Here is a 200223-nt window from a genome sequence, read left to right as displayed (position 1 = left end):
GGACTTGTCATTTACCTTCGTCCTACATCACTCGTTAATATTGTATGATGAAATCTCTCTTCGCTATCTCTATGTGTTTCGCAGCTTGGAACTGCAACTGCCAATCAATAAATGAACTTCTCACTATAATTGACACAATCTCCTATGAGCAAGTCGAATTGAGGGATTCATTGTACAATGAAGCAAGGTTAATAAACCCGAATCATCGTGAAGTAATTCATTGGGAGTCCCGGAAATACTATAATTCGGATTTTGGTGAATTCATGGACTATTTCAATACCACCATGAATGACCCAACAGCATGCGGGTATAGAATCTACCTACTAGCAACCCTTAGTCAGAGCCGCTTAAATTGGCGAGTTGAAGCAGACTCTCTCCACGCGCTAAAAAACCTCATCCTTAGGAAGGCTCAGAAAGACAGCTTAGGCACTTTTTATGGTGCCTTAAACCTCTTCTCGAATTACTATAACGACTGGATTCCTTACACTCTCGACTCTCCGACCTATCGTGAATTATTTCGTCTAAGAGTATCAAATCGTGATTCCAGTGCAGATTCATCCGATGAGATTGCAATGGAAGATATTATCAAAGAAAGTAGAAGGCCCTTTGCTGCAGATAGCGCCTTTAAATACCTAGAGGTCCTTAAGTCCGTTTCCCCAGAATCGCACGATTGGAACTTACCCTATCAGCAATTAAAATGCTACCTAGGCCAAGAATATTCTCAAAATCTAGACACCGCATTAAGTAAAGGTGAGTACATACCCTATTGGTACTTAGAATACTTGGACAAATGGCCTTGTGATACGAATCACAAATACCTCAGTGGAACGGAAGCCAACGTAAGTAGAATACTCAGTCTAATGAACACCAAACGGCTTTTTCCACGAACGAGCATCACAACATACAGGCTTACAATCATGCCGACCTTTTCTGCGCCCTTGACAATTGAAATTCGCATTCAGGGTTCAGACACCTTAGTTACGACAACAACTGCAAATATTCTCAGTGGCTACAGTTATGATATTCCAACAAAAGTAACGAGCACATCATGGCCTTTGGACACCACATCTTTGGCAGCTATGGCATTGATTGAAAACTATATCAATAGACCTTATCGCAAAATGGAATATGGCGGTATTCTAGATGGCACAACTTACTTCTTTGAATTTTCGTCCCCTGATGGCTACGATTGCTTCTGGACGGGAAACTGGAGTTTTGACCATATTGATAGATTTTATAAGTATTATATAGAGGAGGAGGAATAGATGTATAATGTGACAGGTCCAAACAGCGTAAAATGGAGTGAACTCAATGGAGAGGACCTAATATTAGATATTAAGGCATCGTTTAGCAGAGTAGCATTTGAAATGCATCATTATCTTTTTCTAACTTATTATACTTGCAAAAAAGCAACTCATGAAATACTCTCTCCACTCCTTCCGATTCGCTGAAAACATCATGATGGAACAGCCATTCAAAATTCAGCTGTTCGAAATCATCAATGTACTTGACTCTATTACTGACGACATTCTCATAGAGAAGCACGAGAGCTTCGGACTGGATGACGAAGAAAAACTGCCAAAAAGTCTTTCAAGGGCAATCAACCAGCTTATCAAAGAAGGCTTAGTGGGGTACGGATGGAATGCTGAAAGTGCAATTTTCCAGGATACGAACTACCAAGGCGACACTTGGAGATTAGATTTTGCTAAGGGTGACATTTCAATAGAAGTTGCATTTAACCACGCTTCTGTGATTGCATGGAACTTGATGAAGCCGGTGCTAGCCTCCGAATTAAATCACGTTGAAAAAGCAATTCAAACACAACTCGGAGTCATCATCTGTGCAACGCAAGAAATGAAAGAAAAAGGTGGGTTTGATAGTGCGATTGGAACGTACGAGAAGTTCCAAGATTACCTAAAGCCGCTTGGTTCAGTCCTGACAACACCAATACTACTAATTGGCTTAGAAGCACCAGAGATTTTCCAAATAGAGCAACACCAACTTAAACCTCGAAAGAAGATTGGCCGAGTACTTTACACCCGTTAATCAAATTCGCTTCGAAAGAACGGTCCCTACCTTTTCCACAACCCCTACCACAAGAGCATTCCCCATAAAGAATGCTCTTTTTGTATCTATCATTCCGTCGATTAGAGTGTGATTATCTGGAAACATATTCAATCTTTCCAATTCAATTGGGGTTAACCTTCTCAAAGTGTCGCCTGCAAGCACAACATGCTTGAAGCGTGATGGCGACTTTCCTCCTTCGCCGGTGATTATGGTTCTGCTTGGACGTTCGAGCGGGTCGGGAAACATCATCTTACCCTCTGCAAAGACATATTCGAAGCCATCCCGATTCACTTTCGTCTTTTTCTTCGCCCCCTTCTCATGAAGCCAGCGCTTCAAATCAGGATATTTGTTTAATAATGCAGGTGATGGGTCTTTATCCTCAGAAAGAAGTTTCGCTAGAGATTTAGACTTGGCGATGATGTATTCCTCTGGAACGTCTTTCGGTGCTTGAAGGATGTCCTTAAGCAAAGTCCTCTCCCCTTCAAAATCCGGCTCAACTTCGTAAGTTAGGTATTGACCGTTGAGATATACTCCTGACTTTTTAAAAGGGGAAGGTTTTGTTCTTCGGGCACCTTTGTTAAACTCCATGGATATCTCATCCAACTCACCGGATAATTCAATGGGCTCCTCTATTCCCTTGGAAAGAACCTCAGCAGGAAATGCCTCTTGAAATAATCCAGACTTATGAAGCCACATTTGCATCCCATCTTTCTCTAACTCTTTGTAGAGCTTCGTCCCTTTCAGATATCCAAGAATGAAAATACGTCTCCGTCTTTGAGGCATACCATAGTCGGCTGCATTGATAACTCTCCACTCTACTGCATAACCCAACTTGCCCAGTGAAGCTAACATGACTGCAAAATCACGACCTCTTTGATCAGCTGGCGACTTTACCAAGCGATCCACATTCTCTAAGAAGAGATACTTTGGTCGCTTATCTCCCTTTTCATTTAAAATCCGTTCGATTTGCCACCAGAGTACACCTTTCTTTCCTTGTAATCCTTTAGACGAACGGAGAGTAGTTGCCACAGAGTAATCCTGACAAGGAAAACCTCCAACGAGTAAATCATGATCTGGAATTTCTTCGGTAGGCACTTCAGAAATGTCATTTCCATTGTGACCTTCAGGACCAAATCGTACTTCATACACTTCGTTCGCATGCTGTCGCTTAGTAGAAGGTTCCCACTGGTTGCTAAAAACAACCTTGAATTTCGATTTTGTATTCGGCTTTCCATCCTCAATCGGCTGACCTTCTAAGCCCAGACGAAATCCTCCAACACCTGCGAATAACTCCGCTACCTTTAGCTTTCCTCTCATGGTTGCAAAATAGGAAAGGAAGTAATGTCGATCAAGGGGTAGGGTGATGTCGTTTTCAACATTTTAATAACTTACTTGGCACTTGTAAAAAAGTAAAGAAATTAAGGTTTCCCCCCTCCCCCCGTCTACCCTTCCATCACCCCAAATCCCACACCCCATGCACCCCAAACAACTCCTTATTCTACCCGCTCTTTTATTCGCGTCTATTTCTTCCTTCGGGCAAGGCTGCAGCGATGCCGGTTTTTGTACCATGGATAGCTTTAAGCCGCATGGGGATGAATCCGAAGAGGCGGCTTTCAACCAAGTGAAGGTGGGGGCTTTTGTGGGAAGTGCAGATTATGATATCGCCGTTTATGGGAGCTATTTGGAGTACAATCGGCAGTTGGGGGAATCGTGGAGTTTGGATGTGAAGCTTACGTCTCTCGCACAAAGCGGGAATGACATTTCGGTATTTGGATTGTCGGATGTGTTCGTGAATGCGAACTATAAGGCGACTGAGAGTCTGACGTTCACCGGTGGGTTTAAGTTTCCGCTGATAGATGGCGGTAGGTCACTAGACGGACTTCCCTTGCCAATGGATTACCAAGCGAGTTTAGGTACAGTGGATTTGATCTTTGGCGTAGGCTATAAGCTTGAGCGCCTGCACTTCGTGGCGGCGCTACAACAGCCCATTACTCAGAACAACAACGCATTCCTGTCGAGCAGTTACCCGTCGACACCTCCGCTATCCGCTGTGCAATCTACCAATGGATTCGTTCGTGCTGGCGATGTGCTCCTGCGCGTTTCCTATCCACTCGAACTGAACGAAAAGTTCGTCTTCACCCCTAGCCTCCTCCCTATCTATCACCTCACGGAAGATCGGTATACAGATGAGCTTGGAGTTGAGCAAATCATTGAGGGATCACAAGGACTAACACTCAACGCCAACGTGTACTTCGACTACAATCTCGATGAGCACAATGCGTTTCAACTTAACATCGGCGCTCCACTCGCTGTCCGCGATGCTCGTCCGGATGGCCTCACCCGAAGTTTTGTGGCAAATTTGGAGTATAGGATGAAGTTCTAAACGTCAGTAGGATTTTCTCTCGCGCTCGACCTAAAAAAAATTGAGTTCTTACTGACAATAATGTCAATCCGTACTGACAAATAGGTTTCGGTGAAGCTCTAGATTGCAGCTCATCAAAACCAAAAAACTATGAGAATAAAATCTCTTTCGGCGATTCTGGTTGCAGGATCGCTCTCAAGTTGCAATAATCAAGTCTCGAGTTCACCGCCTCTTCCTGTTACTTGCTGTGCATCATTAGCCAACCACGGCTACAATTGCCAAACAGGTTCACCCGGCAACCTTGTAGCGTTCGGTGATGGCGGTCTTCAGCTCGTCGTTACCAGTAATAATGCGATTCAGTTCTCTCAAATCACAGAATTCGACGCTAGCAATTTCCAATCACCAACTGTCCAAACCACGAATGGAACGGGATCAACTGGAAATCACAAAATCGTTAGTCGAAACGTATATTTTGACGTGCCCAGCACGGATAGTTACACTATTACAGGTCGATATATGGAATACGGGTATGTCGAACCTCAGGATGACTTCAATAATGCTTCATGCAACAACCCCCAATTGCAGAATGGTGATTATGGATGTTTTAGATGGTACAAGTTCCTCGAAGTTGACGAAGGCTTCGCTCCGAATTGTTCGGAATTCTCAATAAGTATCAACGAGCAAGACCCAAATAGTTTCATCGCACCATGCGAATGGTGAAAAACCAAATCAATAAAATGAAAAAGTTTATCCCTTTAATCACACTTATTGGATTCATCGCATGTTCCCCGGACATCTTGAATTCTAGCGAAACAAAAAATGACGGAATCATTAGTCAATGGATCAATCATAGCAGTCTGAATGACGAGGCGCGCCGAATTGTTGAAGACGTTGCAGATCGAGATCGTGGCTTCTCCATTATGGCTAACCCTAACTGGGGCCGACTTGATGCTGAGAATCCTTCGATTCACTTGACGGGCAGAACGCCAGCTGTTAGCGCCATTTCCATAAATGATGAGTCATACGCACCGTTCGGCACCGAGCACATGTGGTATGAGAACCAATCTTCCCTAATCAACTTCTATGGGCAAGACGTTCATCTAAAGTTCACCACCCTCAATGGCACTCTAGAATTTGATCGCTATATCCCAGAGGTACTTCAGGTTACTCAGCTATCGGAAAGTCAAAGTCTAGAAATCTCGAGAACCAATCAAGAGCTTCAATGGACGCCTGACCCTGACTTTGAGGCAGGCAAGATTGCCATCTACTACACGCTATATGATTCGCACGATGAGAGTCAGGCAGCAGGGTATAAAGTCGATGTAATTCTAACCGATGATGATGGCTCCTTCATGTTAGACGACCTCATAAAAGACTCGCGTTGCAAAAGAATTTACTTCAAGGCAGTTCGCGGAAACACTGTGTCTTTCGAACTAAATGAAGAGAAATACCTTTTCCACATTTCGACCTATGATCATCACATGTATCACATCGTGGATTAAAAAAAACGGGGAGAATCACTTCTCCCCGTTTCCACTTCTTTCGTGTTCGTTTGTACTACCACCTTCTTTTAAGTGATTGTACCTCTTCTGGAAAACTTGCTTCAACGCGCTTTATTCGAGCGTCGAGGTCCGGATTTGATTCCTCACCTATATTATATCGATACACTTTTAGGGTGTACATCATCAAGAAACGATTGTGCAGGTCCAAGTTCTTATCCATAGCTCCAGTTTCCAGCTTTTGAATAATAGACTCTGGGTTCTGAGTGTCAGCAAACGCTCTACCTGTACGGTTAGGTGACCCATAATAGTGATTGGGAGATGGATCACTCATGGATAGCAAAGTCCCAAGTAAAAGATCTTCTGTTTTAATATCCAATTCTTCTAGTTCACGTAGATAGGTCAATCGTTCAGCCTGGGCATATGAACCGTCGCTTGCACGGTCGAATCTATCATTCATAATATCGAGATGTGCTTTTAAGAACACCGACCAATCTTGAGCCGCTGCTGCAAAAAGTGCAATTGACTTGGCATGAAGTCTTGGTCTTGAATCTTGACTACAGAATCCTACAACTCTCATTTTTCTCAATTCATCGAGTTGTTTTTTTACTTCAGCATCGGATAATCCATGAGGAGAGTCGAACTCTTGATTGCCGAAACCGAAATCATCGTCATTATCTGACTCTAACAACTTGGTGGTTGTTGTGTCCACCATGCAATCGCTATAGGCTATCCATTGGTTGTAAGGCTGAGGGATTACTTGAGCTGGCTCATGCTTAAGAAACTTATACATGGCAAAACTCGGATAATACTCATTGCTAAGACTAGACCTTTCGATTATATGGCCTTCCAGACTATCAAAATTGAAAAATGCGCTTGGAAACGTAGCCACAGCATACGACCCCTCAAGTCCCATGGCGTAAAGATGATACTCATTATCCCTTTCATCTTCCCAGAAATACACCCACATTCGCTCTACACTCGAGCCTGTTATATCAGCCGCGACAAGTTCATCGTACGTACTTCCGTTATTCCTCATCTCAGAGGCCTGTTTAATGAACTCGAGATTCTCCTTTCCGCTCACTTTATAGATTTCAAGAAGCGCGGTATGGGATGAATGAAAGGTCGGATTAGCTTCGCAAGCTACGAAGTGGGCGTTCAAGGAGTCGGCAATTTGATGCAACGCATCCATAGTTTCGGGCGGATACATCAAACCGTTTTCAAAGGATTCAAACTCCTGAGCTGAAACTTGGAGGCTGACTATCGTCAATGTGAGAAGAGCGAAACGTTTCATGGGTAACTATTTTAGAGTATAACGTCACTACCCCTCAATGGGTGTGCCAGAGAGTAGAAAAAAAACGGGGAGAATCACTTCTCCCCGTCACCACCTAACTAAGCCTGAATACTAAAGATTGGCTAAGAAGTTCTGGATATCCGCCTGCGTTACAGCATTCATCTGAATCGCATATGTTGTGCCTGCAACCGGAGGATTTATATTGAGCGTCCCATAATAGAATTGCCCTTGTTTCAAGGTCAAAACAATAATGGTCTGATTCACATTCGGCAATCTATAATTGCGCATCTGGCTATTTACGAACGAGGCGTTCGCGAGCTTCCACGGATTGAAAAGGTTATTGATTCCATGGGCATATCCGAAGATGATGGTGTTGGTGTAATCCAATCCTTGAACGCCCAATAGATCAAAATGGATCGGATCCAAGATTCCAGCCTGATAGAATGCATCGCAATTCACCCACCCCAAATACTGAGACGTAATCTGATAGAATCCATTGTCACGAAGGAAGTTGAAGGTTGTGGCCGAATCCGGCAACTGCCATGTGTTGTTTGAGCCCGTTCCCAAGTTCTGACCCACAAAAATCTGCATGCCCGGATCCACCGCTTGTTCCGGAATTCGAACTTCAATCGAAGCGTTAGGAGCTACAGCCAGACTTTGTCCGTTCTGAGTGACATCAATAGTATATGCACCGCCAGAATTGAGGAGGGCATTGTTGGAGACGGTGGTCACTCCAGTGGTCATCATATCCGTTCGTGTAAAGATTTCCTGGAATTCAAGCTGAACATTTCCAGAAATGGGTTGCCCGTTAAGCCCGACAAAGGCCGAACTGGGAATGGTGATTTGCGAACCCCTGGGCGTGGTGAACACACCGCCATCGTCTGCGTCAAATCCAAAAGTTTGAACCGGCGGAGCCATGTCTTCCAATAGTTCATTTATGGAAGTATACGTCGCCGTAGGCGTTGGATCTGGGTTGTTGTCGCCACCCAGTGGATCGCTCTCGCACGCCGTGAAGCCAATAGCAAAAAGGCATGCCAATAGTGGTAATTTCAAGATTTTCATACGTCTGGTCATTGAGTTAGAGTATCTGTAATAATCGACGTACGCGGCGCCCTTCTCGCCGAGTGTCAGAACTCCATTACCGATGAGTGTTCCGCTCGATTATCCGAACCAACGCACCCTCACATTGGAACGCGCAGAATAGATTTTGCCAATTTGCCGTCACCCTTATACAAGTCTTCTCGTAGTAGCTGTGGAACTTTACAGGATGTCTATTCGCGTCGAGTTTCGGACCAATTTTTGCTAGTTTCATGCTAAACACAAACACATGAAACTACGCCTACTCACCTTGCTCACCTTACTGAGCGTCAGCTCTTTTAGTCAAGAAAAGCTCTATGAGGTACGGTATGATTCCGTATTCATTGCCACCCCAACCGATTCCATTTTCGGCATTCTCGTTTCACCTATTGCCGATGAAAGCCAAACTTTTCCCGCCATTTTATGCTTGCAAGGTGGAGGTCATGTTGGGCTCGATAACTACACTTGGGAACCCAGGTATTTCGCAGAACACGGTTATGTTTCGCTCATTTGCGACAAAGCGGGAGTTGGACGATCTGTTGGATCCTCAAACTTCCGAACACAAACCTTTGTGCAAAAAGGAGAAGAATACATCTGCCTACTCGACTACATGCGCGCTCTTCCGCAAGTCGATGAATCCAAGGTAGGCGTACACGGAATGTCAGAAGGTGGACGAATGGCCGTCTACCTAGCAGCCATAGCTCCAGAAAAAGTGAGCTTCGCCATGTCTGTTTCGGGACCGATTGAGTCCTATATGGAAAACCAGCTCTACGCCATCGACAAATTGTATTGGTATCGTGGATATGAGTCTGAAATACGGAATCGAGTCGTTCGCGTTTGGCGCATGTATTACGAACAGGCCGCTCGTGGAGAGATTCAGCAGGCAACCGTTGATTCCATTAGAGCAGTGGAAGATATTCTTACCCACCATATCTATTTGCCATCCGCATCCACTCGTCTCCCGAGTAGACCCATGCGTGCCGACATTCATTTCAGTGTTGAGGAAGAAATCAAGCGCGTCAATTGCCCAATCTTCTTTCAATATGGCGAGCTCGATTTGCTTGTAGACCCTGTAGTTTCGGTAGAATTGATTCCTGAATCTGACCTCTTTACGATTGTCACTTATGACGGAACGGACCACAATATGACGATTGAGGGCAACGTACATCCGGACTACGACCAGGACAAGCTTGATTTCTTGGAGACGGTTTACCCAAAAGAGTAACCTCGAATTAATACCTTCCTTTCTCCAAACTGAAAGGATGATTCGATTCTGTAAAATACTGGCCGTTTTGCTTCTTCTCCCGCTATTTGGCAGTGGACAAATGGTGGACACGTCCTTTCGTCAAGCGTCTTTCGTGGAGTTTTCTTCGGAGAATGACCTCTATCAAATTGCGCTAAAGGCCGACAAGGAATTTACAAATGGATTGTCGCTGCGTGTGGGCGATCAAGCGTTTAGAAACCTTGGAACGCGTTGGCTTGCCATTCCCATGAAGTCGGGAGTGCGAGAATATGCATGGAGTATTTCTCAAGATATGTACACTCCAGAAGACATCAGAAACACAGAGGTTGATACCACGGATCGACCGTATTGTGGATTGCTCTACCTGACGTTTAGTGCATACTCTACGGATTGGAACAAGGGCAGAAGATGGACAAGCGAATTGCAGGTCGGAATTCAAGGTCCAGCCGCGGGCGCCAAACAGACTCAAAACTGGCTTCACTCAAACACCAACAATTGGATTGTAGAGGGTTGGGATAATCAAATTGGCAATGGCCTCTTGCTCGACTACCGCATATCGGTACAAGATATCATCACCAAAAACATCAGCTATTTGGAGAGCAGCACCTTCGCCACTTTACAAGTGGGAACAATGCGAAACTTCGTCGCTGTAGGTTTGCAAAACAAGATTGGCTGGTTCAATAGTTCGTATGCAAACTTCGGAGGATTACAGAACCGGAATCAACCTCGAAATCAAGAAGTTAAAGCTTCGAATGGAGACAGAACTGTTTTCTTGAATCGGCCTTGGCAAGCCTATCTCGTTGCTGACATTGGCGTATCGACCATCTTCTACGATGGCACCACTCAAGGGAGTTTGATTCCCTTTGAAGAAAGTGTTTACACCTTGGACCCAGCCCAGATTACCCGATTCAATGCCATATCGAGATTGGGCATTAGCCTGAGTTATGGTCGGACTCAACTGAGCTACCTCTGGGTGGTTACGGGGTACCAAGTTCGTTACTCGAATTTGATTGGCTGGGGTGAATTTCGATTATCGGTAAGTTTGTGAAACTCGAAGTATCTTTCAATTCTAAAGTTTCGCTCCTCAACTATGCCCTATCAGAAAGACCCCAGAGCCAGAAGTCGGAAAAAAGATGGTCCGATTTTTAGCAACAACCGCGAGAAATCATGGGAGAAGGACGGTCCGGTTCAACATGAAGATGAGACTGCCCAAAAGCGGAAGCGAGAGCTCGAGCAATTGAAGGAACGGGCTCGCCGTGCCGAGGAAGAGCGAGTGCGGACTCCATCCTTTCTAGAGCGGTTCTTCTCTGGCGGTTGGAAGGATTACATTCGAATTCAATATCAAATTGAAACCCAGCTATCACCAGCTGAAGTCCATGATCGAATTTCATCCATTCTAGGTGAGAAAAGAGAAGCGAAATGGTTTAAGATGAGTGCTTCTGGAAAGGTGAATAAAACCTATGTGGGAGAAGTGGATGAGTCGACGTTTAACTTCATCAAGAAAGGTCGAAAATCCAATGAAATTGAGCCTACTACAAAGGGCAGCTATGCACAAAATGAAGGGGGAACTCTGATTAAAGTCGTTCATGAGTATGAGAGTGGCTTGCTTCTTCAGTTTGGTGCAATTATCATAGTAGCAGTGTTCTTCATCTTCGGAAAAAGTGTCTTTACCGACTCTGCATTCTTCGCCTTTGTATTGTTCCCGGTATCGCTCATTGTCATCACGGCAGTTGGGAAATTCAACCTTGAAAAAGAGCGAGACAAATTTGTGGGACTCGTTGACGGGACCATCAAGAAAGAGCAACAAAACGTATAACCTACCTCCTTCATGGCATATCAAAAAGACGCTAGAGCAAAGACGAAGGCCGAACGAGCGGCAAAAGACGACTACGGCCGAAGTCGAAAAAAGGAGGAAAGACCAAGACTAGAGAAAAGGAAGCCGATATCAGGAGAATTCAGCCTACCCAAGCGCTCAATTCTCGATCATTGGAATTCATGGTTCACTAAGCGCTATGTGATTCAATCTCCATTAAGGCCATGGGAGGTTGAAGAAGAGCTCCTGAAAGTCACCGACTTGAATCGTTCGGCTCCTTTTGGGAGCTTGGATTACACGGAGCCGAAATACTTCATTGGCCAGGTGGGAAATGACACCTTCCACATTGGTCAGCAAAGGACTGGTGACTTTAGCACACCTATTTTGAGAGGATCATATACTGCCTCCGAGAATGGAACTATCATCTACTTAGTATCTGAATACCCAAGCATAGCGCGCTATGCAACTGGTTTTGTGACAGCACTTTACCTCTTAATCATCTTGCTCATTCCAAAAAACTTCGACTGGCCAGCAAAGGCTTTGGGCATCGCATTATTGATGGGCTTGGTGATTTACTTTATACGCTTGGGGTATGCGAGTGTTAGGAAGGAGAATTTGGAGAGGTTTAGGGGGGTGGTGAAGGGGGGAGCCGCCTCCTAACGTCGGCGGAAGTGCGCCCTGCGGTTGCAAGGCAGCAAAGCTGCAAGACTCATTTCATTCGTAAGACGCTGTGCGTAAGTCCTCCTATCGTCGGAAAGGCGCCCTGCGGTTGCAAGGCAGCACAGCTGCAAGACTCATTTCATTCGTAAGGCGCTGCGCACAAGTGCCATCAGTAGGTAAGAGCTTTACAGTTCAGCTATCTTCCAGCCCGATGGCCGACTTATGCGAAGCATCTTACAGCTCTGCTGTCTTGCACGAAGTGCCTTGATCTGCCGCAGGCAAGATCCTTACAGCCCCGCTGTCTTGCACAAAGTGCCTTTCAGCTGTAAGCTGACTTGTGCGAAGCACCTTGCAGCTTCGCTGCATTTTGTCTTACCTTTCCTTCCCACACCCCCACCTCACCATGACAAAACAATTCGGAGGAAAAATATCAGCAGAAGAGCTAGCCCGGTATGAGGCTTCGCCTAACTGGAAAAATGGCGCGTTTAGAAATTTGGAGCCTACGACGATGTCGATTAGCATGTCGCAATTGCCGGGCATGATAGCCAAGCAAATAAAGGGCTCTAAGCCTTCTGCTCCAGAAAAGCCCATTTCTGTTATCCCCTTTGACAAAGCCGAATTCCTGTCGGATTCTGACGATCCGAAATTCATATGGTACGGACATTCGGTTTTGTTGATGCGGTGGCGAGGAAAAACGATGATGATTGACCCTATGCTTGGCCCGAATGCAGCTCCTATAGCTCCAGGAGGGGTTAAGCGGTTCTCCAAGAACACATTAGACCTCATCGATGATTTTCCAGACATTGATTTGGTGCTGATTACTCACGATCATTACGACCACCTCGACATGGCTAGCATTCTGAAACTAAGGGGGAAGGTCAAGGCCTTTTACGTGGCGCTTGGTGTTAAGCGTCACTTGCTGCGCTGGGGAATTGCGGAGGAGAACATCACCGAATTTGACTGGTGGGATTTTACCACTTTCAACGGAATACAAATCACATTTACGCCTACCCGACATTTTTCTGGACGAGGGTTAAAAGACCGTGCAAAGTCGCTTTGGGGCGGCTGGGCGTTTGTTGGGCCAAAATTCAAAGTGTGGTTCAGCGGTGATGGCGGTTATGGGAAGCACTTCAAAAAAATTGGTGAGAAGCTCGGTCCCTTCAACCTCTCGTTTATGGAATGCGGACAATATTCACCCGACTGGCACTTGATTCACATGTTCCCCGAAGAGTCCGTGCAAGCTGCAATGGACGTAGGCACCACAACGGCAATACCTGTTCACTGGGCAGGCTTCAAACTCAGTTATGCCCACACTTGGTTCCAACCCATGGAGGAAATCATCGAGCATTCGGACCCACTATCATTAATCGTTGGCACACCGGCAATAGGTGAACTGTTTTCTATAAAGGATATTCCGACGGAGAGGTGGTGGGAGGAGTATTGATTCGCCTGGCGGCGAATAAGTCCGCCTATTGGCGGAAAGGCGTCCTGCGGTCGCATGGCAGCAGAGCTGCAAGACTCATTTCATTCGTAAGACGCTGTGCGTAAGTCCTCCTATCGTCGGAAAGGCGCCCTGCGGTCGCAAGGCAGCAAAGCTGCAAGACTCATTTCATTCGTAAAACGCTGCGCGTAAGTCCTCCTATAGTCGGAAAGGCGCCCTGCGGTCGCAAGGCACCAAAGCTGTAAGACTCATTTCATTCGTAAAACGCTGCGCGTAAGTCCTCCTATAGTCGGAAAGGCGCCCTGCGGTCGCAAGGCAGCAAAGCTGTAAGACTCATTTCATTCGTAAAACGCTACGCGTAAGTCCTCCTATCGTCGGAAAGGCGCCCTTCGGTTGCAAGGCAGCAAAGCTGCAAGACTCATTTCATTCGTAAGGCGCTATGCGCAAGTCCTCCTGTCGTCGGAAAGGCGCCCTTCGGTTGCAAGGCAGCACAGCTGCAAGACTCATTTCATTCGTAAGGCGCTGCGCGTAAGTCCTCCTATCGTCGGAAAGGCGCCCTGCGGTCGCAAGGCAGCAGAGCTGCAAGACTCATTTCAATCGTAAAACGCTGCGCGTAAGTCCTCCTATCGTCGGAAAGGCGCCCTGCGGTCGCAAGGCACCAAAGCTGCAAGACTCATTTCATTCGTAAGACGCTGCGCGTAAGTCCTCCTATCGTCGGAAGGGCGCCCTGCGGTCGCAAGGCAGCAGAGCTGCAAGACTCATTTCATTCGTTAGACGCTGTGCGTATGTTCTACCGCAGGCAAAAGCTTTATGGCTTGGCTGTCTTTAAGCCCGATGGCCGACTTATGCGAAGCATCTTACAGCCCTGCTGTCTTGCACGAAGTGCCTTTCAGCCGAATGGCTGACTTATGCAAAGCATCTTACAGCTCCGCTGTCTTGCACGAAGTGCCTTGATCTGCCGCAGGCAAGATCCTTACAGCTCCGCTGTCTTGCACGAAGTGCCTTGATCTGCCGCAGGCAAGATCCTTACAGCTCCGCTGTCTTGCACGAAGTGCCTTGATCTGCCGCAGGCAAGATCCTTACAGCCCTGCTGTCTTGCACAAAGTGCCTTTCAGCCGAATGGCTGACTTATGCAAAGCATCTTACAGCTTCGCTGTCTTGTGCACAGCACCTTGCAGCTTGCTGCCCTTTCCTTTATCTTCCCCTCCCAAACACCCCACCACATGCACAAATACCTTCTTTCACTCATTGCCTTGCTCACGTTCGTTTCGTGTACGGAGTCAAAGACCTATTTGAATAGGATTAAGGATAGGGATGCGGGCGCTCCCGTGGCACAAGAGCTATTGCTTCACATCAATGATGGCGAATGGGATTCTGCAACGGCTATGTTTGCAGACCTTGTGTTTGATGAATTTACGGTTGAACAATTGGAGGGCAAGTTTCGACACCATCGTGTGGCACTTGGCGAGCTGGAAGACGCTCAATTGATCGACTGGCAGACGAAAGTTGTGGAAGGCGGAAGTGAACCCTCGCTTTACGATTACGAATATCTGAACACGTATGAGAATCATACTGCCGTGGTGCTCATTCAACTTTTGCGCAAAGGAGAAGGCCCGTTTGAAGTGTATGGATATCGCGTAACTTCCGATGCGTTCTCCGAAGAACAGGACTAAATCTGACCAAATTGAAATCAAGTACTACCTGGATATTCGCCCTCATTCTCGCCACCTTGGCGGTTACCTTTCCCGCTGTTAACGGAGAATTGCTGAACTATGATGACGAGCGTTACATCACCGCGAATCCATACTTGGAGTTTGCCGACGAACGCCCCGAAGAGGGAATGTTCACGGCTTACTTCGACGGCCACTATCACCCTCTCACTCTACTCAGCCTAAGGTTTGATGAATCCATTGGGTCCGATTCTATCTATGCCCATCACTTGGTCAACATACTCCTACACACCGGGAACGCACTCCTGCTTTTTTGGTTGGTTCGACTTCTTTTAAAAGATGAACTCACCGCATTTGCCGTTGCACTTTTGTGGGCGGTGCACCCTGTAGCCGTAGAGAGCTATGCATGGATGACAGAAAGAAAAAACGTTCTCTACACTCTATTCTTCCTGCTTAGCGCCATTCAATACATAAAATATCTCCGTGATTCGGATGTGAAACGATTGGGGTACACAGCCGTATTCTTTTTGCTATCCTGCTTAGCAAAGGGACAAGGCATTCTGCTTTTGCCGGTCTATTTCATACTTGATTATTTTGAAACAGGTAAGCTCTTCGTCAAGTCGAGATGGATGGAAAAAGCCGGGTTTGCAGCAGCGGCTTTAGTCTTCGTTTGGCTTGGAAGAAATGCTCAGTCAGAAGCTTGGGATCTCGGCAACAACCCCTACGAATTTGGGGAACGCTTCATCCTTGGTTGTTACGCCTTTGTCATGTACATCGTGCACACTTTTATCCCCATTGGACTTAGTCCGTATCACCCCTACCCTTCGGAAATTGGGAGTGAAATCGGCGGAATCTATTACATCGGGCTTGTGGGTGTGCTAGTCTATCTTGGCCTGCTATACTGGACGTTCAAAAGGTCTAAACTGTGGTTCTTCGGATTGGCGTGGTTTGCAGTGAACATCGTGTTAATGCTGAAAATTCTAGAAGTACCATTTGGCAATTATGTCATGGCCGACCGCTACGCGTACATCGCGATGATTGGTCTTCTGCTTCCCGCCATTCACACTGGAATAGCTTTTCTCAAAGCGAAAAATGCAAAAGCCCCATTATACGCAACGGTAGCGATAGCCTTAGTTTTTGGTTGGCTTACTCGATCTCAAATTTCCTATTGGGAATCGAGCATGGCACTTTGGGGCGGCGTATTGGAGCATTATCCGAACTACACGAATGCCGCGAACATGTATGCCTTAGGTGCTGTAGCCGCTGGCGAAAATCAAGAAGCTCTTGAGGCCTTCGACCGAATGGAGCAGATTGCTCCTGAATCTGGGGAGGGAGCGATTAACCGCGCAGTCCTTCTTGAGCAACTTAGCCAACCTGAAGAGGCTATGACCTGGGTACGGAAGGCGATGGAAAGAGAACCAGAAAGTGAAGTGGTGTTATCTAAGGCACCGCTCTTTTATTTGAGGAGAGGCAAACTTGAAGAAGCCTTCAATCAAGCGAAAAAGGGACACGAACTGTATCCGAATAATGTAGAAATCGCCATGGCCTATGCTCGGGCGCTCGGCGGAAAAGAGAACTTTTCAGAGGCCTTGGCCGTGTTGCAAGCCTATCCAAACGACGAGATGGCGGTATCTCTCGCCCGTCAAATTCAGCAGGTCGCCAATCAGAAACAATCCGCTCAAAATCCTACGTCCGACGATTTCATGCAACAGGCCATCAATGCTGCACGAGGAGGGAATTACGTTCAAGCAGAACGACTATTCAACCTGGCGATCGAATCTAATCCGAATGATGCAGCCGCATATGCCAACCGTGGTAGTTTCTTCGCGCAAAGAGGTCAGTATGCGAAAGCAGAACAAGACCTACTGAAGTCTGCCGAGCTGAATTCGGCGAATGGAAATGTCTTCGCTATGCTAGGAACACTCTACGCCGATATGAATCAAGATGAAAAGAGTTGTCAATACTACCTTCAAGCGGTAGCGAAAGGGGTAAACCTTAGCCCAGACATCCTGAACAAGTGTAAGTAATCGAACTATTTTTCGAGAATACGTGTTATATACGTCATCCCATGCGGTAATCCCCTAATTTGCCGCTATCTGAAGTATGAGAGTAACACTGAGTAAAAGAACCACCTTGATCTCTCTCTACTTTTTGGCCGCCGTACTATCGGTTTGGCTTTCGTAGAGTTAGTCTTGGATTAACAAGTCGCGAAGATTCCAGAATCGGCGGTAGTAGCTGAAGTCTGTGCTATCAGGATGCCCTTCAATTACGGTTGAGCGAGTGCTATACCCTGCAAATCCCTGTAGCGTTGAGGTCGTTTGATTTTCAATTTCGAATGGCAGGTTTCCCGCATTCATGAGAAGGTCAAGTGTATCGTTCTTTAGCGTAATCGAGTGCGTACGAAGCCTCCCTCCTACTGGCCTAAAACTATCTATCTGAAGGGTCAACTGATTCACGGTGTTGTCAGCAGTATCCCATTGTGTAAAAAGCTGTCGAATAACTCTTCTATCATAAGAGCGCTGCGCTCTTGTCCATCGGAAATATCCAGAAAACTTGTTTTCGTCGTCAAGGGTGAAGACGTACAAATCGCCGGTCAAAACTTCAGTGCCGGTGACATACTCCCATTGCTGTAAGGTGTCATTCTTGAAATACAGTGTATCCGCAAAACGTCCGCTCAACCTAATGTCATAGGTCGTTCTCTCCGACATTTGAAAATATTCGGTAGCCGCTACTGGGTCGTCATCGCATGATGTCAGCCCCATAATTAGCCCAACGAAAAGAGCGTAGTGTTTGAATTTCATCCTCAACCGTTTCACTTAAAGAACGTACAAATGTAACGAACGGTTGGATGCCATTCGGCTCACATCATCAGATGCCTCCAAAATGAAACCTCATTGGATTTGTATGCGCCATTTGAAAACGGAAATCGTCATCATTGAATTTCAAGCGATCTCCACTTACATCTGCCCATACATCATACTTATTGATTGTATACTGACTGATATAATCCACATAACTCGCACATTCCCTCAGGTTGATCATGAAATCACTTCCGAAAAGCAGACGGCTTCTCAAGTGCTTCCACTGTACATCGGTTAGGTCTAACGCCCTCATTCCTCGTGAGAACTGCTTGTAAGCTTCCTTGGTATTCAACAAATCGCTGAGGTCGGCATAGGCATTAGGGTGCGCCCATGAGATTTCACTCGGATCTGTATTGGGATTTTCGAGTAAGTCTGACCAATCCGAAGCGCTCATTCCATGCGGCTTCACTGGCTTGCAAATAATCTGCTCAAACAGGATCTTCTTCCAATCATGGTCACTATCCATATCTGCATTCTGTATGCCGCAATGCGCAAAATTGATTCTCAAATTTGGGAAGCGCTCCATGACAGGAAGCCATCGTTTTGGAGAGGTGTAAAGTTCGTGGCGTTCGCTCGACATCAACTGAAAACCTCCAGAACTGGTGTGAACGGTAAGCGGAATGCCTCTTTGTGAACAGAATGAATACAAATGGAGAACCCTGGCCTTTCTAGGATTGATGTCAGGCGTACCCTCCGGATATGGGTCAAAGCCCAAAGGAGGATAGAGCTTCACGCCCAAAAAGACTCCTCTGCCAACGTCTTCCATCTTACCTGTCCAAGCGGTTTGATTGCTCTCCAAAGTTTGTATAGAGGGAGGTGCGTCGCCAAAGTACTTGTCGAGCAATTCATTCAGTGTTGGCGTATCCGAATTATGCTGCGCATCCAACTGCTTGAACAAGAATTCCACTCGGCCGAGGTTGTACGCGCGTTCAGCTCTCGCTTTGGCGTCGGAGTGTTCGTTCGGTTTTGGAATAGCATTTTGAAGCGCCTTTCTATCGATCTCGGTCATGTCCGCGGCCGTCCAATTCAAATGAACGCCTCCTCCTTCGGCATCCTCGACTTTGCATTTTCCCTCAAGAGAAGATGGAATGTTGAATTTTTGGGTAATGTAAACCTGTTTCACAGACCTCTCCCCTCCTACACTCATCTGCAAGTCGGTAAGTAAGGCCTTTGCTCTACGCACAACTTCTTCTGAAACTCCGTCCGTTTGCAGTGCGTTCGTCAAAGCATCAAATTCGGTTTGTGACATTGAATCTTGAGTCCAAACCAACAACTTGGTGCTGGGTGTATAAAGCAACTTCATGGCCGGGCCTGTAACCCATGCATCGGGCAGTGAGTTGAGGTTCAAATGAATGGGTAGTTGAACTTTTTTTGGTTGATCATCCACAAAACCGTAGTTCTCAGGATTCATGCCGAGGAAGGGCATGACGGTGAGTTTCACATTATTACCCTGACTTTCATTGAAGCGCTTCATGCCCGTAAGCAAGTCCTCTGTTTGTCTCACCACCGGCTTTCCCACTCTCGCATATTGAAAGTTTGAAATGGCCTCCGACTGTGTATAGTCACGGTCGGTATAGTCCATAATAAGCGCACTCACTGCTACTTTATCGAATGACTGATTTCCAATTTTCAGGGCTTCAAGTTGGATGAGTTTGAGCACATCTTCATTCACTTCCTCCAGATATACATCGATAGGTCGATTCATAAGGAGAAGTAGATTGATAATGTACAAGTGCGCCTTGGTCGGTTTAGCATCTTCGTCCCTATCAAATACCCGATTTATCAGTCGAACTAGTCCCGCTACAGGACCAAGAACACCGAGCAGGGGTAGGACCAGCGGGGCGGAGAACGCCGCAATATTAATGGCGTTGTTGATGAAGGATTCTGAAATCTCTTCCGTGAGCAGCCTAGCTATCCGACTTTCATTCCGGAGTCGGTCTATGAAGTTTTCAATATTGGGATGCGTGAGGTTTTGAACGTGAAAATGGGAATCGAAAAAATACATGGTTTGGTAAATTGGTCTCAACTCAAAATTATAGAATTGATTTTCAACCAACTACGTAGTTTTACGTAGGCAGCCTCAGATTTCCCAACTATTAAGTTCTGAAACGCGTTTCACTCAAAAACCAGCTACCATGAAATTTAAAGTTCTCGCGTTGCTCACGCTTGTCATCGGCTCTTTCTCATCATACGGTCAAGACTGCGACCTACTGAAGCAGCTTGAGGAGGATGTCATGGTTCAAAAGTTCACTGTAGAAGAGCGAAACTACAGTTATGGTGTAGCGCGGCTTGACATGGAGGTCGAATATGAATGCGATGTAATAAACTCGAACGTTCACGCCCTCAATTACATCATTCCAAACTTGAGCCAGGGATACGACGAGCTACTCGAGGAAATGGACAGTGTTGACCGTCAGAATAAATTCTTCGCGAAATTCAAGCAAGACACCTTTCGCTACGATGCGTTGCGCGAGTGGAATGCGATTTTGAATGGAACGGTCCAAAGAGATACGGTCTCAACGAGAGAAGTAATGAATCTCGCCGTAAAATTCTTCAGCATTGTAGGATTGACTCCAGAAGGATACTACAGAGGGAAGGTATGCGCAGGGTGGTCAGAAATTCCCGTCACCGAAATGGAACGAAACCTCTTGCTGGAAGCCTTTGCATTCTCCGCGGTTTTTGAACACACGATGCCTAGTGAGTTTGACGTGATTGAGGAATTCAAAGACGGATTGAGAAAGCTCTATCAGTTGGAATTGGGCACAGACGATGAGGACAAACTCATGCGTGCAAGAGGCGCGTTGTATATGGCCATGCTCGATAGCGAGGTGTTGCTAGAACTCCTCCAATCTGAGTACCGAGAAAGAAAAGAGACCCTTCCATTTTACTGGAGGGAGATGGAAGCTTAATTGCCGATAAGCACACCAATTCTAAATGAATGGTAGTTGCCGTAACCTTCTAGATTGGGATCTTCAGGGAGATAGAATCCGAAGCTGTATCCAACATAAAACGGATAATAACGAACTGTGAGGAACAACTCTGCCATCCAGTCATTGTAAAATCCATCGAGTTGCGGGAAAGAACGTCCACCCCCCAAACCTAGGAAAGAAGTCACCTCAGCCTCTTTAAAATTGAGGAAGCGGGTTGCGAAATTGGCTTTCACGAATAGCTTTTCGGAAGAAACTCCAAGGTCTGCCGAAACCAACATCTTCTCATTGAATTCTCCACCCACACCTACGTACACGGCGTCGAATTGAAAATCATACCCAGAATGAAGCGACAAGAGCTGCTGAGCTTTAGCTTCTGAGGCTACCAAGGTGAAGAGAACACCGAGAATCAATGTGTATGCGAAGTTCTTCATGAGAGAATATTCGAGTATTAAGTGCCCGAAAGATAGAAAATACCGCTCTATTGATTTGTGGTCATTATCTTTAATCAAAACACCGACCATGAAATACTTTCTGCTACTACTCCTCTTCCCTTTGGGGATGTCGGCACAATACGGCCCCGGCTTCAGGGCTGACGAGTATAAAGAGATGCTGTTGATTTCGACCCAAACAGGAGGTGACAGCGCATACAAAGCAAAATTCGAAACTCCTCAAAACCACGTACTCGCCTATTCGTCGCCATCCATTGGCCTCGACAATAAGTGGGAACTCTGGGTGAATCGAGTTCAGAAAACGGCGGTCATCAGCATACGTGGAACAACCCCAAAGCCCGAGAGCTGGATGCTCAACTTTTACGCGGCGATGATTCCTGCGCAAGGCGAAATTAAATGGCTGAAGGATGGTGAGCAGCAGGAGTTTAAATACCATCTTGCGGATCACCCAGATGCCGCGGTACATGCGGGTTGGACCTTAGGTTGCGGGATGTTGCTTCAAGATATCCTACCTAAGATTTACGCCTTATGGCAAGAAGAGGAGATCGAAGATTTTTACATCATGGGGCACAGTCAAGGTGGCGCCATAGCCTATTTGATGAACGCGCAACTCAACTATATGTCGCGATCCATGATGCTACCTGCCGGATGGAGATTCAAGACCTATTGCAGCGCGGCGCCCAAACCGGGCAACCTGTATTTCGCCTACGACTACGAATCAAGAACACAAAACGGGTGGGCGTTTAATGTGGTCAACGCAGCGGATTGGGTTCCGGAAGTGCCTATATCCGTTCAAACACTTGAGGACTTCAATGAGACCAATCCATTTGTGATGATGGATGATGTGATAGCTCAGCAGGACTTGCTGGATAGAATCGGACTCTGGTGGGTGAAGCGAAAACTAGAAAACCCTACCCGTGATGCTCAAGAGAACTACGAGCGCTATTTAGGAGAAAGAATTCAAGAGGAGGTTGAGAAGAAGATCGAAGGGTTAGAAATGCCTGATTTCTATCATTCTAACAACTACGTTCGAACGGGCATTCAGATCGTACTGCGTCCCGATGAAGAGTACCACAGGCTATTCGTACCAGACTCGGGACAAGTATTCGCTCATCACCTTCATGAACCCTATTTGTACCTCACAGAGAAGCTGGGAACTCCCTTTTATGAAGGACATGAGTTTCTCGGCATTCAATGGAAATTGAAATCGTGGTTGCAAGAAGATGAAATGGTTGAAGTAAAGTACGGAAACGAAATACCATGGATACTCTTTACTAGAAATGGAAGAGTTCATGGATGGAGTGCTCTCGAAAATGGCTTTCACTTCAGCATCTCTTACATTATTGTTGATGAACGACTGACGATTTATCGAGACTGGGAAATGCCCGAAGGAGAAAGTGGAACCCGATTTACACGAATGCTTTCGAACTGCAACAGAATGGAGTTTAGAGGTAACCAGCTGTTGATGATGAATAGAAACAGAATATTGATGATATTCGAAAATCAAAATAAATCGACAGAGGAATGAAACTGAGAATTGCCATGCTGGCGCTATCGGCCGGCGTTCTATCATCTTGCGGATTGATGGTGGACAACACCTTTGCTCCGCCACCCATTGCCGCTGAAGAGGGCGACTTGTTCATAGACGCTACAGCAAGTGCGCTTCCGGAAGTACAAGGAGGTAGTGAAAACCGGATATCTTTCCTTCCCGCTTTGGGATTAGGAGTAGGCTATGCGCTGACTAATCAGGATTTTGTTTACGCAAATTACCAGCTCAACTACTTCGACAATTTTGCCTTGTCCACTACCGCTCGCTATCAAAGGAAGCTCAATTTGACGGGTTCAATAGAGCATTTTATCGGTGGACAATACCAATATGCCTATTCCTATTTCGAGGATCAACCAGATCGTGAAGCGTACTCGAATGGTGCCCACGCTTTGGGAATCAGCTATTTCGGCCGGTTAAACTCACCCGGTGCGGTTCAGCCTTACCTCGGACTTCAACTCGGAGCTGGCGTTCTAGCCTCAGATTTTGACGTTTCTTACGGAATGAGCACGCTTGCCGTTGGTGTACAATACAGATTCGCGGATGCATGGGAATGCCGTTTGGAAATAAACCAGAACCTTGGGTTCGACTTAGATGATTCCAATTCGGAATGGGGAGGTGGACTCACAGCCAGTTTCCGTTACATATTTCATTAAGCCCCCATCCTATTATTCCCTTTGAACGTCAGTTTGATAGAAATACGACACCTCATGAAATACTTCTTCACCCTACTTCTAGCTGCTACATCACTACTTGGGTCAGCGCAAATCGACCCAGAAGGTGCAAGGGAATGTGTTGAGAAACTCAGAGATGGGACGCTGATTGTTCGATTGTACTATCAAGAAGACAGAATAGAACTCTTGCGTGAGGAAAAGACACCAGAAATGGTTGATGCCTACATTGCGGAAATTGAGCGAAACAACCTAGCTATTCGTCAGGCTTTTGCCAACGAGTACACGGCCGGAAGGGTATACTTTATAAATGCGAACAACTCAGGCAAGCTCATGAGTGGTGACTGGGATGGCATCATTATGAACGCCGAGGGCGAAATCGTTGATGTGCCCTATATGCCTTACTTGGTGGCGGATATCTCAAGATCAAAGAACCTTGGGCTAGAAGGCCTCAACATTTGGGATTGGAACGGTGAAGAGTGGATTCATCCCCCATCACCCTTCCCAGCGTTCATCTCGCAATATGGCTTCTTGAGTCTTTACGTACGCTCTTATTCCGAGATGGTTTCAAAATTCAACAGCAACTTCGTCAAAGACTAACGATCTACCCGATTGATAGTGAAGTAGAAAACCAGGGCGCCAACGACGTACAGAATTGCGTCAATTGGGTCATAGTGCAGTCGTGTGTCTTCTATCCATCCAGATTCAAAAAAGACGATTAATCCAGCGGTGTAAACGGCTACCGTAATCCAATGCAGTTTGGCTTTGGGCTGGATCAAGCGGATGATAAGAATTGCGGCACCGAGCATAACCGGCACAGCCAGAAATGGGTCTAGGTAGTTGTCTAGTATCCGGGAATGCAAACCGTACCATTGGGTAAGTTGGTGAACTAAGAAGACGCCCGCAAAAAGCGAGAACAATTGGATGTCGGTTTTACGCGGAGCGTGCATTTAGGCAGAAGCCCAAAAAGCTGACCACGCAAGCGCTCCGCCAATGGCTAAAGCGGCAATCTGCACGGCACGTGCCACGTACAAGAATGGTCGAACATACCACGGGTGGCTTGGCTTGATCTTGATAACGGGAACGTCCCACCCTTTTTGCGTTTCGGCTCGCTGTAGTGAAACTTCTTCCCTTTGAATCCGCTCCGAATGAAGCTCGTAACCGCAAGAAGAACAGGTTTCCGCTTCAGTCGAATTCCACGTCTTGCAGTTCTTACAAAGTATTTGGTTTGCCATGGTTCACAAGGTTCCGACAAAGATAACGCACGAACGCTAGAAAGCGGCTCTTAATTCACACGTTTTCAAGCACCAAAGCAAATGCAGTTTGATGAAACTTTAACGGGCTAGGTAGAATACAAACGAAAACAATCCTCTCACATAATCGTTTACCTTTGCAACTTGAAACAAACGTGATGAAAAAGCCAATCAAAGGATTTAGCAAGCTTTCCAAAGAAGGAAAGATTGAGTGGTTAGTAAACGAACACTTCGAGAAGCCAGAGGCCGCAAGAGCCCTGCTCGAAGAATACTGGCACACCGATGAAAAGAAGCAGCAATTGCACGATGACTTCATCGAGAATACCGTTACCAACTACTTCCTTCCTTTTGGAGTAGCTCCCAACTTCCTAATCAACGACGAGCTTTACACTTTGCCCATGGCAATTGAAGAGAGTTCAGTGGTTGCCGCAGCCTCAAAAGCCGCTGGTTTTTGGTTGAAACGTGGAGGTTTCAAAACTGAAATCGTAAGCACAACCAAGATTGGCCATGTTCACTTCAACTATTACGGTTCTGTAGAGACATTGAAAACCATGTTCGAAGCATGGAAGCCAATGTTTTTTGAAGAAACAGAGGAACTCACTGCAAACATGCGCGCTCGTGGCGGCGGCATTTTGAGTGTTGAGTTGAAGGATAAAACAGATGTACTAGAGAATTACTTCCAGATTGAGGCGCGCTTCGAAACGTGCGATTCAATGGGAGCCAATTTCATCAACTCTTGCCTGGAGCAATTCGCACAAGTAATGCGAGCCGACGTGATGTCGAGAGACATTAGCGAAGAAGACAAAAACCTTCAAGTGGTGATGTGCATCCTCAGCAACTACACTCCAGAATGTGTAGTGCGTGCCGAGGTGAGTTGTAAAGTAGAAGAACTGAACGACGATAAAGACGTAACTCCGGAAGAGTTTGCTACCAAATTCAAGCGCGCAGTTCGCATTGCGGAAGTAGAGCCCTACCGTGCTACTACGCACAACAAGGGAATTATGAACGGTATTGACGCCGTAATCATCGCCACTGGAAATGACTTCCGTGCGATTGAGGCAGCGTCTCACACCTACGCCTCTCGCAATGGTCAGTATACAAGTCTAACACACTGTACAGTGGAAGACGGAATCTTCCGATTCTGGATTGAAATTCCGTTGGCTTTGGGTACAGTGGGTGGCCTAACAAAACTTCACCCGATGGTGAAGCTGGCACATGAGCTACTTGGACATCCTAACAGTGAGACACTGATGGGCATTGTTGCTGCATCGGGACTTGCACAGAACTTTGGTGCATTGAGGGCGCTTGTAACCACGGGCATTCAGAAAGGTCACATGAAGATGCACCTCTTCAACATTCTGAATCAGCTTGAAGCTACGACTGAAGAGCGCGATGCGATTGTTGCTCACTTTACCGACAAAGTACCACACCACAACTTGGTGGTTGCCAAATTCTGCGAATTGCGCGGAATCCCAGTGCCACGAAGTGACGTGAAGAAAGACTCTTAATGTGGAAAGAGCTTCGACAAAAGTTCGAGCTTCTGGAAAACTGATGATATCGGCCGAGTACGCTGTGCTAGATGGCGCGCGTACTTGGGCCATTCCCACCAAATACGGTCAATCCTTACAGGCCAACCCCTCCCCTGGTTCTGGCCTCAAATGGCGCAGTTACGATGTTAATGGCAAAGTTTGGTTTGAGGGACTTTGGGACAACGACGGCAGTCTTATTGATCACACTAACGCGGAGGTAGCTGAAACGCTTCATCGCATTCTTACCTACTGTGATTCCAGAGGCAAACACCCTTTTGAAGGTTGGAATGTCACTACCGAAATGGACTTTCCAAATGGATGGGGCTTGGGATCCAGCAGTAGTCTCGTGGCTGTGATTGCCAAATGGCTAGATGTAGACCCCTTCGCCATTTTCGATGAATGTCTTTCTGGTTCGGGTTATGACGTAGCTGTGGCTCACGCAAACAGAGGTACGTTGTACAAACTCACGGAAGGCGGACGAGAAATTCTACATACAGATTATGTTCCTCCTTTTGCAGAACACCTGTACTTCGCATACTCGGGCAACAAACAGAATAGTGCCTCCGAAGTTGTTAAATACAGCCAGATCGACCAATCGAAACGACTGGAGATTGTACCCGAAATCAACACATTAACCAAAACTCTACATACCACACCAGAACTAAATGCTTTCCAATCTGCGGTACGCCGACATGACGAGATAATCGGCATGATATTGGAGAGACCAACGATGAACCAAAATTGGCCTGACCTAGAGGGAGCTGCAAAGCACCTTGGCGCATGGGGAGGAGATTTCTTCTTATTGGCAACTGACTCGGAAGATGATTTAGCCTACTTGAAAAAACATGGAATTGAGACCATAATCCCCTGGAAAGAAATGCTGCTCGATTACTAAATCAGAGCAGAAATTCCCGCAAAGCGTCAACCGAAGTCCAGTTTAGTTCGTACCTTTTTTAGTTAAACAAGACCTAAGCCTTGGATTAAATGCGTAAGCTTCTAGTAATCTCTTTAATGCTCCTCTCGACCTTTGTGGTTGAAGCTGCACACCTTGTTGGTGGTGAGATTACGTACGAATGCTTAGGAAATGACCGGTACAGAATCGATCTGAGAATTTACCGAGACTGCAACTCATCCGGAGCTAATTTCGACCCCCTTGCAGCGGTTACCATCTTCGACTCAAACGGAAACATCGTTCAAAATCTTGACGTTCCGCATGGGGCGATTTTCCAACTTCCCACATCGGTGAATAATCCATGTCTGCAATCGCCACCAAATGTTTGCACAGAATACACGGATTACACCATCACCGTTACCCTTCCACCTCGAGCAGGTGGCTATACGATCACCCACCAACGCTGTTGCCGTAACAACACAATTAGCAACATCCCAAATTCGGGCGACTGGGGTAATACCTACACGGTAAGCATTCCTTCCAACGACCAGTGCAATTCCACACCTGTATTCGCTACAGAACCACCGATTGTTCTCTGCTTGAATGATCCACTTTTTATTGATTCATCGGTTAACGAACCCGATGGCGACTCCATCCACTACGAACTTTGCAGCCCGCTGCACGGCGGTGGAACGAACCAGCCGCCAACGGGTTCAGACTGTTTGACTTGCCCCGCACCCGATCCAGCCGGCGCGCCACCGTATCAACCGGTACCCTTTGTGGCCGGCCGTTCTGCCACAAACCCAATTCCTTCAAGTCCTCAGGTGACCATAAATCCTCAAACAGGAGAAATTACGGGTACGCCTACCCAACTTGGACAATTTGTTTTCGCGGTTTGTGTTCAGGAATTCCGGAATGGGCAACTCCTCTCAACGGTGAGAAGGGACTACCAGTTCAATGTGACGAACTGTTCCAGTAATGTTCGGAGCGGAATTGAACTTCAAATCGTCAACCCTGGAACGATTTGCGTGGGACGCACCATTCAATTTGAGGAAGATGCCGTTAACGCAACCGAGTACTGGTGGGATTTTGGAGATCCTGCAACGAATTCCGATACAAGCACATCGCCTAACCCGGTGTACACTTACAGTGATACCGGTGTATTCACGGTAACGCTTATTGTGAACCGCGGTTACCCATGTGCCGATACCGCAACTGCTCAATTTGAAATAAGATATCCGGTTCAGTTCACCATTTCACAGAATGGGAATACGTGTTTTGACGCACAGGGCATCGACTTCTTCGCCAATGGCAACTTTAGTCCGGATGCCGTTTTCAGCTGGGTGTTCCCGCCGCAGGCCAATATTCAAACGAGCAACTCACCAAACCCGCCGCCGATATCGTTCACGGCTCCCGGAACCTATGTAATCGAGCTGGCCGTAGAAGACTTTGGATGTACGGATACACTTCGGGTGCCAATATCCATTGGCTTAAGACCCGAATTTGAAGCAACACCTCCGCTGGGCGGTCAGTGTGCGCCATACGAGCTAGACCTCAATCACAGCGCAACGGCCACGGAACAAGTGTTCTATGAATGGGATTTTGGCGATGGAAACACGAGTTCGGCCATAGATCCACAGTACGTTTATAACAGTCCAGGCACTTACTCGGGTTCACTTCTCATGTACACCACGGCAGGTTGCATTGATTCTGCATTCTACCCGTATACGATAACTGTATTCCCTTCTCCTGATATCGACATTTGGATTACGCCGGAGAAGACGGACATCTTTGAACCATTTGTGCGCATTTTCATTGATGGGGTTGACAATGATGAAACTTTTGTGGTGTATTCAGGTGATGGAGCGTCGTATTCGAATCGAACTGAAATACTTCATCGGTATGGCGACACTGGAACCTACGAAATCAGTGTAGAAGTAGAAAACAACTTCGGGTGTGTGGTCGAGAAGATTGTACCGTTTCGTGTAGCGCCTATTCCACTAATCTACACACCTACGGCATTTACGCCGAATGGGGATGGAGTGAACGACAGATTCCGTGCGGTGAGTTCGGGGTATAGCCAGTATCGTTTTGAAATATTTGACCGTTGGGGCAACACTGTATTTAGCAGTGGAGATGCTCAAGAATCATGGGATGGAACCTTCCAGAATGGCGGGAGAGAATGTGAAGATGGCGCTTACGCCTGGATAGTCATGTTTAGAAGCACGGAAGGAGAATACATCGAAAGGCGCGGAACGGTTACGCTTATGCGCTAGGCCAAGACTTCAGAAGCAGCCACATGGCGGCAAACCCCAAAGTCACACTCACAAGTACATTGGCGATAGCCCAGGCATGATCGCCTCTTGACCAAAACGCGAAAGTCTCCAAGCTAAATGTCGAAAAGGTGCTAAAACCTCCACAGAGACCTGTGCCGAGAAGTAGAAATGCGGGTCGGGATAAGGCTCCGCTTTGTTCGCCTTTCACCAAAATGGCGAGCAGAATACAGGCGAGAATGTTTGCACCGAATGTACCTGCCAAGGGGGCCCACTTCTGTTCGACATTCCGAATGGTAAAAACCGAAATGCCGTAGCGCAACATGGAGCCAATTCCTCCTCCCAAAAACACGTACAGATAATTCATGTGAGTGAATTTGAGTAGCAAGGTACAAATTGACGGTCTACACTCTCGCCTGCCAGCCTACAACTGAATAAAGAATAGGTATAGCGGTATACCTATGGTGATATTAAAAGGGAATGTAATTGCCAATGCCATTGGAATGTACAATCCCGGACTTGCCTTTGGGTTGGCCAACTTCATTGCGGCTGGTACAGCAATGTAGGAGGCACTCGCCGCTAAGACACTTATGAGGAGTCTGTCTCCCACATTATCAGTAAACACCCCAGACAGCAATGCTGCGGCTATACCGTTCACCATTGGAACCAAAATTCCGAAGGCGATTGGGAAAGGCCCGTTTTTCCAGCATGAGGATAAATTCTTTCCGGAAACAATTCCCATGTCCAACAAGAACACGGCAAGGAATCCTTTAAAAATATCCGTGGTGAAAGGTGCAATACCTTCGGCTTGAGAATCGCTAGCCACATATCCGATGATCAAACTACCGAGAATCAGAAGAACACTTCCATTGGTCAGTGAGTGATGAACGACCTTCTTCATGCTCATGGATTGTCCGCCTTTCGCAAAAATGGACAAGAACAACATACCCATGACGATGGAAGGTGCTTCCATCATAGCCATAGTGGCAACCATGTGTCCGCCAAACTCCATTCCTTCCATCTCGAGAAATGAAACGGTCGTAATGAAGGTTACGGCACTCACGGATCCATATGCTGCGGCAAGTGCAGATGAATCATAGATGTTCAAGAACTTGCGGAGCAAGAAAAAGGTGTAGGTCGGAATAAGAATGGCAGACCCAATACCTAAGGCAATAATCGCAATGGCTTCGGGCCCAACTTCACTGTGAGACAACTCTTGTCCACCTTTGAACCCAATGCTGAACAAGAGGTACATGGAGATGAACTTTGAGGAGGTCTCCGGGATGGCCAAATCGCTTTTAAGTTGAACGGCGATTAGACCAAGAAAGAAAAAGAGTAGGGCCGGATTGGTAAGGTTGTCGAAGAGTAGATCTAAACTCATAGCTGGGTTTCGAGTTCAACTTCCACTCCCTCTGAGTTGCGAATGGTAAGGCGAACATCGCTCTTGAGCTCGCAAGTCACATTCTCGCTTTCGATGACGTTGAACATGCCTCTTAGCTCTTCAAGTTCTTTGGTAAGCTCAGCTACTCTTTGCTTCGAATGCGTGCATTCCAAACCTTCACATTCTGCTTTTCTTAGAATCTTGCGGTTCAGGAATTCAATCTTGTCACGAATCAATGAAAGGAGAACTTCTTTAGCTTCCTTTGGTTCGTAGGTGCTGTCAATCAGGGTTATCGATTTCATACCAGTTGAATTTTGTTTTACAGTGCAAAACTCCCACATCTATTTCATATATTTTTATATATATTTATGATGCTATTCATTAACCTTTCTTATGAATTACACGCTGCACCAGCTTCAGATCTTCCTAGAAGTAGTTAAGCACGAGAGTGTTACCAAGGCTGCGGAGAGCATGCACATGACTCAACCCGCGCTCTCGATTCAGTTGAAAAACTTTCAGAATCAGTTTGATTTACCCCTCACGGAAGTGATAGGCAGAAAGTTGCACATAACGGATTTTGGATTCTCCATTGCCGAACTGGCCGAAAACGTATTACGAGAAGCTGAAGGGATTAAGTATAGAACTCAAGCCTACAAAGGGCTGCAATCTGGAAAGCTGAGTATTTCATCGGCTTCTACTGGAAAGTATGTGATTCCCTTTTTTCTATCAGGCTTCATTCACGACCATCCGGGTATAGATTTGAAACTTGATGTGACAAACAAAACCAAGGTGATGCAGAGCTTGCGGAGTAATGAGATTGATTTCGCATTTGTATCAGTCATTCCAGAGGATACGGACGTAGAGGAAGAGCCGATCATTGAAAACCGACTTTATTTGATGTCGGGTTCGCCCAAACGCGATAAGTCTGCTCCTCTTATTTACCGAGAGGAGGGCTCGGCAACTCGGGCGGCAATGGATCAATACTTCGGATCGGTGAAGGAGCGTAAGAGGCTGGAGTTAACTTCGAATGAAGCCGTTAAGCAAGCGGTAATCGCAGGACTTGGTCAGTCGGTTCTCCCAATTATCGGTGTTCGCAACCAATTGGAGGTTGGCGATATTCACATTCTGAATGTAAAAGGACTACCTATTACTACTACGTGGCGATTAATCTGGCTCAAAAACAAAAAGCTCTCTCCTATTGCACAGGCCTTACTAGAGCATATTCGTGAAACACGCGACCAAGTCATTGAAGATCACTTTTCCTGGTATACCGAATTTACTGAGAAATGAATCCTGTAGAAGAATACATCGAACGCAAACCGCCGGAGGAACGTCCTTTGTGGCATCACCTCAGATTTCTGATACTTGAATCGGGAGAGGGAATCACCGAGGGAATAAAGTATGGGTTGCCGTTTTTCATGCATCACAAGAAAATCTGGATCTATCTCAACCCGATAAAAGGGGGTGTTGATGTTTCCTTCATGGATGGAGTTCAGTTCGAAGGTGTTCAGCACTTATTGCGCGTTGACGGACGTAAACGTGTGGGAAGCTACCGGGTTCATTCTGTGGAATCGATTGTCCACGAAGAGTTGGAGCTCTTGATTGAAGCTGCACACGAATTCAAAAGGAACAAATCGTAGCATGGTATTTGTGTCGTTGCTGCATACAATCAATAGCTAACGACCGATATGAAATACGCTATCACAGACCCTTGCCACGAAGATTGGGACAAAATGAAAATCGGGTTGATTTCCCGCCATTGCGATTCGTGCCAGAAGTCGGTGATGGATTTCACCCAAATGCGAAGAGAGGAAATCATTGAGTACTTGCTTTCGCATGCAGACGAACGCGTTTGCGGCCATATCTATCCGCATCAATTCGATTTTAAAGAAGAGGAGATTCTAGTAGCGGTCAAAAAGTATGTGCGGAAGAACCCCAAGACCAACCTAGCCTTTTACGTTTTGGCTATTGGGGCAATGATGGCGGCGAGCTGTTCCAACGGGGATTCATCTTCCAACCCCACCCCACCGCAGGTACAGACCATCCAATCCGACACAATATCAGATTCAACAGAAACATCGGCTCTCGATACCCTGGAGACATCCACTGCTTCCGACACGCTAGAGGTGAAGGCAGCCAAAAAGGACATCCCGCTTCCCGCCAACATACCCGACATCGGAGAACCCGTGTTGCATGTTCTCGATGGTGAAGTTGCTCTCTCGAATCCGATAGACACTCCTCCGGTGGTTGACCCGGAAGCATTCTATCCTCCTGAACCTCAGCCCGACAGCGTGATTGCTCAATTCCCAGAAGTTCAAGCGGAATACCCAGGTGGTGTTGAAGCGCTCTTCAAATTTGTTAGAGATTCGCTTGAAATACCTCCTCATATCGCGGAGCTAGAAGAAAACGTTCGGGTTTACGTTCGCTTCATCATTTCGAAGAAAGGAAAAACATCGAATGTTGAAATTATGCGGAATACCTATCCGGATAGGTCGCTTGAAGTGAATGTTGAGAAATTGATCTTGAGCATGCCTGATTGGACACCAGGGCAAATAAATGGACAGCCCGTTCACTCCTACATGATCATTCCCATTAAGATTCAGAACGACCGCGGTTGAGGGTCTTTTCAGAAATCCTCAACAGAAGCGTAGCGATTACAGTTCCTAGAACCGCACCGCCGAAAATATCCATCGGGTAATGAACGCCAAGCCAAATGCGGCTGTACGAAACCAATGCTGCCCAAATCACTAGCGCGGCAAGCAGCCATTTGTATTTATCCTTCAGTATCCTTCCTACGAAAACGGCAAGTCCGAAAGTATTGGTAGCGTGGGAAGAAACGAAACCGAATTGTCCACCACAGTGCGACTTCACCAACCTTACCTGACCTTCGAGCAACGGCTCATGGCATGGACGAAGTCGTTCGAACACTTCTTTGAACGCATGTACCGACAATTGATCGCACAGCAGAATGAGCACAACAACCCAGGCGAGCGAGATGATTCCATCGCGAGTGCCTTTGGCCTTGAACAATAAGAAAACTAGAATGGCGTACAACGGTATCCACATGAGGGTACCGGAGACGGCCAGCATGAATCCGTCTAATGATTCGAAGCCGGCGTTGTTCAGTGAAACGAAGAGTTCTCTATCGGATTCCCAAAACGGACCATCAAAGTTCGCCATACTCCGAAGGTCGGTTATTCATTCAACTTCTTCCAGAGAAGGTCTTTCAATTCTTGAATACCCTTTCCAGTAACTGAGGAAATGAAGATATGTGGCAGATCTTCCGGAAGCTCTTTTGCGATTTCAGCTTCGAGCTCCTCGTCGAGCAAATCCGATTTAGAAACGGCCAATAAGCGTTGCTTATCCAGCAGGTCCGGATTGTACTTTCTCAATTCTTCCAGAAGAATGTCGTACGACTTCCTATGGTCGTCGGCATCTGCCGGAATCATAAACAGTAAAAGCGCGTTGCGTTCAATGTGACGCAAGAAGCGATGTCCGAGGCCCTTACCTTCACTTGCACCTTCGATAATTCCTGGGATATCGGCAATGGCGAAAGACTGATAATCGCGGTAAGCCACCATACCTAAGTTTGGCACCAAGGTCGTGAATGGGTAATCTGCAATTTCTGGCTTCGCAGCACTTACAGCTGAAAGTAACGTGGACTTTCCGGCGTTGGGGAAACCAACCAGACCAACATCTGCGAGCACTTTTAGCTCTAGGATTCTCCAGCCTTCTTCGCCTTCCTCACCGGGTTGTGCATATCGGGGAGTTTGATTGGTAGAAGATTTAAAGTGCGTGTTACCACGTCCACCTCTACCCCCTTGCATGAGCACTTGCTCTTGTCCGTCTTCGGTAATCTCGAACAGGATCTCTCCGGTATCTGGATCTTTAGCTACGGTACCCAGAGGCACGTCGATGTAGCGATCATCACCATCTGAACCGTGTCGATCCATACGGCTTCCATCGCCACCGTGTTCGGCTTTGATGTGCTTGCGATACTTGAGGTGGAGCAATGTCCACATCTGCGAATTGCCGCGCACGATAACATGGCCACCTCTACCTCCATCGCCACCATCGGGACCGCCTTTGGCGTTACCGCGTGTTCTGAGTAGGTGTGTAGACCCTTTTCCTCCCTTTCCGGAAGTACAATGGATCTTTACGTAGTCGATGAAGTTAGAGCCTGCCATTAAAATTGGTCAATAACCGTTGTAAGTCGGTTGGTGATATCGTCGATTGAACCTACACCGTCGATTCCGTAGAACTTATCCTGAGCGATGTAGAAGTCCTTCACCGGAGCTGTTTCGGCGTTGTAAACGTCGATTCTGTTTTGGATAATCGCTGGATCGGCATCATCGGCGCGGCCGCTAGAAAGTGCGCGCTCTTTGAGACGGTTGCGGAGCTCTTCTTCGGGAACTTCTAGAGCTACCATGGCTGTGATGCCAGAGCCTTTTCCTTCCATAAGGGTATCAAGCGCTGCGGCTTGGGGCTTGGTACGTGGGAAACCATCGAAGATGAAACCCTTTGCTTCTGGATGCTTTTCAACCTCGGCAGAAAGCATGTTGATGGTAACCTCGTCGGGCACAAGCTGACCTTTATTGATGTACTCCTTAGCGAGCTTACCGAGTTCGGTATCGTTGCTCATGTTGTAGCGGAAGATATCTCCGGTAGACAAATGCACTAGGGAATAGCGGTCGATGAGGCGCTCGGACTGAGTTCCTTTGCCGGCTCCTGGAGGGCCGAATAGGACGAGATTAAGCATGATTGTTCTATTTTGAAACCGCCGTGAAATTCAGCAGTTAATGTCGTTCTTCAAGCCGCGAAGATAGCCAAAATTGACGATGCCTTAACCATCTCACAAAATGGATAAGCACTTACGAAACCTTATATTTGACATTCCTTTCAATTGACACCAATGAAGAATACATACTGCGTTATTATGGCCGGAGGAGTGGGAAGTCGATTTTGGCCTTCCAGCACTTCTACCAAGCCAAAGCAATTCCTCGATATACTTGGCACTGGCGAAACACTCATTCAACAGACCTTTCGTCGACTCACGAACATTTGTCCCGAAGATCATATTTACGTCATAACCAACGAGCAATACGCCGACATCACGCAAGATCAGCTCCCGAATATTCCGAATGAGAACATTATTCTGGAACCTGCGAGAAGAAACACGGCTCCGTGTATTGCCTATGCTTCCTTCAAGATTAAGAAGAAGGATCCGTTGGCGAACATGGTGATCTCACCTGCAGACCATTTGATTACGGATGAGAAAGAGTTCGGTCGCATTTTGAACGTGGCTTTGGAGGCGACTCGTGACAATAACATCCTCTGCACATTGGGCATAAAGCCGCATCGTCCGGAAACAGGTTACGGCTACATTCAGTACAAAGACCCTGAGAAGGACATCCATCCGGAGGTACAACAAGTGAAGACCTTCACCGAAAAGCCAAATTTGGAGATGGCTGAGCAGTTCATTGAGAGTGGTGACTTCCTCTGGAATTCGGGCATCTTCATTTGGAATGCCAATACCATCATGAACTCTTTTGACAAGCACTTGCCGGACATCTACCAATCGTTTGAACAAGGTTGGGATGTGCTGAATACCTCGGGAGAAAAAGAGTTCATCGATCACATCTATCCGAGCTGTGAAAACGAGAGTGTTGACTACGGCATACTCGAGAAGGCAAAGAACGTATACGTTATCCCTAGTAGCTTCGGTTGGAGCGACTTAGGCTCTTGGGGCTCGGTGCACGAGCAGAGTAAATTAGACGATCACGGCAACAGTGTGAATACAAAAAAGGTGTTATTTTACAATAGTCGAAACAACATCGTACGTATTGATCCAGGAAAGCTTGGGGTGATTAGTGGGCTTGAAGATTACATCATCATTCAAGATGATACGCGCCTACTGATTTGTCCGCGTTCGGAAGAACAAGCCATCAAGCAAATGGTCAATGACGTAAAAGTTGATTTCGGAGATCAATACACCTAATCTTATATGGTAGAGGATAAAAACCAACCTGCCGACTCATCTGGAGAGGACATTAGCGATGCAGTTGTTGAAGAGCAACTGAAGAAAGAGGAAGACGTTCGAAAGGAGAGCGAATTTTACTTCCGTCGATTCATCCGTACTTTCAGAGAGTTCATCAAGCATCGCTTGAGCATTATTGACAATGCAAATCCTCAATCGACCATTGAGGGCATTGAAAAGGATGTTGAATTCCGAGGCTTTAACCTCTGGATTTTAATTCTTTCCATTTTCATTTGTTCCATTGGTTTGAATGTAAACTCTCCGGCTGTTATTGTCGGAGCCATGCTTATTTCCCCACTCATGGGTCCCATTATGGGTGTGGGATTATCGGTTGGAATTAACGACATCGTCCTCTTAAAGCGAAGCCTTCGAAACTGGGGTGTTGCGGTGTTGATGGCGATATTGTCTTCCACTCTCTTTTTCCTCATTGCCCCGACTATCGGCACTCAATCTGAATTGTTGGCAAGAACACAACCTACGCTTTTGGATGTGATGGTTGCCATTTTTGGTGGTGCAGCGGGGATTCTTGCGGGTTCTAGAAGAGAAAAGAACAACGTGATTCCGGGGGTAGCAATTGCAACAGCCCTTATGCCGCCTTTATGTACGGCTGGATATGGCATTGCCACGGGTAATCTCTTCCACTTTGGAGGAGCGATGTACCTCTTCCTCATCAACAGTATTTTCATCAGTCTAGCCACCACATTAGTTGTGCGCTACTTGAAGTATCCTGCGCGTAAGCTTGCCGACCCATTAAAAGAGAAGAGAACTCGCCGTATTATCATCTTCGTCCTCATTGTGTTCGTTCTACCTAGCGCGTATGTATTCTACAATGTGGTCGACCGTACGTATCGTCTTCAAAAAATTGAAGCCTTCATTGCGGAGGACATTCATGTGGATAGAGCGATGATGATGGATCCTGAAATCACCTTTGAGGGAGACGCGGCCATTATTAGCTTGGCTTTTCTGGGAGAGCAGATTCCCGACAAGATGATAGCGAGTTGGGAGAAGCAAGCGGAAGCGAGAGGTTTGAATAACATAGTGCTGAATGTCGTGCAGGTTGACAATAGTGCGATTGCGGCAAATGGTGAGGAGATGCAGCGCATTGCTTCCTCCTTAATTGAATCACAGAATACGCTTCAAGGCAAGGATTCGGAAATAGCTCGACTGAAGGATAAGCTGGATAAGCTTGCGGAGTCTGGGCTGCCTAAAGATTTAATCGAGGGAATTCGAATTTACAATCCGGAGATTTCGGAGATCTACGCGGGTCAGCTTCAATTGTCGAATGCCACTCGGGACACCATTTGTACTTTGCTCATCAAGTTTGACCCTAGCTTAGAATTGGAAGAGGCGAAGGAGCTGGAGATTAAGACGAAGTTGAGGGCGTATGTGAGGAGTAGATTGGGGTCGGATACGGTGTTTGTGACGGAGTTGTAGGGATTGCCTCGTGCCTCGGCAAAAGGATCACAATACGCCTTCGGCGGATGTGAAAGGATTCCGCTGGTGCGGAAAAGAGCGTGCGGCGTGTGTATGCTTCTCCCGCCGGCTGGCGGGCAAGCTGCAAATTCGCAAAAAGCAAAATCGCAATTACTTGATTTCAACTCATCGAACCGAGTAGAAAACGCAAAATGAATAGGTGTCAAGCGACTTACCTATTCAAATGGATAACAACTCGCCTTCTGAAGATGTGAAAGGATTCCGCTGGCGCGGAAAAGAGAGCGCGGCGTGTGTATGTTTCGCGCAAAAGGCAAAATCGCAAATTCTTGATTTTAACTCATCGGACTGAGTAGAAAATCGCAAAAATGGACGGGTGTCAAGCGACTTAAAATTAAAGAAGATCAAAATCCTAATGACCTAGATTAGCTCCTCGCCAAAGTCCAACCCTCCAACCCTCCAACCCTCTAACCCTCTAACCCTCCAACCCTCTAACCCTCTAACCCTCCAAAAACCAAAAAACCCCGCCAAAGCGGGGTTTTCAATATCTAGTAAGTCTTCGGGTTGAAGAACCTGTTAGTCTTCTTTATGGCCAACCATTCTGTTGGCAAGGTCTGGGTTGATGCGCTCAACCGTTGTGAGTGTGATCCAATATCCTACGAACAATGCGAGGAAGATCAACATAGAAAAGCCCATTAGGGCGATAAGCAAGAAGATGAGGAATCCGATGAACTTCATATCTCAATGTAATTAACGGCCGCTAAATTAAAGATAAAAGCCTATTCATCCCACATCTTTTTTATGGAATTGTCGAGAAAACTGAGTTCCACCTACTTTGAGCGCAAAGGAGGTTGTATTTTTGCCGATGAATTTCAGACGATGGTCAAGAAAATCTATTCTATCACCTTCATCCTTGCCGCTTTATGCATCGGAGCGCTAGCCTTCCCGCTATATGGGGGCTGGATTGAACCGAATATGGTTTACGGGTTTGAGGGCGACACACCTCTTACAGACGCGGAGTGGATGGCACTCAACAAAGTGTATGGCGCTGGTGCATTTGCCTATGCGTGTATTTTGTTGGCCTATCATGTTGGAGCTCTACGCGTTCAGCGTAAACTCTCTACTTCAAGCTATGTTTTAAGAGGATTGCTGGTGGCCTTAATCAGCACTATTCCAGCATACATCGTAATGCTAATCGTTCAATAATTTCAATAAATCACCACAAGATGGATTATCGCATTGAGCACGACACCATGGGCGAAGTAAAGGTTCCGGCCGACGCTTATTGGGGTGCACAAACCGAACGCAGTAGAAACAACTTCAAGATTGGTCCAGAGGCTTCCATGCCTTCTGAAATCATCGAGGCATTTGCTTACTTGAAGAAAGCCGCCGCTCAGGCGAACAGCGAATTGGGCGTTTTGCCAACGGAGAAAATGGACCTCATCGCAAAGGCGTGCGACGAGATTCTTGCCGGCAAACTTGAAGGCAACTTCCCTCTTGTGATTTGGCAGACCGGCTCTGGAACGCAGAGCAACATGAACGTAAACGAGGTTGTTGCTAACCGAGGTCACGTGATTAACGGTGGTGCCCTGACTGATGAAGCAAAGGCGCTTCACCCGAACGACGACGTGAACAAGTCACAATCGTCGAACGACACCTTCCCTACCGCAATGCATATTGCCACGTACAAGTTGGTTGTTGAGAATACTATTCCGGGTATTGAGGTACTTCGCGACACGCTTCAGGCGAAAAGTGAGGAATACAGCACCATCACTAAAACAGGTCGTACGCACTTTATGGATGCGACGCCGCTTACCCTCGGACAAGAATTCTCGGGATACGTTCAGCAGTTGAACAACGGTATTCGCGCCCTCAAGAACGCTCTCGAAATGGTACGTGAGTTAGCTCTTGGTGGTACTGCTGTTGGTACTGGCTTGAATACGCCAAACGGATACGACGTTTTGGTGGCTGAAAAGATTGCGAAGCTAACAGGGTTACCATTCGTGACTGCGCCAAACAAGTTTGAGGCTCTAGCAGCACACGACGCTATGGTAGAAATGAGCGGAGCTCTAAAGCGAGTAGCGGTTAGCTTGATGAAAATTGGTAACGACATCCGTATGTTGGGATCTGGACCACGTTGTGGAATTGGCGAACTCAATTTACCAAGCAACGAGCCGGGGTCATCTATTATGCCAGGTAAAGTAAACCCTACGCAACCTGAGGCATTGACGATGGTAGCGGCGCAAGTTATTGGCAACGATACGGCAGTAAGCGTTGGTGGTTCAACAGGCCACTTCGAGTTGAATGTTTTCAAGCCAATGATGGCTTACAACGTATTGATGAGTGCAAGATTGATTGGGGATGCATGTGTATCCTTCAATGAAAACTGTGCGGTAGGAATTGAGCCGAACAAGCCGATGATTAAGCAGCATTTGGAGAACAGCTTGATGTTAGTGACGGCCTTGAACACGCACATCGGTTACGAGAATGCTGCGAAAATCGCCAAGAAAGCACACGCTGAAGGAAAGACACTCCGCGAGGCTGCGGTTGAACTTGAGCTTCTCACTAGCGAGCAATTCGACGAGTGGGTTAAGCCAGAAGATATGGTTGGGAGTTTGAAATAAGCACACCCTAAACATCAAAAAGCCCCGAGCTCATCACTCGGGGTTCCTTTTTTCTATAGAAACGAATCTATAAGACTTCGTCTGATTTCTCTGCCGGACGCGCAACAACCGCTTTATCGCCGTTCATAACGATGGGACGTTGCATGAGTTTAGGATACTCGATCATGGCGAGGATGAGTTCATCATCGTCTAGCTCTTTCCCTTTGAACTCTTCTTTCCAAATCGCTTCATTGGTGCGAATGAGTTCCATCGGTTCCATGTCGAGGGCATCTAGGATTACCTCTAACTCGTTTGGTGTAAGAGGTTCTTTCATATACTCAACCACTTGAGCTTCAACTCCTTTTTCCTCTAAATACTTTACGGCCTCACGAGATTTGGTGCATCGTGGATTGTGATATACTCGAATCATTCTTCAGCTTTCATGATGTGTACAACTCCGTTCTCTTTCACTCCTCCCCCACAACTGGAGGCAGAACTGATTATCCAAAAGTACACACCTTCTGTCAAAGGCTTACCATCCACGCTTCCATCCCACTTAAAATCTATAGAACTACTCTCAAAAAGAGGTTGTCCCCAACGGTCATATACCTTCACGCTAAACCCGGTAAGGCTAGATGGCACAAAGCCCTCTTGAAGTTGGAAGAAGTCGTTTATTCCATCGCCATCTGGTGTAAACACATTTGGTACACTACCGGCAAATGACGTGATGTCGGCCTTTGCTTCAAAGGTTTCGGACACCGTCACACTTCGGTTACAAATGGTATCCGTCACCGTTAGCGTCGCCGTAATGAAACCCTCATCAATCGTTGTGATGTAGTAGTCACCCACAAACTGCTGCCCATCGCTGAGCTGCCATTCGAAGACATGCCAGCCCGGCGTTTCTGTATAAAACCTCGCTTCGGCTTCATTTGTACAGCCACCGTAGTAAAACTCGATTTCTGGGTCGTCCGGAGGAACCGAGAAGGTCACCGTTGCGGTAGACGTATCTGCGGCGGAACCGAAACAGTTGCTTGCTATTGCGATGACGGTTACGGTATATGGCCCTAGGCCTGGGTAAGTATGAGCTGTATTTCCCGTTGTGGTATCTCGTGCACCATCGCCAAAATCCCAAAAGAATATAGCGTTGGGTGAAGAGGTAATAAAATTCACGGTTCGGTTTACGTCACATTCATCATATGACATGGCAAATGATGCATCGGCAGTAGGATTCACAACCTCAAATGTGAGGCTAGCAGAATCCATGGTACCACAATTCGTATCAATTGCAGTGACGGTAACAGTGTATGTACCTGGCGTAGTGAAGGTTCTAATTGGGGTTGAAAAGGATGTATCAATATCGCCGTTTCCAAAGTCCCAAATCACATAATCAGCGCCCGTGATGGTATCAACCACATAAAAGTCGAATGGCGAGCAAACGGTATCTGGAGCACTTATTGAAACGGATGCTTGTTGCTGCTCAAAAGCGATAACAGTCACCGCCAAGTTACAATTCCCGGATCCGTTCACCCTCGAGTAAACGTCGTTCGGGAAGGTGGGAAATCTATCTGACCCACCGCACCCTGCGCAGGTAGCTTGATACATAATCCCTCTCGAATCGAAGCGGGAAGTTCCGCCATCCACGTGTTCTCTATCTTGATTTGGATCCGTTTCAATTGCACCAAAGAAGGTTGCATAATTGAAGCGCTGGAAACTCGCATCAATCACGGCAAAATATAGGTCACTTCCGCGTGTCGAATCCTGATAGGCATCGCTGGTGGTAAACATATCCTGCGTGGTACTTGCCACGATGTTTACGGATCCACCCCAACCACTTAAATAAACGTCGCCGCACTCATCCACCGCAAAGGCTGTAGGTGATATGGCTAGGCTATTTGCGCGCTTGTTCCCGAATGCCAGAGCTCTCATGTCGGTAGTTAGATCCGCGCTGAACTCATTCACAAACACGGAGTGATTTATCTCATTAATGGCTCTTGTCGATGTTGGGTAGGTCCCACGTGTCTGACCGTACACGTAGACATCGCCGTCTCTATCTAAATCCATCATAAAGTTCATGTCCCAATCTGTGGTACCATTGTACGTAGCTGCGTTTGGAACTCTTGTGGTTTCATCGAAAGAGACAATGAATCCATCTCTATTACCCAGAAAATTGGGAACAGCGCCACTTCCGGTGCTGTCTAAATCCAAGCTTTGGGTCGAGCCGCACATATAAATCCGGTTATTGGGGCGATATATTCGTAGCGCGAAACCGCCATCACGGTTTGCTCCACCATAAGTCGTGCTCCACAAGAGCGTATCACACTCAAGCGGCAATTCTAAGATCCAGGCTTCCTGCTGTACAATGCTTGCGGGACGATAGTTATTGACCAGCGGGATATCTGGAGAGGTCGTAGAACTGGCGATCATAATCGTATTGTCGGGTGTGAGAATGACCTCTCCCCTTACCCAATCACCATAATTTTCAGCAAGCTGCATATTCATACCGTCAACGCCAGAGCCGCCGACGTATGTACTTCCGTAGAGTGCGGTTCCAGAGTCATTAAAAACAGTAACGAACAGATCCACCCCGGCTGGATGGTTGAAGCTGTTAATTGAAACGGCCGACCCGGGGTTGAAGGTGGTGTCGAACGCATTGGATGTAACTGGAAAATCGTCGGACCCCGTTGGACCAATAACAATAAGACGTCCTGTGGAATCAGCAATAATACTACTGGGTTGCTCTACCCCGGATCCACCTAAATAGGTACTGTAAATGAGCGAGCGCCCGTCGGGACTAAACTTCGAGATTGTCACATCGCTGGTGCCACCGTTATATGTGGTATCGAATGCACCGGTTGTAGTGGGATATGTTCCGCCAGCACCATATTGGATTCCCGCAGCGTAGGCGCTGCTATCCGAAGGGTCATACGTTGCAGAATAGCCCCAGTTATCGGCTTGCGAACCCGTGTAGGTTGAAAAGATGAATGTCGGATCAAGGACTACAGGGCCGTTGTATTCTTCATCAATATGAAAAGAAAGGGTATCGCCATGAAGAACATAAGACGCTTCAATAGCCTTCTTTGTATCGGGATGATAGGCATACGGTCGAATTTCAATCACTTCTCCAACGGAGGTTTGAATGTGAAGTCGACCTTCAATAATCCGAACTCCTTCCGTACCCTCGTAGTAGATTTTTACTTGCTGGAGGCTCGATGCATTCTCTGATATCAAATCGTATTTAAACTGGCCATACCTCGTGTAGAAGACGGCATCAACATCCTCGTATAAGTCGGTATGTCGAATTTCGGAAACTGGAAACACCTTGGATCTCCAGCGATTGCTACTTCCTAGAAAGAAGTTGAGATAATGCGATGCTCTGCCAGAGGATTGAATGGTTGGCAGTTTCGCATCCACAAAATTCATCTTGTAGAAGTGTCCGCTCGAGGCTTCGCGATGTGGATGATTGTGGTTGTGAAGATCTTCATAGACCACTTGCGAAATACCGATGTGTTGGTCGCCGATAAAAACGTAGGAGTTGCCGAACTTTCCCTTGTAGAGAAAATCTCCTGGCCATTGGCCTTCATTCGGGACAAAGAAATCTTGCCCAAAAGCAAAATTGGGCATGAAGCTCAGTCCGAATAGGAAAAGTGTAAAGTGAGCAATGCTCCGTAAACCGGTCAACTTCATCGTAACCAATATACGAATAGAGTTGCCACTGGGTTTACCTGAATAAGGGAACGACCTAATCTACCGCTTCTTCGTCGACATCCACCCCTTGACCTTCTGCCATGAGGAATGCTTTGAGGAAGGTATCGAGGTCACCATCGAGCACGTGATCGACCTGTGCGGTTTCCACACCGGTGCGCACGTCCTTCACCAGTTTGTATGGGTGAAGCACATAGTTGCGGATCTGGCTTCCCCACTCGATTTTCTTCTTACCTGCTTCAATTTCAGCACGCTTGGCATTTCGCTCCTCGATTTCCTTCTCGTAAAGGCGAGATTTGAGCAGTTGAATTGCCTTTTCACGGTTCTGATGCTGACTTCGCGTTTCGGTATTCTCAATTACGATACCTGATGGCTCGTGATGTAGACGCACACCTGTTTCAACCTTGTTAACATTCTGTCCACCTGCACCCGAAGAACGGAAGGTATCCCAGCTAATATCGGATGGATTCACATCGATCTCGATGCTATCGTCTACTAATGGATACACATACACCGAAACGAAGGAAGTATGTCGACGTGCATTCGAATCAAACGGCGAGATTCTCACGAGGCGATGAACGCCGTTTTCGCCTTTGAGGTATCCGAAGGCATACTCGCCATCAATTTCGAGGGTTACGGTCTTCACCCCGGCCACGTCGCCTTCTTGGAAGTTGAGTTCACGAACTTTGTGTCCGCTTCTTTCAGCCCAACGCAAGTACATACGCATGAGCATTCCGGCCCAGTCGCACGACTCGGTGCCACCGGCTCCGGCAGTTATTTGGAGGACAGCAGAAAGCTTGTCTTCCTCGCCAGAAAGCATGTTGCGGAACTCAAGATCTTCGAGTTGGTTTTTGCCCTTGTTGTAAATCTCTTCCACCTCTTCGTCGGACATACCGCCTTCTTTGGCGAATTCGATGCCGAGCTCGAGTTCTTCAACAAGGTTTTCTACGGTTTCGTAGCCTTCAACCCAAAACTTTAACTCGCGAATGAATCGCATGGTTTTCTCGGCCTCTTGGGGGTCATCCCAAAAGGAAGGGTCGCCTGTTCGCTCTTCTTCGTTGGCGATTTGAATTCGCTTCTCTTCGAGTTTGAGGTAACCGCGCAACGACTTGAGTCGCGCTTGAAGTTCTTTGAGTTGTTCGTTTCCAACCATAGCCTGCAAAAGTAATGAAAGATGGGATACTGAGATAAGAGGGGGAGGGTGAGAAATGTGGGTGTTGGGGATGAAATGGTATCTTCGGTAGACTGCTCGGTTGGACTGGGGGCGAGCGGGGGCCACCTCCTCCACCCCATGTGTTGAAGTTACGAAGATCCCAGCCATTCCCTCGAATCTCACACCCCTATTTTCAGCAATCCGTTTGCAAACGAAAGTAAACGTTTAACCTCCGACTTACCCCGAATCAAATTCCGATCTTGAAAGTGGGGTCGCGGGAAGCGGCCCCGGGCAACACCGGCTAGCCCACCCCTTCAGTCAACCAGTCCATAAGTCCATAAGTCAATAAGTCTGTAGGTCTATAGGTCCATTAGTCCACCCATCCCCCAACACAACTCCCCCCGCCATGATTCCTCCTTTCACCCTAAACACAAGCCCCCATTACCCCCATTTTCACTAGCTTCGAATTTCATCCCCAAAATCCCAACAATGATCGACCTACGTTCCGACACCGTCACCAAACCCACCAAGCCTATGCTTGAGGCCATGTTCAAAGCTGAAGTGGGCGACAACGTGCTTGAACACGACCCAACAGTTCGAAAGCTTGAACTCAAAGCCGCCGAGATGTTTGGAATGGATGATGCCCTTTTCTGTCCTTCGGGAACCATGACAAATCAGATTGCATTAAACGTGCACACGGTACCGGGGAATGAAGTAATTTGTCACAAACATGCCCACATTTACAATTATGAAGGCGGCGGTGCGGCGTTTAATTCTGGTCTGCAAATTAGAGCTGCGGGAGACGATTACGGACGAATTACAGCGGAGGAAATAAAACCACTCATCAACGGTTGGGGAGATGTGCACGCATGTCCAACCGGACTCATATCCATGGAAAACACGAGTAACAAAGGGGGCGGGACATGCATGGATTATGAGGAGTTAAAGCGAATAGGCATACTAGCAAGAGAAAACGGATTGCCGTATCACATGGACGGTGCTCGACTATTCAATGCGCTTGTGGCAAAGGGAGAAACACCAGCCCAGTACGGCCAAATTTTCGATAGCATTTCGATTTGTTTGTCGAAAGGACTGGGATGTCCGGTTGGCTCGTTGTTGCTGGGTGATAGAGACTTTATAACCGCTGCGAACCGGACTAGAAAGCGCTTCGGCGGAGGTATGAGGCAGGCCGGATACTTGGCCGCGGCTGGGATTTATGCCTTGGACAACCATGTAGAAAGGCTAGCGGAAGATCACGCAAGGGCGGCTAGATTGGGAGAAGCGCTGGGAAACCACCCTGCGGTGGACAATGTGAAGCCAGTGGAAACGAACATCGTAATCTTTGAATTAAAGGAGGGATACGACGCGAAGGAATGGATGCAGAAATTGGCGGAGCAAGACATATCGATTATTGCGATGAGTGCTACGCTATTGAGAATGGTGACGCACTATGACTTTAGTGATTCCGATTTACTTAGGACCATCGAACTTCTACAAGACTTGTAGCGCATGGCAAAGTCTCTCTCTACTCTCATCATGGCTATTACACTCCACATTTTGCCCGCAATCACTATCGCGCAGAATGCCAGGCCGATTGAAAATTACCCCGATCTATACGATCCAACACAATTGTATTCGTCAGTTTCATTAAGCTCTGGTCTTAGTAGGATAGACGAAGGGTTTTACTCAGCTGTTAGCAGCGAATATTTGTGGTTTACAGGTGAGCTGACTTGGAATTTTGCTTTCGAGGCTAACATCAATCTATCAAAACAAATCCAACTCGGAGTAAAGCTACCGGGTTCAAACAGTGAGGATAGAAGTCCTTCAAGTATTTTTGATAACACCTCCATTGGAATAGCATATCAGCCTCACAACAACTCTGGTATATACAATTCTTCGCTCTTTGCCTTCAAATTGAGCACACCAGTTACCGATGATCCGCAATTAGGTTCAAATTCAATCATATACGCATCGCCATTATCCTATGCTATGAGTCTGAACTACACCGGCTCAGTGATACTTAGCGACCATGTAAGACTCTACCCTCACATTGGTGGATTTAGAAAAATCGTTAATCAACACATGGCAGTTCATTATGCGGATTCATCTTTCTTCCCTCCTAACGAGATTAAGAATGGGATTGTCCTTGGAGTGAGTTCAAGTTATGATTTCTCAAAGTCACTGTACATAAACTTTGATTTATCGAGTCAATTTGGTCAAATGATCTACGAGGATGGTGACTATGCTGACCTTTTTAATGCACGAAATGAAAGATCTTCAGCTTGGAGTGTGGAGATGTCCTTGAATTATTTTCTGAATTCCAGATCATTGTTCTTTTTAAGCATTTCCTTTAGCCAAAGCTCACTTTCAAGTAATAGTTACATAAGTGATTTGCTTTTACGAGATTCACGAATATTCTTAGGGTATAAATACATCTTTAATCGTAAGGAGTAGTCTGATAATCCCGCTCTCGTATCCCAGAACTTTAAGGTGCTTCTTGAAGCAAATGTCATTTTTCCGACAACAGTCTATGCACAATCTCCCAAACCGCATCACTTTCGTAACCACGTCGAATTAAAAAATCGACTACTTTCTTCCCCTTTTTAAATCTGTTGGGCTCTTTAGTTTCTTCCCATTTTTTGGAAGCCAGAGTTTCTAGCTTTTCGTCGTATGCCTGTTCATCGATTTCCTCCATGGCTTTGCGAAGAATGTATGCGCTCACCTCGTGGTGCTTCAGTTCACGCTCCAATCGCTTTCGGCCCCAACCTTTAATCCCATGCTTTCCACGAACAAAGGCTCGTGCAAATCGCTCTTCGTTTAGGTAGTTTTCTTGGATGACTTCTGAGATAAGGAGGTCTACCGCTTCATCAATCAATCCCATTTTTCTCAATCGTTCTCGCACCTGTTTCTGACTGCGTTCTTGATACGCGCAGAATTTGCGGATGACGTCGCGGGCCTTATCTAAATCGTAGACTTTTGTCAATTGATTGCTTTTAGGCGAAGCTATAGATATTCAAAGAAATGCTTTTGCTTTTCAAGAGAAATGGTTATTTTCACGAATCGCTCGCATTTCCGAACTCTCTTTTGCACCATGAAGTCAATTTCTCGCTCTCTATTGTCATTCGCCTTAGTCACTAGTAGTCTCATTGCGCTAGGTCAAACCACAGGAGTAGATCAGGCCCCATGGCCTAATCTCGCCAACCCAACCGCCTTCTATAATACAGTTACCCTTACTGGGGGAATAAACTTCAGTGGAGGTGGTGGAATTGGAGACCTTGGAACTAATCAGCTGTTTAGGGAACTACGCCTCCAAACCAGCATTGTCGCATTCGAGAATTTTAGATTGAAGGTGAGTCTCCCAGCGTCTAATAGCAATCTAAGGCAAGATCAAGGCTTCTTCGATCAGGTGGAGATTGACTTAGAGTACGGGATATCGCATGGAACTGGGTTCTTTAATCGATCAGTAATCGGCATTGGGTTTTCTAGTCCGATTGTAGACGATTTCATGTTGCCAACTATTCTATCGCCTGGTCTTTCACCCTATTCTCAAGAGTTGAGAGTTAACTATACAGGCGCTTTTGAACTTGCAAAAATTGGCCTTTATCCATCAGTAGAGTATTATCGCCGGATTACTGACCCGAGTATTTACGCCTACAATACTTCAGACTCTCTTTTTGTACCTCTTCATCAGATTAAAGATGGAATTAGAATGGGCCTCACAATCAGTTTCCCGATTAGTGAAATGACATTCATTCAGATGAATACAAGCTACGAATATGGAAAATACAGGTTTGAGGGCACCGACTTGCCTTCTTGGATGTACAGAGGCGTTCCAACCAATGAATTCAACTACTCCGTTAGATTCCAACATGGCCTCACTAAGAGGTCGCACATCTACACCAACGTGGGCTTTAGGTTTCATGAGTTAGAAACCGAAGAGGTATTTATTAACCAATACTCGAGTTTCTCGATGAACGTTGGATATGTATATGCTATGTAGAAAAAGTCCCGACAACTGTAGTAGCTGCCGGGACAATCTTTCGGATTCTAATAAACGAGGTATCAGCCTTTCTTCTGACCAATCTCCTCATCTTTTTCATTGAAGAAGTGATATTCCAAAGTTTTGTAGGCATCGCGTGGGATAACCTGCAACTTCACTTTGTACTGTTTTGCCCACTTTCTGCGGATGGATGACCAAATTCCCTTCGTGATATAGGCATGAATGAATGGATGCACGTGCAGGAAGACCTGTTTCGCGCCGTCGTTTGCCACTCTTTGCAGAGCGTGTGCAATGTCATCAACAACGAGAATTGGAGCTTCAACGAGTGAATCAGGATCCTCTTCGCGCGTTGGAATATTCATTTCTGGACGAACACGCTGGCGAGTGATTTCCACCAGGCCGAAGCGTGACGGTGGAAGAATCTTATGCTTTGCGCGGTCGGATTTCATGATTTCCTTCATCTTCTCATGGAGAATCTTTCGGTTTTCTCCTTTGTGCATGTCGATGAAGTCAATCACAATAATACCGCCCATGTCGCGCAGACGAAGCTGACGTGCAATTTCTTCTGCGGCGATAAGGTTCACGGCGAGGGCGTTGTCCTCTTGTGAATCTCCTTGGTTCGAACGGTTTCCGCTATTCACGTCAATAACGTGCATAGCTTCAGTATGCTCGATGATCAGATAGGTTCCCTTGGTCATAGAAACCGACCTGCCGAAGCCAGATTTTATTTGGCGGTCTACACCAAAATGCTGGAAGATTGGAGTTTTACCGCCAAAATACTTGACGATTTCAACTCTATCTGGGGCAATAGATTCGATGTACTCACGGATTTCATCGTGCAGATCTTTGTCGTCAACGATGATACGTTCGTACGTGTCGTTAAACACATCGCGTAGAAACGCGGATGCGCGATCCATCTCGCTTAAGGCGCGAGCGGGAGCCTTTTGGCGCTTGATCTGTCGATGCATCGTACGCCACTTCTTCAATAGACTTTTCAGGTCTGCTTCGAGTTCAGCGGTAGTGCGGCCTTCTGCCACAGTACGTACGATGAGTCCGAAGCCTTTCGGTAAAATGTTGATCGCAAGCTTCTTGAGCCTGTCCTTCTCCTTACGGTCGCGGATTTTCTGACTAACAGAAACTCTGCTGGTGAACGGCACTAGAACGATGAATCTTCCCGCAAGGGAGATCTCCGAAGTAATGCGCGGTCCTTTCGTTGAGATTGGTTCTTTAGCAATCTGAACGACAATATTTTGTCCGGGTTTGAGAACTTCATCAATACTACCATTCTTGTCGATCAGTGGTTGAAACTGAAAGTTGGTAATGTTGCTGTGTTGCTTTCCCGTTTGCGTGCGCTTCATGAACGAATGCCACGACTTGACCTGAGGTCCAAGGTCGTGATAATGCAGAAACGCATCTTTTTCATAACCCACGTCTACGAACGCTGCGTTTAGGCCTTTTGCCAGTTTGCGCACGCGACCAATGTAGATATCTCCAACAGAGAAGCGAGCATCGTCGCGTTCTGTATGAAGTTCCGTGAGTTTACCGTCTTGGAGAAGTGCGATCACCGCCTCGTTTTCACGCGAGTGGATGATTAATTCATTACGCACTTCAATATGTATTAAATAGTAAGTCTGCCCTAGCTTAGGACATTATATGCAACACCTAAAGCACCTCCTTGAAGGTGCTTCAGTGTGTACGTTAAGAATGAAGTATCACTTACTTCTTCTTGTGACGGTTTTTACGCAAGCGCTTCTTACGCTTGTGAGTAGCCATCTTATGACGCTTTCTTTTCTTTCCGCTTGGCATAGCTGAAATGTTTTAAAAATTATTGTTCTCCAAGTGACTCGAGAAGCTTGTTGTACTCCTCAGACCTTGGGTGATTTTTATTCTTTTCCAAGAATCCCTGTATCGCTGTTTTCGCTTCAGCTACCTTATCGGTAGTCGTGTAAACGCCAATCAGCTTATTCAAAGCTACATCGTTGTTTGGCTCTAGTGCGAGAATCGTCTGGTATCTACCTTCGGCTTTCTCATACTGACCAGACATTACCGAGAAGTCGCCCAACACCATCAACGCTCCGATATTCTCGGGATCTTCTTCAACAACTTCAAGAAGCATTTGAATGGCCACCATCGGTGGTCTGCTTCCCGTTTCGATAATCTCTACTGCCTCAGCAACTTTTGCATCGAGATCAGATACATCCTCACCTTCATGCTCACTGTGGTCGTGATCCGCATGCTCAGCTTCCATTCGCTTCGCGTTCGCCTCCTCTTCAGTTAGTGAAGTGTCAGAAAAAACGAGAAACGCCGTAACCGCAGCGGCAACTACAATAGCGATGATAGGACCTATCTTCATTCGCTAGCTCTTACTCTTTTACAGGAACTTTATCCTTCACGCTCTCCGCAAATACTTTCGCAGGCTTAAATGCTGGAATGTAGTGAGCCGGGATTACCAAAGTTGTGTTCTTCGAAATATTGCGACCCGTTTTCTTTGCGCGCTTCTTGATGATGAAGCTTCCAAAACCGCGCAGGTATACGTTGTCTCCAGCTTCAAGACCGTTCTTAACTTCGCGCATGAAACCTTCTACTACTGCTTGAACATCAGCTTTTTCCATGCCGGTCTTGTCAGAGATGCGTCCAACGATATCCGCCTTCGTCATTGTTCCTGTGAATTAAATGATTAGAGACAGTTTGTACTGTATAAATTTGAGGGCGCAAATATAGCCCCTTTTTTTCTAAATCCTAAACCTTGTCTAGCTTTTTTAGTTAAGCTAATAGCCTAAAAAACAATAATTTCCGTGACACTTTCATCTGAATTACGCTCTTGGTATCGAATCTCCGGAAGAGACTTACCCTGGAGGAGAACTCGCTCACCCTACGCCATATGGTTGTCCGAAATCATTCTCCAACAAACTCGTGTCGCTCAAGGCCTCCCCTATTACCACCGCTTTCTAGAGACCTTTCCCACCGTACAATCTCTCGCCGACGCAAGCGAAGATGAAGTCCTGAAACTCTGGGAAGGCCTCGGCTACTACAGTCGCGCCCGTAACCTTCATAAAGGAGCTAAGTTCATCGCCAAAAACGGCTTCCCCTCTTCCTATAATACCTGGCTAGAAGTTCCTGGCGTAGGTCCATACACCGCAGCCGCCGTATCCTCTTTCGTAAATAATGAATCCGTTGCCGTAGTAGATGGCAATGTTCAGCGCGTTCTTGCCCGAATCTTTAATATTGATACCCCCGTCAATTCAACTCAGGGTATCAAAATCATTCGTGAAATCGCCGAAGAAGTCATCAAAGACGAACCGGCAGCCGAGCACAACCAAGCCATTATGGAGTTGGGGGCTCTGATTTGCTCTCCCAAAAATCCCAATTGCGAGAATTGTCCGCTCAACACAAGATGCCTCGCGCTCGAATACAAGGTAATCGACCAACGCCCAATCAAGATCAAGAAGAAGAAACCTACAGTCGAACACCTTTCCTATACCGCTCTCCATAACCAGACTGGATTGCTTATTAGAAAAAGAGGCACCGATAGCATATGGAAGGGATTGTACGAATTAATGCCGGGGAGCCCAGAGCAGAATAACTTTACGTCTGCTGATACGAGCAGCCTACCCACCTATAAAATCACTCACCTACTCTCACATAAAAAGCTTGAAATCTCAATCTTCCCCATAGAAGTCAAGGGCGATTTCGCCCCGTCAAACACCGATGCAGAATGGAAAAAATGGAGTGAAATTCAACAACTTGCGTTTCCTCGTCCAATTCGACGTTGGCTAGATGAGAATCTTCTACCTTTGCATCTTGGTAGCGATATCTGAATTGCTACCTTTGATAGAAACCCGTTAGAAGAAACATATGTCTGGTTCACTTAATAAAGTAATGCTCATCGGTAACCTCGGAAAAGATCCTGAAGCTCGTCACTTCGAAGGCGGCGGCATGTTGGTCAAGTTTCCCATTGCAACCACTGAGAGCTATAAGAATCGAGAAGGACAAAAAGTGGAATCTACCGAATGGCACAATATCGTTGTAGGCCGACGTGGTCTTGCAGAAGTTTGTGAAAAGTATCTCAACAAAGGCGATAAGGTGTACATCGAAGGCCGAATCAAGACGCGCTCTTGGCAAGATCAAGACGGTCAGACCAAGTATTCGACCGAAATTCAAGCCGACAATATGACCATGCTTACACCTCGCGGTGAAAGCAATACCGCACGCCCAGAAAGCAGCGCGCCGACATCCGCACCTCAGCAACAACAGGCATCAACACCTGTTAGCGACCAAGGTGCCGATTTCAATCCGGGATCCGATGACGATGATCTTCCATTCTGATCCCTATTTGTAACCAAACTCTACTCTATTGGACCCCGACCCGAGTTCCATACTTGCCGCTTCAATCGTAAGTTTCGAACCCTCACTCATCATCCCAATCATCATTTTGGGATTATTGCTGCTTGGCTCCGCTCTAGTTTCTGGGTCAGAAGTAGCTTTCTTTTCGCTTACACCGACCGACAAACAGGAACTGAACGAAAGTGAAGATCCTCGAGATAAGGTTATACTCAACCTTCTCAACGAACCCGAACGACTCCTCGCCACCATATTGGTGAACAACAACTTCATCAACATAGGTATCGTGCTTTTGTCGACATACCTAACCGATGCCATGTTCGATTTTACCGGGTTCGAAACACTCGGATTCGTCATCGAACTCGTTGCCATCACTTTCCTCATCCTCCTCTTTGGAGAGATTCTTCCGAAGGTGTACGCCAATACCAACAACTTGTCGTTCGCGAGGTTAATGGCCCGACCAACCCTCTCCGCTGGAAAGATCCTCAAGCCACTCACGTATATACTTACCTCCACCGGGCGCGTTTTCTCGCAACCCAAAAAGTCTGGCGGTATTTCTATGGATGAGTTGGAACAAGCGCTCGACCTTACGGACGAAGAGTCGACGAACGCCGACGAGCAAAAGATTCTCCGTGGAATCGTTCGATTCGGATCTACTACCGTCAAGCAAATCATGAAGCCGCGAACCGATATCGTGGCATTCAATATCGACGAGTCGTTCGAGACGGTCATGAACACCGTTCGTGAATCTGGATTCTCAAGAATCCCCGTCTACCGCGATAGCTCCGATGTGATTGTCGGTGTTCTCTACATTAAAGACCTCCTTCCACACATTAACGCTCCGGCCGATTTTAACTGGCAAGAGCTTCTTCGCGATCCATTCTTTGTTCCAGGCAGCAAGAAAATTGATGACCTTCTCAAGGAGTTTCAGGAACGCAAAATTCACCTCGCCGTTGTAGTAGACGAGTTTGGTGGAACCGATGGCATCGCAACCTTAGAAGATGTCATTGAAGAAATCGTCGGTGATATATCCGATGAATTCGACGTTGAAGAGCTCGTTTATTCGAAGCTTGACGATGCGAACTATGTGTTCGAAGGAAAGACACAGATTACAGACTTTTACAAGGTCCTTGAGATTTCTGACGAGCCGTTGGACAAAGCCCGCGGCGATGCAGATACACTTGCAGGGTTGTTCCTAGAGCTTTCGGGACAATTCCCAGAGAAAGGTCACGTTGAGGAATACGGCCAGTTTACGTTCACTGTGGAAGCAGTTGACCAACGCCGTATCAAACGGATTAAAGTGACCATCAACCCACATGAAGAAGATACAGATGAAGATTAACCCTTGGGTACTTGGTGTTTTGGGAGGTTTGATGTTGACTGCCTGCGGCGAAAACGAATCTCCGCGCCCTTATGGTTATCCGAGAATTGACCTACCCGCTAAGGAGTACAAAGTCGCAGAGGTTGACCCAGGGTGTCCGTATTCTTTTGAGATGAATAAGCACGCCGTTTGGGAGATGGACATGCGCGGAGAATGCTGGGGAAATGTCGTTTACCCTTCGTTGCGAGCCAAGGTTCAGCTTACCTACAAACCGGTAAAAGACAATCTACAAGACCTACTCGAAGAAGCCCATGGGTTGGCGTACAATCACACTGTAAAAGCCGACGGCATCCAAGAGCAGCTTTATGAGAATCGCGATCAGAAAGTGTACGGCCTCATGTACAGCCTTCGCGGCGATGCTGCCACTGCCACTCAATTCTTTCTTACGGATAGCACGGACAATTTTCTCCGTGGAGTTGTTTACTTTTATGCAAGTCCCAATGCGGACTCACTTCGTCCAGCCAACGCATTTATGGCCGATGAAGTAATGCGCATGATCGAAACAACAACGTGGAACAACAAGTAACGATAGCAGAATACTACGATTGGAGCACGGCTCACATCGCACGAAGCAAACTCGAAGCTGAAGGTATTCCATGTATCGTTCTGAACTCCCACACCTTTAGCGCCTACGGTGGCGCTGTAAGCCTCTCTTTACGAGTGCCGAAAGAAGCTAGAGAACATGCAATTGCCGTCCTGGCCGACCTAGATTTTGGTCAGGGTCCGCTTTATCTCTAAGCGGTTTTAGGTCTACGAACCCAGCCCCACGTCAAAGTTGCGACTATGCCCGCCGAAAGGAGCAAGTGCACCGGTTGGAGAAATTTAGGCAGATCAAAATAGAACAGAATTGCCCCAGATGCGGTAGACGCCAGAACCATCATTAGTGCGGCGTTTAAGTACCTTCTACTCTTTCCATTCTTTCTCAGCACCCACCAGAGGTAGATTATGAATCCAGTTACGGCAAGCGACGCCGAGCGGTGAATATAGATGAGTACATCGATCTGGTCAATCCAACCTTCGCGACTAGCCCCTTCGCCAAATTGCTTGGTAAGCATATCTACTTGCTCGCGCACTTGTGTCCCCAGCACCACTTGAATCAGCATAAGCAACAAAGCGGCAAACATGTACCAGCGCGACAATGGTAGCGACTGCCGTGGGTTCTGATTGAGTCGTTTCAGGAAAATCACCAGCACGATTACGATGAGGAATGCCCCTAGCATGTGGTAGGTGATTTGTCCAGGGATCAAATTCCCATCCACTACTTCCTTGCCCAACCAAGCTTCGAATCCGAGAAGAAACAGTCCGGCAGTAGCGAGTAAGGTGTAAAGTGGTTTTGACTTCAAGTACTTGAGTGAAAGCACAAAAAGCAAAAACATCGGTATGCCACTTGCCGCTCCTAAAAGTCGATTTATGTACTCAACCCAGGTATGTGTTGAGTTAAAGATGGCGTAATCGTGCTTGGTATACTTTGTCCAGTTAGCGGCGTTGTACTCAGCCCCTGAGGTGAAATCTGCATTTGCAGACCACATGGCTTCCTCATGCACAATCATTTGTCCCTCGTGATACTGCTTTTCAGGAGCCCAAAGCACTTGAGCTTCTTCGGTAGGTGGAATCATGTAACCGAAGCACTTTGGCCAATCGGGACAACCCATTCCGGAGCCGGTCATTCGAACGACAGATCCAGCCAAAATGACCAAGAAAATTAAAACGAGTTCGAGACGTACGAGTCGACGTAACCACTTCATCATGGGGTAACTGGTTTTGAGCAAAGATAAGGCGCGGAGCGCAAGAATTTGCTAATGCAAATTAAGGATTGGCTTCCTGCGTCAGCCTATCAAGTTTTCGCTTTCTGCGAAAAAAGCAGCCTGCCGACTAATGCGGATCATCTTGCGATTCGCCGGAAGGCGATAAGCCTTGTCCGCTACAAGCGGACCTTTCAACCCACCAAAGGTGGTTGACTTGTGCGGAGCTTTCGCTCCGCGCACTATCTTTACCCCGTGAAAAACAACCAGCCCCTAATCAACGCGGGAATCTTCCTCCTGCTCGCCCTTACTTGGGGCAGTTCGTTTATCTTGATGAAGAAAGGTCTCGTAGCCTTTGACGGTGTGCAAGTCGCCCTGCTTCGTATCGTCTATGCATCGATTTTTATCCTTGCGGTGGGTTGGCGTAGGTTGAACCGCTTTCAGAAAAAGGATGCCGCTCCCATTCTCATTGTTGGGTTCTTCGGAAATGGTATCCCCTATGTGTTCTTTGCTTGGGCTCTCATGCACATCGATTCTTCCATTGGAGGAATCACGAATTCGCTGACTCCATTGTTTACACTGATTGTTGGCGCCGTTGTTTTCCGCACCAGAATTAAGGTCCTACAGGTCCTTGGAATCATAATTGGCCTGGCTGGCGCATTGTATATGTTGAATCCATCAGAGAATGTTGCACTCGGAGATAAGTGGCCCTATGCCCTTTTAACCGTAGCGGCCAGCTTTATGTATTCTATTGGCATTAACACCATCAGTGCTAAGCTTCAGCATCTCGATTCCATAACAATCACGTTGCTCGCACTTGTGACCGTTGGCGTTCCGGCCGTTCTTGGCCTCATCCTTTTCACGGATTTCATCCACGTTGTAAGCACCAATCCGGATGCTTTAGCAAGCTTGGGTTATATCGCCATTCTTGGTGTCATGGGAACGGGATTCGCCATTATCCTCTTCAATTACCTCATCAAAAAGGCCTCGGCTTTATATGCGGTGAGCATCACTTACCTGGTGCCTATTGTCGCTCTTGGCTGGGGCTTTGCGGATGGCGAAGTGGTGACCGCAGCACACATCATTGGCATAACCGCCATCTTAACCGGCGTGTACTTGGTGAATGCCAATAAAATAAAAAAGGCCACCCGAGGGTGACCTTTCCATAACTCTATAAGATCTTCAGATTAGAACATCGATGCGTCGATGTTTTCTGAGTTGATCTCCATATTCGTCACTTTGAACTCAACTACCATTGGCCCGAGTGGAGCCATGATTGATTGAGGCATTGTGATACCATTTACGCTGGTGAAGTTAGAATAGTCCACATCGCGAACCACCTCTTGACCGGTTTGATCCATTGCAAGTGATGAAGAACGAATACGGTATCCAGTTTCAGCGCTGAAGTAATGTGTGGTCACATCGTCTCCGTCGTGGAATTCAACCGCATATGCTTGCTGACCATTCACTTCTACGAGGTTAGGCTGCAATACCTTTTTTACTGCGCTGTGATCTTCGAACTCAAAAATACTTGCATCTGCTTTCGACTCCTCAGCTTGCTCCGGGGTAATTGGAACTTCTTGTCCACCTGACATAACGCGAACATCGTCACCGTTAACAATTAACTCCTGTCCACCCATTGGCGACATGCTTTCCTGCTTGTACATATCAGGAGCCATCCAAGTTTCAGTAAGCGTAATTGTCATCCCCTGGATAGAAGCCTCTGCTGTAACAGTATAGTTTTCAACAGCCTTAACTGCTTCCATACCTCCAATGCTTTCGTAGAACTTTTCCATCACGTCGTCTGCCGTCATACCTTCTGGAACGGCTACAGTAGCTGCAGCAGGCATCCCGAAGCGGTCGAAGCGCTGAACCTCACCAAACTTATCCAAAGTTGGAGCAATTTCAGATGCTTTACCCACAATGGCGATTGTCAAGTTTTCAGCCAAGAAGTATTTCTGAGCAGCTGCTCTTACGTCTTCAGCGGTTACAGCATCGAGACGCTGGAGGTAATCGTTGTAGTAATCTTCATCAAGACCGTAACGCTTGATGTTCAATCCGAAGTTTGCCACCGTTTGTGCACTCTCGAGTGAACGTCCAAATGAACCAGCTAGGTAATTCTTAGCGTCTTGAAGCTCTTTTTCAGATACAAGCTCAGTGCGAATGCGGTTGATTTCGTAGAGGAACTCAACGATTGCACTGTCGGTTACTTCGTTTCTCACGGCACCAGAGGCAACGAATGTTGAAACGTGCTCGTTTGTACCGATAGAAGAATACGCACCGTAGGTAAATGACTTGTCTTCACGAATGTTCAAGTAAAGACGTCCAAGTGAACCTCCACCGAGAATCATGTTTGCAAGGCGAACAGCCTCGAGGTCTTCAGATCCAACAGGAAGAACCACTCGGTTACCGATGCGAATCTCACTTTGAACAGAAGCAGGACGGTCGAGAAGTGCCACATAAGTTGCTGCAGGAACTTCCGGAACCGACACATCATGGGTTGGAACTTCTCCCATTTCCCAATCGCCAAAGTACTTTTCTACCATTTCCTCGGCGTCATCTGGATCGATATCACCTACGATAACGATGTATGCAATGTTCGGTTTGAAATAGGTGTTGTAGTAATTCTTGCAATCTTCTAGCGTGATGTTCTCCACCTTCTCTTCGGTCAAGATTTCGCCGTAGGCGTGATCTAGACCATAGATGCGTCCGCTCCAAAGGTCAGACATCAATGCACCTGGATCGTTGGCGTTTGCCTTTAGTCCAGAAAGATTCTGTTGCTTCAATTTCTCAAAAGCCTCTTCTGAGAAACGTGGATTCATGATTACATCAGAAAGGATGCCCATGAGAGACTCGTCGTACTTCGACAAGCCGGAAACAAAGGCACCAGAAGAGTAGGTTGAAAGGCGTGCGCCCATGAAGTCAACTTCTTCATCAAGCTGTTCCTTCGTTCTATTCACGGTTCCTTCGCTAAGAAGGTCGCCAGTTAGGCTAATCATTCCAGCTTTATCTCCTTCGTAGATTGGATCGATATCCAAAGAAACTTGCATGGAGACACGCGGAAGCTTGTGGTTCTCAACTACAATGAGTTGAATGCCGTTGTCGAGTTCAAACTCTTCAAACTCGGCAATTTCTGGTTCACGAGCTGGACCTGGTTCTGGACGAACGGAGCGGTCGAGCTGAGCCATTGCGGGAATCGCCACAACAGCCGTAAAAAGGGAAAGTAAAATGCGTTTCATCTCTTTATTCTTTGTTGTGTCAATTAATTAGATGCTTGCTGAGCCATTGGCAAGTAGTGAAGAATAACTCGGTTATCATCCGAGAGATACTCTTTTGCTACACGCTGAATGTCTTCGCGAGTCACTTTTCTGTAGCGCTCAATTTCAGCATTGATAAGATTGGCATCACCAAAATATACATGGTAGTTAGCTAGAGACTCGGCGATACCGGCCATGCTTGAGTTGCTTTGAATGAAGCTACTCTCTACTTGGTTGAGCGCACGTTGGTACGTCTCTTCTTCGATGAGGCTCGTCTTGAGCTTCTCTACTTCTTCGTCCATACTCGCTACGAGTTCACCCGTGGTAGTTTCGCCGTTAGCTAGAGCTAGAGTGATGAACACACCGTAATCTTCTAGTGTGTACGGGAAGCTGAATACCTGAAGTGCGATTTGCTGTTCGTCTACCATCTTTCTAGGGAGAAGTGAAGACCCGCCTTGAGAAAGGACGTTGTTCAACATTTCAAGTGCATACGCATCTTCTGAAGTTTGAGAAGGAATGCGGTACCCTACGAAAACCCCAGGAACTTGGATGTTATCGTATACTGTGTCGATGATAGGACCGTTAAGCGGACCTTCTTCTACAGTTGGGTGAACCACTGGCTCGCCCGCTGGAATATCACCGAAGTAGAGCTCAATCATTTCGCGAGCTTCATCTGGATCGATATCACCGGCGATACTCAATGTGGCGTTGTTCGGGTTGTAGAACTTGCGGTAGAAGTCCATAAACTCTTCGAGTTGCGCGGCATTCAAATCGTCCATTGAACCGATAGGTGCCCAGTGGTATGGGTGGTTGGTGAATGCGCGGCTGAACATCTCAGAAATCCAGCTGCCATAAGGTTGGTTGTCGATACGAAGACGCTTCTCCTCTTTGACAACTCCGCGCTGTGTTTCTACACCTTCATTGTCGATGTTGGCGTGAAGCATTCGCTCAGACTCGAGCCAAAGGCCGAGTTCTAACTGGTTTGAAGGGAGGATCTCGTAATAGAAAGTTCTATCCTGAGTTGTGTTTGCGTTGAGGGCTCCACCGTTTGATTGAACGATTTTGGAGTATTCACCTCTTCCGATGTTTTCGGAACCTTCGAAAAGGAGGTGTTCGAAAAAGTGTGCGAAACCGGTACGACCAACAACTTCATCTTTCGAGCCTACGTGGTATAATACGGTAACCGCAACGATTGGGGTAGAATGATCTTCGTGCAAAATCACGTGTAGACCATTGTCGAGATCGAATTCGGTGAATTCTACCTCACTGCGCTGTGCTTGTACCGAGAAGGTAGCAGCTAACAAAGCAGCTCCAACAGTGATATGTTTCATCACGGGAGTTTTTAAATTTGTAATTGGGATTCAAGCAGCAAAGCGTCAAAAATAGCGTTTTAATGCTGCCCTTCAAAAGGGTTAAGGCGCTGAAACGATGTATATAAGTGGAATAAGTCAAATTTATCCTATCCCAGTTCGCTCTCATTCAATATTTTGAATTACATTTGCAGCCCTAATTCTGAATTGTTTAACAATCTAGTCCAGTACACATGTACGCAATTGTAGAGATAGCAGGGCACCAGTACAAAGTACAGAAAGACCAGCGTATCTACGTTAATCGTCTAGAAGGAGAAGCAGGAGCGAAAGTTTCTTTCGACCGCGTTCTTTTGACCGATGATAACGGTAAGGTAGAAGTTGGCGCCCCGGTTATAGAAGGCGTTGCAGTTAAAGCAACCATCCTTGAGCACCTCAAGGCAGACAAAGTGATCATCTTCAAGAAGAAGCGCCGTAAGGGTTACAAAGTGAAGAACGGTCACCGCCAAGCCATCACTTCAATCCAAATTGAAGGTATCGGTAAGGGAACTGCTAAGAAGGCCGCTCCAAAGAAAGCTGAAGCGAAAACTGAAGAGGCTGCAACTGAAAAGAAAGCAGCAGCGAAGAAGCCAGCAGCTAAAAAGACCACAGCTAAGAAAGCTGATAGCGCAAAGGCAGAAGCAAAGCCTGCAGCTAAGAAACCAGCAGCCAAGAAGCCAGCGGCTAAAAAGCCGGCAGCGAAGAAGGCTGATGACAAGAAATCAGAAGAATAATCGAATAAAGTCGTTCAACCATGGCACACAAAAAAGGGGTTGGTAGTTCGAAGAACGGACGCGAATCAGAAAGTAAACGCCTCGGCGTGAAAATTTTCGGTGGCCAAGATGCGATTGCCGGAAACATTATCGTTCGCCAGCGTGGCACGAAGCACCACCCAGGTAAAAACGTAGGTATCGGCAAAGATCACACGCTCTTTGCCTTGGTAGATGGCACCGTTGTTTTCAATAAAAAGAAAGACAACAAGTCATACGTTTCGATCGAGCCTGCTCAGGCCTAATCGATTCGAACCCAAAATTCAGAAGGCCGTCACCTACATGGGACGGCCTTTTTTGTTTTTCATACACTAGATATACGTCATTCAGTTTCGCAGTACTCAACGCGAATCTTACTTTTGACTCTCCAATAATTCAATAGAAACCATGCTCGAAATTCACCGCATTCGAGAAGAGAAAGACGCCATCATCGCCGCACTCGATAAGCGTCACATCGATGCTACCGCCGACATTGAAGCTATTCTTCATGCCGACGAAGCCCGACGTAAGACTCAAGTGGAACTCGACAATACCCTCGCCGAAGCAAATAAACTCGCCAAAGAAATCGGCGAATTGTTTAGAAACGGTGAACGCGATAAGGCCGAAGCTGCCAAAAACCGCTCTGGTGAACTCAAGGAAAGAAGCAAAGAGCTTCAAGATGCGCTCAACAATGCAAGCGATGAGCTTCAAAACCTACTCGTAGGCCTTCCCAATACACCCCACCAAAGCGTGGCCAAAGGAAAGTCTGCCGACGATAACGTGGAAGTCAAGAGAGTCGGGAACTTCCCTACCCTACCCGATAACGCAAAACCACATTGGGAGCTCACATCTGAGTACGGTCTAATCGACTTCGAACTCGGCGTCAAAGTGACCGGTGCAGGTTTCCCCATCTACACCAATAAAGGAGCACGCCTCCAGCGCGCGCTTATCAATTATTTCCTCGACAAGAACACCGCTGCTGGTTACACCGAATTCATCCCTCCCTTCTTTGTGAATGAGGAAAGTGGATTCGGCACAGGCCAACTTCCAGATAAGGAAGGCCAAATGTACCACATGCCGGAAGACAACCTTTACGCAATCCCTACCGCAGAGGTTCCGGTAACCAACATGTTCCGCGATGAAATCGTGAAAGCCGAAGATTTCCCAATAAAAAGTACAGCCTACACCCCCTGCTTCCGTCGCGAAGCGGGTTCTTACGGTAAAGATGTTCGCGGCTTGAACAGACTCCACCAGTTCGACAAAGTGGAGATCGTAAACATCTGCCATCCGAACGATTCTTACCAGCAATTGGAAGAGATGGTTGCCCACGTAGCAAACCTGCTCGACGAACTCGAACTTCCATACCGCATCTTGCGTTTGTGTGGTGGAGATATGGGATTCACCAGTGCGTTGACGTACGATTTTGAAGTATGGAGTGCCGCTCAAGAAAGATGGCTCGAAGTTAGTAGCGTTTCAAACTTTGAAACCTTCCAGGCTAATCGTTTGAAGTTGCGTTTCAAAGGCGACGATAAGAAGACACACCTCTGCCACACACTCAATGGTTCTGCGCTAGCGCTTCCAAGAATTGTGGCCGCTCTTCTCGAAAACCATCAGCGCGAAGGAGGAATCCATATTCCAAAGGTTCTTCACACGTATACTGGATTCGAAACAATTACAAAATGAAATACATAGCTCTTTTAGCACTTGCCCTTTCCATAGTTTCTTGCAATTCAAAGCAGGAAGTTCCCGAGGAGGTTGAGACTCTTCACCGCGAGGTGGTTGATGCCTATGCCCTCTTGAATGAACTCGACAGTGCAACCATTCACGAGAGCTACGCAAAGGTTCGCCCTTACTACGAGCGCCTGAAAACAACGGATTTCGACTCTACATTGAAGGAGGTTTACATTTATGATCTCACCTGGATGGACCGCTATCAACGAGCCATCCACAAGTGGAATATCCAATTGAAAGAGAGCGCTGCTGAACTGAAGGAGTCAATCTCACAATTGGAAGATCTCAAAGCCGTTATTCAACAAGGCGATCTCGATTCAGCTGAAATTGCAATGTACTACGAACAAGAGCGCTTAGCCGTTCAACAATTCTTAGATCATACGCGCGATAGAGCTGGCGAAATCATGTCTTACTCAAAAGGCGTAGATTCGATGAAAACACGCCTCGATTCCATCTTCAGCAATTTGAATGAATAAGTTTCTCATCGCCATAATCTGCCTGTTTTCACTGAGCACCAATGCTCAGGTGAAACGTCAGTTAGCAGAGCAGGCGATGGAAGAAGGGCGTTTCGAAGAAGCCCTCAACGATTGGGAGGATCTCTACGAGAAACAACCCAACGATTTCTACTACCAGCAAATCGTCGCTTGCTTTATTCAACTCGAAGAATATGGCGATGCCACCGACTTCATCGAAGATCATATTGATGAACAACCGGCGAGAGCAGAGCTTTACCGAATCGACCTAGGCTACATTCACCTGGTCGACAAGGACACAGCCGCTGCAGAAGATGAATTCAATCGCGTGCTAGAAGCTGTTTACCGCCAACCTGGACTCGCATACCAGTACAGCGAACGCTTCAAGAAATGGGGGATTTTCAAGTTCGCGCTGGCCACACTTGAAACCGCTGAACGCGGCAACCCCAACATGTCCTTCGATCAACAAAAGGCCCTCCTCTACGCGGAAATGGGAATGCTCGAGGAAATGTACATCGCTTATCTCGACGCACTCGCAAGGAACCCTAATTTTCTCGCCAGCTACCAGAATGTCATACGTTTCAACATGAACCGCGACGGCAACATCCCGAAATCGGATGTATTGAAACGCGAAATCATTGGTAGAATTCAAGATGGCGAAGGCATATCGTTCAACCGACTTCTAATTTGGGTACTGACCCAAGAGGGTGAATACGGTCAGGCTTTTCGTCAGCTTAAAGCGCTATACCGCCGAGAAGAAGTCCAAGCCTTTGAACTCTTCTCACTGGCACAGTCGGCCCAAGTCGCAAAGGCCTACGACGATGCCATTCAGATTTACGCTTATCTCGAAACGCTAGGCAACAACACTCCGTTCTATGCCGATGCGGTTTGGGGTGAAATGAGCTGCAAGAAATCCATGCTGATTGCCAACGGAGCATCGCGAGAAGAATTCCTCCAACTCAATACCGAAATGAAAGGCGCGGCAGAAGGATTGCGAGCCAGCTCTACCCTTCCAAATCTACTCCTAGCGAATGCCGAGCTTCAGTTTCTTCAACTTCAAGAACCAGACAGCGCATTGCGCACACTAGAGAAAGCTTTGAGTGTTTCTCCAGAAAAGTCAGCCATTCATGCAGAATCCATGCTGCTGCGCGGCGATATCGAGTTGGCGATTGGTCTGCCGTATGACGCCATCCTCACCTATTCTCAAGTTGAAGCCGATTTCGAATCTGCCCTACTAGGTCAAGATGCACGCTTCCGCAAGGCAAGAGTGGCCTTCTACACCGGCGATTTTGAATGGGCTCTCACCATGTTTGACGTCCTCAAGAAATCGACCTCAAAATTGATTTCAAACGATGCTTTGCGATTGAGTCTTTTGATTAAGGATAACGCAGCGCTGGACACTACCTATCTGATGCTTGAGCGCTACGCAAGCGCTCTCTTGTATCAAACCCAAAATCGGTACGACGAGGCATTGTCGACGTTGGATACACTCGACAAACTCATCGCCTTCACATCCGACCACCCGCTACACGATGAATCGATGTACACCCGAGCTACCATATTCAACGCCCGAGGTGAACACCTACAAGCTGCACAGCTCTTCGAAGAGATTGAAGCTAAGTTTCCGAAGGAGTTACTTGCCGATGAAGCGCTCATTAGAGCGGCTAGAATTTACCAGCATGAGCTGATGGACCTCGACAAAGCCAAGGCACTTTACGAAAAGGTTCTCCTTCAGCACAACAATAGCATTTACGCCGAGGAGGCTCGATCCGCCTTCAGAAAGCTCCGCGGCGACCTAAACTCATAAGACTCTATGCTACTCTATAATGTCACTGTAAATGTAGACGACAACGCGCTCGAAGATTGGCTTCGTTGGATGAAGGACAATCACATTCCGGATGTTCTTCAAACCGGTCTCTTTGTAGGCGCTACCTTCTCTAGGCTTCTCGTTGATGAGGAACAGGGAACAACCTACTCGATTCAATACCGACTTAAAGACATGGAGTCTTTCCACATCTATCAGGAGATGTACGCCGAAGGTTTGCAAGCTGAGCACCAAAAACGATTCAAGGATAAAACCGTTGCCTTCCGCACCATTATGGAAGTAGTAGCCGATTTTACGGCTGAAAGACTCGATTAATGAAACCCCTAACTGGACTCAAAGTAGTTGAACTAGCTACCGTTCTTGCGGGTCCGGAAGTGGGTAGATTCCTCGCCGAGCTTGGCGCTACAGTTGTCAAATACGAACCTCCGAAAGGCGATGTGACGAGAGGATGGCGACTCGCAAACGAAGATTCCACCTCTTCTATTTCGGCATATTTTGCTGCGATAAACGCCCAGAAATCATACGATGTCCTCGATCTCAAGTCTTCCGAAGGAATCGATTCTCTTCAATCGCTTTTGAGTGATGCCGACGTCCTTCTCACCAACTTCAAGCCTGAAGATGAGAAAGTGTTTGGACTGACAACCGACTCGCTCAAGTCGAAATTCCCACGCCTCATTTGGGGGAAGATCTCCGGCTTCTCTAGCGACATAAACCGTCCGGCTTTTGACGTCGTTCTTCAAGCCGAAACGGGTTGGATAAGCATGACGGGCCAGCCGAATCAGTTGCCTTCAAAACTACCTGTCGCCATGATTGACGTCATCGCTGCACACCAGCTCAAGGAGGCCATTCTTCTCGCTCTACTCGAACGGGAAAAGCACGGAACAGGTAGTCATTGGGCTGTGAGTTTAGAAGAGGCCTCGCTATCGGCATTGGCCAATCAAGCCACAAACTATTGGATGAACAATCACGTGGCCAAGGCGATGGGAACGGCTCATCCGAATATTGCTCCTTATGGCGATTTGCTTCCCACAAAGGATGGAAAGTGGGCAGTGCCCGCAATTGGAAGCCATGCGCAATTTCAAAAATTCACGGAACTACTCAACCTTTCCACCTTGGCAAGTGACTTGCGATTCCGTTCGAATGTTGACCGCGTAACCAACCGTTCAGCACTCATTGAGGAGCTATCGAAGGCGACCAAACAATGGAACAGCGAAGAGCTCAACAAAGCCTGTGGAGATCACCGCATCCCGCTGGGGATTGTGCGCTCTTTGGATGAGGTCCTCGATTCACCTCAAGCACAAGAGGTTGCGTTAGAAGAGGAAATTGAAGGAAGAAAGACCAAGCGTGTAAAGAGCTTCGTGGCCCGCCGACTTTAACCCGCGAATGCCTTATCTTCACGGTTCGCAAAAAGAATCGCTCATGAAGAAGATAATCCTATCAATTATGGCAACGGGAGCAATGCTTACCTCCTCGGCTCAATCTCAGATTATGACTCCAGACCTTCTTTGGTCACTCGGAAGAGTGTCGATGGAAGATGTATCGGAAGACGGAAACCTCGTTCTCTATGGAGTTACTCGATACAATTTAGAGGAGAACTCTAGCGAACGTGACTTGTACATCTACAACGTAGAATCGGACGAGCCACGTCTCGTCATAGACCTTCCAGGTAGCGAAGGAGCTGCCGTTTTCTTTGATGAAACTCATATCGGCTACGCAAAGGACGGCCAATATTGGATCACCGAAGTTGGAGGCACACCTGAAAAGCTCACCAACCTGCCTGAGGGTTCAGGTAACTTCAAGCCAATGAAGATGAAGGATGGAAGCTGGAAGCTTCTCTTCAGTGTTCGCGAGAAGGTTTTCGAAACTTCGGAAGACAAGTACCCAGCGCTCAAGCAGGCCGATTTCAGAATTATAGACGATTTGATGTATCGCCACTGGGATCACTGGAGCGACGAATATGTGAATCATCCCGCATTTGGCTCCCTCGACCTTTCCGGCGAGAAGATGATTGAATCCGAAGGAACGGATTACACACATTTGATGAAAGGCTCGCAGTTCGAGTGCCCGATTCCACCTTTTAGTGGAAGTGAAAGCTTCACGATGAGTACGGATGGCAAGTACATCGCTTATAGCACTAAAGAAGCTGTAGGTAAAGATTTTGCCGTTTCAACGAACAGCGTTATTCGTCTTTATAATGTTGAAACAGGTGAAACTATGAACGTCCCAGGCCAAATGGGATACGACACGCATCCACAGTTCTCACCTAACAACAAATACCTCGCATTCACCTCTATGGCTCACGACGGCTACGAGTCGGATGAGAACCGCTTGGCGATTTACGATATTGCTAAGAACTTCACTTCTATACTCGGTGAAGCCGACGATTTACAAGTAGAGTACATCAATGACTTCCAGTGGGTTGAAGATGATGAGTTGGTTGTAAACGTTCCAACCATGGCTACGCAACAGCTTGCGGAAATTGAGTTAGGCCGAATCAAAAAAGACGAGCGCATCAGCTACGAAATGGAGTTCCTCACTTCTGGTGATTACAACTACAATGGATTCCATGCAATGGATGACCTCGTATTTGCGGAGCGTCAGGATATGAACCATGCTACTGAGATCTTCATCCTTGAAGAAGACGAAGAGGTTCGACAGCTCACCCATGTAAACGACGGCATTTACAACCTCACCGACCTCAGCCGAATTGAAAAGCGCATGGTAGAAACCAGTGACGGTAAGGAAATGCTCACTTGGGTGATTTACCCGCCAGACTTCGATGAAACCAAGAAGTACCCAACGCTTCTTTATTGCCAAGGCGGACCACAAAGTCCGGTGAGTCAATTTTACAGCTACCGCTGGAACTTCCAGGTGATGGCGGCCCAAGGCTATATTGTAGTAGCTCCTAACCGTCGCGGTGTTCAAGGCTTCGGTTCAGAATGGAACGAGCAGATTTCCGGCGATTGGGGTGGACAAGCCATGCGCGACTACCTCGCTGCAATTGATGATGTTGCCAAAGAACCATACGTGGATACCGAGAATCTCGGTGCAGTAGGAGCCAGCTATGGAGGCTACAGCGTTTACATGTTGGCTGGAATTCACGAAGGTCGCTTTAGCGCATTCATCAGTCACTGTGGACTCTTCAATATGGAAAGCTGGTATGGCTCCACTGAGGAACTATTCTTCGCAAATTGGGACCTAGGCGGACCGTATTGGCAATCGCCTCAGCCGCTCAGCTACACGCAATACAATCCCGCCAAGTTTGTACAGAATTGGGACACGCCTATTCTCGTAATCCATGGTGGAAAGGACTTCCGTGTACCGGAAAACCAGGGCATGGAGGCATTCAACGCCGCCCAACTTCAGGGCGTAGAATCGCGCTTCCTCTACTTCCCTAACGAAGGCCATTGGGTGTTGAACCCGCAGAATGGTATGGTGTGGCATAGTGAGTTTTTTAGGTGGTTGGGAGAGAATCTGAAAGATTAAGGCGCAGGGCGCAAAGACTACCGGAGGTAGTATGATGCTTCGCATAAGACTAGCAGAGCTAGTAAGACTCACTGCGTGAGTAAGGCGCGTTGCGCAAGGCAGCAGCGGGGCCGGAAGGACTAGCTGCGCGCAAGGTTCACTTCGTTCACAAGAACAGCTTTGCTGTTAAGGCTCGCGATGCTCGCAAGAATCACCTCCGGTGATAAGGCGCTCCGTGCAAGACTCGTCGGGAAGGCAAGTGCGATTTACACAATGTGCTGCGAGTCGAAACGCGTTGAAAGCACTTCACACAGGAGAATAGAATAGTGAAAGGGTTGAGTTACACTTGACCCTTTCTCTTTTTAAAAAAGCTGATAAGCTTAATAAACTGAGTGTCGATTTCTTTCAAAATGGAATCTAACTCTTGAATCTCTTGAGAACTCACAGCAGAATAATACTTCCGCTCTTTCAACATTCCTCTGACTTCAGCTGCTGACCGCTTAGCGTAATCAAAGAACTTGAGTTTCTCACCAGTAAATCTTGTCGCAAACCCTTCATGGTAGTTGTTCGAGATGCTTCTACTTGCCTTTTCTAATTGATGTGCAAGATCACATCGAATGTCCTTCTTACGTAGTAGTATGCAATGCTCATGAGTCATTTCCAATTGAACATGGACCAACACTTTTAAATCCGATTTCATCTTAACAAAAAAATGATTCAGTGGCTTAATAGTCGTAGAATAAACGTTTACTTCCGTTTACTGACGTTTCACCCTTACGAACGAAGTGAGTCTTACTAGCGCAGCTAGTCCTTGCAGCCCCGCTGCCTTGCGCGAAGCGCCTTGCGAACAAAGTGAGCCTTACTAGCGCAGCTAGTCTTGTGCGCAGCACCTTGCGAACGAAGTGAGCCTTACTAGCCCCGCTAGTCCTTGCAGCTACGCTGCCTTGCGCGAAGCGCCTTGCGAACAAAGTGAGCCTTACTAGCGCAGCTAGTCTTGTGCGCAGCACCTTAATCCCCCGCCAACTGGCGGGCCGGCAATCCTTTTCGTACTTTCGCCCCCCAATGGAAACCCCACACCAAATATTAACTCTACCCAATGGTTTGCGCGTGGTTCACAGATATGTGGATAGCCCTGTTGCGCACTGTGGTTTGATTATTAATGTGGGGTCGCGTGATGAGAATGATAATGAACAGGGCATGGCTCACTTTATTGAGCATGTGTTGTTTAAAGGGACGAAGAAACGCAAGGCATATCACATTCTCAGCCGACTCGAAGATGTAGGTGGCGAGCTCAACGCATATACGGGTAAGGAGGAAACTATTCTCCACGCCTCCGTGCTCGAACGCCATTTGCCAAGAGCCATTGAACTACTCTTCGAAATTGCTTTCCAGTCTGTCATGCCTGAAAAGGAGGTGAACAAGGAGCGCGATGTAATCAACGACGAAATTTCGTCTTATCTCGATTCTCCAAGCGAACTCATTTTTGATGATTTCGAAGATCTCCTGTTCTCCGGGCATCCCATTGGACGAAATATTTTGGGCACGCCGGAAAGCCTCGCCGAAATAGACCGTTCGAGATTGATGGATTGGATGCAAAAACACTATTCACCAGAGCGAATGGTGTTCAGCATTGTTGGTAGATTCGACTTTGCGGATGTCAAGAAGTGGATCGACAAGTACGCGAGCGATTTGCCTACCGGTGACCCACGCTACCATCGTCGCCCGATCAATGAATACAAGACCACGTATCAGTTCGAGAACAAGGAAACGTATCAGACGCATGCCATCATTGGCAATCGTGGATATGGCCTGCATCATGCCGACCTAAGCGCCATGATTCTCTTGAACAACCTGCTTGGTGGTCCTGGTATGAACTCAAGACTAAACCTCAACATCCGTGAGAAGTACGGTTTTGCATACAACATCGAATCCTTTTATACGCCATATACCGATACGGGCACATTTGGGGTGTATGTGGGAACAGACAAAGGAACCATTGATCGAAGTCTCAGGCTAATCCACCGAGAGCTGCGTTTACTTCGGGAGAAAAAACTAGGTGTAGTTCAGCTTAAGAAAGCAAAGCAGCAATTGCTTGGCCAAATTGCCTTGTCACAAGAGAACAACGCCAGCTCCATGATTGGCCAAGGTAGAACCTTGCTCCACTATAACAAGATTGACACCTTCGAAGAGATTGCAGAGCGAATCGAATCGGTGACTTCGGATGCCATTCTTCGTGTGGCCAATGAGGCTTTTGATCCCGACCAACTCAGCACCCTTGTGTACAAGGCTCGCTAAAAGTCTTCTTTCCAGTTTACATCGAAACCGTAGGAGTTTAGGAAGTACCCATTCACCCCTTCGTAGAAATAGTAGTACACCCGCAAGGCGTGGGTTTCGAACTTTAGGTACATGGTGTAGCGGATTCCCAAACCTTCAATTACCGAGGTCTTGCCTTTGACGATTTCGAACGGTCCTCCATACGTCGCCTTGAAAAACTCAAACGCATCATGCCCCTTGGCCATCACCTCATTCTGAACGGTTTCCTCCACCGGCCAATATGGAGCCATGGCTGAACCCAGCTTCTCGAAGTCGCCGACATAAAACATGTGCATAGTGCTGTCCACAAATGAATCGCAATCCGACATTGAAGCCAAGGTTTGATCCTGAGCATATGTTGTGATAGAGAATCCAAAAGCGAGAATTACGGCGAAAGGAAATGAGAATTTCATGTACGAGGGGATTATGTGCCTATCCATCTAAGGTAACTACTTCACTATTCCTTCTGATGGTTGTCTTGATAAAGCTCGAAAGCAACAATTTTGAAACGCCATAGAAGAGAAGAATTGCATTCGTGAAATACAATGAAAGCGATAGCAGAATCAAAATAAAGTTTTCTTCATCCATCGCAGGAGCAAAGTCACGCTGGAAATCAACGGTTACCAGGACGAATAATTGAATCAATCTAGTACCATCTGCGTAGAGCAACAAAGCAAGTACTATAACGAGAATGACCTTTTGCACTTCGGAGATCGATACGACATCCGCACCCGATCGTCGAATAGTCTTCAAGTTTCGATTGATCACCACTAATGCATACCAATGCACAAAGACGAAGAGATTATCCTTGGCGAGCATCAACAGTACATCGGTACTTACATCTTCAGAGAGGAACATGGCCAGGGCAAAGGCCTGAGAACCGAATAAGACCGATTCAATCACCACGAGGGCAAGTGCTGTGATGAATAACGCGTTGAACCTGGATAGCGAGAGCTTCATTAGAGGTGGAGATGTGGATGCAGATATTTACCTTCGTTGAAAACCCATAGGTATGGAATTCCTCCCACAAGATATCGACAATTACGTTCACGAGCATACGAGTCCCGAAAGCGAACTCCTCGCGAAACTCAACAGAGAAACTCACGCAAAGGTCATGGTACCCCGAATGTTGAGCGGACATCTTCAAGGTCGAGTTCTCTCCCTTCTCTCCCATCTTCATCGTCCTAAAAAAGTACTTGAAATTGGTACGTATACCGGCTATTCTGCGCTTTGCATGGCAGAAGGACTGCCTAAAGACGGAGTACTTCACACGATTGACATAAATGAAGAGCTGGAAGATTTTGCGCGCAAGTGGTTCGACCAACACCCAAAGGGAAATCAGATTATTCAGCATATTGGCAATGCATTGGAAATCATTCCTACACTTGCCGACAAGTGGGATTTGGTATTTATCGATGCCGATAAATCCAATTACCTCAAGTACTACGAACTCGTGATTGAGAACATGAATCCGGGCGGACTTATCCTTTGCGACAATGTACTTTGGAGCGGTAAAATCGTGGATCCGAAGGCCACGGACGAGGATACAGAAACCCTACGCGAACTCAACCGATACATTACGGAAGATGACAGGGTTGAAAATGTACTACTTCCGGTAAGAGATGGATTGATGGCGGCAAGAGTTCTGTAATGGAGTTACCGGAGTGGGTGTGGCAAGTCCTTCGCTTTGGATTAACGGCCGTATTTGTCTTTACTCTCAATGCGATTGCAAAACGACAAGATCGACGACTATTCGACCAAAGGAATGAGAATCCGGCTGAACAGGTATATCGGGTAAGTCCTTTGACCAAGTACCTCGGAATATTCCTTCTACTGATGGGCTTTTTAGGATTGTACCTCCAAAGTTCTCCAGAGCGCATCTGGATTTACACAGTTATGTTCTTTGGTATTTCTCTGTTGGGCCTGTGGCTTTTCGGACTTTCCGTAGTTGCGAGAGTGACGATTACACAACATGAGGTGACTAGCTACGGAATACTTGATAATCGTTCAATGCAGCTTAAGGGTTTAATCAAAGAGAACAAGAAGTTCTTCAGCGAATCTATCGTCTTAGAGAACAACAGAGGAGAAAAAGTGACGATTCCCGAAAGCATTGCCAATCGGGAATACTTGATCTCCGTGATTCATGCGCGCAGTGCGGCGAACACTCGCGCTAGCACACATCCTCTCAGTGCAAATCAGCAAAAAATCGCAAAGCGCTCGCATTAAGCGTCCAAAACCTGACAAATCGCATTTTTTGCCTTCTTAAAGGTGCTGACATTTGCTCTACACAGAAACTAAAGCACCATGTCACGCGCTTCGGAAAAGTACAACCTAGCCGTTCCTAGATATACGAGCTACCCTCCCGTACCCCACTGGAATGTAGAAGGATTCAACACACAACTGGCGTTATCTCGCTTTGTAGATGAAGTAGAACGGAAGGGCGAACTGAGCCTCTATTTTCACCTCCCCTTTTGCGAAGCACTGTGCACCTACTGCGGATGTAACAAGCGCATCACTAAAAACCATAAGGTTGAACAGCCCTACATCGACAATATCGTTAGCGAGTGGAAGATGTACCTCAACCTACTTAAAGGAATCGATTTCAAGATCTCAGGTATCCACCTTGGGGGCGGAACCCCAACTTTCTTCAATCCAGAAAACCTGACGTCCATGCTGGAGCAGGTGCTGGATGGACAAACAAAGTCCGACGATTTTGCATTTAGTTTTGAAGGACACCCTGCCAACACCAAGCGTGAGCACCTCGAAGCGCTCTACAATCTAGGCTTCCGGAGAATGAGCCTGGGAATTCAAGATTTCGACCCAAAAGTTCAAAAAGCCATCCACCGTTGGCAATCGGTTGAGCAAGTAAGGCAGTGCGTTGACGATGCGCGGGCGATCGGATACAACAGCATCAATTTCGACCTCATCTACGGCTTGCCATTCCAAACGATTGAGGGATTGGACAACACCTTTACCGAAGTGACGAAGATGTTGCCCGAGCGTATCGCTTTCTATAGCTATGCCCACGTGCCTTGGGTAAGTAAGAGTCAGCGTGCATACGACGAAAACGATTTGCCCAAGCCGAATGAAAAAACGGCTCTTTATCAACTGGGCTGTGACATGCTCAATAAAGCGGGCTACGTCGATGTGGGCATGGATCACTTCGTATTGCCTGGCGATGAACTTTTCGAAGCTAGAGAAGAGCGTCACCTACACCGAAACTTCATGGGCTACACGCACGATCGTGAAACGCTTCAGCTTGGACTAGGCGTGTCCTCAATTTCCGATGCATTTGGCGCCTATTGGCAAAATGAAAAGGTGGTTGAAGATTGGGCGGCGCGCATAGAAGCAGGTGAACTGCCCATATTCAAAGGTCACCTCATGAGCCACGATCAAATTGAAGTTCGCGAGCGAATTTTGAAACTGAGCTGCTACTTCCGATTGAAGGAACGTGATTTACTCAAGGCAATGCAAATGGACTCAGATCTTCAGAAGAAACTCTTCAGTTTCGTAACTGACGGACTCATTACCATCGATTCGCGTGGCCTGAAAGTAACCGCCAAAGGCAAGGCCATTGTTCGAGTAGTCTGTGCCGCTTTCGACCCCGGAATGGCCGTTATGCGTGAAGGCGTTTTCAGCAAAGCTGTGTAGAATCGCGGAGTCTGACTATCTTCCCAAAATCAATTGATGATTTTGGATAAAGGCAGAGTATTTGGTCTTGATGTGCTCCGTGCACTGGCAATTCTATTCGTGATTCTCGCGCACGGTTCGGCACTTCTAGGAGACTCTACCGCGGGCACCTTTATTCGTACCATTTCACTCGACGGTGTTTCAATCTTCTTTGTCTTAAGCGGATTTCTGATAGGAAAGATTCTCATTCGCACGCTCGAAAGTGGAAATACAAGTGCCAAATCACTCTTCAATTTCTGGAAGCGAAGATGGTTCAGAACCCTGCCGAACTACTTCCTTGTCCTACTCATTATCCTCGTGTATTATTTCTACATGGGCCGCAAGGATTGGTCGGGAATCTGGCATTTCTTCACCTTCACACAGAACTTCACCTCTCCTCATCCTCCATTCTTTCAAGAAGCATGGAGTTTATCTGTCGAGGAATGGTTTTACCTACTGATTCCAATCTTCCTATGGCTCTCCGTAGCATTGTTTAGGCTTTCTCCAAGATGGTCGGTACTCATCATAGCAGCCCTGGTCATTGCCATATCCACATGGTCGAGATATATGTGGTACCACCTCATTACTGTCGAAGATATCAGCCTGCACACATGGGATCTGAACATTCGAAAAACGGTGCTCACACGTCTGGACAGCATAATGTTCGGCGTGATTGGCGCCTGGTTAGCGTCCTACACTGTCCAACTCTGGAAAAAGAATCGGACGCTATTCTTCGCCCTGGGTATAGTCTTGCTCGTTTCACATCGCTGGCTCTATTTCCAGTTTATGCGTGACATCAATGAGTACATGGCCGTCTATTCGTTTTCATTGATATCTGTCGGAACTCTGCTTCTCTTGCCCCTTCTATCCGAATGGAAAAATACCCGATTGCCATTTGCGGGATTTTTCACCTGGACAAGCATATTGTCATATTCCATGTATCTCTTGCATTTCACACTGGTGCTCAACATCATTATTCGCAAGAGTTCCATTGTAGAACTGAACTCGGGTCTCCAGTTTATCATCTTTATCGCCTTTACGTACGGACTTTCCGTTCTTCTGTATCATCTCTATGAAAAGAGAATGACACGGTTGCGCGACAGATTCTAAATACGACATCTGCCGTATGGCGGCGCTCTGATTCATCATTTTTCTTTGTTGAGAATCAATTTTGATGATGATGAAAGCCAATGTTTTTACCCTCAGTAAGTATTTTTTAGCCCTATTCGCTTCACTAGCTCTTCTGAGCAGTTGTACGGATGAAGATCCCGATGACGACAACAATACGAGTCAACTTCCCGCCGAGTGCGTGAGCATTTTTACGGATTTGGAAGGAACAGCTTCTCTCACTGCTGGCGCTATCACTGGTGGTCCGGGGACGAGTTTTACTTCCGGCTCGATCTACGAAGTGAACTTCACCGCCGCTGGCAAAACAACGATTCATTCCGATGCCAACGACTTTATTTTCGAGGCGGATGACATCACTAACTGTGAGGAAAATGCCAATGAGGTAAACGTGTTTTACGACAATGGCACGTACGACTTGATCGTTCAGGTAGAAGGTCAGACCATTCAGCTCATCTTGAGTGATGCCAACGGACAGGTTTCCCTCACCTACACTCCTGGGCCAGATGTTTCCCTAATCACGCCGCACGCGGGAACTCATACTGTGACCACCGTAAATAACGGGACGCATACACGAATGACGGTCATCATAGGTACCGATGGCAGCATCGATTTTGATGCAGGAGTAGCGTTTGCACCAGGAGATTATGAACTTATTTCGGATCGCTTAGACTGCTGCGATGCCGTTTACATTGACTGCACGCCTTACCCATCGGAGCCGTACCCGCGCCTCGAACTCAATGTAGTTTCGGGCACATTAATAGGTATAACCTACCGACCAAACTACCCTAACATCGGCTCTGTTGAGGTTGTGTTCTAACAGTGTGTAGCTTTTCTTGAAGAGGCGGGGTCTTTCAGATTCTCGCCTCTTCTACTTTAAGGATGTATCTTCGAGCAAACCCACTTGCTATGATTCGCCTGTTTCTCGCACTCCTTATCCTCAGCACTCCGCTTTTGGCGCAGCCAGATGACATCAATGATAGAATCCGCTTTGCGTTAGAAGCTCAGGCCGAGCTTGACAGCTCTTATGCCAATGCAGATGAGTCACCTTTGGAAAAGGACGACTTCGAACACTTTGACGGGCACCCGTATTTCCCCATTGACACTACATGGATGGTGTGGGCAGAAGTGATTCTAACACCGGACTCAGTGCCTTTCGAAATGGCCACAACCACTTCTAGAAAGCCCGTTTATCGTCAGTATGCAATTCTTCGCTTTACACATGGAGACACAACGTTAGATCTCGCCGTTTATCAAAGTCAAAGATTGATGACCAAAGAGGGGTATGAGGATTACTTATTCCTTCCTTTTGGAGATATGACGAATGGCTTTAAGAGTTACGGTGGAGGTCGTTATCTGGACCTTCGTATTCCGGAAGGAGATTCGATCTACATTGACTTCAATCGTTCTTACAATCCCTATTGCGCGTACAGTGGTCGGTATTCTTGCCCAAAAGTTCCTTTGAGGAATATTCTGCCTGTGTCGATTACAGCTGGAGTTCAAGCGCCAAAAGGGCATTGAACTTTTCACAGTACTAAGTGTCTATTTGACTAAACGAATGAACATGTCAACGCGAAGCATTAAGAAAGTCCATCCCGCAATAGCCGCACACATGCCTGGCTTGAGCACTTGGAGAGCTATGCCTACTCAACACGTTGAGTGGTTAGATCCGTTCCTTTTTTTGAATCATCATGGTCCAGATATCTTTAGACCAGGAAACCGAGGCTTGCCTTTTGGTCCGCACCCCCACCGTGGGTTTGAGACGTTGACATACATTCTTGAGGGGGAGCTCGTACACGAAGACACTACCGGATACAAGAGTAGAATTACGGAGGGTGGCGTGCAGTGGATGACTGCTGGTAGTGGTCTACTTCACTCCGAAACATCATCTGAAGAATTCTTGCGCGAAGGTGGAGCGATTGAAATCATACAACTTTGGTTGAATTTACCGAGCAAGTTGAAAATGACCCCTCCCGCCTATTCGGGAATGCAAAGCGAAGATCTGGTTCACCTCAACCCTGTCGATGGTGTAAAACTTCACCTGATCAGCGGTGAAATTTATGGTAGTCAGGGTCCGTATTCTTCCATCACTAACTTGACGATGACATGGCTTGAAATGGACTCGGAGTCTCAGGTTCACCTTCCAGCTCCAGGTAATCACCAAGTGCTATTTTATGTGGTTCGCGGTAAGGTGAATGTCAATGGTGCCGAAGTTGAAATGCGAAACATCGTAGAGTTCAATATCGAAGATGGAGATATAGACGTGTCTGCGTCTGAAGATGCCTTAATTCTCTACGGTCATGGAGAACCGTTCAACGAGCCTATTGCGGCACATGGTCCCTTTGTGATGAACACCTATGATGAAATAAATCAGGCTGTAGCCGACTATCAGGCTGGCAAAATGGGTGTTTGGAAGGAATAGAACTTGTGGCCTAGTCTTTGATTTTCAAGGAGTCATGAAAACTACCTACTTTCTTCTATTCTTCGGCTTTGCGCTGAGCGTTTCTGCCCAAAAAATGGATACCCTTGTTTATTACGGACCAAACAGCGGCACTCTCACCCAAGACGCTTCCTTGGTTTTGTGGTATAGTGGAACGCCCTCAGATTTGATTGATAAGCTTGCTGATAGAAGGCAATTCCATGAACTAGACACCACCGTCACCACCAAGGGAACAACTTATGTACTGCGCGGCGTCAATCGTCCCATGGTTTTCTTCGAAATAATGGATCTTGAAATCACGCACGACAAAAAACTGTCCACTGCATCGAGTTCCAGATTGATTATACGGTACACCCTATCTAAAGGTCGAAATGTAACCTCGGCGGTAGTCGGCGAGCATTCGCAACAGGTAGCCGAATGGATGGAGTCGAATTGGAATTTACCCTTGCTTCTTCATCCGAATGCGCTTGTAACTTCGGATAGCGAGCATGAGCAAAATGATGAAGCCGAACAAACCGAGTAGCCCCCAGGCCATATCTAACGCACTTCTCAATTCTACCAGGAATATGATAGCTACAAGGAATATGGTCGCTACTTCATTCCAAATTCGCATTTGATTGCCGCTATATCTGAAGTCGCCTTTAGCTTGTAGCTTGAAGATGTAATGCAAGCTCAAATGGTACGCATACAGCCCAACCAAGAATCCCAACTTCACCCATAGCCACGTTTGGATATACCATCCGATGGTATCAAGCATCCACAATCCGAAGATGAGTGTTAGAATCGCACTTGGCCAGGTAATTCCGAACCAAAGGCGCTTTTTCATGATGGCGTACTGACCTATGAGAATTCGACCAGCCTCATCCTTACGCTCGTTTGCTTCTGCGGCATAGACAAACAATCGGGGCATGTAAAAGAGCCCTGCAAACCAGGTAACCACAAAGATGATGTGCAGTGCGCGAACGTAAAGTGCGTCCATTACTCGCCGTATTGATCAGCGTAATACTTGGCGTAATCGCCACTCGTTACATTGTCGAGCCACTCTTGGTTATCCATGTACCAATCGATGGTTTCTTTCAAACCTTCCTCGAATGTAACGCTAGGCTCCCAACCGAGTTCCTCGTTGATCTTGGTAGCATCGATGGCATATCGACGATCGTGACCCGGACGGTCTTTTACGTAGGTGATCAGTCCTTCGCTGGTTCCCACTTCGCGACCAAGCTTTTCGTCCATCTGCTTACAGAGAACTTTTACCAGATCTATATTCTTCCACTCGTTGAATCCTCCGATGTTGTAGGTTTCGCCGGTCACGCCCTCGTGGAAAACTAGGTCGATAGCGCGTGCGTGATCAATTACATAAAGCCAATCGCGGGTGTAATTCCCATCGCCATAAACGGGCAAAGGCTTCATATTAACAATGTTATTGATGAAGAGTGGAATGAGCTTCTCAGGGAAGTGATTCGGTCCGTAGTTGTTGGAACAGTTGGTTACAACGTATGGAAGGTCATAAGTTTCACCATAAGCTCTTACGAAGTGGTCGGAACTCGCTTTGGAGGCCGAATAGGGCGAGTTAGGATCGTAGGCCGTTGTTTCCATGAAAAGCCCCGTTTCACCTAAAGTGCCGTAGACTTCGTCGGTTGAAATATGGTAGAAGCGTTTGTTGTCGAGATTCTCGCCCCAAAGCTCACGCGCAGCATTGAGAAGATTTACGGTTCCAATCACATTCGTTTTGACGAAGGCAAGAGGGTCCGTTATCGATCTGTCCACATGGCTTTCTGCCGCGAGGTGGATCACTCCTTCTGGACGATGCTTTTCAAACACATCTCTGAGTGCATTTGCATCGTTGATATCGGCCTTTACAAAATGGTAATTGGGGCGATTCTCAATGTCTTTCAGGTTCTCTAGATTACCGGCATACGTGAGCGCGTCTAAGTTGACGATATGATAATCTGGGTATCGTTTCACGAAGCGGCGAACTACGTGTGATCCGATGAACCCGGCTCCGCCTGTAATGAGAATACTTTTCATGATCCTTGAGGTTGTTCAAATTCAATCTTCTGCTCTGCACACCATTCTTTGATGGCCAAAACGACTTCGTTCTTCTTACCAAATTTACCGAAATGGTCAAGAGGAAGTTCAATCCAGTTATCCGCAACGAGAAAATCCACGGTATAGGTATGCTCGGCTACCAAGGTTACCTGTTTTGATGAAACTTTCACAGGTTCTTTTCTATTCATCTTCCACTCCAAGTTCTCTCCATCAATCTTCAGATAGTAAGATTGGGTGAGTCTAGAATACCACAGGAAGAAGATTGCCCCTAAGACAAATACTACGCTGTACCAATTAACGGGCTGTTCTAGGATGAAATAAGAGTACACGAACCATCCCGTGTAAATCACTCCGAGAACGCTAAATGTGATAAGGAATATAGGTCTCGAGGCAGCTTGTTGCGGTCTAAATTCTTTCATGAAGTCAAACTTTGCTCAAACTGCCAAGCGGAAGCGAGCATGGTCTCTAAGCTCAATTGAGGTTCCCAACCGAGCACCTTTTTTGCTTTAGTAATATCGGCATATACGGCTGGCACATCCCCTTCACGTCTTGCTACAATGCTATGCGGAATGTCAATTCCAGTTGCATTTTGGAAGGCGTGTATCATTTCCAAAACGGTAGAGCCGTTGCCAGAGCCAAGATTGATGACATCGTAATTCAAGGCATCAGTCTTCATGGCTTGCTCGATTGCATTTACGTGAGCTCTTGCGATATCAACCACGTGAATGTAATCGCGAACACACGTTCCATCTCGCGTGTCATAATCACCGCCAAACACCTTTAACTCTGAGCGTTTGCCAATAGCCGTTTCTGTAATGTAAGGCACGAGATGATGTGGTTCGCCATCCTGAAACTCGCCGATGATACCTGAATCATGTGCTCCGATAGGATTGAAATATCGAAGTGAAATACACTTCAAGTCATGAGCTAAAGCAGCATCTCGAATGATGTCTTCGCCCATCTTCTTCGTATTGCCATACGGAGATTCGGCAGGTTTGATAGACGCATTTTCGTCTACAGGAAGCTTGTCAGGGATTCCATAAACCGTACAAGATGAACTAAATACAAGCGACTTAACCTTCTTCTCGCTCATCAGCTCAAGCAAATTGATGGTCGAAAAGAGGTTGTTGCGATAGTACTTTAATGGAAGGTCAACGCTTTCATTCACGAGTAGAAAAGCGGCAAAGTGAATCACTCCAGTAATTTCAGGATGGCGGTCGAACACGTCGGCTAAGGCCAACTTATCGCACATATCCACTTCTTCAAAGATGATAGGTGAGCCGAGAATCTTCTCAATGCGCCCCTTCACTTCAAGGTCGGAGCAACTCAAATCGTCTAGCACAACCGGGGTGAAGCCCGCATTTGTGAGTTCAACCACTGTATGGCTACCGATGTAACCCAATCCGCCTGTAACTAGAACCTTGCTCATCACTTTCTGGAATAATCGGTGAAATCCTTGTGCTCCTTCTTATAAAGCTCTTCTTCAGGCAGGCTTTTGAAGTACTCATAGGTAATCTTCAAGCCCTCTGCTCTGCTTACTTTAGGCTCCCATCCAAGAATCTCGCGAGCCTTGGTAATATCCGGACGACGTTGTGTAGGGTCGTCTTTCGGAAGATCCTTGTAAATCACTTTTTGGTCTGTACCCGTCAGCTTGATGATTTCTTCTGCGAAATCGCCGATAGTAATTTCATCTGGGTTACCCACGTTGACAGGGTCTGCACAATCGCTCATCAACAATCTGTAGATACCTTCTACTAGATCGTCTACGTAGCAGAAACTTCTCGTTTGCGAACCATCGCCAAACACTGTGAGGTCTTCGCCACGTAGCGCTTGTCCGATAAATGCAGGTAGAACCCGCCCATCATTCAGGCGCATACGAGGTCCGTATGTGTTAAAAATACGGACGATACGTGTTTCCAATCCGTGGTATGTGTGATAGGCCATGGTCATCGCTTCTTGGAAGCGCTTGGCTTCGTCGTACACTCCGCGTGGACCAACCGGATTCACATTGCCCCAATAGTCTTCGGTTTGAGGGTGTACGTGAGGATCTCCGTAAATCTCGCTTGTACTGGCAACCAGAATTCTGGCATTCTTTGCTCGAGCTAAACCGAGACAATTATGTGTACCGAGAGACCCCACTTTGAGGGTCTGAATTGGAATCTTTAGGTAATCAATGGGAGACGCCGGAGAGGCGAAGTGAAGGATGTAATCTAGGTCTCCTGGCACGTGAATGAACTTAGAGACATCGTGGTGATAGAATTCGAATCGCTCCTCTTTGAAGAGGTGTTCGAGATTCTTGAGATCTCCTGTAATCAGGTTGTCCATTCCAATTACTTCGTGACCTTCGGCCAAGAAGCGATCACACAGGTGTGAACCTAGAAACCCTGCTGCGCCGGTAATTAATACGCGTCCCATACTTTCTTATTGAATTCCGATTCCGTAGTAGTCAAATCCTAGTTCGCGCAAACGAACGCGGTCATATAAGTTACGACCATCGAAGACAACCGCATTGTTTAAGCTCGATTTTACTTTGCTCCAATCTGGAACTCGGAACTCGGCCCACTCCGTAACTAATAGAAGTGCATCGGCATCTTTCAATGCGTCGTATTCGTTTTCGGCGTAGCGAATCTTGTCACCTAGGTGCAGGTGTTGCGCTTCTTCCATTGCTACTGGATCGTAGGCACAAACGGTGCCTCCCGCCTTCAAAATTTGGTCGATAATCACCAAACTTGGTGCCTCGCGCATATCGTCCGTTTGAGGCTTGAAGCTCAAACCCCACATGGCGAAATGCTTTCCACTTAGATCACCAAAGTGCTTCTTCAGCTTGGTGAACATCACTTCTTTCTGCGATTCGTTCACGTCTTCTACCGACTGAAGGATTCTCATTTCGTGGCCATTCTCACGAGCGGTTCGAATGAGCGCCTTAACGTCCTTCGGGAAACAGCTACCTCCGTAGCCAATCCCTGGATAGATAAACTTGTTTCCGATTCTCGGATCGCTTCCGATTCCACGTCGAACCGCGTTCACGTCAGCTCCCATGATTTCGCATAGGTTAGCCACATCGTTCATGAAGCTAATCTTCGTTGCAAGCATGGCATTCGCTGCATATTTGGTCATCTCTGCCGATGGAATATCCATGATGATTACAGGGTGACCGTTCAACGTGAATGGTCTGTACAAGCGCTCCATCGTTTCACGAGAGCGGTCGCTTTCAACACCCACTACGATTCGGTCAGGCTTCATGAAATCGTCAACTGCAGCACCTTCCTTGAGGAACTCTGGATTTGAGGCGACGTCAAACGTCAAATCGCTTCCGCGAGATTCAAGCGCTGATTTCAGCTGTGCGCGCACCTTTTCGGCGGTACCGACTGGCACGGTAGACTTCGTAACTACAACCATGTAGTCTTGCATGTGCTCACCGATGCCTTGCGCTACTTGAAGAACATACTTCAAATCAGCGGAGCCATCCTCTCCCGGAGGTGTTCCTACCGCAATAAATGCAGCTTCAGCACCCTGGATGCTTTCGGCGAGGTTTGTGCTAAACTTGAGACGACCTTTCGAAAAGTTTCTTTCAACGATTTCCTCCAAGCCAGGCTCGTAGATAGGAAGAATACCTTTCTTCAGGTTTTCAATTTTCTTCTCATCTACATCGATACAAGTAACGTCCATTCCCACCTCACTGAGGCAAGCTCCGGTTACAAGTCCAACATAGCCAGTTCCTACGATTGCAATTTTCATCAGTCTTGGTTTAGATATTCGAGCACGCTAGAGGTGATGTACTCGAGTTGTTCGTTCGTTAATTCAGTGTGCATTGGAAGGGAGAATACTTCATCTACCAATGTTTCAGTAATAGGAAAGTGTCCAGAAGGATATCTGTCATCAGCATAAGCGGTTTGCATATGCAATGCCACAGGATAGTATATCATGGATGGAATTCCCTTCTCTTCTAAATGTGCTTGTAAACCTGCACGATCTGCATTTAGCAATCTCAAAGTGTATTGATGGAATACGTGCGTACTCTTATCAGCGCGAACTGGGGTTTGCAAATTCGGATGATTCGCAAAGGCGTTATCGTAGTATGCTGCAGCGGCCTGTCTAGCCTTACCGTAATCGTCGAGCCTACGAAGCTTTATTCGAAGAATCGCTGCTTGAATACTGTCTAGTCTTGAGTTCACCCCGATACTATCGTGGTAATAGCGCTTGCTCTGTCCGTGATTCACAATCATGCGCATCTTGGCAGCAAGATCGTCGTCATTTGTAAAAATCGCACCTCCATCACCCATGCAACCGAGGTTCTTGGAAGGGAAGAACGAGGTACAGCCAATTTCGCCGATGGTTCCGGCCATGGCCTTTTCTCCATTGGAGAAAGAATACTCCGCTCCAATAGCTTGTGCTGTATCTTCGACTACCTTGAGGTTGTGCTTTTTGGCAATTTCCATCAAGCCCTCCATATTCGCTACTTGCCCGAACAAATGAACTGGGACAATAGCCTTTGTTTTTGCAGTGATTGCAGCTTCAACCGCTTCGAGATCGATTAAGAATGTATCTGGATCAACATCCACTAAAACGGGAGTGAGTTGAAGAAGTGCGATGACCTCTGCAGTTGCGACATAAGTGAAGGTTGCAGTAATCACTTCATCACCGGGCTTCAAACCGAGGCCCATCATGGCAACTTGAAGTGCATCTGTTCCATTAGCACATGGAATCACGTGCTTCACTCGAAGGTAATCTTCAAGTTCAGATTGGAAGGATTTAACCTCTGGACCATTAATGTAAGCGCTGGAACGTATAACGTTGAGAACGGCGTTGTCAATTTCTTCCTGCATACCCTCATATTGGGTTACCAGGTCTACCATTCGGATATCTTTCATGCGTATGTTTTTAGCAGTACATCAAAAGTAAGGAACAGAGAGCAAACGAAGCGCTAAGAATCATCGTTTCATAGGTGAAGTTCCTTATCGTTTAAAAAACTAATTTCGCAACATGCGAAGACCTCTACTTCTTATTGCCATTCTCTTTTCCACACTCACCTTCGCGCAGGTAAATGTTCGCGATTCCACGGTACAGGGGTGGCTCATCCACATCTCCGCTTCGTACAATGTGAAAGGTGGTGATTTCAGCGATCATTTTCTACCCAACTTTAGTGTTGGAGGTGATGTGCAGTATAAATGGAAATCCAATTGGTTCCTCTCAGTTGGAGGCCGATATCATTTTGGAGATAAATTGAGAGACCCACAAGCCGTGTTTGGCGACTTGCTCACCTCCACAGGGGAAATACTTGCACTAAACGGCGAGTACGCCACAGTTACCTTTCGGGAAAGAGGCTGGAACGCCTCAGTTGATGTGTCCTATCTATTCAATCAATTCGGCCACAACCCCAACAGCGGTGTGATGTTAGGTGTCGGACTAGGCTACAACGCACACTGGATTGACGTTCGAAATCAACAGGAGAACACCCCACAGATTCAAGATGACTACCTGAGAGGATACGATCGATACACCCAAGGATTCATGACCCGACAATACCTCGGGTACCATTTCGCCGGTAATCAGCGGAGCGTAAACTTCACCGTTGGATTTGAATTCATGCAAGGATTCAATTCCAACAACCGTGAGTACAACTACGATACTCGTATGTTTGACACGGGAAGCAAACTCGATTTGTATTACGGATTAAGAGTATCTTGGTTCTTGCCAATTTATAACGAGAACGCTCAGAAGTTCTACTACTACTAATCCGATGTTGGGATTCTTCCAGTTGGGATATGCAGCTTACAGAACGGTTGCAAACCTCACCGCTCCTTTCAATGAGAAGGCGCAGAAATGGGTTGCCGGAAGAAAACAGATTTACATCGATCTTGCCGACTTATCAACTTCAGATAAAGTTCTGTGGTTTCATGCTGCCAGCTTAGGTGAGTACGAAATGGGACGCCCCGTTCTGCTCAAAATGAAGGAGCGTTATCCCGAGAAAAAAATCCTAGTCACGTTCTTCTCCCCTAGCGGATATGAGAACAGAAAGCACGACTCAGCCCTCGATTTCGCCTGCTATTTACCTCACGATCAAACCAGAAGTGTTAAGAAGTTCCTCGACAGGGTAAATCCGGAAATAGCGGTTTTCATCAAATATGAGTTCTGGCCTGTCATCCTCAAAGAACTCATTTCCCGAAAGGTTCCGACTTCTGTGATTTCTGCAACCTTTCGCGAGAATCAGTTCCTCTTTTCAAATTGGGCCGTGTCCCTGAGGAAACTCTTGCATCACTTCAAGTTGATTTCGGTACAAGATGGCCGCTCTCAAGAAATTCTATTGTCAAAAGGGTTCACAAATGTTGAACTTACGGGTGATGGTCGATTCGACAATGTAATCCGCCTTTTTGATGAGGATTTTGAACATCCGGTGATTGAGAAGTTTGCCAATGAGCGTGAAACAATCGTAGGCGGCAGCATTTGGGAAGAAGATGAAGAGGTTCTCCTTCCCCAAATAAATCGACATCCCTATTTCAATTTCCTGCTTGCCCCGCACGACGTCAGCAAATCGAACGTTCAACGACTGCTGAAACGCATTCCTGCCAATGCCGTTCTTCTAAGCGAATGTGATGAGCAAACCGACCTCCAAGACGTAAAAGTTCTAATCATAGACTCCATAGGGGTACTAAGCAGAGCCTATAGATTTGGAAGAATCGCCTATGTTGGCGGCGGATTTAAGACCGGCTTACACAACATACTAGAACCGGCCGTGTATAGCCTACCTGTCATTTACGGTCCGCAGCACGGCAAATTCTGGGAAGCGGAAGGGCTCCAACGCGCTGGTGGCGGCTTCTCGATTAAATCACAAGAGGAGGTCGATGCCTTGCTAAAGAAATGGGGCGACTATCCTGCTGAAAGAGAAACGGCTGGACTTGCAGCTCGCGAATTCATCTTGCAGAACGCTGGAGCAAGCGAAAAGACGGCGGAACTACTCCACCGTCAACTCACTCAATAGTTATTCTGATATTCCCTGAAGATCTAGGAGAAATGCATATTCCATCGCGATCTCCTTAAACGCTTCGAATCTTCCGGATGCTCCGCTGTGTCCCGTATCCATGTTACAATGCATGAGAAGCGGACGTTCCTTATTGGTGCGGACATCCCGCAACTTTGCAATCCATTTTGCTGGCTCCCAGTACTGCACCTGACTATCGTGCAGTCCAGTTGTGATAAGCATAGCCGGATAATCCTGCGCCACCACCTGGTCATACGGTGAATACGACAACATGTATTCGTAATACTCGGCGTCATTCGGATTCCCCCACTCATCGTACTCTCCAGTAGTCAATGGAATGGTTTCATCAAGCATAGTGGTTACGACATCCACGAAGGGAACTGCCGCGATTACTCCGTTGTACAAATCGGGACGCATATTCACGCAAGCTCCCATGAGGAGTCCACCAGCGCTGCCACCCATGGCGTACAATGAAGATTTGGTGGCGTATCCTTCATCTACCAAGAACTGGCCGCATGTATTGAAATCTGTAAAGGTGTTTCGCTTTTTCAGAAGCTTACCGTCTTCATACCAGTTTCTACCCAAATACTGACCTCCACGAATGTGCGCGATAGCGAATACGAAGCCTCTATCCAGCAAACTTAAGCGGCTCGATGAAAACGATGGATCGATGGTATAGCCGTATGACCCATATCCGTAAAGAAGCACAGGGTTACCCGTATCCTGCTTCATATCCGCACGGTACACGAGTGAGATTGGCACACGCACTCCATCTTCAGCAACTGCCCAAACGCGCTCAGATCGGTATTGGGTTTTATCATAGCCGCCAACAATTTCTTGTTCTTTGAGCAAGGTCTTTTCGCGAGTTTCTAAATTGAACTCCAAGACCGAGCTTGGGGTGGTGAGTGATGAATATCCATAACGCAACACCTTAGAATCAAACTGTGGGTTGTTGCCAATGTACGCGGTATATGTTTCTTCTTCGAAAGGGATGAAATACTCCGCAGAAGGATTGTTCCAAGGTATTACGCGAAGCTTGTTCAAGCCTTGAGTGCGTTCGTCAGTCACCAAATAATCGTTGAAGATTTCGATGTTTTCCAGGAGCACATCTTCTCTGTGAGGAATTACCTCTTCCCAGTTCTCAACTCCGGTCGACGAAACCGGTGTGCGCATGAGCTTAAAGTTCGTGGCATTGTCGTGGTTAGTGCGAACGTACCAATGGTCCTTGTAGTGGGCAATGCCGTACTCCAATCCGCGAACTCTTGGATGAAACACAACAAATTCCTCATCTGGGCTATCCGCCGGAATAGTACGGTACTCATTGGAGAGCGTGCTGCCACAGCCGATTACGATGTACTTCTTGCTGCGAGACTTGTACACGTAGGTCGTAAAGGTTTCGTCTGCCTCGTAGTACACTTCGCTATCCAAACCAGCATCGGTGCCTAGCTTGTGCTTGTGAATTCGATCTTGACGAAGCGTTTGACGGTCCTTCGAAGCATAAAACAAGGTGCGATTGTCTTCCGCCCAAGTAGAACTGCCGCTGGTGTTTGGAATATTCTCTTCGATGATTTCACCTGTTTCCAAATCCTTGAAGTGGATGGTATAAATTCTTCTTGAAAGAGTATCAACTCCAAAGGCAATCATCTTGGAATCTGGTCGCACTGAGATTCCACTTACCTGATAATACGAATGCCCTTCGGCGAGTTCGTTCACGTTGAGCATGACTTCTTCCTCTGCTTCCATGCTACCTTTGCGACGGCAATAAAGCGGATACTGCTGCCCTTCCTCGAAGCGGGTATAGTAGAAGTAACCATCGAGTTCGTAAGGAACAGACGAATCATCTTGTTTGATGCGACCTACCATCTCTTCATAGAGTTTCTCCTGAAGCGGTTCGGTTCCTTTCATAATGGCTTCGCGATAGCTGTTTTCAGCCTCGAGGTAGTCAATCACCTCCTGATTATCACGTTGATTTAACCAGTAATATTCGTCGATGCGGATATCTCCATGCTTTTCTAAACGGGTAGATATCTTTCGTGCGTCGGGCTCTTGGACCATTTCGTTTGATTCGTTTTGGCAACTAAAAAGTGCAAAGGTGCTAAGAAGTGGGAGAATTGTGTACCTCATCAAATGGTAAATTGTATTTTGGCAGGACACAAGATAGACATCACAATGGCGATATCCCACACTTCACCTATGCTTCCTGCTGATTCACTAAAAGACAAAGTTATTTTAGTAACCGGCGGTGGCAGCGGACTTGGCAAATCAATGTCAACTTATTTCTCCCAGCTTGGCGCCAAGGTTGCCATTTCGAGTAGAAAGCAAGACCGCATAGATGAGGCCGCAAAGGAGATTTCTGATCAAACCGGAAATGAAGTGTTCGCTTTTGCCTGCGATGTACGTGACTATGCTCAAGTCGAGGCCCTGAGAGACGCCATCGTTGAAAAATGGGGAAATCCGGATGTAGTGGTGAACAATGCCGCTGGCAATTTCATCAGTCCAACCGAACGTCTTTCTGCCAATGCCTTTGATGCCATCATTGACATCGTGCTCAAGGGAAGTAAAAACGTAACACTCGCCTTTGGTAAGAAGTGGATTGCCGACAAAGACACGGACAAATCCTTCCTCAATATTGTGACTACCTACGCGTGGACAGGCTCTGCTTACGTTGTGCCAAGTGCAATGGCTAAAGCAGGTGTTTTGGCCATGACTCGCAGCCTGGCTGTAGAGTGGGCAAAGTATGGCATCCGATCTAACGCAGTAGCGCCCGGTCCGTTCCCAACTAAAGGAGCTTGGGATCGATTACTACCTGGCAATATCTCAGAGAAGTTGAATGTGGTGAATCAGATTCCGCTTCGCAGATCAGGAGAACACCAAGAATTGAACAACCTTGTAGCCTACATGATTAGCCCGTTTGGGGCCTACATGAACGGCGAAGTTGTTACCCTCGACGGTGGAGAATGGTTGCAAGACGCTGGTCAGATGAACTTCCTCGACCAAGTATCTGATCAGGAATGGGACATGCTGGAAGCGATGATTAAGAGCGCGAAGTAATTACTGCTGTTGCGCATTCATTTCAGCCTGCATTTCTCGAATCTGCTGCTGAACCCTCTGAATTGCCACTTTAGAATCTTGGTGAGTTGGATTGTACGCTAGCGCCTGACGATAGTCTTGCTCCGCGCGGATAATATCCCCCATTTGCTCGTAGGTCCAACCACGCGCAAAGTAGGCACGGTGATTCACCTGCTGCGCTTCAATCGACTTGTTGAAGTATCCGATTGCCTCTCTTCGTAGGTCCAGTTCAAGGTGGATGTACCCAAGGTGATACGGCGCCATGAAGTTCTTGGGTTGCAGATCCATCACCTTCGTGTACGCCTTAATAGCTTCGTTGTAATTGTCAATCGATTGATAGTACCATCCTTGATTGAAGTATACATTCGGATTGTTTGGATCGAGTTCAATGAGGCGCTGATAATAAGATTCGGCAATTGGCATCTTTAGATCGCCAGCCATGACCGCCGCATAATCCAGCGCTGCAAAGAAATCAGGATCTCTTTCGATCGCTTCTTGCACGTAACGAATTGCCGTTGCGGTATCTCCAGTCATATCGCGGTAATTACTCGCAAGGATAAAATATGATACCGGTTCTTCGGAGTCGATGTCGATAACCTCGCGCACCAACTTCGTGCTCGTCTCAAGATCGCCAATAGCCCGATAGAGCTCAGCTAGTTTCAAGCGGCAATCAACACTTTGAGGGTCTACTTCAATACACTTCTTCCAAGCGTCTCTGGATACTCGTGTCTTATTATTGAAGAAGTGGATATCACCCCAAAGCAGCAGTACCTTCGGATTGAGACTGTCGAGTTCCTTAGCCGCTCTGATATCTGCTTCGGCGTAGCGATAGTTCTTTCTAGAGATGTAACGTTCAGCTCTAGCCAATAGACCGTCCACGCTAAATGGATTGTCGTGCAAATATGCATTCAATGAATCGTCGAGGAATCCCGCATCTGCCGGAGCGAGCGAATCCATTGGACTAACCACCTGGCTCGAGTCGTTGGTGTCCGACTTAGGTTTGTCGTCACATGAAGCAAGTGTGAATGCAAAAAGGGCTAATAGAAGTGTATATCTCATGGTGCAAAGCTACATAACCTGTGGTAAGACCAAAGGGTTCAATGAGGTAACGGCAAAAGTCGACAAAGGGTTAGAAAAAAGAAAGGTCCCATCGAAAGACGGGACCTACATTTCTATGGTGAAATACTATTCGGCTGCAGCCTTCACTTTCTCGTGAATGCGACCTTCGATTTCTTCTGCTAGTTCTGGATTGTCTTTTAGGAGTTGCTTTACGGCATCTCTACCTTGACCCAGTTTGGTGCCGTCGTAGCTGAACCAGCTACCACTCTTCTGAACGATTTCGTGTTCAACACCGAGGTCGACAAGCTCGCCAACTTTAGAAATCCCTTCGCCATACATGATATCAAACTCGGCCTGACGGAAAGGAGGGGCTACTTTATTCTTCACCACCTTCACACGTACACGGTTTCCGATCACGCTATCTGTAGACTTGATTTGGCTTGAGCGACGAATATCCAATCTCACAGAAGAGTAGAACTTAAGCGCATTACCACCTGTGGTAGTTTCTGGGTTTCCGAACATCACGCCAATTTTCTCACGAAGCTGGTTGATGAAGATGCAGGTACAATTCGTCTTTGAAATGGTACCCGTTAGCTTTCTCAAGGCTTGCGACATCAAGCGTGCTTGAAGTCCCACTTTTGAATCGCCCATCTCACCTTCGATTTCGCTCTTCGGTGTAAGTGCAGCTACGGAGTCGATAATGAGGATGTCAATTGCACCTGAGCGAATCAAGTTATCGGCAATCTCAAGAGCCTGCTCACCATTATCTGGTTGAGAAATAATAAGCTCCTCTGTATTCACTCCTAGGCGCTCAGCGTAAGTGCGATCAAACGCGTGCTCGGCATCAACGAAAGCAGCGATACCGCCGTTTCTTTGAGCTTCGGCAATCGCATGAAGCGTAAGAGTGGTTTTACCTGATGATTCAGGACCGTAAATCTCAACTACTCTACCACGCGGGTAGCCTCCTATTCCCAATGCAAGGTCGAGACCAATGGAACCAGAAGGAATTGTATCAACTTCGATAACGGGTGCATCACCCATGCGCATTACCGCGCCTTTACCGTAAGTTTTATCCATTTTATCCATCGTCAGCTTCAGCGCTTTCAGACGGGCATCTTTATCATTACTCATTGACAACTTTGTTTTCTTGGAAGCACAAATATAGGCCTTCCAAAGGGGGCTATCCGTTTTAAAACGGGTAAGTTATCGACAGTTTAGGCGTATGCTTCAAGAATTTGTTGAGCGGCAGCTTTTGACTTCACTTTCGTGATCACCAAATCGATTTTTCCCTCTTCATCAATTACGAAAGTTTCGCGATGAATACCGTCGTACTCTCGCCCCATAAACTTCTTCAAACCCCAAACTCCGTAAGCATTGATAATCTCCTTTTCAGTGTCAGGGATGAGTGGAAACGGCAAGTCGTATTTATCCGCAAACTTGTTGTGCTTCTTCTCATCGTCCGCCGATACACCGATGATTTCAAATCCACGGTCTTTGAGTTCGCTGTATTCATCTCTAAAGCTACAAGCCTCAGCCGTGCATCCTGGAGTATCATCTTTCGGATAGAAATAGAGAACCACCTTCTTTCCCTTCAAAGAATCTAAAGTGATTTCATTCCCTTTGTGATCTTTCGCGTGGATAGCTGGAGCATCGTCTCCCTTCTTCAGATGTGTCATATTATTCGTTTTTTTGGTCTTCTTATCGGAACAATAGACGAAGCTAAAAGTTTGAACAGCATGACCAAAACAGAAAAGGTATCCTTTGTGATTGAAACGTTGGAAAACCTCTATCCCGAGACTCCGATTCCTCTCGATCACCACGACCCATATACCTTACTCATAGCGGTCCTGCTGTCCGCTCAGTGTACCGACGAACGTGTGAACAAGGTTACGCCCCACCTATTCGCCACTGCCAGCACCCCACAAGAGATGATCAAGCTCACTCGCGAAGAGATTGCCGATATCATTCGTCCGTGTGGCCTCACCCCCATGAAAAGCAAGGGGATTTATGAGCTCTCTCACATCCTGCTCGACAAGTACAATGGAGAAGTTCCTGCAGATTTTGAAGCGCTAGAAGCTCTACCAGCTGTTGGACATAAAACCGCGAGCGTGGTGATGAGTCAAGGTTTTGGAGTGCCAGCATTTCCGGTAGACACCCACATCCATCGCTTGATGTACCGTTGGGGTTTGAGCACCGGCAAGAACGTGGTTCAAACCGAAAGGGACGCCAAGCGCATCTTCCCAGAAGAAAAGTGGAATAGCCTGCACCTTCAAATAATATTCTATGGCCGAGAGTATTGCCAAGCCAGAGGCTGGGATCTACGAAAGGATGTAATCACCCAAAAAATTGGTCGGAAGACGGTTGTAAATGAATGGGTTAAAGCGAATGGCCCGCTCTAGAAGTCGGTGCTGATAGAGAAGTAGAATACGCGATCGAGGATAGCCCCATCCTCTACACCCCAAGCCCAGTCTACTCGACAGAAATATCCGAGAAGTCGGCTGCGAAGTCCAAAACCGAATCCACCCACTATAGGTTCTCTTTGTGTATCGAGAACCACGCGGTAACCCAGTCGATCTACCGTTCTGGTATTGATAGCATTCTCTTCAACATACGGGTGAAGTCCGTTCCAAGCTGTACCTATATCTCCAAAACCTATGACTTGGAAGTTCGCTAGGAAGTCATTCTGAATGGGCGCATTAATCAAGTACTTCACTACTGGAATCCGCAGTTCACTATTAATTACTGCGAAGCTATTTCCATTTCTGATGTTCTGGAAGAATCCTCGCATGTTGGTTACCACGGTCTGGAACGCGTAATTCTGATCGCGCGCATACGGTGTGTTGTTCGTGAAGGCAGGAGCAAACTCATTGTCGACCCCACCTAGATAATGCAGCAACAACTCGTTTCCAAAGGAGGTTCCAAAGGCGAATCTATTCGCCCAAATAATCTCCCTATGCACCGGGATGTAGTTCCTCCAATCGATACCAAGAGTGACCATTCCGGAGTTACTGCTACTCAGGTTCTCATAGAATTCCGTGAAGATCTTATACCGAGTACCGTGGTAGAGGTTAATGCCTTTCTTCCGCGTATTGTCGTATACAAATGCAGCTTTGAGAATTCCATAATCCGTGATGGATACTGGATCTAGCTCTCCTGGAACCACGGTAGCAGCATTGTCCATCAAAATGATTCGCCTCTGATTTCTATACCCTGCAGAGAACCGGAAACCTGCTACTTGACTCAAAGGATAATCCATCTTATAATGCCCCTCGTAGGTCAAGTAACGCGCATTTGCAAAGGCGTCTGGTAAGAAAGCAACCTGACTCCTGCGGTAGAGTGATATTTCAGAATTCCATCTGCTTTTCTGGTCAAGGAACCCAAAGAATAACTCGGAGTTCGGACTTAACGATACCCCAGGTAGTGGTTGGAAATCGGTCCTGAACCCAGCAATCATGCGATAGTCGTTCAGGATGTCTACTGCCCCTACCTTGAACATTGTATTGAAACCTGTATTGATAAGCCCTCCACCTGGTGTCCCAGTAAATGGCTGATATTGAGGGTAATCAAATACGTTATCGATTTGAACTGTAAACTCATCTCGGATGAAGGAGAGCAGGTAAATCCGGTCTTGAGGAATTGGGAAGTCTTCACCAAAAAGACTATCCAAGTTTTCTTTTGAGGTTGTTTGAACCGGCACGGAGGTTCGGGTTTTGATAAGCGCTAACGCTTCTGGTGCAAACTCGTAATTGTGAATGTCAACCTCCCCTTGCTTTCTTGCATCAACCACCTCTTCCGGATCATTGGTCGGGAAGGCACCACCTGCCACTTCTTCACCTCTAACGGCGGAGATAAACTCATCTGGAAACTCAAAGTAATCAACTGCCAGCCTGTATCTATCGTCCCGCATGTACACTCTCGAAATCTGTTGCGTCTCACGATTGATGTCATAATTCACCGTGCCAAATATTGGAGATTCAAGTTCGGCCTGTCGGATGAAGTAATCGTAATGCGTGATTGTATCTACGAATGCGATGCTAGAATCGAGCTGAACCATGTAGGTTTTGGCAGCTCCACCATCACTAGTTGAACCGTTGTAGGTGAAGTACCCATCGCCAATGGAGCGGGGTTGAATTTCATTAAGACCACTTGGGGTATTCAAGCGCCACAGCACTTGATCTTCGGGCTTGTCCATTCGGTAGATGAACAAGTCAAATCTATTGGGGTGATTGAAGACTTCCAGCCCCTGCTGTAAAGTATCGTTGTCTCGATTCGATCTAAAAACGATGAACTTATCGTTGTTGACGAAGATCGGGTCTAGGTCTGTATAGCCGTCTTTCGTAAGTGGCTTGATGCTCTTAGACAAAATGGTGTACAGAAAGATGTCCGACTGGTTTCTCTGAACGGCCGACATCAAAAACTGTCTACCGTCTTGAGAATACGTGATAGAGCGAACTTTCTGAAAGCCGTAGAACTCTCTTTTCTCGAGTTCACCCTCCTCAACATTGTAGAAGTACAACCAGGTTAAGCCTTCCTCTTCGGTAATGATAGCTAGAATCTTCCCATTTGGATGCCAAGCCATGAGTGGGTAGCTATAGTCGGCATTTTGTGCGATGAGGTGACCTCCACGAAGAACGGTCGTACGATCGTTTTCTTCAATGTCAAGAATACTCACCCTATACTTCCCTAGTCGATTTCGAACATAGGCTATGTGCGTTCCATCTGGCGAAAACAAAGGACGGTTTAGCCTGCCATCTCTGCGGCTTCTTCTGAGCTCCAAATCTTCGACAGCCTCCTCATTGAAACCCATGGGAATCAACTGGGCATAATACTGTTGCCAGTTTCGCAGCAGTTGTTCGGAGTTCACGCCCAAATTGTATTGGAGGCCTTTATCGATACTACGCTCCATCACGGTCGTATAGACGATGTTCTTGATGAGATTTTCTCCGTAGGTTTTTGCGATGTAGTTCCAAAGGCTATGGCCTGCAGCTCGTGCTTCGTACCCAGTAAGCGCATACAAGTGATCGTACTTATCGTGGGTCATTCCATCGATAATGTAATTCTCCACATCGGAGGAATATGGATAAGCTAAGTACGCCAGCATACCTTCCGTGAACCACTCAGGAAGATTCAGCAAGGTTGAATTTCGAATACTCTGGGTGAAGCCACCGTACATTAAATTATTCAGGGCTAGGCCGGCTAATCCTTCTCTAATTTGATATTCTAGATGCGCATAGTCGCCATCAAAATAGACAAAGATTCGGGTGCCTGCGAAGTGGGTTACGCCTCCCGTATTGTACGACTCATCGTCCGATGCGTTAAGATTGCTTTGCTTGAGCTCACTCAGGTTGTTGAAAACCATGATTTGAATGCGCTCATCAAGGGGCACATCTAAGGCCTGTTCGATGATAGGCATTTGTCGGGTTACGATGCGCGCTACTTGCTGAGCGAGGTACTGTCCGTCTTCATAATGGTACACATCGAATCGATCGTAGCGGTAGAAATTCCAATCGAACCTCGTGAACTCTACTCTATTCTTCCCGAAAGTTTGGTGTAGTCCATAGTAGAATTGCCCCCATGCATTAGAGCATAGCAGCACGGCTATCAGGAGTGTAAAAGCGCGTAAATGTTTGGACATACACTTAAAGGTAGTGAAACACTGTCTAGCTACCTTATCATTAACGCAGATTGGTGTGATTCAGTTTGCAGATGCGAACATAAAAAAACCGCCCATCGAAATGATGGGCGGTGTAGCAAAACAATAACTAATTCTCAATCCAATTACTCAACAGTCAATCGGAACGAACTAACTGAATCGTCTTTCTCCACAGAGAGAATGTACACCCCTGGAGTTAGCATACTCACGTCAACTGGAACAGAAGTTCCAGGTACTGCGAGTTCAGATTTTGTAGTGATAGTGCGGCCTTGCATATCGACGATGCGTAGGTCGAATTCACCCGAAACATCTCCAAACTCCATGTTCACGTATTCGTCAGCTGGGTTTGGATATAGTTTGATCTCATTTGAAAGGTCGATTTCTTCTACAGATACGGCACATCCAGCAGGATCAGAAAGCGCACATGTAATAACACGGATGTGTGGTGCATTCAAATCAAGTGAACCTTCAAATCCGGTGTACCAGCGTGGTGCTGAAATCGTGTAATACATGATAGACGAACGTGAAGGCTGGGAGAAGTGGGTTGAGTTTCTCAAGTTGATTGGATTTGCATCCGCATTTGAGAACATGGTCACAACTACGTAGTAAGCGCCTGTGTTGGTCGCATCCAATGTAATTGGTAGTCCAGAAGCATCGCGCAATTGAACTCGGATAACACGATTCGCTACGTCTTGAGCTGTAACGGTGTGCTGTACGTAAGCGAGGGGCTGACCTGGGAATCCGTTAGTAAAGGTAAAGCCAGTGGTATCCATGATGGTCACCTCTACTACTCCACCAGCAACGGTCGTGTTAGACAACCAGATATCTGCACCAAAGATTCTTTCGCCTTGTACAAGGTCAAAGCGGGAAGCAATCGCAGATCCGTCAGGACCGATATCATCCGTACCGAAACGGTTATCGAATGTATTGAAGTCGGTAGACATCAATGAATCGGTCACGAAGATTTGGAATGTGTCGCGCGGAATGTCCGCTCCTGTAACAGAATCGGAAAGGGCTGAATAAACCACTCGGTAGTTTCCGGTAGTTGTGGCAGTCCATGCTGCGGTATTCATCACATTGTAATCAGCGATGCTGTCTGGCTGAAGTGTTACAGACTGAGAGCTGAGTGTTTGAACAACATTGTCGTTATCGTCAAGGATATCAATTTGCAGACGAAGGTTTGTTTGCGGCTGCGATCCGAAGTTGTAGATGTTCGCGTCAAATGAAATAGGACGATTCTGCTTTAGTGGCATGATGCCGTGCTTAGAAGAAAGTCCGTCGTTATTATAGATGATATCGTGCGCTGGAGCGCCATCTGTATTTTCAACAAAGCGAACGGAGTGATTTGGCAGGTCCAAAATGCTGATATCATCGAGACACCAGAAGTAGTACCCGTTGCCATTGGCATTGCCAGGGCGACCGTCGAAGATGAAACGAATCATCGCGTTGGCTGAGTTACCGAGCTCTGCACTGATGTTGTATTGAAGGTTATCTACGTTTGGAGATGCACCGTTTACACCAAGAGTAGCGTCGGAATACGCTGTGATGGTATCTGGCCAAGTAACGCCACCGTCCGGCGACATTGCGATTTGCATATTGGCAAAGAACACACGTGCGTAGCTGTTCAGCTCAAGCATGATGTACTGATGCCCTGTCAAATCGATTGTGTCGGTGGTAAGCGTACCCACGTGTGGAGCGGGAGCAACGCCTTGACCTACTGTGGCAGAGCTACCGTTGTTATCCAACCAGCCAGAATCAAAAATCACGAAACCGTTGGTACGTGTAGCTGATTGAATAGGGTCGTTTGCTGCGGCGAATGCACCACGAGAGCCGGTACCTACTCCGGGAGTTGTACCTGGACCGCGGTATTCCCATTGTGCAGCAGCCATAGGTTGTAGGCCACCATCGAAACCTTGATTTGTCCAAGTTGCTGGGATTCCATTTGCGAAGTCCTCTGACCAATAAACGGCTTCGGTGCCGGATGACTGATGTGTGCGAGGGGCTTGAAATTGAACCGTCTCGAGCTCGTACTGTTTTTTCTGAGCGGGGAGTTGATTTTGGTCGGCTTGTCCGTACGAAGTTGCGCACATAGCTAGACCAAGAAGAGATAGAGTAATCTTCTTCATGATTCGTGTTTTGAGTTTTTTCACGACGATTTTCGTCGCTGTTGATTTGTGTTTACGGTTGTAATCCCGTCACTTTTTGGGCCGGACTAAAGGCGATTAGTTGAAGGTGAAGGTGTATGCCTAAAACGTTCCCAAAAGTGTTACAGCAATTTACCTAAGCCCATACTCAGGCACAAACTCAAAACATTAGCTCCGAGTAAAGACAATCTTTACGAGTTGAAAAGGTGTACATAAAAAAAGCCGCCTCGAATGATCGAGGCGGCTCAATATGCGAGTTATCGCGGAGTGAATTACTTCACGGTAAGCTTGAATGTGCTCATTGCGTCACCTTGAGCGATGTTCATCATGTAAACACCTGGAGTCAAAGTATTCAATGAAACTGGAACCTTAGTTCCTTCGATAGCTACTTCAGAAGTAGAAATCACAGTGCGACCTTGAAGATCTACTACGTTGATTTCGATATCACCGTTGAAATCGTCACCGAACTCGAGGAATACTACGTCCTCAGCTGGGTTAGGATAAACGTCGATAACGTTGCTTAGATCAACTTCTTCGATACCAACTTCCATACAAGCGGCAGCTGAAGCAGCTGGGCAAGTGATGGCGCGGATGTGAAGACCGTTGATAGACAAGCTGTTTGTAAATCCTGTGTACCAACGCGGGCTAGAGATCGTGTAATACATGATCGAAGAAAGCGCTGGTTGTGGGAAGCTCTGGTCGTTACGAAGGAAGATTGGGTTAGCTCCTGCATTAGAGAAGAAAGTAACCACGATGTAGTAAGAACCAGTGTTAGCAGTGCTGAGGTAAACTGGGAATCCGTCAGTACCAGTAAGGTCAGCGCGGATAGCACCATTGTCTACGTCAGTTTGTGTAACAGTGTGCTGGTAGTAAGCCAATGGCTGAGTAGGGAAACCGTTTGTGAAGTCGAAACCAGTAGTATCGTAAACAGTAACCTCAATTACACCACCAGGAACAGTAGTAGCAGACAACCAGATGTCAGCAGCGAATAGACGCTCGTCTTGAACGAGGTCCATACGAGTTGCAACAGCAGAACCGTCGTCACCAATGTTACCAGTACCGAAACGGTTTTCGAATACATTGAAGTCAAGTGACAACAATGAATCAGTAACGTAGATAGTAGAGGTATCAGAAGCGAATGGAGCTACAGTACCGTTACAAGAGTCAGACTTAGCAATCCAAACGATGTCGTAAGCACCTTCTGCACTTGGAGTCCAAGTAGAAGTGTTCAACACAGTGTAGTCAGCAATACCGCCTGAAGCAACGTTTACAGTACCAGAGTTCAAAGTTTGAACTACGTTACCGTTGCTCAACACTTGAAGCTCAAGCTGTACGTTGTCCTGCTGGTCCCAACCGAAGTTAAGTACGTTACAGTCGAACGCGATAGGACGAGTCTGCTTAAGTGTCATGATACCAGTCTTGCTCTCGCCAGTAGTAGTACCATAGATGATGTCACGCTCTGGTGCACCGTCAGTGTTCTCAACGAAACGGATAGAGTGACGTGGAAGGTCGCTAAGACGGATATCGTCGATCATCCAGAAGTAGTAACCGTTACCGTTGGCGTTACCAGGACGACCGTCGAAGATGAAACGCATCTTCACGTTAGACTGGTTACCGATGATGTTTGAAACGTTTACCTGTACTAGGTCAGCGTTTGCAGAAGAACCGTTAACACCCAAAGAAGCGTCTGTGTAGATAGTCGCTGTATCTCCCCAAGTAGTACCACCGTCAGTTGAGAAAGCAACTTGCATGTTCGCGAAGAACACACGGGCGTAGCTCTCCATTTCCAACATAACATACGGCTCACCTGTAAGGTCAATCGTGCTAGTTGTCAAAGTACCAACGTGTGGAGCTGGAGCAGTACCACCACCAATGTTAGCAGAGTTACCTGAGTTATCAAGGTAGTCTGAATCAAAAATAACGAAACCGTTAGCTGTCGTAGTCGAAGCAACTGGATCGTTAGTTGGTGGGTTGTTATTCACACCAGAGAAAGCACCACGAGATCCTTCTGCATTAGTTGGAGTTGTGCTTGTGCCACGATATTCCCACTGAGCAGCAGCCAAAGGGCTAAGGTTTCCATCGAAACCTTGGTTTGACCAAGTAGCAGGGATACCATTTGCGAAGTCCTCAGACCAAAGGATAGCTTCACTTCCACGGTAATCTGTACGTGGAGTGATGTTCACTTGAGTCTCCGGGTTCGCTACTTCCATCTGAGCTGGAAGCGTGTTCACTTGTTCCTGTCCGAAAGCCGCAGAAGCTACCAACAGACCCAAGAGAGTCGGAGTAAATTTCTTCATGTTAAGAAATGTTTTAGTTAATCACTAATGAGCAATACGCAATATTACCTAAATTTAACATAAATACAAATGAAGAAGCCCCTTGGTTTTTCAAGGGGCTTCATTATTTATTAACCGAAAGTCTATATGTACTGGTTGTTAGGATTCTATGTACTCCTCAATCGGGGCACAAGTGCAAATTAGATTCCTGTCTCCATACGCATCGTCTACCCGACGAACCGATGGCCAGAACTTATTCTCCATTATATAAGGTAGCGGATAAGTCGCCTTTTCTCTAGAATATGGCAAATCCCAATTGTCGGAAATCGTCATACCCAAGGTGTGTGGAGCATTCTTCAATACGTTGTTCGTGGCATCTACCTGCTCACTCACAATTTCATCAACTTCCTTACGAATGTTGATCAACGCGTCACAGAATTTATCCAATTCCTCTTTGCCTTCACTTTCCGTAGGTTCTACCATCAACGTACCCGCAACAGGGAACGAAACCGTCGGAGCGTGGTATCCATAATCGATCAGGCGCTTGGCAATATCAACTACTTCTACTCCAGCTTCACGCTTAAATGGACGACAATCCAAAATCATTTCGTGTGCACAACGACCGTTTTCGCCAGCATATAGCACTGCATAGTGACCTTCCAAGCGCTGCTTGATGTAGTTGGCGTTCAGAATGGCATACTTTGTTGATTCGGTCAATCCCTTTGGACCTAACATCTTAATGTAGGCGTAGCTGATCAACAAAATCAAACCAGAACCCCAAGGAGCAGCAGAAATTGCCGAGATACCTTGTGAGCCACCGGTACGAACTTCTGGGTTGGTAGGAAGGAACGGAGCCAAATGCTTCTTCACACAAATTGGTCCCATACCAGGGCCACCACCACCATGCGGAATCGCAAAGGTTTTGTGTAGGTTGAGGTGACAAACATCCGCACCAATCAATCCTGGGGATGTCAAGCCTACCTGTGCATTCATGTTGGCACCATCCATATATACTTGTCCACCGAACTCGTGAATGATTCCAGTTACTTCCTTCACACTGGCTTCAAACACCCCGTGTGTAGATGGATAGGTAATCATCAGACATGCTAGGTTTTCCGCATGCTTTTCAGCTTTAGCACGAAGGTCATCCACATCGATGTTTCCGCGGTCATCGCACTTCACAACAACAACCTTCATACCGGCCATTACTGCAGAGGCTGGGTTCGTTCCGTGGGCAGAAGATGGGATGATTGCAATATCTCTGTGTGCTTCACCTCTTGACGCGTGGTATGCGCGGATGACCATCAAACCTGCGTACTCACCTTGAGCACCACTGTTTGGCTGAAGTGAAGTGGCATCAAAACCGGTAATCTCGGCTAGATCACGTTCTAACTCATTAATTACAAAGTGATACCCTTCCGCTTGATCTTTAGGGACAAACGGGTGAATATTACCGAAGCTCGGCCAGCTCAATGGCAACATTTCTGTCGCAGCATTCAACTTCATTGTACACGAGCCAAGTGCAATCATGCTGTGATTCAACGAAAGGTCTTTGCGCTCCAACTTCTTGAGGTAGCGCATCATTTCCGTTTCACTATGGTATTTATTGAATACTTCGTGTGCTAGGAAATCAGATGTACGCGTAAGTCCCTCTGGCAACATGCTCGCTTGAATGAAGTCCTGATACTCTGGAGCCTCCATTTCTTTTGCCTCCGCGAGAACCGCGAGAATGTCGTTTACGTGTTCTACGCTTGTGTGCTCATTCAGACTAATACCGATGCGGTTTCCGTACATGTAACGGAAGTTGATCTTGTAGTCTTCCGAAATCTTGCGAAGATTGATTTCATCAACATCACCCAATTCAACTTCGAGGGTATCAAAGAATGTAGGGTTGAGTTGCTCATATCCCAATTTCTCCAAGCCGTCATTCAAAGTGACAGCCGCTTGGTGAATGGTGGTTGCAATTCGCTTCAATCCATCCGGACCGTGATAAACAGCATAAGCGCCGGCCATGACAGCTAGGAGAACTTGAGCGGTACAAATATTCGAAGTTGCACGGTCGCGCTTGATGTGCTGCTCGCGAGTCTGAAGAGCCATACGTAGAGCCGTGTTCCCATCGCGGTCGATGGTCTGACCAATAATACGACCAGGAATCAATCGCTTGTATTCTTCGCGGGTGGCGAAAAATGCAGCGTGAGGACCACCATAGCCGAGTGGAATACCAAAGCGTTGAGTTGTGCCAACTACAACATCGGCGCCCCATTCACCCGGAGGTGTAAGAAGTACCAAGCTCATGATGTCAGCTGCAACGGCTACAAGAACACCGTTTGAATGAGCTTCTTCTACGAGATCTTTGTAGTCATGAATGGTTCCAACTACATCTGGGTATTGAAGCATCGCACCGAAGAAATCTTCTCCGAAGCTCATTTCACGGTGGGAACCAATTACTAACTCAATCCCCATAGGCTCTGAACGAGTCTTGAGTAGGTCGATATTCTGAGGAAGACAGTCTTTCGAAACGAAGAATTTATTCGCTCCTGCCTTCACCTTGTCTCTAGATCTTGCCGAGAACATCATGCTCATGGCTTCGGCTGCTGCAGTCGCCTCATCGAGAAGGGACGCGTTTGCGAGCTCCATTCCAGAGAGTTCAGCAACCATCGTTTGGAAGTTCAAAAGCGCTTCCAATCTACCTTGGGCAATCTCAGCTTGATAAGGAGTGTACGCGGTGTACCATCCTGGGTTCTCGAGAATATTTCTCTGAATTACACCTGGAAGAATGGTATTGTGGTATCCGAGGCCGATGTACGATCTAAATACCTTGTTTTTCCTAGCTTGTTCTTGAATGTGAACCATAAACTCCTGTTCGGTCATTGCCGTGGAGAGGTTCAAGGCTTCCTTCATTCTAATTCCATCTGGAACTGACTGTTCGATGAGTTCATCTACTGAGTTAACACCGATGGTCTTCAGCATCTCATTCACCTCGTGCTCACGAGGTCCAATGTGACGATAGGAAAAAGCGTGTGTCTTCATTTACCGCGCACTTCAAAAATTAGGCTGCAAAGTTACGATTGGCTAAGCATTTAACCGAACGAACAACATCTACAATTACATAATAGTTTTCAACGCCTTATGACAACTTTTACCTTTACTTTGTTTCATGCTCCAAAAGGTTTTCAGAGCTTTTGTATACAGTAATTTGTGGGTCGGCTTCGCTGTCGCCTCTCTAGCCTGGCTTTCCTCATATCGATCGGGTGAAATTTCCATAGACTACCTTCTCTTGTGCTTCTCTAGCACGGTCGCTTTTTACGGATATGCGCGTTGGGTTGAAACTTCAGAAATCAAGACAAAACCCAGTCAGCATATTGCGGCATGGACCGTCCACAACCGCAAAGCCATTTTTGCTATTTCTATAGCCGCTTCTGCTGGGGCAGCAGTTGCATGGATGAAGCTTCCGAATACCCCCAAGGTAGTCTTTGTGGTTTGTGCTTTGCTCAGCGCACTATACACAATCCCCGCACTTTTCAATCGCCGAGGAGTCAGGTATCTCGCCGGGTTTAAAATCATCTATATAGCGGCAATTTGGACCGTTGTTACGGCGACAATCCCTTTGCTATTGGCAAACGAATTATCCGGAGACTATCAGATTCTTCATCATATAGAACGATTTGCATTCATACTTGCCATCACCATTCCTTTTGATATACGGGATGCTCGCACCGATTCTACCGACCTACTCACCTTACCTATGTGGATAGGTGTGGCTCGAGCGAGAAACATCGCGCTCACTGCCATCGCATTTGTCATTCTCCTTCAGCTCTACCCTGGTTACCACACCAATATCCCGTGGATTGAGGTCAGCGCCCTGTTGTTTACTGGATACTTGATCCATCGTTCCGATCAAGAGCTTCCCGATATGTATTTCAGTTTCTTGTTGGAAGGCACGCCGATACTTCTAGCGGTAGGAACAGCGCTCAATTCATTTGTCCTATCCTCTATTTCAAGCTAAATTAGCGGCACAAAATTCACCCCATGAGTTCGTTAACCTCTAGAGATTTTGCACTCCAAAGCGATGCAAACGACTCTTTATCAAGCCTTCGTCAGAAATTCCACATTCCTCAGCACAACGGTGCAGATGTGATGTATTTCACCGGCAATTCCCTCGGATTACAGCCGGTGGATGCCAAAAAGTATATCGACGAAGAGTTGGAAGATTGGAAGAACTTGGGTGTTGAAGGGCACGTTCACGCGAGAAGACCTTGGATGCCGTACCACGAGAACTTCACGAAGTCGCTTGCCCGATTGGTTGGATCTAAGCCAGAAGAAGTGGTTGCCATCGGCACACTCACGAACAACCTTCACTTGTTGATGGTGAGTTTTTATCGACCTACGGAATCTCGATTCAAGATCCTCTGTGAAGCCAAAGCTTTTCCTAGCGACCAATACGCGTTGGCCAGCCAGGCCCGCTTTCACGGATTCGACCCAAAAGAGGCAATCATTGAAGTAAGCCCGAGAGAAGGCGAACACACCATCCGCGAGGAGGATATCCACGAGATCATCGAACGCGAAGGCGACTCTATTGCCATGATGATGATTGGCGGCGTCAACTACTATACAGGCCAGGTTTTCGACATGAACTCCCTTACCAAATTTGCGCGTGCAAAAGGAATAACCGTTGGGTGGGATTTAGCACACGGCATCGGCAACATCGAACTAAAACTCCACGAATGGGACGTTGATTTCGCCGCGTGGTGTTCATATAAATACTTAAACTCCGGACCTGGTTCAATCGCCGGAATCTACATTCACGAGCGTCACCATGGCCAGCGCGACATCCCTCGTTTTGAAGGATGGTGGGGCCACGACAAAGGAAGTCGGTTTGCAATGCCCGATCAATTTGAACCGATTCCAACTGCCGAAGCTTGGCAGTTGAGCAACGTGCCCGTTTTGGCCATGGCTGCGCATAGAGCTTCTTTGGACTTGTTCGATCATGTCGATTTAGCCGAACTCCGAGCCCGAGGGAGAAAATTGAGCAACTATCTACGCGAAGTACTGTTAGAGGTTGCAGAGCTCACTGGCCGAGAAATCGAAATTATCACGCCTGCAAACGAAGCCCAAAGTGGTTGTCAGGTTTCGGTCCTATTCCCAGGTTTGGGCAAGGACTTGTTCGACAAGCTACTAGCCGCAGGAGTTATTGCCGATTGGCGCGAGCCGCATGTCATTCGCATGGCACCGGTTCCTATGTACAGCTCATTTGAAGACATCTATCGATTTGGGGAGACACTCCTCAACGTTTTGAAAGAAGCATAAAAACCTATCTATGAAAAAGGCTACCGTTGTTGGAGCAGGACTTGTTGGTTCACTTTGGTCTGTTTACCTCGCCAAACGCGGATACAATGTTGACATTTTCGAAGCGCGTCCAGATATGCGCGACGCTAGCTTGTCTGCCGGCCGATCGATTAACCTAGCACTTTCTGACCGTGGCTGGAAGGCCCTGGAAAAGGTAGGCTTGGGCGATCAAATCCGTGAAGTGGCCATTCCAATGTACCGTCGTGTTATGCACGCCATGGATGGGAGCCTTACCTATCAACCATACGGCAAAGAGAACCAAGCCATCTGGAGTGTTTCCCGCGGAGGTTTGAATCGCGTACTGATGGATCTTGCCGAACGAGAAGGCAACGTCAAAATCAACTTCGAACACAAGTGTAAATCGGTTGACCTCGAAAAAGGCTCTGCCACATTCACAAATAGAAATACGGGTGAACAAGTCGTTTCCGACAATGGATTATTGTTCGGTACAGATGGGGCATTCTCAGCTGTTCGAAAGGCGATGCAACGCACCGATAGATTCAATTACGAACAAGAATACATCGAACACGGCTATAAGGAGCTTTCCATTCATCCAAACGAGGATGGAACGCACAAGCTTGAAAAAAATGCACTACACATCTGGCCGCGTGGCGAATTTATGCTCATCGCCCTTCCCAACATGGACGGCAGCTTTACTTGCACCCTTTTCCATCCTTATGGGGGTGAGCAAGGGTTTGATGCACTAGATAACGACGAAAAGGTTCGAAACTTCTTTAAATCCACATTCCCAGACGCCTACGAGCTAATGCCGAATCTCATGGAAGATTGGCACGAGAACCCAACGAGTAGCTTGGTTATCATCCGTTGTTTCCCTTGGAGCAAAAACGGTAAAGTCGCTCTCCTAGGGGATGCTTCACACGCCATTGTTCCATTCTATGGCCAGGGTATGAATGCCGGTTTTGAAGACTGTACCATCTTCGAGAAATTCTTAGCAGAGACAAATGAAGATTGGGATAAGGCCATGAAGCTCTACGAAGAGGAGCGCAAGCCAAACGGTGATGCCATTGCTGATTTGGCGATGCAGAACTTTGTGGAAATGCGCGACTTAACGGGCGACCCAAAATTCCTCTTGAGAAAGAAAATTGAAGGAAAGTTCTCTACCCTTCATCCTGAGAAGTGGCTTCCACTCTACTCTATGGTAACTTTCAGCCATATTCCATACGCTGAGGCGAATGCCGAGGGCAAACGTCAGGCTGCAATAATGGAGCAAGTTATGGCGATGCCAAACATTGAGGAAAAGTGGGATAGCAACGAGGTAATGGAGTTGATGAACAAGCTTTCCTAATTACTTTCGAAGCGCTTCTTTCACCTTTTTGAACAGTTCGGAACGGAAAACAAAGTCGAGAACGGCTTCATCCTCGGAATGAAGAATTTCGTCCTTGGTTCCTTCCCAGGCCCGATATCCCTCTTTCAACAAAATCACGTGATCTCCGATTTCAAGTACGGAGTTCATATCGTGGGTGTTGATCACCGTGGTAATGTTGTACTCTTCTGTAATTTCCTGGATGAGGTTATCTATCACGATGGCGGTTTCTGGATCTAGACCAGAGTTTGGCTCATCACAGAAAAGGTACTTTGGATTCATGGCGATAGCACGCGCAATGGCTACACGTTTCTGCATACCTCCGGAAATTTCCGCAGGAAAACGATTGTGAGCGCTGTCTAATCGAACACGTGAAAGGCAGAAGTCTGCTCGATCTCGTTTCTCACTTTCGCTCATATCTCCAAAGAAATTCAACGGGAACATAACGTTCTCGAGCACGGTTTGCGAATCGAAAAGCGCTCCGCCCTGGAATACCATCCCGATTTCTTGTCGGAGTAAAGTGCGCTCATCTTTCGAGAGTTCGGCTACATTCCGGCCGTCGTAGACGATATCGCCAGAATCCACGTCATGCAGGCCGAGTACACTCTTTAAGAAAACTGTTTTTCCTGAACCGGAACGACCAATAATTAGGTTCGCTTTCCCTGGTTCAAAGTTTACGTCGATCCCTTTGAGGACCTCGTGTTCACCGAAACTCTTTCTTAGACCTTTTACTTCAATCATCAGTTCAGGAGTACATCGGTTAGTATGTAGTTGAACACGATAATGGCCAACGATGAATTCACAACCGCCGTGGTGCTTGAGCGACCAACCTCAACAGCTCCACCCTTAACGGTATACCCGAAATAGGCAGAAATGGAAGCGATGAGGAAAGCAAACACAATCATTTTAATGATGGCGTAGGATATGTAGAATGGGTCCCACCCCATCTGAAGTCCAAGGATGAAGTCCGAGCTCACCACCATTCCCGTCCATTCTCCCGCCAAGTATCCTCCTGCAAGTCCGAGCACAAGACTCAGCGTAAGCAGCATAGGATTGAAGAAAACGGAGGCGGCGATTTTAGGCAGAATGAGATAGTTTGCGCTATTGATCCCCATAACTTCCAGGGCATCAATCTGCTCTGATGTCCGCATGGTTCCAATCGTCGATGCGATATTAGACCCCACCTTACCGGCCAGAATCAGACTCACCATAGTAGGCGAAAATTCTAGAATGATAGATTCGCGAACGGCAATGGCGATGTAATAATCAGGAATGAATGGATCGTCTAGATTCAATGCTGTTTGAATAGTTACTACCGCACCCATGAAGAGGGAAATGATAGAAACGATCCAGAGTGAATCGAGTCCGAGAAGGTCTACTTCGCGCCAGAAAGCCTTCCAAGTCTCCCGCCAGCTTTCGGGTCTGCGGAAGACGCGCCACATGAGAAGGGCATAATCGCCAATGCCATTAAAGAATCTGTAGACCATGCCGCTAAAATAAGTTTAATTTTGTGGCACAAAGAGAGAATATGAAAGGGATTAAACGCATCATTCTAGTTATAGTTGCAAGTATTGGCTTCCTGAGCTTATCGAGCTGTGGTGCGGCTAAAGATTGCGACTGTCCTACATGGTCCTCTTCTACAAACGTATCGCCCAAGTGATAAACCAGTTACTTCCCTTTATACCAGAGGGTTCGGCCAGCTTTGTAGAGGAAATGCTGAAGCCGCATCATTTTTTGCTGAAGGTGGTTCGACCGCGAAAAACGAAACTTGGAGATTTTCGTCCGGGTTTGAGAGGACGCCCACATCAGCTCACTGTGAACGGCGATTTGCATCCGTATCACTTCTTGCTCACGCTAGTGCACGAGGTGGCGCACATGAAAACGTACGAGAAGTACGCGTCAAAAGTCAATCCCCATGGAGTGGAATGGCAGTCTATGTTTCAGGAATTGATGCATCCCATCCTCGACTCTCAAATTTACCCACCACATGTTGAGGCTGAAATCGCTCGATACCTGAGCAAGCCCAAGGCGAGCTGCTCGGCAGATACCAAGTTGTTGCGAGTGTTGAGAGAGGAAGATGAGATGAAATCGATGATTTTGACGCTTGAAGATCTTCCTGAAAACGCGGTCTTCCGATTGGGCAGCAGACCCCCCATGCGAAAGGGAAAGAAACGAAGAACAAGATTTCTCTGTGAAGAGCTAGGAACAGGACGTACCTTTGCCGTCCATCCTCTGGCAGAGGTAATAATATCAGAACGAGAAGAATGAAAGAGATTTTTTCGAATCCCAACTTCAAACTTGGCGTACTAGGTGGCGGACAATTGGGCAAAATGATGCTTCAAGAAACTCGTCGCTATGACATATATACAAAGGTGATCGACCCTGCGGCGGATGCTCCATCGAGGCTCGCATCCAACGAATTTGTTCAAGGTTCACTTACCGACTACAACACGGTCATGGAATTTGGACGTGGCTTGGATGTTCTCACCATTGAAATTGAGCACGTAAATGTAGATGCCCTTGAGGACCTGCAAAAGCAAGGTGTGAAGGTATTCCCGCAGCCATCGGCATTGCGTATCATTCAAAATAAGGCCGACCAGAAGGAATTTTATCAAACTAAAGGTCTACCAACTTCTAAGTTCTTCACCTTCAAAAACAAGGCAGAGATGCTAGAGGGCTTGAAAGATGGAAACTGGAAGCCACCGTTTGTTTGGAAGGCCGCTACGGGCGGTTACGACGGATTTGGGGTGAACATTGTGAAGGATGCCGCTCAGATTGAATCCTTGCCAGATCAGGCCGGATTGGTTGAAGCTTTCGTTCCTTTTGAGAAAGAACTCGCTGTGATTGTTGCGAGAAACGAGCATGGACAGACTGTGACGTATCCTGTAGTTGAAATGGAATTCCATCCAACTGCGAACCAGGTAGAATATGTGCTTTGTCCGGCAACGGTTTCTCCTGAAGCGGAAGAGAAAGCGCGCAAATTAGCGGTAGATGCGATTGAGGCCTTTGACTTAGTTGGACTTTTAGCCGTTGAAATGTTCTTGAGTAAGGATGGCGAAGTATACATCAACGAAGTTGCTCCAAGAACGCACAACAGTGGTCACCTTACGATAGAATCAAACTTTACATCGCAGTTTGAGCAGCATGTGAGAGCGGTAACGGGGATGCCATTGGGCTCAACTGAACTTCGCTTACCTGCGGTAATGGCTAACTTGGTTGGTGAAACGGGGTACAGTGGTCCGGTTCGTTACGACGGATATGAGAACTTGTTGAGCATGCCTGGAGTGTACATTCACTTGTACGGAAAGAGTTCCACGCGTCCATTTAGAAAAATGGGGCACGTAACGGTTACGAATGCCGACAGATCTGAAGCCAGAAAAGCGGCGGAGCAGGCGAAGAGTGCGATTAAAGTTATTAGTAGAAGTTAGACTACCCTAATAGACGAGAAAACATGATTGGAATTATCATGGGAAGCAAGAGTGATCTTCCCGTTATGCAGGAGGCCGCGGATGTTTTAAAGGAACTGGGCGTGCCGTATGAAATCACGATTGTTTCAGCCCACCGTACTCCGGAGCGCATGTATGAATATGGGAAGTCGGCGCATACGCGAGGCATTAAGGCCATCATTGCTGGGGCTGGTGGTGCTGCTCACCTTCCGGGAATGGTTGCTTCGCTGTCACCCTTACCAGTGATTGGTGTTCCTGTAAAATCCAGAAACTCGATTGATGGATGGGACAGTGTATTGAGCATCTTGCAGATGCCAGGTGGCGTTCCTGTTGCCACGGTAGCGCTAGACGGCGCGAAGAACGCTGGAATCTTGGCCGCTCAGATTGTAGGCAGTTCGGATGAGGCGATTATGCAGAACATCATCAACTACAAAGAAGGCTTAAAGACGAAAGTTCTGAAAAGCGCAGCAGATTTAGAGGGGAAGTAATTCCCCTTTTTTATTGCATGTCATTGAATGTCTACCGAGAACTGATAAGCAGAAGACTTCTGGCAAGAGCTTACGCGGTAGAAGATGGGATACTCGCCTTTGTAAACGATACAGGTGAGGGAAGCATCCTTGGCTAGAGTTACTTCTACATCGATGGTAGAAAAATTTGTGACATCTACGGAATCCAAAGTTCCACTGAGCTCGTTAATAGACCAGTTAAAATCACTTGCGGATTGAAAAACGAGTGTATACTTCGGTTCTTCGAAGGTATACTGTTCTTCAACGACGTTCTCTGAGCAAGAGCTGAGGGTAACGACGGCTGCGATGAGTGATAAGATGTAAGTCTTCATGGTTCCTCCATTTGGTATTAAAATGCACGATAGCATAGCTACATGTTGCTTTTCGCCACTTCGGAAGGGGGGAACTCCGTATTGAAATGCACTTCAAATGTAGGAGATGACTTACGGTTCAGTCGTTATATTTCGTCGAATGGTAGGAAATGGACTACGAATGGGGGAATTTGGAGGGTTGGAGGGTTAGAGGGTTGGACCTTCGGAATGATGTACCGACTTAAGGTTCCGACCAAAGGGAGGAATCCCGCGAGGCGAAGCTGATGCGGGAGACTTTTGGACTAATAGACTCTCGGACGTTTAGATGGGGACGGGAATGCCGCCTAGCAATAGGGATTCCGCGGAGCGAAGTGGGCGATTCACTTCGACTTTTAGCGCTGGTTCCAATTAGTACAGGACTTTAATCCGTGCGGGCTATAGAAGCCTCTCCGGCGCCTTAAGGGGCCCCAACCCCACCCCTTGTGGTGAAGTTCGGAAGAAATAAATCAAATCGCTGAATCTCACAATGGAAATTTGAAGGGTTGAAAACTAAGCGTTTGTATACGTTTACGACACGACTTAGGTCGCTGGGATGGTGTAACTTCCGACTGGGGAGGAGGAGTGGCGGACCCCAGCTGCTCGTGGTCAGCAGCCCACTTCTAACCTAGCTATTCCAACTCACACCATCCCATTTTTTACCCCACAAAAAACCCCACAATCATCGATCATGGGGCTCCATTTTATCACAGTGTTGCTCAGAGTGATTTCAGTAAGGTCATCAAGTGTTCCTTCTTCCTATTGGCTACCGGAATCCTGGAATCATCTTCCATAATCACATAGCCTCCATCCGACTGCACATAACGCTTCACATAGTTCATGTTCACCAAGTGACTCTTGTGAATGCGCTCAAAATTGTGGTCCGACAACATGTTGTCGAATTCTTTTAACGTCTTGCTCGCAAGCAGGTTCTTACCCGTGCGAAGTACAAACTGCGTATAGTTGCTCGAAGATTCACATCTCAAAATGTCACTCACCTTAATGATGTGCATGCCATCCGAACTCGGAATGACAATCTTCTTTGGAGATTCAGTCGCCGAACGAAAGTTCTCCAACAGAACCGAAATTCCAGCACTTGGCTCAACCGAGTTTATCTGCTGAACCTTACGAACCGCCTTAACGAGCTCCTCAGGATCAATAGGCTTCAACAGGTAGTCTAATGCCGAAAACTTGATCGCCTTTAGCGCGAATTCATCATGCGCCGTAGTGAAGATTACCTCACCGTTCCAGCTGATCTCCTCAGCTCTCAATTTCTCTAGCAGCTCAAATCCGGTCTCACCGGCGAGCTTTACATCCAAGAACATCACATCAGGCTTGCCACTCACAATTTCTTGCATGGCACCTTCAATATTCGAAGCTTCTGTGATTGGACGAATGTCTGGACAAAAGAGCTCAAGCTTACCCTTTAAGGCAGCTCTACTGTTCTCTTCGTCATCAATAATCAATGCTTTTAACATGGGGCAGTGTTGCAGTTCTTACAAATCTAATGAATCCGACCGACCCATTTTATCCAAATGAGCAATCGCGGTTGTGCTCCTATTTAACGACTATTCGTCGTCCCACTCGTCTACCGACTGAAGCGGCAGTTGAAGAAGGACTCGCGTACCCGCAGCATCTCCGTTTTCGTCGTAAAGGTCTTCGGTTATTACCGCACTCCGACCTCCAAAGGTGCGCTCGAAGAGCTCAACGCGTCGTCGACTGATTTCTCCCGCCAAACTCCGGTGTGTTCTACCGCTCTTTTCATTCAACTCGGCCGACTTCTTTCTGCCTACTCCATTATCCTCTACCACACACTTCAATGAGCCTTCAACCTCTGTAAAGGTGATAGTCACTTTGCCTCCGCCGGTCGGGCGCAACCCGTGCAGAATGGCGTTTTCAACATGTGGTTGTACCATCATTGAAGGCATAGAAAAGCCGTACGTATCGAGATCGTCATCAATAATAATCTCACTTTCAAAAGATCCTGAAAAGCGCAATTTTTCAAGGGCGAGGTAGTTCTCCAGCAATTGAATCTCGGTATGTACAGGAATGACATGCTCCCGAGAACTCTCTAGCATCAATCGCATCAACTTCGCAAAGTTGTTCAAGTACTTCACCGCCTCCTTGGGCTCATTTTTAAAGATGAATCCAGATATCGCATCAAGTGCGTTAAAGACAAAGTGCGGATTCATCTGCAACCGAAGTGCGCGTCGCTCCAGGTCGTTACGCTCTTCTTCAAGTTTCAATCTCGCATTGATTCGCTGGAAACGAACACGGATGTACAGCCATACCGAAGCGGCCAGCACAAGCCCAACAATTACGTAGAACCACCAGGTTTTCCAAAACGGCGACCGAATCACGAAGGTGTATGGTTCCGAGTATAAAGACTTTCCACTGATTGGATCAAAAGCCTTCACTTCAAACGTGTATTTTCCCGGAGGAACACTGGTGTAAATGGCCTCCGTCCTGCCCTCAGCTGCCGTCCATTCGCTGTTTAGCGGGCTCATTTTATATTGATATTGAAGCGACAACGGGTCAGCCACCTGAAGCGCAGCATACGAGAATCTCAAGTAATTCTGGTCCCATGGCAATTCCAGCGATTGCGGCATTCCGCTCCACGGTTGAACGGATGTGCTCCACAACGACCAGGTCTCAGGCTGCTCGAAATAGAGGTCCAAGGCAGTCAGTTGAAGCTTTCCCGGAACCACGTTTTCATTATCTCTGCGCAACGGCGCAACTATCACACCCGCATTTGTTCCGAAAATGATGGACTCATCACTTCGTACTACCGCATGCGGATTGCACTCCGTTTCGCCAATTCCTCTTGCGTTTGATACGCGTGCTCCGAAGCCCCATCCTCGGTTCCAAACGATGTTCTGAATTCCACTTTCAGTGCCGATCCACACATCACCGGCATCTACATCAAGTGACCAAACATTGTCGCTTATCAAGCCTTGTGAAGCGGTTATTGAATCTAGTCTTTCTGAATCCAAACGCCACAAACCGTGACCATTCGTGCCCATCCAAAGCGTGCCTTCCTGATCAACCTGAAAGGTAGCTGGCGAAATCCTGAGCATTAAATCTTCCTTGAAAGCATTCTTCCAACCCTCTCCTTGTTGTTGAAGAATCCTCCCCTCAATGTCTAATGCCCAAAGTCGACCTAAGTTATCTTCTTGAATTCGGGTAAATGCCGTTGTTGTTAGGTTGATGTCAAGAACCCTGAATCTACCATTCGCGAAAATGTAAATCCCTTCTGTGGTGGCAACGGCCATGCCGCCGCTAGACAAGGGTTCTAAATCAAAAATGAAAGCATTGCCAAGTCCATTTTCTTCCCCGTAGGTTCTGAAACCAGTTCTAGTTCTACGAACCAATCCGTTCTCCGTAGCGATATAGATATCCCCAGATTTCGTTTCTACCACGTCGAAAATCAATCCACGTGGCAAACCCGAACTCGAGGTAAAGGATTCTACATCCCCTCTGTATTTTCTTCGCGACAAACCAGAAAGCCCTCCCATCCACAAGTCGCCATTTGAACCAAGCGCCACAGCGTGTATTCTATCGTCGGCAAGTCCATCTGATTTATTTATTCTGAAAAGATCCGGCTCCACCAATCTACTCAAGCCGGTAAGTCCACCAATCCAAATTCGGCCGTCGGTAGACACGTGCAAGCAACGAACTTTAGGAGTTGTCAATCCTTGCTCCTCACCTATTCGGGTCTCAGCAACAGATTCGGGAAGTTGAGAGTCGTATCGTCGAAGTCCATTCAGATAACTTCCATACCACCAGCGACCACGGCTGTCGAGCACGATATCACGAACATCAGGGTGAGCGCCTCCGTCTCCAGAGCTACTCAGGTTTTTCAACCCTACTCCTTTTCTCAATATGAGATACACATCGTCGGCTGCCCCTACCTGAATGGCTGAGCCGTCTTCATTTGGATTCGGATCGAAGATTGAACGCACATTAGTCCCATTCCACCACTTCTCCCACTCCTCTCCATTCTTGCGATAGACTCCATTGGAGGCACCGATGAATAAATCGGAATTCGTGGCGCAAACAGACATCAGTTCCACATCATCCTCAAAATCCCATGAGGTAGTTGTGCTATCGGGAGCAACCTTCCAAATACTTCTTCGGTACACCACAAATAACTCCTCATCTACAAAAGTGAAGGCCACTACTCTTTCTTTGGGCAGATTCCAGACATCCTGAAACGTGAAGCCATTGTACAATACGAGTCCTTTATCGGTGCCGATAAGAAGACCGAGTTCCGTTTTGAAATGAAGTCGGGTAATGTAGTTTGAAGGAATACCTGCAGCGTTTTCGGTATTGAAAACCTGTGAATGCAGACCGTCAAATCGGGCAAGCCCTCCCCCTTCCGTGGCGATCCACATGAAACCTAGGTCGTCTTCTACAATATCATTAATGGTGGAAACGGGTATTCCTTCATCCTGACCAAAAGTCTGGAAGAAATACTGCTGGGCTTGAAGATTCAAACCGAGGAAAAGAAAGGCTATGACAAGTCTCCAACTCACGAAGAGCCAAGATAAGGGATTCTCAACCTTCCATAATCGGAAGGGCGCGAGAAATGAGAGATGCGATTAAAAGCGTGTGTAAACGGAAGTAAACGTTTAACCTCCGACTAGAGCGAATGCCTCGGCGCATCTTAGCCAAGTGAATTATCGTTGTGTCATAGGGCTGTTCCTTTTTTCCTCTCAATTGGGTCTTTCTCAATTTGTGGGCGGTGGAACCTTGAACCTCACGACATGGTCTGAGGGCATATCCAAAGTCTACATGGGAAGGCCATCCGTCCCTCACACCAGTTGGACGGCCACCGTGACCGCGATAGATTTTTCTTCATGGTACACTTCACGAAGCGAGGTGGCACATACCAGAAAGGGTGCGTATTTGCTAGCCAAGGCCGAGTGGAGTGGACAGAGCGAATGGGCTGTTGGATGGATGGGGTTGCAATGTGGCGTTAGTATAAGTGAAGAGCAGAGGCTTCACGCTTTGCTGAGTTCTTTGTACATCCCATTCTCCAAGGCCGTTCAATTTTCGGTTGGACTTGGCCACTCGTTGTACTCATCGCAATGGAGAATGACCACGAGCGTAGCCTCTCCACTCATTTCAAACCCAATAGCCAAGTCACGGGTTGATTTCGAACTTGCCTATCGCATCGCTGATGGATGGTGGATCGGGCATAGTACATTCTTATCATCATTGGCTCACGACTTTAGGCTGCACTTACAATCAGAAGGTGAAAGGCTATCGGTCAGGTTTGACGCTTCATGGCGTGGGCAATTGAAAGCAAATCTGATCTTGAAAACGAGCTCATTCGATTACACTTTCGGAATCGAAATGGGGCTCAATCCAATTGTCCAATCGCATGTAGGCATGAACAACCATGTGGAAATGGATTAGTGTGATACTATGGTCAAATGCCCTGCTTGCCCAAACTGTCAGCTTCGATTGGGAACAAGGCTTAACATCTCAAGAATTGGAGCAGCTCCAAGATGAGTTGAGTGCCTACGAAGCGAATCCACTGGCGTTGAACTCCGCCACTATCCACGAGTTGAGCGCACACCCGCTGATCTCGACTACTGAAGCCATTAGCATTAAACGATACATTGATGAAGCTGGCGCATTGCTCGATTGGGGTGAATTATGCGAGGCGCATGGAATAAATGGACAATGGATTGAAGCACGCAAGCCATACTTGGCGCTTGATGAGAATGAGGGATATTCATTGAAGACAAGGGGTCGAACTAAGGTGAAAGCTTCTGTAGGCATTCAAGTAGACGACCCTACCAAGAAAGGCTACATCGATAATGAATATCAAGGAATACCCGCGCAAGTGCAGGGGAAACTGGAAATCAAAAACCATCCGTATGCCTTTTATTGGCGATGGCAGCAAGATGCAGGAGAACCCATTCACTCTATCCGAAAAGGAATAATAGATCATCATTCCTTCAATCTCCAATGGAATGGTGGTAAGACTTGGTTTGTTTCACTCGGAGATTACAGGCTCGGTCATTCTACCGGTATACTATTCGGTGTGGGGTTTGGCAGCGCCATACCGCAAAAGGTCGGGCAAATTCACACATTCTTTAATCCGAACACGGCCATATCCTCGGCGAGTGAGTTTGGAACGTATCGAGGTGTTCTAGCGAGGTATCAACGCAACAACTGGAAACTTCAGTTGAATCTCGGAAAAGACAATGCAGATGCCCGACTCAGCGATGGATGGGTAGAAAGCTACCCCTCAACCGGTAGCCACCGCACCTCAACAGAGCTTCAAAGAAAGTCGGCAGTTACCAACTGGCATGAAGGGATTTACATAGAAAAGACATGGAAAATGCTACGGCTATTTTGGGCTGGGCACCTCCTTTATTTCGAGAAATCTCGTCTTTCTTTTCGCTTGGCAAGCTCCATGGGTGGTCAATTTATATATGGCACTCATTTTCTCGATGCAGAATTAAGCACAGACCACGATAACCGCTTAGCCTTTGGAATGTCCTACTCAAAATCATTTGGCGACGCGTCGCTTGGAATGAAAATTCGAAGATCGGCGGTTGACTATCAACCCTCTGCACAAAATGCAAACGGACTACTTTTTTCAGGTGGAGGGGAACGATCCGCCATTGTTCTTTTTGAGTACGGCTGGAAAAAGCATTCACTGTGTGGGACGGCTTATGGTGGCTATCAAAGAAAACCGGAATGGGTCACCTCGAAGACCCGCGGCTGGCAGTTGGAGTATGCTTATCACAATCGCGGAGTCGAAGCGGGTTCGAGACTGAGAAGTAGGAACAAAGATGAAAGTCAGTCACTCCACTTGCGGAACTACATCAAGACCACCGCGCTAAACGTAGAAATTGGTGTGCGAAGTGACTTTCATTGGAGTCATCCCAAAAACGGGACGAGTATGATAGCGACATCATGTGAATTCCAAATCCCAGGTGGGAAACTACGAGCCGACATGTTCTATTTCAGCAGCGGAATGGATGAACTTCCCGTATGGCTCATGATGCGAACTACAAGTATGCAAATGAGTGTATTGCGCTTCTCAAAATCAGGCGCTGGAATAAATGTATACGGCGGGGTTCAGCTTTCTTCAACTTTGAAACTTGAAATCCGAGGCATGGTCAATCGCGAATTCAACTCGAAAAGCAGGGGAAGTGGACTAGATGAAACGCCTGGAGGCTTGAAGTGGGCTTTTAACTTCGAGCTACACTATGCACTACGATAATGTTAACCCTACCTTCTTCATCTCCTCCCAGAACTTCGGGAACGACTTCACAACCACCGTTTCATCGTCGATGGTAATGTCGTGAAGTGCTGCGAGTGGAGCTAGTGCCATGGCCATACGGTGGTCTTCGTACGTCTTAAACGTAGCCCCATTGAAATTGAGCGATTCCGTTGGCGACCAATACAAGGCTCCACCTGTGTCAGTAGTTTCACCGCCTAGCATGCGTATGCATTCTACAAGTGCATTGATACGGTCAGTTTCTTTGATGCGAAGTGTATTCAATCCCGTTACCTTTCCTCCTCTTCCCTGTGCGAATGCCGCCATTATTATAGACTGCGCCAAATCAGGGTGATCGAGTAAATCAAGATGCAGATCCTCTTCAGGGATATGTGTTCGGTTCAACAACCAGTTACCATCTACCCATTCGCCTTCAACACCAAGCTCTTCGGCCCATTCAATCAGCATCGCATCACCTTGAATGGATTCGTTCGAAAGGCCTTTCACAGTGATAGATTGCCCGCTCACAGCCGTCCATGCAACAAAAGCTGCAGCTGCGCTCCAGTCACCTTCCGACGGCATTTCAACAACACCGCTAGGCTTGCCGTGTACATGAATCCTGTTGTCATCTTCCTCTACCGTAATTCCCGCTTGTTGAAGAACGGCAGTGGTCATATCAATGTAGGGCTGCGAAACGGTTTTACTGGTTCGGTTTATCAGTAGTCCATCTTGGGTTGCGGGAGCAACAAGCATAAGGGCCGAAATAAACTGGCTGCTCATGTCGGCTGGAATATACACTTCGCCACCGCGGAGATGTCGACCGTAAATCCGGAGCGGTGGAAAACCCTCTTTCCCTTCGTACCGAATCTCTGCACCAAGGCTTCGAAGAGCCTTAACCAAAGGTTGAATGGGCCGTTCATGCATTCGGTCGGTTCCATACAGGTAGGTCACCGCCCCAGGCTTGGCGCTAAAAAAAGCCGTGGCAAAACGCATGGCAGTTCCAGCAGCTCCGAGGTCAATATCGGTGCTTTCAGATTCAAGTGCTTCTCTGAGAATGCGCGTGTCTGCGGCTTCGGAAAGCTGCTTCTTTACAATATGCTTTGGGAAAATCGCCTCAAGAATGAGCCATCTATTGGCTACACTTTTTGACAATGGCACCTCCAACTCTGGGATAGCGCCTCCCTCTGGTTGGATGTACGTGAGTGATTTCATTAGTTCCGTGTCTTGCGAATGCGAAGGATTTCGAGCATTTGCTCTTCACTAAGTTCGCGGTCTCGCACCGGCTTTCCAATTTTTTCAAGCAAAACAAACCGCACCGAGCCGCCGCTGTTCTTCTTATCGAACTTCAGCCATTCTAATACCGCTTCATACTTCGACTCATCAATAGAGATCGCTGGGTACGTCTCGTCAATTAAAGCTTGAATCTCGTTTGCCGTTTCTCTACTCAAGCCACACGTCATGACCGAAGCTTCAACTTCCATCCACATGCCGTGGGCAATTGCTTCACCGTGAAGCAGTGGATTCTCTGGATTTGAGTCGAGGAAAAAACTCTCAAGCGCATGTCCGAAAGTATGCCCAAAGTTGAGGTGCTTCCTTGCACCTGCCTCCTTTGGATCGTCTTCGACAACATCGAGCTTTACTTTCATAGAATCGCGTACGACATCGGGTTGCTCCCAAAGCGTGAGTGGATTCGACTTTGAAATACGTTTCCACTCATCTTCTGAGGAGATGAGGGCATGTTTAATCATCTCGGCGAAACCGGAGAGGGTGTCGCGCTCAGGGAGGGTTTCTAGAAAATCAGGAATAAGGAAAACCCCTTTCGTGGAAGCAAAGGTTCCGACGAGGTTCTTCGCGCCTTCTACATCTATTCCCGTTTTACCACCCAGTGATGCGTCCACCATCCCGAGAAGCGATGTTGGAACGTGGGCAAACTCTATCCCGCGCTTATAGGTTGAGGCAACAAATCCACCAAGGTCGGTAATCATTCCACCTCCAACATTTACGAGTAATGCGTGCCTATCTGCCCCCAACTCCGATAGGGAGGTCCATAAATTGTACACAACCTCAATCGACTTAGATTCCTCCCCAGCGGGTACTTCTAAGATCTCATACTTACCTAAAGAGGGCAGTTCGGGAATCAATCTTACCAGACATTTCTCGTGTGTATTCTCATCAACTAAGAAGAAAACGAGGCTTTCGGATTCGGAGTACAAACCCAGAAGGGAATCCAACTCACTCAATGCCTGCTCGTTAGCATACACATTTCCAAATTTGGTTTCTCTAAAATTCATACCCATTTTTGAATCCATGAACAAGGTGAAAAATGTACCGTTGACTGTAACAAAGGTCATACATTTTTGATAGTTCATGAATTATATTTGCGCGCTTGCTCAATGTTATACCCGAGTTGTGAATGCTGATTAACTTTTCTGATACGGCCACTGCGTTTCGCAATAAGTCGAAATTCGAGTTGAGAAAGAGCTATTTACTCTTTAGCTCCCTGGCATTCCCATGGATTGTAAAATCTGGCAAGTACCTTTCTGAGTTTGCCTTCAAAACCCACCTCCCAGTTAAAGGTCTGATAAAGGCTACCGTGTTCAATCAGTTCTGCGGTGGAGAAGACATTCGCGACTGTTCCAACTCAATTGACGAGCTCATTGAAATGGGAGTGGGTAGTATTTTGGACTATTCCGTTGAGGGAAAAGAAACGGAGAAGGATTTCGATCGTACGAAGAATACGGTGATCGAGACCATCAAATACGCGAGTGAAAAGACAGGTGTTCCCCTTGCCGTATTCAAGCCAACGGGAATGGGCAGATTTGCTCTCCTTGAAAAAGTGAGCGCCGGACACGCGTTATCAGCAAATGAGCAGTTGGAATGGGACAGAGTTGTTGGGCGCTTCCATGACATCGCCCAAGCTGCGAAAGACTACAACATCCCAGTGATGGTTGACGCTGAAGAATCTTGGATTCAACAGGCGGTAGATGACGTAGTCACTGCATTGATGATGGAGTTCAACACAGAGCGTGTACTCATTCTTAACACCATTCAGTTTTACCGCCACGACCGACTTGAGTTTCTTCAAAAATCGCTCGAACATGCGGTTGAGAACAACTACTTCCTTGGTGTCAAAATCGTACGCGGCGCATACATGGAAAAGGAGCGCAATCGCGCCGAAGAGATGGGTTACCTCGACCCGATTCAGCCTGACAAAGCAGCGAGCGATAGAGACTACGACGCGGGCATCCGATTGCTTATCGACAATATTGACCGCATCAACTTTGTATGTGGAACACACAACGAGGCATCAAGTCAGCTCTTGGTAAGCTTAATGGCGGAGAGAGGAATCGACCCTGGCGACCGAAGAATTTGGTTTGCTCAACTCTATGGAATGAGCGACCACATCAGTTTCAACCTTGCAGCTAGCGGCTTCAACGTTGTTAAATACCTCCCTTTTGGCCCAGTACGCGATGTGATGCCTTATCTCATCAGAAGAGCAGAAGAAAACACCTCTGTTCGCGGTCAGACCGGCCGAGAGTTAGGTTTGATAAAAGCTGAGCTTCGACGGAGAAAACAGGAAAAGCACCAACCGGCGACTATTCCTCAGTAGGACAATCGCAATCGAAAGAAGCAGGAAGTTCGACCCTGTGGAACGTAGCCGTAGAATCCTTGCAATTCTTGACGTATAACGTGTAGGCAAGACCATCCTGTGAGTAAATCAGTTTGTAGTCGTTGCAATCGCTTTCCGTCCCACGCTCATTATACGAGAAATCTACTTTAGAAGCGTGTAGAACGTTGAAGTAGAAGTTTGTATCGACATCCGCACCGATGCATTCGTTGATGCACTTCACTTCTTCCGAAAAGAGTAATTCTTTCTTTTGAAGATCGCCTAATACACGGTCGTTTGGAAAATAGGTACAAGCGATTTCTCTATCGCCGAACATAAACAGAACGAGAATAGTACCGAGAAGGACTCCACCTAGGTACCAGCCAAAACGTTTGAGTAATTTCATGGGGCAAAGATAGCTGTGGAATGCTTAACCGAAGAGCAAATCGCTATCTGAAAATGGCAAATCAAACCACTCGCCAATTGCTTTGTTTGTCAGCACACCATTGTACAAGTACATTCCAGCTCGCACATCCTTGCGATATCTCAGTACGTCTTCAATTCCACCCTCTTCTCCAAAGGTGATGAGAATTTGAGAGAAGATGTTGCTCAGCGAGAATGATGCGGTTCTAGAAACACGTGAGGCGATATTCGGAACACCGTAGTGAATTACATCATGCTTTACGACAATGGGCTTCTCGTGTGAAGTCAGCTCGCTGGATTCAAAGCAACCGCCTTGATCAATGCTGACATCCACAATGACTGAACGTGGCTTCATTTTCGACACCATATCTTCCGTAACCACACACGGTGTACGTCCGCCTTCCGAGCGCATTGCACCAATGGCAACGTCGCAACGTCTAAGTGCCTTCTCCAAAATTTTAGGCTGAATTACGCAGGTATACACGGGTACCTGAATGCTGTCTTGAAGTCTCTTCAATCTTGAAAGAGAACGGTCGAACACCTTCACGTTCGCTCCCATTCCGGTAGCCGTTCTCGCGGCAAAAGTACCCACGGTACCAGCTCCAATAATCACAACTTCGGTAGGAGGTACGCCTGTAACACCTCCCATGATGTATCCCTTGCCATCATTTACATTGCTCAAATACTCTGCTGCGATAAGGATGCTGGCATTCCCGGCAATTTCGCTCATGCAGCGTACGATAGGTATTTGACCTTCGCTGTCACGGATATTCTCGTAAGAAATCGCGGTAACACGCTTCGACATCAGTTTTTGGAAAAACTCCTTGGTACACGTCTTCAGTTGAAGTGCTGAGATGAGTGTTTGCTTTTGCTTCATTAAGTCGAGCTCATCCATGGAAGGCGGTTCGACTTTCAGAACAACGTTGCATTCGAAGACTTCTTTGGCTGAATAGGCGATGGATGCGCCAGCTTCCGAATAATCATTGTCGGTATAATGCGCTCCCTCCCCCGCTTTGGTTTCCACCAAAACTTCATGTCCGTTAGAGACGAGGAGATGCACCCCTTCTGGTGTCAGGGCCACGCGATTTTCTTGCATGCAGGTTTCTCGGGGAACTCCGATTTGAAGTTTCCCTTTCTTTCTGCCAACGGCTAATCTTTCTTCTTGTGGGACGAGTTGAGCGCTAGAGAACGAGAAGTAGTTTGGTTCCGTCATGGTGAAATCGCGAAAATCCGTTTTAGACTGTCCAGCGCTTCGCTAAGCGAACTTGAACGAAACGCGAAAGAAGCTTCGTGAGAAGCAAATGCTTGAGTAGTTTCATAAGGTCGTAGTCATGGTAGCCTCAGTTGGATCGTCCGAATCCCGTCGGAAACACTAATGCGTACCAATGTAAATGTCTTCGGTAGCAAGGTAGGGATTTTTTCTGGCCACTCCACTAGGCATCGATTTCCGCTCCAGAAGTAGTCTTCATACCCCATATCCATCGCCTCTTCTTCGTCCTCAAGCCTGTAAAAATCAAAGTGAAAGATGGTCTCGCCGTTCAATGTTTCATACTCATTGACCAAGGAGAAGGTCGGCGACTGAACGGGTGTAACGACTCCCCAAGCTTCGCAAAGCGCGGAAATGGTAGTTGTCTTCCCTGCCCCCATGTCGCCTTGGAAAAGCACAACTCCTTTTGGAATTAGCTCTGCCAGCACGGGCGCAAGTTGCTTTAGGTCTTCTAGTGATTTTGCCTCGAATTGCATTGGGCAAAGGTAGAGTAAAAAGGGGTCTTTGGAGTGGTGGAGCTAGGCAACGAATGGTGCTGTGGGTGGGGCGGCTTGCCCGGGGCCGCTTCCCGCGACCCCACTCGCAATTTCGAAATTATGAATCGAAATAGTCGGAGGTTAAACGTTTAAAAACGGATAAAAAAATTGCGGGTCGATTGTGGATTGAGATTCCGGGATTTGCTTTTCTGCTGCGTAACTTGATCTCCGGGGAGGAGGTGGCGGCCCCTAGCGCTCACCAACCATTCCACTCATACCCAAAGATCGCCCTATAATATCCATTCGGGCCTATCTCAAACTGACTTTTACTTCCCCTTCAACCACACATACGGAATAATCATCTCCTCCAAAGACAAACCTCCATGCTGGTAGGTGTTCTTGAAGTACTTTACGTAGTGGTTGTAATTATTCGGGTATGCAAAGAACTTATCCGACTTCGCGAAAACATACTCGTCGCTGATATTCCGCTTAGGCAAACCGAATTTTTCCGGATCCTTCATCGCAAAAACATCGCGCTTGTCGTAGCTCATATTCTTCCCCGCTTTATATCGAAGGTTCGTACTCAAATCACGCTGCCCCACCAACTTAGATGGCTCCGTAACATTGATCGTGCCGTGATCCGTAGTAATCATAACACGGTCATCGGTTTCTGAAACCTGGCGAAGTAAATCGAATAGCGGTGAATTCTTAAACCATGATTCCGTAATACTGCGGTAGCCCTTATCATCGTCCGCCAACTCCTTAATCACTTCCATTTCGGTCTTGGAGTGAGATAGGATATCGACGAAGTTGTAAACCACAACATTCAAATCGAAGTTGCGTGTATTGCCGAAACTGTCCGCCAATTTTTTACCGCTTTGATGATTGGCCACCTTGGTGTAATGAACGCGCTTGTCCTTCAATCCTAACAACTCCATTTGAGCTTTCAAGAAGAAATCTTCGTTGAGATTCTTGCCCTCATCATCTACATCATCCACCCATTTATCAGGGAAGCGTTTAGAAATAGCATCTGGCATCATTCCAGCGAACAGGGCATTTCGCGCAAACTGCGTGGCTGTCGGCAAGATTGAGAAAAACGCCTCTTCAGATTCAATTCTGAAGTAGTCTTCTAGCATAGGTTGAATCACCTTCCACTGATCATAGCGAAGGTTATCAATCACCACCATCATCACCTTACTCCCACTTCTGAGAGCTGGAGCGATTTCCTGCTTTACAAGTCGGTGAGATAGGAGTGGCGCGCCTTCAGCATCTTCAATCCAATCGCCATATTCACCTTCAATAAATCGAGCAAAAAGATTATTGGCTTCTTCTTTCTGAGAGATGAGAATCTGTTGCAATCCTTCGTCTTCAAGCTTCTCCAACTGAAGCTCCCAGTAAACCAGTTTCTTGTAGAGGTCTACCCAATCTTGCCAAGTTCTAACCTCAGCAAGTTCCATCGCAATCTTTCTAAATTCTTGCTGGTAGCTAGATGTGGTCTTCTCACTTACAAGTCGGCGTGACTGCAAATTTCTCTTGAGCGAAAGCAAAATCTGATTGGGGTTCACAGGTTTGATGAGGTAGTCAGAAATCTTCTGACCGATCGCATCCTCCATGATGTGCTCCTCCTCGCTCTTAGTAATCATTACAATGGGCATGGACTCACGAATCTCCTTGAGTCGCTGCAGGGTTTCAAGCCCACTGAGGCCCGGCATATTCTCATCGAGGAAGACAATGTCGTATGAAGTCTCCTCTACTTTATCAAGGGCTTCATCACCATTATTTGAAGTATCGACGTCATATCCCTTTTGCTCAAGGAACATGATGTGCGGCTTCAACATATCAATTTCATCGTCTACCCAGAGTATGCGGGTCTTATCCATAAGATCTGATTATTTATTGCAAGGTAGCACCTCCAACGCAAGTTGTTGTTTGAATATTTGATGAAGTTAGGCGGAAAATCCGATCTTGTTTGAAATCTTTGCAGTACCAACGGATTGCGTATGGCCTTTGAGGCGAATTTCACAAACAAGTTCAAGATCTTAAATGATCCGATCTACGGATTTATCTCACTTCCTAGCGAGCTCATTTTCGATCTAATTGAACACCCCTACTTCCAACGACTGAGGAGAATCACCCAGCTGGGACTTACCTACTTGGTCTACCCTGGAGCGTATCACACTCGATTTCATCACGCCATAGGCGCCATGCACTTAATGCAGCGAGCCGTTGGTGTCTTGCGATCGAAAGGACACGAAATCACCGATGAAGAGGAAGAGGCCGTCTATATCGCCATCCTACTGCACGATATTGGTCATGGCCCTTTTTCACATGCACTCGAGCACACGCTGGTTCGTAATGTGGATCACGAACAGCTCTCAACGCTCTTCATGGAAAGGTTAAATCAAAAGTTCGAAGGTCGATTGACTACAGCGATTGAGATTTTCAACAATAAGTATCCAAAGAGGTATTTGAATGAGTTGATTTCTTCGCAGCTCGACATGGATCGCCTGGATTATCTGAGAAGAGATTCATTCTACACCGGAGTAACTGAAGGTGCTATCAATTCAGAACGATTGCTCACCATGCTAAACATCGCCAACGATAGATTGGTGGTAGATGCGAAAGGAATCTATTCTGTTGAAAAATTCATCGTCGCCAGAAGCCTGATGTACTGGCAAGTATACCTTCACAAGACCGTCCTAAGTGCTGAATTCATGCTCGTAAACGTTCTTCAGCGAGCGAAAGAGTTGGCTGCTAATGGCGTAGAAATACACGGGACTAGCGCGTTGAGAACCTTTCTTTACGAAGATCCTACGTATGAAGACTTCATGAAGAGCGATACGCTTTTGGACACTTTTGCGCATCTCGACGATTCCGATATGATGGCGGCCATAAAGGAATGGTGCAACCACGACGATCGAGTTTTGAGTGATTTGAGTAGACGAATTGTCGATAGACGATTGTTCAGAATTGAAATACAAGCCAAGCCGTTTGAAGAAGAGTATGTAGATGATATTCGCCAAAAGATTCAAGCCACATTTGGATTCTCCGTTGAGGAGGCGTCGTACTACATGATTGAAAGGGCGACGAGCAATGACATCTACAAGGCTGGCGACAATCAGATCAGGTTGAGGTATAAGGATGGGACGGTTACGGACGTTGCTGAAGCGGCTGACCAACTCAACCTCAAAGCCTTGCAGTCCGCCGTAACTCGCCACTTTATTTGCTACCCAAAAGAAGTTTGGAAGCCCGCATAATTCGAGGCATTCGGTAAGAAACGAGCCACATCTCACGGTACGCTAAACAAGCGCTATTTTTCATACTTTTGGCGGGATGGAATTTAGTGCTGAACAACTAGCGGAAGTCCTCGGCGGTAAAGTCGACGGAAACGCAGAACAAACAGTAAGTCGACTATCGAAGATCGAAGAGGGCGGAGAAGGCTCTCTTTCGTTTTTAGCAAACCCGGCTTACGAGAAGTATATTTATGAAACAACCGCAAGCGTGGTTATCGTTTCAGAAGACTTCGCTCCTACCGCTGAAATCAGTGCTACACTCGTTCGAGTTCCCGATGCATACGGTGCATTTGCCAAACTTTTGGAGATGTACAATCAGATGAAGGGCAACAAAAGCGGACGTGAAGAACCGTCGTACATTCACGATTCTGTATCCATGCCCGAAGAGTACTATTTAGGTGCCTTCGGATACATTGGGGCCAACTCAAAAATTGGCAACGGAACGAAAATTCATCCTCACTGCCACATTGCCGACAACGTTCAAATCGGTGAGAATTGTGAAATTTTCGCCGGAGTGAAAATTTATGGAGATTGCGTTATCGGAAACAACGTCACCATTCATGCCGGAACAATCATCGGCGCCGATGGATTCGGGTTCGCTCCGAATAGTGAGAACAGCTACGACAAAGTCGCTCAAATTGGAAATGTGATTATAGAAGATCATGTTGAAATTGGAGCAAACTCAACAATAGATAGAGCTACATTAGGCTCGACAATCATTCGCAAAGGAGTGAAGCTCAACAACCTCATTCAGATAGCTCATAACGTTGAAATTGGTGAAAATACTGTCATTGCCGCTCAATCTGGCGTTGCAGGCTCAACCAAAATCGGCAAGAATTGCATGATAGGCGGTCAAGTAGGTATCGTCGGTCACCTTACCATCGGCAATGGCGTGAAAATCGCCGCACAGTCGGGAATCCCTAAAAATCTTCCAGACAATGCCGTAGTTCAAGGCTCTCCTGCTTTCGAGTATGTCGACTACAACAAATCCTACGCGGTGTACCGCAAACTACCACAACTAGCCAAGGATATCCATCAGCTTAAGAAAAACTTGGAGTCATGACTCATCAACAGACCCTTAAAGCTCCCGTAACCATCAAAGGTGTAGGTCTACACACTGGTGTAGAAGTAGAATTGGTTCTTCAACCAGCACCTGTCGATCACGGATTCAAATTTCAAAGGGTTGACCTCGAGGGACAACCTATTATCGATGCACTCGCCTCTAACGTGGTTAGCACCGATAGAGGAACAACTCTCGTTAAAGGGGATGCCAAGGTGTTCACCACAGAGCACGTCCTGGCAGCACTCGTAGGTTCCAAAATCGACAACTGCCTCCTTCAACTCAATGCTCCAGAAACGCCAATTCTAGACGGCTCTTCAAAGCCGTTCATGGAAGCAATTGCAACGGTTGGAGCTGAAGAACAAGACGCACAGAAGCGCGAGTTCATCATCGATGAAGTTATTCGTTATTACGACGAAGAAGAAGACATCGAAATCCTCGCACTTCCTTCCGAAGAGTACCAAGTAACCGCAATGGTCGACTATCAAACCAAGGTTCTCGGAAGCCAGAATGCACATATCGACCACATCGACGAATTCGCTAAGGAAATTGCTCCTGCACGTACATTCTCGTTCTTGCATGAACTCGAATTCCTCCTCGATAACGGCCTAATTAAAGGTGGCGACCTCAACAATGCCATTGTTTATGTGGATAAAGAGGTGAATGACGACACCATGGCTAAGCTTCGAGAGGCCTTCAAGAAGGATCAAGTCAAAGTGAAGCCAAACGGTATTCTAGACAACCTCGACTTGCACTTTCCGAATGAAGCGGCTCGTCACAAACTTCTCGACGTAATCGGCGATCTCGCCCTTGCGGGAAGAAGTATCCGCGGTAGAATTATCGCTACAAAGCCTGGACATAAAGCAAACACCGAGTTTGCCAAAATGCTCCAGCAGATTATTAAGAAAAACGACGCAAAGCCTAAAGCGCCTAAGGTCGATTTGAATACACCTCCTGTTTTTGAGGTGACTGATATTATGAAGCGCTTGCCGCACCGACCTCCTTTCTTGTTGGTGGATAGAATCCTTGAGATTTCTGACTCCCATGTAGTAGGTATGAAGGCGGTAACCATGAACGAACCATTCTTCGTGGGTCACTTCCCCGGAGCACCGGTTATGCCGGGTGTACTTCAAGTAGAAGCCATGGCTCAAGTAGGTGGAATCTTGGCGCTAAACAGTGTTCCGGACCCAGAGAATTACCTCACTTTCTTCCTCAAGATTGATGGAGTGAAATTCAAACAAAAGGTTCTTCCTGGAGACACACTCACTTTCCGTCTTGAGCTCACACAACCAATCCGCAGAGGTATCGTACAGATGCATGGTCAGATGTTTGTAGGAGACAAGCTCGTTACTGAAGCCGACTTGATGGCTCAGATCACCAAAGAGAAGTAAGATGAATCAGCCTTTAGCATACGTACATCCTTCAGCAAAGATTGCCGACACCGTGGTAATCGAGCCGTTCACCACCATTCACAAGAATGTAGAAATTGGCGAAGGAACCTGGATCGGAAGTAACGTCACCATCATGGAAGGAGCGCGCATCGGAAAGAATTGCCGCATTTTCCCAGGAGCCGTTATTTCAGCAATTCCACAAGATTTGAAGTTTGAAGGTGAAGACACAACAGCCGAAGTTGGTGACGGAACCATCATCCGCGAATGTGTAACCATCAACCGTGGAACCAAAGCTGCCGGCAAAACTGTTGTTGGAAAACATTGTCTACTTCAAGCATACAGCCACATTGCACACGATTGTATCGTTGGAGATCACGCCATCATCGTAAATGGATGTGCCATGGCCGGTCACGTTGAAGTTGGTGAGTATGCCATCATCGGTGGACTTTCCGCCGTTCAACAGTTCACTAAAATCGGAGCTCACGCTTTCGTTGGCGGTGGATCACTTGTTCGTAAAGACGTTCCGCCTTTTGTAAAGGCAGCTAAGGAGCCAATTTCATACGCGGGCATTAACAGTATCGGACTTCGTCGTCGTGGTTTCGACAACGACAAGATCAACGAGATTCAGAACATCTACAGAATCCTCTTCCAGAAGAATTACAACGTAAGTCAGGCTACCGAAATCATCGAAGCCGACTTTGAAGCGACGAAGGAAAGAGACGAAATCTTGACTTTCATTCGCAATTCTCAGCAAGGTATCATGAAGGGATTCAGCCTCACAAAGAATGCAGGTTGAGTTAAAGGACATCGGAAAGAAATTTGAGCGGCACTTTGTATTCCGCAATGTTTCAGATTCCTTTAAAACAGGAGATAAAACTGCTATTCTGGGCGGAAATGGCTCTGGTAAAAGCACACTCCTCAAAATCATTTCAGGAAGCCTCACTTCTACCGAAGGCAAGATTGAAATCACACAGAACAACCAGAACCTGCCCGTAGAAAACTACATGAGACAGGTTGCGTTTGCAGGTCCCTACACCGAGATTATCGAAGAGTACAACCTCGAGGAAATCGTCGCTTTTCAATCGCAGTTCCGAAAGTGGAGAAATGGCTTGTCTGACGCGGATGTGATCGAACTGACTCGCCTTCAAAAGGTAGCCAAGCGTCCAATTGCAAATTTTTCATCTGGCATGCGTCAGCGCGTTCGACTCGCGTTGGCAATCTTGTCCGACACTCCCGTTTTACTCTTGGACGAACCGACCTCCAATTTGGACGCCAAGGGTATGGTATGGTTTCAGAACTTACTTGCCGACCATGTAGATGACAGAATTCTATTTGTAGGGTCGAATCATCAGGAAATCGAAACTGCCCTTTGTACGAGGGAAATCAACTTGAGAAAATGAAATTTAGCAGAGAACGGAGTTTGGATTTTGTCTTCTGGACACTCTCCACTCTATTAATCTTTGCTGCAACGGCCACCCATCAACCGTGGAGAGATGAGGCTCAGGCCGTCATGCTCGCTCAAGATGCCACCGGGTTTTGGGACCTTATTCAACGTATACGCTGGGAAGGTCACCCCATGTTGTGGTTCCTGCTTATCAAGGTCGTTGGCCCTACACTCACTCCCCTACTTCATTCTACTTTTGCTGTTGGAACCAATGCGCTGATAATATTCAAAAGTGGGTGGCCTAGATGGTTGAAATGGGCACTTCCCTTCACCTATTATTTTGCCTTTGAATATGCCGTGATCTACAGAGATTACGCAGTGGGGATATTTCTGCTCTTCGCGGCTGTGACTGTTTGGAAGACTAGACCAAATCTAGCCTTCATCCTTCTGCTGCTCGCTACACAAGCCAACTTCTTTGCGCTTATTCTAGCTAGCACATTGGGTGTTTTGATGTTGATTGAAGACCCAAGGTCCAAGAGTTGGTTTTGGAGAATTCCGGTTGCCCTTGCATTGCTTGTCTTCACCATCTATCAACTTACCCCTCCCGAATCCGGTGGGTTTGCAAGTGGTTGGGGGTTTAGCTCAGACTTGTTTCAAACTGCAACGGGAAGCGTTGGAATGGGGATTCCCATACCTATGTTTGGAGGTCAATTCGACTATGGAAGTCATTATGGATTGATTTATTCCCTCATCCTACTTGGAATACTTTCACTTACGTTTCCTTCAACCAAACACCGGTGGCTGTTTATCGGGTCAGCCGCTGTGATTATTCTCTTCTGTTCTATAAAACTTCACGCGTACATCCGGCATACTGGACATGTTTGGGTACTCTTTTTACTTCTTCACTTTATTTTAAGTCGACAGGGACAAAAGATTATACGATTTAAGCTATTGTCGCTCGTCCTCCTTGGGCAACTCGTGGCTGGTTCTTTGTATCTCAATCAAGAGTTCAACAATAACGAGTACTCAAGCGCGGCGGATGTAGCAGAGTATCTAACCGAAGCTCAAATCCCCAATGAAAAGACGGCCGTTTTCCCAGACAACCTGACTCCTGCCATAAGCTTAGAATCGGGCCACGCTTACTATCAACCTACGCGAGATACGGTTATGACCCATATCATATGGGATGCAAAAAGCCAAGAAGATGTGTGGCCAAAGCAACTCAAATCAAGGTTGATCTCCCATTTCGGATATGGTGAAGTGTACTTGATCAGCGGTATTAACATGCATCGAGACTACCCAAGGGCTCAAAATGATTGGAAGCTCATTCTCGATCCTGACTCGCTAAACTACTTCGGGCCGTCCATTTCTGGTGAGTCCTTTTATCTTTACAAAATTGAGCTCTCTGAAGAGCGTGAAACCCTAGAGTAAAACCCCTATTTTTGCTCTTCAAATAGATATTTATGGCAAGTACTTCAGATATCCGCAACGGTATGTGCATCGACTACAATAACGATCCGTACCAAATCGTAGAATTCCTTCATGTGAAGCCTGGTAAGGGTAATGCATTCGTGCGCACAAAGATGCGCAACCTTAATACAGGTCGTTTGCTCGAGCATACTTTCCCTGCGGGAACTAAGATTGACGAAATCCGCGTAGAGAACCGCAACTACCAATACCTCTACAACGATCCAGATGGATATCACTTCATGAATATGGAGACGTATGAGCAAATCACCCTTCAAAAGGACTTGATCAACGCTCCAGAGTTTTTGAAGGATGGAATGGAAACCAACATTCTTTATCACGCCGATGAAGAACGTCCACTTTCATGCGAACTCCCAGCTACGGTAGCACTCGAGATTACGTATAGCGAACCAGGCGTAAAGGGAAACACAGCTACGAACGCCACAAAGCCAGCTACACTTGAAACAGGAGCGGAAGTACGCGTGCCATTGTTCATCGAGCAAGGTGAGAAAATTGTGATTGATACTGCTACGGGCAGTTATAAAGAACGCGCCAAAGAATAATGAGATTTCCAGAACCTCGTACGCTTTCCAATTTAGCTGAATGGCTAGGATGCTCCTTTGTAGGTGATCCAAACCACGAGGTTACAGGAATCAATGAAATACACGTAGTAGAACCGGGTGATCTCGTATTTGTGGATCACCCGAAATACTACGACAAAGCCCTTCAATCGGCCGCTACTACCGTACTTATCAACAAGGAAGTGGAAGCACCAGAGGGCAAGGGACTCATCATTTCAGATGACCCATTCCGTGATTTCAACAAGATCACGAATTTCTATAAGCCTTTTGCTGCGAGTCCAAAGGCCATCTCAGATGATGTCATTATCGGCGAAGGATCCGTAGTTCAGCCAGGCTGCTTTATCGGACCCAATGTCAAGATTGGCAAAAACACGGTCATTCACGCAAACGTTTCCATCTACGGCGATTGCACTATTGGTGACGACGTAGTTATTCATGCCGGAACCGTTCTAGGCGGCAGCGCTTTTTACTACAAAAAACGACCAGAGGGCTACGACCGCCTGCTGAGTGGTGGCGACATCCGCATTGAAGATCGTGTAGAGCTGGGTGCTTGCTGTACAATCGACAAAGGCGTTTCGGGAACGACCATCATCGGAGAAGGCTCGAAACTCGACAACAACGTGCATATTGGTCACGATACGCAGGTAGGCAAGAACTGTCTATTCGCCTCGCAAGTGGGCATTGCCGGCTGTGTAATTGTAGAAGATAGCGTCACACTTTGGGGCCAAGTAGGTGTAACCAGCGGCATCACCTTGGGTGAAGGCTGTGTTGTACTTGCACAATCAGGCATTTCTAAGTCGCTCGAAGCCAAGAAGACCTACTTTGGCTACCCTGCAGAAGAGGCGAGGAAGAAATACCGTGAGATGGCTTCTATTAGGGTTTTGCCGGAGATAATTGAGAGGTTGGAGTTATAATTGGCTGCGCCAAAAGGATAGCCTTCGGCTAAAGGATTTCCTTTGCCCAACGGCAGGAAAAAGTGGGTTACCTATTTCTAGAGCTCACACTTTGACCTAAAGGCTCTTCATTCCAATTACGTGAGTTGAAAGATTGATATGACAAAGGTCAAAAGGATACTTCCTCCCCACCCCCTACTCATCACCCACTTCCTTCCAGCTTAGCAATCAGCCTGCTTTCTGCCATTTGGCAGATCCTTATCCCGCCGATAGGCGCGGATTCCTTTTAGCCGCAGGCTAACCCTTTCTTCCCAACACCTTCTCATCACCCACTTCCTTCCAGCTTAACAATCAGCCTCCTTTCTGCCATTAGGCAGATCCTTATCCCGCCAATAGGCGCAGATTCATTTTAGCCGCAGGCTAACCCTTTCTTCCCAACACCTTCTCATCACCCACTTCCTTCCAGCTTAACAATCAGCCTCCCTTCTGCCATTAGGCAGATCCTTATCCCGCCGATAGGCGCAGATTCCTTTTAGCCGCAGGCTAACCCTTTCTTCCCAACACCTTCTCATCACCCACTTCCTTCCAGCTTAACAATCAGCCTCCTTTCTGCCATTAGGCAGATCCTTATCCCGTCAATAGGCGCAGATTCATTTTAGCCGCAGGCTAACCCTTTCTTCCCAACACCTTCTCATCACCCACTTCCTTCCAGCTTAACAATCAGCCTCCCTTCTGCCATTAGGCAGATCCTTATCCCGCCGATAGGCGCAGATTCCTTTTAGCCGCAGGCTAACCCTTTCTTCCCAACACCTTCTCATCACCCACTTCCTTCCAGCTTAACAATCAGCCTCCTTTCTGCCATTAGGCAGATCCTTATCCCGCCGATAGGCGCGGATTCCTTTTAGCCGTAGGCTAACCCTTTTGGCCATAGGCCAATAAACAAAAAAAACCGCCCCCGGGTGCAGGGGCGGTTCCGTTGGAATGGCATTAGGCCTATTCAGACCTGTTGCTCATTAGTGGAATGGACAAACAGCGTCGTCAGTTTTGTTAGCTACGATGATAGCGTTCACATCGTGAGTAACTGTACAAACGTACGTTGTTGGGTCATAGTCAATCTCATCAGCCTCGCCTGCGATAGCTACGAGGAACGCTGGAAGATCGCTAATAGTAGATGGGTGTCCAGCTCCGATGTTCTCGTTTTGAAGTGCTTCCACTTCTGAGATCACGTAGCTAAGTCCCATATCCTTAAAGCGACGACCTTCTGCGATGAAGATTTCTTGACGCATTCTGTAAAGAAGTGTGAGCATCGCATCTTCACCTGCAGTAACTGCAGCGGCAATCTCAGCACCATCAGCTGATGTTCCAGAGATAGCAGGAACGGTTACGTCACCCGCCTTACGGTTTAACACAAGTCCTGTGCGACCGTTTACAACGGCAGCTGTAGTATCAGGACGAGACCCTGGATCACGCTCATGACGGTCTTCTGTAGAATCGTCGAATGTGTTGCTTGGACGAGAAGCCACCAACGTGAGAAGGTTATTCAAAGTAGTAGCTGCACCAGCTAAGTTAGTCCCAGCAATCTGAGCCTCAGCAATGATTAGGTGAGCTTCTTCAGCCTTCATCAATGGAATTGGTGAATCCTGAGAACCAGAAATCGAGTACACTTTCGGATCGAGGAAGTCCAACGTTGGCAAAGGCTGGAGGTCATCAAAACCACCACGCTCTTGAAGGGCCAACTGCATGTTGTTCTTCGTGTAGTCGAATCCGTTATTGTTACCTGAAGAGTTCACTGGATCGAATTCGATAAAGCGAACGTAATCTGGATCAGCAGCAAGAGCATCGTTTGCATCAGAAACAGCGTTCGTTGCATCACCGAGGTGATAGTATGCACGTGCTCTTCCGATCATTGCCCCTACGTGGCTTGGATCAGCCGTAAGTGCACTTCCGAATGCTGCAACCGCAGAATTCAAGTTGCCAGTGCGGCTAACCAATGGTCCCTTGTCTTCTTGCGGAAGCTCGTTGAAGAACTCTGCCGCGTAGAGGTAAGAAACCCCGAGGTAGAAGTAATACTCTGCTCTCGTAGCATCAGAAAATCCAGCTGGATCATTTGGACCAACTTCGTTGATACCGAAGAGGGCTTTTTCGCGAAGACGACCGATACCTCTGTGAGCCACATTGATATCATTGTCTTGCCACTGGATATTGAAGTCATCTACAAACTGATTGTAGAATGTATTGATGTTGTCGTAGTTATCTGAAGCGATTTCAGACAAAACACCAATTTGGTTAAAGGTGATGGCCATTTGGCGATCGAGACCTGCTTTCCATGAGATGGAAGAGTTCGCTACACCAATTACATCATCCTCCCCGATATTCGGGTTGATTGTTTCGAATGGGTCGACAGCCTCACAACTCGCAAGTGCGATTGCAATAGCGAATAACCCTGTTTTATATGCTAGTTTCATACGATACATGGTATTAGAGTCCGAATTTCAAAGTCAACACATACATTCTCGGCGCAGACTCAGTACCGAAGGCGAAACCACCTCCACCAAAGCCACCTTGCGCGTCAATACCGGCACCGGTAACATCTGGGTCAAACGAGCTAGAAACAAAGTTCAATGGGTTGATCAAGCTGATACCAATTGAAGAGCGCTCAAGACGACCGTCAAACATGCCACTAAGGTCATATGAAACGGCAATGTTGCGAATCTTCACGTAGTTGGCATCCTCTACCCAGTAACCTGCCAAGTCGAAGAAGCTACCAGCCTCAGCAAGTGCTTCATCAGGAATACGACCTTCGTCGTTGATTCCACCGAAGTAACGAAGTACATCATCCACGTTTACACCTTGTCCACCGTACTGGTAGTCACCAGCCATAGACACTGTAAGCTTGTTGTTGTACGTGTACACCAATGAGAAAGTACCGAATGTTGGAGCGAACGTAGTTCCGAGGAATGCATTCTGCTCGAAGTCAACTGTACCATCATCATTAACAGTACCCTTCGTACCACGTAGGTAACCAAGAGGCTGACCTTCTTTTACGAATGCTCCGAGGAAGGTAAATCCACCTACCGCGAATTCTGGAGTACCACCTGTGCTTACTACGAGGTTCTCGTTGTAGTTGTAGCTCACGTTAGCTGTCAAGCGGTGCATTTCTGAACGAAGTACATCAACACCCAAGTTAACTTCCCAACCTTTGTTGCTGATCTCACCTACGTTCTGTAGCTGTGAACGCTGACCAGAAGATGGGTTAGCTGGTGGAGTGAAAAGTGCTCCTTCTGTAGTAGTGTTATAGTAAGTTACACCGGCACGAACTCTGTTGTCCCAGAATCCCATATCGGCACCAACTTCCCAAGTCTTGGCAATCTCTGACTGAAGCTCGTCGTTTCCAGGATTCTGGAAGTCGAACGTTGAGCCACCCAAGTAAGGTGCTGCTGCGAAAGTCAACTCGTTTGCGAAGGCACGTGGGAATACAGAAGCCTCACCGTAGTTCGCACGAAGCTTAAATGTGCTCCAAGTCTTCTGATCGAATGTATTTCTGAAGAACTCTTCTTCTGAAAGGATGTATGAACCACCCACTTTTGGAAGTGGAATAAGACCTACAGACTCACCGAAGGCAGAGTTTCCGTCGAGACGAAGACCCAAGTCCAAGAACAACTTGTCTTTGTAACCCAAGTTCTCGTTTACGTAAACACCGTAAGAAGTAAGAACTGAGTAGAAGTCTTCAGCTTGCTGGCTAGCAGAGTTGTTGATGGAAATAGAACCATCAGTAACCTGAAGCGCTGTGATAGCTTGCTGGATGTCTTGCTCACGGAAGAACTGTCCACCTACCAACGTCACGAATGAGAAATCACCCGCCGTAGCATTGTGCTGCAAGTTCAAGTTACCTGAAACTACAGCGAAGTTACGATCAGAGTCGATGATGTAACCTTGGTCAGTAGTTCCGTCAGGGAAGAATCCTTTAGCAATTTGCATTGCGTTTGTTGCAACTTCGCGCTGAACTGAGTTACGATAATCCAAACCAAGGTCGAAAGACGCTGCAAGGTTAGAAGAGAAGTTGTAACGGAAGTTGTTTGAGAACTGGAAGCGGTTAATCTTCTCAGTGATGTCGGTCAACTCCCCTTCCAACTGAAGTTGCTCCTGTAATGCGTCAGTTTCTGCTTGTGTGTAAGCGTCGAGGTCGCCATACTGACCACCTTCGAGGTTACCGAAACGAGCAAATGCCGTGTTCGCGTTGTAATCACGGTTAAACTCGAGGTTTGAGTAAGCAACTGAACCGCTGTAGCTCAAACGAGTGGTAACCTGTGAAAAAATAGAAAGACGCATGTTTCTACGAACCTGAGTGTTCAAGTCATTGAAACTGTCGTCTTGATAAAGACTACCGCTAAACTGGTAGTTAAAGTTGCGCGTACCACCGCCGAAACCGAGGCGATACTGCTGCATGAATCCTGGCTCATAAAGAATGTCGCCAGTGCGCTGGAAACGAAGGAAGTCTCTCGTTCCTGAGATGGCACCCAACTGAACTTCGAAGTTCACGTTGTTTTCTCCACCATTACCACGCTTGGTAAAGATTTGAAGTACACCGTTCGCGGCATCTGCACCATAAAGTGTAGTTGCAGCACCACCAGGGATGTACTCAATTCGATCGATTGATTCCATCGGGATATCCGCGATAGCTGATGACTGTGCACCACCTGTTGCGATACCCAACTCTGGGTTTGAGTTCAAGTTATCTACACGAACACCATCGATGAAAATCACCGGAGTAGTGTTAATCAATGCAGAAACTGGACCTCTCGAACGAATGATAGAGGCTGTACCTGGCTGACCAGAGCTCAAACGAATCTGAGCGTTTGGCAGTTTTGATTGGATCAACTGATCCAACTGAACTGAAGGTACTCTTTCGATTTCTTTAGAGTCGATTGACTGGATGGTCGTAGAGATACGACGCTTGTTGATACCGATACCTTGACCAGTAACTACAACCTCATCGAGCTCGCTAGTGTTGGGTTCTAGCTCAACCACTAAGAAATCATTGTTCCCAACGGCAACCTCTTTTTCAGAGGAACCGAATAACTTGAATACCAAGGTAGCATTAGAGCTAACAGTGATATCAAATGCACCATCGATGTTCGTCGATACCGCATTATCGGTCCCCTTTTCGGTTACCAGGACAGACGGCAGGGGCTCTCCCGTCTCAGCTGACTTTACAATACCACTCACTGTTTGCTGGGCAAACCCAGTAAAAGAGAATAGCATCAAAAGCAGCACACTAAACAGTGTAGCATTGCTTTTCATGTAGGCAAATTTTGTGTTAAACGTGGTCCTAAGTTGCAGAGAAATAATTACAAATGCAACGACAAAAGCGGAATGACTGTTAAAAAGTCAACACAAAAGAGGCTATCCGATTGATATTTAATCCTTCGGCACGACTAGTAAAAAGAGTAGTTAGCGTTGTTTACGCCCTGTTGGATGCCTGAAAAAGAGGTCAGTAGCCACAATCACGGCCGTGAAGGCGAACACAGGTCCCGCAGCCTTATCCATATCCAGGAAATTGTTGAGAAATCCATGTGTAAAATATGTGACAAGCCCCAAAGTGGCGCAAATAGATAGGTAGGCGACTTCATTTGACACCGCCCTGCGGTATGCGCGAATACCATATACCATTAATAAGGTCACAAAGACAATGACCAAGACCAACCCCGGCCAGCCCTGTTCAGCGAGCGGGCCAATGTATTCACTGTGCGCATTCCCCCTGTTTCCAGAGTTCGTTGAGATGATGGTCTTCTCATGGGGTTTCTGAAAAGGCGCATATTCAAACATATATACGCCCGGTCCCCATCCGGTATGCGGACGTTCCTTCCACATCCTGAATGCGGACGTCCACCTATTAATACGCTCGAGGTTGGAAGCATCCGTACTCACGTTTGAAATAGATTGAACGTGCTCACCGATGTCATCCGACGAAACCTGTTCGTTCTTTTCCAATTTCTGAAAGAGCTCTTCCCTATATCCATATAACATGGTAAGTCCGACTAGCGCAGCTATAACAAGCGCATTGAAGTTCACTCTATATCTAATGAGTAACCAAACCACTCCCGCCCCAGCAATACTAATCCAAGCCGCTCGAGTGAAAGAGAGAACAATGGCTGCCGTGAGCACTACGAAGAGAAAGAATGCGGCAGCTCGAACCCAGACTTCACTCTTTCTCAAAACGAGATAAACCGAAATAGGAAAGAACATGGCAAGCGTAGCACCGTAGCTCGTGTGCTCCTTGAAGAGTGGATACATCACCCAAACCGACGATTCTTTCGAAAAGCCGTTTCCTGCATGCTGATACATTGTATATAGCCCAGCAATACAAAGCGGAATGAGAAAGAGCCAATAGAAGGTTCGGATGTTTTGCTCCTTCTTAAACATCTGAGAGAGCAAATAGAAAAAGGGAACTACAAACCAAATTCGAGCAATCACATATTTAATGGATACGTCTGGTCGCTCACTTGTAATCGTAGTGATAATCATCCAAACGATTGTGGCAAGAATTGAAACCGTAATGGGATGCCGCAGAACTTTGAGATCTACCTCACCTCTCTGCACGAAACGGAAGAACAATAACGCTGTAATTCCCGCCAGAAGTGGCTCCGTAGGAAGACTCAGTCCTACATTAAAGGATTTATCGGTAAGCGTGACCGAAAGCGGTGTAGCGAACACGATGAAGAACATGAGTTTATCGAGATGCAAAAAAGCCGCCGCAACTGCCGCCAAGGCGAATGGTATAGCCATCAAGACGTAGGTTTCCGTCAGGATAGCCACCACATTAATCAGGAGGAAGAGTACTCCACCTCCGTAAACAAGCCAGTTTGTTAGCTTTTTACTCACGATACTTTCTTGCGCACATCCATGTATGCAGAAACGGCAAGGATGATAACGAGCGTAGCGATGAACGTACCCATCATTGAAATAAGTACAATCAATGAACGGATTGGATACGTCTTCTTCTCTGCTGGATAAGCCGAGTTGATTTCAAATGAAGCCGGAAGCGATTGGTTGTAGTCTACTCGCGCTTGGTCAAGCTTCGTTTTGATCTTAATCTCTTCTTCCTTCAAAAGCTGGAGTTCCTCGCGCATGTCTACATATCTACCACCATACTTGGCAATAGTATCGAGCGATTCGCGAAGCGCTCTTGTTCTGGAGTGATCAGGACCAAGCTCCACAGTTGCCATGGCGATTTGCTCTGAGTACACTGCCGCTTGAGCTTCATAATCGTGGACTCCTTTTTCAACGCGCAACTTTCTCAAAGCGTCTTCAAGTAGGCGCTCTTCCGTTCTAATCTGCTTGTAAGAGTTCTCAACGATTTGAAGGGCCAAGTACGCGCGTTCTCTTTGGATACGGTTCTTCACCTTGTTTAGGAGACGGCTAATATCGTTGGCGATATCCGCGGCCATTTGAGGATCTTCATCAAGAACAGAAATCTCCACCGAAGAAAACTCCGTTCTACGGAACTCCACATTATCAGAGAAAGTCTCTCGCAATTCGGTTTGCTTGTATGGAGATTCTGGATCGATATCGTAGTGCTCCATCAAGTTGTACTTCGCAACGATGGAGTCTCTAATCTCATCCGTATTCAAAATTTGAAGTAGTTGCTCTGCACGTTCCTCATCACCAAACTCAAGTACATCCTCATCCGCGAACCCCGTTTGAGGCAAAACCGCCTTCGAAATGGAGTTGGTTGTGGTTGCATACACCGTAACGTAGGATTGATACTTCGGCGTAATGAATGACGGTCCTGATAAGATAGCCGCCGCAATCGCAGAGACAAGGGGCAGGATAATCAAGGGCTTGCGCCACTTGTAGAGGAAGGTAATCAGGCTAGTAGATTGATACTCCATAGTATATCAATGAATTATTTCCAGTGTTCTAATGTCAGTCCGAGAAGACTCTCAAGCTTCTTTATATCTTTTCTGTAGTATTCCTTCCAACGATTCTCGTCGATGTTTACCACAGCAGCTTCATCATTCCATTGCGCCTTCAACATAGCTTTCCAGCTTTCGGGCATTCTATCCTTAATATTCCTAACTCGCTTTGATCCTTTTAGAAAGGCATTGAGTTTCGGAAATCTTGGCATTCCACCTGCATTTGCATGGACCTCTGAATCGAGCGCAAATATCGAAACATTCAAAAAAGCACAGAGGTCGTCAAACACTTTTTGTTGATTCTCAATCAAATCATCGAAAAAGACAAAATGAAACTGCGCTTTTGGGAACACCTTTAACCAATGCTCAAGCTGCTTTCCATACATGCCAAGCGGCAGAAACATCTCTGTACTCCCCCACCCTTGATTCGGCTTTTTCATATCCGCTTCGACGACTTCATCTGAGATTTCGGTAATATTCCCTCCTTGCAAAGCCATTTTGAGGTGCGATTTCAATCTAGAAACAGGATTCCTCAAGCAAACCACAAATTTAGCATCAGGATAGTCCTTCGCGATATTCTCTGCTGCCTCTGTACTTACTAGGTAAGACGTTGAACTTTCACCTAAAACCGCCGCCCCATTCGCTGCGCGGTACAAGTCGGCATACTGTTGAGGCGACCTCACGAAGTCAAGATGCATAGGTTCGAGCACTTCCTGTGCGAAATAGGCATCCAAGTCGTGAAGCGATTGCTTTCGGTAGACCTCCGTAAAGTTGTCAGGGTTAATATCGGTGCTGTAGTAATTGGGTTCCTTAATGGGACTCATAAACACTTCGGGATGTAGACGAAGCATCTGATCAACCGTAGTTGTTCCACACTTGGCAGCACCAATTAAAAATACGCGAGTAGGTCTCATTTCATTCTCCAACGCCATGGGATAGGCAAAGATATTATCCTGAATATGCGGAAGACCTTCCAGGTTGCCACCACATTCCACAGAACCATGGAAGCAGATGTTGCAATCGCTGCACCCAAAATTCCCATTTCAGGAATCAATATGAGGTTAGCCACAAAGTTCAAAAGGGCAGTCCATAGCATGATTCGCTGACTCACCTTTTCGTATCCCGACATATTCAAAGTGTACATCACAGGTCCACATAACGCATTGACTACCTGACCTATTGCTAACACCTGAAGTGTAAGTACACCACCCTGCACATCACCATCTCCAGCGGTCTCCAAAACCCAGGTTGGAAACAGAACAAAAATGATAAAAACAGGAAGCGACAAAAGGAGATTAATCCAAGCAATTTGATGGATTATACTGCGTAGACCTTTCACGTCACTCTTCGCTGAAAACCCGCTTATCATGGGTGCTGCTATGCTGTTGATGGCAAACTGAGAGAACGTAATGAGTGTAGCCATTTTGAAAACGAAGCGGTATAAACCTACGTCGGCATCCGACATAAAATACCCAACCATCAATGTATCGGTCCAACTCATCACTAAAAAAAGCGAGCCGGAAATCAGCATAGGTATAGCGGTTCGAAAGACGCTTCCAAAGTCAACTTGATCTGATTTCGCTTTATTCAAATCAGTTGCCCTTCTCCTAAAAATCATAAAGAAACTCAGAATCAACAGGATATCGACGCCATAGCCGAAAGCTCTCACAGCATCCCATCCCGTTGCAGGGTCTCCTTTATAAATGTAGAAAAACACGACCGCCAGAATCATCAAAGACCCATTCTGCAAAAGTGAAAAATCGGTCATGCGTTTCAAACCGCGGAGTGTTTCCGCATTGAGCTGAAGAAGTGCAAACTGCGGAATAATGTAGGCCATGCCAATGAAGGCGAGGTCGAGTTCAGAACTGCCAAAGAAATTGGCAAGTGAGTCAGCTGAAAAATAGAGGATTGCGGCGAAAACCAAGCTTACACTCAGCACCACTGAAGCGGACAACAAGTATAGCCGCACCACCTTACCAAAGTTTTTTTCGACGACATATGCGGATACATACTTAACAATGGCGCTTTCTAGTCCCAATCGAGACACAACCGTAATAATCATTAAGGCTGTAAATCCCATTTCGAAGACTCCATATCCATCACTTCCGGCCCATCTGAACACGAGGATTGTGAAAAGGTAGCCGCTTAGCGCTCCAAGAATTTTGAATAGCAACACCAAACCGGAGCCCTTAAGCAACTCCATTAACTGGCCATCTTCACGCATTCGCGCCAGGCGTTGGTGTACTTTATCAATCATTAAGGGCAAAAGTAAGGATAGCGGTCAAACGAACCGGATGAGTTTTTAATACTTTTGAACGATGAAAATCGCCATAAATACGCGTTGGCTGCTAAAAAATCGCCTAGAGGGCATTGGTTGGTTCACTCATTCTCTCGTCAAGAGAATGGTAGAAAGCCATCCAGAAGTTGAGTTTCACCTCATCTTCGATCGAAAGCCCGATGCATCGTATAAATATGGTCCGAATGTAGTCATGCACACGGTTCGTCCGGCTGCGCGACACCCCTATCTCTGGTCACTTTGGAACCACTACCGCGTTCCAGCAAAATTACGGCGCATCAAACCCGACGTTTACTTCTCACCCGATGGCATGGGCGTCAAGAATTGGAAGGGCAAACAACTTTTAGCCGTGCACGATTTGAATTTTGAGCACCATCCCGAATGGATCCCGCGAAAAGTCGGGGAATGGTATCAAAAACACATGGTTCAATATGGCCGAGCCGCAGATAGAATCGTTTGCGTAAGCCGTGAAACATTGGAAGATGTAAGCAGAACCTGGGGCATCTCAACATCCATTATGGATGTGGTCTACAACGCTCCACAATCGAACTTCGAGCCTTTAATTGGAGCTAATATTGAACTTCCAATTTCCGGAAAATACTTCTTGTGCGTCGGTTCAATCAACCCTAGAAAGAACCTCGCTTTGGCGGTTAGAGCATTCTCTAAATATCGCCTTCAAGGCGGGGATGCCGAGCTAGTTTTGGTAGGCAATCACATGCATATCGACAGCGAACTTGAACGCGTCTTGGAAGAATCTCCATATAGGAATAAGGTCCATTTTGTAGGCCGGAAACATGGCAGCGAACTGAACGCAATCATGTCCAATGCTATTGCCCTCCTCTTTCCTTCCCTATTCGAAGGATTTGGGATCCCCATTGTTGAGGCCATGGCTGCCGGAACTCCAGTGATTTGTTCGAATGTGTCCTGTATGCCAGAAATTGCAGGTGATGCTGCGCTCCTTCTATCTCCCTTTGATGCCGATGCATGGACGGATGGAATGAACCAAATGGAAAATCAATCTGAGCGCCAGACTTGGATTGAGAAAGGCATCGAACGAGCAAAGTTTTTCAATTGGGATTCTTCAGCGAAGAAACTATGGGAGAACATCGTTAAAACCGCGGGCAATGCTTGACGGCAATATAAAACGAGGCAGACTCGAAGCAGGCTGCGATGAAGTGGGACGCGGATGTTTAGCCGGTCCAGTGGTTGCCGCTGCGGTAATTCTTCCAGATGATGTCGAGCTTCCTCACCTCAACGATTCAAAAAAACTTACCGAAAAGAAGAGAGACGAGCTGCGAGAGCAGATCATGGAGCGCGCCACAGCGTGGGCGATAGGTTCATGCTCTCACACTGAGATAGATGAAATGAACATCCTTCGCGCCTCTTTCGAAGCGATGCATCGTGCTATTGCTCAGCTAGAAGTTGAACCCGAATATCTTCTGATTGACGGAAACAAGTTTGTGCCTTACGGAGAAATTCCTCATGAATGCGTGGTTAAAGGCGATGGGAAGTACTTATCTATCGCTGCGGCGTCCATTCTTGCCAAAACAGAGCGTGACCGAATCATGCGTGAGGCGCACGAGCAATGGCCTCATTACCGATGGGACAAGAATGTTGGCTATCCCACAGTTGAACATAGGAATGGCATACGCGAGCACGGACCAAGCCCGATACACAGGATGAGTTTTCAACTCTTGCCGCGGCAATTGAGTTTGGATCTTTAGGGGATAAATCTCACGCCCACTTTGGAAGGCCTGCAACTTCAGTTTAGGGAGAAGATGCGCTCATAATTACTGGGGCCCACTCCGCCCCCTCCCTGGTGCGAACGTACAAAACCCCCATCCGCTAGTCGGAGGATAAACGTTTACAAACGGATAGATGTGTGAATCACGTTTTTACATTTTGAGATTTCAACTTCGAGATGTAAAAAACGTAGCTTGAGAACGGGGTGGGGCTAGCCAGCCCCCAATTAAAAACACCCAGCCCACCAACTTCTTCGCTTCCTAGACATTCCGCATTCCACAAATCACCCCATAAAATTCGGCCTTTCCATTGCCCAATTACCTTTGCTGATTCATTAACAATCCCCCCTTCATATCATTCATTTCACCCACAATAATCTAGACGCATTTCGCGTACATTTGAATGAAAATCCCCACAACTATGAATCTGCGTTTGAGAAGCGCCTCGAGCATCATCTTCATTCTCATTTCCACTTTCATTCTCACCTCTTGCGTGAATGATGGCCCAGCAGCTGGCAAAGCTCTCGACGCCCTGCCCGTGCGCTCTGCCCTCGTAGTGAAAGTCAACGACTGGGAGGAACTGAGCGCTGACGTGAATCGAAACGCGATCTATCAAGAGCTACTCAATCTCCGGGCTATTGATGAGTTCACCGAGTGGTTGGAGTTTATCCCGTCGAATCTTCGAAATTCTGAGTTTTGGGTTGCCGCTCACGCCAGCGGTGCCGAGTCCTACGATTTGCTCTTCGCGACCGAAATGCCAGAAGCTCAATCCTTACCAGATTCTCTTGATTGGCAAAGCCGCGAATACTCGGGGACAGATATCTATAGCACAACTGTCGACGAATCCGAATGGCACGTTTGTTCTTTTCGCAGTGTCCTCCTCATTTCGCAAAGTCGTCGACTTGTTGAGGAGGCAATCCGACAACTAGACACGGAGCATTCACTCGAAGAAGATCCAGATTTTCTCAAGGCTTACAAGACCGTAAACAGCAAAGATGCTCTCAACTTGCTCGTCAATTACGGTGAAATCTCCGGGCTCCTTGAGTACAGCTTTCCAAATGCACCGCTTAGCTTTTTGGGAAACATGGGAACCTGGGCTGCCTACGACTTAGCCCTTAATGTCGACGACATGATGCTCTCCGGCATTCATCTCAATTCCGACAGCTCTAATAGTTGGCTTTCCTGTTTCTCCGGAATCAGAGGTGGTGATTTCCCGGCACAATCACTGCTCCCCACAAATACCGCTCAAGCAGTGATGGTCAACGTGGGAAGTTTTTCCGAGTACAACCGCAACTACCAAGAATACCTGCGCAAGGACGATAGACAGCGAATGTTCAGCAATCAAATTGGACAACTTGGGTTTTCTATCGAAGAGGCCTTACTCAGCTGGAGTGGTGGCGAGTTCGGATTGATTTCCCTAGAAACCTCTCCCGAGGCTGTTGCCCAGCCAAGAATCGCTTACATCAAGGCATTAGATTCTGAAATGGCGATTGAATCAATGAAGATTCAAGCCGATGCCGATTTTATCGAGAATCACAGAAATTATATCATCCAAAAATCTTCACCTAAAAACCTGCTCTTACTGGGCTATGGAAGGATTTTCAAGGATATGATTTCACCGTACTACACCGTTCACGGCGATTACATTCTTTTTGGAAACAACCTCCTCACCCTAAAAGGATACATCAACGACCTCATGGATGGGCGTGTCCTTCCAAATCAAGCCACGTTCACAGACGCGCTAGATGAAGTGTCGAGCAATGCACATGTTCGTGTCATTCACAAGAACCCAGGTGCGGCAGGACTTGTGAGAAGATTGATTGATCAAGATGAAACAGATGAGATTGACGACAACCTGGAATCCCTCTCGAAAGTAGCCTGGGCCATCACGCAGTATAAGGTTGATGACGATGTAAGCTATTCTCAGATATTCGCGAAACATCAAGAAGAATACATTCCTGAAGCGAAGCAATTGTGGGCCCTTCCTTTGAAAGGCGAAGTTCTAGGCAGACCACAATTTGTTCTGAACCACTACACCAACAAAAACGAAATTGTGGTTCAGGATGAATCCAACACGCTCTACCTCATCAATGCCGGTGGTGAAGTCCTTTGGCAACGCGAACTCGATGGGCCAATCATGGGGTTAATTTCTCAGGTCGACCTGTTCAGAAACAACAAGCTGCAATTAGCTTTTAATACTTCGAAGTTCCTATACATCATCGATAGAAACGGAAAAGATGTCGCTCCATTCCCAGTTGCTCTGCCGCATACGGCCACCGCACCTGCAGCCGTATTCGATTACGATGGGGTTAAGAACTACCGTTTCGTCATTCCATGTGGAACAAGAGTTCTCAATTACTCAAAAGAGGGCAAACAAGTTGATGGGTGGGCCTTTACTGAAACTGAATCTGCGGTGATTCGTCAACCCCAGCACTTCACGGTGGGCACGCGTGACTTCATCGTTATTAGAGAATCTAGCGGCAAAGTACACATCGTAAGTCGCAGAGGCGAAACCAGAATCCCAACGGAAGATCTCCTGCCGGACACGCATAACGACCTTTATTTATCAGTAGGCGCCACCACAGAAGAAACGAGAATCATCTCACTCAGCGAGGGCGGTCAGCTCGTTTCGCTCTTCATGAATGGGCAGGTAGATAGTACCGATATCGATTTGGCAGATGACCGAGGCGAGTTTATTTTCCGAGACGGCAAGTACATCATCACCCAAAACGGAAGGTTGATTGTGAAGGAGGAGCTTCATCCATTCAACATTGATTTGGATGCTGACCTTTCGAGTCCGCTTTACTTCATGAGAAATGGCACACCAATTTATGGGGTGGTTATTAACGATAAAGACCAAGTATGGCTTTATGGTCAGACTGGCGAACCGTTACCCGGACTACCGCTTTATGGATCATCTATGTTTACCGTGGGTGAATTTGGTCAAGCTGGTGTGCTGAACCTCATCGTTGGTACGCGAGACGGAAACTTGCTCAACTACAAGCTAGAGTGATTTAAGGCGCTTGCTTCGAACTAGGAAGCTCCCATTGCCATCGTCGTAAAGGATGTCCATACTCCAGCCGAGCTTTTGCAATTCCACTTGGAGGGATTTTGCATCGGCAAATAGCCAAGGAAAAAGGACCTCAGTACCGTCGTACTTCATTCGATAGGTTTGCTCACCGTAATACGGTTCAAGTTCTAGCGGATTGGATCCTTCGGGAAACTTATAGACATAGGCGATGTCTGTAGATTCGAAGAGCACTTGCCCATCGGGATTGAGCCATTCATCCCATTTATCGGTGAATTCTGCCAGTCCTTGAAGGGTTCCGGATAAGCCAATTCCATTCATGAGGAGGAGGACTGTATCATAGTAGGCATCCTTGAAATCCTGCCAATTTGCGCATGTAGCGGTCTTTACTCCTCGAGAACGCATCACATCTACAGCCCCGATTGAATTGTCGACAGCCGTAACTGCATGTCCTTTTGCTTGAAGTTCGAGCGCATGTGCACCGGCGCCTGCACCCATATCCAAAACTCGGCCTCTGCATCGATCTATGGCTTCTTGCTCGAGCTCTGGAAAATCATCCCATGTTCGGAAGAAATGCGAAACAGGAAGGTCTTCCCAATCGACAACTTGCGTTCGAACCCGCAGCTTGTGTAGGCCAAGCCCCGTATGGTAATCGCGCATGGCGCGCCCAAAAAGATCGGTGTCCTTCATCTAATCTCGATATCCTCGCAGAACGAGGGTTTCGCCCACACGGGGCTCTTCCCCAGGAAGCATGTTGTTTCTTTTGTACAGCTGCATAAGTCGCATGCCGTACTTCTGACTAATAGAGTGCATTGTTTCGCCGTCACCCACGCGATGGGTGTCGTCAAACCCTCTTCTGTTCTTCTTTTCGATGAAGATGACCATACCTTCCTCGAGTTTACTATCCCAGGTGAGGTCGTTGTACTCGATGAGTTTATCGATAGGAACATCAACCTCAAGCGAGAGTCGATTCCAATTATCACCGCTGTATGCTACCACATAAGACAAGCCCGAGCGGTGCTCTAAGATGGTATGCCCATCCGCAATCACTTCGTCCTCCTCCTCGTCGTAGTGCATCTTGTCGTATTTGTACAACTCGTATTCTTCAATGATGCCGATCAGCAATTCGGGGTACCTGCGGTTGGTAGCATAACCGGCGTCTTTTAGTCCTTCTGCCCACGCTTCGTAATCGTAAGGATCTAAGGCGAAGAGTGCGGAGTATCTAGAGCGGTTCTTTAAAAATAGGCTATGATCGCGGAATGAATCTTCGGCACGATCGTATTTGCGAAAGCACTCGTTATCCTCGTCATCATCATGATAAACGCGCTCGCCTTCCCAATCGGAATGGCACTTGATCCCAAAGTGATTATTTGCATCTCGGGCTAATTCGCTTGTTCCGTCGCCCGATTCCAAGATACCTTGGGCTAGGGTGATACTAGCGGGGATACCATAATCTTGCATTTCGCGGATGGCGATATCCTTGTACTTCTCAATGTAATCTACTCGGCGTTGCAGACGGTTTTGAGCGAAGCTTGAAAATGAAACAAGCAAAACCAGTGTGGTGGTGAGAATCCCTTTCATGTTCGAAAACTACAATGTTCCTAGACTGAACGGTGAAGGGAGTGCGCTATTTTATTCACTATCTGGGGTTGATAGTAAAATCAATTTAAAAGTGGTGCTAGCAAGTGGACAAAAACACCTGAAGCCACGAAGTATGAGCCAGTCGCCGTTGCCACCCATTTCTTCGGAACATCGGTCCAAAGAAAGTAGAAAACACCCAAGAATACTGCTGTTTCAGCTAACCCCGTAAGCAGACCCCAAGCCTCGTATTCCATCGGACTCATTGGATACTGCGTTATTCCTACTATTGCTCCTAGAACTAGGGTAATCAGCGATATAGTTGCTGAAACTTTAAGCACTTGCCTCGATGATAGATTTGCGAAGTAAAGAACAAAAGCTGCCAAGAATGCTGAAAGAATGGACATGGAAGATTGAGTCACAATCATGTCTCTTGTACTGAACGAATCAAAAAAGTCTGCATATATCTCGTTCATCGTCCAAAAGCAGGACCCGATTATAGCCATAATGACAAACCTTCCCCATGATGAAGACTCTTTCGTTTTATCACTTGAGGTGGTCAGAGAATGATCTAAAATACCAGTAGCATCCAATTGTTGATGCTGTTCTGGAATAACCGACTTCTTCTTCAAGACAATCAATAAAAAAGCTAGAATTGGAAGTAAAAGTGCGATCTGAATAGCTTCTCCGTAGTTCGAGAGATCACCAAGCATTCCGATTGACAGCACACCGGCTGCAGCGCCCAGGCTTATCAATCCAGAGATTAGAACACTAAACACAGCGCGCTGTTTTTTCGATAGACTTCTTAAAGAAATATCTTTATGAATCCCCATTAAGAAGACGATGGAACCGGCAGACATCAGAATCAGCGCGGCGTCGATGTAGACACCCATGGAAAGCATCGCACCGCTCAAGACCTGAAGCAAGAGCCCCATTGACATGGCCCGTTTCGATCCTAAAACAATGTCGATTAATAAACCAAGAGGCAATGCAGTGAGCAGATAAGTTTCCGTGAGAAGCTCATAGGACTGGAGAGCCTCATAATTCTCCATGTTGAGCGTGTCTATCATCAGAAATATGACAACACCTCTAACTCCGTAATAATATGCTTTCTGCAATGTGAGGGCTCCAAATTGAGAGAGGACAGCGAGATTATCTTTCATGTTTAAATCAATATTAACCGTATCCAGCATCGAGGTTATCGAACTTCGCTTTCGATGTTCTCCACATCCTCAACCTTATTCTCCTTCCACAAATGAAAAGCTGAATAACTGATTAGAACGCCACCAATTGTTCCATAAACATAGGCATCTCCTATTCCATTTATGAGTGAGTACTTAATTATAAATGGCACTGCCATAAGTCCATATGTAATCCATTGACTAGCTATTCCTAGAGTTTTCCATGCACTCACGAGAATTGTGGAAATTAACCCCCCTAGTATGAGCATATCTAATATGAAATTTGGAATCATCATGTAGAAAAGAACCGTCGATGAACTCAGCATATAGCCAACGGCTGCAAAGCATATTTTCAGGATGAACAGTCTCGGTAAAACATGAATGAAATAAGCTACGCTTGGCTTGTATCTTAAGACAGCAAAAATGAAAACAAGAAACACGATTGCTCGTATTACTGCTGACACGTTTTGTGCTAAAATATGGCTATCCTGAACTCTTACGAGGACCTCTTGATTGTTTGGTAAAAACAATTCATTCGGAATCCATTCGCCGGAAAACTGCGGAAGCACTGTTTGAATCAATATGTATCCTGAGAAGCTGGCTAGTAAGTAACCAAGATTATCCATTGAAGTCGGTGCAAACCGAGACTCTTTATTAGCTCTTACATACGCCAACATTAAACTCCCAAGCAGAAGAACTCCAAGCACAGCAGGCCCAATGAAGTTTGCTCCCACCATGCCAAAATCTGCGAACTCTAGTGGCATAGTTTCTTCAACTAATTTGAACCCTAAATACACTGAAATCGTACTCAATCCCACCAGCGAAAATGAAACGGCCATGAGCTGATGCTTCTTCAATTTACTTTGACCGATATAGTGCAAACAATAAGGAATCAATGCTCCCAAAGAGAAGGTCGTTGTACGTACAAGTTCAGCGTTCAACGATTGGGATAATATCAAAGAACCTGCTCCAAGAAGTATAAGAACAATCGAAGTCAATAGAGGACTAATCTTTAGTGACAGCCACCCGCCAATGATACCAAAGACAAAAGTTCCAATGTAAAAAGCTCGTGTAGGAAGCGCTAGCAAATCATCGACACTATATTCCAAAACTCCCAACGCATCAGACGTCCCACCATCGCCGCTAATTCCGAACAATTGATACATCATATTAACCGTCTCAAATAGCGTGAGAGTCAACAAGAGTGTGAACAAGCTGAAAATCCAGCTACTAGACGGCTTTTCGTACTCGGACATAGGGGTGGAATGCGTTAGACAGAGAGGTAAAATGAACATGCAATATCGGACAATATCTCAATTCGTTCAAAGAGGTCATTTATTTAGAAACCCCGTCTACCTTCCTTACCTTTGCGCAAAGTCGAAAGCATTGAACAATCTCGATCCAGAAGATTTCTATTACAGTCCCGAAGGCTTCATCGTCTTCACTGAAAAATACCATCTGAAGAGAGGTCATTGTTGCCAAAGTGGATGCAAACATTGCCCCTATGGTTTCGACAAACGCACAGGAACTTTCAGAAATAAAAAGTGATGAGTACAGCTACGCTATCCTTCGCTGAAGAAATTGAACTTGGCATCCCGCAGGACCACCTGCCCCCAATGCCTGAATACGATCCAAACGTAAATCATGCACCCGTTCGCAAAGAGATTCTCAGCGAGGATGAAAAAAAACTCGCACTCAGAAATGCGCTTCGCTATTTCCCTGAGAGATTTCACTCCGAACTAGCACCAGAGTTTGCCGAAGAACTTCGCAAGTACGGTCGCATCTACATGTATCGCTACCGTCCTTCCTACGAGGTAAAGGCTCGCCCAATTTCGGATTACCCAGCGAAATCAAAGCAAGCGGCAGCCATTATGCTGATGATTCAGAATAACCTGGATCACGCCGTAGCTCAGCACCCACACGAGCTTATTACCTACGGTGGAAATGGTGCCGTGTTCCAAAACTGGGCGCAATACCGCCTAACCATGCAGTACTTGTCGCAAATGACCGACGAACAAACACTGCACATGTACAGCGGCCACCCTATGGGCCTCTTCCCTTCTCACCCTGGAGCTCCAAGAGTTATCGTCACTAATGGGATGATGATTCCGAATTACTCGCAGCCTGACGATTGGGAAAAGTTCAACGCATTAGGCGTCACTCAATATGGTCAGATGACGGCCGGATCATACATGTACATCGGTCCACAAGGTATCGTTCACGGAACCACTATCACCGTCCTCAATGCCTGCCGGAAAATTGACCCGACAGGATCCACAGCAGGAAAGCTGTTCGTTACTGCAGGTCTTGGTGGAATGAGCGGCGCTCAGCCAAAAGCGGGCAACATTGCGGGTGTCGTAAGTATCACGGCTGAGGTGAATCCAAAGGCGGCGTACAAACGTCACGAACAGGGCTGGGTCGACGAAGTGATTGAAGATGTAGATCAAACGATAGACACTGCCGAAGAATACCGAGCGAAAGGAGAAGCCCACAGCATTGCGTTCTTGGGTAACATCGTGGAGCTGTGGGAAAGAATGGTGGAGCGTGACATCAAGGTAGATTTGGGTTCTGACCAAACCTCACTTCACAATCCGTGGGCCGGCGGATACTATCCAGTGGATATGTCGTTGGAAGACGCCAACAACATGATGGCTGAAAATCCAGCTGAGTTCAAAAAGCACATTCAAGAAACACTGCGCAGACATGCGACAGCGGTGAACAAGCTCACAGAGCGCGGAATGTACTTTTTCGACTATGGAAATGCCTTCCTCTTAGAATCTTCGCGAGCAGGCGCAGATATCATGGCCGAAAATGGCATCGATTTCAAATACCCGAGCTACGTTCAGGACATTATGGGTCCGATGTGCTTCGATTATGGGTTTGGCCCATTCCGTTGGGTTTGTGCTTCAGGTGATCCAGCAGACTTGGAAAGAACGGATGCCATTGCAAAATCTGTTCTTGAAGAAATCATGCAGCGCTCGCCAATTGAAATCCAACAGCAGATGGCAGATAACATCCGTTGGATTGAGCAGGCAGGTCCGAACAAAATGGTCGTAGGCTCTCAAGCTAGAATCCTGTACGCCGATGCTGAAGGCAGAATCGCCATTGCAAGAGCGTTCAACCAGGCTATTTCGCGTGGAGAAATTGGTCCCGTTGTTTTGGGCCGAGATCACCACGATGTGAGCGGAACGGATTCACCTTACCGCGAAACTTCGAATATTTACGACGGCTCTAGCTTTACCGCGGACATGGCCATTCAAAATGTAATTGGCGACAGCTTCCGCGGTGCCACGTGGGTGAGCATCCACAACGGAGGCGGCGTTGGCTGGGGAGAAGTTATAAATGGAGGATTCGGCATGTTGCTCGACGGCAGCGAGGATGCAGACACTAAACTAGAGCGCATGCTTCACTACGATGTGAACAATGGTATTGCGAGAAGGTCGTGGGCTCGAAATAAAGAAGCTATATTCGCCATTAAGCGAGAGATGGAAAGAACGCCAAACTTGAAGGTAACACTTCCGAATCTTGCAAATGACGACTTGATTAACCAACAGTTCTAATCGGAAATCCGAAAACTACGTTAGATGAAAAACGGCAATTCAATTTTCCAAGCAATCATCGCCATCGCGGTAGTTGCATTGTTCATTCTTCACTTTACTGATTCAAAGCCGGGAATGGATTCAGTTCAGACCTCAACGACGGCATCTGAGAAGCCCGAAAGCAAGTTTGTTTACGTTCGCCTTGACAGCCTTTTAAACAACTACGAATTCAACAAAGAACTCGTTTCAGGTTTCGAAACTAGAGCGCTTTCAGCTGAACAAAATATCATGAAGCGTCAGCAAGACCTTCAGGAGGAAATTGCGGCATTCCAGCAAATGGCTGGCGGATTGAACATTATTGAGAGAAGACGAGCTCAGGGAGACCTCGAGCAACGCCAGAATTCATTCATGATGTATCGCGAAAGAGTACTTCGCGAACTTCAAGCAGAGGAAGATTCGATCAACACGCTAGTAAAAGATGACATGGATATGGTTATCGAGCAAATGCAGCGTGAAATGGGCTTCGACTATGTTCTTCAATATCAAGGAACACTTCTTTACGGAGACTCTTTGCAAGACATCACGGCAGATTTGGTACAGCGTTTGAATGCGAACTATGCACAAACAAATGCAGACAATTCTGAAGAATGAAGAAAGCAATAAACATCAAATGGCGGGTAGCTCGATTCCTCGGGCTAGCCGCTTTTTTATTTCTAGTAGCCTGTGAAGATGATGTCGTTAATGTAGACGACCGCACTCAATGGCTAGGTGCGTGGACCTGCAATGAAAGCTCGGGAGCCTTCGCACCTCAATCGTATACCATTACTATTTACGAGGGCGTGCAGCTCGATGAAGTAGAAGTAAGTGGATTGTATAACCAGGGAAGTAGCTTTACACTTTACGCCAACGTGTACAACAAGCAATTGGTGATACCAACACAAACAGTTGATGGAATAACCATCAATGGCAACTTCAACTTAAACACCTCAGGCACGAGCGCTTCAGTATCCTTTGTTGCAAATGACGGAACAGGAGATGATGAGGTTTCGGGGAGCTTATCGAGGTGATTACATCAGTTTTCAGCATAAAAAAATCCCAACCGCACTGGCTGGGATTTTTTTGTTGAGGTATATCTGAGATTACTCGTTTGCGAGGAAGCGAGAAATAACGATTTTCTGGATTTCTGAAGTACCCTCGTAGATCTGAGTAATCTTCGCATCGCGCATGAGGCGCTCAACGTGATACTCTTTCACGAAGCCATATCCACCGTGGATCTGAACCGCTTCAGTAGCTGCCCACATGGCAGTTTCAGAGGCGTACAGTTTAGCCATAGCCGACTCTTTGTCGAACGGCATACCTTGATCTTTCAACCAAGCTGCTTTTAGCACGAGGTTACGAGAAGCTTCAACGCGAGTTGCCATTTCAGCAAGCTTGAAGGCGATACCCTGGTGGTTGATGATTTCCTTTCCGAAGGCCTTGCGCTCTTTTGCGTACTTCGTTGCAAGCTCTAGTGCGCCGCTGGCAATACCCAAAGCTTGAGAGGCGATACCGATACGGCCACCGCTAAGCACTTTCATGGCGAACTTGAAGCCGAAGCCATCTTCACCAAGACGATTTTCTTTAGGAACCTTCACATCGGTAAACATCAAAGAGTGCGTATCCGAACCACGGATGCCCATTTTCTCTTCTTTCTTACCAACTTGGAAACCTTCCATACCCTTCTCTACGATGAGGCAGTTGATTCCACGGTGTCCCTTCTCTACGTCAGTTTGTGCCATCACGAGGTATACAGAGGCTGAATTACCGTTGGTGATCCAGTTCTTCGTACCGTTAAGAATGTAGTGATCTCCTTTATCGATCGCAGTGGTTCTTTGTGATGTTGCATCTGAACCAGCTTCAGGCTCAGAAAGACAGAATGCACCGATGATTTCACCTGCCGCCAAAGGCTTGAGGTACTTCTCTTTCTGCTCTTCGGTTCCGTATTTTTCTAGTCCCCAGCAAACGAGTGAGTTGTTTACAGACATCACTACGGATGCAGAAGCATCAACTTTAGAAAGCTCTTCCATGGCCAACACGTAGCTGATGGTATCCATACCGCCACCGTTGTACTTTGGATCTACCATCATCCCCATGAATCCAAGCTCACCCATTTTCTTCACCTGCTCTGCAGGAAATTTTTCGTGAGTGTCACGCTCGATTACTCCAGGAAGTAGGTCGTTCTGAGCAAAGTCGCGAGCTGTGTCGCGAATCATCTTGTGTTCTTCGGTCAATTCGAAATGCATATTCTTCTATTTGAGCCTTTTTATGCTAGAGGGTTCATTCCCCTTATTAATTGAACTTCAATTCGGTCAGGGTTTGCAAATGTAGGCTTTTGCGAGCATTTTTACATTGTGATAACAAGCAATCGAACAACCGCAAACGGCACTTGGAAAGTTGTCGGAACGATGTCAGGAACCTCTCTTGATGGGCTCGACCTCTGTGTAGCAGAGTTTACGAGGGAAGGCAACCGATGGACCTTTAGCATCCTCTCTTCCGATACCGTGGAATATTCAACCGAATGGAAAGAGAAGCTGAAGTTGGCCCACACGCTCGAGGAGGGTGAACTGCAAAATCTCGACAAAGAACTAAGTGCCTACATTGGGCAGAAGGTTCGTTTCCACTTGCAAACCAATCACATAACGGATGCTGAACTTGTTGGTTCACATGGTCATACGGTTTTTCATGAACCACAAAAAGGCATCACGCTTCAAATAGGCAACCGACCAGAGGTCCGCGAAGAAGCTGGCTTACCTGTGATTTGCGACTTCCGGAAAGCGGACGTTGAACTTGGTGGTCAGGGCGCCCCTTTAGTACCTGTCGGCGATGCGTTGCTCTTCAATGAATATGACGTATGTCTCAACCTTGGAGGCTTCGCGAACTTGTCGGTTGAAGAGAATGGCCTTCGCACCGCGTGGGACATTTGCCCGATGAACATTGGGCTCAATCACTTTGCCCATAAATTGGGCTTAGATTATGACAAAGGCGGGCACATTGCCGCTTCTAACCCAATGGACGGTCGGGTTTGGCACGCCCTGAATCAACTCCCTTACTACTCGGCGGATCCGCCTAAATCGCTTGGTCGCGAGTGGTTTGAAAAAGAAATAGTCCCGAAATGTGATCGCCTAACACCCGAAGAATCATTAGCCACCTTGTCTGGTCACGCCGCTGTGCAAATCGCCAAAACATTGCAAGATATTGGAGCAAGAAAGGTGCTGTGTACGGGAGGCGGAGCGTATAACAAACACATTATGTCGCTTATTCGTCAGTCCATTTCTGGCGAGTTAGTCATTCCCGACAATAGCATAGTAGACTACAAGGAAGCGCTCCTCTTTGCATTCCTCGGTTTGTTGAAGCACTTGGGGGAGATTAACGTCCTCGCCAGTGTCACAGGCGCGAGGCAAGATCATTCTTCTGGGGTGATTTTTAAATGATTCAAAGTGAACTTGAACCCCACGCCGTGAATATTGTCTATTGAAATTTCGGCATCCGACTTCAGGTACTTTCTCAATCTTGAAATGAAAACGTCGAGGCTTCTACCCATGAAGTAATCGTCGTCACCCCAAATGGCGATAAGAATATCTTCCCGTTTCAAAGTTTGATTGGCATTCTTCCAGAGATAGTGTAACAATTCAGATTCACGGGAAGTCAGCTTGCATTCTTCCGCAGCCACACATAAGCTATATTCTGAAGGAACGAACTCTGAATTGCTTGTTCTGTATTTCTCTACGCTGCTCATCTGAGCATTTCCAGATCGGCGAAGGAAGATATCGACCTTCAAGATGAGTTCTTCGACTTGAAACGGCTTCACTAGGTAGTCATCGCCACCTGTCTTCAATGCGAGAATCCTATCCTCCGGAAGTGCGCGAGCCGATAAGAAAATAATGGGAACATCGGAGTTCACTTTTCGAATCTCTCCGGCGAGGCTTACTCCATCTAAAGACGGAACCACGATATCGAGAATACAGATATCGAACTTTTCATCTTTGAAAAGCTGAAGAGCTCGCTGGCCATCGGCAATCAAACTAACCTCGTATCCGTGCATACGCAGGTAGTCTGACGTTAGGAAACCAAGCGTTTCATCATCCTCTAAATACAGTACTCTAGCCTTCACTTTTAAGTTGAATTTCGATTTTGGTTCCCACGTTGGAATCGAGCAAGGTTACCTTCCCTTCGTGAGCCTCAACAACCTGCTTCACGTAATACAATCCTAGTCCAAAGCCTTTCACTTCCCTATTCACGTTCGACCTATGGAACTTTTTGAAAACCGTCTCACGTTCCTTTTCAGGGATCCCTGGCCCATCATCTTCAATATCAATTACCACAACCCCATCAATACCCCTTGCCGAAACGGTAACACTCTCCGCCCCGTACTTCGCCGAGTTATCCAAGATATTGTAGAAGACATTCTTCAGATGAACGTTGTCTGCCATCAAGGTAAGATCAGACACTTGCGCTAAATCAACCTTGAGGGTAGTGTAATTCGACTGAACCAACTTAGCGACATTCTCAAGTTCAGGTTTGAGGTTGAATTCTTCTAAAGTGAGCGGGAGGGAATTCGATTCAACCTTCCCCAATTCTAATATTCGTTCAACTTCTTGATTCAGCCTTGATGAAGATTGAAGTAGAGCCTTCGTATACTGCACCCCTCTTGGGTCGTCTTGAAGAAGTGGATGTTCATCCAAGTACCCAGCGGCCATTTGAATGGAAGACAAGGGTGTCTTGAATTCGTGAGCCATGGTATTGATAAAATCTCGCTGCATCGCGCTAAACCTGCGTTGCCTGAGTAGGTGAAGAACGGAGTAGGTGTAAATACCCAGAACGAGAAGTAACAGGACGGTCAGTGCAATCCACTCTGCCAGGGAAGATGCGACAAATGCCGACCGACCTGGGAAACGAACTCCGAAGTAGTATACATATTCGTCGAGCGTGGGGAAGTACCCCAAGTCGTCTTTCTTCTTTCCACCCTGGGAAACATACGCTCCGTATACCATTTCGTCATCCTGACAATTATAGATCGCGTATTCAAAGTCCAAATTCACACGCCTCCGCTCAAACTCCACCGATAGGAAGTATTCCAGCAGTTCGGCATCAATTTCTGCTTCGGTGTTTACGGCGTAGTAATTCGGTGAAATGCGTTTTACCGGGTTGTTTTGCGGAAGGGGTTGTCCAGAGTACAGTTCTTTAACAACTTCAAGAAGGGCGATGTGGATATCTTCATCTAGTCGGCTTTGTTCTACTGTAAAAGCTTTGCGCAACCAGAGACCTTGAAGCACGAGCACCCCGGTAATAACTAGAAATCCGGTGATAAGAACAAGACGTAATCGACGATTATCCACGATTCAATGGTACTGAAATTTACGCTCCAAGGTAAAGGCAATTGTTCGGTTAACAACCCATTAACAAACGTTCACAAGTTGTTGTGAAAGGTCTTGAAAGAATTGGGAGAGTTTTGACAAAGAGCCTGAGAGAACCTCAAGCACAAAACATAATTCAATTCTTATGAAGACCATTAAATCTACAATTCTTGCGCTTTCATCTATCGCGCTTTTCGCATTTACAGTTCCCGAAGGAGCCATTGCTCTGTGGACACAAACCACCGTTGACTTAGGTCAGATTGAGCACAACGTTCCCGCCAGCGCAACTTTCGAATTGACGAATGATGGCGATGAGCCCCTCATCCTCACAAATGTTCGTCCCACATGCGGTTGCACAGTAGCCGACTATCCACGCACTCCAATTCAACCTGGACAAACGGTAGAGATTACGGCATCCTATAATGCCAAGAACATGGGACGTTTTAGAAAAACAGTAGCGGTTACGACCAACACAGAGCAATCGACCTACACTTTGGTTTTGCAGGGTGAGGTCGTAGAGAAATAGAACTTGCGATAGAAGCGCAAGCCGAAAATCACTAAACCTGAGCGTTGATTTGAGAGAGAGTTTGGGGATGTGGGTGGTGCCCCTGGGGGACGCTACCCGCGTCCCCACTTTCAATTTACGCATACTTGAACCGCTAAACGGACGGTAAACGTTTACAAACGACTAATTCGTGATTCCCGCACTTTGAGTTTGAGATTCCGAGATTTGGATTTTGAACTCGTAACTTGATCTCCGGGGAGGAGGTGGAGGCCCCTGCCACCTCATCGCCTAGCTCACAAGCTCCGACAAGTTCGGCTTTCCCACCAAAAACGCCCCTTTTTTCATCCCCCCAATTTCCTCTACCACTTAACATGAATCTAACGCACAGGGCTTACCTTTGGGCGTTCCTACCTCAAAACTAGGTTCGAACAAACAGAACTGTTGAAGAATTCATTGTTATGAAAGACCGCCTCAAAGCGTACGAGCAAAAACCAGCCGAGATTGTATTCCATTGGCAAGATCCTGAAACGGAAGCCAAAGGATGGACAGTAATCAACAGCCTTCGCGGTGGAGCTGCCGGTGGTGGAACTCGAATGAGATCTGGCCTCACTGAACACGAGGTTCTCTCACTTGCCAAGACCATGGAAATCAAATTCACAGTTGCCGGCCCAGCTATCGGCGGCGCAAAAAGTGGTATTGATTTCGACCCAAACGATCCGAGAAAAGACGGCGTACTTCGCAGATGGTACGCAGCGGTTCGCCCTCTATTGAAAAACTACTACGGAACGGGTGGCGACTTGAATGTCGACCAAAAATCTGAAGTAATTCCAATCACAAAAGAACTTGGAATCCTTCACCCACAAGAGGGTGTGCTTCAAGGGCACTACAACCCTTCTTCCGACGAAAAAGCACTTAAAATCCGTCAACTTCAAGATGGCGTAAGCCTGCAGGTAAATGACGATACGCTGACCCCAAACCCGAAAGGTGACGATAAGGTTGGTGACCTGATTACGGGTTATGGTGTGGCTGAATCAGTTCGCCATTTTTACGACATCTACGGTGGTGACCTCAGCTCCAAGCGCGTAATTATCCAAGGATGGGGCGTTGTAGCCGCACCCGCGGCATATTACCTAAGTCAAGCTGGAGCGAAAATCGTTGGTATTATCGACCGCGTTGGTGGTTTGATTAAGGAAGAAGGATTTTCATTCGAGGAGATCAAGGAACTCGTACTCGCGAAAACCGGGAACTATCTCGTAGCTGACAACTTGATTCCTTTCGAAGAAATCAACCATAAAATCTGGGAAATCGGAGCAGAAGTCTTCATTCCTGCCGCCGCTTCCCGCCTGATTACAAGTGATCAACTTGAGACAATGGCCGCAAACGGACTAGAAGTCATTAGTTCGGGTGCCAACGTACCTTTCGCTGATAAAGAAATATTCTACGGCCCAATTGCGGAGCATGCCGACAAAACCGTAGCCGTAATTCCTGACTTCATTTCGAACTGTGGAATGGCTCGCGTGTTTGGTTACTTAATGCAAGACAACGCCGAAGTAACCGATAGAGCCATTTTTGAAGATACCAGCAACGTAATTCGCGAGGCTCTTCAGAAGGTTCACGACAGAAGCTCAAGTAAAACTGAGGTTACTGCAACCGCTTACACTATTGCACTAGACCAACTCCATTAATCCCTCAAAAAGCGCTTACCATGTATGTAGCAATGATTGTCGTATTTATCTTGGGTTACGCCGCAATTGCGTTCGAACACCAGATTCACATCGACAAAGCCGCCTCCGCACTTATTACCGGTGTTTTGTGTTGGACTCTCTACGTTCTCGGAGCATACGAGATCGTCGATTTCAGCAGCATCGACAACGCCGTGGTAAGCATACTTTCCGAAAGGTCACACGAAGAGATGTCCCAACAACATCTCATCCTAGAATACGTCACGCATCACCAAATGCTTGAATCTCTCGCCGAAATCGCGAGTATCCTATTCTTCCTGATCGGCGCCATGACCATCGTTGAATTGGTAGACGCACACGAGGGTTTCACAGTAATTACCGACCGCATCAAAACCACGAACAAGGTGAAATTGATGTGGATTATCGCCATTCTTTCATTCTTCTTTAGCGCCGCTTTGGACAACCTCACAACCTCCATCGTGATGGTTTCATTGCTCAAAAAGCTGATTGACGATCAACAAACACGATGGCTCTTTGCAGGTCTGGTTGTTGTCGCAGCCAATGCCGGTGGTGCCTGGTCTCCTATTGGTGACGTAACCACGACGATGCTATGGATTGGCGGGCAGATTACCACGGCTGAAATCATCACCGGTGTAATCCTTCCTTCTCTGGTTTGTTTGATCGTTCCTTTGATTATTCTCTCGGTAAGAATGAAGGGCTCGATCAAGCGTCCTATGCGTCAAGAAACGGCAGACCACTACCTCGACCCTACCACTCCGTTCGAAAGAAACGTGGTTTTTATCGCCGGCGTAGCGGGTCTATTGTTTGTGCCGATCTTCAAGAGCGTCACGCATCTCCCTCCATTTATGGGTATGATGCTCAGCTTGGGATCTCTTTGGTTGCTTACCGACATCCTACACAGAAGAAAGAACGTGGCTTTCAAATCTAAGCACAGCGTAATTGGAGTATTGAGAAAGATCGATACCCCAAGCGTACTCTTCTTCTTAGGTATTCTACTGGCCGTAGGCAGCTTGCAAAATGCCGGACAGCTTACGCAAATGGCCAACTATCTAGACACTTCCATTGGAACAGATGAAGCGGGTGGTGTTTACGGAGTTGGAATCATCATTGGCTTGCTCAGTTCTATTGTAGATAACGTACCTCTAGTAGCAGCATCTATGGGTATGTATCCGGTTAACCCTACAGGATTCTTTGCACAAGACGGACTCTTCTGGGAGTTCTTGGCGTATTGTGCGGGGACGGGTGGTTCAGCTTTGATTATCGGATCTGCGGCCGGTGTTGCGGTAATGGGACTTGAGCGTATGTCCTTCGGTTGGTACCTCAAGAAAATCTCACTTTTGGCTATCATCGGCTATCTAGCGGGAGCAGGAGTTTACATCCTACAGCACATGCTACTGCACTGATTCTCATCAACGATATATTGTTAATATCCTTTGTACACCTCGCCAATCGGCGGGGTGTATTTGTTCTAAGTTTGGGGTAATACGCTAAAGTGCCTGCACTCTGCGTTGAAAGAGCGAGAACTGAACGAAACATCAAAAGAAAATGCTGAACAAGGCTTCTTACTTTTTACAGATATCTACTGGCGCCGACACAGCCTCGGCTGGACCTACTGAGGAAACCGTTTCTTTCTTTAGTTTGATTACCAGTGGCGGAACGGGCGGCATCATCATTATGGCGATGCTTTTCATCCTTGCCATCATCGCCGTTTACCTTTTCTTCGAAAGATTTGGCGCCATCAAAAGAGCCAACAAGCTTGACCCTAACTTCATGAACAACCTGAAAGATCACGTTGCCAATGGAAAGATGGAAGCTGCCCAAGCCCTTTGCGAAAGCACAGATACTCCCGTTGCTCGATTACTTCAGAAAGGCGTAAGCCGAATTGGAAAGAGCATGGGCGACATTTCTGCATCCATCGAAAACCAAGGTAAGATCGAAGTTCAGAGACTAGAACGAGGTCTTCCTTACCTCGCTACAATTTCAGGTGGCGCGCCTATGATTGGATTCTTGGGAACCGTAATCGGTATGGTACTCGCCTTTAAAGAAATGGCAAATGCCGGTGGACAAGTTGATGTTTCACTTCTAGCAGAAGGTATTTATACAGCAATGACCACTACCGTAGGAGGCCTATTCGTGGGTATCATGGCTTACTTCGGATACAACTACCTCACCACCCGAGTAGAAAGTGTGGTATACAAAATGGAGGTTAGCGCAACCGAATTCCTCGATCTACTTCACGAACCACTGTAAGCAGAGGAACTATGAATTTCAACAGAAAATCTAAAGTAAGTGCGGATTTTGCGATGAGTTCGATGACCGACCTGGTCTTCCTCCTACTCATCTTCTTCATGCTTACCTCAACGCTCGTAACTTCTCGAGCCCTCGACCTCATTCTGCCGAAGAGCAATGCTCAAACGGTTAAACGAAATGATGTTTCAGTATCCATTACGGCCGACCTTCAATATTCTGTGAATGGCACGAATGTTTCACAAGCTCAGCTCGAAAACGAGTTGCTCACAGCCGTTGTCGGAAATCCTGAAGCTGTAGTTGTTCTCTATGCCGATGAATCTGTTCCTACAGGTAAAACCGTGGAAGTAATGGATATCGCATACCGAAACAAGTTGAAGATGATTTTGGCAACAGATCCAAAATAACGAGACCATGTCTGACCAAAAGGATAAGAGAAACGGAAGAATCGCGGCCATTCTATTTGCCATACTCACAATGGTGTGGTTGATTTTCTTTGGCTTCACTTACCTCGACCCTCCGCCTGAGGAAGGAATTGCTATCAATTTTGGGTACGACGCAGCAGGAAGTGGCTCAACCTCTTCCGCACAACAGTCAGAACAACCCACACAGCCCGAAGAGGCTCAACCGCAGCCACAAACGCAAACCGCAGAAACTGACGTTGCAACTCAATCGAGTGTGGATGCGCCGTCTATCAACACACAAGAAACGCAACAACAACAAGTTGAGGAGCAAGAACCAGATCCTCAACCTTCTAACCGTCTTAACAGCGCTCTTCAATCCACAAGAGATGGAACCGGCGCAGGCGAAGGTGTAACCGAAGGTGGTGGCGATCAAGGAGACCCTAACGGCGATCCAAACAGTCAGTCTCGCACAGGTAACGGAGGAAGTGGGAACAGTGGCAAATATGACCTTGGTGGCAGAAGAGCACTTCAAACACCTGAGCCAGATAAGGGTTGTTCGGGTGAAGGAACTGTCGTGGTAAAAGTGTATGTGAATCGCAGTGGAACTGTCACACGTGCTATCCCTGGCGAAGAGTCACGTGATGGCACAATTCAAACCAATACATTCGACCCTTGTTTATTTGATAAAGCTCGAAGTGCAGCGATGAGAACCAAATGGCAGGGCGATGCTAATGCTCCCGATGAGCAAGTTGGCTTTATCATCTACAACTTCATCAAGAACTAGCACCTTGAATAAGTTCCAAGAAACGGTAAACTGGCTCTACAATCAACTCCCGGTTTACCAGCGGAGCGGTGGAGCGAACTATAAAATCGACCTTTCTAAAACGCATGCCCTTATGGAGCATCTCGGTCACCCCGAGAAGCGCTTCAAAAGCATCCATGTAGCTGGCACCAATGGCAAAGGCTCAGTATCCCACATGCTCGCTTCCATTTTTCAGGAAGCAGGTTACAAAGTAGGATTATACACATCCCCTCACCTACGCGATTTCCGCGAACGCGTAAAAATCAATGGTGTGATGATTTCCAAAGAAGAAGTCATTGAATTCGTCGACACTCATAAATCAGCTTTCCAAGCCCTCGAATTGAGCTTTTTCGAAATGACCGTCGGCCTCGCGTTCGACTGTTTCGTCAATCATCAAGTTGATATAGCCATTGTTGAAGTAGGCATGGGCGGAAGACTCGACAGCACAAATGTGATTACCCCTGAGGTGAGCGTGATCACCAATATTGGGCTCGATCATCAAGCTTTTCTAGGAAACGACATCGCTACCATTGCCGGAGAAAAAGCAGGGATCATTAAACCCGGCATTCCAGTAGTTATAGGTCAACGTCAGGTAGAAACCACACCCGTATTCCTCAAGGCAGCGGCTCAAAACGACGCTCCTATTTTGTGGGCCGATGAAGCAATACGAACGAATTATTCCACCGACCTCAAAGGCGAGTATCAAGTTCACAATGTTAGGACCGCTGTAGCAGCAGTGCATCAGCAAGAGCTTTTTGAAATCGAAGAGACACACGTCAAGGCAGGGTTGAGAAATGTTGTAGAGAATACCGGTCTACTAGGCCGATGGCAAATCCTATCAACTAACCCACTTACGATTTGCGATACTGGACATAATGCCGACGGAATTCGTTTCATCATTAATCAACTTGAAAACACTCCCCATGAACACCTGCATTTGGTGTGGGGAATGGTCAACGATAAGGATATCGATTCCGTCTTGAGGATGCTGCCGACAAAAGCAACCTACTATTTCTGTAAGCCGGATATTCCTAGAGGACTCGATGCAGAAACACTTCACAGTGCAGCCAAGAAGATTGGCCTACAAGGCAAGGCTCATACGTCCGTGAAAAATGCACTCATTGCGGCCAAAGCCATCGCCGGGAAAGAAGACCTAATCTTCGTAGGCGGAAGCACTTTCGTTGTCGCTGAAGTGGTCTGAATAATACTCGGGAAACAGCACCCTGCTTGTCCAATCTAATTGAACACCCTCTGGATTTCCATGAAGATAACAGGGCTTTTCTTCAGAATGATTCAAATTGAGTTGCATACGCGCTTCCTCAACCTTGAGGTTCTCGTCGAAACGAGATTTCCTGAACAGGAACTCGGATTGATTCAGGTATAGCGACAAAGCCATGACAACCATTCCTGCTAATGGCATTCGCTTTTTCCATCTTCGTTGAAGATTGAAGGACACCCAGACTACGAATAAAAGAAGTGGCGCCATCGCAAAATATCGGGTAGCGTAAATGTTCCCTTCCGGCATCGACCAACGTGTGAGGCTATTCAATCCCCAATACAAGATTAGCACACCTATCAAAAGCCAAAGTCCGTACTCTTTATTCTCCCACTTCCGAGCTCGAATCCAAGGGTGTGCAAGCACATATAGCAATGCTATAAATGCAGCAATTCCTGATAGGAGAGTAAAACGCATAGGGTTGATGTAGAAATAGCTCGTGACCAATCGAACCACATAAACAGACCACACCCAAAAATCAAATCCATCTGCCGCTGTACTTTCTACTCCAGCGAAATCTGTGGTAAGAAGCATCAAACCAATAAGCAATAACGACCACAATGCGATTATCCCCGATGTATACCATTTCGTTTTAAACCAATGACTCAAGTAGAAAACGAAAGCAGCAATGACGACCAAGTTTGCGTTGAAGGTAAATGCACTCATAAAGAGCACAATCATCAAGGTTATCAGTCGGGCTGACCTCACGTATCCAAAGCCCAAATAGGCCACCCACAAAGCAAAAAGAACGGTAAAGGAATGCAAATAGGGCTCCGTCGCCGAATTGAGAAGCGTAAGTGGGTTGAGAAACAGAAGAGGCACCCACAAATCCATCCAACTTCTCTTACCTCGCCACCTTGAAAGCAATTCTAATCCAAACCAAGCACTAACAGCTAGCATGAGTACTTGAACCACCGCATGAAAACCCGAAGTTTCAGCCCCAAACAGAAATGCGAATTCGTGGATGTAGTAGGCAACTCCAAAATGATGAGGCCCGTGCTGTGTAAAGAATCCTGAAAGCGGTTCGTCCGACGCCAACAGGACTTGAACAACATGCCACGCATCGTGCATGAAAAGCCCGTTCCCGATTTTCAGTACCTGAAAAATAGAAATGATCGCAGCTATGGCGAGCACGATGTTCTGCGAGTACCAGAGCCGGGTTTGCTCCCTTAAAAATCGAATGATTCTCAAAACTCGTATGCTCTAGAAAATCTCATTTCAATCCCTCCTTCCGCAGAAAGAACCATTTCGTTCTCCGAAGGGAAGCTCACATTCAATCGCATGGCTGCGAGCTCGAGATCTTCCGACTTCAGCACAATCTCATGTCTATGCCCGTGTACGCTGTAAACCCCATAGATTCGTTTCGGTGAATCCGTTTCAATTATCCACACAAACAGATTATCCCATCTGATTTGAAGCTTGATGGATGGCTGTTCACCTTCAAAGACATTGGATGACGACTCTAACTTCCACAATCCGAGCATGTGGTCGCCCGTAGTTCTGGGAAGCTTATCAATTCGTTTCAAATTGACTTTTACCTCCATCCCATCTTCCATGCGCGTCCAAGTCATTTGATCGCCTTCCAACACTATCGCAAAGGCTCCCGCTTTATCGATAAACCCATTTGAACTCTCAAGACTGAGCATATCATCCTTCAAAGAATAAGTGCCAACTGTGTGTTGCCTCCACCCGTTTCCAGATTCCGTGGTGCCGTCTGCATTGAATCTCACCCAGCGGGCTTGAGGTGTCATGATTTCATCGTTCATTGACATCTGTTCTACCAGCCAAAGTCCTTCAAGATTTTGTCCTTGTAGAATGACACTAAGAGAAGCAAATAGAGCGAGTAGTGCTTTCTTCATACTCGGTTAAGTTTTTATTTCGAAACAAACACAGTTTCTAAGTTCGGTATTGTCGGTCAACCTCGGATGAACAAATTCACCAATCTGGGTCATCCCAATTTTCCGCATAACATTGATAGACGGGAGATTAACGGCAGGCGCCATAGCAACAACCCGAGGTAGCTCAATAACCTTGAATGCATACTCGAGACATCTACGCGCGGCCTCTGTAGCATAGCCTTTACCTTGAAATTCCACCCCAAGTCTCCACCCAATATCGGTAGCAGGGGTGAATTCAGACTCGTAATCTTGGTCGTACAACCCCGTAAATCCAATGGTCCTTCCACTCTCCTTTTCGACTACCGCGAAGTAGCAATACCCTTTCTGATCTAGCAGGGCATTGTTGCGTTGAATGAAGTCGAGTGTTTGTTGTCTCGTGGCCTCATATGGAAAGAAACGCATCACCTGCGGATCGGCGCTGATAGCAATCATTGCCTCCACATCGGCATTCCGCCAATCGCTAAAACCAAGTCTTTCGGATTCGAAAAGAAATTTAGGCAAAGTGTTATAGGTTGAGGTAATCTCCGAGCAAGATACAAATGACAACACTTCCATCGTTGGTCATAAACATCTCGGCATTCTAATTGCTATATTCGAGTTATGAAAAAAATTATCAGCACCTGCCTCGTGTTACTCTCTCTAGCCTCAACAGCACAGCACGAGGAGCTAAGTCAAAAATTGGAGGCTTTCGCTGCCGACCACAGTGAAGACTATGAGAAGAAAACGCTCAATCTCGATGACCCTGAGATTGGCGACATCGAGGAAACCAATTTCACTTTTTCGGAGCGCTACATGTTGAAAAGCAAGGAGCGCGTAATGAGCAACCTGGATAGAGAAATCTATGCGCGTTACTACATTAATGCCTACGCTTATTACGACGAAGCCGAGCGCGACTACGCCATGCAATATTGGCTTCAGAACTTCATTGAAGGCCAGTCGGTACGCCCGGGTCGAGATATTCGCACGTACGACTACGCCACACCTACGATCGTTATCATTAACGAGACCAGCATCATAGTCTTGAACTACGAATGCGCCCTATACGACCGTGATTCTTTCCGCGAGTGGAGAAACAAAATGCTCAACTACTTCGGGGATCCGAATAGCGTTATTATCGAAATCAAATGTGGAGGCCCGCTAGAATGGACTAAGAATCCACCGGATCGTCGAGACCGTCGTTGGAGGTAAATTATTGATCCCAATAAGCGGCTACAAGTCGCTTCTGGCGCTCAATAGACAACAGATATTCCTTCCTGATCTTCAGCCATTCCACGGCTGCATTAATCATGGCGTTTTCACGAGAGTTCACAAGAAACACGGAGCTCTCACCAATAATAAATCTCCGTCTTTCGGCTTCAAGGAGGCGCTCGGACATGGTATATACTTCCAATGATTGCAACCACTGATTCCCCAGGGTTCTTGTCATGGTTTGCATACCAAAGAGTTCTGCCTCTGCCTTCTGAACGGCGTCCTGTTGTTTCAGTTCCGCCTCGCGGTAATAGTTATCCGCAGCCTCAGCATTACCCCGTGCCTTTCTTAAGAACAATGGGATATTTACTTGAACACCCCATTGATATTGATCGGGAATGTTCCAAGCCGCATCTGCCCCCGCCCCTCGCAGGATGTTGTACTTCACACTTATGTCGGGCCACAATTGTGCTCTTGTCCAACGGCGTTGGTTCAAAGCTCTATCCACCTCAACGGTCAACGCTGCAACTTGTGGCTGCTCGGCCAACATGCCGTACATCGTGGCTGAATCAGGCGGCGAAACAAAGTTCAAGGAAGATAAATCCGGATGGTAATTACTTGGGATTTCCAATGGGATGTTCTCTTCCGTCCAAAGCATAGCGGAAAGCTTAGCTCTGGCCTGTGCTGCTGCCGCTTGGGCATCCTGAACTTTTAGCTTTCTGTTGTACCAAGAAATACGGCTTTCAATCGTATCCATTTCGGGACGATCTCCCGCAAGAAATGCACGTTTTGTAAGCAAGAAACGCTCTCTTGCGAGTTGCTCCACTTCATATAGAATTTGGAGTTCGGCCTCCTTTTGAGCCCATTCCAAATAACGCATCATGGATTCGAACTTAACATCACTATAGGCTATGCGCTGCTCGGCCTCTGTTCTTTCTACAATGAGCTGGGCGTCGCGCAGCATGGCTCGCCTTTCATCCCAAATAAGGTCACCACCTACCGGAACACTTACCCCTACTCGCCACAGACCGTCATCCGGCTGGGTCAATTCGGGATTCAAATAGGTTCCCTGAGCGAATGAGCGGTACGCATATACATCCACACCAAGCCACGTTGGTAGATTCAAGCCACCTTCACCGTATCGATAGTACTCGGTATCCTCAAATAATTTCTCTGAGAAGTTTCCCGCAAGCTTCGGGTCAAATGCGCCTCTTGCTGAGGTTACCTTCGCCTCAGCCCCACGCATTTTGTAAGTAAGCGATCGCACAACGGGGTGATAATCATCAACCCATTTCATCACGCTGTCCAAACTCAACGTGTCGGATTGTCCAACACTCAATAGCGTGCTGAACACAAAGACTAGGGCTAGGATATTTCTCATTTCTCAGAGTCCTTAACCCGTTCGACATCAGACTTCTTTGGCTCTATCTTGGTAGGAGCATCGTATGCCTCAGCTGGGAATCCGTTAATTTGACGCCAGATTTCGTACCAAACAGGAACCTCATCCAAGAGGATGTAAGCTCTCGCCCCTGTTCCGAATGGGAGTCGATCAGGCCAATCTTCTGAAGGTCGCAGCAAAACGCGGAACGTTCCATCTGATTCTGGCGTCTGGCTAATAACCGCAACATGTGAAGCATATGTTCCGTAGTTCAAACCAGGCTCCCCGCTAATTGCGAGGGCAGGAAAACCTTCGAACTCGATTTGAGCATGGTGGTTTTCTCTGAGGATTGGCAAGTCCATCGGACGTACAAATACCTCAACCGCGCGGTCGTCGGAAGTTGGGAAAAGCTCGGCAATCGCATCACCTGCTTTAACGTTCTCCGCAATACCGCGAATGTAAATCCTACTTACGATTCCCTCCTGTGGTGCCGTAACGGTGTGGTACGATTGTCGAACCTCGATAGTCGACCTGCGGTTCACTAATTTCGCGATTTCAGCAAGCGCGGTCTCTCGAGAAGAAATGGCTGTAAACTGCTCACTTCGCGCTTTGGCGATGTATTCCGCGTAATCGGCTTCTACACGCTGACGTTCCGCCAAGCTCTGGTTGTACTTGTTCCTTGCAGAGGTAAACTTCGCCTGTGCCTCCTGAAACTTTTGAAGGCGTTGTTCAAGCTCGTATTGACTTTTGATGCCTTCACGGAAAAGCGTATCGGCACGCTGATACTGCCTGCGCGCTAGGTTCATCCCAATTTCAGCAGCCGCGTAATCCGCACTGTCGGTGTGAATCTTGAGATCGAGTTCGCCTCTCTTAATTTGCAGACTTCGTTGCAGGGCTGAAACTTGATCGGCCTGTGCATCGGCTTTATCCTTATAAGCTTGAGCTGCGGAGCGCTTCGCCTCCAACTCTTGATCAATTCGCTGAAGTAGCTCTGGGTCGAAATAAGAAGGGTCGACTTCTGCTAGATAGGCAAGCGTATCGCCTTCAGCAACAGTGTCACCTTCGCGCACGAACCACTTGGTGATCTTTCCGGGAATGGGAGATTGCACATCCTGAGGACGAACCGCCGGATCGTAATTCGTGATGCGCCCATAGCTTGAAATGTTCTGCGTCCACGGAATGAACAACATGATTAATCCGAAGATGGTCAGAACCATTGTCCAGCGCGTGAAGCGGCGGACCGTGCGGGAAACGGAAGTCTTCTCAAACGTATTGAGCACCTCCGGAGCAACCTTATCCTTGATAGGATTTTCTGAGATGTTCAACATGATTAAAAGATCAAATCGTTTTTAATATCTGCTGGAATAGACTTCGGCGTTCCGTTGTAGATCACCTTTCCATCCTTCATGACAATCGCTTTATCTGCACGGTCGATCACATCTTTTCTATTCGATGCGATGAGGATACTTCCTTCTTGTTCAAAGATAGCGGTCATCATCTTCTCGCGTAGACTCTTCTCGCAATGTTCGAGATAATCATGCAGTAGGAGTATTCTAGAGCGGCGCAGAAGGGCACGCAATAGAATTAATCGCTGTGATATCGAGGTTGAGATCAATTCTGAATCTTCTGAAACCACTTGATCTAGACCCATTGGGAGACTTTCGTACCACGAATAAAGCCCAACCTTTTCGAGTCCATCGAGTATTTCGTCTTCGGTTGAGAAGTTTGACCCCACGGTTAGGTTATCGCGCAAAGGAGCTTTGAACAAGGCCTCTTGTCGCAAGTTATCTCCGATTGCACATCTGTAATTGAACGGGTCTAAATGATCTAGCTGAATACCGCTCACCTTCACTTCGGCCATCCTCTCTGGGAGTAGTCCCGCTACAGATGTGAGAAGTTTAGTGCGACCGCTACCCGCGTATCCCACAATGGCGAGTCGTTCACCAGGTTCGATGGCGATGTGTTCGCCTTCCTCGGTCTCGATGGTAACGGCCCAGCTCTTTTCTCTTGCAGAAATGCTGCGTCCTTCGGTGCCTTCAAGCGGGCGTTCGAGTACGGATGCAATCTTCTCGAGAGCGGTAACCGTATCGAAAAGGGGTTCGGCGAGCTTCACGAGTTTGTCGGCGTTGTTCGTAATGAGGATGAACACGATTTCCACGGCTACGAACTGACCGATACTCATCTGCTGTTCAAATACAAGGATACCACCGAAAATCAGGAGCATACCCGTTAGGATGAATCGGAAACCGACTAGCTGTGCGTATTGAAGGATGATGATTTTGAAGTGTCCTTTACGTGCGCCCAACCACTTTTCGGTGAACTTCTTAGTTCGTAGGTCTGGCCAAACGGATTGACCGGCAAGTTTAAAGGTGTTGAGTGCATTGGCCAACTGTTCGAGCCAATATGCTACTTCGTACTTGTGTGAACTCTCTTCCAGGCTGGTCTTCAAACCGCGTTTCCAGGTGGTGCGGAAGATGATAATAACCAAGACGATGACTACGGCACCTGCCACCACGAATAAGGGGTGATAGATGGAGAGTAGAATGAGGGCAAAGAAAATCTGGAAGATACTCGTGGAGGCATCTAACAGGACTTTAGGTACGGCTTTTTGAACGGTAAGGGTATCGAAAAAGCGGTTTACGAGCTCTGGAGGGTTATCGCCAACGAGACCTTTCGGGTGTAGGCGTGGTATGCGGTAACTGAATTCTATGGCGGATCTGACGAAGATTCTTTGTTGGAGGATCTCCGTAATCTGCATTTGGAAAATCTGAAGTATACCGGCGAAAAGGATGGCAGCGAGTACGACGCCTACGAGCACCCACCATGCGGAACTAGGTCGGCCACCCATCACCAAATTGATGATGGCTTGGAAACCCAGGGGCAGTGCTAGTCCAATGGCTCCGTTCAGCACGGCGAAAAAGAGAACGTAGAAAACTTCTCTCTTATCCTGAACTAGGAGTCGATACAACCGCTCTAGCGGGGTGATTTTTGTTTTCATCCAAGCGTTTCATGGTTTGCGGCAAATTTAACATCCACAAATTACGAAAGGTTCATAAAGGACTGTTAATGCGGGGAAAAAGTGCTTATTAAGATTATAAACAAAAATTATGATGTTGTAGAAATGATTATACTTAAGTAAATGGAGAGGGGTGGGCCGAGCTAGCGAAGTTTTGAAGTGGAGGGATGAGACCCTCCACTCCATTTTCCATGGGGATATGCACAAGGCTAGAGTCGTCCAAATCGATAAAGAACTTTCAATCCAAAATGAACATTATCGCTGTGGGAGATTGCTTTATCAAAGCGCGTCGCTCCCTTACTTTCACCTGAGTCTGTCTGTTCGAACAAAAACACTCTTTCCTTCGCGGCTAGATCCTTCAATTGATCTTCTCCATTCAAAAAGTAGGTGTTCCGATTCATTTCTCGGTAGTTGAGATAATGACGATCAAAGCGGAAGGTGAAGCCCAATCCAAAGCCACTTTTAATTTTGTTTGGAAACCAAATGTAATCCATGCCGCAACCCCAATTCACGCCTCCAGCCTTCAAAGTGAAGCTCTCACTAGAATTCACGAGCATGGATCCTGAAGAATTAGTTTCGGAGTAATGATAAGTGTACAAATCATCCATCGACATCCATGAATAACCCAGATAACAATTGAGTCGGAAAAGGTGGGATTTTGGAATATTCCAGCGTTCATGGAACAAGTCCCATCCTCCTTGAATTTGGAGAGAATTCAAGGATAACTCTACGGATCTTGAAGCGCTTTCATCACTACTCAAAGTGGCATAATAAACCCTGGGCTCTTCTGCTGGTACAAGACCAGTTCTAAATCCAAGGCCAAACATGTATCCATCTTCATGACTGAATTGAAGGTTCATGGTTACATCAACTCGGCCTTGTGAACGAATCCAAATCCCTCTGTACTCGTGATTGAAGAGAAACTTAGACGTATCATAAGGAACATGAAATGGACTTTGCAAGAATTCACTTTCCGAAGGCAACTGCTCATTTAGAACAAGTGAACTCGGCCCTACGTCAATTCCCACGTCAATATTCCAAGGATTGTGGTATTGTTGGGAGAAAGCCGCGATGTGCGGGAACACAAAAAGGAGAAGAAGGATTTCAACTTTCTTCAAAGCAAATCCTTGTTTCCAGATGAACCTGACCATGAGTTAAACAAGTTTATTCCACTAATGCTTAGATGAACCAAACACAAGTAAGCGTTAAACGATTATTTCCAACACAGTTTGTGAGCCGCATTGAAATTCCTGTAAAACTCTAATTAAGGTGGTCGAATATTAGAGAGGGTATTCGATTTAGATCTTGATGAAATTTATGACTAATCTTTCAATAATGAGAGAAGTTCATTAAAATTCTTCAACTAGCCCCCCTCACAGACCCCAATTACGCCTATCCAAACCCCTGTATTGAATCTCTTCCGCTTAATGAGAGGCTTCAACACTTTCTGCTTCACCTAGGTCAGCCATCGTGCGAGCTACCTTCATATTCAATCCGACACCCCATTTAATGAGCTCAGCCGTATCCATGATGTTTCTGCTCAATAAACCAAACATCTACCAACAGTCAAATGGTTAGTAGGGAATGACTAATGTATTCATTGAAATCCTGACAAAGGCTTCTTCACCCCCTCCAACAACAAACCATTTTGACCATCCTATATGTGACCTTATTCATTAACAACATCAATACAATGAAAATTCAATTACTTTTATCTCAAGTGCACCTTTTAACTACCCCAAATCAAAAGGATCTTATGAAGGATATACCTACCCGGATTATATGCATATTTCATCAACTTTTTAGCCTAAATTGATTATGTACATTCCAGAATTACTGAACTCATATGGACTTTTCCAAAGAACAAGTAACCTTAACCGCGAAGCTGGTTTTTCTGATGATTATGCTTTGCTTTTGAATCGAGCCACTTCCGCAGTTGTTTCAATTAGACGAATGGAGTTCTTACAAAAGCAGTGTTTTCTAGAGCTTGATCTGTTTGATGACCAAATAGATGACCTGGATGATAGAATAGTCTTTTATTCTGAAAGCTCAGTTGAAATTCAGAATCAAATATCCCCTCTTCTTTCCACACTTAGAATTATGCAAGATCAATTGAATCAAATCCTGCGTAGAAAGTACCCTCATGTCAATTTGCCAAGAAGCATTAACCAAACGATTGAAAGGATCAACAGGTATAATCTACCCACTGAAATAAAGGATTTACTGAAGACATATTGGGGATCGAGCGGTAGTCGAATTCGTGATCTTCGAATTCTAGATCAGCACTATTCCAGTATTGTTGATAAGGTTCTGCTTCAATCATCTCCTGATCGAAGAATATTAATCCTATTTCCTGACAATCCTAAAGAACAATCGAAAGCTCGATGGACATATAATCAAGAAATTGATGGAATAAGTGAACTAAGAATCGGTTTTGATGAGCTTCACCAACTTATTGAGGACATATGCGAATACTGGGAATATCCTTCAAGACAAGTAACTGATTCTGTGAATTTATATCAACTAGGTGACTTAAGACCGTTCCGAAAGAGAACCATTTCACTGTGGTTCTACAAAAGACTAATTGAAAACGGAGACAATAAAACTCTTGACCTTTCTGGACTTCGAATTGGACAACTAGAAGATGGCAGGTTGGAGTTTCGAAAGCTAGCGTTAACAGCTAATAAACTTAACGAGCTTCGCAAACAAATGGGACTTGACTAGGAGCAGAATAGCTAAGAACAAAAACATCTTATAAACGATGTGAATAGCGAACCCTTTTAGACAATATGGCAAAATTCTCCCTTAATCGATATGTGCATCAACATTATCGTCTGTCAAAAAGAGAAAAGGAAAGCATTAACATTAAATGAGGTAAATATCTAAAAGCTTTATTTCTGTCTTCTCAAACGAATAGGGGTGATGATGATATGACACATGCGATTTACTCATGGAACATTTATACCTAACGAATTACTAAATAGACACAAGAGGAACGCTTCAACGGATCTATACTTGCGATCAAAATATAGGAGAATGGATAAGAAGGCGTTTACCTTTCGTGCGAAATCGTAACCTCTCAGTCTTCCACAGACTGATTCCTGACTCCATGAATACTTTTTTGAAAATCAGGTAATTCATCCAAGAAGAAGCCGTCGTATGCTAAACTACTTCTCCTGGCTGAGAGTATCTTCCCCCGCCTACAAAAGCCGCATCGGAAACAGAATTATCAGGAGTAGTAATGTTTTTACTAGTGCTTACAGGGCTAATTGTGAATAGTTTGTTGAAAAGTTCAAACAACCAATCTCATCTCCTTAAACCTTGTCACTATATTAGCCCATGTAACCAGACGAAGCTCGGATTAATTTAATGCGACCACTTCGTATGTTTACGAAATGCATAATAGAGAAGTTGTACGGGACGAAGTGGTGTAAAACCGTAAACGTCAATTATGTATTATTACGCAAACGGTGAATTCTATCACCGCCTTTCCCAGATTCCTTTTTTGACTCGTGAGAAAATCACAGATTCCATTGATTTGGATGAACTGAAATTGGTTCGACCTTCACTCCTTATCAATGGCCGTAAATGTATGCTAATCGGCTATTCCATCTCCTATTGTGAAGAAATTCATGTCCGATTGTGTCTATTTCATTTTCGACCAACCCATTAGACAGCACTGATTCACATGTTTCTAGACAACTAGAATCTATAGAAACAGAAATCAAACTTCAACACTGGACATCGACTGATTCTTTTCAAATGAAGTATGAGATAGATCATCTAATAATACTATCAATCGTATATTACATATAGAATCCGGCGTCGATTAGAATAAAAAAGCCATCAATCCTCTAAATTGATACCATGTCTGATTTACTTTCAAGTATTGGCAAAAGCATTTTAAGATTCAAATTACATAGGCAACTGTAATGTTGATTCTTATTAGACAGCATTTTTTCGAAACAATAGTTAAAATTAAAATCGTAATAGAATCATAATTAAGTAATATATATTACTTAATTAAATTGTTTAAGGCTTTGATATCGGAGTTAAAAAAAGTGAATCGTAGCCAGTCCGAAAGTGACCTCAAGACACCTAACTACTTGAATAACCTTTATCTATTCTATCAGTTCAGCATTCTCTTGAAACAAAACCTCAACCAAGACAAGAACTCTACCACCGTAGAAAATGATGTTAACCCTAAAGCTGAAATCAACATAGATAATCCATGACAGAAAAAACTACACCCAACGAATACAAAAAGCTTCTCGCTGAACTAAACAGACTATCTAGACAGTCAAACTTTCTAGAATCCCTATTTCTATTAATCCAGCAGAACAACAGATACACCTTCGCTGAACTTGATAGAATCAATACTCGCACAACTCTTAATCAGAACGAGTTAACCTTCTTATTTGGGCTTTGGTTGAAGAATAAAGATAAAGATGAAGATCCCGAACTGAAAGTAGAGGAGCTCGCAGAGTTAGTTCACAAGACCTTAGACGATATCCATGTCGCATTAATGCAGAATGTTAATCCTTTCGAATATTCTAATATTGCAGAAGCTTACAGCCAAAACCCAGAAATGGTTAAAGAGACCATTTTCTACTCTGGCACAGGAAGCTATGACACTCAATTGATCGACCATTTGGTTGACAAATACAAGCACGATGAAAACTGGTTAAAGGCGAAATACGGGTTCTCTATTCAAGATCTAATTGATTTTTATACTGTTTTACGAATGACAATTGATCTTCGAGCCAATCTCCCGGTGCAGAATGAGCATGGTCATCCAAATTATTTGTGCATTTCCAATTACTATTTCGAGAAAAATCCTAAACTACTAGAAGTATCAAAAGCCTTCTCAATTCAAGACAGCTCTCACTACAATGCATCCCTCTCTGACATTGGTGATATGAACGAGTTTAGATTCAATCCAATTTGGCAGGAGGATTCTCAATTAGTGGTTCCTTTAGCTTTTACGCTTGCCGAGGCTATTTACGATGGACCGTTCTATTGGATGCTTCAGGATGATTCATATAGAGATAAAGCCTTGAAGCATCGCGGAATAGCGGCAGAAGAAATGACCTTCAAACTATTGCGAAAGGTATTTAACACGGAAGAGGTATACTTAGGCGTAGAAGTGAAATTATCTAAAGGGAACACATTAACTGACCTAGATGTATGTGTTATCCATAGAGATACGATGATCATTTTTCAAGTAAAGTCTAAACGCCTAACGCAGCTAGCTCGTCAAGGTGACATTGAAACATATGAACGTGATTTTCACAAAGCGGTAGGCTTAGCACATGAACAAGCCATACTGCCGATTCCCTACATCCTAGATGGAAGCGCCAAAGTTTTTAATTCGAATCAACAATTAGTTGATATCGGCAACATTAAAAAAGTTGCAACAGTATGCGTGGTCCTTGACCCTTATCCTTCAATTGCAATCCATACAATGTTACACTTCCATAATCAGGAAGTTCGCCCAATAGCAATGAGTATGTATGATTTGGAAATAATCGTTACCTACTTGAACACTCCTGATGAACTAATAAGATTCTTCATAGAGCGAACAGAATTTGGCCACCAATACCACTCTGACACAGAAACTTCCTATCTAGGATTCTTTCTCAGGGAAGGAGGATTCGTGAAAAGAAAAGAAAATGAAAAAGTTATGCTTGATGGATCACTTGCAAAACAATTTGATAAAGAGTTTTTTACGAAATCATATCAATCATATCAAAGGCGACTAGCAAAACTGGCATCAGGAGTAGGAAGAAATAACAGGTGTATATGTATGAGTGGTAAGAAATATAAAAACTGTTGTTTAAGATACACTCAAGTATCGGCCTCAAGTTAAAGCATGCTAATTCAACAAAAGAACTGCAACACTGATTGTGTCCTCTCGCTGCGTGAATTGACTTTGTCAAAATGTGTAGAATGCCTGACATTGTCTCTACCGTTTAATTCAAGCACTAAGAATCATTCATCAACGGATAAATTCGGCATTTGACTATTCCCTTTCAAAACATCATTCTCTGTTGTTAGGCTGTTCTATCTGAGATTTTGACGCGCAGAACGAACAGTAAGGCGAATGTACCCAAAACGAGATAGTACGAATAGGGTTTTTTAATTCCTCCCCCCCTCACACACCCCAATCACTCCTATCCAAACTCCTGTATTGAATCGCTTCCGCTAAATGAGAGGCTTCAACACTTTCTGATTCACCAAGGTCTGCAATCGTACGAGCTACCTTAAGAATTCGATCGTACGCCCTAGCTGATAGGTTCATTCGTTTCATCGCAGTTTCTAACATGGTTCGGCTCTGCTCATCGAGTTGACAAACCGAGCGAAGCAGCTTACTGCCCATCTCCGCATTGCAATGCACCTTGTGTTGATGAGTGAAACGTTCACTCTGTATCAATCTAGCCTTCAGCACTCGGTTCCTCACCAATCCACTTTTCTCCGCCGGTGAATCATTCGAGATTTCTTTGAATTTAACCGGCGTAACTTCTACATGAAGGTCAATCCTGTCGAGCAACGGTCCCGAGATCTTGTTCAAGTATCGGTCTACCGCCCCAGGCGGACAAGTACAATCCCGATTGGGATGGTTGTGATAGCCGCAAGGGCAAGGGTTCATGCTTGCGAACAACATAAATGAAGAAGGATAAGTGACGGTATGCTTGGCGCGCGATATCGTCACCTCTCGGTCTTCCATAGGCTGACGCATGACTTCCAGAACACTTCTTTGAAACTCAGGTAATTCATCCAAAAAGAGGATGCCGTGGTGCGCCAGACTAATTTCTCCCGGCTGAGGGTAACTGCCCCCGCCTACTAAAGCCGCATTGGAAACCGAATGATGAGGCGATCTAAACGGCCGATGCGCGACTAAGGCTTGTCCCCTTGGAAGTATTCCGGCGACGGAATGAATCTTTGTCGTCTCCAACGCCTCCTCCATCGACATTGGTGGAAGAATGGTAGCCATTCTCTTGGCCAACATAGATTTACCTGCCCCAGGAGGACCAATGAGAATCACGTTGTGACCTCCCGCCGCAGCTATCTCCAATGCGCGTTTGACGTTATCTTGTCCTTTGACCTCGCTAAAATCAACGCCAGAGTTCTGGTAAGCCTGTTCAAATGCCGCTTTAGGATTGCTCACAATTTGAGGCAAGCTTTCGCCATCGTTGAAATGACGAACCACCTCTTCAAGGTTGCGCGCGCCATAGATAGAAATCCCTTCCACGATGGCCGCTTCTTTGGCATTTGACATGGGTAAGATGATGGAGTCAAACTCCTCGACAACCGCCTGAATCGCCATGGGCAAAGCTCCTGTAATCGGTTGTAAACTTCCATCTAACGAAAGCTCTCCCATAATTACGCATCGGGTTAAGGTTTCCGACTTGAGTTGATCCGATGCCGCAAGAATACCGATTGCAATAGGCAAATCATAAGCAGAGCCTTCCTTGCGAATATCCGCCGGAGCCATGTTTACGGTAATCTGTTGCCTCGGCATCTTCAGACCGCAATAGGCAAGGGCAGATCTTACCCGTTGCTGACTCTCTTTTACGGCAGAATCCGGCAATCCAACCAAAAAGAATTTGATTCCTTTATCGACGCTCACCTCCACGGTAATCGTGGTGGCATCCACTCCGTGAATCGCGCTACCAAACACCTTTACTAACATTCGCTTAATGGTTTTCAGCAAATGTGATGTGATTGGCAGAAACTAGTCGTGTATTAAACGTTTACTTACGTTTTCAAACGCTTACATCCAGTCCAACTTCGCCGTCTCACTCTTGTACAGCAAGTAGTTCGTTAACCTTGTAGCCGTTTCAATAGGCAAGAACGGAAGCGAAACGCTGCCTCCAGCGGTCTCGATTTTTAAGGTGGCCAACTTGTTTCTGCGCTGGAAAATCGACTGCGTGATTTGCACAGCCTGCACCCGCTGAAGCTCCAAAGTCGCGCGCTTTTCGAAAATGACTTGTCTGCGGACCGAGAGGACATGGTCGTCTATCGCAATTCCTTGATTCCTCCAAAGGAAATAGCTGTAAAACGCCTGATACGGGAACCAGAGCAATGCCCAGTAATAGGTTGGGTTCACGAGGAAATAGGCCAAGGCTACAAAAGGCAGTATTGGGAGAATGCCCACTCTCGTCATTCTAAACCAAAACCATTTAAAGGACGTACCCGGGTGAATCATCTTCGGCAACAACCCAAAGAGTCGTTTGTGGAAGCTCAGTACTTCAGCCTGTGGACTACCGGGAATGGAAAAATCGTCGCGGTTCTGAACCTTCTCTGCATACGCCTGCTCAATCTTGAAGCGCATGATCTTAGCCCATTTGAATACCGGCCCTTGTTCCGTGCGCATGATCTGAACCTTGCGCTCCTTTAGCTGACGGGTCTTCACACTCGTGAGCCCATATCTGGCCACAAAGGCACCTTCTTTTTCGATGAGATTGAAACCGTAAAACCTAAAAATGGTCAGCAGTATTGAAAAGGTCACCGCCGCCAGAATTACCAGCGTACCTATAATCACGTAGGCCGACATCACCTTTGGAACTACCGAGTAAATTTGCTCAATCTCACGGTTGACCTCTTCGGTTTCAAACACGTCTTGAAGCTGACTGTACAGATAGAATCCACCACCAATGAAGGCGGCAATTGAACGGAAGTGATTCCGGAGAAGTCCGATTTTAACTAGCGTACCGATATCGACCTTCACCCATGTTTTAATCGGCTTTGGCTCTGCTGCTACCGATGGTTCGCCTTCTGAATCGACCCCTACATCGGCCTTCCTTTCATGAATATATGACCTCAGCTTCTCAGCTTCTGGAAGTCTTAAGGCCCAAATCTCTGCCTCTTTGGATTTAGAGCCGGCTGTATCAACCACGAAGCGCGCCGCATTGCCAATCTGGTAATACCACGGTTGCTGAAGGTCGATTGCCTGAATTCGCTCAAAGGGAATCCTCAAATCCACCTTCCGAAAAACACCATGTCGGATAATCAATGCGTCGTCGTCAATACTCCACCGAAAAGTGAGGTATCGAATGATTCCACTTATGACCGTGATGGCAAGTACGCCATATGCCACATATAAAATGACGGGATTCCCATCCGCATCTTCTCTTCTGTTAATCTGAAAAAAGTAAACGAGAAGCACGGGCCATAAATTTCCAACCAATGCACGTAACACTCGGCTGAACACCCGCAACAACGCAATAGGCGCAAGCTTTTGAGGTTGATTGTACTCCATCCTCAATTCAAGTCTACCGGTGAACCCTTAACCTCTTCTGCAGCTTCTTCCTCGGCCTCTTCTATCACGCGATCCATGATGAACTTACGGAGTTGTTCAGCTCGCTCTTTGGGCAAACCCGGAATGGTAAGGTCGCTACTAGAGCCGCCTGCAGTGTACACTCGGATTTTCTTCAACCCATAAAATCGCTCTATCACACCTTCGCTCAACTCGCCATGCTGGATTCGTGCAAACGGAATGATAATGACCTTCCGCCAAATGAGTCCAGAGCGATAAATCAAGTCTTTCTCACGAAGTGCATATCCCTTCCATTTATATCCGAGATTCACCAGGAGCGTTCGAAGGGTAAAAAACAGCAACATGGCGCCCCCCATGATGGACCAGCTCAAAATCTGGCCTTCTTGAAGCGATAGGCTTGTTGCAGTTCCTCCCACTGCAATCAGAACGACCACAATGAGTGTAACCACCAACTGCATGGCTTTGTACTTAGGGCTGATAGGTTGATATTCTACTTCTTCTAATTTGGGAAGTTGATTGGGATCGACCGACACATTGCTAAAAATGTCGTCGGATTTTGGTTCGGTGTTATGAATCGCTGAGTCCAAGGTCGTCGATTAATTCTGGATTGATGAAAAGGTAGGAAAACACTTCTAATTGTCGTTGATCGAACAACTGTAATCCATCCGTTTCAAACGGAAAATGTATGGCCTCTCGCACTTTACGAATGACAAATCGCTTTTGATTGGATTCCCAGAGGACCACTCCTTCTTCCGACTGGCCATCTGGATCTACCTTGAAGTGAATAATATCCCATTCGTAAATAGGCGATCTGTTCTTATCAAAGTAGCCCGTCCATTCATCAATTTGCTCATATTGAATCTTACGGCCTGTCCACCAAAACGAATCCTTTGAAAAGAAATAGCTTTCCTTACCGAGTTGCCGCATGTAGCCAACAACGCGTTCATCTTTTCGGAGTCGAAATCTTTTTTCATCGGGCAAAGTCATACCCTCAAAACTCGTGAAAAAGGGCTATTGTTCGCCGATAAGGGCGGAAATCTTGTGAAGAACCTGCTCCGGCTCTAATGTTTCCATGCAGGCCCAATCGCCACGGTGACATGGAACGTTTCCAAAAACGGAACATGGTCGGCACGACAATGTATCTACATCCACCTGTACAGCATTGTCCACCGTTTGTCCCCACCCCAAAAAGCCCGCATCGGGATGCGTCGCTCCCCAAATTGAAACGACTTCGGTATGAGCCAAGCTCGCTAGGTGCATATTGGCAGAATCCATGGAAACCATTAATCGAAGATCTCGTATAGCGTCGATGTCTGACTGAATACCGCTGCCAACATGGACGTTCACTTTATCCATCCCAGCGCTCATCTGCTCTAGCTTCAAACGCTCATCCGGGCCTCCAAAAAGCAGCACATCTCGACCGGCGGCGTTGAGCTCCTCAAGCAGCCTAATGGCATGTCGCTCTGGCCATGCTTTGCCCTTGTGCTGTGCGAAAGGTGCGAATCCGATTGTATTCGATTTTGAAGAACCGGCTAGCGAATGAGAGAGCTTCACCTCTAATCCGAGTTCTCGAAAGACATCCGCGTATCTCTCCGTCATCGGACGAATCTGTCCGCGAATCTTATTCTCTTTTCGGGTGAGTGCTTTCTTATCCTCACGGCCTTTGTCTAGATGTGCAATACTCCTCCCTTTTCTCATGAATCGGGAGATTAGTCTAGACCGAAGTACAAAGTGCAAATCGGCTACAGCCGTGTATTTATTCGTCTTGAGTTCTTTGGAGAGTTTCCAAAGACCAAAGAAACCTTTGTATTGGTTGTCTACATCAACACCGATAGCTTTAAGCCGCGGATGAGCAGGAAACAGTTTACTAGTGAAAGGTCTGGTGAGCACATCGATTTCCACATCTGGATTTTGCTCGAGCACTTCCAGAATCACGGGAATGGTCATGGCCACATCCCCGAGGGCGGAGAATCGGATGGCGAGTATTTTCACTTGCTCTGTTTGTAGAGAACTGGGTTGAGTGAAGGATCGTTGTACATCTTCATTTGGCGGTACACCTTCATGTATTTGTTGCCAGAGGCGTAGTCTTCCAGAAGTTCTTCTATGGCCGTAGAAAGGTCAATCTTCTGCTCCTCTAAAATGGTCAACTTCGAAGCGACTTTAGCGTGATGTTCAGGAGTGACGTCATTTCGCTCAACCTCTTCTCTCATGTGGTAAATCTTGAGAGAAAGAATTGAAAAACGGTCGATTGCCCATGCTGGGCTCTCGGTGTTAATCTTTGCGTCCGCCTTTACATCAACATTGGCATACTTCTCACGAAACCACGTGTCGATTTCCTCAACCATATCGGTGCGATCTTGATTTGAGGCATCAATTCTACGCTTGATCGTCAGTGCTGTTTCCGGATCAATTTGCGGATCGCGAATGATATCCTCCAAATGCCATTGAACCGTATCAATCCAATTCTTGTGGTAAAGAGTGGCCTCGATTGTACCCTCTTCATATGGATTGTTCATCGGCTGATCAACGTCGTCTACCTTGTGGTATTCCGAGATACTCTGGTTGAAAATGCTCCAACTTTTGTCCGTAAAGGAAGCGCTCATGTGCGTGGTTTTGCGATTGGGGCAAAGGTAATCAAATTGGAGGGTTTGAGAGTTGGAGGGTTGGAGGGTTAGAGGGTTAGAGGGTTAGAGGGTTGGACTTTCGGACCTTTGACTTTTGGACCAATAGACTAATGGACTGATGTGCCGACCGAAGGGAGGTATCCCGAGAGGCGCAGCCGATTCGGGAGAGGGTTAGAGGGTTAGACTTTCGGACCTTTGGGCTTTTGGACCAATAGACTAATGAACTGATGTGCCGACCAAAGGGAGGTATCCCGAGAGGCGCAGCCGATTCGGGAGAGGGTTGGACTTTCGGACCTTTGACTTTTGGACCAATAGACTAATGGACTGATGTGCCGACCGAAGGGAGGTATCCCGAGAGGCGCAGCCGATTCGGGAGAGGGTTGGAGAGTTGGACTTTCGGACCTTTGGACTTTGAAACGGCCTCTCGCCGTCGCCTCTCGTCCGAAGCCTGTCGCCTGTCGCCTGTCGCCTCTAGCCTGTTGCCTGTTGCCTGTTGCCTGTTGCCTGTTAGCTACTTCCCCTCCTCGAACTTCTTCATTCCCGTTTCAAGCCAACTGATATATGCCTGGATGTCTGTATCGTACGCACGTGGAGCAACAAGTGGCTCGAGGTTATCATGACCAACAATTACATAGAAAGGTTGTCCGTTGTTTTGGTAATTGGTGATTTGGAAATCGGTCCAATAGTTACCTACGTTTCGAACTTTCTTACCCGTAACCTCAGAGGTGTACTGCTCGTTTTCTGGCAATTCCTTGCGCTCATCAACATAAAGACTAATAAGCACGTAATCGTTTCGAAGGTGATTGAGAACGGTTGGATCTGACCAAACATTCTCTTCCATTCTACGGCAGTTCACACATGCCCAACCGGTGAAGTCGAGTAAGATTGGCTTATCCACTTCTTTCGCATATGCCAAGCCAGTTTCATAATCGTGGAAACAGTTTAGTCCATGCGGGCAAGACTCTGGATGAGTTCCTTCTATGTGATCGGCTGCATGCGCCTCACCTCCACCAGAAGAAACTACTCTCGCTTGGTATAGCCCACCAGGAGTTTCGCTATAGAAGCTAGGAGGTGGCATACCTGCGATTAATTTGAGCGGAGCTCCAAACAAGCCTGGAATCATGTAGAATGTAAACGATAGAACTAGAACGCCCATCACACCGCGGCCAACGCTAATCTTGTTGACATCGGAATCGTGTGGCAAGCGGAATAGGTTGAACATGTACATGGCCCAAGCAGCAAATACCGCTACCCAAATGGCCAAGAATACTTCTCTTTCTAGAATGTGCCATTGCTCTACAAGGTCGGCCTGCGACAAGAACTTAAATGCAAATGCAAGCTCGATGAAGCCGAGCGATACTTTCACAACGTTCATCCAACCTCCAGACTTTGGAAGTGAGTTCATCCAACCTGGGAAAATGGCAAACAAGGTGAATGGGAAAGCTAGACCTAAGCCGAAACCAAGGAATGCAACCGTGAGTGCTGTTGCTCCTCCATCCGTGCTCAAAACGCTGCCAAGCACACCTGCAAGAGCTGGACCTGTACACGTGAATGACACGAGAATGAGAACAATAGCCATGAAGAAAATACCAACTACTCCACCTTTATCAGCCTTCTTATCTGCGCTGTTAATCCAGCTGCTAGGCAACGTGATTTCATACGCGCCAAGGAAGCTCAAGGCGAAGAAAATGAAGATGGCAAATAGGATGACATTCAACACCGAGTTCGTAGAGAACTGGTTGAAGATATCTGGACTGATTTGGCTAAACAAGTGGAACGGCAAGCTAATCAACACATAGATTGCCACGATGGAAAACCCGTAGAGCAAGGCTTTTGAAATACCTTGACCTGGAGTTTTAGATTGTTTGGTGAAGAAGCTCACGGTCATCGGCACCATTGGGAATACACATGGTGTTACCAGGGCGATCAATCCGCCGCCAACGGCGAAAAGGAAAATCCCCCAAAGCGATTTAGGCTGGTCGCCCGAACCTTCTTCGGCCATTTCTGCTTCTTCCGTTTCTGGCATGGCCTCCACGTCAGTAACGTCACTTTCCGCGACAGCTATGGCAGTGTCCTCTTCAATTACCTCATCAACCGGAGTATTATCTTGAGGTTTCTCTTCAATTTGTGGCTTGTTCTGCGAACCTGCACCGGAGGTAGTAGCAGCTCCTGCCTTTGGCTTCACTTCGATCTCGAAGTCAATCCACTCTGGCGGAAGACACATCTCATCGTTACAAACCATGAAAGAGAGTGTACCCTTTACGGTTGTAGCCTCTTTAACTTTGATAATTCTGTAGAAATAAGCACCGTCTTCGTGATAGGCAAGATCTACCTCAAAGCTTTTGTCGTATTCAAAAATTGGTTCCGACTCCATCAAGTCGGTCACCCATTCAACCTTGGGATTATCGGCAAACTCGAATTCTGTTGGAAGCGGACCTCCTTCAACATTGAGTGAGTAAATGTGCCAATGGTCTTCAATACTTGGAGTAAAGAGGAGTTTGACGTTTCCGTCTTCGGTGTACTCCATTCCCCAATCCCATTCTACTGGTTCATAAATCTGAGCCTGAACGGCAGCAGTAGCGAAAAGCGCGAGGATTAGTGAAAATGTGTAGCGTGCAAGTTTCTTCATGTCAACGAATCATTGAGCTCGGCAAGGTAAATCATTTTGGTGTTTTCGTCCACCTTAAAGCGTTCATCTGGACGAAATCCTACCACCCAAACCATGGAATCTCCCGAGCAAAGGACAAAAACATGGTCTTTTTCGTGCAATGGCACCTTTTCGTCAGTTAGATAGTCGGAGACCTTCTTCATTCCTTTCATGCCAAATGGCTGGAAGCGATCGCCCTTTTTCCAAACGCGCATGACCAGCGGAAACTCCAACTTATCGGCATCCACACAAAGGACATTTCTGTCCATTGGAATCTCTCCTAGTTCTTCACGCGGCATCACATCCGTAATCATCGGAAATGGCTTCTTGAAGATTTGCGGTCCCTTAACCAGCTTATACTGCTTCTGCTCTGGTTCCTGCGGGCGGTGAACTATAAGGTGTTCGCGATCGATAATGAGTTCGTATTCGTCTGTAGCGAATCGCTTCCCCGCCTGACCAGAAAGCGCTTGAAGAATCGCTTGCTTGTCGAACTGACCGTACGGCGAAAGGATGTAGTGCAGAAGAATTCCCGCGTGAGGGTTATCAATCAGCTTATCCTTTTCAATCAAGAGTTGCTTTCCGTCCCAAAAAACGAGGTCTTCCACCGCTTCTGAGAGTTTTTCATCCAAGAAGTCTGTGGCCTCTTGGAGAAGGGAAATCGTACGGTGCGCTCCTTCCAATCCTCTATCGCCAACTTCTTCCATAGCGGGAATCACCTTGTGGCGAACGCGATTTCGAGCATAACCAAGCTCCTTGTTCGAAGCATCCTCGCGCCACGGAACCGCGTTCTCGGTGGCGTAGTTGTACAAGGCCGTTTTATCGAAATCCAAAAGAGGGCGAAGAATGTTATCTCGGCGATGGCGGAGTGAGGTCAGACCTTGAATTCCAGAGCCTCGCAAAAAGTTGAGGATGGTGGTCTCAAGTCGATCTTGACGATGGTGCGCGGTGGCAATCCACTTCATGCCCCATTCTTGTCGGGCGAGTCCAAAATCCTTGTACCGCTGGGTGCGCGCTCGCATTTGCGTCGACTTCCTCTTTCCCTTGCCAATTTTATAATGACCTGCCTTGAAGGCAACACCCATACCGTTGGCCCAATTGTCCACCAACTCTTCGTCTTTGTCGGCTTCTTCGCCACGCAAACCGGCGTTCATGTGATACAAACCGATTCTGTACCCGAGCTTGTAGAGCACACTGGCCAAAACCATGCTGTCTACACCACCACTGCAACCGATTACGATGCCGTCGTCTTGTTGAACACCTTGGCCTTCTAAGAACTTTTGTACGGAGGTCTCTAAAGTCATGCGGCAAAGGTATCGTTCTTAATCTTCCGCACTAACAGATTGAGAAAGAACATCCTTGAGGGCCTTGAGTTTCAGCAGACACTCATCCCACTCGGCAGCGGGACGCGCCTTAGAAGTAAGGGCACTTCCGACGGATACAGATAGATACTTTAAGTCGGAATCGTACACGACGCTACGGATGACCACATTAAAATCGAAATCATCATTTGGGTCGATATAACCAATGGCGCCGCTGTAAATTCCACGGGCATGCGACTCATGACTTTCACTCAGCTGCATCGCACGAACTTTTGGAGCGCCCGTCATGGAGCCCATAGGAAAGGTAGCTCGGATTGCATCCCAGATGTCGTGTTCATCCTTTAAGTCACATTCCACAGTGCTTATCATTTGATGGACCGTCCTAAAGGAATGAATTCCAAATAGCTCGGTCACTTCAACACTCTCTCGCACAGCCACTCGGCTCAGGTCATTGCGCACGAGGTCGACTATCATTACGTTCTCTGCGCGCTCTTTTTCATCCTGAAACAATGCTTCCGCAATCGCCTTGTCCTCATTTAAATCTGCTGATCGTCGGGCCGTTCCCTTGATGGGTTGAGAAATCAACCTCGAGCCCGCTTTTTTCAAATAGCGCTCGGGCGACATGCTAAGAACCCATTCGTTTTTCGCATGCCAGAGTGCGCTCATTGGAGGTTCAGCGACCTTCTGCAATCGGCCGTACACCTCGGCCGGATGAATTTTCACCTCATCAGTATAAAACTCTTGGCAATAATTGATTTCATAGATATCGCCTCGCTGGATATGCCGGAGTAGTGAGTTTGCAGAAGAAATGTAAGTGTCTCTATCCAGTCTGGGCGTGAGATGTACAGGTTCAGAAACAAGAAGTGTGGCCTTGGCTCCTGAGGCATATTCCTGGATACTCGTAGGGCTATAGGATGAACTTGGATGCAATTGAAGATGAACCTTGCCCGCTTTTGAGGTGACGACAAATCCAGCTTCGAAGAATTTTGTGTTCGACCAGTTGAATCGGTCTTCATTCTCCGAAGTAAGGCGCTCTAGTTCATTCTTTAGATCGTAATTGATTCTCCCAAACCACCAGCCGGGGTTCATCTTCCGATGATTTCGCAGGCTACCGAGTGAGTCGGTTTCAGGTTCAAAAACCTCTAACGCCTCACCTGCACAAATCCAATCGTAGGTATCTGCAGCTTGATGAGAATCAAGGCAAACAAAGTAATCAGAATCCGCAAACGCAAGTTGAAAAGCCGTTTTCCAATCGCGGCTCGCGTCTAGTTCGGTTACCTTGTAGTTCATACTTCAAAGGTAACGATAGGAAGCAAAGCGGAAACTACTCCAGAAGGGTGATTGTACCGAACTCCTCCAAAACTCGTCCCGATACGGTCTTGGCACGAACAGCATAGGTAAAGGGACCAGCTGGCAATACTCTTCCGCGGTAGGTACCGTCCCATTCTCCAGAGAGCTCTACCGATTCGTATACTTTGTCGCCCCAACGGTTGTATACCTCAATTCGGATGTCCTCCACATTTTGTGCGCTCCAGGTGAACATATCATTCACTCCATCGCCGTTGGGGGAGAATGCACTAGGGATAAAAAGAGTTTCAAACCCGCAGTTCCCACTTCGAACCGTCACATACCAAGTGGCAATACCGCAGTCTGTTTCTATCTCTGCGAAGTAGGCTCCCGGTTCTTCAACCGTCAAACTGGGGCCCTCCGCTCCGTTACTCCATGTCACTCGTTCGTTTTGATAAGGGTATACATCGGAGATGTCTAAAGTAAGCTCGTCGTACGCACAAATATCGAATGTGCTTCCTGGAATCGATTGAGCTCCATCGCGGCGAATCACACGAGCAGTGTCCGTGTAAATGCATCCATCGTAAATGGCCTCAACCCAAACTTCTCCAGAACTTGTAACCTGTATGGTGCTTGATTCTTCTCCTGTGCTCCAGAACACGTGATTTGCTCCTTCTGGCACACTGAAGTTCACGATTACTCCGTCGCATTCTTCAACATCTTCAATAAAATCCCTAGGTACTCCGTCACATTGTACGTATGACCAAACGTCTGACCTCACGTTGCCATTATTAGTCTGGCCGCCTGCGATATACCCTCTTCCGAGAACCGTAAATCCAACTCCACCCGCACGCTGCCCCGTCACTAACCCGGGCACCTGTTGCCATGAGTCTGACTGTGCATCATACTTGAAATAGATATTCTGTACTTGGAAATGACCAATCCTTGCGCCTCCACCCACGTAGGCCTCGCCAGCGTAGACGAAAACCTGTGCCTTCGTCAATCCAGCTCCTGTGAAAGGTGACCTTTGAGTCCATGTATCGGTCTGAGGATTGTATCGGTATACATCAACGATATCATTCTGATTATTCGCCCCAAGGGCCACATAGATGAAACCATCTAGGGTGAAACAGACACCATCGGCTCGAGCACCAAATGGCAAGGACGCTCGAGGTGTCCAAGTATCCGTTTGCGGGTTGTAGGAAAACCAATCATCGCTAACGATGCCTGTACCGTCCAAAGATCTACCTCCGCCCACGTAACCAATGCCGTTCAAACTTCCTGAATAGCAATCTACTCTACCGAAGCTCGGGTATGAAGCAACTTGAGTCCACGAATTTGTAGCAGGATCGAATCGGTACATTTCGGGTTTTGACAAAATTCCGTCGAAGCCTCCGCCTACGAATCCAAACTCATCATTCGAGAAACTAAAGCACCCTCTCAGTGCACCACCGGGAAAAGGACTCAAGGCCGTCCAAAAGTCGTTGGCCGGATCATACCTCAATACCGTATTCTGATTGACATTCCCATCGCTTCCTCCCACCAGATATGCCGAATGATTCAATTCAAAGGCGGTGGCACTATGAAGTGGTGAAGGCAAGTTATTCTTGAGTTCCCATCCCTGAGCACTTAGGACAGAAGCCCAAAGCAGAGTAGTGATAAGTGTGATGAATCTCATGGCATTGGTTTGATTGACATGAGATTAACATTCTGGCGCACAAAAGGTTCTAACAAAAAAAGCCACCCTCTCGGATGGCTTTTGAAAGTATAGAATTCGAATGCTTACGAATGGATGCTGCGTTTAGCAGTGGCGTCCATCGCGGCTTCTTTGATTGCCTCTGTGTAAGTTGGGTGACCATGACAAATGCGTGCAATATCTTCTGCAGATGCGCGGAATTCCATTGCCACAGTTGCTTCCATGATCATATCGGCTGCACGGGCAGCACAAATGTGAACACCCAATACTTCGTCGGTATTCTTATCGGCCAAAATCTTAACCGATCCGTCGATATCCCCAGATGCACGTGAACGTCCAAGTGCGCGCATTGGGAAGCTTCCGCTTTTGTACTCAACTCCGGCTTCTTTAAGCTGCTCTTCTGTTTTACCAACTCCGGCAACTTCTGGCCAGGTGTAAACGATATTTGGAATAAGGTTGTAGTCGATATGCGGCTTTTCACCAGCGATGAGTTCAGCAACCAAAGTACCTTCCTCTTCTGCTTTGTGTGCGAGCATCGCACCGCGAACGACGTCGCCAATAGCATAAATACCTTCCGTACTTGTTTCAAGATGATCGCTCACCTCGATTCTACCCTTATCGTCGGTTTTGATTCCTGCGTTCTCAAGGCCAAGTCCCTCGGTGTATGGACGACGTCCTACGGAAACGAGACAGTAATCGCCTTCGAAGGTCACTTCTTCGTCCTTCTTATTCGTTGCGGTAACCTTTACGGTATCTCCATCGCGAGAAACATCGCTCACTTTGTGGCTAAGGTTGAACTTGATACCCAGCTTTTTGAGTGAACGTTGTAGATCCTTACCCATGGCAGAATCCATGGTCGGAATGATACTGTCGGCATACTCGATTACGGTTACATCGGCACCGAGGCGCTTGTAAACTGAACCGAGTTCGAGCCCAATTACGCCGCCACCAATTACGAGGAGATGCTTTGGAACTTCATCGAGCTTCAACGCCTCTGTACTTGAGATGATGCGCTCTTTATCAAACTTCGCAAAAGGCAATTCAACTGGCTTAGAACCGGTTGCGATGATGATTTTATCACCTTTGATTTCGGTTTCGCCATCGTCGCCTTTAACAACAACTGTATTCTTATCCTTGAAAGAACCTACACCTTGATGAACGTCGATGTTGTTCTTCTTCATCAAAAAGGCCACACCGTCGCACGTCTGATCAACCACTTCTTGCTTACGCTTGATCATTTGCTTGATGTTCACTTTCGGCTTGTTGATGTCGATGCCGTGATCCGCAAATGTAGCTTCCGCATTGTGGAAGTGCTCGGAAGAGTCGAGAAGTGCTTTTGATGGAATACATCCTACGTTGAGGCAAGTACCACCAAGTGTTGAATATTTTTCAATGATCGCCGTTTTCTTTCCCAACTGGGCTGCGCGAATGGCTGCAACATATCCACCAGGACCTGAACCGATTACGATAACGTCGTATGAACTCATGATTAGAAACTTAATTCTTTGATAAGGTTGACAAAGTTAGGCAATGCAGTTCGCACCGCCGATTGAATTGAGCAATAGAATTATAGATTGTGTCAACCGTTCAATCTCGATCTTGTTCTACGCTTCACAAACATAGAAAGCAAGACGGCTATTGCGACGAAAACTGACACCCGTCCGAGGAAATCTCCAGTCTGCGAAAAGACCGTCAATTCGCTATTCGCATAAACTGTCGCGGCAAAGGCTCCGGTCTCTTCATAAGGGATTTGATGTGAGATATCTCCGCGTTGGTTGATGATGCAAGAAATACCTGTGTTTGCACTTCGGGCAACGTCTCTACGGTTTTCTATTGCTCGCACTCGGGCATAATGCACGTGTTGGTCTTTACCAGGGGTATCGGACCACCAACCGTCGTTTGTGATGGCGAATAGCACTTGCGCTCCGTTCCGAACAAACTCTGACGTGAAGCCAGGAAAATCAGCTTCCCAACAGATGGGGGTTGCGATAGCTAGTGAGTCTTTCACTCTATTCTCGAAAACCTCTCGATCGACTTGACCACCCAAGGTGCCTGTTGCTCCTCCTAAGTCTATCCCCTCCATAAACGACCCAATGAGCCACATGAAAGGAACTTGCTCTACCCCTACAACAAGTTTTGTTTTGTGATAAATGTCTACAGCTTCGTGTGAATCTGTAAAATGAAGAGAGCTATTATAGGCGTCGTAATACTCATCTCTCCCACGAACCTTTCGAGCGGTTGAGGTCATTTTAGATTCATAGATGCGGTATGTGCTGGCGCCAATTACCGTGTGCAGGTTTGGCATTGTATCGCCAATACTTCTCAGGCGCATCAGAGGTTGATGGTATTGAAGGAAGCCTTCTTTAAGCCCCTTACCGACCATAGTTTCGGGACCAATCAAGTAATTCGTGGAGTCTGATAAAAGTGGTTGAGCCAGGCGAATGAACTTGTCCACGGCCTGATCATCCGTCATGTTAAACTTCTCGGTATACGGGTCGATATTCGGTTGAACGACAACAACGTTAACAGGGTCACCAACTTCTTCATAGCTCTGATACATGAAGAATGAAATGAAAATGGGAAGGAGAATGGCAGGTCCGGCATAAATGGCCCAAGCTTTATAGCGATTCGATCCTGAATATTGGTCCCATCCATGAAATATCAGCGCATTAACCCACAGAATCCAAAGGGTTCCTCCCCACGTGCCCACAAGGCTATACCACTGAATCCATGTTGGTCGATTTGCAACGGCATACCCTATGTTTAGCCATGGAAACGACATGTCCCAATCCATGTGAAGGTACTCCACAAGCATCCACAAAAAAGGAAAAACGATGAGTGCTCGTGCTTGTCCGATAGACCGAGCTGCAAGGTGATAAAGCCAGAAACAAAATGCCATTAACCCCCCGTTGATTAGGGTGGTAGCTACGGTCCCGCTCCAGTGTGCATAAGCTACCCACCATGTGGTGAACAAGTTGAATAATGCGAAGGACAACCAGGCGTAAAAGAACACCACTCTTCCTTTCCGTTTTGAATCCGACTTTCGAACTGCGCTCTCTAGCCACAGCATGGGTACAAAAGCTCCGAAAATGAGCGGAGTGAGTGAACCGTTGGCCGGCCATGCGATGGCGGCGAGGATTGCGGTAGATAGCGCGGCGAGGAAATATCTCAAAGCGGTATGGGTTTTAGGAAATGCAAGTTCGGAATTGCGGGGGAATTTCTGGGGGCGCTCGCAGAGAATTGAATACTCTCGCAGAGAAATGGAGGATGTGCGTGATGGAGAGAGTCCGTGGAGGAACCTCA

Annotated in this window: 179 protein-coding genes; 92 read left to right on the top strand and 87 right to left on the bottom strand. The window is 46.7% G+C overall.

All coding sequences use genetic code 11. The annotated features are described in order from the left end of the window. Positions 1-47 precede the first annotated feature (47 nt). Complete coding sequence (locus tag F8C67_RS07385; protein ID WP_151667192.1) at positions 48-1265, top strand: hypothetical protein; 1218 nt, start codon at positions 48-50, stop codon at positions 1263-1265. Positions 1266-1416: 151 nt separating this feature from the next. Further along, positions 1417-2046 (top strand): BglII/BstYI family type II restriction endonuclease, encoded by a 630-nt coding sequence (locus F8C67_RS07380; RefSeq protein ID WP_151667191.1) that lies wholly within the window; start codon positions 1417-1419, stop codon positions 2044-2046. On the opposite strand, the gene dcm is transcribed toward F8C67_RS07380, so the two are convergent. After that, on the bottom strand, positions 2047-3384 hold the full coding sequence (dcm, locus tag F8C67_RS07375; protein WP_151667190.1) for a DNA (cytosine-5-)-methyltransferase: 1338 nt from the start codon (positions 3382-3384) through the stop codon (positions 2047-2049). It abuts the gene before it with no gap. A 157-nt stretch (positions 3385-3541) separates the two neighbouring features. Between dcm and F8C67_RS07370 the strand changes: the two genes are divergently transcribed. The 3 genes from F8C67_RS07370 (at position 3542) to F8C67_RS07360 (ending at position 5931) form a co-directional block, all read left to right on the top strand. Beyond that, complete coding sequence (locus F8C67_RS07370) at positions 3542-4450, top strand: hypothetical protein (RefSeq protein ID WP_151667189.1); 909 nt, start codon at positions 3542-3544, stop codon at positions 4448-4450. 129 nt (positions 4451-4579) lie between these two features. Next, positions 4580-5149 carry a hypothetical protein gene (locus F8C67_RS07365; protein WP_151667188.1) on the top strand — a complete coding sequence of 190 codons (570 nt, stop codon included), beginning with the start codon at positions 4580-4582 and terminating at the stop codon, positions 5147-5149. A 17-nt stretch (positions 5150-5166) separates the two neighbouring features. Continuing rightward, complete coding sequence (locus F8C67_RS07360; protein ID WP_151667187.1) at positions 5167-5931, top strand: hypothetical protein; 765 nt, start codon at positions 5167-5169, stop codon at positions 5929-5931. A 55-nt stretch (positions 5932-5986) separates the two neighbouring features. Here F8C67_RS07360 and F8C67_RS07355 read toward each other — a convergent pair whose 3' ends face one another. Beyond that, positions 5987-7222, bottom strand: a complete 1236-nt coding sequence (locus F8C67_RS07355; RefSeq protein ID WP_151667186.1) for a hypothetical protein — start codon at positions 7220-7222, stop codon at positions 5987-5989. 111 nt (positions 7223-7333) lie between these two features. Continuing rightward, positions 7334-8284, bottom strand: coding sequence for a hypothetical protein (locus tag F8C67_RS07350; protein WP_151667185.1), 951 nt, complete (start codon positions 8282-8284; stop codon positions 7334-7336). Positions 8285-8549: 265 nt separating this feature from the next. Here F8C67_RS07350 and F8C67_RS07345 point away from each other — a divergent pair, with 265 nt between their 5' ends. The 7 genes from F8C67_RS07345 to F8C67_RS07315 all read left to right on the top strand — a co-directional run bounded on the left by F8C67_RS07345 (position 8550) and on the right by F8C67_RS07315 (position 17153). Next, positions 8550-9524, top strand: coding sequence for an alpha/beta hydrolase family protein (locus tag F8C67_RS07345; RefSeq protein WP_151667184.1), 975 nt, complete (start codon positions 8550-8552; stop codon positions 9522-9524). A gap of 37 nt (positions 9525-9561) precedes the next feature. Further along, positions 9562-10590: a lipid A deacylase LpxR family protein gene (locus F8C67_RS07340; protein WP_151667183.1), complete on the top strand. Its 1029-nt coding sequence runs from the start codon at positions 9562-9564 to the stop codon at positions 10588-10590. A gap of 42 nt (positions 10591-10632) precedes the next feature. Continuing rightward, positions 10633-11358: a hypothetical protein gene (locus F8C67_RS07335; protein ID WP_151667182.1), complete on the top strand. Its 726-nt coding sequence runs from the start codon at positions 10633-10635 to the stop codon at positions 11356-11358. A gap of 12 nt (positions 11359-11370) precedes the next feature. After that, on the top strand, positions 11371-12015 hold the full coding sequence (locus tag F8C67_RS07330) for a hypothetical protein (RefSeq protein WP_151667181.1): 645 nt from the start codon (positions 11371-11373) through the stop codon (positions 12013-12015). 403 nt (positions 12016-12418) lie between these two features. Next, positions 12419-13459 (top strand): MBL fold metallo-hydrolase, encoded by a 1041-nt coding sequence (locus F8C67_RS07325; protein ID WP_151667180.1) that lies wholly within the window; start codon positions 12419-12421, stop codon positions 13457-13459. Between the two features lie 1220 nt (positions 13460-14679). Continuing rightward, entirely contained in the window at positions 14680-15129 is a 450-nt protein-coding gene (locus F8C67_RS07320) for a hypothetical protein (protein ID WP_151667179.1), read from the top strand. An 11-nt stretch (positions 15130-15140) separates the two neighbouring features. Beyond that, positions 15141-17153, top strand: a complete 2013-nt coding sequence (locus F8C67_RS07315; protein ID WP_151667178.1) for a tetratricopeptide repeat protein — start codon at positions 15141-15143, stop codon at positions 17151-17153. Positions 17154-17312: 159 nt separating this feature from the next. Here F8C67_RS07315 and F8C67_RS07310 read toward each other — a convergent pair whose 3' ends face one another. Beyond that, the gene (locus tag F8C67_RS07310) at positions 17313-17927 is read right to left on the bottom strand and encodes a hypothetical protein (protein WP_151667177.1); all 615 of its coding nucleotides are present in this window, start codon (positions 17925-17927) and stop codon (positions 17313-17315) included. Positions 17928-17994: 67 nt separating this feature from the next. Next, positions 17995-19992 carry an amidohydrolase family protein gene (locus F8C67_RS07305; RefSeq protein WP_151667176.1) on the bottom strand — a complete coding sequence of 666 codons (1998 nt, stop codon included), beginning with the start codon at positions 19990-19992 and terminating at the stop codon, positions 17995-17997. 130 nt (positions 19993-20122) lie between these two features. Here F8C67_RS07305 and F8C67_RS07300 point away from each other — a divergent pair, with 130 nt between their 5' ends. Further along, complete coding sequence (locus tag F8C67_RS07300) at positions 20123-20896, top strand: hypothetical protein (RefSeq protein ID WP_151667175.1); 774 nt, start codon at positions 20123-20125, stop codon at positions 20894-20896. On the opposite strand, the gene F8C67_RS07295 is transcribed toward F8C67_RS07300, so the two are convergent. Continuing rightward, positions 20893-21348: a hypothetical protein gene (locus F8C67_RS07295; protein ID WP_151667174.1), complete on the bottom strand. Its 456-nt coding sequence runs from the start codon at positions 21346-21348 to the stop codon at positions 20893-20895. The two genes, F8C67_RS07300 and F8C67_RS07295, sit on opposite strands and share 4 nt — an antisense overlap. A gap of 88 nt (positions 21349-21436) precedes the next feature. Between F8C67_RS07295 and F8C67_RS07290 the strand changes: the two genes are divergently transcribed. From F8C67_RS07290 to F8C67_RS07280, 3 genes are read left to right on the top strand one after another with little or no spacing between them, the layout of a single operon-like run. After that, on the top strand, positions 21437-22894 hold the full coding sequence (locus tag F8C67_RS07290; RefSeq protein ID WP_151667173.1) for a lipase family protein: 1458 nt from the start codon (positions 21437-21439) through the stop codon (positions 22892-22894). Next, entirely contained in the window at positions 22891-23568 is a 678-nt protein-coding gene (locus tag F8C67_RS07285) for a hypothetical protein (RefSeq protein WP_151667172.1), read from the top strand. Before F8C67_RS07290 ends, F8C67_RS07285 begins: the two co-directional genes overlap by 4 nt. A 54-nt stretch (positions 23569-23622) precedes the next feature. Then, positions 23623-24183, top strand: a complete 561-nt coding sequence (locus F8C67_RS07280; protein WP_151667171.1) for a hypothetical protein — start codon at positions 23623-23625, stop codon at positions 24181-24183. On the opposite strand, the gene F8C67_RS07275 is transcribed toward F8C67_RS07280, so the two are convergent. Both F8C67_RS07275 and F8C67_RS07270 read right to left on the bottom strand, forming a co-directional pair. Beyond that, positions 24180-24533 carry a hypothetical protein gene (locus F8C67_RS07275; protein ID WP_151667170.1) on the bottom strand — a complete coding sequence of 118 codons (354 nt, stop codon included), beginning with the start codon at positions 24531-24533 and terminating at the stop codon, positions 24180-24182. The genes F8C67_RS07280 and F8C67_RS07275 overlap by 4 nt on opposite strands. Beyond that, positions 24534-24818: a hypothetical protein gene (locus F8C67_RS07270; protein ID WP_151667169.1), complete on the bottom strand. Its 285-nt coding sequence runs from the start codon at positions 24816-24818 to the stop codon at positions 24534-24536. Positions 24819-24994: 176 nt separating this feature from the next. On the opposite strand from F8C67_RS07270, the gene F8C67_RS07265 reads away from it, so the two are divergent. From F8C67_RS07265 to F8C67_RS07255, 3 genes are all read left to right on the top strand, one after another. Next, positions 24995-26344: a hydroxymethylglutaryl-CoA reductase, degradative gene (locus F8C67_RS07265; RefSeq protein ID WP_189660809.1), complete on the top strand. Its 1350-nt coding sequence runs from the start codon at positions 24995-24997 to the stop codon at positions 26342-26344. Between the two features lies 1 nt (position 26345). Further along, a complete protein-coding gene (locus tag F8C67_RS07260; RefSeq protein WP_151667167.1) occupies positions 26346-27260 on the top strand; it encodes a GYDIA family GHMP kinase in 915 nt (304 codons plus the stop codon). An 89-nt stretch (positions 27261-27349) separates the two neighbouring features. Next, complete coding sequence (locus F8C67_RS07255) at positions 27350-29533, top strand: PKD domain-containing protein (protein ID WP_151667166.1); 2184 nt, start codon at positions 27350-27352, stop codon at positions 29531-29533. On the opposite strand, the gene crcB is transcribed toward F8C67_RS07255, so the two are convergent. From crcB to F8C67_RS07240, 3 genes are read right to left on the bottom strand one after another with little or no spacing between them, the layout of a single operon-like run. Beyond that, entirely contained in the window at positions 29523-29897 is a 375-nt protein-coding gene (gene crcB, locus F8C67_RS07250) for a fluoride efflux transporter CrcB (RefSeq protein ID WP_151667165.1), read from the bottom strand. The two genes, F8C67_RS07255 and crcB, sit on opposite strands and share 11 nt — an antisense overlap. Positions 29898-29954: 57 nt before the next feature. After that, positions 29955-30911 (bottom strand): sodium-dependent bicarbonate transport family permease, encoded by a 957-nt coding sequence (locus tag F8C67_RS07245; protein ID WP_151667164.1) that lies wholly within the window; start codon positions 30909-30911, stop codon positions 29955-29957. Continuing rightward, positions 30908-31213: a hypothetical protein gene (locus tag F8C67_RS07240; protein ID WP_151667163.1), complete on the bottom strand. Its 306-nt coding sequence runs from the start codon at positions 31211-31213 to the stop codon at positions 30908-30910. Before F8C67_RS07240 ends, F8C67_RS07245 begins: the two co-directional genes overlap by 4 nt. A 91-nt stretch (positions 31214-31304) precedes the next feature. On the opposite strand from F8C67_RS07240, the gene F8C67_RS07235 reads away from it, so the two are divergent. The 3 genes from F8C67_RS07235 to F8C67_RS07225 are packed head-to-tail and all read left to right on the top strand — an operon-like array spanning position 31305 to position 33529. Further along, positions 31305-32201, top strand: coding sequence for a LysR family transcriptional regulator (locus tag F8C67_RS07235; RefSeq protein ID WP_151667162.1), 897 nt, complete (start codon positions 31305-31307; stop codon positions 32199-32201). After that, positions 32198-32551, top strand: a complete 354-nt coding sequence (locus tag F8C67_RS07230) for a DUF1801 domain-containing protein (protein WP_151667161.1) — start codon at positions 32198-32200, stop codon at positions 32549-32551. The genes F8C67_RS07235 and F8C67_RS07230 overlap by 4 nt, the downstream gene beginning before the upstream one ends. A 48-nt stretch (positions 32552-32599) precedes the next feature. After that, positions 32600-33529 carry an energy transducer TonB gene (locus F8C67_RS07225; protein WP_151667160.1) on the top strand — a complete coding sequence of 310 codons (930 nt, stop codon included), beginning with the start codon at positions 32600-32602 and terminating at the stop codon, positions 33527-33529. Here the strand turns inward: F8C67_RS07225 and F8C67_RS07220 are convergent. From F8C67_RS07220 to F8C67_RS07210, 3 genes are read right to left on the bottom strand one after another with little or no spacing between them, the layout of a single operon-like run. Further along, positions 33504-34091, bottom strand: coding sequence for a phosphatase PAP2 family protein (locus F8C67_RS07220; protein WP_151667159.1), 588 nt, complete (start codon positions 34089-34091; stop codon positions 33504-33506). The two genes, F8C67_RS07225 and F8C67_RS07220, sit on opposite strands and share 26 nt — an antisense overlap. Before the next feature lie 14 nt (positions 34092-34105). Next, positions 34106-35098: a GTPase ObgE gene (gene obgE / locus F8C67_RS07215; protein ID WP_151667158.1), complete on the bottom strand. Its 993-nt coding sequence runs from the start codon at positions 35096-35098 to the stop codon at positions 34106-34108. Beyond that, positions 35098-35670 (bottom strand): adenylate kinase, encoded by a 573-nt coding sequence (locus F8C67_RS07210; protein ID WP_151667157.1) that lies wholly within the window; start codon positions 35668-35670, stop codon positions 35098-35100. Before F8C67_RS07210 ends, obgE begins: the two co-directional genes overlap by 1 nt. A 153-nt stretch (positions 35671-35823) precedes the next feature. Here F8C67_RS07210 and F8C67_RS07205 point away from each other — a divergent pair, with 153 nt between their 5' ends. Together F8C67_RS07205 and F8C67_RS07200 are read left to right on the top strand one after the other, a co-directional pair. After that, entirely contained in the window at positions 35824-36909 is a 1086-nt protein-coding gene (locus tag F8C67_RS07205) for a mannose-1-phosphate guanylyltransferase (RefSeq protein WP_151667156.1), read from the top strand. A gap of 6 nt (positions 36910-36915) precedes the next feature. Further along, the gene (locus F8C67_RS07200) at positions 36916-38382 is read left to right on the top strand and encodes a DUF389 domain-containing protein (RefSeq protein ID WP_151667155.1); all 1467 of its coding nucleotides are present in this window, start codon (positions 36916-36918) and stop codon (positions 38380-38382) included. A gap of 573 nt (positions 38383-38955) precedes the next feature. Here F8C67_RS07200 and F8C67_RS14295 read toward each other — a convergent pair. Next, positions 38956-39117, bottom strand: a complete 162-nt coding sequence (locus F8C67_RS14295) for a hypothetical protein (RefSeq protein ID WP_170266393.1) — start codon at positions 39115-39117, stop codon at positions 38956-38958. 63 nt (positions 39118-39180) lie between these two features. On the opposite strand from F8C67_RS14295, the gene F8C67_RS07195 reads away from it, so the two are divergent. Both F8C67_RS07195 and fumC read left to right on the top strand, forming a co-directional pair. Further along, positions 39181-39585 (top strand): hypothetical protein, encoded by a 405-nt coding sequence (locus F8C67_RS07195; protein WP_170266392.1) that lies wholly within the window; start codon positions 39181-39183, stop codon positions 39583-39585. Between the two features lie 20 nt (positions 39586-39605). Next, positions 39606-41003, top strand: coding sequence for a class II fumarate hydratase (gene fumC, locus F8C67_RS07190; protein WP_151667153.1), 1398 nt, complete (start codon positions 39606-39608; stop codon positions 41001-41003). Positions 41004-41070: 67 nt separating this feature from the next. Here the strand turns inward: fumC and arsC are convergent, their stop codons facing one another. From arsC to prfB, 3 genes are read right to left on the bottom strand one after another with little or no spacing between them, the layout of a single operon-like run. Further along, positions 41071-41412: an arsenate reductase (glutaredoxin) gene (gene arsC / locus F8C67_RS07185; protein ID WP_151667152.1), complete on the bottom strand. Its 342-nt coding sequence runs from the start codon at positions 41410-41412 to the stop codon at positions 41071-41073. Next, entirely contained in the window at positions 41409-44666 is a 3258-nt protein-coding gene (locus tag F8C67_RS07180; RefSeq protein ID WP_151667151.1) for a DUF7948 domain-containing protein, read from the bottom strand. The genes arsC and F8C67_RS07180 overlap by 4 nt, the downstream gene beginning before the upstream one ends. A gap of 55 nt (positions 44667-44721) precedes the next feature. Further along, positions 44722-45837, bottom strand: a complete 1116-nt coding sequence (gene prfB, locus F8C67_RS07175) for a peptide chain release factor 2 (RefSeq protein ID WP_151667150.1) — start codon at positions 45835-45837, stop codon at positions 44722-44724. A gap of 489 nt (positions 45838-46326) precedes the next feature. Between prfB and F8C67_RS07170 the strand changes: the two genes are divergently transcribed. Next, positions 46327-47343 (top strand): threonine aldolase family protein, encoded by a 1017-nt coding sequence (locus F8C67_RS07170; RefSeq protein ID WP_151667149.1) that lies wholly within the window; start codon positions 46327-46329, stop codon positions 47341-47343. Between the two features lie 3 nt (positions 47344-47346). Next, positions 47347-48291: a hypothetical protein gene (locus tag F8C67_RS07165; protein ID WP_151667148.1), complete on the top strand. Its 945-nt coding sequence runs from the start codon at positions 47347-47349 to the stop codon at positions 48289-48291. Positions 48292-48346: 55 nt separating this feature from the next. Here the strand turns inward: F8C67_RS07165 and F8C67_RS07160 are convergent, their stop codons facing one another. Beyond that, positions 48347-48820 carry a regulatory protein RecX gene (locus tag F8C67_RS07160; protein ID WP_223277531.1) on the bottom strand — a complete coding sequence of 158 codons (474 nt, stop codon included), beginning with the start codon at positions 48818-48820 and terminating at the stop codon, positions 48347-48349. A 108-nt stretch (positions 48821-48928) separates the two neighbouring features. Between F8C67_RS07160 and F8C67_RS07155 the strand changes: the two genes are divergently transcribed. Next, positions 48929-49837, top strand: a complete 909-nt coding sequence (locus tag F8C67_RS07155; protein WP_151667147.1) for a hypothetical protein — start codon at positions 48929-48931, stop codon at positions 49835-49837. A gap of 62 nt (positions 49838-49899) precedes the next feature. Here F8C67_RS07155 and F8C67_RS07150 read toward each other — a convergent pair whose 3' ends face one another. From F8C67_RS07150 to F8C67_RS07140, 3 genes are all read right to left on the bottom strand, one after another. Beyond that, on the bottom strand, positions 49900-51444 hold the full coding sequence (locus F8C67_RS07150; protein ID WP_151667146.1) for an Rne/Rng family ribonuclease: 1545 nt from the start codon (positions 51442-51444) through the stop codon (positions 49900-49902). 218 nt (positions 51445-51662) lie between these two features. Then, positions 51663-52190 (bottom strand): tetratricopeptide repeat protein, encoded by a 528-nt coding sequence (locus tag F8C67_RS07145; protein ID WP_151667145.1) that lies wholly within the window; start codon positions 52188-52190, stop codon positions 51663-51665. Positions 52191-52200: 10 nt separating this feature from the next. Further along, the gene (locus F8C67_RS07140; RefSeq protein WP_151667144.1) at positions 52201-52494 is read right to left on the bottom strand and encodes an HU family DNA-binding protein; all 294 of its coding nucleotides are present in this window, start codon (positions 52492-52494) and stop codon (positions 52201-52203) included. A 138-nt stretch (positions 52495-52632) separates the two neighbouring features. On the opposite strand from F8C67_RS07140, the gene mutY reads away from it, so the two are divergent. The 5 genes from mutY to F8C67_RS07115 are packed head-to-tail and all read left to right on the top strand — an operon-like array spanning position 52633 to position 56297. Beyond that, positions 52633-53655, top strand: a complete 1023-nt coding sequence (gene mutY, locus F8C67_RS07135) for an A/G-specific adenine glycosylase (RefSeq protein WP_151667143.1) — start codon at positions 52633-52635, stop codon at positions 53653-53655. A 37-nt stretch (positions 53656-53692) separates the two neighbouring features. Further along, a complete protein-coding gene (locus F8C67_RS07130) occupies positions 53693-54163 on the top strand; it encodes a single-stranded DNA-binding protein (RefSeq protein ID WP_151667142.1) in 471 nt (156 codons plus the stop codon). 28 nt (positions 54164-54191) lie between these two features. Next, entirely contained in the window at positions 54192-55520 is a 1329-nt protein-coding gene (gldE, locus tag F8C67_RS07125) for a gliding motility-associated protein GldE (RefSeq protein ID WP_151667141.1), read from the top strand. Continuing rightward, positions 55495-56085 carry a gliding motility lipoprotein GldD gene (gene gldD, locus F8C67_RS07120; protein WP_151667140.1) on the top strand — a complete coding sequence of 197 codons (591 nt, stop codon included), beginning with the start codon at positions 55495-55497 and terminating at the stop codon, positions 56083-56085. The genes gldE and gldD overlap by 26 nt, the downstream gene beginning before the upstream one ends. Beyond that, positions 56070-56297 carry a putative signal transducing protein gene (locus F8C67_RS07115; RefSeq protein WP_151667139.1) on the top strand — a complete coding sequence of 76 codons (228 nt, stop codon included), beginning with the start codon at positions 56070-56072 and terminating at the stop codon, positions 56295-56297. Before gldD ends, F8C67_RS07115 begins: the two co-directional genes overlap by 16 nt. On the opposite strand, the gene F8C67_RS07110 is transcribed toward F8C67_RS07115, so the two are convergent. Further along, on the bottom strand, positions 56294-57307 hold the full coding sequence (locus tag F8C67_RS07110) for a COX15/CtaA family protein (RefSeq protein WP_151667138.1): 1014 nt from the start codon (positions 57305-57307) through the stop codon (positions 56294-56296). The two genes, F8C67_RS07115 and F8C67_RS07110, sit on opposite strands and share 4 nt — an antisense overlap. A 249-nt stretch (positions 57308-57556) precedes the next feature. Between F8C67_RS07110 and F8C67_RS07105 the strand changes: the two genes are divergently transcribed. Continuing rightward, entirely contained in the window at positions 57557-58459 is a 903-nt protein-coding gene (locus F8C67_RS07105; protein ID WP_151667137.1) for a DMT family transporter, read from the top strand. A gap of 29 nt (positions 58460-58488) precedes the next feature. Here the strand turns inward: F8C67_RS07105 and F8C67_RS07100 are convergent, their stop codons facing one another. Continuing rightward, positions 58489-60540, bottom strand: coding sequence for a M16 family metallopeptidase (locus F8C67_RS07100; RefSeq protein ID WP_151667136.1), 2052 nt, complete (start codon positions 60538-60540; stop codon positions 58489-58491). 23 nt (positions 60541-60563) lie between these two features. After that, positions 60564-61889, bottom strand: coding sequence for a M16 family metallopeptidase (locus F8C67_RS07095; RefSeq protein ID WP_151667135.1), 1326 nt, complete (start codon positions 61887-61889; stop codon positions 60564-60566). A 212-nt stretch (positions 61890-62101) separates the two neighbouring features. On the opposite strand from F8C67_RS07095, the gene rplU reads away from it, so the two are divergent. From rplU to F8C67_RS07055, 8 genes are all read left to right on the top strand, one after another. Next, positions 62102-62638 carry a 50S ribosomal protein L21 gene (gene rplU, locus F8C67_RS07090; protein WP_151667134.1) on the top strand — a complete coding sequence of 179 codons (537 nt, stop codon included), beginning with the start codon at positions 62102-62104 and terminating at the stop codon, positions 62636-62638. Between the two features lie 20 nt (positions 62639-62658). After that, entirely contained in the window at positions 62659-62919 is a 261-nt protein-coding gene (gene rpmA / locus F8C67_RS07085; RefSeq protein WP_151667133.1) for a 50S ribosomal protein L27, read from the top strand. 142 nt (positions 62920-63061) lie between these two features. Continuing rightward, positions 63062-64336: a serine--tRNA ligase gene (gene serS, locus F8C67_RS07080; protein ID WP_151667132.1), complete on the top strand. Its 1275-nt coding sequence runs from the start codon at positions 63062-63064 to the stop codon at positions 64334-64336. Then, positions 64333-64860, top strand: coding sequence for a hypothetical protein (locus tag F8C67_RS07075; RefSeq protein ID WP_151667131.1), 528 nt, complete (start codon positions 64333-64335; stop codon positions 64858-64860). Before serS ends, F8C67_RS07075 begins: the two co-directional genes overlap by 4 nt. Further along, a complete protein-coding gene (locus F8C67_RS07070; protein WP_151667130.1) occupies positions 64853-66664 on the top strand; it encodes a tetratricopeptide repeat protein in 1812 nt (603 codons plus the stop codon). The genes F8C67_RS07075 and F8C67_RS07070 overlap by 8 nt, the downstream gene beginning before the upstream one ends. A 6-nt stretch (positions 66665-66670) precedes the next feature. Further along, positions 66671-66997, top strand: a complete 327-nt coding sequence (locus F8C67_RS07065; RefSeq protein ID WP_151667129.1) for a DUF4286 family protein — start codon at positions 66671-66673, stop codon at positions 66995-66997. Beyond that, positions 66997-68058 carry a CaiB/BaiF CoA transferase family protein gene (locus tag F8C67_RS07060; RefSeq protein WP_151667128.1) on the top strand — a complete coding sequence of 354 codons (1062 nt, stop codon included), beginning with the start codon at positions 66997-66999 and terminating at the stop codon, positions 68056-68058. The genes F8C67_RS07065 and F8C67_RS07060 overlap by 1 nt, the downstream gene beginning before the upstream one ends. 43 nt (positions 68059-68101) lie before the next feature. Then, positions 68102-70168, top strand: coding sequence for an alpha/beta hydrolase family protein (locus F8C67_RS07055; protein WP_151667127.1), 2067 nt, complete (start codon positions 68102-68104; stop codon positions 70166-70168). Between the two features lie 319 nt (positions 70169-70487). Here F8C67_RS07055 and F8C67_RS07050 read toward each other — a convergent pair whose 3' ends face one another. Beyond that, positions 70488-70847: a four helix bundle protein gene (locus F8C67_RS07050; RefSeq protein ID WP_151667126.1), complete on the bottom strand. Its 360-nt coding sequence runs from the start codon at positions 70845-70847 to the stop codon at positions 70488-70490. Between the two features lie 362 nt (positions 70848-71209). Between F8C67_RS07050 and F8C67_RS07045 the strand changes: the two genes are divergently transcribed. Then, on the top strand, positions 71210-72442 hold the full coding sequence (locus F8C67_RS07045; protein ID WP_151667125.1) for a M16 family metallopeptidase: 1233 nt from the start codon (positions 71210-71212) through the stop codon (positions 72440-72442). Here F8C67_RS07045 and F8C67_RS07040 read toward each other — a convergent pair. Together F8C67_RS07040 and F8C67_RS07035 are read right to left on the bottom strand one after the other, a co-directional pair. Then, positions 72439-72873, bottom strand: coding sequence for a hypothetical protein (locus F8C67_RS07040; protein ID WP_151667124.1), 435 nt, complete (start codon positions 72871-72873; stop codon positions 72439-72441). The two genes, F8C67_RS07045 and F8C67_RS07040, sit on opposite strands and share 4 nt — an antisense overlap. Positions 72874-72892: 19 nt before the next feature. Continuing rightward, positions 72893-73420 (bottom strand): hypothetical protein, encoded by a 528-nt coding sequence (locus F8C67_RS07035; RefSeq protein WP_151667123.1) that lies wholly within the window; start codon positions 73418-73420, stop codon positions 72893-72895. 52 nt (positions 73421-73472) lie between these two features. On the opposite strand from F8C67_RS07035, the gene F8C67_RS07030 reads away from it, so the two are divergent. The 8 genes from F8C67_RS07030 (at position 73473) to F8C67_RS06995 (ending at position 80217) form a co-directional block, all read left to right on the top strand. Next, on the top strand, positions 73473-74111 hold the full coding sequence (locus F8C67_RS07030; RefSeq protein WP_151667122.1) for an O-methyltransferase: 639 nt from the start codon (positions 73473-73475) through the stop codon (positions 74109-74111). Next, the gene (locus tag F8C67_RS07025; protein WP_151667121.1) at positions 74111-74686 is read left to right on the top strand and encodes a hypothetical protein; all 576 of its coding nucleotides are present in this window, start codon (positions 74111-74113) and stop codon (positions 74684-74686) included. The genes F8C67_RS07030 and F8C67_RS07025 overlap by 1 nt, the downstream gene beginning before the upstream one ends. 78 nt (positions 74687-74764) lie before the next feature. Further along, a complete protein-coding gene (gene hemN, locus F8C67_RS07020) occupies positions 74765-76111 on the top strand; it encodes an oxygen-independent coproporphyrinogen III oxidase (RefSeq protein WP_151667120.1) in 1347 nt (448 codons plus the stop codon). A gap of 36 nt (positions 76112-76147) precedes the next feature. Further along, positions 76148-77239 (top strand): acyltransferase family protein, encoded by a 1092-nt coding sequence (locus F8C67_RS07015; protein ID WP_151667119.1) that lies wholly within the window; start codon positions 76148-76150, stop codon positions 77237-77239. A 70-nt stretch (positions 77240-77309) separates the two neighbouring features. Continuing rightward, positions 77310-78074, top strand: a complete 765-nt coding sequence (locus F8C67_RS07010) for a hypothetical protein (protein ID WP_151667118.1) — start codon at positions 77310-77312, stop codon at positions 78072-78074. A gap of 89 nt (positions 78075-78163) precedes the next feature. Then, entirely contained in the window at positions 78164-78775 is a 612-nt protein-coding gene (locus tag F8C67_RS07005; RefSeq protein ID WP_151667117.1) for a DUF1684 domain-containing protein, read from the top strand. Between the two features lie 43 nt (positions 78776-78818). Next, positions 78819-79676, top strand: coding sequence for a pirin family protein (locus F8C67_RS07000; protein ID WP_151667116.1), 858 nt, complete (start codon positions 78819-78821; stop codon positions 79674-79676). Between the two features lie 34 nt (positions 79677-79710). Continuing rightward, on the top strand, positions 79711-80217 hold the full coding sequence (locus F8C67_RS06995) for a hypothetical protein (protein ID WP_151667115.1): 507 nt from the start codon (positions 79711-79713) through the stop codon (positions 80215-80217). On the opposite strand, the gene F8C67_RS06990 is transcribed toward F8C67_RS06995, so the two are convergent. The 7 genes from F8C67_RS06990 to F8C67_RS06960 are packed head-to-tail and all read right to left on the bottom strand — an operon-like array spanning position 80134 to position 86614. Continuing rightward, positions 80134-80673, bottom strand: coding sequence for a CopD family protein (locus F8C67_RS06990; RefSeq protein WP_151667114.1), 540 nt, complete (start codon positions 80671-80673; stop codon positions 80134-80136). The genes F8C67_RS06995 and F8C67_RS06990 overlap by 84 nt on opposite strands. Beyond that, on the bottom strand, positions 80673-81722 hold the full coding sequence (gene rfbB, locus F8C67_RS06985) for a dTDP-glucose 4,6-dehydratase (RefSeq protein WP_151667113.1): 1050 nt from the start codon (positions 81720-81722) through the stop codon (positions 80673-80675). The genes F8C67_RS06990 and rfbB overlap by 1 nt, the downstream gene beginning before the upstream one ends. Continuing rightward, entirely contained in the window at positions 81719-82162 is a 444-nt protein-coding gene (locus F8C67_RS06980) for a hypothetical protein (protein WP_151667112.1), read from the bottom strand. Before F8C67_RS06980 ends, rfbB begins: the two co-directional genes overlap by 4 nt. Beyond that, complete coding sequence (galE, locus tag F8C67_RS06975) at positions 82159-83172, bottom strand: UDP-glucose 4-epimerase GalE (protein WP_151667111.1); 1014 nt, start codon at positions 83170-83172, stop codon at positions 82159-82161. Before galE ends, F8C67_RS06980 begins: the two co-directional genes overlap by 4 nt. Next, positions 83172-84158: a UDP-glucuronic acid decarboxylase family protein gene (locus tag F8C67_RS06970; RefSeq protein WP_151667110.1), complete on the bottom strand. Its 987-nt coding sequence runs from the start codon at positions 84156-84158 to the stop codon at positions 83172-83174. The genes galE and F8C67_RS06970 overlap by 1 nt, the downstream gene beginning before the upstream one ends. Before the next feature lie 6 nt (positions 84159-84164). After that, positions 84165-85481, bottom strand: coding sequence for a UDP-glucose dehydrogenase family protein (locus F8C67_RS06965; protein WP_151667109.1), 1317 nt, complete (start codon positions 85479-85481; stop codon positions 84165-84167). Further along, positions 85481-86614, bottom strand: coding sequence for a DegT/DnrJ/EryC1/StrS family aminotransferase (locus F8C67_RS06960; protein ID WP_151667108.1), 1134 nt, complete (start codon positions 86612-86614; stop codon positions 85481-85483). Before F8C67_RS06960 ends, F8C67_RS06965 begins: the two co-directional genes overlap by 1 nt. A gap of 112 nt (positions 86615-86726) precedes the next feature. On the opposite strand from F8C67_RS06960, the gene F8C67_RS06955 reads away from it, so the two are divergent. Together F8C67_RS06955 and F8C67_RS06950 are read left to right on the top strand one after the other, a co-directional pair. Beyond that, complete coding sequence (locus F8C67_RS06955; protein ID WP_151667107.1) at positions 86727-87479, top strand: hypothetical protein; 753 nt, start codon at positions 86727-86729, stop codon at positions 87477-87479. Between the two features lie 4 nt (positions 87480-87483). Then, positions 87484-88722, top strand: coding sequence for a 3-deoxy-D-manno-octulosonic acid transferase (locus F8C67_RS06950; RefSeq protein ID WP_151667106.1), 1239 nt, complete (start codon positions 87484-87486; stop codon positions 88720-88722). Here F8C67_RS06950 and F8C67_RS06945 read toward each other — a convergent pair whose 3' ends face one another. Continuing rightward, a complete protein-coding gene (locus F8C67_RS06945) occupies positions 88723-90846 on the bottom strand; it encodes a S9 family peptidase (protein ID WP_151667105.1) in 2124 nt (707 codons plus the stop codon). A 51-nt stretch (positions 90847-90897) separates the two neighbouring features. Between F8C67_RS06945 and F8C67_RS06940 the strand changes: the two genes are divergently transcribed. Then, positions 90898-91773: an SDR family oxidoreductase gene (locus tag F8C67_RS06940; RefSeq protein ID WP_151667193.1), complete on the top strand. Its 876-nt coding sequence runs from the start codon at positions 90898-90900 to the stop codon at positions 91771-91773. On the opposite strand, the gene F8C67_RS06935 is transcribed toward F8C67_RS06940, so the two are convergent. From F8C67_RS06935 to bcp, 3 genes are all read right to left on the bottom strand, one after another. Further along, positions 91774-92850, bottom strand: a complete 1077-nt coding sequence (locus tag F8C67_RS06935) for a tetratricopeptide repeat protein (RefSeq protein ID WP_151667104.1) — start codon at positions 92848-92850, stop codon at positions 91774-91776. A gap of 126 nt (positions 92851-92976) precedes the next feature. Then, positions 92977-93981: a recombinase RecA gene (gene recA / locus F8C67_RS06930; protein ID WP_151667103.1), complete on the bottom strand. Its 1005-nt coding sequence runs from the start codon at positions 93979-93981 to the stop codon at positions 92977-92979. An 83-nt stretch (positions 93982-94064) separates the two neighbouring features. Continuing rightward, positions 94065-94526 carry a thioredoxin-dependent thiol peroxidase gene (bcp, locus tag F8C67_RS06925; protein ID WP_151667102.1) on the bottom strand — a complete coding sequence of 154 codons (462 nt, stop codon included), beginning with the start codon at positions 94524-94526 and terminating at the stop codon, positions 94065-94067. 60 nt (positions 94527-94586) lie between these two features. Here bcp and nth point away from each other — a divergent pair, with 60 nt between their 5' ends. Then, positions 94587-95249, top strand: a complete 663-nt coding sequence (gene nth, locus F8C67_RS06920) for an endonuclease III (RefSeq protein ID WP_151667101.1) — start codon at positions 94587-94589, stop codon at positions 95247-95249. Here nth and F8C67_RS06915 read toward each other — a convergent pair. The 4 genes from F8C67_RS06915 to gcvP form a co-directional block, all read right to left on the bottom strand. Then, the gene (locus F8C67_RS06915) at positions 95246-98485 is read right to left on the bottom strand and encodes a PD40 domain-containing protein (RefSeq protein ID WP_151667100.1); all 3240 of its coding nucleotides are present in this window, start codon (positions 98483-98485) and stop codon (positions 95246-95248) included. The genes nth and F8C67_RS06915 overlap by 4 nt on opposite strands. Positions 98486-98628: 143 nt before the next feature. Next, entirely contained in the window at positions 98629-100629 is a 2001-nt protein-coding gene (locus F8C67_RS06910; RefSeq protein WP_151667099.1) for a T9SS type A sorting domain-containing protein, read from the bottom strand. Between the two features lie 290 nt (positions 100630-100919). Next, positions 100920-102944, bottom strand: coding sequence for a T9SS type A sorting domain-containing protein (locus tag F8C67_RS06905; RefSeq protein ID WP_151667098.1), 2025 nt, complete (start codon positions 102942-102944; stop codon positions 100920-100922). Positions 102945-103082: 138 nt separating this feature from the next. Continuing rightward, positions 103083-105953 (bottom strand): aminomethyl-transferring glycine dehydrogenase, encoded by a 2871-nt coding sequence (gene gcvP / locus F8C67_RS06900; protein WP_151667097.1) that lies wholly within the window; start codon positions 105951-105953, stop codon positions 103083-103085. Between the two features lie 127 nt (positions 105954-106080). On the opposite strand from gcvP, the gene F8C67_RS06895 reads away from it, so the two are divergent. The 3 genes from F8C67_RS06895 to F8C67_RS06885 are packed head-to-tail and all read left to right on the top strand — an operon-like array spanning position 106081 to position 109575. Further along, entirely contained in the window at positions 106081-106929 is an 849-nt protein-coding gene (locus F8C67_RS06895; protein WP_151667096.1) for a UbiA prenyltransferase family protein, read from the top strand. A 23-nt stretch (positions 106930-106952) separates the two neighbouring features. Beyond that, positions 106953-108230, top strand: a complete 1278-nt coding sequence (gene kynU, locus F8C67_RS06890; RefSeq protein ID WP_151667095.1) for a kynureninase — start codon at positions 106953-106955, stop codon at positions 108228-108230. A gap of 10 nt (positions 108231-108240) precedes the next feature. Continuing rightward, positions 108241-109575 carry an FAD-dependent oxidoreductase gene (locus F8C67_RS06885; protein WP_151667094.1) on the top strand — a complete coding sequence of 445 codons (1335 nt, stop codon included), beginning with the start codon at positions 108241-108243 and terminating at the stop codon, positions 109573-109575. On the opposite strand, the gene F8C67_RS06880 is transcribed toward F8C67_RS06885, so the two are convergent. Beyond that, positions 109576-110334 carry an ABC transporter ATP-binding protein gene (locus F8C67_RS06880; RefSeq protein ID WP_151667093.1) on the bottom strand — a complete coding sequence of 253 codons (759 nt, stop codon included), beginning with the start codon at positions 110332-110334 and terminating at the stop codon, positions 109576-109578. It abuts the gene before it with no gap. Continuing rightward, on the bottom strand, positions 110334-111080 hold the full coding sequence (locus tag F8C67_RS06875) for an MlaE family ABC transporter permease (RefSeq protein ID WP_151667092.1): 747 nt from the start codon (positions 111078-111080) through the stop codon (positions 110334-110336). Before F8C67_RS06875 ends, F8C67_RS06880 begins: the two co-directional genes overlap by 1 nt. Before the next feature lie 139 nt (positions 111081-111219). Between F8C67_RS06875 and F8C67_RS06870 the strand changes: the two genes are divergently transcribed. The 3 genes from F8C67_RS06870 to purE are packed head-to-tail and all read left to right on the top strand — an operon-like array spanning position 111220 to position 113527. Further along, on the top strand, positions 111220-111861 hold the full coding sequence (locus tag F8C67_RS06870) for a SprT family zinc-dependent metalloprotease (protein WP_170266391.1): 642 nt from the start codon (positions 111220-111222) through the stop codon (positions 111859-111861). Then, positions 111858-113021 (top strand): 5-(carboxyamino)imidazole ribonucleotide synthase, encoded by a 1164-nt coding sequence (locus F8C67_RS06865; protein ID WP_151667090.1) that lies wholly within the window; start codon positions 111858-111860, stop codon positions 113019-113021. Before F8C67_RS06870 ends, F8C67_RS06865 begins: the two co-directional genes overlap by 4 nt. 23 nt (positions 113022-113044) lie before the next feature. After that, entirely contained in the window at positions 113045-113527 is a 483-nt protein-coding gene (purE, locus tag F8C67_RS06860) for a 5-(carboxyamino)imidazole ribonucleotide mutase (RefSeq protein WP_151667089.1), read from the top strand. A gap of 20 nt (positions 113528-113547) precedes the next feature. On the opposite strand, the gene F8C67_RS06855 is transcribed toward purE, so the two are convergent. The 3 genes from F8C67_RS06855 to F8C67_RS06845 all read right to left on the bottom strand — a co-directional run bounded on the left by F8C67_RS06855 (position 113548) and on the right by F8C67_RS06845 (position 118427). Beyond that, a complete protein-coding gene (locus F8C67_RS06855) occupies positions 113548-113877 on the bottom strand; it encodes a hypothetical protein (protein ID WP_151667088.1) in 330 nt (109 codons plus the stop codon). Positions 113878-114611: 734 nt separating this feature from the next. Continuing rightward, entirely contained in the window at positions 114612-115370 is a 759-nt protein-coding gene (locus F8C67_RS06850) for a LytR/AlgR family response regulator transcription factor (protein ID WP_151667087.1), read from the bottom strand. A 90-nt stretch (positions 115371-115460) separates the two neighbouring features. Next, complete coding sequence (locus F8C67_RS06845) at positions 115461-118427, bottom strand: ligand-binding sensor domain-containing protein (protein ID WP_151667086.1); 2967 nt, start codon at positions 118425-118427, stop codon at positions 115461-115463. A gap of 346 nt (positions 118428-118773) precedes the next feature. Here F8C67_RS06845 and F8C67_RS06840 point away from each other — a divergent pair, with 346 nt between their 5' ends. After that, on the top strand, positions 118774-119313 hold the full coding sequence (locus F8C67_RS06840; RefSeq protein ID WP_151667085.1) for a hypothetical protein: 540 nt from the start codon (positions 118774-118776) through the stop codon (positions 119311-119313). Next, complete coding sequence (locus F8C67_RS06835; RefSeq protein ID WP_151667084.1) at positions 119297-121138, top strand: hypothetical protein; 1842 nt, start codon at positions 119297-119299, stop codon at positions 121136-121138. The genes F8C67_RS06840 and F8C67_RS06835 overlap by 17 nt, the downstream gene beginning before the upstream one ends. On the opposite strand, the gene F8C67_RS06830 is transcribed toward F8C67_RS06835, so the two are convergent. Then, positions 121130-122347: a 3-phosphoshikimate 1-carboxyvinyltransferase gene (locus tag F8C67_RS06830; RefSeq protein WP_151667083.1), complete on the bottom strand. Its 1218-nt coding sequence runs from the start codon at positions 122345-122347 to the stop codon at positions 121130-121132. The genes F8C67_RS06835 and F8C67_RS06830 overlap by 9 nt on opposite strands. After that, a complete protein-coding gene (gene aroB, locus F8C67_RS06825; RefSeq protein ID WP_151667082.1) occupies positions 122347-123504 on the bottom strand; it encodes a 3-dehydroquinate synthase in 1158 nt (385 codons plus the stop codon). The genes F8C67_RS06830 and aroB overlap by 1 nt, the downstream gene beginning before the upstream one ends. A gap of 44 nt (positions 123505-123548) precedes the next feature. Here aroB and F8C67_RS06820 point away from each other — a divergent pair, with 44 nt between their 5' ends. Further along, complete coding sequence (locus F8C67_RS06820) at positions 123549-124745, top strand: proline dehydrogenase family protein (RefSeq protein ID WP_151667081.1); 1197 nt, start codon at positions 123549-123551, stop codon at positions 124743-124745. Here the strand turns inward: F8C67_RS06820 and F8C67_RS06815 are convergent. The 4 genes from F8C67_RS06815 to porX all read right to left on the bottom strand — a co-directional run bounded on the left by F8C67_RS06815 (position 124732) and on the right by porX (position 128788). Then, complete coding sequence (locus F8C67_RS06815; protein ID WP_151667080.1) at positions 124732-125148, bottom strand: hypothetical protein; 417 nt, start codon at positions 125146-125148, stop codon at positions 124732-124734. The two genes, F8C67_RS06820 and F8C67_RS06815, sit on opposite strands and share 14 nt — an antisense overlap. Before the next feature lie 24 nt (positions 125149-125172). Then, a complete protein-coding gene (locus F8C67_RS06810) occupies positions 125173-126378 on the bottom strand; it encodes an alanine dehydrogenase (RefSeq protein WP_151667079.1) in 1206 nt (401 codons plus the stop codon). Between the two features lie 116 nt (positions 126379-126494). Continuing rightward, the gene (gene tsaE, locus F8C67_RS06805; protein ID WP_151667078.1) at positions 126495-126908 is read right to left on the bottom strand and encodes a tRNA (adenosine(37)-N6)-threonylcarbamoyltransferase complex ATPase subunit type 1 TsaE; all 414 of its coding nucleotides are present in this window, start codon (positions 126906-126908) and stop codon (positions 126495-126497) included. A gap of 326 nt (positions 126909-127234) precedes the next feature. Further along, positions 127235-128788 (bottom strand): T9SS response regulator signal transducer PorX, encoded by a 1554-nt coding sequence (gene porX, locus F8C67_RS06800; protein WP_151667077.1) that lies wholly within the window; start codon positions 128786-128788, stop codon positions 127235-127237. A 120-nt stretch (positions 128789-128908) separates the two neighbouring features. On the opposite strand from porX, the gene F8C67_RS06795 reads away from it, so the two are divergent. From F8C67_RS06795 to F8C67_RS06760, 8 genes are all read left to right on the top strand, one after another. Continuing rightward, complete coding sequence (locus tag F8C67_RS06795) at positions 128909-130165, top strand: HD domain-containing protein (RefSeq protein WP_151667076.1); 1257 nt, start codon at positions 128909-128911, stop codon at positions 130163-130165. 76 nt (positions 130166-130241) lie between these two features. Continuing rightward, complete coding sequence (lpxD, locus tag F8C67_RS06790) at positions 130242-131264, top strand: UDP-3-O-(3-hydroxymyristoyl)glucosamine N-acyltransferase (protein WP_151667075.1); 1023 nt, start codon at positions 130242-130244, stop codon at positions 131262-131264. Further along, a complete protein-coding gene (locus tag F8C67_RS06785; RefSeq protein ID WP_151667074.1) occupies positions 131261-132652 on the top strand; it encodes a bifunctional UDP-3-O-[3-hydroxymyristoyl] N-acetylglucosamine deacetylase/3-hydroxyacyl-ACP dehydratase in 1392 nt (463 codons plus the stop codon). The genes lpxD and F8C67_RS06785 overlap by 4 nt, the downstream gene beginning before the upstream one ends. Before the next feature lies 1 nt (position 132653). Then, positions 132654-133448, top strand: coding sequence for an acyl-ACP--UDP-N-acetylglucosamine O-acyltransferase (gene lpxA / locus F8C67_RS06780; RefSeq protein WP_151667073.1), 795 nt, complete (start codon positions 132654-132656; stop codon positions 133446-133448). Beyond that, on the top strand, positions 133438-134052 hold the full coding sequence (locus F8C67_RS06775) for an ABC transporter ATP-binding protein (protein ID WP_151667072.1): 615 nt from the start codon (positions 133438-133440) through the stop codon (positions 134050-134052). The genes lpxA and F8C67_RS06775 overlap by 11 nt, the downstream gene beginning before the upstream one ends. Further along, positions 134049-135467, top strand: coding sequence for a hypothetical protein (locus F8C67_RS06770; protein WP_151667071.1), 1419 nt, complete (start codon positions 134049-134051; stop codon positions 135465-135467). The genes F8C67_RS06775 and F8C67_RS06770 overlap by 4 nt, the downstream gene beginning before the upstream one ends. Before the next feature lie 32 nt (positions 135468-135499). Beyond that, positions 135500-136066, top strand: a complete 567-nt coding sequence (efp, locus tag F8C67_RS06765; RefSeq protein WP_151667070.1) for an elongation factor P — start codon at positions 135500-135502, stop codon at positions 136064-136066. Further along, entirely contained in the window at positions 136066-136998 is a 933-nt protein-coding gene (locus F8C67_RS06760; RefSeq protein WP_151667069.1) for a UDP-3-O-(3-hydroxymyristoyl)glucosamine N-acyltransferase, read from the top strand. The genes efp and F8C67_RS06760 overlap by 1 nt, the downstream gene beginning before the upstream one ends. Before the next feature lie 992 nt (positions 136999-137990). Here the strand turns inward: F8C67_RS06760 and F8C67_RS06755 are convergent. From F8C67_RS06755 to F8C67_RS06730, 6 genes are all read right to left on the bottom strand, one after another. Beyond that, entirely contained in the window at positions 137991-139442 is a 1452-nt protein-coding gene (locus F8C67_RS06755; RefSeq protein WP_151667068.1) for a tetratricopeptide repeat protein, read from the bottom strand. Between the two features lie 13 nt (positions 139443-139455). Beyond that, positions 139456-142278 carry a TonB-dependent receptor domain-containing protein gene (locus tag F8C67_RS06750; RefSeq protein ID WP_151667067.1) on the bottom strand — a complete coding sequence of 941 codons (2823 nt, stop codon included), beginning with the start codon at positions 142276-142278 and terminating at the stop codon, positions 139456-139458. Positions 142279-142428: 150 nt separating this feature from the next. After that, positions 142429-143859, bottom strand: coding sequence for an O-antigen ligase family protein (locus F8C67_RS06745; protein ID WP_151667066.1), 1431 nt, complete (start codon positions 143857-143859; stop codon positions 142429-142431). After that, complete coding sequence (locus F8C67_RS06740) at positions 143856-144869, bottom strand: GumC domain-containing protein (protein ID WP_151667065.1); 1014 nt, start codon at positions 144867-144869, stop codon at positions 143856-143858. Before F8C67_RS06740 ends, F8C67_RS06745 begins: the two co-directional genes overlap by 4 nt. 14 nt (positions 144870-144883) lie before the next feature. Beyond that, positions 144884-145825 (bottom strand): sulfotransferase family protein, encoded by a 942-nt coding sequence (locus F8C67_RS06735; RefSeq protein WP_151667064.1) that lies wholly within the window; start codon positions 145823-145825, stop codon positions 144884-144886. Continuing rightward, positions 145804-147150, bottom strand: coding sequence for a flippase (locus F8C67_RS06730; protein ID WP_151667063.1), 1347 nt, complete (start codon positions 147148-147150; stop codon positions 145804-145806). The genes F8C67_RS06735 and F8C67_RS06730 overlap by 22 nt, the downstream gene beginning before the upstream one ends. A gap of 61 nt (positions 147151-147211) precedes the next feature. Between F8C67_RS06730 and F8C67_RS06725 the strand changes: the two genes are divergently transcribed. The 3 genes from F8C67_RS06725 (at position 147212) to F8C67_RS06715 (ending at position 151944) form a co-directional block, all read left to right on the top strand. Continuing rightward, positions 147212-148321: a glycosyltransferase family 4 protein gene (locus F8C67_RS06725; RefSeq protein WP_151667062.1), complete on the top strand. Its 1110-nt coding sequence runs from the start codon at positions 147212-147214 to the stop codon at positions 148319-148321. Beyond that, positions 148314-148913, top strand: a complete 600-nt coding sequence (locus tag F8C67_RS06720; RefSeq protein ID WP_151667061.1) for a ribonuclease HII — start codon at positions 148314-148316, stop codon at positions 148911-148913. Before F8C67_RS06725 ends, F8C67_RS06720 begins: the two co-directional genes overlap by 8 nt. 439 nt (positions 148914-149352) lie before the next feature. Then, positions 149353-151944, top strand: a complete 2592-nt coding sequence (locus F8C67_RS06715; protein WP_170266390.1) for a DUF3352 domain-containing protein — start codon at positions 149353-149355, stop codon at positions 151942-151944. On the opposite strand, the gene F8C67_RS06710 is transcribed toward F8C67_RS06715, so the two are convergent. The 4 genes from F8C67_RS06710 to F8C67_RS06695 form a co-directional block, all read right to left on the bottom strand. Further along, positions 151936-152649 carry a class I SAM-dependent methyltransferase gene (locus F8C67_RS06710; protein WP_151667059.1) on the bottom strand — a complete coding sequence of 238 codons (714 nt, stop codon included), beginning with the start codon at positions 152647-152649 and terminating at the stop codon, positions 151936-151938. The two genes, F8C67_RS06715 and F8C67_RS06710, sit on opposite strands and share 9 nt — an antisense overlap. Further along, a complete protein-coding gene (locus F8C67_RS06705) occupies positions 152650-153540 on the bottom strand; it encodes a glucosaminidase domain-containing protein (RefSeq protein ID WP_151667058.1) in 891 nt (296 codons plus the stop codon). 80 nt (positions 153541-153620) lie between these two features. Beyond that, positions 153621-154700, bottom strand: coding sequence for a hypothetical protein (locus tag F8C67_RS06700; RefSeq protein ID WP_151667057.1), 1080 nt, complete (start codon positions 154698-154700; stop codon positions 153621-153623). A gap of 35 nt (positions 154701-154735) precedes the next feature. Beyond that, positions 154736-155974: a hypothetical protein gene (locus F8C67_RS06695; RefSeq protein ID WP_170266389.1), complete on the bottom strand. Its 1239-nt coding sequence runs from the start codon at positions 155972-155974 to the stop codon at positions 154736-154738. Positions 155975-156104: 130 nt separating this feature from the next. Between F8C67_RS06695 and F8C67_RS14405 the strand changes: the two genes are divergently transcribed. The 4 genes from F8C67_RS14405 to F8C67_RS06675 are packed head-to-tail and all read left to right on the top strand — an operon-like array spanning position 156105 to position 159324. Further along, complete coding sequence (locus tag F8C67_RS14405) at positions 156105-156266, top strand: DUF5522 domain-containing protein (RefSeq protein WP_223277530.1); 162 nt, start codon at positions 156105-156107, stop codon at positions 156264-156266. Beyond that, a complete protein-coding gene (locus F8C67_RS06685; RefSeq protein WP_151667054.1) occupies positions 156266-158278 on the top strand; it encodes a urocanate hydratase in 2013 nt (670 codons plus the stop codon). The genes F8C67_RS14405 and F8C67_RS06685 overlap by 1 nt, the downstream gene beginning before the upstream one ends. Before the next feature lie 24 nt (positions 158279-158302). Next, positions 158303-158908: an OmpH family outer membrane protein gene (locus tag F8C67_RS06680; RefSeq protein WP_151667053.1), complete on the top strand. Its 606-nt coding sequence runs from the start codon at positions 158303-158305 to the stop codon at positions 158906-158908. After that, entirely contained in the window at positions 158905-159324 is a 420-nt protein-coding gene (locus tag F8C67_RS06675) for a hypothetical protein (protein ID WP_151667052.1), read from the top strand. Before F8C67_RS06680 ends, F8C67_RS06675 begins: the two co-directional genes overlap by 4 nt. Before the next feature lie 72 nt (positions 159325-159396). Here the strand turns inward: F8C67_RS06675 and F8C67_RS06670 are convergent, their stop codons facing one another. Beyond that, a complete protein-coding gene (locus tag F8C67_RS06670) occupies positions 159397-160539 on the bottom strand; it encodes an acyl-CoA dehydrogenase (RefSeq protein ID WP_151667051.1) in 1143 nt (380 codons plus the stop codon). Between the two features lie 162 nt (positions 160540-160701). Between F8C67_RS06670 and F8C67_RS06665 the strand changes: the two genes are divergently transcribed. Further along, positions 160702-161727 (top strand): anhydro-N-acetylmuramic acid kinase, encoded by a 1026-nt coding sequence (locus F8C67_RS06665; protein WP_151667050.1) that lies wholly within the window; start codon positions 160702-160704, stop codon positions 161725-161727. Here F8C67_RS06665 and F8C67_RS06660 read toward each other — a convergent pair. Beyond that, the gene (locus F8C67_RS06660; RefSeq protein WP_151667049.1) at positions 161700-162407 is read right to left on the bottom strand and encodes a response regulator transcription factor; all 708 of its coding nucleotides are present in this window, start codon (positions 162405-162407) and stop codon (positions 161700-161702) included. The genes F8C67_RS06665 and F8C67_RS06660 overlap by 28 nt on opposite strands. Then, entirely contained in the window at positions 162397-163632 is a 1236-nt protein-coding gene (locus F8C67_RS06655; protein ID WP_151667048.1) for a sensor histidine kinase, read from the bottom strand. The genes F8C67_RS06660 and F8C67_RS06655 overlap by 11 nt, the downstream gene beginning before the upstream one ends. A gap of 163 nt (positions 163633-163795) precedes the next feature. On the opposite strand from F8C67_RS06655, the gene F8C67_RS06650 reads away from it, so the two are divergent. The 7 genes from F8C67_RS06650 (at position 163796) to F8C67_RS06620 (ending at position 170512) form a co-directional block, all read left to right on the top strand. After that, the gene (locus F8C67_RS06650; RefSeq protein ID WP_151667047.1) at positions 163796-164176 is read left to right on the top strand and encodes a DUF1573 domain-containing protein; all 381 of its coding nucleotides are present in this window, start codon (positions 163796-163798) and stop codon (positions 164174-164176) included. A 437-nt stretch (positions 164177-164613) separates the two neighbouring features. Further along, entirely contained in the window at positions 164614-165840 is a 1227-nt protein-coding gene (locus F8C67_RS06645; RefSeq protein ID WP_151667046.1) for a Glu/Leu/Phe/Val dehydrogenase dimerization domain-containing protein, read from the top strand. 20 nt (positions 165841-165860) lie between these two features. After that, positions 165861-167261: a sodium:proton antiporter NhaD gene (gene nhaD, locus F8C67_RS06640; RefSeq protein WP_151667045.1), complete on the top strand. Its 1401-nt coding sequence runs from the start codon at positions 165861-165863 to the stop codon at positions 167259-167261. Positions 167262-167403: 142 nt separating this feature from the next. Beyond that, complete coding sequence (locus tag F8C67_RS06635) at positions 167404-168108, top strand: MotA/TolQ/ExbB proton channel family protein (RefSeq protein WP_151667044.1); 705 nt, start codon at positions 167404-167406, stop codon at positions 168106-168108. An 11-nt stretch (positions 168109-168119) separates the two neighbouring features. After that, complete coding sequence (locus F8C67_RS06630) at positions 168120-168512, top strand: ExbD/TolR family protein (protein WP_151667043.1); 393 nt, start codon at positions 168120-168122, stop codon at positions 168510-168512. A 7-nt stretch (positions 168513-168519) separates the two neighbouring features. Continuing rightward, on the top strand, positions 168520-169293 hold the full coding sequence (locus F8C67_RS06625) for an energy transducer TonB (protein ID WP_151667042.1): 774 nt from the start codon (positions 168520-168522) through the stop codon (positions 169291-169293). Further along, positions 169250-170512 (top strand): bifunctional folylpolyglutamate synthase/dihydrofolate synthase, encoded by a 1263-nt coding sequence (locus F8C67_RS06620; RefSeq protein ID WP_151667041.1) that lies wholly within the window; start codon positions 169250-169252, stop codon positions 170510-170512. Before F8C67_RS06625 ends, F8C67_RS06620 begins: the two co-directional genes overlap by 44 nt. On the opposite strand, the gene F8C67_RS06615 is transcribed toward F8C67_RS06620, so the two are convergent. From F8C67_RS06615 to F8C67_RS06605, 3 genes are all read right to left on the bottom strand, one after another. Further along, positions 170465-171658, bottom strand: coding sequence for a hypothetical protein (locus F8C67_RS06615; protein WP_151667040.1), 1194 nt, complete (start codon positions 171656-171658; stop codon positions 170465-170467). The two genes, F8C67_RS06620 and F8C67_RS06615, sit on opposite strands and share 48 nt — an antisense overlap. 116 nt (positions 171659-171774) lie before the next feature. Beyond that, positions 171775-172446 (bottom strand): hypothetical protein, encoded by a 672-nt coding sequence (locus tag F8C67_RS06610; protein ID WP_151667039.1) that lies wholly within the window; start codon positions 172444-172446, stop codon positions 171775-171777. Between the two features lie 6 nt (positions 172447-172452). Beyond that, positions 172453-172986, bottom strand: coding sequence for a GNAT family N-acetyltransferase (locus F8C67_RS06605; RefSeq protein ID WP_170266388.1), 534 nt, complete (start codon positions 172984-172986; stop codon positions 172453-172455). A gap of 99 nt (positions 172987-173085) precedes the next feature. Between F8C67_RS06605 and F8C67_RS06600 the strand changes: the two genes are divergently transcribed. Further along, positions 173086-173673, top strand: a complete 588-nt coding sequence (locus tag F8C67_RS06600; RefSeq protein ID WP_151667037.1) for a hypothetical protein — start codon at positions 173086-173088, stop codon at positions 173671-173673. A 1-nt stretch (position 173674) separates the two neighbouring features. Here F8C67_RS06600 and F8C67_RS06595 read toward each other — a convergent pair whose 3' ends face one another. From F8C67_RS06595 to F8C67_RS14425, 5 genes are all read right to left on the bottom strand, one after another. Next, positions 173675-175054: a TolC family protein gene (locus F8C67_RS06595; RefSeq protein WP_151667036.1), complete on the bottom strand. Its 1380-nt coding sequence runs from the start codon at positions 175052-175054 to the stop codon at positions 173675-173677. Further along, positions 175051-176379 carry an HlyD family secretion protein gene (locus F8C67_RS06590; protein WP_151667035.1) on the bottom strand — a complete coding sequence of 443 codons (1329 nt, stop codon included), beginning with the start codon at positions 176377-176379 and terminating at the stop codon, positions 175051-175053. The genes F8C67_RS06595 and F8C67_RS06590 overlap by 4 nt, the downstream gene beginning before the upstream one ends. 2 nt (positions 176380-176381) lie before the next feature. Continuing rightward, entirely contained in the window at positions 176382-178049 is a 1668-nt protein-coding gene (locus tag F8C67_RS06585) for an ATP-binding cassette domain-containing protein (protein ID WP_151667034.1), read from the bottom strand. Between the two features lie 227 nt (positions 178050-178276). After that, positions 178277-179218 (bottom strand): hypothetical protein, encoded by a 942-nt coding sequence (locus tag F8C67_RS06580; RefSeq protein WP_151667033.1) that lies wholly within the window; start codon positions 179216-179218, stop codon positions 178277-178279. A 273-nt stretch (positions 179219-179491) separates the two neighbouring features. After that, complete coding sequence (locus F8C67_RS14425; RefSeq protein WP_262714216.1) at positions 179492-179623, bottom strand: hypothetical protein; 132 nt, start codon at positions 179621-179623, stop codon at positions 179492-179494. Between the two features lie 262 nt (positions 179624-179885). On the opposite strand from F8C67_RS14425, the gene F8C67_RS06575 reads away from it, so the two are divergent. From F8C67_RS06575 to F8C67_RS06570, 3 genes are all read left to right on the top strand, one after another. Continuing rightward, complete coding sequence (locus F8C67_RS06575; RefSeq protein ID WP_151667032.1) at positions 179886-180791, top strand: hypothetical protein; 906 nt, start codon at positions 179886-179888, stop codon at positions 180789-180791. 1337 nt (positions 180792-182128) lie between these two features. Beyond that, complete coding sequence (locus F8C67_RS14290; RefSeq protein WP_170266387.1) at positions 182129-182302, top strand: hypothetical protein; 174 nt, start codon at positions 182129-182131, stop codon at positions 182300-182302. After that, the gene (locus F8C67_RS06570) at positions 182299-183936 is read left to right on the top strand and encodes a YecA family protein (RefSeq protein ID WP_151667031.1); all 1638 of its coding nucleotides are present in this window, start codon (positions 182299-182301) and stop codon (positions 183934-183936) included. The genes F8C67_RS14290 and F8C67_RS06570 overlap by 4 nt, the downstream gene beginning before the upstream one ends. 285 nt (positions 183937-184221) lie before the next feature. Here F8C67_RS06570 and F8C67_RS06565 read toward each other — a convergent pair whose 3' ends face one another. The 12 genes from F8C67_RS06565 to lnt form a co-directional block, all read right to left on the bottom strand. Continuing rightward, positions 184222-185760 carry a YifB family Mg chelatase-like AAA ATPase gene (locus F8C67_RS06565; RefSeq protein WP_151667030.1) on the bottom strand — a complete coding sequence of 513 codons (1539 nt, stop codon included), beginning with the start codon at positions 185758-185760 and terminating at the stop codon, positions 184222-184224. A gap of 81 nt (positions 185761-185841) precedes the next feature. After that, on the bottom strand, positions 185842-187329 hold the full coding sequence (locus F8C67_RS06560; protein ID WP_151667029.1) for a PH domain-containing protein: 1488 nt from the start codon (positions 187327-187329) through the stop codon (positions 185842-185844). Between the two features lie 2 nt (positions 187330-187331). Next, positions 187332-187934 carry a PH domain-containing protein gene (locus F8C67_RS06555; protein ID WP_151667028.1) on the bottom strand — a complete coding sequence of 201 codons (603 nt, stop codon included), beginning with the start codon at positions 187932-187934 and terminating at the stop codon, positions 187332-187334. Next, entirely contained in the window at positions 187915-188334 is a 420-nt protein-coding gene (locus F8C67_RS06550) for a YopX family protein (RefSeq protein WP_151667027.1), read from the bottom strand. The genes F8C67_RS06555 and F8C67_RS06550 overlap by 20 nt, the downstream gene beginning before the upstream one ends. Before the next feature lie 24 nt (positions 188335-188358). After that, entirely contained in the window at positions 188359-189339 is a 981-nt protein-coding gene (locus tag F8C67_RS06545) for a glycosyltransferase family 9 protein (RefSeq protein WP_151667026.1), read from the bottom strand. Next, on the bottom strand, positions 189336-189950 hold the full coding sequence (locus tag F8C67_RS06540) for a DUF4254 domain-containing protein (RefSeq protein WP_151667025.1): 615 nt from the start codon (positions 189948-189950) through the stop codon (positions 189336-189338). The genes F8C67_RS06545 and F8C67_RS06540 overlap by 4 nt, the downstream gene beginning before the upstream one ends. Before the next feature lie 532 nt (positions 189951-190482). Then, positions 190483-192600 (bottom strand): protein-disulfide reductase DsbD family protein, encoded by a 2118-nt coding sequence (locus F8C67_RS06535; RefSeq protein WP_151667024.1) that lies wholly within the window; start codon positions 192598-192600, stop codon positions 190483-190485. Next, a complete protein-coding gene (gene tilS, locus F8C67_RS06530; protein ID WP_151667023.1) occupies positions 192597-193919 on the bottom strand; it encodes a tRNA lysidine(34) synthetase TilS in 1323 nt (440 codons plus the stop codon). The genes F8C67_RS06535 and tilS overlap by 4 nt, the downstream gene beginning before the upstream one ends. A gap of 18 nt (positions 193920-193937) precedes the next feature. Next, positions 193938-195227 (bottom strand): anthranilate synthase component I family protein, encoded by a 1290-nt coding sequence (locus F8C67_RS06525; protein WP_151667022.1) that lies wholly within the window; start codon positions 195225-195227, stop codon positions 193938-193940. A gap of 34 nt (positions 195228-195261) precedes the next feature. Beyond that, entirely contained in the window at positions 195262-196902 is a 1641-nt protein-coding gene (locus F8C67_RS06520; RefSeq protein WP_151667021.1) for a kelch repeat-containing protein, read from the bottom strand. 104 nt (positions 196903-197006) lie between these two features. Further along, a complete protein-coding gene (lpdA, locus tag F8C67_RS06515) occupies positions 197007-198407 on the bottom strand; it encodes a dihydrolipoyl dehydrogenase (protein ID WP_151667020.1) in 1401 nt (466 codons plus the stop codon). Positions 198408-198499: 92 nt separating this feature from the next. After that, entirely contained in the window at positions 198500-200092 is a 1593-nt protein-coding gene (gene lnt, locus F8C67_RS06510; protein ID WP_151667019.1) for an apolipoprotein N-acyltransferase, read from the bottom strand. Positions 200093-200223 lie beyond the last annotated feature (131 nt).

The sequence above is a fragment of the Phaeocystidibacter luteus genome (assembly GCF_008933115.1).
Taxonomy (GTDB): Bacteria; Bacteroidota; Bacteroidia; order Flavobacteriales; family Schleiferiaceae; genus Phaeocystidibacter; species Phaeocystidibacter luteus.
The sequence above is the reverse complement of the archived record's forward strand: the minus strand, read 5'-3'. Positions and strand labels throughout refer to the sequence as shown.

What these genes read in the sequence shown, in the direction of transcription:
- nhaD (WP_151667045.1), top strand. Translation starts at nt 165,861, where the DNA reads ATGTATGTAGCAATGATTGTCGTATTTATCTTGGGTTACGCCGCAATT.
- F8C67_RS06630 (WP_151667043.1), top strand. Translation starts at nt 168,120, where the DNA reads ATGAATTTCAACAGAAAATCTAAAGTAAGTGCGGATTTTGCGATGAGT.
- F8C67_RS06875 (WP_151667092.1), bottom strand. Translation starts at nt 111,080, where the DNA reads ATGGTCTACAGATTCTTTAATGGCATTGGCGATTATGCCCTTCTCATG.
- F8C67_RS06735 (WP_151667064.1), bottom strand. Translation starts at nt 145,825, where the DNA reads ATGGCGTTGGAGAATGAAATGAGACCTACTCGCGTATTTTTAATTGGT.
- rplU (WP_151667134.1), top strand. Translation starts at nt 62,102, where the DNA reads ATGTACGCAATTGTAGAGATAGCAGGGCACCAGTACAAAGTACAGAAA.
- F8C67_RS06535 (WP_151667024.1), bottom strand. Translation starts at nt 192,600, where the DNA reads ATGAAGAAACTTGCACGCTACACATTTTCACTAATCCTCGCGCTTTTC.
- F8C67_RS06525 (WP_151667022.1), bottom strand. Translation starts at nt 195,227, where the DNA reads ATGAACTACAAGGTAACCGAACTAGACGCGAGCCGCGATTGGAAAACG.
- F8C67_RS06695 (WP_170266389.1), bottom strand. Translation starts at nt 155,974, where the DNA reads ATGTCCGAGTACGAAAAGCCGTCTAGTAGCTGGATTTTCAGCTTGTTC.
- F8C67_RS06705 (WP_151667058.1), bottom strand. Translation starts at nt 153,540, where the DNA reads ATGAAAGGGATTCTCACCACCACACTGGTTTTGCTTGTTTCATTTTCA.
- F8C67_RS07385 (WP_151667192.1), top strand. Translation starts at nt 48, where the DNA reads ATGAAATCTCTCTTCGCTATCTCTATGTGTTTCGCAGCTTGGAACTGC.
- F8C67_RS06850 (WP_151667087.1), bottom strand. Translation starts at nt 115,370, where the DNA reads ATGTTAAAAGCATTGATTATTGATGACGAAGAGAACAGTAGAGCTGCC.
- F8C67_RS06540 (WP_151667025.1), bottom strand. Translation starts at nt 189,950, where the DNA reads ATGAGCGCTTCCTTTACGGACAAAAGTTGGAGCATTTTCAACCAGAGT.
- F8C67_RS06895 (WP_151667096.1), top strand. Translation starts at nt 106,081, where the DNA reads ATGCTCCAAAAGGTTTTCAGAGCTTTTGTATACAGTAATTTGTGGGTC.
- crcB (WP_151667165.1), bottom strand. Translation starts at nt 29,897, where the DNA reads ATGAATTATCTGTACGTGTTTTTGGGAGGAGGAATTGGCTCCATGTTG.
- F8C67_RS07310 (WP_151667177.1), bottom strand. Translation starts at nt 17,927, where the DNA reads ATGAAATTCAAACACTACGCTCTTTTCGTTGGGCTAATTATGGGGCTG.
- F8C67_RS07205 (WP_151667156.1), top strand. Translation starts at nt 35,824, where the DNA reads ATGAAGAATACATACTGCGTTATTATGGCCGGAGGAGTGGGAAGTCGA.
- F8C67_RS07350 (WP_151667185.1), bottom strand. Translation starts at nt 8,284, where the DNA reads ATGAAAATCTTGAAATTACCACTATTGGCATGCCTTTTTGCTATTGGC.
- F8C67_RS06755 (WP_151667068.1), bottom strand. Translation starts at nt 139,442, where the DNA reads ATGAAACTAGCATATAAAACAGGGTTATTCGCTATTGCAATCGCACTT.
- F8C67_RS06610 (WP_151667039.1), bottom strand. Translation starts at nt 172,446, where the DNA reads ATGAAGAAAGCACTACTCGCTCTATTTGCTTCTCTTAGTGTCATTCTA.
- F8C67_RS07300 (WP_151667175.1), top strand. Translation starts at nt 20,123, where the DNA reads ATGAAATTTAAAGTTCTCGCGTTGCTCACGCTTGTCATCGGCTCTTTC.
- arsC (WP_151667152.1), bottom strand. Translation starts at nt 41,412, where the DNA reads ATGATTCGAGTATATCACAATCCACGATGCACCAAATCTCGTGAGGCC.
- F8C67_RS06680 (WP_151667053.1), top strand. Translation starts at nt 158,303, where the DNA reads ATGAAAAACGGCAATTCAATTTTCCAAGCAATCATCGCCATCGCGGTA.
- purE (WP_151667089.1), top strand. Translation starts at nt 113,045, where the DNA reads ATGATTGGAATTATCATGGGAAGCAAGAGTGATCTTCCCGTTATGCAG.
- F8C67_RS07110 (WP_151667138.1), bottom strand. Translation starts at nt 57,307, where the DNA reads ATGATGAAGTGGTTACGTCGACTCGTACGTCTCGAACTCGTTTTAATT.
- bcp (WP_151667102.1), bottom strand. Translation starts at nt 94,526, where the DNA reads ATGACACATCTGAAGAAGGGAGACGATGCTCCAGCTATCCACGCGAAA.
- F8C67_RS07195 (WP_170266392.1), top strand. Translation starts at nt 39,181, where the DNA reads ATGGAATTGTCGAGAAAACTGAGTTCCACCTACTTTGAGCGCAAAGGA.
- tsaE (WP_151667078.1), bottom strand. Translation starts at nt 126,908, where the DNA reads ATGCAATTCGAGGCAAAATCACTAGAAGACCTAAAGCAACTTGCGCCC.
- F8C67_RS07235 (WP_151667162.1), top strand. Translation starts at nt 31,305, where the DNA reads ATGAATTACACGCTGCACCAGCTTCAGATCTTCCTAGAAGTAGTTAAG.
- F8C67_RS06650 (WP_151667047.1), top strand. Translation starts at nt 163,796, where the DNA reads ATGAAGACCATTAAATCTACAATTCTTGCGCTTTCATCTATCGCGCTT.
- F8C67_RS07045 (WP_151667125.1), top strand. Translation starts at nt 71,210, where the DNA reads ATGGAAACCCCACACCAAATATTAACTCTACCCAATGGTTTGCGCGTG.
- F8C67_RS06750 (WP_151667067.1), bottom strand. Translation starts at nt 142,278, where the DNA reads ATGAAAAGCAATGCTACACTGTTTAGTGTGCTGCTTTTGATGCTATTC.
- F8C67_RS07100 (WP_151667136.1), bottom strand. Translation starts at nt 60,540, where the DNA reads ATGAAACGCATTTTACTTTCCCTTTTTACGGCTGTTGTGGCGATTCCC.
- F8C67_RS06580 (WP_151667033.1), bottom strand. Translation starts at nt 179,218, where the DNA reads ATGGTCAGGTTCATCTGGAAACAAGGATTTGCTTTGAAGAAAGTTGAA.
- aroB (WP_151667082.1), bottom strand. Translation starts at nt 123,504, where the DNA reads ATGAACTATCAAAAATGTATGACCTTTGTTACAGTCAACGGTACATTT.
- serS (WP_151667132.1), top strand. Translation starts at nt 63,062, where the DNA reads ATGCTCGAAATTCACCGCATTCGAGAAGAGAAAGACGCCATCATCGCC.
- F8C67_RS06635 (WP_151667044.1), top strand. Translation starts at nt 167,404, where the DNA reads ATGCTGAACAAGGCTTCTTACTTTTTACAGATATCTACTGGCGCCGAC.
- F8C67_RS07000 (WP_151667116.1), top strand. Translation starts at nt 78,819, where the DNA reads ATGTCAACGCGAAGCATTAAGAAAGTCCATCCCGCAATAGCCGCACAC.
- F8C67_RS07265 (WP_189660809.1), top strand. Translation starts at nt 24,995, where the DNA reads ATGAAAAAGCCAATCAAAGGATTTAGCAAGCTTTCCAAAGAAGGAAAG.
- lpxD (WP_151667075.1), top strand. Translation starts at nt 130,242, where the DNA reads ATGGAATTTAGTGCTGAACAACTAGCGGAAGTCCTCGGCGGTAAAGTC.
- F8C67_RS06965 (WP_151667109.1), bottom strand. Translation starts at nt 85,481, where the DNA reads ATGAAAATTGCAATCGTAGGAACTGGCTATGTTGGACTTGTAACCGGA.
- F8C67_RS06905 (WP_151667098.1), bottom strand. Translation starts at nt 102,944, where the DNA reads ATGAAGAAATTTACTCCGACTCTCTTGGGTCTGTTGGTAGCTTCTGCG.
- F8C67_RS06880 (WP_151667093.1), bottom strand. Translation starts at nt 110,334, where the DNA reads ATGATTGAAGTAAAAGGTCTAAGAAAGAGTTTCGGTGAACACGAGGTC.
- F8C67_RS07130 (WP_151667142.1), top strand. Translation starts at nt 53,693, where the DNA reads ATGTCTGGTTCACTTAATAAAGTAATGCTCATCGGTAACCTCGGAAAA.
- F8C67_RS07170 (WP_151667149.1), top strand. Translation starts at nt 46,327, where the DNA reads ATGATCGACCTACGTTCCGACACCGTCACCAAACCCACCAAGCCTATG.
- F8C67_RS07305 (WP_151667176.1), bottom strand. Translation starts at nt 19,992, where the DNA reads ATGTATTTTTTCGATTCCCATTTTCACGTTCAAAACCTCACGCATCCC.
- obgE (WP_151667158.1), bottom strand. Translation starts at nt 35,098, where the DNA reads ATGGCAGGCTCTAACTTCATCGACTACGTAAAGATCCATTGTACTTCC.
- F8C67_RS06600 (WP_151667037.1), top strand. Translation starts at nt 173,086, where the DNA reads ATGAAAAAAATTATCAGCACCTGCCTCGTGTTACTCTCTCTAGCCTCA.
- F8C67_RS06675 (WP_151667052.1), top strand. Translation starts at nt 158,905, where the DNA reads ATGAAGAAAGCAATAAACATCAAATGGCGGGTAGCTCGATTCCTCGGG.
- F8C67_RS07050 (WP_151667126.1), bottom strand. Translation starts at nt 70,847, where the DNA reads ATGAAATCGGATTTAAAAGTGTTGGTCCATGTTCAATTGGAAATGACT.
- F8C67_RS07240 (WP_151667163.1), bottom strand. Translation starts at nt 31,213, where the DNA reads ATGAAATCGATAACCCTGATTGACAGCACCTACGAACCAAAGGAAGCT.
- F8C67_RS06885 (WP_151667094.1), top strand. Translation starts at nt 108,241, where the DNA reads ATGAAAAAGGCTACCGTTGTTGGAGCAGGACTTGTTGGTTCACTTTGG.
- fumC (WP_151667153.1), top strand. Translation starts at nt 39,606, where the DNA reads ATGGATTATCGCATTGAGCACGACACCATGGGCGAAGTAAAGGTTCCG.
- F8C67_RS07330 (WP_151667181.1), top strand. Translation starts at nt 11,371, where the DNA reads ATGGCATATCAAAAAGACGCTAGAGCAAAGACGAAGGCCGAACGAGCG.
- F8C67_RS07095 (WP_151667135.1), bottom strand. Translation starts at nt 61,889, where the DNA reads ATGAAACATATCACTGTTGGAGCTGCTTTGTTAGCTGCTACCTTCTCG.
- F8C67_RS07345 (WP_151667184.1), top strand. Translation starts at nt 8,550, where the DNA reads ATGAAACTACGCCTACTCACCTTGCTCACCTTACTGAGCGTCAGCTCT.
- F8C67_RS14425 (WP_262714216.1), bottom strand. Translation starts at nt 179,623, where the DNA reads ATGTTTGGTTTATTGAGCAGAAACATCATGGATACGGCTGAGCTCATT.
- F8C67_RS06830 (WP_151667083.1), bottom strand. Translation starts at nt 122,347, where the DNA reads ATGAAATCACTCACGTACATCCAACCAGAGGGAGGCGCTATCCCAGAG.
- prfB (WP_151667150.1), bottom strand. Translation starts at nt 45,837, where the DNA reads ATGGTTGGAAACGAACAACTCAAAGAACTTCAAGCGCGACTCAAGTCG.
- F8C67_RS07210 (WP_151667157.1), bottom strand. Translation starts at nt 35,670, where the DNA reads ATGCTTAATCTCGTCCTATTCGGCCCTCCAGGAGCCGGCAAAGGAACT.
- F8C67_RS06620 (WP_151667041.1), top strand. Translation starts at nt 169,250, where the DNA reads ATGAGCAAGTTGGCTTTATCATCTACAACTTCATCAAGAACTAGCACC.
- F8C67_RS07015 (WP_151667119.1), top strand. Translation starts at nt 76,148, where the DNA reads ATGATTTTGGATAAAGGCAGAGTATTTGGTCTTGATGTGCTCCGTGCA.
- F8C67_RS06950 (WP_151667106.1), top strand. Translation starts at nt 87,484, where the DNA reads ATGTTGGGATTCTTCCAGTTGGGATATGCAGCTTACAGAACGGTTGCA.
- F8C67_RS06565 (WP_151667030.1), bottom strand. Translation starts at nt 185,760, where the DNA reads ATGTTAGTAAAGGTGTTTGGTAGCGCGATTCACGGAGTGGATGCCACC.
- F8C67_RS07280 (WP_151667171.1), top strand. Translation starts at nt 23,623, where the DNA reads ATGAAATACTTCTTCACCCTACTTCTAGCTGCTACATCACTACTTGGG.
- F8C67_RS07320 (WP_151667179.1), top strand. Translation starts at nt 14,680, where the DNA reads ATGCACAAATACCTTCTTTCACTCATTGCCTTGCTCACGTTCGTTTCG.
- F8C67_RS07065 (WP_151667129.1), top strand. Translation starts at nt 66,671, where the DNA reads ATGCTACTCTATAATGTCACTGTAAATGTAGACGACAACGCGCTCGAA.
- nth (WP_151667101.1), top strand. Translation starts at nt 94,587, where the DNA reads ATGACCAAAACAGAAAAGGTATCCTTTGTGATTGAAACGTTGGAAAAC.
- F8C67_RS07255 (WP_151667166.1), top strand. Translation starts at nt 27,350, where the DNA reads ATGCGTAAGCTTCTAGTAATCTCTTTAATGCTCCTCTCGACCTTTGTG.
- F8C67_RS07365 (WP_151667188.1), top strand. Translation starts at nt 4,580, where the DNA reads ATGAGAATAAAATCTCTTTCGGCGATTCTGGTTGCAGGATCGCTCTCA.
- F8C67_RS06795 (WP_151667076.1), top strand. Translation starts at nt 128,909, where the DNA reads ATGGCCTTTGAGGCGAATTTCACAAACAAGTTCAAGATCTTAAATGAT.
- F8C67_RS06990 (WP_151667114.1), bottom strand. Translation starts at nt 80,673, where the DNA reads ATGGACGCACTTTACGTTCGCGCACTGCACATCATCTTTGTGGTTACC.
- F8C67_RS06855 (WP_151667088.1), bottom strand. Translation starts at nt 113,877, where the DNA reads ATGAAGACTTACATCTTATCACTCATCGCAGCCGTCGTTACCCTCAGC.
- F8C67_RS06590 (WP_151667035.1), bottom strand. Translation starts at nt 176,379, where the DNA reads ATGTTGAACATCTCAGAAAATCCTATCAAGGATAAGGTTGCTCCGGAG.
- porX (WP_151667077.1), bottom strand. Translation starts at nt 128,788, where the DNA reads ATGGATAAGACCCGCATACTCTGGGTAGACGATGAAATTGATATGTTG.
- F8C67_RS06915 (WP_151667100.1), bottom strand. Translation starts at nt 98,485, where the DNA reads ATGTCCAAACATTTACGCGCTTTTACACTCCTGATAGCCGTGCTGCTA.
- F8C67_RS06570 (WP_151667031.1), top strand. Translation starts at nt 182,299, where the DNA reads ATGACAGAAAAAACTACACCCAACGAATACAAAAAGCTTCTCGCTGAA.
- F8C67_RS06810 (WP_151667079.1), bottom strand. Translation starts at nt 126,378, where the DNA reads ATGACGGAACCAAACTACTTCTCGTTCTCTAGCGCTCAACTCGTCCCA.
- F8C67_RS06665 (WP_151667050.1), top strand. Translation starts at nt 160,702, where the DNA reads ATGTCAGGAACCTCTCTTGATGGGCTCGACCTCTGTGTAGCAGAGTTT.
- F8C67_RS07155 (WP_151667147.1), top strand. Translation starts at nt 48,929, where the DNA reads ATGAAGTCAATTTCTCGCTCTCTATTGTCATTCGCCTTAGTCACTAGT.
- F8C67_RS06785 (WP_151667074.1), top strand. Translation starts at nt 131,261, where the DNA reads ATGACTCATCAACAGACCCTTAAAGCTCCCGTAACCATCAAAGGTGTA.
- F8C67_RS07200 (WP_151667155.1), top strand. Translation starts at nt 36,916, where the DNA reads ATGGTAGAGGATAAAAACCAACCTGCCGACTCATCTGGAGAGGACATT.
- F8C67_RS07060 (WP_151667128.1), top strand. Translation starts at nt 66,997, where the DNA reads ATGAAACCCCTAACTGGACTCAAAGTAGTTGAACTAGCTACCGTTCTT.
- F8C67_RS06970 (WP_151667110.1), bottom strand. Translation starts at nt 84,158, where the DNA reads ATGGGACGCGTATTAATTACCGGCGCAGCAGGGTTTCTAGGTTCACAC.
- F8C67_RS07290 (WP_151667173.1), top strand. Translation starts at nt 21,437, where the DNA reads ATGAAATACTTTCTGCTACTACTCCTCTTCCCTTTGGGGATGTCGGCA.
- rfbB (WP_151667113.1), bottom strand. Translation starts at nt 81,722, where the DNA reads ATGAAAAGTATTCTCATTACAGGCGGAGCCGGGTTCATCGGATCACAC.
- hemN (WP_151667120.1), top strand. Translation starts at nt 74,765, where the DNA reads ATGTCACGCGCTTCGGAAAAGTACAACCTAGCCGTTCCTAGATATACG.
- F8C67_RS07145 (WP_151667145.1), bottom strand. Translation starts at nt 52,190, where the DNA reads ATGAAGATAGGTCCTATCATCGCTATTGTAGTTGCCGCTGCGGTTACG.
- tilS (WP_151667023.1), bottom strand. Translation starts at nt 193,919, where the DNA reads ATGACTTTAGAGACCTCCGTACAAAAGTTCTTAGAAGGCCAAGGTGTT.
- F8C67_RS06520 (WP_151667021.1), bottom strand. Translation starts at nt 196,902, where the DNA reads ATGAGATTCATCACACTTATCACTACTCTGCTTTGGGCTTCTGTCCTA.
- F8C67_RS06715 (WP_170266390.1), top strand. Translation starts at nt 149,353, where the DNA reads ATGAATCTGCGTTTGAGAAGCGCCTCGAGCATCATCTTCATTCTCATT.
- F8C67_RS06995 (WP_151667115.1), top strand. Translation starts at nt 79,711, where the DNA reads ATGAAAACTACCTACTTTCTTCTATTCTTCGGCTTTGCGCTGAGCGTT.
- F8C67_RS06770 (WP_151667071.1), top strand. Translation starts at nt 134,049, where the DNA reads ATGAAATTTAGCAGAGAACGGAGTTTGGATTTTGTCTTCTGGACACTC.
- F8C67_RS07180 (WP_151667151.1), bottom strand. Translation starts at nt 44,666, where the DNA reads ATGAAGTTGACCGGTTTACGGAGCATTGCTCACTTTACACTTTTCCTA.
- F8C67_RS07355 (WP_151667186.1), bottom strand. Translation starts at nt 7,222, where the DNA reads ATGAAACGTTTCGCTCTTCTCACATTGACGATAGTCAGCCTCCAAGTT.
- dcm (WP_151667190.1), bottom strand. Translation starts at nt 3,384, where the DNA reads ATGAGAGGAAAGCTAAAGGTAGCGGAGTTATTCGCAGGTGTTGGAGGA.
- F8C67_RS06775 (WP_151667072.1), top strand. Translation starts at nt 133,438, where the DNA reads ATGCAGGTTGAGTTAAAGGACATCGGAAAGAAATTTGAGCGGCACTTT.
- F8C67_RS06585 (WP_151667034.1), bottom strand. Translation starts at nt 178,049, where the DNA reads ATGAAAACAAAAATCACCCCGCTAGAGCGGTTGTATCGACTCCTAGTT.
- F8C67_RS07140 (WP_151667144.1), bottom strand. Translation starts at nt 52,494, where the DNA reads ATGACGAAGGCGGATATCGTTGGACGCATCTCTGACAAGACCGGCATG.
- galE (WP_151667111.1), bottom strand. Translation starts at nt 83,172, where the DNA reads ATGAGCAAGGTTCTAGTTACAGGCGGATTGGGTTACATCGGTAGCCAT.
- F8C67_RS06645 (WP_151667046.1), top strand. Translation starts at nt 164,614, where the DNA reads ATGAAAGACCGCCTCAAAGCGTACGAGCAAAAACCAGCCGAGATTGTA.
- F8C67_RS06820 (WP_151667081.1), top strand. Translation starts at nt 123,549, where the DNA reads ATGCTGATTAACTTTTCTGATACGGCCACTGCGTTTCGCAATAAGTCG.
- F8C67_RS06980 (WP_151667112.1), bottom strand. Translation starts at nt 82,162, where the DNA reads ATGAAAGAATTTAGACCGCAACAAGCTGCCTCGAGACCTATATTCCTT.
- F8C67_RS07275 (WP_151667170.1), bottom strand. Translation starts at nt 24,533, where the DNA reads ATGCACGCTCCGCGTAAAACCGACATCCAATTGTTCTCGCTTTTTGCG.
- efp (WP_151667070.1), top strand. Translation starts at nt 135,500, where the DNA reads ATGGCAAGTACTTCAGATATCCGCAACGGTATGTGCATCGACTACAAT.
- F8C67_RS06720 (WP_151667061.1), top strand. Translation starts at nt 148,314, where the DNA reads ATGCTTGACGGCAATATAAAACGAGGCAGACTCGAAGCAGGCTGCGAT.
- F8C67_RS06670 (WP_151667051.1), bottom strand. Translation starts at nt 160,539, where the DNA reads ATGCATTTCGAATTGACCGAAGAACACAAGATGATTCGCGACACAGCT.
- F8C67_RS06615 (WP_151667040.1), bottom strand. Translation starts at nt 171,658, where the DNA reads ATGCACGATGCGTGGCATGTTGTTCAAGTCCTGTTGGCGTCGGACGAA.
- gcvP (WP_151667097.1), bottom strand. Translation starts at nt 105,953, where the DNA reads ATGAAGACACACGCTTTTTCCTATCGTCACATTGGACCTCGTGAGCAC.
- F8C67_RS07055 (WP_151667127.1), top strand. Translation starts at nt 68,102, where the DNA reads ATGAAGAAGATAATCCTATCAATTATGGCAACGGGAGCAATGCTTACC.
- F8C67_RS06550 (WP_151667027.1), bottom strand. Translation starts at nt 188,334, where the DNA reads ATGACTTTGCCCGATGAAAAAAGATTTCGACTCCGAAAAGATGAACGC.
- F8C67_RS06710 (WP_151667059.1), bottom strand. Translation starts at nt 152,649, where the DNA reads ATGAAGGACACCGATCTTTTTGGGCGCGCCATGCGCGATTACCATACG.
- F8C67_RS06725 (WP_151667062.1), top strand. Translation starts at nt 147,212, where the DNA reads ATGAAAATCGCCATAAATACGCGTTGGCTGCTAAAAAATCGCCTAGAG.
- lpxA (WP_151667073.1), top strand. Translation starts at nt 132,654, where the DNA reads ATGAATCAGCCTTTAGCATACGTACATCCTTCAGCAAAGATTGCCGAC.
- F8C67_RS07225 (WP_151667160.1), top strand. Translation starts at nt 32,600, where the DNA reads ATGAAATACGCTATCACAGACCCTTGCCACGAAGATTGGGACAAAATG.
- rpmA (WP_151667133.1), top strand. Translation starts at nt 62,659, where the DNA reads ATGGCACACAAAAAAGGGGTTGGTAGTTCGAAGAACGGACGCGAATCA.
- F8C67_RS06960 (WP_151667108.1), bottom strand. Translation starts at nt 86,614, where the DNA reads ATGAAAGATATCCGAATGGTAGACCTGGTAACCCAATATGAGGGTATG.
- F8C67_RS06910 (WP_151667099.1), bottom strand. Translation starts at nt 100,629, where the DNA reads ATGAAGAAGATTACTCTATCTCTTCTTGGTCTAGCTATGTGCGCAACT.
- F8C67_RS06685 (WP_151667054.1), top strand. Translation starts at nt 156,266, where the DNA reads ATGAGTACAGCTACGCTATCCTTCGCTGAAGAAATTGAACTTGGCATC.
- F8C67_RS07295 (WP_151667174.1), bottom strand. Translation starts at nt 21,348, where the DNA reads ATGAAGAACTTCGCATACACATTGATTCTCGGTGTTCTCTTCACCTTG.
- F8C67_RS14295 (WP_170266393.1), bottom strand. Translation starts at nt 39,117, where the DNA reads ATGAAGTTCATCGGATTCCTCATCTTCTTGCTTATCGCCCTAATGGGC.
- F8C67_RS06935 (WP_151667104.1), bottom strand. Translation starts at nt 92,850, where the DNA reads ATGAGATATACACTTCTATTAGCCCTTTTTGCATTCACACTTGCTTCA.
- F8C67_RS07040 (WP_151667124.1), bottom strand. Translation starts at nt 72,873, where the DNA reads ATGAAATTCTCATTTCCTTTCGCCGTAATTCTCGCTTTTGGATTCTCT.
- F8C67_RS07270 (WP_151667169.1), bottom strand. Translation starts at nt 24,818, where the DNA reads ATGGCAAACCAAATACTTTGTAAGAACTGCAAGACGTGGAATTCGACT.
- F8C67_RS07370 (WP_151667189.1), top strand. Translation starts at nt 3,542, where the DNA reads ATGCACCCCAAACAACTCCTTATTCTACCCGCTCTTTTATTCGCGTCT.
- F8C67_RS06595 (WP_151667036.1), bottom strand. Translation starts at nt 175,054, where the DNA reads ATGAGAAATATCCTAGCCCTAGTCTTTGTGTTCAGCACGCTATTGAGT.
- F8C67_RS07245 (WP_151667164.1), bottom strand. Translation starts at nt 30,911, where the DNA reads ATGAGTTTAGATCTACTCTTCGACAACCTTACCAATCCGGCCCTACTC.
- F8C67_RS06870 (WP_170266391.1), top strand. Translation starts at nt 111,220, where the DNA reads ATGGTCCTCTTCTACAAACGTATCGCCCAAGTGATAAACCAGTTACTT.
- gldD (WP_151667140.1), top strand. Translation starts at nt 55,495, where the DNA reads ATGAAGAAGATACAGATGAAGATTAACCCTTGGGTACTTGGTGTTTTG.
- F8C67_RS06835 (WP_151667084.1), top strand. Translation starts at nt 119,297, where the DNA reads ATGTGGAAATGGATTAGTGTGATACTATGGTCAAATGCCCTGCTTGCC.
- F8C67_RS07325 (WP_151667180.1), top strand. Translation starts at nt 12,419, where the DNA reads ATGACAAAACAATTCGGAGGAAAAATATCAGCAGAAGAGCTAGCCCGG.
- F8C67_RS06760 (WP_151667069.1), top strand. Translation starts at nt 136,066, where the DNA reads ATGAGATTTCCAGAACCTCGTACGCTTTCCAATTTAGCTGAATGGCTA.
- F8C67_RS06560 (WP_151667029.1), bottom strand. Translation starts at nt 187,329, where the DNA reads ATGGAGTACAATCAACCTCAAAAGCTTGCGCCTATTGCGTTGTTGCGG.
- F8C67_RS07005 (WP_151667117.1), top strand. Translation starts at nt 78,164, where the DNA reads ATGATTCGCCTGTTTCTCGCACTCCTTATCCTCAGCACTCCGCTTTTG.
- F8C67_RS06955 (WP_151667107.1), top strand. Translation starts at nt 86,727, where the DNA reads ATGCGAAGACCTCTACTTCTTATTGCCATTCTCTTTTCCACACTCACC.
- F8C67_RS07030 (WP_151667122.1), top strand. Translation starts at nt 73,473, where the DNA reads ATGGAATTCCTCCCACAAGATATCGACAATTACGTTCACGAGCATACG.
- F8C67_RS07075 (WP_151667131.1), top strand. Translation starts at nt 64,333, where the DNA reads ATGAAATACATAGCTCTTTTAGCACTTGCCCTTTCCATAGTTTCTTGC.
- F8C67_RS07285 (WP_151667172.1), top strand. Translation starts at nt 22,891, where the DNA reads ATGAAACTGAGAATTGCCATGCTGGCGCTATCGGCCGGCGTTCTATCA.
- F8C67_RS07035 (WP_151667123.1), bottom strand. Translation starts at nt 73,420, where the DNA reads ATGAAGCTCTCGCTATCCAGGTTCAACGCGTTATTCATCACAGCACTT.
- kynU (WP_151667095.1), top strand. Translation starts at nt 106,953, where the DNA reads ATGAGTTCGTTAACCTCTAGAGATTTTGCACTCCAAAGCGATGCAAAC.
- F8C67_RS07230 (WP_151667161.1), top strand. Translation starts at nt 32,198, where the DNA reads ATGAATCCTGTAGAAGAATACATCGAACGCAAACCGCCGGAGGAACGT.
- F8C67_RS07025 (WP_151667121.1), top strand. Translation starts at nt 74,111, where the DNA reads ATGGAGTTACCGGAGTGGGTGTGGCAAGTCCTTCGCTTTGGATTAACG.
- F8C67_RS07165 (WP_151667148.1), top strand. Translation starts at nt 47,347, where the DNA reads ATGGCAAAGTCTCTCTCTACTCTCATCATGGCTATTACACTCCACATT.
- F8C67_RS07360 (WP_151667187.1), top strand. Translation starts at nt 5,167, where the DNA reads ATGAAAAAGTTTATCCCTTTAATCACACTTATTGGATTCATCGCATGT.
- F8C67_RS06700 (WP_151667057.1), bottom strand. Translation starts at nt 154,700, where the DNA reads ATGAAAGATAATCTCGCTGTCCTCTCTCAATTTGGAGCCCTCACATTG.
- F8C67_RS06625 (WP_151667042.1), top strand. Translation starts at nt 168,520, where the DNA reads ATGTCTGACCAAAAGGATAAGAGAAACGGAAGAATCGCGGCCATTCTA.
- lpdA (WP_151667020.1), bottom strand. Translation starts at nt 198,407, where the DNA reads ATGAGTTCATACGACGTTATCGTAATCGGTTCAGGTCCTGGTGGATAT.
- F8C67_RS06815 (WP_151667080.1), bottom strand. Translation starts at nt 125,148, where the DNA reads ATGAAATTACTCAAACGTTTTGGCTGGTACCTAGGTGGAGTCCTTCTC.
- F8C67_RS07335 (WP_151667182.1), top strand. Translation starts at nt 10,633, where the DNA reads ATGCCCTATCAGAAAGACCCCAGAGCCAGAAGTCGGAAAAAAGATGGT.
- F8C67_RS06865 (WP_151667090.1), top strand. Translation starts at nt 111,858, where the DNA reads ATGAAAGAGATTTTTTCGAATCCCAACTTCAAACTTGGCGTACTAGGT.
- recA (WP_151667103.1), bottom strand. Translation starts at nt 93,981, where the DNA reads ATGAGTAATGATAAAGATGCCCGTCTGAAAGCGCTGAAGCTGACGATG.
- F8C67_RS06730 (WP_151667063.1), bottom strand. Translation starts at nt 147,150, where the DNA reads ATGATTGATAAAGTACACCAACGCCTGGCGCGAATGCGTGAAGATGGC.
- F8C67_RS07070 (WP_151667130.1), top strand. Translation starts at nt 64,853, where the DNA reads ATGAATAAGTTTCTCATCGCCATAATCTGCCTGTTTTCACTGAGCACC.
- F8C67_RS06575 (WP_151667032.1), top strand. Translation starts at nt 179,886, where the DNA reads ATGTACATTCCAGAATTACTGAACTCATATGGACTTTTCCAAAGAACA.
- F8C67_RS06740 (WP_151667065.1), bottom strand. Translation starts at nt 144,869, where the DNA reads ATGGAGTATCAATCTACTAGCCTGATTACCTTCCTCTACAAGTGGCGC.
- F8C67_RS07380 (WP_151667191.1), top strand. Translation starts at nt 1,417, where the DNA reads ATGAAATACTCTCTCCACTCCTTCCGATTCGCTGAAAACATCATGATG.
- F8C67_RS07220 (WP_151667159.1), bottom strand. Translation starts at nt 34,091, where the DNA reads ATGGCGAACTTTGATGGTCCGTTTTGGGAATCCGATAGAGAACTCTTC.
- F8C67_RS07010 (WP_151667118.1), top strand. Translation starts at nt 77,310, where the DNA reads ATGAAAGCCAATGTTTTTACCCTCAGTAAGTATTTTTTAGCCCTATTC.
- F8C67_RS06945 (WP_151667105.1), bottom strand. Translation starts at nt 90,846, where the DNA reads ATGAGGTACACAATTCTCCCACTTCTTAGCACCTTTGCACTTTTTAGT.
- F8C67_RS07340 (WP_151667183.1), top strand. Translation starts at nt 9,562, where the DNA reads ATGATTCGATTCTGTAAAATACTGGCCGTTTTGCTTCTTCTCCCGCTA.